154 protein-coding genes, 2 tRNA genes and 3 pseudogenes are annotated in these 191,997 nt (G+C 69.1%); 92 read left to right on the top strand and 67 right to left on the bottom strand.

Annotated features, from left to right (window positions below):
• Positions 1-650: pseudogene (locus tag ABZ348_RS18730) on the top strand (transposase); the annotation flags it as partial.
• A gap of 92 nt (positions 651-742) precedes the next feature.
• On the opposite strand, the gene ABZ348_RS18725 reads toward ABZ348_RS18730, so the two are convergent.
• Positions 743-816 (bottom strand) — tRNA-Pro (locus tag ABZ348_RS18725).
• A 124-nt stretch (positions 817-940) separates the two neighbouring features.
• Entirely contained in the window at positions 941-1,867 is a 927-nt protein-coding gene (locus ABZ348_RS18720; protein ID WP_358934293.1) for a metallophosphoesterase, read from the bottom strand.
• Positions 1,868-2,036: 169 nt separating this feature from the next.
• Here ABZ348_RS18720 and ABZ348_RS18715 point away from each other — a divergent pair, with 169 nt between their 5' ends.
• Positions 2,037-2,501, top strand: coding sequence for a GatB/YqeY domain-containing protein (locus ABZ348_RS18715; protein WP_358934292.1), 465 nt, complete (start codon positions 2,037-2,039; stop codon positions 2,499-2,501).
• 217 nt (positions 2,502-2,718) lie between these two features.
• Here ABZ348_RS18715 and ABZ348_RS18710 read toward each other — a convergent pair whose 3' ends face one another.
• Positions 2,719-5,016, bottom strand: coding sequence for a transglycosylase domain-containing protein (locus ABZ348_RS18710; RefSeq protein WP_358934290.1), 2,298 nt, complete (start codon positions 5,014-5,016; stop codon positions 2,719-2,721).
• Between the two features lie 450 nt (positions 5,017-5,466).
• Between ABZ348_RS18710 and ABZ348_RS18705 the strand changes: the two genes are divergently transcribed.
• A complete protein-coding gene (locus ABZ348_RS18705) occupies positions 5,467-5,811 on the top strand; it encodes a WhiB family transcriptional regulator (protein WP_177149633.1) in 345 nt (114 codons plus the stop codon).
• A 541-nt stretch (positions 5,812-6,352) separates the two neighbouring features.
• Here ABZ348_RS18705 and ABZ348_RS18700 read toward each other — a convergent pair.
• Both ABZ348_RS18700 and ABZ348_RS18695 read right to left on the bottom strand, forming a co-directional pair.
• A complete protein-coding gene (locus ABZ348_RS18700) occupies positions 6,353-7,747 on the bottom strand; it encodes an ArsA family ATPase (protein ID WP_358934288.1) in 1,395 nt (464 codons plus the stop codon).
• Positions 7,744-8,706 carry an ArsA-related P-loop ATPase gene (locus ABZ348_RS18695; RefSeq protein WP_358934286.1) on the bottom strand — a complete coding sequence of 321 codons (963 nt, stop codon included), beginning with the start codon at positions 8,704-8,706 and terminating at the stop codon, positions 7,744-7,746. Before ABZ348_RS18695 ends, ABZ348_RS18700 begins: the two co-directional genes overlap by 4 nt.
• Positions 8,707-8,911: 205 nt before the next feature.
• Between ABZ348_RS18695 and ABZ348_RS18690 the strand changes: the two genes are divergently transcribed.
• The 5 genes from ABZ348_RS18690 (at position 8,912) to ABZ348_RS18670 (ending at position 12,662) form a co-directional block, all read left to right on the top strand.
• Positions 8,912-9,070, top strand: coding sequence for a hypothetical protein (locus tag ABZ348_RS18690; protein WP_358934284.1), 159 nt, complete (start codon positions 8,912-8,914; stop codon positions 9,068-9,070).
• A complete protein-coding gene (locus ABZ348_RS18685) occupies positions 9,067-9,537 on the top strand; it encodes a RidA family protein (RefSeq protein WP_358934282.1) in 471 nt (156 codons plus the stop codon). The genes ABZ348_RS18690 and ABZ348_RS18685 overlap by 4 nt, the downstream gene beginning before the upstream one ends.
• 366 nt (positions 9,538-9,903) lie before the next feature.
• On the top strand, positions 9,904-10,767 hold the full coding sequence (locus ABZ348_RS18680; protein WP_358934280.1) for an NUDIX hydrolase: 864 nt from the start codon (positions 9,904-9,906) through the stop codon (positions 10,765-10,767).
• Positions 10,764-11,594 carry an MBL fold metallo-hydrolase gene (locus ABZ348_RS18675; RefSeq protein ID WP_358934279.1) on the top strand — a complete coding sequence of 277 codons (831 nt, stop codon included), beginning with the start codon at positions 10,764-10,766 and terminating at the stop codon, positions 11,592-11,594. Before ABZ348_RS18680 ends, ABZ348_RS18675 begins: the two co-directional genes overlap by 4 nt.
• A gap of 159 nt (positions 11,595-11,753) precedes the next feature.
• Positions 11,754-12,662 (top strand): SPFH domain-containing protein, encoded by a 909-nt coding sequence (locus ABZ348_RS18670; protein WP_358934277.1) that lies wholly within the window; start codon positions 11,754-11,756, stop codon positions 12,660-12,662.
• Between the two features lie 105 nt (positions 12,663-12,767).
• On the opposite strand, the gene ABZ348_RS18665 is transcribed toward ABZ348_RS18670, so the two are convergent.
• Positions 12,768-13,442, bottom strand: coding sequence for a Crp/Fnr family transcriptional regulator (locus ABZ348_RS18665; protein ID WP_250921514.1), 675 nt, complete (start codon positions 13,440-13,442; stop codon positions 12,768-12,770).
• A 290-nt stretch (positions 13,443-13,732) separates the two neighbouring features.
• Here ABZ348_RS18665 and nth point away from each other — a divergent pair, with 290 nt between their 5' ends.
• From nth to ABZ348_RS18650, 3 genes are all read left to right on the top strand, one after another.
• Positions 13,733-14,593: an endonuclease III gene (gene nth, locus ABZ348_RS18660; protein WP_358934275.1), complete on the top strand. Its 861-nt coding sequence runs from the start codon at positions 13,733-13,735 to the stop codon at positions 14,591-14,593.
• A 328-nt stretch (positions 14,594-14,921) separates the two neighbouring features.
• The gene (locus ABZ348_RS18655) at positions 14,922-15,620 is read left to right on the top strand and encodes a CoA pyrophosphatase (protein WP_358934273.1); all 699 of its coding nucleotides are present in this window, start codon (positions 14,922-14,924) and stop codon (positions 15,618-15,620) included.
• A 92-nt stretch (positions 15,621-15,712) separates the two neighbouring features.
• Positions 15,713-16,915 (top strand): MarP family serine protease, encoded by a 1,203-nt coding sequence (locus ABZ348_RS18650; protein WP_358934326.1) that lies wholly within the window; start codon positions 15,713-15,715, stop codon positions 16,913-16,915.
• Between the two features lie 571 nt (positions 16,916-17,486).
• Here the strand turns inward: ABZ348_RS18650 and ABZ348_RS18645 are convergent.
• From ABZ348_RS18645 to acs, 5 genes are all read right to left on the bottom strand, one after another.
• Positions 17,487-17,675 (bottom strand): hypothetical protein, encoded by a 189-nt coding sequence (locus ABZ348_RS18645; RefSeq protein WP_358934271.1) that lies wholly within the window; start codon positions 17,673-17,675, stop codon positions 17,487-17,489.
• 198 nt (positions 17,676-17,873) lie between these two features.
• Entirely contained in the window at positions 17,874-18,803 is a 930-nt protein-coding gene (locus ABZ348_RS18640) for an alpha/beta hydrolase (RefSeq protein ID WP_358934269.1), read from the bottom strand.
• Between the two features lie 210 nt (positions 18,804-19,013).
• Positions 19,014-19,481, bottom strand: coding sequence for a phage holin family protein (locus ABZ348_RS18635; RefSeq protein WP_358934267.1), 468 nt, complete (start codon positions 19,479-19,481; stop codon positions 19,014-19,016).
• Positions 19,482-19,579: 98 nt separating this feature from the next.
• On the bottom strand, positions 19,580-20,995 hold the full coding sequence (gene nhaA, locus ABZ348_RS18630; protein WP_358934265.1) for a Na+/H+ antiporter NhaA: 1,416 nt from the start codon (positions 20,993-20,995) through the stop codon (positions 19,580-19,582).
• 313 nt (positions 20,996-21,308) lie between these two features.
• Complete coding sequence (gene acs / locus ABZ348_RS18625; protein WP_358934263.1) at positions 21,309-23,264, bottom strand: acetate--CoA ligase; 1,956 nt, start codon at positions 23,262-23,264, stop codon at positions 21,309-21,311.
• Between the two features lie 555 nt (positions 23,265-23,819).
• Here acs and ABZ348_RS18620 point away from each other — a divergent pair.
• Positions 23,820-24,515 carry a class I SAM-dependent methyltransferase gene (locus ABZ348_RS18620; RefSeq protein WP_358934261.1) on the top strand — a complete coding sequence of 232 codons (696 nt, stop codon included), beginning with the start codon at positions 23,820-23,822 and terminating at the stop codon, positions 24,513-24,515.
• A gap of 171 nt (positions 24,516-24,686) precedes the next feature.
• Here ABZ348_RS18620 and ABZ348_RS18615 read toward each other — a convergent pair whose 3' ends face one another.
• The gene (locus tag ABZ348_RS18615) at positions 24,687-27,026 is read right to left on the bottom strand and encodes a bifunctional SulP family inorganic anion transporter/carbonic anhydrase (RefSeq protein ID WP_358934259.1); all 2,340 of its coding nucleotides are present in this window, start codon (positions 27,024-27,026) and stop codon (positions 24,687-24,689) included.
• A gap of 283 nt (positions 27,027-27,309) precedes the next feature.
• Between ABZ348_RS18615 and ABZ348_RS18610 the strand changes: the two genes are divergently transcribed.
• Positions 27,310-28,692, top strand: coding sequence for a hypothetical protein (locus ABZ348_RS18610; protein ID WP_358934257.1), 1,383 nt, complete (start codon positions 27,310-27,312; stop codon positions 28,690-28,692).
• Here the strand turns inward: ABZ348_RS18610 and ABZ348_RS18605 are convergent.
• The gene (locus ABZ348_RS18605; RefSeq protein ID WP_358934255.1) at positions 28,670-29,665 is read right to left on the bottom strand and encodes an ATP-binding protein; all 996 of its coding nucleotides are present in this window, start codon (positions 29,663-29,665) and stop codon (positions 28,670-28,672) included. The two genes, ABZ348_RS18610 and ABZ348_RS18605, sit on opposite strands and share 23 nt — an antisense overlap.
• 426 nt (positions 29,666-30,091) lie before the next feature.
• Between ABZ348_RS18605 and ABZ348_RS18600 the strand changes: the two genes are divergently transcribed.
• On the top strand, positions 30,092-30,889 hold the full coding sequence (locus ABZ348_RS18600; protein WP_358934253.1) for an oxidoreductase: 798 nt from the start codon (positions 30,092-30,094) through the stop codon (positions 30,887-30,889).
• 525 nt (positions 30,890-31,414) lie between these two features.
• Here the strand turns inward: ABZ348_RS18600 and ABZ348_RS18595 are convergent.
• Complete coding sequence (locus ABZ348_RS18595; RefSeq protein ID WP_358934251.1) at positions 31,415-32,311, bottom strand: HAD-IB family hydrolase; 897 nt, start codon at positions 32,309-32,311, stop codon at positions 31,415-31,417.
• A gap of 464 nt (positions 32,312-32,775) precedes the next feature.
• On the opposite strand from ABZ348_RS18595, the gene ssd reads away from it, so the two are divergent.
• From ssd to ABZ348_RS18580, 3 genes are read left to right on the top strand one after another with little or no spacing between them, the layout of a single operon-like run.
• The gene (gene ssd, locus ABZ348_RS18590; protein WP_358934250.1) at positions 32,776-33,876 is read left to right on the top strand and encodes a septum site-determining protein Ssd; all 1,101 of its coding nucleotides are present in this window, start codon (positions 32,776-32,778) and stop codon (positions 33,874-33,876) included.
• Complete coding sequence (locus tag ABZ348_RS18585; protein ID WP_358934248.1) at positions 33,873-35,021, top strand: TadA family conjugal transfer-associated ATPase; 1,149 nt, start codon at positions 33,873-33,875, stop codon at positions 35,019-35,021. Before ssd ends, ABZ348_RS18585 begins: the two co-directional genes overlap by 4 nt.
• 44 nt (positions 35,022-35,065) lie before the next feature.
• Complete coding sequence (locus tag ABZ348_RS18580; protein ID WP_358934246.1) at positions 35,066-35,899, top strand: type II secretion system F family protein; 834 nt, start codon at positions 35,066-35,068, stop codon at positions 35,897-35,899.
• Positions 35,900-36,096: 197 nt separating this feature from the next.
• Here ABZ348_RS18580 and ABZ348_RS18575 read toward each other — a convergent pair whose 3' ends face one another.
• On the bottom strand, positions 36,097-36,240 hold the full coding sequence (locus ABZ348_RS18575) for a hypothetical protein (protein WP_358934328.1): 144 nt from the start codon (positions 36,238-36,240) through the stop codon (positions 36,097-36,099).
• On the opposite strand from ABZ348_RS18575, the gene ABZ348_RS18570 reads away from it, so the two are divergent.
• The 4 genes and pseudogenes from ABZ348_RS18570 to ABZ348_RS18555 all read left to right on the top strand — a co-directional run.
• Positions 36,229-36,669 carry a type II secretion system F family protein gene (locus ABZ348_RS18570; protein WP_358934324.1) on the top strand — a complete coding sequence of 147 codons (441 nt, stop codon included), beginning with the start codon at positions 36,229-36,231 and terminating at the stop codon, positions 36,667-36,669. The two genes, ABZ348_RS18575 and ABZ348_RS18570, sit on opposite strands and share 12 nt — an antisense overlap.
• Positions 36,670-36,703: 34 nt before the next feature.
• Complete coding sequence (locus ABZ348_RS18565; RefSeq protein ID WP_358934244.1) at positions 36,704-36,928, top strand: DUF4244 domain-containing protein; 225 nt, start codon at positions 36,704-36,706, stop codon at positions 36,926-36,928.
• A 31-nt stretch (positions 36,929-36,959) separates the two neighbouring features.
• A complete protein-coding gene (locus ABZ348_RS18560) occupies positions 36,960-37,319 on the top strand; it encodes a TadE family type IV pilus minor pilin (RefSeq protein WP_358934242.1) in 360 nt (119 codons plus the stop codon).
• Positions 37,316-37,672 (top strand): annotated as a pseudogene (locus ABZ348_RS18555) (Rv3654c family TadE-like protein); the annotation flags it as partial. The gene ABZ348_RS18560 and the pseudogene ABZ348_RS18555, both read left to right, overlap by 4 nt.
• A gap of 146 nt (positions 37,673-37,818) precedes the next feature.
• Here ABZ348_RS18555 and ABZ348_RS18550 read toward each other — a convergent pair.
• Positions 37,819-40,287: a DEAD/DEAH box helicase gene (locus tag ABZ348_RS18550; RefSeq protein ID WP_358934240.1), complete on the bottom strand. Its 2,469-nt coding sequence runs from the start codon at positions 40,285-40,287 to the stop codon at positions 37,819-37,821.
• Between the two features lie 81 nt (positions 40,288-40,368).
• Between ABZ348_RS18550 and ABZ348_RS18545 the strand changes: the two genes are divergently transcribed.
• The 10 genes from ABZ348_RS18545 (at position 40,369) to ABZ348_RS18500 (ending at position 58,586) form a co-directional block, all read left to right on the top strand.
• Positions 40,369-40,722 carry an STAS domain-containing protein gene (locus ABZ348_RS18545; RefSeq protein WP_250921495.1) on the top strand — a complete coding sequence of 118 codons (354 nt, stop codon included), beginning with the start codon at positions 40,369-40,371 and terminating at the stop codon, positions 40,720-40,722.
• 126 nt (positions 40,723-40,848) lie between these two features.
• The gene (locus ABZ348_RS18540; RefSeq protein WP_358934238.1) at positions 40,849-41,289 is read left to right on the top strand and encodes an ATP-binding protein; all 441 of its coding nucleotides are present in this window, start codon (positions 40,849-40,851) and stop codon (positions 41,287-41,289) included.
• Positions 41,290-42,538: 1,249 nt separating this feature from the next.
• On the top strand, positions 42,539-44,947 hold the full coding sequence (locus ABZ348_RS18535; RefSeq protein ID WP_358934236.1) for a sodium-translocating pyrophosphatase: 2,409 nt from the start codon (positions 42,539-42,541) through the stop codon (positions 44,945-44,947).
• Positions 44,948-45,163: 216 nt separating this feature from the next.
• Entirely contained in the window at positions 45,164-45,733 is a 570-nt protein-coding gene (locus tag ABZ348_RS18530; RefSeq protein ID WP_358934234.1) for a small secreted protein, read from the top strand.
• An 82-nt stretch (positions 45,734-45,815) separates the two neighbouring features.
• Positions 45,816-47,360, top strand: coding sequence for a class I SAM-dependent methyltransferase (locus ABZ348_RS18525; RefSeq protein WP_358934232.1), 1,545 nt, complete (start codon positions 45,816-45,818; stop codon positions 47,358-47,360).
• A 446-nt stretch (positions 47,361-47,806) separates the two neighbouring features.
• Complete coding sequence (locus ABZ348_RS18520; protein ID WP_358934231.1) at positions 47,807-48,004, top strand: hypothetical protein; 198 nt, start codon at positions 47,807-47,809, stop codon at positions 48,002-48,004.
• 906 nt (positions 48,005-48,910) lie between these two features.
• The gene (gene topA, locus ABZ348_RS18515; protein ID WP_358934229.1) at positions 48,911-51,775 is read left to right on the top strand and encodes a type I DNA topoisomerase; all 2,865 of its coding nucleotides are present in this window, start codon (positions 48,911-48,913) and stop codon (positions 51,773-51,775) included.
• A gap of 261 nt (positions 51,776-52,036) precedes the next feature.
• Entirely contained in the window at positions 52,037-55,477 is a 3,441-nt protein-coding gene (gene tmk, locus ABZ348_RS18510) for a dTMP kinase (protein WP_358934227.1), read from the top strand.
• Between the two features lie 155 nt (positions 55,478-55,632).
• Complete coding sequence (locus ABZ348_RS18505) at positions 55,633-56,838, top strand: DNA polymerase III subunit delta' (RefSeq protein ID WP_358934225.1); 1,206 nt, start codon at positions 55,633-55,635, stop codon at positions 56,836-56,838.
• A gap of 185 nt (positions 56,839-57,023) precedes the next feature.
• Positions 57,024-58,586: an alpha/beta hydrolase gene (locus tag ABZ348_RS18500; RefSeq protein ID WP_358934223.1), complete on the top strand. Its 1,563-nt coding sequence runs from the start codon at positions 57,024-57,026 to the stop codon at positions 58,584-58,586.
• Positions 58,587-58,714: 128 nt separating this feature from the next.
• Here ABZ348_RS18500 and ABZ348_RS18495 read toward each other — a convergent pair whose 3' ends face one another.
• On the bottom strand, positions 58,715-60,238 hold the full coding sequence (locus tag ABZ348_RS18495; RefSeq protein ID WP_358934221.1) for an MFS transporter: 1,524 nt from the start codon (positions 60,236-60,238) through the stop codon (positions 58,715-58,717).
• A 242-nt stretch (positions 60,239-60,480) separates the two neighbouring features.
• On the opposite strand from ABZ348_RS18495, the gene ABZ348_RS18490 reads away from it, so the two are divergent.
• Positions 60,481-60,554, top strand: a tRNA-Thr gene (locus tag ABZ348_RS18490).
• Between the two features lie 254 nt (positions 60,555-60,808).
• Here ABZ348_RS18490 and ABZ348_RS18485 read toward each other — a convergent pair.
• The 6 genes from ABZ348_RS18485 to ABZ348_RS18460 all read right to left on the bottom strand — a co-directional run bounded on the left by ABZ348_RS18485 (position 60,809) and on the right by ABZ348_RS18460 (position 69,150).
• Complete coding sequence (locus tag ABZ348_RS18485) at positions 60,809-61,909, bottom strand: hypothetical protein (protein ID WP_358934219.1); 1,101 nt, start codon at positions 61,907-61,909, stop codon at positions 60,809-60,811.
• A 77-nt stretch (positions 61,910-61,986) separates the two neighbouring features.
• The gene (fxlM, locus tag ABZ348_RS18480) at positions 61,987-64,068 is read right to left on the bottom strand and encodes a methyltransferase, FxLD system (protein WP_358934217.1); all 2,082 of its coding nucleotides are present in this window, start codon (positions 64,066-64,068) and stop codon (positions 61,987-61,989) included.
• Positions 64,069-64,090: 22 nt separating this feature from the next.
• A complete protein-coding gene (locus ABZ348_RS18475; RefSeq protein WP_358934215.1) occupies positions 64,091-65,323 on the bottom strand; it encodes a lanthionine synthetase C family protein in 1,233 nt (410 codons plus the stop codon).
• Positions 65,320-68,253, bottom strand: a complete 2,934-nt coding sequence (locus ABZ348_RS18470) for a lantibiotic dehydratase (protein WP_358934322.1) — start codon at positions 68,251-68,253, stop codon at positions 65,320-65,322. Before ABZ348_RS18470 ends, ABZ348_RS18475 begins: the two co-directional genes overlap by 4 nt.
• Positions 68,254-68,469: 216 nt before the next feature.
• Complete coding sequence (locus ABZ348_RS18465; RefSeq protein WP_347726181.1) at positions 68,470-68,649, bottom strand: FxLD family lanthipeptide; 180 nt, start codon at positions 68,647-68,649, stop codon at positions 68,470-68,472.
• A 54-nt stretch (positions 68,650-68,703) separates the two neighbouring features.
• Positions 68,704-69,150, bottom strand: a complete 447-nt coding sequence (locus ABZ348_RS18460) for an ATP-binding protein (RefSeq protein WP_351556780.1) — start codon at positions 69,148-69,150, stop codon at positions 68,704-68,706.
• A gap of 230 nt (positions 69,151-69,380) precedes the next feature.
• Here ABZ348_RS18460 and ABZ348_RS18455 point away from each other — a divergent pair, with 230 nt between their 5' ends.
• The 10 genes from ABZ348_RS18455 (at position 69,381) to ABZ348_RS18410 (ending at position 84,707) form a co-directional block, all read left to right on the top strand.
• Positions 69,381-70,664 (top strand): XRE family transcriptional regulator, encoded by a 1,284-nt coding sequence (locus tag ABZ348_RS18455; RefSeq protein WP_358934212.1) that lies wholly within the window; start codon positions 69,381-69,383, stop codon positions 70,662-70,664.
• Positions 70,661-71,200, top strand: a complete 540-nt coding sequence (locus tag ABZ348_RS18450) for a GNAT family N-acetyltransferase (protein WP_358934210.1) — start codon at positions 70,661-70,663, stop codon at positions 71,198-71,200. The genes ABZ348_RS18455 and ABZ348_RS18450 overlap by 4 nt, the downstream gene beginning before the upstream one ends.
• Positions 71,201-72,198: 998 nt before the next feature.
• Positions 72,199-73,620 carry a serine hydrolase gene (locus tag ABZ348_RS18445; protein WP_358934208.1) on the top strand — a complete coding sequence of 474 codons (1,422 nt, stop codon included), beginning with the start codon at positions 72,199-72,201 and terminating at the stop codon, positions 73,618-73,620.
• Positions 73,617-74,654 (top strand): membrane dipeptidase, encoded by a 1,038-nt coding sequence (locus ABZ348_RS18440; RefSeq protein ID WP_358934206.1) that lies wholly within the window; start codon positions 73,617-73,619, stop codon positions 74,652-74,654. Before ABZ348_RS18445 ends, ABZ348_RS18440 begins: the two co-directional genes overlap by 4 nt.
• 174 nt (positions 74,655-74,828) lie before the next feature.
• Complete coding sequence (locus ABZ348_RS18435) at positions 74,829-76,946, top strand: ABC transporter ATP-binding protein (protein ID WP_358934204.1); 2,118 nt, start codon at positions 74,829-74,831, stop codon at positions 76,944-76,946.
• Positions 76,947-77,130: 184 nt separating this feature from the next.
• On the top strand, positions 77,131-78,081 hold the full coding sequence (locus ABZ348_RS18430; RefSeq protein ID WP_358934202.1) for an ABC transporter permease: 951 nt from the start codon (positions 77,131-77,133) through the stop codon (positions 78,079-78,081).
• A complete protein-coding gene (locus tag ABZ348_RS18425; RefSeq protein ID WP_358934200.1) occupies positions 78,078-79,022 on the top strand; it encodes an ABC transporter permease in 945 nt (314 codons plus the stop codon). The genes ABZ348_RS18430 and ABZ348_RS18425 overlap by 4 nt, the downstream gene beginning before the upstream one ends.
• A 193-nt stretch (positions 79,023-79,215) precedes the next feature.
• Positions 79,216-81,078: an ABC transporter substrate-binding protein gene (locus ABZ348_RS18420; protein WP_358934199.1), complete on the top strand. Its 1,863-nt coding sequence runs from the start codon at positions 79,216-79,218 to the stop codon at positions 81,076-81,078.
• Between the two features lie 24 nt (positions 81,079-81,102).
• Entirely contained in the window at positions 81,103-82,473 is a 1,371-nt protein-coding gene (locus tag ABZ348_RS18415) for an erythromycin esterase family protein (protein WP_358934197.1), read from the top strand.
• A complete protein-coding gene (locus ABZ348_RS18410; RefSeq protein WP_358934195.1) occupies positions 82,470-84,707 on the top strand; it encodes a prolyl oligopeptidase family serine peptidase in 2,238 nt (745 codons plus the stop codon). Before ABZ348_RS18415 ends, ABZ348_RS18410 begins: the two co-directional genes overlap by 4 nt.
• Here ABZ348_RS18410 and ABZ348_RS18405 read toward each other — a convergent pair.
• From ABZ348_RS18405 to ABZ348_RS18390, 4 genes are all read right to left on the bottom strand, one after another.
• Positions 84,631-86,325 carry a helix-turn-helix domain-containing protein gene (locus ABZ348_RS18405; RefSeq protein ID WP_358934193.1) on the bottom strand — a complete coding sequence of 565 codons (1,695 nt, stop codon included), beginning with the start codon at positions 86,323-86,325 and terminating at the stop codon, positions 84,631-84,633. The genes ABZ348_RS18410 and ABZ348_RS18405 overlap by 77 nt on opposite strands.
• A gap of 114 nt (positions 86,326-86,439) precedes the next feature.
• A complete protein-coding gene (gene menC, locus ABZ348_RS18400) occupies positions 86,440-87,552 on the bottom strand; it encodes an o-succinylbenzoate synthase (protein WP_358934191.1) in 1,113 nt (370 codons plus the stop codon).
• Positions 87,549-88,604, bottom strand: coding sequence for a GNAT family N-acetyltransferase (locus tag ABZ348_RS18395; protein ID WP_358934189.1), 1,056 nt, complete (start codon positions 88,602-88,604; stop codon positions 87,549-87,551). Before ABZ348_RS18395 ends, menC begins: the two co-directional genes overlap by 4 nt.
• A gap of 13 nt (positions 88,605-88,617) precedes the next feature.
• Positions 88,618-89,814 (bottom strand): M20 family metallopeptidase, encoded by a 1,197-nt coding sequence (locus ABZ348_RS18390; protein ID WP_358934320.1) that lies wholly within the window; start codon positions 89,812-89,814, stop codon positions 88,618-88,620.
• A gap of 436 nt (positions 89,815-90,250) precedes the next feature.
• Here ABZ348_RS18390 and ABZ348_RS18385 point away from each other — a divergent pair, with 436 nt between their 5' ends.
• Positions 90,251-90,835: a histone deacetylase gene (locus tag ABZ348_RS18385; RefSeq protein WP_358934318.1), complete on the top strand. Its 585-nt coding sequence runs from the start codon at positions 90,251-90,253 to the stop codon at positions 90,833-90,835.
• A 150-nt stretch (positions 90,836-90,985) separates the two neighbouring features.
• On the opposite strand, the gene ABZ348_RS18380 is transcribed toward ABZ348_RS18385, so the two are convergent.
• The 4 genes from ABZ348_RS18380 to ABZ348_RS18365 all read right to left on the bottom strand — a co-directional run bounded on the left by ABZ348_RS18380 (position 90,986) and on the right by ABZ348_RS18365 (position 95,540).
• The gene (locus ABZ348_RS18380; RefSeq protein WP_358934187.1) at positions 90,986-91,411 is read right to left on the bottom strand and encodes a hypothetical protein; all 426 of its coding nucleotides are present in this window, start codon (positions 91,409-91,411) and stop codon (positions 90,986-90,988) included.
• 330 nt (positions 91,412-91,741) lie between these two features.
• Positions 91,742-93,055 carry an MFS transporter gene (locus ABZ348_RS18375; protein ID WP_358934185.1) on the bottom strand — a complete coding sequence of 438 codons (1,314 nt, stop codon included), beginning with the start codon at positions 93,053-93,055 and terminating at the stop codon, positions 91,742-91,744.
• Entirely contained in the window at positions 93,052-94,206 is a 1,155-nt protein-coding gene (locus ABZ348_RS18370; RefSeq protein WP_358934316.1) for a PLP-dependent cysteine synthase family protein, read from the bottom strand. The genes ABZ348_RS18375 and ABZ348_RS18370 overlap by 4 nt, the downstream gene beginning before the upstream one ends.
• 839 nt (positions 94,207-95,045) lie before the next feature.
• On the bottom strand, positions 95,046-95,540 hold the full coding sequence (locus tag ABZ348_RS18365; protein ID WP_358934183.1) for a hypothetical protein: 495 nt from the start codon (positions 95,538-95,540) through the stop codon (positions 95,046-95,048).
• A gap of 751 nt (positions 95,541-96,291) precedes the next feature.
• Between ABZ348_RS18365 and ABZ348_RS18360 the strand changes: the two genes are divergently transcribed.
• Positions 96,292-96,666, top strand: a complete 375-nt coding sequence (locus ABZ348_RS18360) for a VOC family protein (RefSeq protein WP_358934181.1) — start codon at positions 96,292-96,294, stop codon at positions 96,664-96,666.
• Positions 96,667-96,885: 219 nt separating this feature from the next.
• Here ABZ348_RS18360 and ABZ348_RS18355 read toward each other — a convergent pair whose 3' ends face one another.
• On the bottom strand, positions 96,886-98,598 hold the full coding sequence (locus ABZ348_RS18355; protein ID WP_358934179.1) for a bifunctional 3'-5' exonuclease/DNA polymerase: 1,713 nt from the start codon (positions 98,596-98,598) through the stop codon (positions 96,886-96,888).
• A gap of 66 nt (positions 98,599-98,664) precedes the next feature.
• Complete coding sequence (locus tag ABZ348_RS18350) at positions 98,665-99,222, bottom strand: sugar O-acetyltransferase (RefSeq protein WP_358934314.1); 558 nt, start codon at positions 99,220-99,222, stop codon at positions 98,665-98,667.
• A 139-nt stretch (positions 99,223-99,361) separates the two neighbouring features.
• On the opposite strand from ABZ348_RS18350, the gene ABZ348_RS18345 reads away from it, so the two are divergent.
• From ABZ348_RS18345 to ABZ348_RS18330, 4 genes are all read left to right on the top strand, one after another.
• Positions 99,362-100,012, top strand: coding sequence for a lipoprotein (locus ABZ348_RS18345; protein WP_358934177.1), 651 nt, complete (start codon positions 99,362-99,364; stop codon positions 100,010-100,012).
• Between the two features lie 448 nt (positions 100,013-100,460).
• Complete coding sequence (locus tag ABZ348_RS18340; RefSeq protein WP_358934175.1) at positions 100,461-101,567, top strand: DUF2786 domain-containing protein; 1,107 nt, start codon at positions 100,461-100,463, stop codon at positions 101,565-101,567.
• Between the two features lie 279 nt (positions 101,568-101,846).
• On the top strand, positions 101,847-103,889 hold the full coding sequence (locus tag ABZ348_RS18335; protein WP_358934173.1) for an FUSC family protein: 2,043 nt from the start codon (positions 101,847-101,849) through the stop codon (positions 103,887-103,889).
• A 355-nt stretch (positions 103,890-104,244) separates the two neighbouring features.
• Complete coding sequence (locus ABZ348_RS18330) at positions 104,245-104,487, top strand: DUF397 domain-containing protein (protein ID WP_358934313.1); 243 nt, start codon at positions 104,245-104,247, stop codon at positions 104,485-104,487.
• 501 nt (positions 104,488-104,988) lie between these two features.
• Here the strand turns inward: ABZ348_RS18330 and ABZ348_RS18325 are convergent.
• Positions 104,989-105,495: an ATP-binding protein gene (locus ABZ348_RS18325; RefSeq protein WP_358934171.1), complete on the bottom strand. Its 507-nt coding sequence runs from the start codon at positions 105,493-105,495 to the stop codon at positions 104,989-104,991.
• Between the two features lie 341 nt (positions 105,496-105,836).
• Here ABZ348_RS18325 and ABZ348_RS18320 point away from each other — a divergent pair, with 341 nt between their 5' ends.
• From ABZ348_RS18320 to ABZ348_RS18310, 3 genes are all read left to right on the top strand, one after another.
• Positions 105,837-106,718 (top strand): helix-turn-helix transcriptional regulator, encoded by an 882-nt coding sequence (locus ABZ348_RS18320; RefSeq protein WP_358934169.1) that lies wholly within the window; start codon positions 105,837-105,839, stop codon positions 106,716-106,718.
• 72 nt (positions 106,719-106,790) lie between these two features.
• Positions 106,791-108,248 carry an aldehyde dehydrogenase family protein gene (locus tag ABZ348_RS18315; RefSeq protein WP_358934167.1) on the top strand — a complete coding sequence of 486 codons (1,458 nt, stop codon included), beginning with the start codon at positions 106,791-106,793 and terminating at the stop codon, positions 108,246-108,248.
• A 279-nt stretch (positions 108,249-108,527) separates the two neighbouring features.
• Positions 108,528-109,076, top strand: coding sequence for a DinB family protein (locus tag ABZ348_RS18310; protein ID WP_358934165.1), 549 nt, complete (start codon positions 108,528-108,530; stop codon positions 109,074-109,076).
• 99 nt (positions 109,077-109,175) lie between these two features.
• Here the strand turns inward: ABZ348_RS18310 and ABZ348_RS18305 are convergent, their stop codons facing one another.
• Positions 109,176-109,919: a VOC family protein gene (locus ABZ348_RS18305; protein WP_358934164.1), complete on the bottom strand. Its 744-nt coding sequence runs from the start codon at positions 109,917-109,919 to the stop codon at positions 109,176-109,178.
• A 60-nt stretch (positions 109,920-109,979) separates the two neighbouring features.
• Here ABZ348_RS18305 and ABZ348_RS18300 point away from each other — a divergent pair, with 60 nt between their 5' ends.
• Positions 109,980-110,621: a PadR family transcriptional regulator gene (locus tag ABZ348_RS18300; RefSeq protein ID WP_358934163.1), complete on the top strand. Its 642-nt coding sequence runs from the start codon at positions 109,980-109,982 to the stop codon at positions 110,619-110,621.
• Between the two features lie 51 nt (positions 110,622-110,672).
• Here the strand turns inward: ABZ348_RS18300 and ABZ348_RS18295 are convergent, their stop codons facing one another.
• The 3 genes from ABZ348_RS18295 to ABZ348_RS18285 all read right to left on the bottom strand — a co-directional run bounded on the left by ABZ348_RS18295 (position 110,673) and on the right by ABZ348_RS18285 (position 113,223).
• A complete protein-coding gene (locus tag ABZ348_RS18295) occupies positions 110,673-112,109 on the bottom strand; it encodes a glutamate decarboxylase (RefSeq protein WP_358934162.1) in 1,437 nt (478 codons plus the stop codon).
• Positions 112,110-112,225: 116 nt separating this feature from the next.
• Positions 112,226-112,729: an FBP domain-containing protein gene (locus ABZ348_RS18290; RefSeq protein ID WP_358934161.1), complete on the bottom strand. Its 504-nt coding sequence runs from the start codon at positions 112,727-112,729 to the stop codon at positions 112,226-112,228.
• A gap of 125 nt (positions 112,730-112,854) precedes the next feature.
• Positions 112,855-113,223, bottom strand: a complete 369-nt coding sequence (locus ABZ348_RS18285; RefSeq protein WP_329021756.1) for a YbjQ family protein — start codon at positions 113,221-113,223, stop codon at positions 112,855-112,857.
• Positions 113,224-113,509: 286 nt separating this feature from the next.
• Here ABZ348_RS18285 and ABZ348_RS18280 point away from each other — a divergent pair, with 286 nt between their 5' ends.
• Entirely contained in the window at positions 113,510-114,226 is a 717-nt protein-coding gene (locus ABZ348_RS18280) for a VTT domain-containing protein (RefSeq protein ID WP_358934159.1), read from the top strand.
• A gap of 152 nt (positions 114,227-114,378) precedes the next feature.
• Here the strand turns inward: ABZ348_RS18280 and ABZ348_RS18275 are convergent, their stop codons facing one another.
• Together ABZ348_RS18275 and ABZ348_RS18270 are read right to left on the bottom strand one after the other, a co-directional pair.
• Positions 114,379-116,061: a threonine/serine exporter family protein gene (locus ABZ348_RS18275; RefSeq protein WP_358934311.1), complete on the bottom strand. Its 1,683-nt coding sequence runs from the start codon at positions 116,059-116,061 to the stop codon at positions 114,379-114,381.
• Positions 116,062-116,338: 277 nt separating this feature from the next.
• Positions 116,339-116,833 (bottom strand): inorganic diphosphatase, encoded by a 495-nt coding sequence (locus ABZ348_RS18270; protein ID WP_108151010.1) that lies wholly within the window; start codon positions 116,831-116,833, stop codon positions 116,339-116,341.
• A 182-nt stretch (positions 116,834-117,015) separates the two neighbouring features.
• Here ABZ348_RS18270 and dacB (ABZ348_RS18265) point away from each other — a divergent pair, with 182 nt between their 5' ends.
• The 6 genes from dacB (ABZ348_RS18265) (at position 117,016) to folE (ending at position 124,803) form a co-directional block, all read left to right on the top strand.
• Positions 117,016-118,419, top strand: coding sequence for a D-alanyl-D-alanine carboxypeptidase/D-alanyl-D-alanine-endopeptidase (gene dacB, locus ABZ348_RS18265; protein WP_358934158.1), 1,404 nt, complete (start codon positions 117,016-117,018; stop codon positions 118,417-118,419).
• Positions 118,420-118,556: 137 nt separating this feature from the next.
• Entirely contained in the window at positions 118,557-119,687 is a 1,131-nt protein-coding gene (locus ABZ348_RS18260; protein ID WP_358934156.1) for a zinc-dependent metalloprotease, read from the top strand.
• A gap of 270 nt (positions 119,688-119,957) precedes the next feature.
• Entirely contained in the window at positions 119,958-121,151 is a 1,194-nt protein-coding gene (gene tilS, locus ABZ348_RS18255; protein ID WP_358934154.1) for a tRNA lysidine(34) synthetase TilS, read from the top strand.
• A gap of 173 nt (positions 121,152-121,324) precedes the next feature.
• Positions 121,325-121,864 carry a hypoxanthine phosphoribosyltransferase gene (gene hpt, locus ABZ348_RS18250; protein ID WP_358934309.1) on the top strand — a complete coding sequence of 180 codons (540 nt, stop codon included), beginning with the start codon at positions 121,325-121,327 and terminating at the stop codon, positions 121,862-121,864.
• Positions 121,865-122,050: 186 nt separating this feature from the next.
• Positions 122,051-124,072, top strand: a complete 2,022-nt coding sequence (ftsH, locus tag ABZ348_RS18245) for an ATP-dependent zinc metalloprotease FtsH (RefSeq protein WP_358934152.1) — start codon at positions 122,051-122,053, stop codon at positions 124,070-124,072.
• Positions 124,073-124,197: 125 nt separating this feature from the next.
• Positions 124,198-124,803 carry a GTP cyclohydrolase I FolE gene (gene folE, locus ABZ348_RS18240; protein WP_358934150.1) on the top strand — a complete coding sequence of 202 codons (606 nt, stop codon included), beginning with the start codon at positions 124,198-124,200 and terminating at the stop codon, positions 124,801-124,803.
• Between the two features lie 208 nt (positions 124,804-125,011).
• Here the strand turns inward: folE and ABZ348_RS18235 are convergent, their stop codons facing one another.
• The 6 genes from ABZ348_RS18235 to ABZ348_RS18210 form a co-directional block, all read right to left on the bottom strand.
• The gene (locus ABZ348_RS18235; protein WP_358934307.1) at positions 125,012-125,506 is read right to left on the bottom strand and encodes a DUF3180 domain-containing protein; all 495 of its coding nucleotides are present in this window, start codon (positions 125,504-125,506) and stop codon (positions 125,012-125,014) included.
• Positions 125,507-125,602: 96 nt separating this feature from the next.
• Positions 125,603-126,190, bottom strand: a complete 588-nt coding sequence (gene folK / locus ABZ348_RS18230; protein ID WP_358934148.1) for a 2-amino-4-hydroxy-6-hydroxymethyldihydropteridine diphosphokinase — start codon at positions 126,188-126,190, stop codon at positions 125,603-125,605.
• The gene (gene folB / locus ABZ348_RS18225; protein ID WP_358934146.1) at positions 126,187-126,546 is read right to left on the bottom strand and encodes a dihydroneopterin aldolase; all 360 of its coding nucleotides are present in this window, start codon (positions 126,544-126,546) and stop codon (positions 126,187-126,189) included. Before folB ends, folK begins: the two co-directional genes overlap by 4 nt.
• Before the next feature lie 277 nt (positions 126,547-126,823).
• The gene (locus ABZ348_RS18220; RefSeq protein WP_358934144.1) at positions 126,824-127,282 is read right to left on the bottom strand and encodes a nuclear transport factor 2 family protein; all 459 of its coding nucleotides are present in this window, start codon (positions 127,280-127,282) and stop codon (positions 126,824-126,826) included.
• Positions 127,279-128,118: a dihydropteroate synthase gene (folP, locus tag ABZ348_RS18215; RefSeq protein WP_358934143.1), complete on the bottom strand. Its 840-nt coding sequence runs from the start codon at positions 128,116-128,118 to the stop codon at positions 127,279-127,281. The genes ABZ348_RS18220 and folP overlap by 4 nt, the downstream gene beginning before the upstream one ends.
• 170 nt (positions 128,119-128,288) lie before the next feature.
• Positions 128,289-129,461, bottom strand: a complete 1,173-nt coding sequence (locus ABZ348_RS18210) for a betaine/proline/choline family ABC transporter ATP-binding protein (RefSeq protein ID WP_358934141.1) — start codon at positions 129,459-129,461, stop codon at positions 128,289-128,291.
• A 147-nt stretch (positions 129,462-129,608) separates the two neighbouring features.
• On the opposite strand from ABZ348_RS18210, the gene ABZ348_RS18205 reads away from it, so the two are divergent.
• The 4 genes from ABZ348_RS18205 to ABZ348_RS18190 all read left to right on the top strand — a co-directional run bounded on the left by ABZ348_RS18205 (position 129,609) and on the right by ABZ348_RS18190 (position 133,890).
• Positions 129,609-130,391 (top strand): ABC transporter permease, encoded by a 783-nt coding sequence (locus tag ABZ348_RS18205; RefSeq protein ID WP_358934305.1) that lies wholly within the window; start codon positions 129,609-129,611, stop codon positions 130,389-130,391.
• Complete coding sequence (locus ABZ348_RS18200; RefSeq protein ID WP_358934139.1) at positions 130,391-131,101, top strand: ABC transporter permease; 711 nt, start codon at positions 130,391-130,393, stop codon at positions 131,099-131,101. The genes ABZ348_RS18205 and ABZ348_RS18200 overlap by 1 nt, the downstream gene beginning before the upstream one ends.
• 188 nt (positions 131,102-131,289) lie before the next feature.
• Positions 131,290-132,258 carry an ABC transporter substrate-binding protein gene (locus tag ABZ348_RS18195; RefSeq protein WP_358934137.1) on the top strand — a complete coding sequence of 323 codons (969 nt, stop codon included), beginning with the start codon at positions 131,290-131,292 and terminating at the stop codon, positions 132,256-132,258.
• Positions 132,259-132,456: 198 nt separating this feature from the next.
• Entirely contained in the window at positions 132,457-133,890 is a 1,434-nt protein-coding gene (locus ABZ348_RS18190) for a hypothetical protein (protein WP_358934135.1), read from the top strand.
• A gap of 106 nt (positions 133,891-133,996) precedes the next feature.
• Here ABZ348_RS18190 and ABZ348_RS18185 read toward each other — a convergent pair whose 3' ends face one another.
• Both ABZ348_RS18185 and ABZ348_RS18180 read right to left on the bottom strand, forming a co-directional pair.
• Complete coding sequence (locus ABZ348_RS18185) at positions 133,997-135,139, bottom strand: NADH-quinone oxidoreductase subunit D (RefSeq protein WP_358934133.1); 1,143 nt, start codon at positions 135,137-135,139, stop codon at positions 133,997-133,999.
• Between the two features lie 175 nt (positions 135,140-135,314).
• The gene (locus ABZ348_RS18180; protein ID WP_358934131.1) at positions 135,315-136,292 is read right to left on the bottom strand and encodes an SAM-dependent methyltransferase; all 978 of its coding nucleotides are present in this window, start codon (positions 136,290-136,292) and stop codon (positions 135,315-135,317) included.
• Positions 136,293-136,388: 96 nt separating this feature from the next.
• Between ABZ348_RS18180 and ABZ348_RS18175 the strand changes: the two genes are divergently transcribed.
• From ABZ348_RS18175 to ABZ348_RS18165, 3 genes are all read left to right on the top strand, one after another.
• Positions 136,389-137,588, top strand: a complete 1,200-nt coding sequence (locus tag ABZ348_RS18175) for a sensor histidine kinase (RefSeq protein ID WP_358934130.1) — start codon at positions 136,389-136,391, stop codon at positions 137,586-137,588.
• 95 nt (positions 137,589-137,683) lie between these two features.
• Positions 137,684-138,397, top strand: coding sequence for a response regulator transcription factor (locus ABZ348_RS18170; RefSeq protein WP_358934128.1), 714 nt, complete (start codon positions 137,684-137,686; stop codon positions 138,395-138,397).
• A 126-nt stretch (positions 138,398-138,523) separates the two neighbouring features.
• Positions 138,524-139,135, top strand: a complete 612-nt coding sequence (locus tag ABZ348_RS18165; RefSeq protein ID WP_358934126.1) for an AAA family ATPase — start codon at positions 138,524-138,526, stop codon at positions 139,133-139,135.
• An 85-nt stretch (positions 139,136-139,220) separates the two neighbouring features.
• On the opposite strand, the gene ABZ348_RS18160 is transcribed toward ABZ348_RS18165, so the two are convergent.
• The gene (locus tag ABZ348_RS18160) at positions 139,221-140,366 is read right to left on the bottom strand and encodes a beta-eliminating lyase-related protein (protein WP_358934124.1); all 1,146 of its coding nucleotides are present in this window, start codon (positions 140,364-140,366) and stop codon (positions 139,221-139,223) included.
• A 138-nt stretch (positions 140,367-140,504) separates the two neighbouring features.
• Here ABZ348_RS18160 and ABZ348_RS18155 point away from each other — a divergent pair, with 138 nt between their 5' ends.
• The 10 genes from ABZ348_RS18155 to ABZ348_RS18110 all read left to right on the top strand — a co-directional run bounded on the left by ABZ348_RS18155 (position 140,505) and on the right by ABZ348_RS18110 (position 149,045).
• Complete coding sequence (locus ABZ348_RS18155) at positions 140,505-141,443, top strand: DUF2520 domain-containing protein (RefSeq protein ID WP_358934122.1); 939 nt, start codon at positions 140,505-140,507, stop codon at positions 141,441-141,443.
• Between the two features lie 143 nt (positions 141,444-141,586).
• On the top strand, positions 141,587-142,558 hold the full coding sequence (gene panC, locus ABZ348_RS18150) for a pantoate--beta-alanine ligase (RefSeq protein ID WP_358934303.1): 972 nt from the start codon (positions 141,587-141,589) through the stop codon (positions 142,556-142,558).
• Positions 142,555-144,354 carry an L-aspartate oxidase gene (locus ABZ348_RS18145; RefSeq protein ID WP_358934120.1) on the top strand — a complete coding sequence of 600 codons (1,800 nt, stop codon included), beginning with the start codon at positions 142,555-142,557 and terminating at the stop codon, positions 144,352-144,354. The genes panC and ABZ348_RS18145 overlap by 4 nt, the downstream gene beginning before the upstream one ends.
• Positions 144,351-145,370, top strand: a complete 1,020-nt coding sequence (gene nadC / locus ABZ348_RS18140) for a carboxylating nicotinate-nucleotide diphosphorylase (protein WP_358934118.1) — start codon at positions 144,351-144,353, stop codon at positions 145,368-145,370. Before ABZ348_RS18145 ends, nadC begins: the two co-directional genes overlap by 4 nt.
• Entirely contained in the window at positions 145,370-146,170 is an 801-nt protein-coding gene (locus ABZ348_RS18135) for a type III pantothenate kinase (RefSeq protein WP_358934117.1), read from the top strand. The genes nadC and ABZ348_RS18135 overlap by 1 nt, the downstream gene beginning before the upstream one ends.
• Before the next feature lie 351 nt (positions 146,171-146,521).
• Positions 146,522-147,115 (top strand): hypothetical protein, encoded by a 594-nt coding sequence (locus ABZ348_RS18130; RefSeq protein ID WP_358934301.1) that lies wholly within the window; start codon positions 146,522-146,524, stop codon positions 147,113-147,115.
• Between the two features lie 14 nt (positions 147,116-147,129).
• On the top strand, positions 147,130-147,303 hold the full coding sequence (locus ABZ348_RS18125) for a hypothetical protein (protein ID WP_358934115.1): 174 nt from the start codon (positions 147,130-147,132) through the stop codon (positions 147,301-147,303).
• A gap of 124 nt (positions 147,304-147,427) precedes the next feature.
• Positions 147,428-148,036 carry a BlaI/MecI/CopY family transcriptional regulator gene (locus ABZ348_RS18120; RefSeq protein WP_358934299.1) on the top strand — a complete coding sequence of 203 codons (609 nt, stop codon included), beginning with the start codon at positions 147,428-147,430 and terminating at the stop codon, positions 148,034-148,036.
• 9 nt (positions 148,037-148,045) lie between these two features.
• On the top strand, positions 148,046-148,567 hold the full coding sequence (locus ABZ348_RS18115; RefSeq protein WP_358934113.1) for an amino-acid N-acetyltransferase: 522 nt from the start codon (positions 148,046-148,048) through the stop codon (positions 148,565-148,567).
• 142 nt (positions 148,568-148,709) lie between these two features.
• Complete coding sequence (locus ABZ348_RS18110) at positions 148,710-149,045, top strand: Lsr2 family protein (protein WP_329021813.1); 336 nt, start codon at positions 148,710-148,712, stop codon at positions 149,043-149,045.
• 12 nt (positions 149,046-149,057) lie between these two features.
• Here the strand turns inward: ABZ348_RS18110 and ABZ348_RS18105 are convergent, their stop codons facing one another.
• Complete coding sequence (locus ABZ348_RS18105; RefSeq protein WP_358934111.1) at positions 149,058-149,792, bottom strand: SCO3374 family protein; 735 nt, start codon at positions 149,790-149,792, stop codon at positions 149,058-149,060.
• 431 nt (positions 149,793-150,223) lie between these two features.
• Between ABZ348_RS18105 and ABZ348_RS18100 the strand changes: the two genes are divergently transcribed.
• On the top strand, positions 150,224-152,752 hold the full coding sequence (locus ABZ348_RS18100) for an ATP-dependent Clp protease ATP-binding subunit (RefSeq protein ID WP_358934109.1): 2,529 nt from the start codon (positions 150,224-150,226) through the stop codon (positions 152,750-152,752).
• A 151-nt stretch (positions 152,753-152,903) separates the two neighbouring features.
• Here ABZ348_RS18100 and ABZ348_RS18095 read toward each other — a convergent pair whose 3' ends face one another.
• Genes ABZ348_RS18095 through ABZ348_RS18080 form a run of 4 tightly spaced genes read right to left on the bottom strand, consistent with a single transcriptional unit; the run spans position 152,904 to position 161,330 of the window.
• Positions 152,904-155,960 (bottom strand): NACHT domain-containing protein, encoded by a 3,057-nt coding sequence (locus ABZ348_RS18095; protein WP_358934107.1) that lies wholly within the window; start codon positions 155,958-155,960, stop codon positions 152,904-152,906.
• Complete coding sequence (locus ABZ348_RS18090) at positions 155,957-156,346, bottom strand: trypco2 family protein (protein ID WP_358934105.1); 390 nt, start codon at positions 156,344-156,346, stop codon at positions 155,957-155,959. Before ABZ348_RS18090 ends, ABZ348_RS18095 begins: the two co-directional genes overlap by 4 nt.
• Before the next feature lie 41 nt (positions 156,347-156,387).
• Complete coding sequence (gene dacB, locus ABZ348_RS18085) at positions 156,388-158,004, bottom strand: D-alanyl-D-alanine carboxypeptidase/D-alanyl-D-alanine-endopeptidase (protein WP_358934104.1); 1,617 nt, start codon at positions 158,002-158,004, stop codon at positions 156,388-156,390.
• Between the two features lie 47 nt (positions 158,005-158,051).
• Positions 158,052-161,330 (bottom strand): NACHT domain-containing protein, encoded by a 3,279-nt coding sequence (locus ABZ348_RS18080; protein ID WP_358934102.1) that lies wholly within the window; start codon positions 161,328-161,330, stop codon positions 158,052-158,054.
• 494 nt (positions 161,331-161,824) lie between these two features.
• On the opposite strand from ABZ348_RS18080, the gene ABZ348_RS18075 reads away from it, so the two are divergent.
• Positions 161,825-162,544 carry a M23 family metallopeptidase gene (locus ABZ348_RS18075; RefSeq protein WP_358934100.1) on the top strand — a complete coding sequence of 240 codons (720 nt, stop codon included), beginning with the start codon at positions 161,825-161,827 and terminating at the stop codon, positions 162,542-162,544.
• Between the two features lie 118 nt (positions 162,545-162,662).
• Here ABZ348_RS18075 and cseC read toward each other — a convergent pair whose 3' ends face one another.
• The 6 genes from cseC to ABZ348_RS18045 all read right to left on the bottom strand — a co-directional run bounded on the left by cseC (position 162,663) and on the right by ABZ348_RS18045 (position 167,969).
• Positions 162,663-163,988: a two-component system sensor histidine kinase CseC gene (gene cseC, locus ABZ348_RS18070; RefSeq protein WP_358934098.1), complete on the bottom strand. Its 1,326-nt coding sequence runs from the start codon at positions 163,986-163,988 to the stop codon at positions 162,663-162,665.
• On the bottom strand, positions 163,985-164,680 hold the full coding sequence (cseB, locus tag ABZ348_RS18065) for a two-component system response regulator CseB (protein ID WP_358934096.1): 696 nt from the start codon (positions 164,678-164,680) through the stop codon (positions 163,985-163,987). The genes cseC and cseB overlap by 4 nt, the downstream gene beginning before the upstream one ends.
• Positions 164,681-164,689: 9 nt before the next feature.
• A complete protein-coding gene (locus ABZ348_RS18060; RefSeq protein WP_358934095.1) occupies positions 164,690-165,361 on the bottom strand; it encodes a hypothetical protein in 672 nt (223 codons plus the stop codon).
• Positions 165,362-165,369: 8 nt separating this feature from the next.
• Positions 165,370-166,059 (bottom strand): SigE family RNA polymerase sigma factor, encoded by a 690-nt coding sequence (locus ABZ348_RS18055; RefSeq protein ID WP_358934093.1) that lies wholly within the window; start codon positions 166,057-166,059, stop codon positions 165,370-165,372.
• 173 nt (positions 166,060-166,232) lie between these two features.
• Complete coding sequence (locus ABZ348_RS18050) at positions 166,233-167,138, bottom strand: A/G-specific adenine glycosylase (protein ID WP_358934091.1); 906 nt, start codon at positions 167,136-167,138, stop codon at positions 166,233-166,235.
• A 189-nt stretch (positions 167,139-167,327) separates the two neighbouring features.
• Positions 167,328-167,969 (bottom strand): phosphatase PAP2 family protein, encoded by a 642-nt coding sequence (locus ABZ348_RS18045; RefSeq protein ID WP_358934090.1) that lies wholly within the window; start codon positions 167,967-167,969, stop codon positions 167,328-167,330.
• A gap of 177 nt (positions 167,970-168,146) precedes the next feature.
• Between ABZ348_RS18045 and ABZ348_RS18040 the strand changes: the two genes are divergently transcribed.
• Positions 168,147-168,992 carry a hypothetical protein gene (locus ABZ348_RS18040; RefSeq protein WP_358934088.1) on the top strand — a complete coding sequence of 282 codons (846 nt, stop codon included), beginning with the start codon at positions 168,147-168,149 and terminating at the stop codon, positions 168,990-168,992.
• A gap of 255 nt (positions 168,993-169,247) precedes the next feature.
• Here ABZ348_RS18040 and disA read toward each other — a convergent pair whose 3' ends face one another.
• Both disA and radA read right to left on the bottom strand, forming a co-directional pair.
• A complete protein-coding gene (gene disA, locus ABZ348_RS18035; RefSeq protein WP_358934086.1) occupies positions 169,248-170,372 on the bottom strand; it encodes a DNA integrity scanning diadenylate cyclase DisA in 1,125 nt (374 codons plus the stop codon).
• 44 nt (positions 170,373-170,416) lie between these two features.
• Entirely contained in the window at positions 170,417-171,907 is a 1,491-nt protein-coding gene (gene radA, locus ABZ348_RS18030) for a DNA repair protein RadA (RefSeq protein WP_358934084.1), read from the bottom strand.
• Between the two features lie 281 nt (positions 171,908-172,188).
• Between radA and ABZ348_RS18025 the strand changes: the two genes are divergently transcribed.
• On the top strand, positions 172,189-173,895 hold the full coding sequence (locus ABZ348_RS18025; protein ID WP_358934082.1) for a hypothetical protein: 1,707 nt from the start codon (positions 172,189-172,191) through the stop codon (positions 173,893-173,895).
• A 51-nt stretch (positions 173,896-173,946) separates the two neighbouring features.
• Here ABZ348_RS18025 and ABZ348_RS18020 read toward each other — a convergent pair.
• A pseudogene (locus tag ABZ348_RS18020) lies at positions 173,947-174,729 on the bottom strand (hypothetical protein); the annotation flags it as partial.
• Between the two features lie 103 nt (positions 174,730-174,832).
• Between ABZ348_RS18020 and ABZ348_RS18015 the strand changes: the two are divergent.
• The 4 genes from ABZ348_RS18015 to ilvD all read left to right on the top strand — a co-directional run bounded on the left by ABZ348_RS18015 (position 174,833) and on the right by ilvD (position 179,566).
• Positions 174,833-175,762 carry a Ppx/GppA phosphatase family protein gene (locus ABZ348_RS18015; protein ID WP_358934080.1) on the top strand — a complete coding sequence of 310 codons (930 nt, stop codon included), beginning with the start codon at positions 174,833-174,835 and terminating at the stop codon, positions 175,760-175,762.
• Positions 175,763-175,951: 189 nt separating this feature from the next.
• Positions 175,952-176,803, top strand: a complete 852-nt coding sequence (locus ABZ348_RS18010) for a sugar phosphate isomerase/epimerase (protein WP_358934078.1) — start codon at positions 175,952-175,954, stop codon at positions 176,801-176,803.
• A complete protein-coding gene (locus tag ABZ348_RS18005) occupies positions 176,800-177,414 on the top strand; it encodes a TetR family transcriptional regulator (protein ID WP_358934076.1) in 615 nt (204 codons plus the stop codon). Before ABZ348_RS18010 ends, ABZ348_RS18005 begins: the two co-directional genes overlap by 4 nt.
• Positions 177,415-177,715: 301 nt before the next feature.
• Positions 177,716-179,566, top strand: a complete 1,851-nt coding sequence (ilvD, locus tag ABZ348_RS18000; RefSeq protein WP_358934074.1) for a dihydroxy-acid dehydratase — start codon at positions 177,716-177,718, stop codon at positions 179,564-179,566.
• Positions 179,567-179,835: 269 nt separating this feature from the next.
• Here ilvD and ABZ348_RS17995 read toward each other — a convergent pair whose 3' ends face one another.
• On the bottom strand, positions 179,836-181,968 hold the full coding sequence (locus ABZ348_RS17995) for a serine/threonine-protein kinase (RefSeq protein WP_358934297.1): 2,133 nt from the start codon (positions 181,966-181,968) through the stop codon (positions 179,836-179,838).
• Between the two features lie 133 nt (positions 181,969-182,101).
• Here ABZ348_RS17995 and ABZ348_RS17990 point away from each other — a divergent pair, with 133 nt between their 5' ends.
• The 5 genes from ABZ348_RS17990 to ABZ348_RS17970 all read left to right on the top strand — a co-directional run bounded on the left by ABZ348_RS17990 (position 182,102) and on the right by ABZ348_RS17970 (position 186,422).
• Positions 182,102-182,419, top strand: a complete 318-nt coding sequence (locus ABZ348_RS17990) for an SH3 domain-containing protein (protein WP_358934072.1) — start codon at positions 182,102-182,104, stop codon at positions 182,417-182,419.
• A gap of 475 nt (positions 182,420-182,894) precedes the next feature.
• Positions 182,895-183,368, top strand: a complete 474-nt coding sequence (locus ABZ348_RS17985; RefSeq protein ID WP_358934295.1) for a hypothetical protein — start codon at positions 182,895-182,897, stop codon at positions 183,366-183,368.
• 99 nt (positions 183,369-183,467) lie between these two features.
• A complete protein-coding gene (locus ABZ348_RS17980; RefSeq protein ID WP_358934070.1) occupies positions 183,468-184,244 on the top strand; it encodes a class I SAM-dependent methyltransferase in 777 nt (258 codons plus the stop codon).
• Positions 184,245-184,289: 45 nt separating this feature from the next.
• Positions 184,290-185,165, top strand: coding sequence for an RNA polymerase sigma factor SigJ (gene sigJ / locus ABZ348_RS17975; protein ID WP_358934068.1), 876 nt, complete (start codon positions 184,290-184,292; stop codon positions 185,163-185,165).
• Between the two features lie 51 nt (positions 185,166-185,216).
• Positions 185,217-186,422 carry an FAD-dependent oxidoreductase gene (locus ABZ348_RS17970; RefSeq protein ID WP_358934066.1) on the top strand — a complete coding sequence of 402 codons (1,206 nt, stop codon included), beginning with the start codon at positions 185,217-185,219 and terminating at the stop codon, positions 186,420-186,422.
• Positions 186,423-186,695: 273 nt separating this feature from the next.
• On the opposite strand, the gene ABZ348_RS17965 is transcribed toward ABZ348_RS17970, so the two are convergent.
• Positions 186,696-187,214, bottom strand: a complete 519-nt coding sequence (locus ABZ348_RS17965) for a hypothetical protein (RefSeq protein WP_358934065.1) — start codon at positions 187,212-187,214, stop codon at positions 186,696-186,698.
• Between the two features lie 103 nt (positions 187,215-187,317).
• Here ABZ348_RS17965 and ABZ348_RS17960 point away from each other — a divergent pair, with 103 nt between their 5' ends.
• Both ABZ348_RS17960 and ABZ348_RS17955 read left to right on the top strand, forming a co-directional pair.
• Complete coding sequence (locus ABZ348_RS17960) at positions 187,318-188,145, top strand: ABC transporter ATP-binding protein (protein ID WP_358934063.1); 828 nt, start codon at positions 187,318-187,320, stop codon at positions 188,143-188,145.
• On the top strand, positions 188,142-188,879 hold the full coding sequence (locus tag ABZ348_RS17955; RefSeq protein WP_358934061.1) for an ABC transporter permease: 738 nt from the start codon (positions 188,142-188,144) through the stop codon (positions 188,877-188,879). The genes ABZ348_RS17960 and ABZ348_RS17955 overlap by 4 nt, the downstream gene beginning before the upstream one ends.
• 49 nt (positions 188,880-188,928) lie before the next feature.
• Here ABZ348_RS17955 and ABZ348_RS17950 read toward each other — a convergent pair whose 3' ends face one another.
• Positions 188,929-189,420 carry a SigE family RNA polymerase sigma factor gene (locus tag ABZ348_RS17950; RefSeq protein ID WP_358934059.1) on the bottom strand — a complete coding sequence of 164 codons (492 nt, stop codon included), beginning with the start codon at positions 189,418-189,420 and terminating at the stop codon, positions 188,929-188,931.
• A 147-nt stretch (positions 189,421-189,567) separates the two neighbouring features.
• Here ABZ348_RS17950 and proC point away from each other — a divergent pair, with 147 nt between their 5' ends.
• Positions 189,568-190,377, top strand: coding sequence for a pyrroline-5-carboxylate reductase (gene proC / locus ABZ348_RS17945; protein WP_358934057.1), 810 nt, complete (start codon positions 189,568-189,570; stop codon positions 190,375-190,377).
• 80 nt (positions 190,378-190,457) lie between these two features.
• Here proC and trpS read toward each other — a convergent pair whose 3' ends face one another.
• Positions 190,458-191,456 carry a tryptophan--tRNA ligase gene (gene trpS, locus ABZ348_RS17940; protein ID WP_358934055.1) on the bottom strand — a complete coding sequence of 333 codons (999 nt, stop codon included), beginning with the start codon at positions 191,454-191,456 and terminating at the stop codon, positions 190,458-190,460.
• Positions 191,457-191,997 lie beyond the last annotated feature (541 nt).

Below are 191,997 nucleotides of genomic sequence, written 5' to 3'. Positions count from 1 at the left end.
CGATCCGGACTACACCACCAAGAAGGCCCGAGTGGAACACCTGTACGCGATCGCCGACCGCGAGGTCATACCCAAGGAGAGCGAGCCGGAAGTGGTCTTCTGCCTGGACGAGTTCGGCCCGCTGAACCTGCAGCCGCACCCGGGGCGGCAGTGGGCCAAACGCGGGGGCAGGCACAAAGACCCCGATCGCGAGCCCAGGCCCAGGCGGCGGGCGACCTACACCCGCCCGCACGGGGTGCGGCACCTGTTCGCCGCCTCTGACCTGGCCAAGGACCCATATCAAGAAGACCAAGAACCGGTCGAAGTTCCTGGAATTCTGCCGCTACCTGCGAACCCTCTACCCACCGACAGTCCGCCTGGCGATCGTATGTGACAACTACTCCCCGCACCTGACCACCAAGCGGTGCCGCCGCGTCGCCGGCTGGGCAGAGGCCAACAACGTCGAGATCGCCTACACCCCGACCAACTCCTCGTGGCTGAACCGCATGGAGGCCCAGTTCACAGCCCTGCGCTACTTCACCCTCGACGGCACCGACCACGCCAGCCACAAGGAGCAGGGCAGCATGATCCGCCGCTACATCATCTGACGCAATCACCACGCCGACGACCAGCGACTACGTGCCGTGGTCGCCAGGGCAAACGTTGCCTGATACGGCACTGGTCACCCAGCTAGACACACAGAACAGATCAGAGGGCCCAGTGAAACTTGCACACTGGGCCCTCTGATCTGCGATTTCAGCTGTCGGGGTGGCGGGATTTGAACCCACGACCTCTTCGTCCCGAACGAAGCGCGCTGCCAAGCTGCGCTACACCCCGATGTCATCACTCGCGTGGCGACATCGATTACTTTAGCCCACCCACGCCCCCAGGCGAAATCCGGTTTGCGCGGCCCCGCGGTGGTTCCCGGAGGGGCTTGGGCTGGTTCTGGGTGGGGCGGGGATCAGGTCTTTTCCACCAGCGTGAGCAGGGTTGCCTCCGGTGGGCACGCGAAACGTACCGGTGTGTAGCGGCTCGTTCCGCAGCCAGCCGAGACGTGGAGGTAGGAGACGTTCCCCGCTGCTTCGTGGGTCGACAGGCCCTTGACCCGATCCGTGTCCAGGTCGCAGTTGGTGACCAGCGCGCCGTAGAAGGGGATGCAGAGCTGGCCGCCGTGCGTATGGCCGGCGAGGATCAGGGGGTAGCCGTCGGTGGTGAAGGCGTCCAGCGCGCGCAGGTAGGGGGCGTGCACGATCGCCAGGGAGAGGTCGGCGTCCTTCTCGGGGCCGCCCGCGACCTTCTCGTACCGGTCGCGCTTGATGTGCGGGTCGTCGAGGCCGGTGAACGCGAGCTCGTACCCCTCCAGCTTGAGCCTGCCCCGCGTGTTGCTCAGGCCGACCCAGCCGGCCGCGTCGAACGCGTCCCGCAGGTCCTCCCACGGGTTGTGGACGACGCCGACAGCCGGGGGGTTGCCGTTCAGCCCGTGCTTGCCCTGGGCCTTCTCGAACAGATAGCGGGCGGGGTTGCGGAGCGTGGGTCCGTAGTAGTCGTTGGAGCCGAAGACGTAAACGCCCGGATACTCCATGAGCGGACCGAGGGCGTCCAGGGTCTCCGGGACCGCCTCCGGGTCGGAGAGGTTGTCGCCGGTGTTCACCACGAAGTCCGGCCGTAGGCCCGCCAGCGACTGGAGCCAGGCGCGCTTCTTGCGTTGGCCGCTCACCATGTGGATGTCCGATACCTGGAGCACCCGCAGCGGACGCATTCCCTTGGGCAGGACCGGGACGGTGATCCGTCGGAGGCGGAAGGAACGGGCCTCGATGCCGGCCGCGTAGGCGATGCCTGCGGCTCCTACTGCCGTGATTGCCAGGGGAATTCCATACCGTGCGCGCATCTGTCCATCGTCGCAGACAAAGGGGTACGAAGCGCGGGGTGGGCCGAGTTAATGATCACTCGGGCCGTTGCGGGCGCCGTTCCGCCTCCCGGTCGGCGGCCGTCATGGACGCGCCGCCTCCGTGAAATGGCCGGGCACGTCCGTATCCTCACCTGCCACACTGGGCCGCATGACCACGCTCAAGTCCAAGCTCCACGATGATCTGATCGCAGCGATCAGAGCGCGCGACGAACTGCGCACCTCGACCTTGAGGCTGACCCTCTCCGCCGTCACCACCGAGGAGGTCTCGGGCAAGACGGCCCGGGAGCTCTCCGACGACGAGGTGCAGAAGGTGATCGCCCGGGAGGCGAAGAAGCGCCGTGAAGCCGCAGAAGCCTTCGCCAAGGGCGGACGGGCCGAGCAGGCGGAGCGCGAGCGGGCCGAGGGTGAGCTGTTGGGCGAGTACCTGCCGCAGCAGCTCACGGATGACGAGTTGCAACAGATCGTGGCCAAGGCCGTCGACGACGCCAAGGCCGAGGGCGCCGAGGGCCCGAGGGCCATGGGCGCCGTGATGAAGAAGGTGAATCCGCAGGTCGCCGGGCGGGCTGAGGGCGGTCGTGTGGCAGCCACGGTGAAGCGGCTCCTCGCGAGCTGACCTGGGAGGTCGGGCCGACCCGACCACCGTGCGCCTCGTGACGGAACGGGGCGCACCACCGGGACCGGTCAGCCGGTCCCGTACTCCCCGTGCGGTACGTGGACGGGTTCCCGTACCCCCGGTGATGTGCAGCGTTTCGGATGTCGGTCGGTGACCGGGTGCCGGGTGCGTCGGAGGGCCGAGGCGTGGTGACGCCTCGGCCCTCCGTTGCTTTCCGTCAGTCTCCTGGGCCGTCGCCGCCGCCGTTGTCCCCGCCGCGGTTGTCGCCGCCCCCTGTCTGGTCCGAAGGGAGCGAGATGCCGGGCCAGGGCTGCTGGCCGTCGCCGCCCGGTCCGCCGTTGTCACCCGGCCGGCCGTCTCCCGGCTTGCCGTCGTCGGGTCGGCCGTCGTTGCCGTTGCCGTCGCCGCCGTTGTCCTCGCCGTCCTCGTCCGGCTTCTCGCTCGGGTCCGGGCCGTCGGGGATCGAGACCTTGTTGAAGACGGGTGAGTCCCAACCCTCCAGCGCGCCGTTCATCGCGTCCCGCCAGATCGGACCCGGTACCTGACCACCGAAGACCTTGGCGTGGTAGGTGTCGCCGATGGTGATGTTCATCATCTTCACCTGCTGGGTGGGGCTGCCCACCCAGACCGCTCCGGACAGATTGGGCGTGTAACCGACGAACCACGCATTGCGGCGCTCGTCGGTCGTACCGGTCTTACCCGCATTGTCACGGTTCGCCAGACCGGCCTGCTGGCCCGTGCCGGAGTCGACCACACCGCCCAGCAGGGTGTTGATCGTGTCCGCGGTCTGCTCGCTCAGCACCTTCTCGCAGGTGCTCTGCGGCACCTTGAGGCTTCGGCCGTCCGCCGTGCGGATCGACTCGATGGCGGTGGGGCTGCAGTACGTCCCTCGACTGGCGAACGTCGCGTACGCACTGGCCATGGTCAGCGGCGAGATCGCCGTCGAACCCAGCGTCAGCGGCGAGGGGGCGACCGGCAGTTTGGTGCCGTCGCCCTGGATCACCCTCAGCTTGTCGGTCATCTCGACGACCGGGCAGAGCCCTATGTCCTCGATCATCTGAACGAAGTAGGTGTTGACCGACATCTCCATCGCCTTCTTCAGCGCGTACGGTCCCACCTCCTTCTCGTTCTCGTTCTCCAGGACCTCTTTGGCGGAGTTGCGCCAGGTGCCGCCATCGCACATGGGGATCGAGTCGGGATAGGGCATCTTGTACGGCGCCGGGTACACCTGCGTCGGGGGCCTGCCCTGCTCCAGGGCCGCCGCCGCCACGAACGGCTTGAAGGTCGATCCGACCGGGAATCCGAAGTTCGATCCGCCGGCCTTCTTGTCGACGGAGTAGTTGATCTCCGTCTCGTTCTTGCCGTATCCGTACGGGCGGGACTGGCCCATGGCGAGGACCTTGCCGGTCCCGGGCTGCACGATCGTCACCGCGGTGGCGACCTTGTCCGACTTGTACACATGCTTCTTGATCGACTTCTGAGTCGACTTCTGCGCCTGCGGGTCGAGCGTGGTCTTGATCGTCAGCCCGCCGCGGTCCCAGACCTTGCGGCGGTCGTCACGGGTCTTGCCGAAGGTCTGGTCGGACAGGAAGGACTTCCGCACGTAGTCACAGAAGAAGCCCGCTCCGTTGACCGCGGTGATGCAGCCGTTCTTCGGCTCGCTCACGTTGAGTTTGATCGGGGTCGCCTTGGCCCGGGCCGCTTCCTCGGGGGAGATGTCACCCACCTCCAGCATCCGCTGGAGGACGATGTTGCGGCGCTTGGTGGCCTCTTCCGCGTCGTTGACCGGGTCGTAGCGGCTGGGCGACTGGACAAGGCCGGCGAGCATCGCGGCCTCTTCCAGGTTGAGGTCCTTAGCCTTCTTGGAGAAGAAGCGCTGGGAGGCCGCCTCGATGCCGTAGGACTTCTGGCCGAAGTACGTGATGTTGAGGTAGTTCTGGAGGATCGTCTTCTTGCCCAACTCCTCCTCGACCTGGATCGCGTACTTCAACTCCTGGATCTTGCGGCCGAGGGTCTGCTGGGTGGCCTCGGCGAACTTCTCCGCGTCGTCGCCCGCCTCCTCGACGAAGACGTTCTTCACGTACTGCTGTGTCAAGGTCGACGCGCCCTGGGTGACTCCGCCGCTCGTCGCGTTCTTGTTGAGCGCCCGCAGGACGCCCTTGAGGTCGATCGCCCCATGTTCGTAGAAGCGCGAGTCCTCGATCGCGACGATCGCCTTCTGCATGTGGGGCGAGATGTCCTTGAGCGGCACCACCGTGCGGTCGCGTGAGTACACCGTGGCGATCGTTCCGCCCTTGGAGTCCAGGATGGTGGTGCGCTGACTCAGCGGGGGGGTCTTGAGGTTGGCGGGGATCTCGTCGAACCCCTTCACCGTTCCCTTGGCCGCGAGCCCCAGTACCCCGAAGGCAGGCAGGGCGATCCCTGCCAGCACGGCTCCGGAGAGCACGCTGACACCGAGGAACTTGGCGGCTTGCTGGGTCCCGGTCAGACCACCGCCCGAGCGCTTTTTTGGCATGAAGGCAGCCTACGTTCTCATTCGCCGGACATACGTATAGGCCTTGGCCTAAGCTGCTCTCAACTGTCACAGCAGTGTGGTTTTGTATCAAGGCATTCCCCGATTCCGCAGCGAGCCTGTTGCAAAGCGCCTAGTCACAAGGGCGGCAGCAGGGGCCGAAGTGGAATCGCAGGGTCCGTGTCCGAATTCGCATTCAATCCGCCTTATGCGCCCTCTCGCGTGTGCTGTGGCTCAGCTCTTCTACCCCACTTTGTCGGGTTCATCACGCATGTCCTCTACTCACCCCCCCGAGTGATCTGCTCCGTGCGCATAGTCCGTTCGGGCCATTCAAGATTGGGCCCGAAGGGGGTGTTGCGCTGTGCCTGCCTTCCGTAACGTCCTCAACTGGCAGCGGTGAATATGCCGCTGCCGCCGTGGGGGAGCCTCGATTCGGGAGAGGACGGCGCCGGGATGGGCTGGGTAACCGACTGGAGTGCGCAGGCAGCCTGCCGCACTACCGATCCGGATGAACTGTTCGTTCAAGGAGCAGCGCAGAACAGGGCCAAGGCGGTGTGCACCGGATGTCCGGTGCGGACCGAATGCCTGGCCGACGCCCTCGACAACCGTGTGGAATTCGGTGTCTGGGGCGGAATGACCGAAAGGGAACGGCGTGCACTTCTGCGCCGACGTCCCACGGTCACCTCGTGGCGCAGACTCTTGGAGACCGCGCGCACGGAGTACGAGCGCAGTGCGGGCATCCTGCCCGTTGGTCTCGATGACGATGAGACCTACGAGACGTACGCGGCTGTGGGGTAGTCCCTGCGGGGAGATCCCCCGAAGGTGCACCACCTCGCACGATTCAATCCACACGGAAACCATCCGTGTCGGAACACAACAGAGGCACCACAGGTACTACGGATAGGACGGGCAGGACAGGCTTGCGGGAGCCTGTTCGCCGAGTCCCCCGTTTGTTGCGCCCCATGACTTTGCTGTGCCCTGTACTGGCGCCAGCCTCCTCATGTCTCAGGGCTCGCGCCCGCGTGCGCGATGCTCCTCTTTCTCTTTCACACGTGCCGGCGAAGCATCCGGTTCACACGTGTCGGCGAAGTCTTCGGCTCCGGTTCATGCGTCCCGGTCCTCACCTCGGCCATCCACGGCTCCGCGATCACCCGTGGGGTGGTGCTTCGTCAGTGGCACCGACGTCGACTGCTCGGTCTGCTGGACATTGGTACCAGCGCTTCACGGATCGGCTCGTCCTCGCTTGGTGGCGCCGTTTCGCCCGTCGAGCCCTTCGGTCGGTTCCGGCCGCGGGGGAGTGGGCCGGATGCCCGATGGGTTCAGCACGGGGAAGAAAACTTCACTGTCCGGCGATCGCGTCTCCTGCCGCTGCCAGTTGATTGCCGATGGCCCTCAGACCCGCGAGGTCGTGGACATCGCCGGGCAGGGCCGAGACCTCGGCCACCGCCACCTCCGGGTGCAGCGCGGTGAAACGGTCGCGCGTTCGCTGCTCACGCGCGAGTACCTGCATTCTTTCCGCATGCAGACGCAGCAGACCCGCCGTCAGTTGCTCGGCAGTGGGGTCCGCTGTGGCGGATACGACCTTGTGGAACACGGGGGCATCGTCCATGGGGTGCGCAGGGAGCGCAGTGTGCTCGGGAGTCTTGTGCTGCTCGGGGTTGTGCGCCGGTGTGCGACTTTCGGGCGGGGGTTCGGGAGAGGCGCCCGGAGCCTCACGAACACCAGTCTTCCCGCCCCCCTGATCGACAATGCCCCCACCATCAATATTTTCTGACGTGATTCCCGCGGCGAGGATCTCCGCCGCCGCGAGGGCCCGTTCGGCGGAGAGTTGATCGGCCTGGCTTCCGTGGACGCGGTTCAGGACCAGCCCGGCCAGCGGCATTTCCTCCTCCGCCAGCCGTTCCACGAAGTACGCGGCCTCCCGCAGGGCGTCCCGTTCCGGAGCCGCCACGACCAAGAACGCCGTACCAGGCGCCTGGAGCAGGCGGTAGGTGGCATCGGCGCGCGTGCGGAAGCCGCCGAACATGGTGTCCATCGCCGACACGAACGTCTGGACGTCCCGCAGGAGCTGGCCACCCAGCAGCTTTCCCAGGGTCCCCGTCATCATCGTCATGCCGACATTGAGGAACTTCATGCCCGCCCGACCCCCCATCTTGGCGGGGGTCACCAGAAGCTTGATGAACGTGCCGTCGAGGAACGACCCCAATCGCTTGGGTGCGTCGAGGAAGTCCAGGGCACTACGGGACGGAGGGGTGTCGACGATGATCAGGTCCCACTCGTCCCGGGCGCGCAACTGTCCGAGCTTCTCCATCGCCATGTACTCCTGCGTACCGGCGAAACCGGCCGAGAGTGACTGGTAGAAGGGGTTGTTCAAGATGGCCCGGGCTCGCTCGGCGTCCGCGTGCGCCTCGACGAACTCGTCGAAGGTCCGCTTCATGTCGAGCATCATGGCGTGCAGTTCGCCGGAGGAGTCGTCGCCGTTGCCCTCTATGCCCTTCACCCGACGTGGAGTGTTGTCCAGGGAATCGATGCCCAGGGATTGGGCCAGTCGCCGGGCGGGGTCGATGGTCAGCACCACGACCCGACGGCCACGCTCCGCCGCCCGTACTCCGAGCGCCGCGGCGGTGGTCGTCTTGCCGACGCCTCCGGAACCGCAGCAGACGATGATGCGAGTGGCGGGGTCGTCGATGAGCGGGTCGATTTCGAGAGGGGTTGCCGACGCGTCCAAGTTCATGTGCCGGTCCCTTGCTTCCGCAGTTCCTTCGACAGTTGGTAGAGCCCTGCGAGATCGACGCCTTCGCTCAGCAGAGGGAGTTCATGGGTGGGCAGGTCCAGCCGGCTCAGCGCCGTCCGCTGTTCCCGCTCCAGACCGACCCGCTGAGCGTGATCGGACGCCTGCTCCAATAGGGGGGCGACGAGCTCGTTCGCACCGTTCACACCCGCCGCAACGAGGGTTCTGGCGATCTCGTCCCGGCGGTCGCCCGCCGCGCTGTTGACCGCCTGTTCGTCCAGGAGGTGCGGCCGGACCATGTTCACGATCACACTGCCGACGGGCAGTTCGGCCGCGCGCAGTTCCGCGACCCCATCCGCCGTCTCCTGAACCGGCATCTCCTCCAGAAGGGTCACCAGATGGACCGCGGTCTGGGGGGACTTGAGGACGCGCATCACGGCCTGGGCCTGGTTGTATATCGGGCCGAACTTCGCCAGCCCCGCCACCTCGTCGTTCACATTGAGGAATCGGGTGATCCGGCCGGTGGGCGGTGCGTCCATGATGACGTGGTCATAGGCGTAGGTGCCCTGCTTGGTACGTCGGCGCACGGCTTCACACGCCTTGCCGGTGAGCAGTACGTCGCGCACCCCGGGCGCGATCGTGGTGGCGAAGTCGATGGCGCCGAGCTTCTTGAGCGCTCGGCCGGCGCTGCCGAGCTTGTAGAACATCTGGAGGTAGTCGAGCAGTGCCCGCTCGGCATCGATGGCCAGAGCGAAGACCTCACCGCCACCGGATGCAACGGCGATCTTGCGCTCCTCGTAGGGGAGCGTCTCCGTCTCGAAGAGCTGGGCGATGCCTTGCCTCCCCTCGACCTCGACGAGAAGAGTCCGCTTTCCCTCGGTCGCGAGGGCGAGCGCGAGGGCGGCGGCCACCGTGGTCTTACCGGTGCCACCCTTGCCACTGACCACCTGGAACCTGCTCACGCATTCGAGCCTAACCAGTTGAACCGCGACCTACGCACGAGGTGGTGTGCGGGCTGCGTCACGCAGGTATCCCCGACCGTGCCTCGGGAGGGCGTTCTGGCGCGCGGGGTTGTGCTCGGACCGGAGGCGATCATCCGTCGGGCAGATCGGCCCCTCTGACGCCTTGGGTGCGGAGAGGCCGGGCTCTGCGGCTACAGTCGCCTGCATGACCAAGTGGGAATACGCGACCGTGCCCCTTCTCGTGCACGCGACCAAGCAGATTCTGGACACCTGGGGCGAGGACGGCTGGGAGCTCGTCCAGGTCGTGCCCGGGCCGAACCCCGAGCAGCTCGTGGCCTATCTGAAGCGGGCGAGGGCCGCGTGAGCGGCGCCGTCGAAGCCAGGCTGGCGGAGCTGGGCCTGACCCTGCCGGAGGTGGTGCCACCACTGGCCGCCTACCAGCCGGCCGTGATTTCGGGCTCGTACGTCTACACCGCGGGTCAGCTCCCGATGGTCGAAGGCAAGCTTCCCGTCACCGGCAAGGTGGGTGCCGAGGTCACGTCGGACGAGGCCAAGCAACTGGCTCGTACGTGTGCGCTGAACGCACTGGCCGCGGTGAAGTCCGTCACCGGCGATCTGGACCGCATTGCGCGGGTCGTCAAGGTCACCGGCTTCGTTGCCTCGGCCGCCGACTTCACCGGTCAGCCTGCGGTGCTCAACGGTGCGAGCGAACTCCTCGGCGAAGTTCTCGGGGACAAGGGTGTGCACGCGCGCAGTGCGGTGGGCGTTGCGGTGCTGCCGTTGGACGCACCGGTTGAGGTCGAGGTCCTGGTGGAGCTCACCCAGGCGTGAGGCCCACGGGGCTGGCAGTGGGCGCCGTTCTGGGCTGCTGCTGGTGATCCATTTTCCGAGCCGGTGCAGGCTCGGTGGAGCCGGGTGCCTCGGCTCCGATCTGCCCCGGCTGTGAAGACCGGTCGAACGAAGTTGTGAGCGAGCGGTCCAGCTGGACCGGCTGGACCGCTCGCTGCAACCCGGGCCGATGTTCCACGTGAAACCTCGCGCCTTGCCGCCCGCAGAGGCTGGCCGGAAGACCACTAGCCCCTCTTGTGCAGCAGGGCCACCGGCCGGGGGAAGTGGTGATGTGGACCCCTCCGTGCCGCTCCGCCGGTGACCGGGGGACCTCTCGAACATCCACGCGTCAGCGCATACGATCCGGCCATGTCCAATGGTCAGTGGTACCCACCGGAGTGGCCGGACCGGATTCGCGCCCTTGCCAGAGGCGACCTCGTCCCCGAGACACCACGCCGGGCAGCGACGGTGATGCTGCTGCGTGACACGGTCGACGGTCCCGCCGTGCACATGCTGCGCCGACGCGCCTCGATGTCCTTTGCCGGCGGTGCCTATGCCTACCCGGGTGGCGGAGTGGACGCCCGGGATTCCCGTCCGATCGGTTGGGCGGGTCCCTCTCTCGCCGAATGGGCTGCCTGTCTCGGTGTGGACGAGGGATCGGCCCAGGCCATCGTGTGCGCTGCGGTCCGGGAGACCTACGAGGAAGCGGGCGTCCTCCTCGCCGGCCCCACGGGGGACAGCGTGGTGAGCGACACGACCGACGACACCTGGGAAGCGGACCGACAGGCCCTGGTCCATCGTGAGCTCTCCTTCGCCGACTTCCTGGACCGCCGGGGACTGGTGGTTCGATCGGACCTGCTCGGGGCCTGGGCCCGATGGATCACGCCCGAGTTCGAACCGCGTCGATACGACACCTGGTTCTTCGTCGCCGTGCTCCCGGAGGGCCAGCGCACCCGGAACGCCTCCACCGAGGCAGACCGCACGGTGTGGATCCGGCCGGCTGACGCCGCCGAAGGCTACGACCGGGGAGAACTGTTGATGCTGCCGCCCACCATCGCCACGCTAAGGTCGCTGATTCCCCACCCTGCGGCGGTGGACGCCCTCGCCGCGGCACGACGCCAGGACCTCACTCCCGTACTGGCGACCGCCCGGATGGTCGGCGAGGAGCTCGTACTCAGCTGGCCAGGGCATGCGGAGTTCACCAAGAACATTCCCATAGGGGGCCCGCGATGACGGATGCCGCAGCCCTGCCCGGTCAGCCCCGTGGTGGCGTGCTTTCCGGGCCCGCCACGGCTCGTACGATCAGCGTCCTGGCACCCAATCCCTCCGCCATGACACTCGACGGCACCAACACCTGGATCGTCTTCGAGCCGGATGCGGATGTGGCCGTCGTCATCGATCCGGGCCCGCTCGACGACGGTCATCTGCGCAAGGTCATCGCCACCGTCGAACGCGCCGGGAAACGGGTCGCGCTGACCCTACTCACCCATGGACACCCCGATCACGCAGAAGGCGCGGGGCGGTTCGCGGAGTTGACCCGTACACCCGTCCGCGCCCTCGACCCCGCGCTCAGACTGGGCGACGAAGGTCTGGCCGCCGGCGATGTGATCCGGACCGGAGGCTTGGAGTTGAGGGTCGTCCCCACGCCCGGCCACACCTCGGACTCGCTCTGCTTCCATCTGCCGGCCGACGGTGCCGTACTGACGGGGGACACCGTCCTGGGGCGAGGCACCACGGTCGTCGCGCACCCGGACGGACGGCTCGGCGACTACTTGGATTCGTTGCGCAGACTGCGTTCCCTGACCGTCGACGACGGCGTCCACACGGTGCTCCCCGGCCACGGTCCCGTGCTGGAGGACGCCCAGGGCGCCGTCGAGTACTACCTGGCTCATCGGGCCCATCGTCTGGCTCAGGTGGAGACTGCGGTCGAACACGGCTACCGGGAGCCCTCAGACGTGGTCGCTCGGGTCTACGCCGATGTGGATAGAACGCTCTGGCCTGCGGCGGAGCTATCAGTGCGAGCACAGTTGGAGTATCTGCGGGAGCACGGGTTGATCTAAGCCCGACCGTGGTTCGCGAAAGTCGTCGCCCGGGGCCGGTCCGTCCGTCGTGAGACGAGACGCGGATGGCCGTTCTTCTCCGTCTGAGGTCGAACTGTCGTCGACCCCCATGCGTCTGAAGCCATGGGCTGTGTTTTACGCTCCGTTTATCTTTCGCAAATGACCATGGGGGGACCTGGCGTGTTCGTTCTCTTCGTGCTGCTGCTCATCGCGGCAGCCGTGCTCTTCTTCGTCGGCCGCAGCAACGACCAAAGGGGTCTCAAGCTCGGGGCCCTGGGCGCCCTGATAGCCAGCCTGTTCTCCGGCGTCGCCAGCTGTGTGCACATCATCAGCGCCTACGAGGTCGGTGTTCCGGTCACTTTCGGCAAGGTGGGGGCGCCGCTGACCTCCGGTCTGAACGTCACATCGCCGTTCACCAACATCACCACCTTCTCCACCCGCCCCGTGGACCTCAACCTCTCGGACAAGGACGTCGTCGAGGTCCGTTCCAACCAGGGCGGTGTGATGTACGTGGAGGTCACGGTGAAGTGGGCGGTGACCCCCGCCAAGGCGGTCGAGCTCTACCGGCTCGCCGGCAGTGAGGACGCCATCCAGCAGCGGTTGGTCTTCCCCGACAGCCGAGAGATCATCCGCAACGTCTTCGCCCGCCACACCAGCGAAGCGGGCTACAGCTCCGCTCGGGAGAAGATCAACGGCGAGATCGGCGATCTGATTCAGGAGCGCCTGGCTCCCCGTGGCATCAACGTCACCACGGTCAACCTCCGCAACGTAAAGCCCTCCGACCAGTTGCAGGGACAGATCGACCGCAAAATCCAGCAGCAGCAGGCGACCGAGCGGGCGACCGAGGCGGCCCGCACGGCGACGGCGGAGGCCGAACGCCGCAGGATCGAGGCAGAGGGCATCGCCCGGGCAAACAAGATCCTGAGCAACTCGCTCACGGACAAGATCCTCATCAACCAGTGCATCGACGCGTTCAAGGACGCAGCGGCCAAGAACCCGGTGTACGCGGTGCCCTGTGGGGACGGCGGTGGCAACCCCCTGATCGTGGACGGCACCAAGAAGCGGTGACGTCACCGTAGGGAGAGCACAAGCGGAAGGGCCGCTCCGGGAACAGTCCCGGGCGGCCCTTCTTCTGTCGCATGGCGGTGGAGGACTACGTCCGCACCGGCCTGATCAGCGAGAACGCTTGGCGAGCCGTTCCACGTCCAGCAGGATCACGGCACGTGCCTCAAGCCGCAGCCAGCCGCGCTGTGCAAAGTCGGCGAGCGCCTTGTTCACGGTCTCGCGAGAGGCGCCGACCAACTGGGCCAACTCCTCCTGGGTGAGGTCGTGGACCACGTGGATGCCTTCCTCGGACTGCACGCCGAAGCGACGCGACAGATCGAGGAGCGCCCGGGCGACACGGCCGGGGACATCGGAGAAGACCAGGTCCGACATCTGGTCGTTGGTCTTGCGCAGTCGACGGGCTACGGCACGCAGCAGCGCGGTGGCTACCTCGGGGCGTACGTTCAGCCAGGGCTGGAGGTCGCCGTGACCGAGACCGAGGAGCTTGACCTCGGTCAGCGCCGTGGCGGTCGCGGTGCGCGGTCCGGGGTCGAACAGCGACAGCTCGCCGATCAGCTCGCCGGGGCCGAGGACGGCGAGCATGTTCTCGCGGCCGTCGGGGGATGTGCGGTGGAGCTTCACTTTGCCCTCGGTGACCACGTAAAGGCGGTCACCGGGGTCGCCTTCGTGGAAGAGTGCGTCGCCGCGGGCGAGCGTCACCTCACTCATCGAGCCGCGGAGCTCCGCGGCCTGCTCGTCATCGAGCGCCGCGAAGAGCGGGGCGCGCCGCAGAACGTCGTCCACGAGTTCTCTCCTTGTCGACCTGCTCAGGGACCGTGGCCCCCATGATGCCGGACCGTGCGGTGCCCGTCCGGGGGACACCGCGTGGGACAGCGTGGCTGCGGCAGACCCCTGGCAAGTAAATATTCGTGCGATCAATCACAACAAGTCTGACGCACTGGAGCGTCTGTTCGTGCGGCAGGGGCCCGATTGGGTCCTGATTACCTGTGACCGGGGCGGATGTCAGTGGCGGACCGTAGGGTGGCCGAGTGTCCAATTTGCCGGTGAGAGCGCAGGCCGAGGGGGCTGGAAGAGTGGCCGAAAAGCAGGATTCCGCTGTGGGCGAACATGCGCCGTCCGGTGCTCCGAAAGCGACAAAAAGCGCGAAAAGGCCGGGTGTGCGGAAGCCCGAGTCCCGGTTGGCGATGGTCCGTCGTGCCCGCCGGATCAATCGCGAGCTGGCCGATGTCTATCCGTACGCCCATCCGGAGCTCGACTTCCGCAACCCCTTCGAACTCCTCGTTGCGACGGTCCTCTCCGCCCAGACCACCGACCTCAGGGTGAACCAGACCACGCCCGCGCTGTTCGCGAAGTACCCCACGCCCGACGACATGGCCGCGGCAGCGCCGGAGGATCTGGAGGCGATCATTCGGCCCACGGGTTTCTTCCGTGCGAAGGCCAAGTCGCTGCTCGGCCTCTCCTCGGCGCTGCGGGACGACTTCGGCGGCGAGGTCCCCGGCCGGCTGGAGGACCTGGTCACGCTGCCCGGCGTCGGTCGGAAGACCGCGTTCGTGGTTCTCGGCAATGCGTTCGGAGTGCCCGGCATCACGGTTGACACACATTTCGGCCGATTGGTGCGGCGGTGGAAGTGGACCGCGCACGAGGATCCGGTGAAGGTCGAGGCGGACATCGCGGCGATCTTCCCCAAGTCCGAGTGGACGATGCTCTCGCACCGGGTCATCTTCCACGGCCGCCGGGTCTGCCATGCGCGCAAGCCGGCGTGCGGGGCCTGCCCGATCACGCATCTGTGTCCTTCCTACGGCGAGGGCGAGACGGACCCGGAGAAGGCGAAGAAGCTGCTCAAGTACGAGTTGGGCGGGCAGCCGGGCCAGCGGCTCAACCCTCCGGCCGACTACCCGGGGCGACCCGCTCCCGCATTGCGGGAGACCGGATGAAGGAACGATCCCTGCGCTGTGGGGCGTTGTGAACGAGGGGGTGCCCATGCGCACAGGAGACGACACGCACGACACGACTTACGAGACGACTCGCGCCAGCGGTCCGTTCGGGGCCGCCGGGGCGACCGCGGCGGGCATCGCGGGCGGCCCGGGCGAGGCCGGATCGCACCACGGGCCGGCGCAGGGCGCCCGGTCCCTCCGTACCGCGGCATGCGTGAGCGGCCCCGACGGCCCGCGACCTGCCCTGCACGAAGGCCATGAGGCGGCAGCTCAAGACCCCTCACACCACGGCGGGAGTCCGTACGGACGGCGAAGCCCTATGGACCGTATGCCTGCGGGTACCCACCCCGTCCGCGGAGCGGCGGTGGACGTCACCGCTGACGGCCTGCCCACCTGGCTCCACCCCGTCGCACGGACCGTGGATGACGTCGCACCCGAGCAACTGAGCCGCTTTCTGCCGCCCAAGAACGGCAGGGGACGACAGTCCGCGGTCCTGGTGCTCTTCGGTGAGGGCGCAACCGGCCCCGAACTGCTGTTGATGGAGCGGTCCGGGACCTTGCGCGCCCACGCCGGCCAGCCTTCGTTCCCGGGGGGCGCCCTGGACCCGGAGGACGGCGACCCCACGACCACCGGACCGCTCAGGGCTGCCCTGCGGGAAGCGGAGGAGGAGACCGGACTCGACCCCACAGGCGTGCAGGTCTTCGGCGTCCTTCCCAAGCTCTACATTCCGGTGAGCGAGTTCGTCGTGACGCCCGTACTGGGATGGTGGCGCACACCCAGCCCGATCGGAGCGGTCGATCCTGCCGAGACGGCTCGCGTCTTCACCGTGCCCGTGGCGGATCTCACGGACCCCGCCAACCGTGTCACGACCATTCACCCCAGCGGTCACCTCGGTCCGGCGTTCACCGTGGAAGGGGCCCTGGTCTGGGGATTTACAGCGGGAGTGATCGATCGCCTGCTGCACTTCGCCGGCTGGGAGCGCCCCTGGGACCGTGAACGCCAGGTCCCGCTCGACTGGCACCCATGACAGGCTGACCCTCCGACCCTGCCGGCTCGAAACCGGCGACGACCGGACCATGAGCCCGGCGTTGAAGCGATGGATCTGCGAGGCAAATGACGGTGAATGTGCTGGACATCCTGCTGCTGGTCGCGGCCGTGTGGTTCGCGATCGTCGGCTATCGGCAGGGCTTCGTCGTCGGCATCCTCTCGGTGATCGGCTTCCTCGGCGGTGGGCTGGTCGCGGTCTATCTGCTGCCCGTGCTCTGGGCCGAGGTGACCGATGACGGCTCGGAGGTGTCCACGACCGTCGCGGTCGTCGCCGTTGTGGTCATCATCATCTGTGCCTCGATCGGCCAGGCCTTCACCACCCACCTGGGCAACAAGCTCCGTCGTTACATCACCTGGACCCCGGCCCGCGCCCTGGACGCCACCGGTGGCGCGCTCGTCAATGTCATCGCGATGCTCCTGGTGGCCTGGCTGATCGGATCGGCGCTCGCGGGGACAGCGCTGCCGACGCTCGGCAAGGAGGTCCGCAGCTCCAAGGTGCTGCTGGGCGTCTCCCGGGTGATGCCCGAGCAGGCGTCCACCCTGTTCACCGACTTCACCACCGTCCTCGCGCAGAACGGGCTGCCGCAGGTCTTCAGCCCCTTCTCCAACGAACCGATCACCGAGGTGGAGCCCCCGGACCCCGCTCTGGTGGGCAGCCCGGTGGTGGCCCGTGCCAAGAAGTCGATCGTCAAGGTCGTGGGCACCGCCCAGAGCTGTAGCAAGGTCCTCGAAGGAACCGGGTTCGTCTTCGGGGAGCGCCGGGTCATGACCAATGCCCATGTGGTGGGTGGAGTCGACGAGCCGACGGTCCAGGTCGGTGGCGAGGGAAGGCGCTACGACGCCAAGGTCGTGCTCTACGACTGGCAGCGGGACATCGCCGTACTGGACGTGCCCGACCTCAAGGCCAAGCCGCTGCGGTTCGCGGACCCCGACGCCAAGTCCGGTGACAGCGCGATCGTGGCGGGTTTCCCCGAAAACGGGGCGTACGACGTGCGCTCGGCGCGCGTGAGGGGCCGCATCAATGCGAACGGGCCCGACATCTACCACCGCGGCACGGTCCGGCGTGATGTCTACTCGCTCTACACCATGGTTCGGCAGGGCAACTCGGGTGGTCCGCTGCTCACCCCCGACGGTGAGGTCTCCGGAGTCATCTTCGCCCGTTCGCTGGACGACCCGAAGACCGGCTACGCCCTGACGGTCGACGAGATCACCGAGGACATCTCCGCGGGTCTCGCCGCGAATCAGCAGGTAGACAGCCAAGGATGCGCCCTCTAGCCCTCAGACCGGGCCTCCAGGGCTCTACCGGGGCGTGGGGAGGGATGATCCTCTTCCCTCAGCGTTGCGCTGTCCTGCCGGCGTCTGGTTGAACCGTGCCGGCCCTGCTCGGACGGCCTTCCGGGAACGAGTGGGTAAGGGAAACGACGAGTCAGGCATGTGGCAGGAGTTGACGACTGCCACATCCGGGGCAGCTGCGGGCGCAGGTCGAAGGCGCTGCGCTGCTCGTCCCGTACGCGTCGGTCCGCCAGGCGGGGTATCCGACGCGCGAAGCCCACCGGAGGGGGCCGGGCAGTGCGCAGGCCGACGGAGGCCAGGACCGTGGCAGTTTCACGGTCCCGGCTCGGCGCGGACGCGCGGAACCTCCTCGGTGCTCTCAAGCGAGGCAGGACGCTCCCGGACAGCCCTCGACCGGCAGTGAGGCGCCGCCTCGCCCAGCCCGAAGGAGTGCTTCGGAACTCGGTCGTTCGTCAGCAGCGATGCCTGGCACGTGAGCGACGGCGAACACCTGGGGGCGAGACCGGGCCACGACGCAAGGCGCCGTAGATGGCTGGATCTCGCCCGGCAGGCCCTAGCCGCGCGTATGCCGAAGTCGAGCTGAGACCCAGCGCGCGCGGCGCCTCAGAATCCGTGGAATACCCATGCCCTGTGCCGAGTGCTCAGGCCCCTGACCTTGCGGACCTTCGCTGCTGTGGGTGCTCGGGCCACTGGCCGAGCGACGGTTGCGTGCGGCGTCACCGTAGTCGTACGTCCAACCCATACCGGGACCTGTGCCCGTGCCCCAAGGTCGGTAACCGTACTGAGGGCAGCCAATTGGCCTATGCGTCGGGCAATTGGCTGTTCGACGGACGTGTGTTCCCTGGTGCAGTCGGCATGTAGTGGGACAGCGACTCGGGTCGGGCGACGGGCCGTCAGTTTGACCGTTTGCCGAGTGGCCAGAGGCTGGAACTCGCTCCCGTCACCGGTCCGGTTCAGGATCCTTGAGCCAATTGATCAGCTCCGACGAGAACGCCACCGGATCCTCCTCGTGTGGGAAGTGCCCGAGCCCGTCGAACAGCCGCCAGCGGTAGGGGGCTTCCACGTACTCTCCCGACCCGGCGGCGCTCCGCGTGCGCATGGCCGGGTCCAGGGAGCCGTGCAGATGGAGGGTGGGCACCCGAACCGGGCGCTTCATCCGCCGGTTGAACTGGATGCCGTCCGGGCGGGCCATCGACCGCACCATCCACCGGTACGGCTCGATCGAACAGTGCGCTGTCGACGGGATGGACATCGCACGCCGGTAGACGTTCAGCGTCTGCTCGTCCGGCGGTTTGGGCCCGGACCAGCTCTGGATCAGCTCTCCCACCAGGGTCGCTTCGTCCGCCATGAGTTGACGTTCCGGTAGCCAAGGGCGTTGGAAGCCCCAGACGTACGAGCCGGCACGGCTCTGTGAGAAGTCCGAGAGCATCGCCGAACGCCAGCGTCTGGGGTGCGGCATGGAGGAGACCGCGAGCCGGCGCACCAGCTTCGGCCGCATCACCGCGGCCGTCCACGCGAGATAGCCGCCGAGGTCGTGCCCCACCAGCGCCGCGTCCGGTTCGCCCAACGAGCGCACCACTCCGGTGATGTCCAGCGCGAGGTTCGCCGGGTCGTACCCCCTGGGCGTACGGTCGCTGCCTCCCACGCCCCGCAGATCCATGGCCACGGCCCGGTAGCCGGCATCAGCGAGGGCGGTCAACTGGTGTCGCCAGGTCCACCAGAACTGCGGAAAGCCGTGCAGGAGCAGGACCAGGGGGCCATCGCCCATCTCCGCGATGTGGAAGCGCGCGCCGTTGGCAGCCACGTCGCGATGGGTCCACGGGCCGTCGATGCGAACGGGGCTTCCATTACCGGTGTCAGGGGCGGTCATGCTCACGAGCGTGCCATACCCAGGCATGTCGTGTTTGCCATGCCCATCCGCCCGGGGCAAGCCCAGACGGGTCTGGGCAAGCCCCGGACAGAGCCGCGGACAAGCGCCGGTCAACTCCTGGTGAACAGGAGGAGTGCGCTCGCCCGGCCGCACTTATCCGATCCGGACGGTCAGGGGCCTCAGCCCTCAGCCGAGGGGCCGGCCCACCGGTCAGCGGGATACCGCGCGGACTTCCGTGCCCGACGCCTTCACCAGGATGACTTCCTGTCGTACGCGCGGGTGGGGCTTCACGCCCTGGAGCACCGCGGCGGTCTCCTTGGCGGAGGCGATCGACTTCTCCGGCGGCTTGACCTTCTTGAACTTGGCCACCGCGAGCAGCGCCAGCCCGCCTGCCAGCAGCAGGAACGCCACACCCACGATCAGGAACGACCAGGCGAGCCCAAGCCCCAGATTGTGGATTCCGTAGGCCGCCGCAAAGCTGAGCACGGGCAGCGAGAAGAGCACGAACACCCCTGCGACGATCAAGGCGACACTGCCCGTGACGCCACGTTTGACGTCCTGCCGGATCTCCGCCTTGGCCAGCGCGATCTCATCGTGCACAAGTGCCGACATCTCGGCGGTCGCCGAGGCGACCAACTGCCCGATGCTCCGCTCTGCACTGGTGCCGGGGTCGCTCATCGCTACTCCCTCTTTCCTGGCTCTGCTGCGGTGTCCGGGCGCTCCGGGAGTGTCCTGGAGTCCGGGACTCTTCTGAATTGTCCGGGGCCGTTATCAGATCATGCCGGACGTCCCCGCTCTTCGCGCGACGCCCCCGAGGCTTCCGGGCCACCTCCGGCCGAAACACCGGCCAGCCGACGGTGCTCCGCGGCCCTCTTCTCGTAGATCTCCGCCATGCGGAGGTGGTACGCCGGGTTGTCCTGCTCGTAGATGTCGGGGATGCCGTCCTGGTCGTCGTCGCGTTCCTCGTCCGCGATGAGCGCCCGGTACTTGCGTACCCGCAATTTGAGGAGAACACCGGCGAACACGGCGGCAATCAGGGAGCCCATCAGAACGGCTGCCTTCACCTGGTCGGTGAGCCCCGTATTTCCGGCGAAGGCCAGTTCGCCGATCAGCAGGGAGACGGTGAAGCCTATGCCGGCCAGGGTGGCGACCGCGAGGACATCGGGCCAGGCCAGGTCGTCGTTGAGTTCTGCGCGGGTGAAGCGTGCGGCGAGCCAGGTACCGCCGAAGATGCCGACGGTCTTGCCCACCACCAGACCGAGGACCACGCCCAGGGTCTCGGGCTTGGTGAAGACGTCGCCGAGGACGTTCCCCGAGATGCTGACGCCCGCCGAGAAGAGGGCGAACAGCGGTACGGCGAGCCCTGCCGAAATCGGTCGCACCAGGTGCTCGATGTGCTCGCCTGGGGAGTGTTCCTCACCTTCCCGCCGGGAGCAGCGCAGCATCAGACCCATGGCGACGCCGGCGATGGTGGCGTGGACGCCGCTGTTGTACATCAGACCCCAGATGACCAGGGCCAGCGGGACGTAGACGTACCAGCCGCGCACCTCCTTGCGGAGCAGTACCCAGAACAGGACCAGTCCGACGAAGGCCCCGCCGAGGGCGGCGAAGTTCAGATCGCTGGTGAAGAAGACGGCGATGATCAGGATGGCGAAGAGGTCGTCCACCACGGCGAGGGTCAGCAGGAACGCGCGCAGCGCGGAGGGCAGCGAGGCTCCGAGTACGGCGAGTACGGCGAGTGCGAAGGCGATGTCCGTGGCCGTGGGGACGGCCCATCCGTCGGTGGAGCCGTCGCCGATCACGTTCACCGCGAGGTAGACCAGTGCCGGAACGGCCATGCCGCTGAGCGCGGCGATGACGGGAAGGGCCGCGGCCTTGGGGTCGCGCAACTCGCCCGCGACCAGTTCGCGCTTGAGTTCGATGCCGGCGACGAAGAAGAAGATGGCGAGCAGGCCGTCGGCCGCCCAGTGCTGTATCGAGAGGTCCAGGCCGAGTGACTCGGGGCCGATGTGGAAGGAGCTCAGCGACTCGTAGCTGTTGGACAGCGGGGTGTTGGCCCAGATCAGGGCGGCGATGGCGGCGATGAGGAGCAGGACTCCGCCGACGGTCTCGGTGCGCAGCGCGTTTGCTACGAAGGTGCGCTCCGGCAATGACATCCGGCCAAGGAACTTGCGGGGGCTCGGCGAAGTCATGACGGGTGTACCTCCGGTTGGTCGGGCAGGGCAAAGCACCTGCCGACCAGACTTCCCGGCGCACCTAGGTCTTCTTGTCGCGTCTTTGACGCGTGGCTCACCATAAACCCAAGAAAGCGCGCGTGGATATCCAGCGATCCTCTCTACGATCTCACAATAGGCGCATAGCGGGCTTTCCGGTCGCTTGGGTGTGGCATTCGAACAGCAGCGATGGATCTCCGCACATGCATGGGCACCCCGCGCAGAAGATGCGGGGTGCCCATGACATGTGCTGGGGCAACGCCGGGGCGATTCGCCCCGGCGAGCGGGAGTGTCAGTCCTCGGAGGGCGCGCTCGGCAGTCGGGACTGGATCAGATCCATGACCGACGAGTCCGTCAGCGTCGTCACATCGCCCATCTGACGGTTCTCGGCGACGTCCCGCAGCAGCCGCCGCATGATCTTCCCGGAACGCGTCTTCGGCAGCTCCGCGACCGGCAGGACCCGCTTGGGCTTCGCGATCGGGCCGAGGGTCTTGCCCACGTGATTACGCAGGTCAGCCACCAGGTTCTCGTCCTCGGACGCCGTTCCCCGCAAGATCACGAACGCGACGATGGCCTGTCCGGTCGTCTCGTCGTTGGCGCCGACGACCGCCGCCTCGGCGACCTTGGGGTGGGATACCAGCGCGGATTCGACCTCGGTGGTGGAGATGTTGTGACCCGAGACCAACATCACGTCGTCGACCCGGCCGAGCAGCCAGATGTCGCCGTCGTCGTCCTTCTTGGCGCCATCACCGGCGAAGTACTTGCCCTCGAAACGGGACCAGTAGGTGTCGAGGAACCTCTGGTCGTCGCCCCAGATGGTGCGCAGCATCGAAGGCCACGGCTCGGTGAGGACCAGATAGCCGCCACCGCCGTTCGGGACCTCGTTGGCCTCGTCGTCGACGACGGTCGCGGAGATTCCGGGCAGGGCCCGCTGGGCGGAGCCGGGCTTGGTCTCGGTGACGCCGGGCAGCGGCGAGATCATCATCGCGCCCGTCTCCGTCTGCCACCAGGTGTCGACGATGGGGGTGCTACCGCCGCCGATGTGCTCCCGGTACCAGATCCACGCCTCGGGGTTGATCGGCTCGCCGACCGAACCGAGGACGCGCAGGCTGGAGAGGTCGAACTTCGCGGGGATGTCGTCGCCCCACTTCATGAATGTGCGGATCGCGGTCGGGGCGGTGTAGAGGATCGTGACCCCGTACTTCTGGATGACCTCCCAGAACCGGCCCTGGTGCGGGGTGTCCGGCGTGCCCTCGTACATGACCTGTGTCGCGCCGTTCGCCAGCGGGCCGTACACGATGTACGAGTGCCCGGTGACCCAGCCGATGTCTGCGGTACACCAGTAGACGTCCGACTCCGGCTTGAGGTCGAAGACGGCGTGGTGGGTGTACGCGGCCTGGGTGAGGTAGCCGCCGGAGGTGTGCAGGATGCCCTTGGGCTTCCCCGTGGTGCCGGACGTGTACAGGATGAAGAGCGGGTGCTCCGCGTCGAACGCCTCGGGCGTGTGCTCCGCGGACTGACGGTCGACGATGTCGTGCCACCACACGTCGCGGCCCTCGGTGACGGCGGTGTCCTGGCCCGTGCGGCGGACGACCAGCACGTTCTCGACCTGGGGGCACTTGGCGACGGCGTCGTCGATGGCGGGCTTGAGCGCCATCGGCTTGCCGCGACGGTAGCCGCCGTCGGCGGTGATGACCAGCTTGGCGTCGGCGTCCAGGATGCGGGAGGCAACGGCGTCGGCGGAGAAGCCGCCGAAGACCACCGAATGGGCGGCGCCGATCCGGGCGCAGGCCAGCATCGCGACTGCTGCTTCGGGGATCATCGGCAGATAGATGGCGACCCGGTCGCCCTTCTGCACACCCAGTTCGGTCAGGGCGTTCGCGGCGCGCGAGACCTCGTCCTTGAGCTGGGCGTAGGTGACGGCGCGGCTGTCTCCAGGCTCGCCCTCGAAGTGGATCGCCACGCGGTCGCCGTTTCCGGCCTCGACATGGCGGTCCACGCAGTTGTAGGCGACATTGAGCTTGCCGTCCGCGAACCACTTGGCGAAGGGCGGGTTGCTCCAGTCGAGGGTCTCGGTCGGTCCGGTGGCCCACGTGAGCCTCCGTGCCTGCTCGGCCCAGAAGCCAAGCCTGTCAGCCTTGGCCTGCTCGTACGCCTCCGCTGTCACATTGGCGTTCGCGGCCAGCTCGGCCGGCGGCGCGAACCGCCGCTCTTCTTTGAGAAGATTTGCCAGGCTTTCGTTGCTCACGACATCTCCCTTTCCCAGGGCGTCCTCATGTGCGTATGTGTCCGAGCCCATAGCTCACCAGCCCAGGGGGTCGGGTGACAAGAGCCTTCCAGAAATTGGTTTAGACCTTTTGAATCTTGGTTGGTGCTATGAGACGGCCCCTCCTTCCCGGGCGGCGGGAAGGAGGGGCCGTACGGTTGCACGGATGCTGCCCCGGGTCGGTTCACCGCCGGCTCTCGATGGCCGATTCTCCTACGAATGGCCGGGAGCCGATGGGGTGGAGCGCCGGCCGCTGACATGCGGTGGTTTCTGCCCTTCGCAGCCGTGTGACCTGCACGGTTCTGGCCTGATGCAGTTGCCTGTGGCCACCGTGACCGGGGGCGGCGTACGGGTGGCGGCGAGCCGCCACCGATCGGAGTTCTCCGAACCGCTGTGACCGGTGCAGCCGGGCGGCGCGTCCACGGCACGGACCCGGGGCGCGGGGCGGGTCGATCTCCGGGCGGCAACTGCCCAACACCGGCGGGTGGCCGCGGCGCTCCGTTTTCGGACTGTGCCGGCAGCGGTGAGGATGATCGTATGAAAGCCGAGACTGCGTACCACGGTGCGATGGGGCAATTGTTCGCTGCCCAGGCGACGAACAGTGCCTACAACGCCCACACCGATCGCCCCGCCATGCTGGGCCTGGCGGGTGATGTGGCCGGGCTGTCCGTCCTGGACCTCGGGTGCGGCGCCGGCCACTATGCCGCTGATCTGCTGGCACGAGGGGCCGCTCGGGTCGTCGGCGTGGACGGGAGCGAGAGCCTGCTGTGTGCTGCACGGGAGCGCATCGGCGACGGGGCCGACTTGCACCACCACGATCTGGAGGAGCCGCTGACCTTCCTGGCCGACCAGTCGTTCGACCTGGTGGTGATGGCCCTCGTCTATCACCATCTGGACGCCCGCGAACAACTGCTCGCCGAAATCCGGCGCGTGCTACGGCCGGGTGGGGCCCTGCTCGTTTCGACGACCCATCCCACCGGCGACTGGACCTACTTCGGCGGCTCCTACTTCGCGGACGAACGTGCTGAACTTCCTTTCGGTGACGGGTTCGTGCTGAGCTACTGGCGGATGACCCTGGAACAGTTCCTCGGTGAACTGCTCAGCGCGGGGTTCGTCCTGGAACGCCTCCTGGAACCACGTGCCGCGGAGGAGGCCCGAGAGATCGATCCGCGCCGATACGACAAGACGCACAACCGGCCGAGCTTCCTCGCCGTCAGGCTGCGTCGTCCGTGATGACGTCACACACCGAATCCACCCGGGCATCTTCGCGCCCCTTCGGGGGCGTGGCCCGTCCCTCGATTGCTCGACACGGTCGGGGCTCATCCACGAAATGCCGGGCGAAAGCTGTGGATCGCTCACCCGGCCTCCCGTCTTCGATGGCCAACCCGAGAGGGCCCTTCCAGCTCAGACCTGCGCCTTGACCAGTGCCGACGATGCAGGGGCGACCCGGGTGAACACCGCGTCAAAGGTGTGATCGTCGCTCTTGGCCAACAGATACGCCTGGGCCTCGCCGCCGTGGAAGTACATCCCGTGCAGCTCCAACGTGCCCTCCGTGAGCCTTCGTGCGACCGACTCATGTGCCCGCAGATGATCCAACTGCTGCACCACGTTCGTCAGACACAACTGCTCGACGGCGTCGGTCGGCAGCCTGCCGGAGATCCGGGCCCAGGAACGGTGTCGGCTCTTCATCCGCTCCAAACTCGGCCGCCCGTGTCTCAACCACCGCTTCCAAGGGCTCTGCGTGCCTCCCGGGGGAGTGGTCAGCAGGGCCTCCATGGCACCACAACCGGAGTGTCCACAGATGGTGATGGAACCGACGCGCAGGACGTCGACCGCGTACTCGATGGCTGCGGCCACCGAATCGTCGCCGTTCTCCGCGCCGGGCAGGGGGACCAGGTTCCCCATGTTGCGTACGGTGAAGAGATCGCCCGGGCCGCTGGCCGTGATCATGCTGGTGACCAGTCGGGAGTCGGAGCAGGTGAGGAAGAGTTGTGACGGTCGCTGGCCCTCCCGCTCCAGCCGCGCCAACTCGTCCCGTACCAATGGAGCCGTATCGCGCTGGAAGGAACTGAGCCCGTCGGCCAGCTGATGGGCAGTCGGACCCTGTACCCGATCCTCGCAGTGGTGGTTGCGCCAGGGAGTCCACGGGCGACAGCAACCATGGGTCTCCGATGCGGGTTCACTGATGCGCCCACCCGCCCGACCGGTGAACTCCACGGTGCCGCCCTGCCCCACGTGGGAGGACTGCCAGTCGTGCAGGGACTCATAGGCGGCATGGTCCATGAAGGACCCGTCCAACTCGACGACGCACTGCGCACCGGCGGGTACGAGACTGAGCGCCCTGCTCAGTCGGGGAACGGCCAGGAAGGTCAACTGGCCGCGCACCTGAACTCGATGGACGCCGCCGTGTTCCTCCTCGGTGATCCTGGTTCGCGTCAGCCGGTGCAGTGCGACCGCCACGGCCACGGCGATTCCGATGATCACCCCTTCCAGCACCCCGGTGAAGACGACCGATGTCAAGGTCACCGCGTAGACGAGGACTTCGCGGTTGCGCCGCACGGTCCGCATATGGGTGATGTTGACCATCTGGACACCGACGACCATCACCAGGGCCGCGAGCGCAGCCAGCGGGATCATGTCGAGCACGGGGACGAGCAGCATCGCGGCCAGCACGATCCACAGGCCGTGCAACATGGTCGAGTGCCGGCTGACCGCACCGGCCGCCACATTGGCCGAACTACGCACGGCCACACCGGTGATGGGCAATCCGCCGAGCGCACCGGAAATCACATTCGCGGCACCCTGACCTGCCAACTCCCGGTCCAGGTCGGCGCGGGGGATACGGACGTCAGGCTCCTTGCGGCCGGCGATCAGCTTGTCGACGGCAACGGCCGACAGAAGTGACTCGACGCTGGCCACCAGCGTGATGGTGAGTACGGAGGCGAGGATGCCGAGGGCGGGTCCCTGAGGCAGCCCGGGGAGCGCATGGCTGCTCCACGACGGCAGATCGACGCGTGGAAGATGGAGTCCGGCGAGAACGGCGAGCGTGGTGGCGGCGGCCACTGCGGCGAGCGCACCCGGGATCGTCCGGACGATCCTGCCCGCGGCGCCGGGAATGCGTGGCCAGGCCAGCAGCACGGCGACGGTCAGGGCGCTCACCGTGATCGCTGCGGGCTGTAGCGCCGCGAGCTGGGCGGGCAGTGCACGGACGTTGGCGGTCGCCGAACTCTGCGGAGTGCCGCCGAGGACGATGTGGAGCTGGGCGAGGGCGATGGTGACGCCGATGCCGGCGAGCATTCCGTGGACGATCGCGGGGCTCACGGCGAGCGCGGAACGGGCCACCCGAAGGGCAGCCAGGCCCAGTTGTGCGAAGCCGGCGAGCACGGTGATGGCGCAGGTGACCCGCCAGCCGTATTGCTGGATCAGATCGGCAGTGACCACCGTCAGCCCTGCGGCGGGTCCACTGACCTGGAGCGGGGCTCCGCCGAAGCGACCGACGACGATGCCGCCGACCGCTGCGGCCACGAGTCCTGCTTGCAGTGGTGCACCCGTGGCCAGCGCGATGCCCAGGGAGAGGGGCAGCGCGATGAGGAACACGGCGATCGATGCGGAAAGGTCCGCGCCGCGGATGCGGAAGCGGTTCGAACCCGTCGGCGGCTCATGGGAGCGGCCTCGGCGGAGCCGCCGGGCCTTGCTGGGCTCACGAGATGGTTCGTCGGTGCGGGTGGGGACGCAGGCGGACATGATTCCCGTCTCCTCCGGGGCAGCGCGGTCGCGGAATGTGGGGACGCGGCCGTGGGTCACGGCGTAAAGCGGCGGGAGGCTCAACTTTCAGTAAATTGATCGTAATGCAGAGTAAAGACTGAGGCATGATTTTCCGCGCAAATAGGGCAATGATTCACCCGTTTCAGTGATTAGTGCGCTTAATGCGGCCCGTCGCGGACCTCCCCTCGCTCACCCAGTGCGACTTTGTCGGCCATCGATACCGGTCGGAAAAACACAAAGTCATATGAAATGAGGTGAGCGGATGAAATCCGCCGCACAAAGAGTCGCCGTCGGCGCGGCCGTCACGGCCCTGGTGGCAGGGGTTGCGGGCTGTTCCGTGGTCGGAAAGGACGCCCAGCAGGAAGGTGCGCCGGGAGCCAAGGAGGCTGCCGCGCGCAAGGTCGCGCCACGACTTATCGGCGACGGCTCGACGGCATACACGGGAACTCAGCCGGCTCAACTCAAACCGGAGCGCCTGAAGCCGGGAGAGAAGCCGCCCCAGTTCGTCGTCTTCTCCTGGGACGGGGCGGGCGAGGACAGCCAGAAGCTCTTCTCCCACTTCCGCACGGTCGGCAAGAAGTACAACGCGACCATGACGTACTTCCTCAGCGGTGTTTATCTGTTGCCCGAGGCGAAGTCGAGCCTCTACCTTCCGCCCCAACACTCCGCAGGCCGGTCGGACATCGGATTCAACGATGCCGAGGGAATTCGGGACACCGTGCGGGAGTTGCGCGGTGCCTGGCAGGAGGGCAACGAGGTGGGCACCCACTTCAACGGCCACTTCTGCGGTGCGGACGGCGGCGTCGGGACCTGGTCGGTCGACGAGTGGAAGAGCGAGATCAGCCAGGCCAAGTCCTTCGTGAAGAACTGGAAGACCAATTCCGGTCTCACGGCCGAACAGCCGCTGCCCTTCGACTACGACAAGGAACTCGTCGGGGCGCGCACACCCTGCCTGGAGGGACGCAAGAACTTCGTTCGCGCCGCCAGTGAACTCGGCCTTCGCTATGACACCAGTGGCGTCAACGATCAGATCTGGCCCGAGAAGGAACTGAACGTCTGGGACCTCTCCCTCCAGATGGTGCCGGTGCCCGGTCGGAACTTCGAGACCCTGTCCATGGACTACAACTTCATGGTCAACCAGTCCGGAACGGTCAAGGGAGACCCGGCCTCCCACACCTACTGGGGCAACCAGATGCGCGATGGTCTGGTGCAGGCGTTCGATCGGGCGTACGAGGGCAATCGGGCGCCTTTGATCATCGGCAACCACTTCGAGTCCTGGAACGGCGGCACCTACATGCGCGCCATCGAGGAGACGATCGCCACGGTCTGCGTGAAGAAGGGCGTCAAGTGCGTGTCCTTCAAGCAGCTCGCGGACTGGCTCGACGCCCAGGACCCCAAGGTCCTGGCGAAACTGCGGACCCTGAAGGTGGGGGAGACGCCGAAGGGCGGCTGGGCGACCTTCCTTGCCGCCCAGCCCGCGAAGTCAGGCCGTGAACAGACCGAACCGGTCAAGCCCGCTGACCCCGCCCGACCGGTCAAGCCCGCCGCGCCGGTGGCTCCGGCCGGCAAGCCGGCGGAGAAGGACGGGTCGGACGGCTCCCCTGAAGGCGAGCAAGCCGAGGTCAGGCCGGAAGAGGAGCGCTGACCTCCGCTGCTCGCTCCCTCAGCACGAAGGCGGGGTCGACCTGGGCGGCCAGATCGACCCCCGTCTTGTCATTGCCCCAGCTCTCCGCGTTCCTCAGATGAAAATGGACCATCTGGCGCGTGTACTGGTCCCAGTCGCGCTGGTCGTACGAGTCGTCCGCGGCGTTCTGAAGGGCCTGGAGCGACATGCGGTTGTCCGCCTCCAGCAGGTCGAAGGGGCGCGGCCGACCCTTCTCCATCGCTCGCACCCAGTCGGATTGGCCCAGGGTGGTCAGCAGGTCGTCACCCACCTCCTCACGGAGGAAGTCCACGTCGTCCTGACCCTGGACCTTGTTGCCCACGACCCTGAGCGATACGCCGAAGTCCCGCGCGTACTCCTTGTACTGACGGTAGACCGACACGCCCTTGCGGGTGGGTTCGGCGACCAGGAACGTCATGTCGAAGCGGGTGAACATCCCGGAGGCGAACGAGTCCGACCCTGCGGTCATGTCCACGACTACGTACTCATCGAGTCCGTCGACCAGATGGTTGAGGCACAGCTCCACCGCCCCGACCTTCGAGTGGTAGCAGGCCACGCCCAGGTCGGATTCGGTGAAGGGACCGGTGGCCATCAGTCGGATGTCACCGTCGTCGAGGCGGACCGTTCGTGCGCACGCGTCGTAGATCGGATTGTCCTCGTCGACCCTCAGCAGTTGTGAGCCCTCGCCCGGAGGAGTCGTCTTGATCATGCTGCCGGCCGATGCGATGCGGGGATTGGAACCGCGCAGATACTCCTTGATCAGCGGGAGGTGCGCGCCCATGGCCGGTAGTTCGGCCGTCTGCGCCTCGTCGAGCCCGAGCGCTGCTCCGAGGTGCTGGTTGATGTCGGCGTCCACCGCGATGACCGCGGCTTCATTGGCGGCCAGATGACGGATGAAGAGCGAGGACAGCGTGGTCTTACCGCTGCCGCCCTTCCCTACGAAAGCGATCTTCATGTTCACCTAGGGTAGTAGCTCTATGTGGAGCTGCTGTCATGCAGCGTGAAGAAGACCACTCCAAGGTGGGGCGCGCCCCGAGGGCGCGTAGCCTCGCTTGCTATGAGCACGCATGCTTCATCCGTTGGATCAGCAGGGTCCGTTCCGCCGGGCGCGCAGGCCCCCACTGCCGCGCCCTCTCCCTCGGCTGACGTCGTTCCGGCACGTGCCGACGTCAACGATGACAGGGGTTCCGGCACCCCGTCGGGGAGCGCTGGAGCGGAGAGCGGGGCTGGCGGAGGCGGTCGTTCCGTCGGCGGTACTCCCGGGGCCGGGGCCGGGGCCTTCTCGCCTTCTCCTGAGCCCCGCCGAACCTCGACCCCGGGCGGAGAGGCTCCACGGAGCGCGGGGGGTGGTACGTCAGCGGCGTCAGGGGACGACCCGCTGATGAACCTGGCGTCCCTGGCCGGTGTCGCGGAAGCCGTCGAGGGCATGCGCAAGGCAACGGATCGGGTCTATGGGCATCGCGTCATGCGACGCCGCAGCAACGAGGTGACCGCTGAGGCCGCGCTGCGCGGGGCGCGGGGTTCCGCAGCACTGGCTGGCGCGGACTGGGCGCTGGAGGAGGTACGCAGGCGTACCGACTTCAGCGGCGACCTCCAGGCCCGTACGGTGGGGGCGGCGCTGCGGTTGAATGCCGAGGCGGGGCAACTCCTCTCCGTCTGGCGGCAGTCGCCGCTGAGAGTGCTGGCCAGGCTGCATCTGGTGGCTTCGGGCAATGCCACCGAGAAGACGACCGTCGGACGCCCGCGGCTCGCCGGCGAAGAGGTCGACGAACCCTTCGTCCGGGCGCCTCTGCCCAGCGCGGACGAGGTCGCGGGGCGCTTGGACGGATTGACTCGGCTGATCATTTCTGGGTCTTCTGCGCCCGCCTTGGTGATCGCTGCCGTGGTCCACGGCGAGTTGTTGGCTTTGCGGCCGTTCGGGTCGCACAACGGTCTCGTTGCACGGGCGGCCGAGCGGATCGTGTTGATCGGAAGCGGGCTCGACCCCAAGGCCATCTGCCCGGCTGAAGTAGGCCATGCCGAGCAGGGTCAGACTGCCTATGCCGCGGCCTTCGAGGGGTATCTGTCCGGTACGCCCAAGGGCATGAGCGATTGGTTCGCACACTGCGGTCGTGCGGTGGAGTTGGGCGCTAGGGAGTCGATGGCGGTCTGTGAGGCGCTTCAGCGGGGAGCGGCCTGAACGATCATCGTATGACCCGTACGACCCGAGCATCATCCATCGATTGGGGTGTCCGTCGCCCCTCGCAGTGAGCTCTGAGGGGCTCGTGCCTGCGTTGATGCCGGTCGGTGCTCCCTGACGGCGGTCCGAAGACAGCCATGGCGGCGTCAGCTTGGGGGAGACCGGGCTGGGGGCGGCCCACGTCGGCGGTGTGTCCCCGTCCTGGGGCCTGATGCGTGGGCGCGTCGACATGGTTGCGGCGGTACCGACGTCCGGCACCGCCGCTGGCATGTCCACCGAGTTACCAAGCGTCCTCGAAGATGTGCCCATCAGGTCGGGAACTTCTGCCCGCCACCTGGTGCGGCTGGCCCGTATTCGACGGGTCGACGTCGCGTGGGTGCTCAGTTTCCATGCTTCGGTCCGTGGGGCCTTGATGCGTTTCTCGGTGATCCTCTCGGATGTCCTTGGTCTCGCGGGCCGTTGACTCCTTTGTACTCCGGTGCGCAGGGAAGCGGAACCCCTGGCTCAAGTTCTTTACTTTTAGCTTCAAATACGGGCAAGTCGGTCGGCTACGCCTTCGAGGGCGCTGGCAGCTGCCTGCGCGGCTGCGCTGCGCCGCCGGCTCGCGTACCAAACGAGCCCCGCGGTCGCGGCTGCCGCACCCACCGCGGCGGCAGCGACCAGAGCCGGCCGGGGCGGCATGGGGAAAGCGGGCAGGCGTTGCTTCAGCCGAACCGGTCGGTTGAAGACCAGAATCGGCCAGTCCCGTACGGTTGCCTCCCGGCGGAGGGCTCGGTCCGGGTTCACGGCGTAGGGGTGACCGACCGACTCCAGCATGGGGACGTCCGTAGCCGAGTCGCTGTAGGCGTAGCAGCGGGAAAGGTCGTATCCCTCCGACTCGGCCAGTTCCCTGATGGCCTCGGCTTTGGTGGGTCCGTAGGCGTAGTACTCCACCTCCCCCGTGAAGCACCCGTCCTCACCGACCACCATCCGCGTCGCCACCACTCGATCGGCGCCCAACAGCTCACCGATCGGCTCCACCACCTCTGCACCTGAGGTGGAGACGATCACCACGTCCCGCCCGGCCGTGTGGTGCTCTTCGATGAGGGACGCGGCCTCGTCGTAAATGATCGGGTCAATGAGGTCGTGAAGGGTCTCGGCGACGATCTCCTTCACCTGTTGGACGTTCCAGCCCTTACAGAGTGCGGAAAGGTACTCGCGCATGCCCTCCATCTGGTCGTGATCGGCACCGCCCGCGAGAAAGACGAACTGGGCATAGGCGGTGCGTAGTACGGCCCGCCTGTTGATCAGGCCGCCTTGGTAGAAGGACTTACTGAAGGTCAACGTCGAAGACTTCGCAATGACCGTCTTGTCCAGGTCAAAGAACGCAGCTGCGCGAGGCAAGGAGTGGTTATCCACGAGCAGAGCATAGGTGCCCGCCATTCGGCGTACGCTCCGGCGTGTGGGTTTGCCTGAGAAGGCTCTCGGGTACACCATGGAAGTCACGGATCGTTCGCGACCGTGCTAACCCGGTCCGGCTCCTCCCCCCCCGAGTCGGCCGGAGAGACGACCCCCGCTCTCCCCCCCGGCGGGGGTCGTCGCATGTCCGGACGGGTTTTCCCTGCGGGTCGCGTGCCACTTCGCTGACCGACCCCCTTTCTTGGGTGCCTTGTGTCTCCGTCTCGCACCACTCTGCATTGTCACTGTGCGTAGTGGAAGAGGTGCGGCTGGGAGTCACCGGTATGGACTACCGAGTTATTCACAGGCGGCTAGTTGTCCACAGTTTTTGAGCAAGATCCACACGATTTTCCGTCGCGCTCCACCGTGATTCCAGCCGCACAGTTCGCGGACAACAGGAATCGCCGATCCCGTTTGTAGGCGAGATCGAAGTTAGTAGGGGGGGCGGAGTGGCCGGATCACTCACACCGAAGGCAGTCCCGGTCGTCGAAGGGCCGCGGGAGGGGCCTCTGATCGTCACGGAGGACATGGACCTGCTCGACGATCTGCTGCGGTTGTGCGCGGCCGCGGGAGCGGAGCCGGAGGTGCGTCACTCGATGCCGGAGCAAAGGGGCGGTTGGGAGGCCGCCCCCTTGGTCCTCGTCGGCGACGATGCTGCCGAGCGCTGCCGCGGGGCGGTGCGTAGGCAAGGCGTACTGCTGGTCGGCCGCGATCAGGACGATCCGAACGTCTGGCGCCTGGCGGTGGAAATCGGAGCCGAAGGAGTGCTGCGTCTACCGGACGCAGAGGGTTGGCTGCTCGACCGGATCGCAGACGTGGCCGAGGGTGTCGCCGCCCCGGCGCTGACGGTCGGGGTGGTCGGGGGCAGTGGTGGCGCGGGTGCGTCGACGCTCTCCTGCGCCCTGGCGGTCACAGCGGCCCAGGCCGGTCAGAGGACGATGCTCATCGACGGCGACCCGCTGGGCGGAGGCATCGACGTTCTGCTCGGCGGTGAACGAACAGAAGGGATGCGGTGGCCTGATTTCGCCGAGTCCAAGGGAAGGGTGGCAGGTGGCGCGCTGGAGGAATCGCTGCCCGAACTGCATCAGTTGAGAGTGCTCAGCTGGGACCGCGGTGATTCGGTGCTCGTTCCGCCGGAAGCCATGCGGTCCGTGCTAGCCGCCGCCCGCCGCCGCGGGGGAGTGGTCGTCGTCGACCTGCCGCGTCGGATCGACGAAGGAGTGGCCGAGGCACTCGCCCAACTCGATCTGGGGCTGTTGGTCGTGCCGGGCGAGTTGCGGGCGGTGGCTGCCGCCAATCGAGTGGCTTCCGTGGTCGGCATGGTGCTCCAGGACCTGCGGGTGGTCGCCCGTGGCCCCTACGGCGCGGGACTCGACGAGGAGTGGGTCGCCGCTTCGCTGGGACTGCCGTTCGCGGGCGAGGTGCCTTGGGAGCCCGGCCTGCTCGCAGCCCAGGAGCAGGGAGCACCCCCGGGTGGATCGCCGGGCCCGTTGAGTCGGTTCTGTGCGGACTTCTGGGACCAAGTGCTAACAAGGAGCGTCGCCCCATGAGCACCGGACTCTTGGACGCGGTACGACAGCGCTTGGCCGAGAGCGGTGCTGAGCCCACACCCGCGCGCGTCGCAGCGGCCCTGCGGGCCCAGGGGCGATTGTTGGGTGATGCCGAAGTGCTCGGTAGCACCGAGACATTGCGTTGCGAACTGGTCGGCACCGGACCGCTGGAGCCCCTGTTGGCTGATCCCGCGGTGACGGACGTCCTCGTCTCCGCGCCGGACCGGGTGTGGGTCGATCGGGGGCGCGGCCTCGAACTGACAGGGGTCACGTTCACGGATGCGGCCTCGGTCCGCAGACTGGCGCAGCGTTTGGCGGCAGTGGCGGAACGCAGGTTGGACGACGCACGGCCCTGGGTGGACGCTCGCCTACCGGACGGGACGCGGATGCACGCGGTGATCCCTCCGGTGGCGGTCGGATCCACCTGCTTGTCGCTGCGGGTGGTCCGTCCCCGGGCGTTCTCCCTGGAGGAGCTGGTGCAGGCAGGGACCGTACCGCCGGGAGGCGATCGGGTTCTGCGGGCCCTCATTGATGCCCGGGCCTCCTTCTTGATCAGCGGTGGCACCGGCACGGGGAAGACCACCCTCCTTTCGAGCCTGCTCGGACTCGTCGGCGACCGTGAGCGATTGGTGCTCGCCGAAGACTCGGGGGAACTGCGGCCCGATCACCCCCATGTGGTTCGTCTGGAGTCGCGTACGGCGAATCAGGAGGGTGCGGGTCAGGTGACCCTGCGGGAGCTGGTGCGGCAGGCGTTGCGTATGCGCCCCGATCGGCTGGTTGTGGGAGAGGTGAGGGGGCCTGAAGTCACCGAGTTGCTGGCAGCCTTGAACACGGGCCATGAAGGTGGGTGTGGGACGGTTCATGCAAATGCCGCATCGGATGTTCCCGCCCGACTGGAGGCGTTGGGGATGTCTGCGGGCCTTGATCGGGCCGCTCTCCACAGTCAGTTGGCCGCTGCCCTGTCGGTGGTCATCCATTTGGCACGGGACCGCGACGGACTGCGGCGACTCGCCGAAGTCCATGTGTTGGAGCGCGACGGGGCCGGGTTGGTACGCACGGTTCCCGCGTTGCGCTGGCAGGCCAAGGGATTTGCCCTCGGCCCGGGCTGGCCGCAGCTGTGCGCACGGATCGGCGGTGCACCGTGAGGGCGCCTGAGCCGACGCACGTCGCAGCGGTATGTGCCGGCGCCATGGCGTGGTCGGTCATGAGACATGAGTCGGGCGCGATGCGGTCACGGCTCCTGTTGTCCGGTGGTGGCGAGTTTCGCCCCTCTCCCCGGTGGCCGATTGGGGCGCTGTGGCCTCGACTGCGAGGAGAACTGCTGCGGCGGCGGGAATGGCTCTGTCTGCCGGTGGGCTTGCTGCTGGCGGTGCTGGGGCAGTCGGTCTTGCCGCTTCTGGCAGGCGCGGCGGCCGTCCCACTGGTGAGGCGCTGGTTCACCGCACGGCGACGAGCGAGCCGACGTGATCACCGTGCCGAAGAAGTGACCAACTTCTGCGGTTCGTTCGTCAGTGAGTTGCGGGCAGGGCTCCAGCCGGTCCCAGCGCTCCTCGCGGCAGCCCGGACCACGGGTGGCCTCGGTGCGGCAGAGGCATCGGTGATAGCTGCCGCCCGGTTCGGGGGAGACGTGCCGGGCGAATTGAGGGCGGCTGCCCGGGAGCCGGGAGCCGGCGGACTGGCTGGAGTGGCTGCCTGTTGGCGGGTCTCCGTCGACGGAGGCGTAGGGCTTGCGGCCGGTCTCGATCGCTTGGAAGCCGCGCTCCGTGCTGACCAGGACCAGCGTGCCGACATGCGAGCCCACTTGGCCGGGGCGCGATCGACGATCGGGCTGCTGGCGCTCCTGCCCTTGGTGGGGCTGGCCATGGGGTGGGCATTGGGCGCGGATCCGCTGCGCGTACTGCTGCACACCCCGGCGGGACTGGCCTGCTTGGTGATCGGGGGGACCTTGGAGGCCGTCGGCGTGTACTGGGCTGCGCGGATCGTGCGGAAGGGGCAGGGTGCGCACACGGGAGGCGGGCCGTGAGCGGTGCGGCACAGGCTCTCGTCGCAGTCGGCCTCGGCCTGGTGGCTCTTCTGGTCGCAGGTGGCTCGCTGGTCTGCCGACGTCGTGAGCACAGGTTGCGGCGTCGAGTCGAGTACCTGGTGGGTCGCGAAAGGGTCCGATCGGCTCGATGCCGCCCAAGTCAGGGCGCCGCACTGCGGCGTTGGATGCCACCGCTCCTAGCTGCGGTCGTGGGGTTCGTCCTGGTCGAAGACCTGCTCGGTGCCGTGGTGGGGCTGCTTGCCGCCTTTGTGGTCTGGCGGCGGCAGCAAAAGCGGCGCGATCCGGCGCCAGCGCGGGACGACGCCGACATTGAACGCCAACTTCCCCTTGCCGCTGACCTTCTTGCGGCATGTGTCTCGGCCGGGGCCGCCCCGCGCGAAGCAGCCGAGGCCGTCGGAGATGCATTGGGAGGACCGGTAGGTGAGCAGTTGGTGAGAGTCGCAGCCGAGTTGAGGCTGGGCGGCGAGCCGGTTGCTGCCTGGGACGGATTCGCTCGGCTGTCGGGTGCGGCAGCGTTGGCCCGCTGCATGGAGCGGGCGGATTCCACTGGAGCTCCCGCGGCGGAGGCGGTGTTGCGGTTGGCGGAGCGACTCAGAGCCGATCGGGCACGTGCTGCGGTCGGCCGGGGCCGCACCGCGCAGGTGTTGATCACAGCCCCGGTGGGGCTCTGCTTCCTACCCGCCTTCCTGGCGGTCGGCGTTGCACCGGTCGTCATCGGTCTTGCGGGCGGGCTGCTCAACAGCAACTGAACAGCAATTGCACGAGAGACATACGGGGGTTGAGATGAAGCGAGCAGTACGACGTCTGTGTTCGGCCCTTCGCTGGGCGAACCTCAGGGTTCGGCAGAGGGCGGGGCGGGGTGACGAAGGCATGACCACTTCGGAGTATGCGATGGGCACGATCGCGGCCTGCGCCTTCGCCGCCGTCCTGTACAAGATCGTCACCAGTGGAGCCATCTCGGATGCGCTGGGGTCGCTGGTCGGGAGGGCGCTCGATGCCCCGTTCTGAGCGAGATGCTGAGACGAGGGACCGGGGTTCCGTGACCGCAGAGGCAGCCGTGGCGGTGCCAGCACTGGTGATCTTCGCCCTCTCGCTGGTGTGGGCCCTGATGACGGCAGCGGCGCAGATCCAATGTGTGGACGCCGCGCGGGCGGGGGCCCGTGCGGCAGCCCGTTCCGAGCCGACACCCACCGTGCTTGCGGCAACGAAGTCCGTCGCACCGGAGGGAGCGAGGGTCGCCGTGGAGCGAAAGGGGGACCTGTGGCGGGTTCGGGTGGAATCCTCGGCGCCCGGTCCGGGCGCTCTGGGGATCACGCTCAGCGCCGAGGCGGCGGCTCATGCGGAGGACGCCTTGGTGGGTGCCGAGCCGGTTCCGGGGGCGAACGAGGTGTTGCCATGACGGCGGGACGAGTTCGCCTCGCCGAACCGGCAGGGCGGACTCCGCAGCCGGGAGACCAGGGTTCGGCCACGGTGTGGACCGCCATGGCAGCGACCGTGCTCTGTCTTCTGTTCGCCGCGGTGCTGGCCTTGGGCCAGGCGGTGATCACCCGTCACCGGGCGGCCGCGGCGGCAGATCTGGCGTCCCTCGCCGCTGCGAGCCAGGCACTGCTGGGCCCGGCACCCGCCTGTGCCAAGGGGGTGGAGGTGGCCCGGGCACAGGGCGCCGAGGTGGTGCGGTGTGCGGTGCGGGGCGAGATCGCCGAGGTGACGGTGCGGGTCCGATTCGGTCCCTACGCGCCCGAAGTGAGGGCCAGAGCCGGGCCTCCGGCGGCGGTTGAGCTTACGGCTGGGTTGTCCGTCCCCCGTCGAATCGAGGGAACAGGGCGGCCGATCGGTGCCCGCTCGCGAGCAGGCATTGCGCATTGCGGGCAGGCCCCGACCGTCGCCCCCGGCGAGTCCTACTCGGAGGCGAGCGGGGCGCCTTTGAGGAGTTCCGTCAACAGCCGTACGGCGGCCCGCTTGTGGAGGGGTTCGTTGCCGTTGCCACACTTGGGCGACTGGATACAGGACGGGCAACCCGCCTCGCATTCGCAGGCGGCGATGGCCTCCCGGGTTGCGGCGAGCCACCCACGTGCCGTGTGGAAGGCCCGTTCGGCGAAGCCGGCACCTCCCGGATGCCCGTCGTACACAAAGACCGTCGGCAGCAGGGTGTCCGGGTGCAGGGGGACGGAAACCCCGCCGATATCCCAGCGATCACAGGTGGCGAAGAGCGGGAGCATCCCGATGGAGGCGTGTTCGGCTGCGTGAAGTGCGCCGCCCAACTGCTCGGGATTCACCCGGGCGGCGTCCAACTGGTCCTCCGTCACCGTCCACCACACGGCCCGGGTGCGCAGCGTGCGCGCCGGCAGGTCGAGCTTGGTCTCACCGAGCACCTCACCGGTGATCAGTTTTCGGCGGAGGAAGGAGACGACCTGGTTGGTCACCTCGACGGAACCGAAGCACAGACGGCCGTCGCCCCAAGGAATCTCGGTGTCCGTGGTCAGGACGGTGATGGCCGTCGTGTCTCGGGCGGTGGTCGAGTACGGCGGGTTGGCTTCCTCGACCAGGGCGACGGCGCCGTGCGGATCGGCCAGGTCGAGTTCTCTCACCAGATAGCTGCGTCCCTGGTGGAGGTGGACGGCCCCCTCGTGGACGGTGGTGTGGGCGGCCGATTCGTCGACGGTGCCGAGCAGCCGGCCGGTCGCAGCTTCCACGATCTGCACCGGACGGCCGCCCTCGCCCCGGATGTCGGTGAGGTCCGCAGCGCGTTCCCTGCGGGTCCAGTGCCAGCCGGTGGGACGGCGGCGCAAAAGCCGAGCTGCTTCGAGTTGGGGCATCAGGTCCGCGGCTGCCGGTCCGAACAGGCGTAGGTCGTCTTCGGTGAGCGGAAGTTCGGCTGCCGCAGCACACAGATGGGGGGTGAGTACGTAGGGATTGTCGGGATCGAGGACCGTCGACTCCACCGGCCGCTGGAACAAGGCTTCGGGGTGGTGCACCAGATAGGTGTCCAGGGGGTCGTCCCGGGCCACGAGCACCGCCAGGGCGCCCTCGCCCGAGCGCCCGGCACGGCCCGCCTGCTGCCACAGGGAGGCACGGGTCCCCGGGTATCCGGAGATGATGACGGCATCGAGCCCCGAGACGTCCACACCGAGTTCCAACGCGGTCGTGGCGGCCAGCCCCAGGAGTTCGCCGGAGTGCAGTGCCCGCTCCAGCGCCCTGCGCTCCTCGGGCAGGTAGCCGCCGCGGTACGCCGCGACCCGCTGGGGCAGCGAGCGGTCGACCTCCGCCAAGCGCTCCTTGGTGATCAAGGAGATCAGTTCGGCGCCGCGGCGGGACCGGACGAAGGCGACCGTGCGGATTCCCTGCACGGTCAGGTCGGTGAGGAGGTCCGCGGTCTCGGCGGTGGCCGTACGGCGTACGGGAGCGCCCTTCTCGCCCTGGAGCTCGGTCAGCGGGGGTTCCCAGAGGGCGAAGACCAGTTCACCTCGCGGTGAGGTGTCTTCGGAGACCTCCTGGACGGGCAGCCCCGTGAGCCGGGTCGCGGCGACGGCGGGCTCGGCCGCCGTTGCCGAGGCGAGGAGGAAGACGGGTTCGGCGCCGTAGCGCCCGCATATCCGGCGCAGCCGGCGCAGTACCTGGGCGACGTGGGAGCCGAAGACGCCCCGGTAGGTGTGGCACTCGTCGATCACGACGTAGCGCAGCGCCTTCAGGAAGGAGGACCAGCGGGGATGTGAGGGCAGGATGCCGCGATGGAGCATGTCCGGGTTGGTGAGGACGTAGGTGGCGTACTGACGGACCCATTCGCGTTCCTCGAAGGGAGTGTCACCGTCGTAGACCGCGGGGCGGATCCGGTGGCCGAGCGGTGCCGTGAGCTCCTTCACGGCGCGGCACTGATCGGCCGCCAGCGCCTTGGTCGGTGCCAGGTAGAGCGTGGTGGCCCCGCGACCGTTCGGGGCTTCGGAGCCGTCGAGGAGGGCCGTCAGCGCGGGCGCCAGGTAGGCCAGCGACTTGCCGGAGGCGGTTCCGGTGGAGATGACGACCGATTCTCCGTCCAGAGCGTGCTCGGCCGCGACTGCCTGATGTTCCCAGGGGCGGTCGATGCCCGCCTGCTGAATGGCGTTGATCACTTCTGATCGAATGCGGTCGGGCCAGGAAGCATGGCGTCCCGGCCGCGGGGGCAAGTGCTCCGTATGAGTGATGCGCGCAGCCCGGCCCGCCCCTACGGCGAGCCGGTCGAGGACTACGCCGGGGGAGGGGCGGGTTTCCCCGCTCTCGGGTGGTCGATTGGGACGGAGATTCTTGGCCATCGGCACCGAGTGTGTCACTGGCGTGACGGACAATGGTCCCAAGGCGTCGTGCATGGCTGCTGGTAAGTGATTGAATGCCATCGCGGCTGGCGACCGTCCTCCGGCTCCGCCGGGGAGACCTAATTGGGGGCGGCCGCTCGATAGCAAGGTGCTGGAGGATCCGTGGACCTGTCCCTGTCGACTCGCAATGTGTCTGGGCCTGCAGGCGACCGTACGGTCGTCGAGGTCGGTGGCGAGATTGATGTGTATACCGCGCCCAAGCTGCGCGAGCAGTTGGTCGAGTTGGTGAACGACGGCAGCTACCACCTGGTTGTCGACATGGAGGGCGTGGACTTCCTCGACTCGACTGGGCTCGGTGTGCTGGTGGGCGGCCTGAAGCGCGTTCGCGCGCATGAAGGCTCGCTGCGCCTGGTCTGCAACCAGGAGCGCATTCTCAAGATCTTTCGGATTACGGGCCTGACCAAGGTGTTTCCCATTCACACCACGGTCGACGAGGCCGTCGCTGCCACCGACTGATGTCGGACGGTGGTTCCGAGCGGCGAAGGCCGATCGGAACCACCGGGAAGCACCGAGAGAGCAAGGGGCACCGGGCATCCAGCCCGGGCCCCTGAGAAGCACGCCCGTACGTCCGAGGGGGATCGCATGGCGACCGTCGAACTGCGCTTCAGCGCCCAGCCTGAGCATGTGAGGACCGCCCGTTTGGTGGCCGCTGCCGTGGCGCGCCGGGCAGGTGTCGACGAGGCCGTACTGGATGAGGTGCGCCTCGCGGTCGGTGAGGCGTGTAGCCGGGCCGTTGGTCTGCATCGAAGCCATGGTGTGGATGCGCCCATCCGGGTGGTGTTGACCGATGAGGAGAAGGCTTTCTCCATCGAGGTCGGAGACGAGGTTCCCCTGCCCGGGATCAGCGGCTCGCAGGATGCATCCGGTGGAGCCCGCGGTGTCGAGGAGGACGCCGATGGCGAGGACGAGATGGGCCTCGCGGTCATTCGCGGTCTCGTCGACGACATGGACGTCAGTTCCAGCGGTGTCGGTGGCGTCATCCGGATGAGCTGGCCGACCACCCCCGCCAGCCTCTTGGCCTGAATCGTGCATTTTGCACGTTCTGTACTGATCTTTAACGTTCCTGTGCTGGCTGGCCTGATGCCGGTCTGTCCACGCCGGGCTGTGCGTGCTGTCCGCATCCTCTCGCCTCGCTTGCCGCGGGCCCCTGCCGTAGCAGGGGCTGCCGCCCAGGCGTCGTTCGCCGCCTCCGTGGGGTCGTCACCTCCGTGAGGTCCGTACGGCCACGGCCGTACGGACCCTTAGTGGCGGTGCCCCTCGGTGGCCGTGCGGCTTCGTTGCGCGGTGAGATGGCCTCGCCCCGCGCCTCTGCCTTCATCGTCAGGGCACTCCCGCCAGGGCGAGCTGCCCGGCCGCGAGCCCCGAACCGGGCCCTGGGTGGGGCACTGGGGCCCTTGGGGCGCCAGCGCCGCAAAACTCCCCGTTACCGTCGAAGTCGCGCCCCCAGTGGCCCTCTCAGGCCCGCGGGACGGGTGGGGTTATGGCGCTCCACGCCGGCGCGGCAGTCGATAAAGCGACTCGGGCGAGAGTGGCGGCGGCGGAGCCCTCAGCCGTAGGTCCACGGCGTGCCCAAGAGCCGTGAGCCCATGGGGTGCCCAAGAATCGTAGGTCCATGGGGTGCCCACGCCGTTTCGACCCCGTCGCCCTTCGCTCCTCCGACCGTTCCATCCTCCGACCGTTCCATCCTCCGACCGTTCCATCCTCCGACCGTTCCATCCTCCGGCCCCTCCGGGCTCCGTAGGGAAGGCACGTGAGAGAGCCGTCGGCGCGGCCCGGATGGCGGTCGGCTCGGTCTGCTGGGCGTCCCGCTTCACGGCAGCCCGGACGACTCCGGAAGAAGGCCGCTCCGGCGTGGTGAGCGTTCCCTTCTCGTCGCGGCCCCGGGGCAAAGGCTTCCTGTGAGGACGACGCAGGCCGCCGTCGATCGGGCAACACGCCGTGACGGACGTATTGGCGCCCATCCTCAGTAGTTGTTCGGCCACCGCCCGTTTGGGGCCAAGTGATACCCGTGAGACATCACCGCAGAGTGCGAGAAATATGAGTTCGAAGCCCTTCCGGCACTGCTGAGCTGCAACTCTTTCTATTTCTCTAGATCGTTCTCCGGAAGCCAATGCCTTCGTCCCATTACTCCATTCGGAGTGTTTTTTGGGATTGGATCATTTGATGAGCGGCAAGTGAAGGTCAATTGCATTTGTCGCGCCCTGTTTTGATCGGGTTCCGCTCCCTACAATCCGTCCACATCTTGAGCTCTGGACGACGTCAAGGAGGACGAATGGCGGGGCTCTACACCTCAGAACTGGCCGACCACCCCACCTCACTCGCAGCCGCGGTACTCACGGATGACAATCGCCTGATCATCATTGTCATCGCCGTCGTGGCACTGGCAGCGCTCGTCGTTGCCCAGCTTCTGGTGCGCCAGGTACTGGCGGCCGGCGAGGGCACCGATTCCATGAAGAAGATCGCGGCTGCGGTCCAGGAAGGCGCAAATGCCTATCTGGCCCGTCAGTTGCGCACACTCGGCGTGTTCGCAGTCGTCGTGTTCTTTCTCCTCCTCCTGCTTCCCGCGGACAACTGGTCCCAGCGTGCAGGGCGCTCGGTGTTCTTCCTGGTGGGTGCGCTTTTCTCGGCGGCCACCGGGTACATCGGTATGCGTCTGGCCGTACGGGCGAATGTGCGCGTCGCCGCAGCGGCGCGTGAGGCCACGCCAGCGCCGGGTGAACCGGAAAAGGATCTGACCGCAGTCGCACACAAAGCAATGAAGATCGCTTTCCGTACGGGAGGCGTGGTGGGAATGTTCACCGTGGGTCTCGGTCTGCTCGGGGCCTCCTGTGTCGTTCTCGTCTATGCCGCCGACGCCCCCAAGGTTCTGGAGGGCTTCGGTCTCGGCGCCGCGCTGATCGCCATGTTCATGCGTGTCGGTGGTGGCATCTTCACCAAGGCCGCCGACGTCGGCGCCGACCTCGTCGGCAAGGTCGAACAGGGCATCCCCGAGGACGACCCCCGCAACGCGGCCACCATCGCCGACAACGTGGGCGACAACGTCGGCGACTGCGCAGGAATGGCCGCCGACCTCTTCGAGTCCTACGCGGTCACCCTGGTGGCGGCACTCATCCTCGGCACGGCGGCCTTCGGCGACGCCGGACTCGCCTTCCCCCTGATCGTCCCCGCGATCGGGGTGGTCACCGCGATGATCGGCATCTTCGCGGTGGCTCCTCGGCGCTCCGACCGCAGCGGTATGACCGCCATCAACCGGGGGTTCTTCATCTCCGCGCTGATCTCGCTCGCCCTGGTGGCGGTGGCGGCATTCGTTTACCTCCCGTCCACGTTCGCCGAGTTGGAAGGAGTCACCGAAGCCGCGGTCTCGTCGCACGACGGCGATCCCCGGGTCTTCGCCCTGATCGCCGTCGCGATCGGCATCGTGCTCGCCGCCCTGATCCAACAGTTGACGGGGTACTTCACCGAGACCAACCGACGGCCCGTCAAGGACATCGGCAAGTCGTCGCTGACCGGTCCGGCGACGGTGATCCTGGCCGGAATCTCCATCGGTCTGGAGTCGGCCGTCTACACCGCGCTCCTGATCGGACTGGGTGTGTACGGCGCCTTCCTGTTGGGCGGTTCGTCCATCGTGCTGGCGCTCTTCGCGGTCGCTCTCGCCGGTACGGGACTGCTCACCACCGTCGGCGTCATCGTGGCCATGGACACCTTCGGACCCGTGTCCGACAACGCCCAGGGCATCGCCGAGATGTCCGGCGACGTGCAGGGCGCCGGCGCCCAGGTCCTCACCGACCTGGACGCCGTCGGCAACACCACCAAGGCCATCACCAAGGGCATCGCCATCGCCACCGCCGTACTGGCGGCTGCGGCGCTCTTCGGGTCGTACCGCGACGCCATCGCGACCGCGGCCCGGGACGTCGGGGAGAAGGTCGGCGAAGGCGCCCCGATGAATCTCGTCATGGACATCTCTCAGCCCAACAACCTGGTGGGCCTGGTTCTCGGCGCCGCGGTCGTCTTCCTCTTCTCGGGTCTCGCGATCAACGCGGTGTCCCGATCGGCGGGGGCCGTGGTGTACGAGGTGCGCCGGCAGTTCCGTGAGCACCCGGGGATCATGGACTACACGGAGAAGCCGGAGTACGGGCGGGTCGTCGACATCTGCACCAAGGACGCCCTGCGGGAACTGGCGACTCCCGGGCTGCTCGCCGTGCTCACGCCCATCGCCGTCGGGTTCTCCCTGGGAGTCGGAGCCCTCGGCGCCTTCCTCGCGGGGGCGATTGGCACCGGCACCCTGATGGCCGTCTTCCTCGCCAACTCCGGAGGTGCGTGGGACAACGCGAAGAAGCTCGTCGAGGACGGTCATCACGGCGGCAAGGGCAGTGAGGCGCACTCCGCGACCGTCATCGGTGACACGGTCGGTGACCCCTTCAAGGACACGGCGGGTCCGGCGATCAACCCCCTGCTCAAGGTCATGAACCTGGTCGCGCTGCTGATTGCTCCGGCAGTGGTCCAGTTCAGTTACGGGGACGATGCCAGCGCCGGCGTCAGGGCCGTGGTCGCCGTCCTCGCCATCTTGATCATCGTGGGCGCGGTCTACGTCTCCAAACGCCGCGGCATCACCGTCGGGGACGACGAACCCCAGACGGCCGAGAGGGGTGCCCCGACGCCCGATCCCGCGGTGGTCTCGTAGCAATCCGAGCGACCGTCATCTGATCAAAGAGCGGGCGGACGCCATGTGATGACATGGCGTCCGCCCGTCCCTCCGGGCGTTCAGCGGGTTGCCGTGAGCCTTCTCTCTCCTGAAGCAAATGGCGCAATGAGGTATGAACCGGATGCAGGGGGCGCTGTGGTCGCCCACATGGCGTGTATGTTCCGGGGCCGAGGAGCCTTGGAAGGGATCGATCCGGTGAACAAGAAGCTTGCGGTCGCACTGTCCAGCAGTGCGGTGCTGGTGTTGGCGCTGTCGGGTTGCAGCAGCGACGAGGACAAATTCACGGTCGACGACTGGGCCAAGAAGTACTGCGACGCAGCACAGCCCCAGATCAAGAAGCGGGCCGATGCCGAGCAGCTCATCCGCTCGACCGCATCGGACGGCAAACCGGCTGATATCCAGTCCGCGGACTCCAAGGCGTTCCAGGACCTCTCGGACGCGGACAAGGGCCACGCCTCGGCGCTGAGGGCCGCGGGAACCCCGCCCGTTGACGGCGGAGCGGAGCTGGTCAAGAACGCCGCGGCCGAGTTCGATGCCGAGTCCACGGCGTATCTGAACCTGAAGAAGCAGGTGGACGCCCTCGACATCCAGAACCAGCAGAACTTCGCCGACGGCCTCAAGCCGATCGCGGAGGGGCTGGCGAAGATCGAGGTCAACCAGAGCGCCCGCCAGAAGCTGAGGTCCGGGGAGACCGGTACGGCCATGGCGAAGCAGCCGGGCTGCAAGCCGGTGAAGCCGAGTCCCGCGGCCAGTTCCGCCACCTGAGCCGAGGCGGACCCGCGAAGACCTCCCCGGGCTCGCGGCGGGCGGCGCAGCGGTTGTCGGTGGCGGCGGTGACAATGGGCGGGTGAGTACGACCGATGCCTCGCCCGACCTGCCGTCCCCCGTCCATGCGCTCAAGCTGCGTGAGGCGTTGCTCCTCGGCGACTTCACCGTCGACGGACTGCTCGACCTCCTCGGCGGATCCGCGTATGCCGCGCTCGCCCGCAGCGAGACCGTGCCTGCCCTCCGAGCCACCCGCGGCGGCGGGGCCCTGGCCTCGCTCGTGCGGCTGTTCCTGCTCCAACAGCCCGTGGAAGAGACGCAGGCCGGCGCTGTCCTGCCGCTGGAGGAGTGCTTGGCGGACGGCTGGCTGATGCGTTCGGACGGCCAGGTCTACGCCACGGTCGACGTGCGCCCGTACGGCGGTCCCGAGGGCCAGGACTGGTTCGTCGTCTCCGACCTGGGCTGCGTGGTCGGTGGTGCCGGTGGTGCCAGCGGGCAGAGCGAGGCGGTCGTCCTGGGTGTCGGGGGCGCGTCCACGACGCTCGCCGGGATCACCGTGCGGGCGACGGTGTCCGCCGCGCTCGACATCGGAACCGGCTCTGGCATCCAGGCGCTCCACGCCGCTCAGCACTCCGCCCGGGTGACGGCCACGGATCTGAATCCGCGGGCGCTTGACTTCACCCGACTGACCCTCGCGCTCTCCGCCGCTCCCACGGCCGAGTTGCGACAGGGCTCGCTGTTCGATCCGGTCGGTCGGGAGACCTTCGACCTGATCGTGTCCAACCCGCCCTTCGTGATCTCCCCCGGCGCCACGGGTGCGGACGCCCGGCTGACGTACCGGGACGGCGGCATGGCCGGGGACGAGTTGTGTCGTTCCCTCGTCCAGCAGGCCGGGGAGCGACTGAATCCCGGTGGGTACGCGCAGTTCCTCGCCAACTGGGAGCACGTCGACGGCGAGGAGTGGCAGGAGCGGCTGCGCTCCTGGGTACCCGACGGCTGTGACGCGTGGATCGTCCAACGGGAGGTGCAGGACGTCACGCAGTACGCCGAATTGTGGCTGCGCGACAGCGGCGACCACCGCGGGGACGCCGCGCACTACGCCGAACGGTACGAGCGTTGGCTGGACGAGTTCGAGGCGAGGGGCACCAGGGCGGTCGGCTTCGGCTGGATCACCCTGCGCAAGTCGGACGCCGAGCGGCCGTCCGTGGTGGTGGAGGAGTGGCCGCACCCGGTGGAGCAGCCGCTCGGTGAGACCGTGCGGGCCCACTTCGTCCGGCAGGACTATCTGCGCAGCCGTGACGACGCGGCACTTCTCGCGGACCGTTTCGACCTGGCCACCGACGTGGTCCAGGAACAGGTCGGCCAGCCGGGCGCAGAAGACCCAGAGCACGTGGTGCTCCGGCAGCACCGCGGTATGCGACGGGCGACCAAGGTCGACACGGTCGGTGCGGGGTTCGCGGGTGCCTGCGACGGTACGTTGAGCGCCGGCCGGATCCTGGACGCGATCGCGCAGTTGATCGATGAGGATCCGGTGCTGCTGCGCGACCGTACGCCGCAGGCCCTGCGACTGCTGGTCGAGGAGGGCTTCCTGGAGCCCGTCCTGTCGACCCGTCCGACCGTCTTGTGACGTCTCCCGCTCCCACCAACAGCAGTTCAGTCGGTCTCGTGGAACGAAACAGGCCATTGTTCGCCTGAAGGATTGTCTGCTGTGACCGTGTTCCCCTGGCTCCTCGTGCTGGCAGTACCAGGGGCCAGGGGGCGCCGCCGTTGCCGGGGAACGTCGATCCGGCGATCCGCAGTCATGGGACATCGAGCGGTTGGTCACGCTGTGTTGCCGGCATCGGTCCGTGGTGGACGAACCCAGGGCACAGAAAGCACGTGGCAGTACCAAGAACAGCCTAGGAAAGGCCAAAGACGAACCCAAAAAGAGGAGTGCGCTCCTCGCCCGGGTGAACCCCGGTGGTGTTCACCCCGAATTCGCGTCCAGGACGCCGTGAACTGCCAGCCTCAGACGTGGGGTGCAACCACCCCGCACCACCTCGGTAGCGGTACGGGCGCAGGACGGGGCACGGCATGGAAAGTGGACCAGCGATCTTCGCCGGAGGAGCGTTCTCGCTGTTCGGGGCCGGATTGCTGCTGTGGACGGCGGTCCGGGCCGCCCATCGCGCACCGGTCGCCCACGGGGTGCATCCCGGGGTCGCCGTCGCCCTCACGGTCACGTTCGGCATGGCGTCACTCGCCCTGGGCGTGTGGTGCTTCGGCCGCGCCTGAGCCCAGGTCCGCAGCCCCGCGTGGACGGTTTCTGCCGCCGCCGCGTTTCCGCCGGCCGCGTGCGGGTCCGGGTGTGAACCGGCGGTTCGCATCCGCAGATGTCCGTTCCGGTGAACGAGACGATCGTCCACTGACCGGTGGGCAGGGCGGATGTGCTGTGCCGTCCGGACCCGGGGAGGGCCCGTCTGCCTGCTTCGGATGGGCCCCGTCCCCTTGTCTTGTGCAGTCCCTTCGGCCTGGGCGGTCCCTTCGGCTTGGGCGGTCCCTTGTTCCTTGTGGTCCTCGTCCGTGTTCCTCCGGGTCCTTGTCCCGTCGCATCGGCGCCGTGCGCCACCAGGAACCGTCGACGGTGGGTGCTGGCGGCTCAGCGGTCCCGGTGAGTCCGCTCGACGGGCCGGATGAGGCGCCCGGCACCGATCGGAGTGACGCCGGTGGCACGGCGATGAATACTCTTGAGACGACTTTTGCGACTGTTTGAACGTCGTCCGACCGGCCTCGAACCCAGGACTCCCGGTTCCGATCGAGAGCTGTGATCCAAGAGGTACGGCCACGGTGGTGACTGCCCGAGCGGCCCCGTCGGCCTTTCTTCGGTGCCCAGGTGCACATGCCCGACCTCCCGCCTTGTGCGGTCGGCGCTCGATCGCCCTCCATCGGGGCGCCAGGACACCGGCGTGTCGGTCCGGGCGGCAGGAATGCCCAGACTCGGGTTACCGTTCGAGTGGCCGTTGCGGGCTTTTACCGTTTGACACGGGGGCGGGTTGTACCGTCACACTCCGCAGCGGCAGCTAGCACCACCACAGTGTCGAGCAGTGCCCAGCAGTGCCGCAGCAGTGTCACGACGTGCGTCATCAGCGTCGTACTGCCGTGTCTGCCCAGCCAAGCATTCAACCGGAGAGAAGAGCGAAGTTGTCCCCGACCAGCGAGACCGCACAGGGCGGCCGACGCCTCGTGATCGTCGAGTCGCCAGCCAAGGCGAAGACGATCAAGGGCTACCTCGGCCCCGGCTATGTCGTCGAGGCGAGCGTCGGGCACATCCGCGACCTCCCGAACGGCGCGGCTGAGGTGCCCGAGAAGTACACCGGTGAGGTGCGCCGACTCGGTGTCGACGTCGAGCATGACTTCCAGCCCGTCTATGTCGTCAATGCCGACAAGAAGGCGCAGGTCAGAAAGCTCAAGGAACAGCTCGCCGACTCCGACGAGCTCTATCTGGCCACCGATGAGGACCGTGAGGGTGAGGCCATCGCCTGGCACCTCCTTGAGGTGCTCAAGCCCAAGGTCCCGGTCCACCGGATGGTTTTCCACGAGATCACCAAGGACGCCATCCGCGAGGCTGTCGCCAATCCGCGTGAGCTGAACAAGCGCATGGTCGACGCCCAGGAGACCCGCCGCATCCTGGACCGGCTCTACGGCTACGAGGTATCGCCTGTCCTGTGGAAGAAGGTCATGCCCCGGCTGTCCGCCGGCCGGGTGCAGTCCGTCGCCACCCGACTGGTCGTCGAGCGGGAGCGTGAGCGCAGGGCATTCCGCTCCGCCGAGTACTGGGACCTCACCGGGACGTTCTCGACCGGCCGCGCAGGCGATCCCTCCGACCCCTCGACCCTCACCGCCCGACTGAACACGGTCGACGGCAAGCGGGTCGCCCAGGGTCGGGACTTCGGTCCGGACGGACAGCTCAAGTCGGGCCAGGCCCAGATCCTGCACCTGGACGAGGCTCATGCCCGTGCGCTGGCCGCCGCGCTGGAGAACGCCGCGTTCTCCGTGCGCTCGGTCGAGTCCAAGCCCTACCGCCGCTCCCCGTACGCCCCCTTCCGTACGACGACGATGCAGCAGGAGGCGTCCCGGAAGCTGGGCTTCGGGGCCAAGGCCACGATGCAGGTCGCGCAGAAGCTGTACGAGAACGGCTTCATCACCTATATGCGTACCGACTCCACCACGCTCTCCGACACCGCGGTGTCGGCGGCGCGTGCCCAGGTCACACAGCTCTACGGGGCGAGCTATCTGCCGGACAAGCCCCGTGTCTACGCGGGCAAGGTCAAGAACGCCCAGGAGGCCCACGAGGCGATCCGTCCTTCGGGCGATCGTTTCCGCACGCCTGCTGAGACGGGTCTGACCGGCGACCAGTTCAGGCTCTACGAGCTGATCTGGAAGCGGACCGTGGCTTCTCAGATGAAGGACGCCGTCGGCAACTCGGTCACCGTACGGATCGGTGGGGCCGCGGCGGACGGCCGCGACGTCGAGTTCACCGCGTCCGGCAAGACGATCACCTTCCACGGCTTCATGAAGGCGTACGTCGAAGGTGCCGACGATCCGAACGCCGAACTCGACGACCGCGAGCGCCGACTGCCGCAGGTCTCGGAGGGCGACGCGCTCGCCGCCGAAGAGATCTCGGTCGACGGCCACGCGACCAAGCCGCCCGCCCGCTACACCGAGGCGTCGCTGGTCAAGGAGCTGGAAGAGCGTGAGATCGGCCGCCCTTCCACGTACGCCTCGATCATCGGCACCATTCTGGACCGCGGGTACGTCTTCAAGAAGGGGACGGCCCTCGTGCCCTCCTTCCTGAGCTTCGCCGTCGTCAATCTGCTGGAGAAGCACTTCGGCCGGCTCGTCGACTACGACTTCACCGCCAAGATGGAGGACGACCTCGACTGCATCGCGCGGGGCGAGGCGCAGTCGGTGCCGTGGCTGAAGCGTTTCTACTTCGGTCAGGGCGCACAGGAGGCCGGTGCCCCCCAGGGTGACGCCGCAGCCGCGGGCAACGGGGACGGCGACCACCTCGGCGGCCTGAAGGCCCTGGTCACCGACCTCGGTGCGATCGACGCCCGGGAGATCTCCAGCTTCCCCGTGGGGGACGGCATCGTCCTGCGCGTCGGCCGGTACGGCCCCTATGTCGAGCGGGGCGAGAAGGACCAGGAAGGCCACCAGCGCGCAGATGTTCCGGACGACCTCGCTCCGGACGAGCTGACCGTGGAGTACGCGGAGGAACTGCTGGCCAAGCCCAGCGGGGACTTCGCGCTGGGCACCGACCCGGTGTCGGGCCACGAGATCGTGGCCAAGGATGGGCGGTACGGCCCGTACGTCACCGAGATCCTTCCCGAAGGCACCCCGAAGACCGGCAAGAACGCGGTCAAGCCGCGGACGGCCTCGCTCTTCAAGAGCATGTCCCCGGACACGGTCACCCTGGCCGACGCCCTGAAGCTGATGTCCCTGCCGCGTGTCGTCGGCAAGGACGCCGAGGGCGTCGAGATCACCGCGCAGAACGGCCGGTACGGCCCGTACCTCAAGAAGGGCACCGACTCGCGCTCCCTGGAGAGCGAGGACCAGCTGTTCACGATCACGCTGGACGAGGCCCTGGCGATCTACGCCCAGCCCAAGCAGCGCGGGCGGGCAGCCGCCAAGCCGCCGCTGAAGGAACTGGGCAACGACCCGGTGAGCGAGCGTCCCGTGGTGGTCAAGGACGGCCGCTTCGGTCCGTACGTCACCGACGGCGAGACCAATGCCACGCTGCGCAGCGGTGACAGCGTGGAGGACATCACCCCGGAGCGCGGCTACGAGCTGCTCGCCGAGAAGCGTGCCAAGGGGCCCGCCAAGAAGACGGCGAAGAAGGCACCCGCCAAGAAGGCCCCTGCGAAGAAGGCCACGGCCACGAAGACCGCAGCCAAGAAGACGGCGGCCAAGACCACCGCGAAGAAGACGGCCGCGAAGAAGACCGTGACCAAGAAGACGGCCGCGGCGAAGACCACGGCGTCGGCCAAGGCCAGCGGCGACGCATAGGGATTCGATCACCGCATGGGTTCTTCCCGACCGGAGTAAGCAAGCTCGGGTCGGGAAGAACCCATGCGGCTTTTTTCCCCTGCATCCTGTTTCTGTGGATGACCGCTGGATGCTGTGCTGTGTGAAGAATGTGGCGGTTGCGTCGAAAGAATGTTGAGAGGTCGGCAATGGTCTGGGGCGGAGCCTTCAGTCGTGTCCAGAAACGCCCATATGTTCGGGCTGACCCCTCAGGGAGCTAGGCGCTCCGGATAGGCTGGGCGGATGACGCGAGCCGAGCAGCCAGCCAAGCAGCAGACGGTCGAGGGCACCGTCTCAGAGACTGCCTCAGACTCCGACGCCCTTGCCGCGGACTCCCGCGAACGGGCGCTGCGCTCCCTGCTGCGCGTCCCCTCACTACGTCGGCTGTGGAATGCCCAGGCGGTCGGTGCGGTCGGCGACGCCATGGCCGTTCTGGTGCTGCTCCTGCTCACCCTCCAGGCCGCGGTGACGGAGGGCACCCTCGGTGACGGCTATCGGGGCGCGGCCTTCTCCGTCGCCGCCGTACTCGGCACCCGCGTGCTCGCCACCTTCCTCTTCGGTGCCGTCCTCCTCGGCCCGCTGACCTCGCTGACCTCGCCCAAGGGCCCGCTGGACCGCCGCTGGACCATGATCGCTTCTGACGGCGTGCGACTGGCCCTGCTGATCGTCGCCCCCCTGTGGCTCGACTGGACCCCGGCCAACGCCGTACTGATGCTGCTGGTCACCGTGTTCGTCCTCGGCATCGCGGAACGCTTCTGGACCGTGGCCCGCGAGGGGGCCGCTCCGGCGCTGCTTCCCGCACCGCCGCTGGAAGGCGCGGCCGTGCGCCCCCTGCCCGACCACCTCGACGCCCTGCGCAGGCTCTGGCTGCGGACCGGATTCGTCGCCATCCCCCTCGCCGCCGCCGGTCTGCTCGTCGCCGCCTTGATCGGCAAGGCGCTGGGCGCGGGCGTCGACTGGTTCTCCCTGCACCAAGCCGCGCTCGGTTCGTACGTCGCCGCCGGCCTCTTCGCCGCATCCATCTCGGTCCTCGTCTTCATCACCCTGCCGTCCTCGCCGACCCCCCGTCCGAGGTCGCCGCTCGAAGGGCTGCGCCGGCCGTCCGCCGTCGGCGGTGACGGGGTGGAGAAGGGCCGTACGGGCGCGATCCCCCTCTTCGTCACCGGCTGCGCCGCGGTCGCGGGTGCGATCGCGGCAGCCGTCGCCGTGTCCGTACTCCACGCCGTCGACCTCGGTGGCGGGCCGCTGACCTTCGCCCTCCTCGTCCTCGCCCTGACCGGCGGTACGACCCTCGGCATCCGCGGCGGCGATTCGGTGCTGCCCACGCTCTCCCGCCGTCGACTGTTGGCTCTCGCCCTCGCGGTCACCGGGATCGCCCTGCTGGCGATGGGGCTGGTCCCGGACACGGCAACGGTCGTGTTCACCGCGGTCGTCGGTGGCTTCGCGGCCGGAGTCGCCGCGAAGATCGGTCATGCGCTCATCGACCAGGAGTGCGAGGACCCCCGACAGGCCCGGATGAACGATCACCTCCAGGCGGTCGTGCGCGTCTCCATCGCCTTCGGCGCCCTTGCCGCGCCCCTGTTCGCAGCGCTGATCGGGTCGCAGCGACTGGCCGGCGGCGACCTCGCCTTCGTCCGGGGCGGTGCGGCCTTCAGCCTGATGCTGGTCGGAGCCCTGTTGCTGCCCGTCGCGGCGCTCGTCCTCGCCAAGACGGACGACCGCTCCGGCGTACCCCTGCGCCGCGATCTGACCGAGGCCCTGCGCGGCGGGGCCGACCCGGCCCAGGCGATCGCCCCCACCGGCTTCTTCATCGCCCTCGAAGGCGGCGACGGCGCGGGCAAGTCCACGCAGGTGGAGGCCCTCGCACGGTGGATCCGCGACAAGGGGCACGAGGTCGTCGTCACCCGGGAGCCCGGTGCCACGCCCGTCGGCAAGCGGCTGCGGTCGATCCTGCTCGACGTGTCGTCGGCCGGACTCTCCAACCGTGCCGAGGCCCTGCTGTACGCCGCCGACCGGGCCGAGCACGTCGACTCGGTGGTGCGGCCCGCCCTGGAGCGCGGCGCGATCGTCATCTCCGACCGTTACATCGACTCCTCGGTCGCCTACCAGGGCGCGGGCCGTGATCTGTCGCCTACGGAGATCGCCCGCATCTCGCGCTGGGCCACGGACGGCCTGGTGCCGAATCTGACGGTCCTGCTCGACGTGTCGCCTGCGACCGCGCGGGAGCGGTTCACGGAGGCGCCGGACCGTCTGGAGTCGGAGCCCGCCGAGTTCCACGGAAGGGTCCGATCCGGATTCTTGACGCTTGCCGCGGGCGACCCCGGACGCTATCTCGTGGTGGACGCGGGACAGGACCCGGAGGCCGTGACCAAGGTCGTACGGCACCGACTCGACCAGTTGCTCCCCCTCTCCGAGGCCGAAGTGCGGGCCCAGGAGGAGGCCCGTCGCAAGGCGGAGGAGGAGTTGCGCCGCAAGGCCGAGGAAGAGGCCGCCCGCAAGGCGGAGGAGGAGCGGCTGGCGCGCGAGCGCGAGGAGCAGCTCGCGAAGCTCCGCGCCGAAGAGGAGGCCCGTCGCAAGGCCGAGGAAGAGGCGGCACGCCAGCGCGAGGAGGAGCGCAAGGCGGAAAAGGCACGTCAGCGCGCCGAAGAGGAGCGCAGGGCGGCCGAGGAGGAGCGGCGCAGGCGCGAGGCCGAGGAGAGGTCGCGGCAGGAGGAGCAGGAACGGCTGCGCAGGCTCGCCGAGGAGCAGGCACGGCTGCGCGCGGAGGCCGAGGAACGACGGCTGGAGAAGCAGCGCAGGGCGGAAGAGGCCCTGCTGCGCGCGGAGGAGGCGCGGCAACTCGCCGAAGCGGCTGCGGCGGCCAAGGCCGCGAAGGAGGCGGCGGAGGCTAGGGCTGCGGAACGAGCCGCCGCAGAGGCGAGGGCTGCTCAGGAAGCCGCTGCCGCGAAGGCTGCCCGGGAGTCCGCAGCAGCTGAGGCGGCCGAGGCCGCGAAGCCGCCTCGCGGTGCTGCCGCGAAGAGGGCCGGGGCCACCTCGGGCGACGAGGTGACCGTGCCGACGCCGGTCGTGGAGGCGTCCGAGCCCTCGGCCGATGAGATCACCGTACCGACCCCCGTGGTGGGGTCGAACGACGTGACGCAGGAAGTCCCGAAGGTCCCAGGGAACGCTCCTTCGGACCGTGGGCTGGACGAGACGGCGGTTCTGCCGCCGGTGCGGGATGAGCGGTCGGAGGAGACGGCGGTTCTGCCGCCGGTGCGGAACGAGCCGTTGGACGAGACGGCCGTACTGCCGCCGGTGCGTGCGGAGGAGCCGACGGACCGGGTGCCTCCGGGGATCTTCCGGGACGAGCAGCCGCAGCGCCCGTCGACCGGTTCGGCCCGCTCCTCAAGGGGCACGGGCAGTCGGAGCGCCGGCCGTGGGGCAAAGTCGGATGCCGGATCGGCCTCCCGCCCCCGGCCCGCTGAGGATCCGCGACCTGCCACGGGCTCCGGTCTCGTGGGGCCCAACGACCGCACGCGGGAACTCCCCCTGATCGACCCGGACACCGGACGTCCGCGCCGCCGCTCGGACTGGGCGGAGGAGACTCCCCTCGACGATCTTCCGACGCTCGCCGATGAGCTGTTCGGTTCGCACGAGGACGACGACGAGCGGGGCAACGGCCCCCGTCGTCGGCGCGGACGCTAGCGAGCCCAGACCCCCGGGGCCTGATCGGCTCCTCGTGCACCGCGTAGGCCCATCGGATGCGGGGAGTACGGAGCCGCTGGCCGCGGGGTGGACGCCGCTGTCAGTCCCCTGCCGCACAATGGGAGCTCCCAGCAGAGAAGGCAGGTGACCGGCAGATGGCGGTATGGGATGACCTCGTCGGCCAGGAGCGGGTGCACAAGCAGCTCAGTGCTGCCGCTCGTGACGCCGATGCGCTCGTCACCGCCGAGGCCGGTGGCGAACCCCTCGCCGACACCTCCACGATGACCCATGCCTGGCTGTTCACCGGACCCCCCGGCTCCGGATTGGCCACGGCCGCCCGTGCCTTCGCCGCCGCCTTGCAGTGCATCAGCCCCGACCGGGCCCTCGGCGGAGTCCCCGGGTGCGGATTCTGCGACGGCTGCCACACCGCCCTCATCGGTACGCACACGGATGTGCAGGTCGTCCGCACCGACCTGCTGTCGATCGGCGTCAAGGGGACCAGGGACCTGGTCCGCCGGGCCCAGCTCTCCCCTGCGGTCGGCCGCTGGCAAGTGATCATCCTGGAGAACGCGGATCGACTCACCGAGGGCGCGGGCAACGTCCTGCTGAAGGCGGTCGAGGAGCCAGCTCCCCGTACGGTCTGGTTGCTGTGCGCACCGTCACTGGAAGACGTGTTGCCCACGATCCGTTCCCGGTGCCGCCATCTGATGCTGCGCACACCACCCGTCGACGCCGTCACCGATGTGCTGATCCGTCGGGACGGCATCGAGCCGGAGGTCGCCGCCGCCGCTGCTCGCGCCACCCAGGGGCACATCGACCGGGCTCGACGGTTGGCGACCGACGAGCGAGCCCGTTCCCGTCGGGCGACCATCCTCAAACTGCCCCTGCGGGTCGATGACGTCGGGGCCGCGCTCAAGGCCGCCCAGGAGCTGATCGATGCCGCAGCGGACGACGCCAAGCAGGTCGCGGAGGAGGTCGACACCAAGGAGGTCGAGGAGTTGAAGGCCGCCCTCGGCGCTGCACAGGGCGGTCGAATGCCGCGTGGGACGGCGGGCGCGATGAAGGAACTGGAAGACCAACAGAAGAGCCGTAGGACGCGTACCCAGCGGGACACCCTGGATCTCGCACTCGGCGATCTCACCAGCTTCTACCGCGATGTGCTCGCCCTCCAGCTGGGTTCGGAGGTCGCCATCGCCAACGGGGACGTCCGGGACGGCCTGGAGCGGATCGCCCGTGGCTCGACACCGGAGAGCACACTGCGTCGGATAGAGGCGGTGTTCGCCTGTCGGGATTCCCTCCAGAAGAACGTGGCTCCGTTGCTGGCCGTGGAAGCCATGGCGATGGCGCTGCGCGCGGGTTGACCGCCGGCAAGGGAGGTCGATGGGGCCGGTTGAGGCGACGGGGGCCTCATCGGCGTTGACGCCTGTCGCGTTCCCGAGGCGATCCGGCAACCCGTCCGGTGATGACGAGGGTCCCTTCCATGGGTGGAATTCACCCGTAAGGGGATGGATGGGCAACTTCTCCCGCCGTCGCCTACGCTCCGGGGATGGACCCAAGGCGCATGCTCCGCAGCTCAGTCCTTGCCGTGACCGCAGCCGGCCTACTGATGTCGGGCTGCACCGGAACGGACCCTTCCAACAGTTCTTCGGTATCCAGTCCCGAGGGCGGCGGTTCGGGCCTGGGCACGAGCGCCGCCCCCGTCGCCGAGCTCAAGCCCTACTACACACAGAAGTTGAGCTGGCGTAAGTGCGGAGTCCCCGGATTTGAATGCAGCACCCTGAAGGCCCCCCTCGACTACGAGAAGCCGGAAGGGCAGTCCATCAAACTCGCGGTGGCCCGCAAGAAGGCCACCGGGCCGGGCGCCCGCCTGGGATCGCTGCTGGTCAACCCAGGTGGCCCCGGCGGATCCGCCATCGGCTACCTCCAGGCGTACGCGGGCATCGGCTACCCCGCCCCGGTCCGCGCCCGGTACGACATGGTCGCCGTCGACCCGCGGGGAGTCGCCCGCAGCGAGCCGGTCGAATGTCTGACGGGCAAGGAGATGGACGCCTACACCCAGGTGGACCAGACGCCCGATGACGCGGCCGAAACCGCGCGGCTCACCACCTCCTTCAAGGCGTTCGCCGCCGGGTGCGAAAAGCGCTCCGGCACGGTCCTGCCCCATGTCTCCACCGAGGATTCCGCCCGGGACATGGACGTGCTGCGCGCCGTACTCGGCGACCGGAAGCTCGCGTACGTCGGAGCGTCGTACGGAACCTTCCTGGGGGCGACCTACGCGGAACTCTTCCCCGACCGGGCCGGGCGCCTGGTCCTCGACGGCGCACTCGACCCCGCGCTGTCCGCCCGCGAGGTGAACCGCGATCAGACCGCGGGGTTCGAGACCGCCTTCCGTTCCTTCGCGAAGGACTGCGTGGCCCGCGCCGACTGCCCGCTGGGCACCACCTCGGTCACGGACGCCTCCGCCCGCCTCAAGGCGTTCTTCGCCGAACTGGACGCGCGGCCCGTGCCCACGGGCGAGAGCCGTGAACTCGGCGAATCGCTGGCCACGACCGGCGTGCTCACCGCGATGTACGACGAGAACGCCTGGCCGCAACTGCGGGAGGGGCTGACGAGCGCCATGGAGGGCGACGGCGCCGGTCTGCTGGCGCTGGCCGACAGCTACTACGAGCGCGAGAGCGACGGTTCATACGCCAATCTGATGTACGCCAACGCCGCCGTGAACTGTCTTGATCTGCCCCCCGCCTTCAGCCGTCCACAGGACGTGGAGGAAGCCCTCCCCGACTTCGAACGGGCATCCCCGGTGTTCGGCCGCGGCTTCGCCTGGGCGGCCCTGAACTGCGCCTACTGGCCCACCCCGGCCACCGGCACCGCGCACCCCATCAAGGCCGAGGGCGCGGACCCGATCCTGGTGGTCGGTACGACGAGAGACCCGGCGACGCCGTACAAATGGGCCGAGGCGTTGGCGGGCCAACTGTCGTCCGGTCGGCTGTTGACCTATGACGGCGACGGGCACACGGCCTACGGGCGGGGCAGCGAATGCATCGACTCGGCCATCAACGCCTACCTCCTCAAGGGCACGGTGCCCCCGGACGGCAAGCGCTGCCGCTGATCCACCGACCAGCCACAGACCCCCTACGGTTCAGCACTGGTTCCGCCCGGCCCTCCGCGGCCGGGCGGCCGGTCTTCCGCTGGCTACCGGTCTTCCGCGGGCGGCGGGTCTGCCCTGGACCGTCAAAGTCAGTGCCCGGCCGTGGCCGTGAATCCCCGAGGCACCAGCCATGCCACGAGGACGGTCACCACGGCGACGATCCCGGCCGAGACGAAAGCCGTCGTGGTCAGCGCGTCGTCGAAGGCGATCCGTGCGACCTCCAGGATCTGCCCGCCTTCGGTGCGCGCCAACTCGAACGCACCACCGATCGACTCGCGGGCCTGCGCCGGCTGCCCCGCCATGTGGTCGGCGTACACGGCCCCGTGAATCGACCCCAGCAGGGCCACGCCCAACCCCACCCCGAGCTCGTAACTGGTCTCGGACACGGCTCCGGCCTGTCCGGCCCGGGCGGCGGGGACGGCCGACACCAGGACGGACGACGCCGTGGTGATCGCCAGTCCGTCGCCGAGGCCCAGCAGCACCAGCACGGCGGCGACGTATCCGTAGCCGGTCGGCTCCGGAGAGAGCGCCAGGACCAAGAATCCGGCGACGACACCCCCGAGCCCCAGCGTCATGAGGGAACGCACTCCCAACCGGTCCATCAACACGGGGGCCAGGAGCGATCCAACGAGTACGGCGAGCGCGGCGGGCAGTGTGCGCAACCCGGCCTGGGAAGGCGAGTAGCCGTGGACGTACTGGAGCCAGAGGGACAGCAGGAAGAGCGCTGCGCCGATGGCGAGCATGGCCATCAGGATGACCAGCGCCGCAGCCGTGAAGGCTCGGTTCCGGAAGAGCCGAACATCGAGCAGTGGATCGGGCAGCCCCAACTGTCGACGGGCGAACACCACCAGGACGAGCACCCCTACGGCGAGTACGGCGATGTCCACGATGCCCGGACTGCCCTTGGCGATGTGTTTGATGCCCCAGGCCAGTCCCACCACCCCGATGACCGACAGGAGTGCGCTCGGCACGTCGAGCGGCGCATGTCCGGCGTCCTTGAACTCGGGCAGCAGCCAGATGCCGGCGATGAAGGTGGCGATGACCACCGGAACGTTCAGCCAGAAGGCCGCGGCCCATCCGTACTCCTCCACGAGCACTCCGCCGATCAGCGGCCCGAGAGCGGCGCCGGCTCCAGCGACGGCGGCCCAGATGCCGATGGCCAGGGCGCGCTCGCGGGCGTCGGTGAAGATGTTCCGGATCAGGGAGAGCGTGGACGGCATGACCATGGCCCCACCGACCCCCAGCAGCACCCGACCCCCGATGAGCTGCCAGGTGCTGGTGGCGGTGGCGGCCACGATGGACGCCAACCCGAAGATCACGATCCCGCTGAGGAAGAGCCGCTTGCGGCCGTACCGGTCACTGACGGCTCCGGTGGTGACGAGCAGCCCGCCGAGGACGAGGCCGTAGATGTCGATGATCCACAGCTGTTCGATGGCGCTGGGCTGAAGATCGTCGATCAGGGACGGCAGAGCGACGTTCAGAATGGTGGCGTCCAGGGCCACCAACAGCAGGCTCGCGCACAACACCGCCAACATCGCCCACCGCTCCCGCCCGGGCTGCCACGGAGCATCGGCGGCCTGCTGGGTGGCTCGGCCCATGGTGCCTCGCTTCATCGAGAGAGGAGCGGCGGGTCTGCCCGTGCGGACGGCCATGGGGAGGTGCGGGACGCACGTCGGGGCATGAATGGATCTTCGTAAAGTATGTGCCGTTTTGCCCGTTCCCGCGCAAGCGGAGCGGAGCCGCCGGAAGCCCTGATTCGCTGCCCAGGGTGGTTCGGGGCACTCGAAACAACCCTGTAGACTCATCACCGCTGCTGATGCCAATGTGTCTCGCAAGAGCCGGTATCCCGCAGCTTGCCGCCTTAGCTCAGTTGGCCAGAGCAACGCACTCGTAATGCGTAGGTCTCGGGTTCGAATCCCGAAGGCGGCTCTGAAGGACCCCAGGACTCACTCGCCGTGACCTGGGGTTTTTCGTTTTTTCGAGCGGCCGGTGCGTGCGGTCGGGCCGGTGGCCTCGTCGAGGCGATCGAAGAGGGCGATGACCTTCCTCAGGTGGAGCCACAAGAGCCGTCCTGACTGGCTGAAGACGAGCCCGGTGTTCGCACGAGTCGAGCCCCGCTCCGCACGGTTGGCGTCCTGATGCTCGCGATGCTGCTCCAGAAAGCCGACGCTGGTGCCGTCCAGCTATCGGAGCACGAGGCTGTTCCGGATCACCTTGTCGCTGGCGCGTAAGGCCGCCGCCAGTTCGCCGTGCAGATGAACCGGAATGGCCCCGGCTCCCAGTTCACAAGCCCTGACCAGGGCGCGGCAGTCCTGCGCTTCCCGATCTGTGGCCAGGGCGAGGAAGAGGGGGTGGGCCAGGACTTCGCGGGCCGCGTAGCCGTCCTCGGCTTTGGCCGTCCTGCGGTGGAGGGCTTGCACGACGTGCTCCGCGGCGGGTGTTTCGGCGGGACCGACCGCATCGAGAATGGTGAGACCCAGCCGGATGTCGAAGACGGTCATCCCAGGTTCCGGTGACCGTTGAAGATAGGCCGCGATCAGTTCTGCCAGGTGGTCGTCGTCCGGCTGCTGGGCATCGCGGCGACACAAGACGGTCAGGCACGCCGTGACGTGTTGTTCCCAGGGGTCGCCGGGCGTCGTGTCGTGGAGGAGCGCTGCTGCCGATGCCGTGTCGCCGGAGACGAGGGCGGACAGTACGGCGACCTGGCGGCCGTCGAGCATCCGCTGGCCGACGCCCCGGTGGGACTCGATGTGCGTGAGGGCCTCGGCCCAGCGGCCGGCGGTGGTGAGGGTGCGGGTGCCGTCGGCGAGGAGTACGCGCCAGAGCCAAGCACGGACTTCTTGGCGGTCGGCTTCGGTCGCCGTGAGGTCCGCCGGTATCTCCACGCCCTCGAAGCGGGCATGTGCGCCTGCTTCGACGGCTCCGAACAGGTCGAGCAGTCGCTTTCGTCCCTCGTCGGCGCGGCCGGCGCGGATCTGGAGGCGGGCGAGGTTGACGACGGGTTCGAGTCCTCGGATCGCGCTCATCCCGGGCAGCGGACAGGCATGGAGGTACGCGGCGGCGTGCTGATGGCACAGCTCGCGCGCCAGGTCGGGAAGGCCGAGGTCGGAGGCGATGAGCGCGGCCTGGTTGTAGACGGCCGATGCCAGGCCCTGGTCGGCCTTCCGTACCGCGGTGTCGGCCAGATCGGCGAGCACGCGAATGCGTTGGGGCAGGGGCAAGCAGGCGGGGCGGAAGCGGGCGACGAGCGGGAAGCGCTGGGCGGTGGGTCCGTGCGGGTCCATGAGTCCCCCGGGGCGTGGTTTGGCGACGGTGCCCGCCCGCCGTAGGCCGACGGGAACCGTCCTCAATCTGTCGGTTGTCACCGCCAGTCGACGATGATCCGGTTCAGTGGGGTGTCGAGGGCGAAGAGATCGGGGCGCTGTTCGATGGGCGGAGCGTCGAGGGGCTGGATTTCGAAGGTGGCCTCCCGGCCGCGGTACTCCCGGTCCCAGGTGCGGATGGCGTCGGCGACCTTCGCGGCCAGCTCGTCGCTGTCAGGCCCGTGGCCGATGACGCCGAACTCCCAGAGCTTGCCGCCCTCCGGGGTCCTCGTCTCCAGCAGCCGCCGGGCCAGGTAGGTGACGGCGCCCTTCTCGACGGCTGCGGTGGACGAGGGGTACGGGTCCTCGCTGAGTAGCCCGCCCTTGGCGCCCTGCGGGAACAGCATGCGGATCAGTCCGGAGGGCAGGGAGCAGGTGAGGAACAGCTCCATCCATTCCGGCGACTCCATGGCGCGGACCGTCATCCCGGTCCACTCCTCGGTGCGCGGCTGCTCCAGTACGCGGGCGAGGGCGTCGGCGTCGATGTCTTGGCCGGCGGGTGCCTGGAGCCGGACGGTGCCGTCGGCGCTGAGCGGGATGACGCGGCGGTCGTCGTCGGCGATGCCTCGCCGGAGCGGCATGAAGGTGTTCATCTCGCTGCCGAGGGAGACCCACCGGCCGTCGCGCTGTTCGTACGCGATGGAGCGGGCGACGCTGCCCTTGAGGCGCTGGGGGACGAGGAGCCGTCCGCCGGGAGCGAGCTGGTCCAGCCAGGCGTGCGGCACACCGTGCGCGCCGACGGTCGCGATGATCCGATCGTAGGGTGCGCCTTCCGCGTATCCGAGGGCTCCGTCCCTGGTCACGGCCTCGACGTTGGTGATCCCGGCTGCGGTGAGGTGGGCGCGGGCTCCCTCCACGAGGTCGTCGTCGACGTCGAGGGTGGTGACGTGGCCGGTCTCGCCGACCAGGTGCGCGAGAAGTGCGGCGTTGTAGCCGGAGCCCGCGCCGAGTTCGAGGACGCGCTCGCCGGGCCGTACATCGAGCTGGTCCAGCATGAGGGCGACGACCCCTGGCTGGGAGGCGCAGGAGATGGACGCGCCCTCGGTGTCGTACTTGATGTGCACCGGCGCGTTGGCGTAGGCGTCTTCGAGCGACGCGTCGGGCACGAACACATGGCGGGGGACGGCCCGCAGGGCCTGCTCGACGGCTGCGGAGCAGGCGTGTCCGTTCGCCCGGATCTGGTCGACCAGGGCGTTACGGAGGCGCTCGGCCTCCGTCGCGTCGGTGGTGATCGTGTCGGTGTTCACCGCGCCGAAGCTATCGACGTCCGTTGCTGCCCCGCTGGGTGACGCGTTGTTGTCACTGCTTCCCATGACTACCTCTCGTGCGATGTTGAACAGAGCGCTTTGGTCGTCCCGAAGGAGACCGGCGCGGTTGGCGTGGAAGATCACGTGGTGGGCGAGCACGGCCCGCAGGCCACGGGTGAGACCACCGTGGTCCGCGAGATCGGCGAGCGCCGCCCCGGTCCGCTCGAAGGCGGTGACCCATTGGTCGTGCCTGTGGAACGGGCCGCCCTGGTGGCAGAGACTGCGGGCGTCGACGGTCATCAATTTCCGTACGGCGGGGAGGAGCTCGGCGGCGCGTTCGGCCGACAGCGGATCGGTGGCCGGTCGAAGGGCGGCGACCTTTGACCAGACGTCCCCCTGCTCGAACCAGTCGAGCCCGGCACCGCGCAGCATGGCGCTCACCAGCAGGACGACGGTCTCTCGCCGCCCCAGGTGCTTCGGCCCCGGCTGGTACGTCAGCAGGTGACGGGAGTCGCTGTGGAACAGCTCGTGGGCCGCGTCCATGGCCGCTTGGCCGCCGAACGCCTCGGTCTCGGGCTCGTACCTACCAGGCCGCCACGATACGACTGAACCCTCACCGACCAGATCGTCCAGCAGCGACTCCACGACTGGGGCCGGTTCGTCGGCGCGGTACCGCAGGGGCCAGGGCTGCTTGTTCATGAACCACCAGCCGGAGAGCTGTCCAGCCGCCTCGGCGGTGATCAGCGCGGGGGCGAGGCGTTCGGCGATGACGATTTGGGCGCGCGAGCGGTCGACGAAGGTGATGTTGTGCTGGTGCCAGCGGTCGGAGGGCATCGGGGGTCCTTCGGTCGGTGGATCAGGCGATGAGCAAGCAGGAGTCCCAGGCGGATCGGGGCGGGGTGGCGGTGCTGGGCGCGATGAGCGCCAGGGCGACACCGGCGGCACCGTCGAGCAGGCCAGGATCTCCGCTCCCAAGCGCTGCGCCCGATGGGTGGATCTTGTCCAGGAGTGCCGGGATCGCGGCGCGTATCCGGTCCACAGTCGTGGCATGGGCGTCGTCGGCGACACGGGCGGCGAGGTGGGCAAGCCCCGTGAAGCCGTGGCAGAGGCCCTTGTCCGTTGTGTCCTTGAGCTGATCGGAGTCGGTGAGGGCGGCCACAAGAGCGCTCTCCGCCTGGATACGGCGGTCGGTGTCGCTGAGGGCGAGCGCTGCGAGCTGCTGAGCACGGGCGAGGCCGGCGGTTCCGTAGCACCAGGACGGTCGCCGGGGCATGGACGGGGCGAGGCGTCCGGTCCGTAGTTCGTCGCGGGTGATCCAGTACGGCCACGCCTGACCGGGCCCGGTCTCCCAGCGGTCCAGCCACGCCAGGATGGTACGCATCGCCGCGTGGTGCCCGCTGACGACGGTGCCGCGCCGAGCAGCCAAGGCCAGGAGGGCGAGTACGCCACCGATGCCGTGCGCCATGCCGTGGTTGGCGTGACCGCCTGGGAAGCGGTCGTCCGGGTTGCCCGAGGGGCCGGTCTCCGTCCACCAGCCGGGCAGGGTCTCGTTCTGGTCGGTCAGTGGTTCGGTGAGGCGTACGCAGTAGCCGAGCACGGCACGAGTCGTGGGGCCGTCGGGGCTGCGCCGCAGAAGATGGGGCCCATACCCGGTGAGCCCTCGGATGCCGTCGAACTCGGCGAGCTGCGGTAGCCGTCCGGCGTCGATGCGGCGATGGGCGGCCTCCAGACGGCGTCGGACGTCGATCACGATCTGTCGGTCCAGTGAGTCCAGGGCACTCTGGTAGGCCCCGGGGAGGCGGTCTGCCGCGCAGGCCAGGGCATGGGTGAGGGCGGGAGCGCCGTAGAAGGGGTGGCTGTCGTGACCGCTGGTGAGGGGTTGGCGGGTGGCGGCGGTGAGCCAGTCGTGAGCGCGTTGCCATGGCCCGAGGCCGCACGCGGCCCGTTCGATGTGCAGGAGTGCGATGCCGGGAGGGCCATAGGCCAGATGCTGCCCGTACGCGGGCACGGCCCAGGACCGGGGCACATCGGGATCGGCGAGTTGGGACGAGATGGCGTCGACCAGGTCGAGGGTCGGGTGGGTGGTCATGACGGCCTCCCTTTTGTACGGGCGATCCAGGCGAGAGCGGCGGCGCGCGCCAGGTAGAGGCACACCTCCTCCTCGGGGAAGTTCACCGCGACATGCCGCACGAAGTGGACATGCAAGAGGGACGTCAGAACGTCATCGACGGCGATTCCCTGGGTGTCTGGGCCCGGGAGATGCGGCCGATAGGCGGCAAGGGCCGCGTCCCGTTCCGCCCACCCGGACACGATGCCGTCCCCGCCCGGTGCTCCGCGCAGCGCCGCCCAGTCGCCACGGGAGTCGGCCAGCCGTACAGCCTCCGTGAATTGCGGGCGCGGTACAGGCACGGGAGCCGTCGGTGGAATGTGGTCGAGCAGCCACCGCATCCCGGCTTCCGTGCTGCCGAGGAAGGCGGAGGCGATGGCGACGGTGTGCGCCACCACCAGGACGCGTTGGCCGGGACGCTGCCTCTGTGCGAGCTGTGTCACCACGGCCCGCGAGTCAGCCCGGAAAACATCCTCGGCAGCGTCCCACGCTGCTCCGGATCCCCAACGGCCCATCTCGCGGTACGAGGTCGGATAGCGCAGATCGGCCAGCAGGCCGGCCCGGCGCAGTTCGTCGGCCCACTCACTCACCGTACGGGCGGTCTCGGCGAATGCGTCCGGATGGGGGAGGGCGATACGGAGGCGGAGGTGCTGGGCCGGGTCGCGGAAACGGATGAACCACCAGGGTGGGTTGCCGAGCTGCTCCAGCAGGCCGGGCAGGTGCTGGGCGAGCACGGTGTCTTGGCGGCGGGCGTCTCCGTACAGGGTGGTCAGGAGTACGGCGGAGGCGGCTGGCGGCTGCATCTGTGCTGGTGAGAGTGCACGAGCCGGAGTAGGGATGGGTAAAGGTGGCCACGCCGTCGGCCGTACCGCTTTGAGCGGCAGGACGATCTCGTGGGCGCGCCCACCGCACCAGCCGTATAGCTCTGGGGCTTCGACGAGCACGGCGGTGTGCGCACGGTCGAGGTGCTCGCGGAGCAGCGTTCGGTGACCGGCCTCGTCGAGGTCGAGGAAGAGGTGCTGGTCCCCCTCCACGAGATAGACCTGCCGCGGCAGCCGTCGTCGGACCCGCCATTCGGCCAGGGTCGCGTCCCGCTGGGCGCCGCTGGGCAGCTCCGAGGGTTCGAGTCGCCAGCGTGCCGGGGCAAGCACTGTGCGCCCGTAGCGGAGGCGCGGAAGGAACGGCATCGCCGCAGCGGCACCCCAGTCGAACACGGTGACCTGCGCGCACTGAGCCCGGGACAGCTCGGTGAGAAACCGCGCCAGCGGCGGGGTGTGCGTACGCAGGTTCAGCGCGTTCATCCCCACCGCTTCGACACGGTGGCCCCGCTCCGGGGCCGCCAGGTACATCCGGCGTCCGTCGCACGCGACCGCGAGGTCGTCGAGGGTGAGAACACCCGGGTCCGGGGCGCGATGCTCCTGGAGGCTGATCACGGTGGGCAGGATCTGAGGTGTACGAGTGACGTGGGCGCTCTCGGGGAGGAGCGGCGGGAAGGAGAGCTGCGCGGGCACGGTGTCGCTGTCCGCGGTCGGGAGATCAGTCAGCTCCGTGCTCAGCGCCTCGCGATCACCGGGCTCCAGCACACCGAGGAAGCGGCCCGTGGAGACGCCTGCCCCGCGTGACACGCTCACGACCTCCAGCCGGAACCGCCCGCGCCGCAAATCGCCCAAGTCGGCCGAGTGCACCCGTACGCCCACCTCCAGGTGCGGCGGTACTCGTGGCTCGTCGGGCCCCACATCGAGAGCGGCGATCAGTTCGTCGGTGAGGACGACCTCATCCTGGCCTTCGAGCGCGGCCGTCTGCGCCAGACGTACGAGTACGTCGTCCCGAGCGGAGACCCGAGGTCGGCGCGCACCGGCCGGAGTGCCCGGGTAGCCGTCGGGATAGCCGACGCCGCTGTCCGCAACGACCTCCGTGAGGGGCACCATCGTGCCGATGCCGTACCGCTCGTAGAACCGCTGGTGATACTCACCCCACGCGGCGGTTCCGTATGGGCGAGCACTCAGCCGGGTCAGGACGAGCGCGGCACGTTCCACTTCATGGGCCACCGCCTCCGGCAGTACGAGCTGGGCGTTCAGCCGTAGGTCGAACGCGATGGGGTGGTCGTTCCCGTCCGGCACGAGCTCCCGCATCCGCGCGGCGGCTCTGTCCCGACCGTCATGCGTGGAGCACTCCCTCAAGGCTGCCCGGATCGCGCGCAGCTCGGCCACCGTCTTCGAGATCGGTGCAATGCTCTCGGCTTCGACGGCATCGAGCCGGTCGACGAGGTACCCGAGAGCGTCGGTCTCCGTGCTCGGGGCGTGCAGGCTGGTGATCAGCACCCGCCGTCGGATCAGCTCCGCCAACAGCCGACGAGTCTTCTCCGGCCCGGCCTCGGGGAACTCCGCCCGGAGCTTGCTCAGAAGCATGCCCACCCTGATCGGCGCCTGGGCCGCAGTGAGGGCCGCCTGCACTGGTGCGGTAAGGGCCAGCGATGCCTCGACAGCGCGGGTCTCGTCGCCTTGGTCATCAGACTGAAACGGCACGATGAGGCGGTCCCCACGGACCGACGCGGTGCTGTTGGCAACAACGGGCAGCCGTTCAAGCAGCTCCGCGCACGACTCCAGCCGCTGTACGACCGTGGCCAGCCACTCTGCCCCGGCTCGGCCGACGAGCACGTGCTCCTCGCCCCACTCCGCACTCGCCCGCGACCCGAATGATGCGGCGGCCACACCGGCGAACAGCCCAAAGGGAGTCGCCCGGTGCTGTGCCCGCAACGAATACCGGACCACGGATTGCACCGTACGCCGGAGAGCCCGCGGATCGAGCCGTTGACCTGTGCACAGGCTCTGCACTTGCGCGGCCAGCGCCGGGCTGGAGTGCTGCAAGGACTCGGCGAAGTCTTCGTCCGCCCAGACCGCACGCAGCCACATTGCTTGAGCTGCTGCGGCACCGGGCAACCCGTCGCCCAGGTCGGGCCACGGAGAGACCACCAGCGGAGGCTGGGCGACGGCACGCACAAGGGCAGTTGTTCCGGCGCGGAACGCCGCGGTCGTGGTAACCACCGACTACCTCCGTAGGGTGTGGGAACGGGCGGCTGGTGCCGCCGCGCGGAGGCGGCGGCACCAGCCGAACTGGACAAGCGCAGGTCAGGCGACGTTGGTGGTGCAGGCCCCGCAGGTGGTGCCGCAGTTGTCATCGGTCAGGTTGACCAGCCCAGCGGGGTCGGCGATCTCGACGAGGGAGACGTCCAGGTCGAAGCCGTCCGACGCCTCCCGTGCCTGGGGGCGGACCTGGGTGAGACTGGGGACCACGATGTTGCGCGTCATGGTGACTACCTCCTGGTTTCGTGGGTTCACTGGTTGATGCGGCCGACGGGTCGTTCATCCGTCGCTGGTGAGCTGAAGCTCGGCCCAGACCTCCTTGCCCCATGGGCACCTGTCCGAGCCGTACAGGTCATAGCCCCAGCAGTCCGACACCGCGTCGATGAGGAGCAGGCCGCGGCCCGACTCATCACCGTGGTCCGCGTGGCCGGCGGCGGGCAGACGCTCCGGTTCCCAGTCCACGACGCCGACCCGGATTCGCGACGCGCTCGGACGTCCCACGGTCAGACGGATGTCGTGGCACGAGGTGTGCTTCGAGGCGTTCGCGATCAGCTCCGTGACGATCAGCACGGCACCGTCGGCGAGTTCGTCCAGGCACCACGCGCCGAGTACACGCTGGACGAGCTTGCGGCAGGTCTCAGCGGTGGATGGCTGGCACGGGATGGTCTGGCTGTAGGCGGGGCGCCCAACACGGGCGGCATGAACAGGTGTGTTGAGACTCGTCATGGGGATGGAGCCTTCGGGTTGTCTCGGCGCCCGGTCCGCCCCTTGCGGATGTGAGTGTGCGGACCGGGCCGTCAACAGCCGCCCGGGATGGTGGGCGGCCGACACCCAGATAACCCCGGCTTCCGTTCGGCTGGTTAGGACCATCAGGCGTGCGCTCAACGGGTCGACCTAGGGCGATTTGACCTAGCGTTTACCTGACGACTGGGCGACGCGAGCGCTACCGTGCCGGGATGGATGCCACGCGCAACACCGTTCTTGAGGCGTGGATGGCCGAGCACGGCTACAGCTCTAACAGCCTTGCCGACGCTGTGAACAGGTCCTTAGAGCAGTTGACCGGAAGGTCCGGAGGGCTCGACGGATCATCGGTCCGGGGCTGGAAAGCCGGCCGTGTGAAGTGGCCGAAGTCGGCTACCCGCAGGGCGCTTGAGGACATCGCCGGTCTGCCCGCCACCGCTTTAGGGTTCGTTCCACAGAGCAGGACTCCGTCGGCCCTGGTTCCACCGCAGCAGGAGGACCCTGACATGAAGCGCCGTACGCTCGTCGGCGGGCTCGCGACGGCCGCCGTCGCCGCGGCGTCACCCGGCACCGCGTCGCCACGCAGGATCGGCATGAGCGACGTCGACCGTCTCCAGAAGCGCTTCGCCGAGATCATCGCCAGCGACCACCGGCACGGCGGACGGCTCGGTATCGAACAGCGAGCCGCCGCCCTCGCCGACGAGGCACTGAACCTCCAGAACGCGGGAAGCGCCACCCAGCGCGTACGCAGCAGCCTGTACGCCTCCGCAGCAGCGTTCCGCTCTTCCGCGATGTGGGCCGCGATCGACGGCCGGCGCTACGACGACGCCAAGACCCACATGCGGGAGGCTCAGACCCTCGCCGAGATGTCCGGTGACCAGGCGATCAAGTTCCGCATCTGGAGCCACACCGGAACCATGTACCGGCACCTCGGCCGCCCCGCAGACGCCCTCGCCGCGAACGATGTAGCCCGCAACCTCTTCCTCACCCGGCGCGACCCCCTGTTCGCGTCCCTCGGCCTGGCCCGGCAGGGAGCCATCCTGGGCACAGCCCAGGACCGCAGTGGCATGCGTCGAACCTTCGACCAGGCGCAGGAAGCCATGCTGCGCTCCGACCCCACGGACTACCGCCCCGTGTGGATGCTCGCCTTCTACGACCAGGCCGAGCTGGACTCGCTCGCCCTGTCCGCGAACCTGGCCCTGGGCGACTACCCGACCGCCGAGTACCACGCCCACCGCTGCCTGGCCGCACTCCGCCCCCACATGATCAGATCCCGCGCCATCGCGACGACCCGCCTCGCCCATGCCCAGCTCGCCCAAGGGGCCGCGGACGCCGCCACGTCCACCGCGATGAAGGTCCCCACCGACGTCGCCACCCACCACGCCCGGGTAGCCCGCATGCTCCAAGAGTTCGGCGCCGCCCTGCGCGCCACCGCCCCCGGCAGCACCACCGCGCAGACATGGACCGAGCACGCCGCCACCTGGAGGACCACCGCATGAGCACGGCCCCCACCATCGAACTGCGCACCTTCACTACCCTCGACCCCGTCCGCGGCGACCTCCTTGACGTCTACGCGGACGTGCGTGCCCCACTCCTCCACCTCTCGAACTACGCGGTCACCACCTTCGGCGAACGCCTGGACCGCCACGGCACCGAACCGGGCTTCGTCGTGGTCCTGGCGTATGCCGACGGCGAACCGGTCGGCTACGCCTACGGCAACACCATCGAACGCGGCGACCGCTACTGGCAGCGCATCACCCCGGAGCCGGCCGAGAAGTACACCGAGCGCCCGGCCCTGGCCCTGAAGGAGATCGGTGTCCGACTGGCTTGGCGCAAGACCGGGATGGCCCGCCGAATCCACGACGCCCTTCTCGCCGCCCGCGAGGAGCCGTACGTGACGCTCATGGTCAACCCGGCTGCTGGCGACGGAAAGGTCCACGCGCTCTACAGGTCATGGGGATACGAAGACATCGGCCAGAGCCAGCCGTCACAGGCTTCGCCAGTGCTCAAGGTGATGATCCTTGCCAGCCAGTGATCGGCCCTGCAGGAAGTCCGCCGGGCAACCTCCACGAGTACCAACCCCACCCCGGTCTCCATCGCCCTGATCGCCGACCTGTTGATCGCCCGCCCTCGACGAGGTGTGTGGCCGTGCCGTGGGCAAAGGGCTGTGTCACGGCCGCTGGCCCCCGTTTCTGGTGGCGGAAACGGCGGCGTTGGCGTGTCTTCGTTCGCCAGTGTTCGCCACCTCATAACCACCGCTTCCGCTAGCCGACGGCCGGATACCGTGCAGGGAGTCCGATGCGTCTCTCCCCATGCCCCCACCCAGAACAGGTGGGGCCCAACTCCGTTGGGGTCGTTGAGAGATGGGAGATCGGGCGAGATGGAGCGATCGACACGGCGAAGGCGGGTACGCAGGCGGAGCCAGTCACCGGACTGGGTTCAGTTGGCGGCCTTGGTTCTGACCGCGGTCACTGCCATCGCGGGGTGTGTCGAGCACTTTGTGTGATGCGTCAGAGGTGGTCCGGACGGATGGTGGGGCGGCAAGCGAGCCCGGCCGGTTTTCGCTCGGCCGGACCCGCCGCCTGTAGCCCCGCATGGGGTCTGGTTTCGGGGTGTCGCCCGGAGCCAGGCCCCTTCACGCCGTGCGGGCAGCCTTTCGGCTCAGGACGAGGAAACCTCAAGTCGCCGACGCCATCAAGCTTCGGGAGGTTTCTCTTGATCGAATTCTTGGCGAAAGGCTCTGGCTAGGCATGGCGTTGAGGGGTGGCGCGGTTCCTTCTGCCCTTGATCAAAGATGAAATGCCTGGTGAGAGCGTTACCGAGGGTGGCGAAACCTGGCGAATGCCGCCGCAACCGTCAAGCTGATCATTGAGGCCCCCTACTGCCGCCTCCCACCCCGGGGTCAGCACGGCGGGCCGGGTGAGGTGGTTCGGTCGGGGGGACCAAGGGGTGGGGTGGTTGTGGTGGGAGTGGACGAAGAGGGGGGATTCCGGCGGTTCTATGCTCATTCGGAGTCGAGCGGGGAGGGGTGCCGTGACGAAGCCGGACGGGCTGGGCGAAGTGGATGGGCTGGACGGGGTCGGGGTCTGGTTGCGGCAGCGGTTGCCGGGGCTGGTCGTCGAGAGTGGGGTGCCCGGGGCGGCGGTGGCCGTCTCTGTCGGTGATGACGTGGTCGAAGCCGCGGCCGGGGTGCTGAGTACGGCCACGGGTGTCGGGGCCACCGTGGACTCCCTCTTCCAGATCGGTTCGATCACCAAGGTGGTGACCGCGACGCTGGTCATGCAGTTGGTGGACGAGGGGAGGCTGGACCTTGACGCCCCGGTGCGGGAGGTCCTCCCGGAGTTCCGGATCGCCGATGAGCGGGCGGCGCGGCAGATCACCGCGCGGCAACTGCTGTGTCACATCGCGGGTTTCGAGGGGGACGTCTTCACCGACACCGGCAAGGGCGACGACGCTCTGGAGAGGTACCTCGGTGTTCTCGATGGTGTGCCGCAACTCTTCGAGCCGGGTGGGATGTTCTCGTACAACAACGCCGGTTACTGCGTGTTGGGGCGGATCGTCGAGGTGGTGCGTGGGGAGCCGTTCGACGTCTGTGCGCGGAGGCACCTGTTCGCGCCGTTGGGCATGAGTCACACCGCGGGTGACCCGTACGAGGCGATCGTCCACCGTACGGCGGTGGGGCATGTCGAGCGGGCGCCGGGAGCTCCGCTGGAGGCGAGTGCGGTGTGGGCGCTGGCGCGCTCGAACGCGCCTGCCGGGTCGATGTTGGCGATGCGCCCCCGTGATCTGCTGGCCTTCGCCCGGATGCACCTCGCCGGTGGCCTGGGCCCGGACGGCGGGCGGGTGCTGAGCGCGGAGAGCGTCCGGGCCATGCGGCAGCCGCACGTCACGCAGCCCGACATCGACCAGGGCGCTGCTTGGGGCTTGGGCTGGGAGCTCTTCGACCTGTCGGGCGGCACGGTGTTCGGGCACGACGGAAACACCATCGGGCAGTCGGCGTTCCTCCGGGTGGTTCCGGAGCGCGGGGTCGCGGTGGCGATCGTCACCAATGGCGGACGGTCACGACAGGTGTATGCGGAGGTCGCGGGCCGGGTGCTCGGTGAACTCGGTGGTGTCGGGCTGCCCGCGCCACCCGTGCCGAGTCCGACCGCTCCCGCACCGGACGCGGCGCGGTCCGACCGGTACGTCGGCACGTACCGGTCGAGCACGTCCGAGACCACGGTGAGCCGGGATGCGGCGGGCCGTTTGTGGTTGGAGCGCACCCCCCTGGGGGTCATCGCCGAGCTGGACGAGGCCGCGTACCGCACGGAGTTGGTCGACTGGCGCGGCGACACATTGATCCCGGTCGAGCCTGAGCGCGGTGTCCACGCGCCGCTCGCGTTCCTCGGGGACGACGGGCAGGGGCACGCGCTCTACCTGCACACGGGCCGGGCCGACCGGCGGGTGTCGCGGTGAACGAGTTGCATCGGCGCGCTGTCGTGGCCGATCTGCACAACGATCTGCTGTGTGCGGTGGTCGCCCGGCCGGTGGACCAATGGGCGGAGTTCTTCCGGGAACGTTGGCTGCCGCAGTTGCGGGCCGGTGGGGTGAACGTCCAGGCGCTGCCGGTGTTCGTCGAGGATCAGTTTCGGCCCGAAGGGGCGTTGCGTAGGACGTTGCGCATGATCGAGGCGGCCCACCGGCTCGCGGAGGGCAATGCCGATGCCGTTGCGCTGTGCGGGGACGGCGACCAGATCGACCGGGCACTGGCCGAGGGCCGGATCGCCCTGGTGCTGGCGCTGGAGAGCGCGCCCGGTGTGGGCGAGGACGTGGAGTTGCTGGAGACCCTGTTCCGGCTGGGGGTCCGGATCGCGTCCCTGGCGCACTTCGGGCGTACGTCCCTGGCCGATGGCAGCGGGGAGGACGCGACGGGCGGTCGGCTCACCCGTGCCGGGGTCGCGGCATTGGCGGAGATGGAGCGCCTCGGCATGGTCTTCGACGTCAGCCATCTCGGTGCTGCCGGTGTTCGGCATGTGTTGGAGTCGGCGACCCGGCCGGTGATCGCGACGCACTCCGGCGCCCGGGCGCTCTTCGACCACCACCGCAACCTTGATGACGAGCAGCTCCGGGGCATTGCCGCGGGGGGCGGGGTGGTCTGCGTGAACTTCTTCGCCCCGTATCTGCACACGGGTGACTACTCGATCGACCGGTTGGTCGACCACTTTGAGCACATCGCCGCTGTGGCCGGGATCGAGCATGTGGGGTTGGGGCCCGACTTCATCAAGGAAGTGCTCGCCGACACCACTCCTCCGTGTTGTGAGCGCGCCTTCGTCGAGGGCGTGCCGGCCGATGCCTATCTGCCGGGACTGACGGGTCCGGCCGGGCTGCCGCTGGTCACCGAGGCGTTGCAACGACGTGGTTGGCCGGAGGCGGACATCGTCGCGGTCCTGGGCGAGAACGTGCGGCGGTTGCTGCGGACCGAACTCGGCCGGACCGCGCCCGCCGGCTGACCTGAGAGCCGGGCAAGGGTGGACTTTTTCGGACTCATCGATTCCACTTGCTTCCCTGTCGGCTCATCGCGGGGATCCCTTCGTACGACCGGACGAACTCATACCCGAATGTTCGATGAACCCGACGAACGACACCTGGGGTTTCTGTCCCAATATCGTCGGGTGGCCAAGGAGATGGAGAGCGCTACCGTGCGCACGAGCGATGGTTCTGAGAACGCGCGTGGGCCCGCGGACGACAGCCGCGTGCTGACGATCCGCGATCTGTCCGTCGAGATCCGGCGCGCTGACCGGGTCGTCCACCCCGTCTCGGGCGTCAATCTGACGCTCGACCGCGGGGAGACCCTGGGAATCGTCGGAGAGACCGGATCCGGCAAGTCCATGACCGGTCTGGCGATCATGGGAATGCTGCCCGCCGGCGGCCGGGTGACCGGCGGATCGATCGACTTCGACGGTACGGAACTCGTCGGGCTCCCCGCCGCCCGGTACCGGGCCATCCGCGGCAACGACATCGCCATGGTGTTCCAGGACTCGATGACCGCGCTGAACCCCACCCGGCGCATCGGCGAACAGATCGCCGAGCCGGTGCGGCTGCACCACGGCGCGTCGAAGGCCGCCGCGCGCACGCGCGCCGCGGAGTTGCTCGCGCTGGTCGGGATACCGAGACCGGTCGAGCGGATGGACGACCATCCGCACCAGCTCTCGGGCGGGATGCGGCAGCGCGTGATGATCGCGATGGCGCTGGCCTGCGAACCGCGGATCGTCATAGCCGACGAGCCGACCACCGCGCTCGACGTCTCCATCCAGGCGGAGATCCTCGACCTCCTCGACGACCTCAGGTCCCGGCTGGGCATGTCGATGATCCTCGTCACCCATGACATGGGGGTGATCGCCCGCCACGCCGATCGGGTGGGCGTGATGTACGCCGGGCGCGTCGCCGAGACCGGGCCGACCCCGGCACTCTTCGACCGCACCCGACACCGCTACACCCATGCGCTGCTGTCGTCGATCCCCTCGCTCACCCAGGACCGGCGCGAGAAGCTCTACAGCGTTCCCGGCACACCGCCTGACCTGGCCGTCCCCCATGCGGGCTGTTCCTTCGCGCCGCGCTGTGCGGCGGCGACGGACCGCTGTCGTGAGGAGCGGCCGGCACTGTCGGTGGAGGAGGAGGGTCACAGCCACGCCTGTTGGCACCCCGTCTCCGGTCCGACGGTCCGGGCCACTCATCCATCGGTGACCGACACGGCGGTGGCCGCCTCCCCGGTGCTCATCCCCGAGCCGGAGGCGGCGCCACGGCTACGGGTCGTCGATCTCACCCGTGAGCATCCGGTGGGCGGGCGGGGACTCCTCGGAGGACGCCGCACGGTCAAGGCGGTCTCCGGGGTCAGCTTCGAGGTGGCCGCAGGCGAGACGTTCGGCCTGGTCGGGGAGTCGGGGTGCGGCAAGTCCTCACTGGGCAGGATGCTCGTGGCCCTGGACCGGCCCACCTCGGGCGAGGTGATCTTCGACGGTGCGTCGGTGACGGGGATGAGTTCACGTGAACTGGGACCGCGCCGGGCCCAACTCCAGATGATGTTCCAGGACTCGAACGCCTCCCTCGACCCCCGGATGCGCATCGGCGCGATCCTGCGCGAGCCCCTGGCGATCCAAGGCATCGGCAGCCGCGCCGAGCGAACCACCAGGGCCCGCGACATGCTGGACGACGTGGGACTGCCTCCGGGCGTCCTGGAGCGCTACCCCCACGAACTCTCCGGCGGGCAGCGCCAACGGGTGGGGCTGGCCCGCGCGCTCGCGCTGGATCCGAAGGTGCTGGTCGCCGACGAGCCGGTCAGCGCACTGGACGTCTCCGTCCGCTCCCAGGTCCTCAATCTGATGCAACGCATCCAGCGCGAACGCAATCTGAGCAGTGTGGTGATCTCCCACGACCTCGCGGTCGTCCGGTACCTCGCCGACCGGGTCGGTGTCATGTACCTGGGCAAGCTGGTGGAGACCGGCACCACCGACGAGGTGTACGGCGCCACCGCGCACCCCTACACCGCCGGGCTCCTCGCGGCGGTCCCCGAAGCGGACCCGGGGGCGCCGCCTCCACCGCCGGGCCTTCGGGTACGCGGCGAACTGCCGAGCCCCATCGATCCGCCCAGCGGTTGCCGGTTCCGTACCCGGTGCGCACTGGCGACCGAGAGGTGCGCGACCGAGGAACCTCCCCTGGCGACGGTCGCCGGCACCCACCGGGTCGCCTGCCACCACCCGTTGCGCTCGGGGACGGAACGGCCCGTGGAGTTGACGGCACGATGACGCACTTCGCACGACTTCAGCGGGTTCAAGCGGCCTCATGGGTCCCGGTGGACTCGATGCACTCAGTGACCACTGCGATCTCTGTGGTTTCAGGGGGCTCTGCGGTATCAGGGGCCTCAGAGCTCTTGCCGCCCGTGCGGATCACCGGGGCCCCACGGTTTTCTCGGAGAGGGGATGAACACGCATGACCTGGTACGTGGTCCGACGGCTGGCGATCTCCTTCCTCGTGCTCCTGGGGATCTCCGCGGCGGTCTTCTTCCTCCTGCACCTGGTGGCCGAGAACCCGGGCCGGGTCGTCCTGGGACAGCGCGCCTCGCCCGAAGCGGTGGCCGACTTCAACCGGGAGCGCGGGTTCGACCGCCCGGTCGTCGTGCAGTACCTCAGCTATCTCGGCCAACTCGTCCAAGGAGACCTGGGAAGGTCCTACAAGCTCAACGAGAGCGTCGGGGAACTGCTGCGGCAGAACGCCGGCCGCAGCGCGATGCTGTCACTGGCCGGTCTGATCCTCGCGCTGCTGATTGCCGTCCCGCTCGGCATCCTCCAGGCGGTGCGGCGCAACAGCCTCATCGACCGAGGCGCCACCGCGGTCTCGTACGTGCTCTACGCGACACCGTCGTTCCTGCTGGGCCTCGTTCTGATCGCCGTCTTCAGCCAGTCCCTGGAGATCTTCCCCGCAGAGGCGTCCCAGTCGCGTTCCCCCTGGGTGGTCTTCACCGATCCGCGCGCCATGGCCCTGCCCGTGATCACGCTCGCCATCACCAGCGTTGCGGTGTTCTCCCAGTACCAACGCTCCGCCGCGCTGGACCAACTCGGTCAGGACTACATCCGGGTGGCACGGGCCAAGGGGCTACCGGAACGGCTCGTCCTCACCCGCCATCTGCTGCGCAACGCCTGTCTGCCGCTGATCACGCTGGTGGGCACCCTCATCCCCACCGTCCTGGCGGGCAATCTGATCGTCGAGTCCCTCTTCAACTATCCCGGCCTGGGCCTGCTGTTCCTCAACAGCCTGCACCGCGAGGACTACCCGGTGCTCCTCGCCTACACCCTCATGGGTGGCGTCCTGACCGTCATAGGCAACTTCGTCGCCGACCTGACGGTCGCCGCCGCCGACCGCCGAATCGAGTTGGAGAAATGACCTCACCACACGTGGACACGGCGGAGGCCACCGAGACGGACGCCATGGCACGTTCCACGCCCGAACCGACCCAACCCCCCGCGCCCATCAGCTTGCGGAAACGATTCTCTCCGCGGTCGATGCTACGAACGCTGCGGCACCACCCCCTCGGCCTCGCCGGTGGGCTGCTCCTGCTGCTCGTCGTCGCGTTCTGTTTCCTCGGCCCCCTGCTCTACCGCACCAACCAGACCGACGTGGACCTCCTCAACGCGACCCTGCCCCCCGGCCCCGGGCACCCGCTCGGCACCGACCCCAACGGGTTCGACGTGCTCGGCCGGCTGATGGAGGGCGGCAAGGTGTCCTTGCAGATCGGGCTGCTCGCCGCGCTGTTCGCCACCGCGATCGGTACAGTCTACGGGGCGGTCGCCGGACTCGCCGGGGGCATCCTCGACGGGTTCCTCATGCGGGTGGTCGACATCCTGCTGTCGGTGCCCTTCCTCTTCTTCGTGCTGATCCTGTCGGCGAAGTTCCACGCCAACGCGGTGACGCTGAGCCTGGTCATCGGCGGATTCTCCTGGCTGGTCTCCGCCCGGCTGGTGCGCGGCGAGGTCCTGACCCTGCGGGTGCGGGAGTTCGTGCTGGCCGCACGGGTGATGGGGGCGTCCCGTCGGCGGCTGATCCTCACCCATCTCATCCCCAACGCGCTCGGCGTGATCATCGTCAACATCACCTTCCAGGTCGCCGACGCGGTCCTCGTCGTCGCCGCCCTGGGCTTCCTGGGCTTCGGACTGACGTACCCGACCGCGGACTGGGGCAGCCAGCTCGCCAGCGGCGCCACCTACATCTCCGCCGACCACTGGTGGCTCATCTATCCCGTCGGCGGCTGCATCATCCTCACGGTCCTGGCGCTCAACCTGCTCGCGGACGCGCTCCGGGACGCGGTTGGGCGTCGGGCCGACTGAGCAGCGGACAGGGCCTGTCGATCTCGACGGACAGGGGGGCCGGGGATTGTCGGGCTCGCCGAACACCGACGAAGACCGGTGCGGCATCTTCGACCCACGCCGAAGCGGTCACCGGCCAGGTCGCCCGTCCGCCGCAGTCCGGCGCCGTCCCCCTCCTCCGTACCTCTTCACCACACCTCGCAGGGAGCCATCCATGACGCACATGTCCGGTAAGCCGCGAGGACGCCGTTGGGCGGTGCTCGCCGCCGTGGTCGCCGTGCTCGCCACGGCATGCACGGGCGGCGGCAGCTCGGCCAAGGACGTCCAGGGCAGCTACCAGACCCTCCCGAAGGAGTCCGGCAAGCCCAAGGACGGCGGTACGGCCACGGTCGCGTTGACCCCCGGGCTCAGCCCCAACTACATCTACCCCTACCCGCCGGCGTCCGCCAACGGGACCGTCATCGCCCGCGGGCAGATGTGGCGCTCCCTCTACCGCCCCAGCGGGGAGGGCGACCAGATCGCGGACACCGAACTGAGCCTGGCCGAGCCCCCGTCCTACAGCCCCGACCGCAAGACCGTGACCATCAAGATGAAGGACTTCACGTGGTCCAACGGCAGGCCGGTCACCGCCGATGACGTCGTCTTCTCCCTCGCCCTGCTCAAGGCTTCGCTCAAGGAGAGCCCGGCCAACTGGAGCTTCTACACCCCGGGCCAGTTCCCCGACGGGGTCACCGCGAAGGCCACATCGGCGAACACGCTCACCCTCCAGCTGGAGACCGCGTACAACCCGTCCTATCTGCTGTCGATGCTGACGCTGCTGTACGTGATGCCCTCCGCGGAGTGGAACATCGCCCGCACCGGGGGCCCGCACCTGGACCACAACGTGCCCGCGAACGCCAAGGCGATCTACACGTACCTCACCAAGCAGTCCGAGTCCCAGTCCACGTTCGCCAGCAATCCGCTGTGGCAGGTGGTCAACGGCCCGTACCGCCTCAAGAGCTTCGACCCGACGACCGGGTCGTTCTCGCTCGTCCCCAACAAGTCCTACAGCGGTCCGGGGGACTCACGGATCGACCAGGTCAACTTCAAGTCCTTCACCTCCGCCGCCGCCGTGCTCAACCAGTTCAAGGCCGGCACCCTGACCGTCGGAACGCTGGACTCCAGCTACATCACCCAGATCGACGCGCTGAAGAAGAAGGGCTACCACGTCTACGGCGCCCCGGCACCCGCCCGCTTCGACCCGCTGGTCCTCAACTTCGAGAACACCACCGGCAACTTCGACAAGGTCATCGCACGGCCGTACGTCAGACAGGCCCTGCAACACCTGATCGACCAGCAGGGGTACATCAAGAGCCGGGGCGTCTACAACGGCGCCGCCTCCCCGAACTACAGCACCGCGGGCAACGGCTCCCCGTACCCGCCCGAGTTCGGTGGCAAGGCGCCCTACCCATACGATCCGGCCGCAGCGAAGAAGCTGCTCACCGACAACGGCTGGAAGGTGGTGCCGGACGGCTCCACCATCTGCGAGCGACCCGGCACCGGGGCGGGTGAGTGCGGGGCAGGCATCCCGCAGGGGCAGAAGATCGAATTCCCCCTCGCCTCCGCGAACACTCCGGCGTATGTCGGGGCCCGGGACATCGCGTTCTCGTCGGCGGCCAAGAAGCTCGGCATCAAGGTCTCGATCGTGACCAAGTCGCTCAACTACCTGTACACGAACTACGGCAACAGCTTCGCGCCCGCCAACAAGAACAAGTGGGCGGCGCAGGACTACGGGCCGCTCTATCTGGCGGCCGGGTATCCGAGCAGCAACACGGTCTTCAACAAGGGCGGCAGCTTCAACCTGGGCGGCTACCAGAACGCCGAGGTGGACGGGTTGATCAACGCATCGACCTTCGGTGCCGACTCCAAGGTCCTGTCGGCCGAGGTGACCCGACTCTCCAAGGACCTGCCGGTGCTCTTCTTCCCGACCCCGCACACCCTCGTCGTCTGGAAGAACACCCTGTCCGGCCCACCGGCGTCGTTCAACGCGCTGCTCAGCTTCCTGTACACGCCTGAGCTGTGGTACTTCCGTGACTAGGCCCTCCCCGAGGTGGTAGCCGATATGGAGACGTTCACGGACCCGTTCGCCAACTCGTCGGGGGACCCGTTCGCCTGGCCGCTCGACCGGACCCCAGGCCCGGCGGACGTCGAGGTGGTGCGCGAGTTGATCGGCGATGCACGGGTGGTGGCCATCGGCGAGGGCGCGCACAACATCACGGAGTTCTACGGGCTCAGGGACCGGCTGTTCCGTCTCCTCGTCCGGGAGTTCGGGTTCACGGGCCTGGTGCTGGAGTCCGGTTTCGCCGAGGGGCTCGCCGTCGACGCGTGGGTCCACGGCGGCCCGGGTCGGGTCGAGACGGTCGCCCGTGACGGCATCACCTACCGCTTCGGCGAGTGCGAGCCGATGCGGCGGCAGCTCAGTTGGATGCGCGACCGGACCTCCAAGGGTTCACCGGGCTCGGCGGCGGTCTCCTTCTACGGGATGGACCTGCCCGGGTCGTCCACCTCACCCGGGCCGGCGGTCCGCGCCTGTCTCGACCGGCTGCCGGCCCGCCCGGGTGACGGGGAGTTGCTGCGGCTGAGCGATCTGGGCGGCCGGTCCCAGGCGGCGGTGAGGTACGCGGCGATGTCGGCGGCCGACCGTGCCCGACTGTTCGACGGACTCCGCGGGCTGGAGGCGCGTGCGCACCGGTACGCCCGCGAGAACGGAACGGGCAGTGAGGGAAACGAGCACGGCGGCGAGGAGAGCGCCGCGGTCGCACTCTGGTGTGCGGCCTCGCTCCGGGCCTTCGTCGAGGAGATCGAGGAAGCCGAGGAGGCATTGCACGCCGAGGGGGACGGGACGTCGTTTCCGGCCCGGCGGCCGTACCCGCGGGAAGTGTTCATGGCGCGGAGCGTGGAGTGGATCCTCCAACGGGAGCGGCGGATCGTGGTGAGCGCCCACAACGCGCACGTCCGCCGTTCGCCCCTGCACGGCCGACCGACGCTGGGAGGTCTGCTGGACTCCGCACTCGGAGCCGACCTGGTCACCATCGGGATGACCTACGGGTCCGGTCCGGAGGTCCGCTTCACCCAGCGTTCCCCCCGCCCGTTCGACTGCGAGGTCACCCTCGGCGCGCGAACCCTGACACCGGAGTGCGTCGAGGCACGGCTGGACCGCCTCGGCCCCCCGATGACCCTCGTCGACGCGCGCCGGGCGCCGGACGGGTTCTTCGACGGGGTCGCGGGCACCCTGGCCAGCGGTGGACTCGACCCCGTCGACGACTTCCCCACGACGTTCGACGCGCTTCTCCACATCCGGCAAGCCACCCGGATCCCCGGGGCGTTCGAGCGGCTCCGCGAGGAGTTCGACGCGGTGGCGACATCGGCCCCGGATGCCGAGGCAGATGCAGATGCAGATGCAGGACGTACTGAGGAGTCGGAATCACCGTGAGCGTCACCCCTCCGCCGTATCCTCCCGCGCGTATCGTCGAGGTCCACGAGGACGTCGCGGGCGTCCGGGTGCCTGATCCGTACCGGTGGCTGGAGCCGGAGACCGACGAAGTGCGGCAGTGGCAACGCCGGCAAGCCGAACTCGCCACAGCCGTCAGCTACGACGGGCAGGACCGGGCGGCCGTTCGGAAGCTGATCGAGACGTACGACCGCGGGTCCCGTCCGGCCCTGCCGAGGTACGCGGCCGGTCGCTGGTTCCGCGCCGAGACCCTGCCGGGCGGGGCGGCGCCCACGGTCGTCGTCGCCGACCTGCCGTTCGGCGAGGGACGGCCGGTGGTCGATCCGGCCGTGTTCGGCAGCGAGCGGAACCCGGCTTTCCTCTCCTGGTTGGTGCCGGCGCCGAACGGCCGGGTCCTGGCCCTGGGCGTGTGCACCGACGGCAGCGAGCACAACACCATCCGGCTCGTCGAGGTGGACACGGGCCGGGTGCTCGACGGGGCACCGCCGCAGGTCCTGCACAGTGCATGGGCCGGCGGTGTCTCCTGGCTGCCCGACAGCAGCGGTTTCTGCTTCCTCGCGCTCACCGGATCACCGAAGGAGTTCCGGCAGGCGGTGTTCCACCACCGGCTCGCCGTACCGTCCCCGGGCGGCAGCGGTACGGGCAACACGGCCGTGGAACCGATTCCGGTCGGCGAGGGCTCCCGTGAGTACACGCTCGTCCAGTTCTCGTCGGACGGTCGGTGGGCCGTGGCGAGCCACCGGGTGGGCAGTCCCGTACCCATTGCGGTACGCGATCTGTCCCGGCCCGGCACGAGTTGGCGGCCCTTCGTCACCGACTGCGCCGGAACGATCGCCGGCCATGTCGTCGGCGACCACTACATCGCGGTGACCGACGTCGATGCCCCCCGCGGGCGGGTGGTCGCCCTCCCACTCGACGCAGCCGACCCCAACGACCCATCGACCTGGACCGAGCTGGTGCCCGAGGGGAAGACCGTGCTCCGGTCCCTGTCCCCGGTCGGTGAGCACCTCTACCTCAGCGAGTTCGACGAGACGTTCGCCAGGGTCCGGATCCTCGACCGCTCGGGCGCCGTCACCGGGAAGGTTCCCCTGCCCGGCCGGGGGGCGCTCGCCGCGCCGTTCTTCGCCATGACCGGCCTTGCCGTCGGCGCGGCCCCGGACGACTTCGTCTTCGCCTTCTCCACGCTGACCAGTTCCTGGGGCGTCTATCGGCACCGGCCCGGAGAGACGGGCATCGAGACGCTCTCCGCCCCTGCGGTCACCCTCGACGCCGAGGTGGTGGTGGGCCGGGCCATCGCCTCCGACGGCGTGGCGGTTCCGTACCACGTGGTGCGGTCGGCGGGCGGTGACCCGACGCGGCCGGCGCCGACCCTGATCTCCGCGTACGGCGCCGCGAACGTGCCCCTGCTGCCCCAGTATCAGCCCGACCTGGCCGCTTTCGTCGCGGCCGGTGGCGTACTCGTCCAGGCGTATCTGCGTGGGGGCGGCGAGTTCGGCCGGGACTGGTACCTGGCCGCCCACCGGGAACGCAAGCACGTGCGCGACACCGACCTCGTCGCGGTCGCCGAGCACCTTCTCGACACGGGGCTCACCAGCACCGACCGGCTCGCACTCACCGGCGGGTCCGACGGCGGACTGATGTGCGGGGTCGCCCTCACCACACGGCCCGAACTGTGGTGCGCCGTGCTGCCGCGGGCACCGCTGCTGGACCTCATCGGCGCACTCCGCGATCCGTATCTGGACTTCGTCATCCGCAAGGCGTGGGCGGACCCGGACGACCCGGAGCAGAGACGGCGACTCCTCGGCCTGTCGCCGTACCAACTGGTCCGGCCCGGCGCCTTTCCGGCGGTCTACCTCCAGGCGGGCGCGACCGACCCGCGGTGCCCGCCGTGGCAGGCACGCAAGTTCGCCGCCCGGTTGCAGACGGCACAGGAGGGGCCGGCGCCGATCCTGTTGCACGTGTACGACAACGCTGGTCATGGCGCCGCGACTTCGCACGAGATCGCGGTTGAGCAGGACGCCGAGTGGCTGGCCTTTCTGATCAGGACACTCGGTCTGGACACGCGGTCTGGACACACGGCAGGGGCGCGCTCGCCCCGGGCGGTGAGTGCGGTGCGTACGGGGGGTTTCCCCGGCTCGGTCAGCCGTTCGGGGCGGACCTCAGGGCCATCAGACGCAGCTGGAGCATCGCCGACAGACGGGCGTTCGGGTCGTTGAGGTCGATGCGGCCGACCTCGGCCGCGCGCCGCAGCCGGTAGCGGAACGTGTTGGGGTGCACGAACATCGCGGCGGACGCCACGGCCACATCGCCGAAGGCGTCGAGCCAGCTGCGCAGCGTCTCGACCAGATTGGCCTGGTGGGCCTCGTCGTAGGCGACGACCCGTGCGACGGCGCCGCTGGGGATGTCTCCGCGCGGTACGAGGTCGGCGAGTTCGAGCAGCAGCGCTTCGACGTGGACGTCGTCGAGACGGGCCACCTGCTGTCCGGCGATTCCCGACCGCAGGACGCGCAAGGCCCGTTCGGCCCCGGAACGGGACCTGGCCAGCGCCGAGCTGTCCGCCGCCAACGGGCCCACACCGATCAGCGGACGGAGGCGGGAGCCGACGCGGGCCAGGAACTCGGTGGCGATCCAGGTCGCGCGTTCGCCGCCATCCGTTGACCCCGTTGCGTCTGCTGCGTTCTGGCGGCTCTGTGGCAGGAGGGGCAGGATGCCGTAGGCGACATCACCGATCAGCGCCGCGGTGGCGCGGGGATGCACGGCCGACAGATGCATGGCGAACGCGTCGGTGAGCCGTTTGCGTTCGGTGGCGAGCCGGGCGGGCAGCCGGTGTTCGGTCGCCGCGTCGACGACGGTGAGCGCGAGGACGACAGCGGGTTCGTCCTTCAGACCGAGGCGACGGACCGCCTCGGGTGATCCCGGGCCGCTTTCGAGTGCGGTGGCCAGCAGTTCCGCCCGCATCCGCCGTTCCATGTCGGCGTCGGCACGCTGCCAGACCATGTGCATCGCGACGAGCTTGGACGCCTCGTAGAGGGCTTCGCTGCGCTCCTCGCTCAGGGGCTCGGGGACGACCACCCAGATCGTGCCGAGGATCTCGTCCCCGGCGCGCACCGCGATCGCCGCGCGGGGCAGTTCGGGCGGCTGCACCGTGTCGCCCGGATCGGGCAGGGAGGCCACGAAGACGGGCCGGTCACTGCGGTAGATCGCCTGGAAGACCCCGCGTTCCTCCAGGATGCGGGTGTAGTGCTCGGGGACCTGACGGCCCAGGATCGTCTGGACCCGCGACGGGTCGACGTCCTCCTGCCGGCTGGAGAAGGCCAGCAGCCGTGAGTTGCGGTCCTCGATGGTGACGGGTGCGTCCAGCAAGGCGGCGATGGCGTTGGCGACGGCGAAGAGGTCGCCGGACCCGCTCCGTCCGGGCGCCGGAGCTTCCGTGTCGTACCGGTTGCCGTCAGCGGTCAGCGTGCGGAGCATTCCGGCCAGATGGGTCCAGGACGCACCGCGGGCGAAGGAGAGGACCGCAACACCCGAAGTGCGGGCCGCGGCGAGGAGGCGTTCGTCGGCGGTGACGGGCGCGCGGACCACCAGTGCGGCGGCACCGCGCCGACCGAGGTCGGTGACGACCCGCGCGATGTCGGCGGGATCGTGCAGGCCGACGCCCATCACCAGGGCGTTCTCCGGGAGTTCCGGCTCGTCGAGGGGGTCGTGGATGGCGATGCCGCCGATGCCGTCGGCGCGTTCGGCATCGCCGCAGACCACGTCGAGCAGGGTGGTTCCGAGTTCCTCCAGGACACGTCCGAGGCTCGCTCGCGGGAGGCTGGTCACGGGGATGAGCACGGGGCCGAAACTAGCGCGGCACCCCCGTGTCCTTGTTCGTTGCGCATGACGAAATGATGCCACTTCGTTCGTCCGCTGGGACAGTCGCAGGGTGCCCCGGGAGCTCGTGGGGCATCAGGAAGCGGGAACGGGCACCCACGTCGTCGTGGTCGTGACCGCCTCCAGGACCTCCGGGATCGGTGTGACTCCGAGACCCGGACCGGTCGGTACCGCGAGGTGCCCGTCCACGAGGCGGAACGGCGGTGTGATGTCGGTCCGGTAGTAGCGCTCCGAGGCCGAGGTGTCGCCGGGAAGGAGAAATCCGGGCAAGGCGGCGAGCGCCACGTTCGCGGCCCGGCCCAAGCCCGTCTCCAGCATTCCGCCGCACCAGACCGGGACGTCGTGCGCCGCGCAGACGTCGTGGATCCGCCGCGCTTCGAGATAGCCGCCCACCCGGCCCGGCTTGATGTTCACCACCCGACAGGCGCCGAGTGCGAGCGCGTCGGCGGCGGCGCGGGCGGACACGATCGACTCGTCGAGGCAGATGGGGGTGGTGATCCTCGCGGCGAGGTCCGCGTGTCCGACGAGGTCGTCCTCCGCGAGGGGCTGCTCCAGCATGAGGAGGTCGAACGGGTCGAGCCGGGCCAGTTGGCGGGCGTCCCCGCGGCCGTACGCGGTGTTGGCGTCCACCTGGAGCAGGATGTCGCCGAACCGTTCCCGTACGGCGCGGACCGGCTCGACGTCCCAACCGGGTTCGATCTTCAACTTGATCCGCAGATAGCCGGCCTCCAGGTATCCGGCGACCACGTCGAGCAGGGCGGGTATCGACTCCATGATCCCCACGGACACCCCGCAGGGCACGGTGTCGCGGACCGCGCCGAGCGCATGACCGAAGGAGACGCCGCGGGCCCGGAGGTCGGCGTCCAGTACGGCCATCTCCAGTGCGGCCTTGGCCATCCGGTGCCCCTTGAAGGGGGCCAGGGCCGGTGCGACCCGGTGGGCGTCGAGCTTTGGCGCTCCGGCGAGTGCCGGGATCAGGAAGCGGCTCAGTACGTCGGCGGCGGCGTGCGTGTACTCGGAGGAGTATCCGGGGACGGTGCCCGCGCCGCATTCGCCCCATCCCTCGCCGTCGTCGGTGACCACGCGCAGCACCAGGGCCTCGCGCACGGTCTCGGTGCCGAACGAGGTCCGGAAGGGGGACACGAGGGGCACCTCGATGGTGCGGAGTTCGACTCCTGTGACCTTCACGCCGTCTCCTTCGATGCTGCGTCCGATGCTTCGCCGTGGTGTGTTTCGTGCCGGTGTGTGCCGTTCTGGTGCGTTCCGTTCTGCTGTGCCGTTCGTCGCGTCGATGCTGCTGTTGGGTGCGTTGGGTGCGTTGGGTGCGTCGGGTGCGTTGGGCTCCCGCGGTCCACGACGTACCAGCCGGCCCGGTCGAAGCCCCGTACCCGGGCTCCCTCGGCGAGCAGCCCGTGGAGCACGTCCCGTACCGCCGTGCGCCAGTGCGCGGCGCATGCCGGGTCGCTCTCCCGCAGGGACTCGATGTCTTCGGGCACGGCCACCAATACGGTGTCGGCGTGTCCGTCATCGGCACGTGCAACGACGGGTGCGACGGCCGGTGCGCCGGTCGGGGAGACGCTGAGCGCCACGCTCGCGCCCGCAGCCCGGGCGGCCTGCGCGTCGATCAGCCGGGGCCCACCCGCACACGCCGACTCGACGGCGGGCGACGTCAGGTGCCACCGCACCAGGATCCGGTCCGAGTCGTCGCTGCGGTTGATGTCGTCGTCGATTGGACCGTAGAAGTCCGGTAGGTACTCGGCCGGTTCCGCGCCCAGTTTGGCGATGTTGAAGTACGCGTTGCGGCGCACCAGGGGGTCGTACGTCCAACAGATCTCGTTGACGCCGTGCGCCATCGTCCAGGCGCGCTGGTGCAGCTTCAGCGCGAATCCGACGTTCCGCCGCCGCAGCCGTGGGAGCACCCCCGCGATGTGACTGTGCAGGGCCTCGCGCGCCGGTGGGGAGAAGAAGCCGAAGCAGGACCCGACCAGTTCGTCCCCGTCGAAGGCGCCGCTCACATAGCTGCCCGCCTTCGTCAGTGCGCGCAGCAGATCGGCTGTCACCGGAGGGCTGTTCTCGCCGGTGCGCCAGATCTGCTCGTACAGACGTCGGACTGCCTCAAGCTCGCTGACGCTGTCCAGGGAACGGATGGTCACGCCTGCGGCCTGCGCGGCGGCCTCGGCCGCGGAGTACGCCGCGGCGATGGGTGGGGAGTCGGTGCGGTCGCGGAGTAGATCAGTCACGCCGGTCATGGTTTCAGCCGATTCCGCCGCACAGCTGGTCCGAAGGCACACGATGCCGGTCCTCGGTTCGTCCGGGCGGACAGCCGTCCTGCGACGTCAACAGGTCGGCTATCAGTGCGGTCAGCAGCTGGGTTCGGCGCGGCAGTTCCGCGACGAGCAGATGCTCGTCATCGGCGTGCGCGCCGCCGCCCACCGCTCCCAACCCGTCGAGGGTGGGGGTGCCGACGCCGGCGGTGAGGTTCCCGTCGGAGGCACCGCCGACAGCGATCCCGGTGAGCGGACCGATCCCGAGGTCCGCAGCGAGCCGGGCCGCCCGCTCGAAGAGCTCCTGCGACGCGTTGGCGGGCAGGGGTGGCCGATTCGGACCACCGCTGACCTCGACGACGGCCCCGGCCAGCCCTGCCCGCAGGTTCCGCATCGCGGTGTGGACGCGGTGCTGCTCGGCCGCGTCCCGTACCCGGACGTCGACGTCGAACCGGGCCGATGCAGGGACGGTGTTGGTCGTGGTGCCCGCCACCATGACCGTCGGGGTGACGGTCGTGCCCCGTTCCGGGTCGCCCAGTGCGGCCACGGTCATGATCTGCCGGGCGGCCTCGATCGTCGCGTTCACACCACGTTCCGGTTCCAGACCGGAGTGGGCGGCCCGCCCTCGGATCGACACTTCGTAGCGCGAGACGCCCTTGCGCTCGGTCTTCAGTGCCCCACCGGGACCGGCGGCCTCCAGCACCAGGGCCGCCGCGCAGGCGCGTGCCTCCTGCTCGATCAGTTCCCGGGACGAGGGGGAACCCGGCTCCTCGTCGCCGGTGATGAGGAGCGTCACGCCGTCCAAGGGATGCGGGGCGTCGGAGCCGCGCGGTGCGGCCAGGCGATACGGGGCGGACAGCGCGGCCAGGGCGTGGAAGACCATCACCAGGCCCGCTTTCATGTCGAAGCAGCCCGGCCCGCGCAGCACTCCGTCCCGGACCTCGAACGGATGGCTCTCCAGCGACCCGATGGGCCACACCGTGTCGTGATGGCCGATGAGCAGCACGCGCGGGGTGCGGCCGAAGCGCCAACGGAGATGGGTGCAACCGTCGATGACGATGCGTTCCGGATCGACGCCCAGATACCCGGCTCCTATCCCGGCGACCCGTTCGGCGCTGCGGGCGACGGCGGCCAGATCGTCGGAGGGGGACTCGCAGCGCACTAGCCGTTCGATGTCGGCGACCATCGCGTCTGCACGCTCTCGTTCGCGGACCGCTTCAGGGGCCGTTTCAGGAACCGCTTCGCGGACCGCTTCAGGGGCCGCGGACCGACCACCGTCCTCCTGGCCCGGGGTTCGGTTCACCACGGCGCGGCTCTCTGTCACGACGGACACCTCCAGTTGACGCATCCGCCCAGCATCATGGGTCGCCCGACGATGGGCTCCGTCCGGTCGGCCAACATCGGAGCGCTTGATTGGGGCGGCACGATGAAGGGGAGGTGCGCCGCACGCAAGCGTGTCGTCTCCGTCCCGCGGGATGATCAGATCTCGGGGAAGGTCCGCGTCATCCGCCCACGACGTCCGTCGGGAGTGTCCGTTGAGTACCGTGCATCGGCCGGAGCGTTCGGCTGCCGCTTCTGCCGTCGACGTTCCCTTGGTCTGGTACGCCTCCTACGGCTCCAACATGGATGTGGACCGGCTGCGGTACTACCTCGTCGGTGGTCGGCCCGCCGGGGCGGCGCGGACCTATCCGGGGTGTCGTGATCACCGCGAGCCACGGCGTTCGGTGGCGTTGGAGGTGCCCGGGACGCTCTACTTCGCCACTGAGTCACCCGTCTGGACCGGCGGAAGGGCGTTCTACGATCCCGACGCCGAGGGAGTGCTGTGGGCGCGCGCCCATCTCCTCACCGTGCAGCAGTTCTCCGACATCGTCGCCCAGGAGATGGGGAGAAGCCCCGGCGTGGACCTCGATCTTGGGGGCGCGTTGACCGAGGGGCGGTCCGTGCTCGGGCCGGGGCGTTACGAGACCCTGGTGTGTCCGGGGTCCTTGGAGGGTGTTCCGATCTGCACGTTCACCGCTCCCTGGCGCTGTCGGGACGTCGAGGCGAGCAGGCCGGCGCCCGCGTATCTGCGGCATCTCGCCGCGGGTCTCTTGGCGTGCGGGGCCTGGGAGGCCGATGCCGTCGCCGAGTACCTTGCGCGTGCTCCCGGGGTGGCCGGCGCCTGGGACCCGGGCGAGGTGGCACGGCTGGTCTTCACTCGACCTTGAGGCTCGTCCGTCGCGAGACCGGGCCCGCTCGTCCGTCGTGTGGCCGGGACCGTCCGTCGCTCGACCCGGACGGTGACACGGTTGCGACCCGTGGTGGTGGCGGTGCGGCCGTTCCGCTGGGACGTCAGCCACACCGCTCGGCGGTCCTGCTCAGAGTTCGCCGTTTTCGATGAACTCCGTCGTCACCTGGTTCCGCAGCTCGGGGCAGTGCGTGTCCACGGCGATGAGCAGCAGTTTGTTGGCGTCGGGCTTGGTGGTGTTCCAGTCGTTCCCCGAGGGGTACAAGTTGCCCTCTTCCTTGTTGAAGAGGTATTTAACGCTTCGCCCAGATTTCAGTCCCTTGCACCATTCCGATGGGTAGTGGGCGAGGTCGGTCTCGATGGGTGCGAAGTCCGTCCAGCCCTCGAAGTCCGCGCTCAAGGCGTCGACGAGGAACCGCTGTTTGGCGCTTTCGGTACCCCCGGGGGAAGGAGCGGTCGTTCCCGGCGTGGTGGTGCCGTCGACGGTTCCGCAGCCCACGAGCGAAGCGAGCAGCAGGGTCGTGACGATGGCCGTGGTGGTCGTTGAGGTGCGCATGGTCCCCCTGGACGTGCGTGACTGTAGGGGACATGGTGGGCCCACTCAGGGGTGATTGGCGGGTGGTGCGTCCGGATTGTGACATAGATGATATGCGCTTTGTAGTGCCCACCTGCACATAGAGCAATGGTGTAAGGGGCGGCGTTGAAAATTGGTCTAGTAGTTTCGAGCATGGCGGAAAGCGGGCGTTTACGGGCGGTTGTAGCGTTCAACACGGCGAGGACTCATGGCTTTCGGACACCTTGGCGCGAGGGCGCCGTCAGCGGTTCGGGCGTTCCGGCGGTGGGGGTGAGCGCCCATGGACGCCCGCCCCCACCGCCGTTCCGTGTCCTACGCGGGCTTGGCCCGCACCACGGCCTCGGGGGTGTTCCCCACGGGGGCGAGCCGGCCCGTTCGGTGGAGCGCGTTGAGCGCCGCAGCACACAGGAGACCGAGGGCGATCAGCGCGATCCACGGCAGCGCCGACAGCCCGGCGCTGCGCGCGGTGTCCAGCGCGACTCCGGTGAGGAGATTGCCCAGGGTGATGCCGATTCCGCAGATCGTGTTGTAGAGCCCGTAGTGGGTGGCGACGAGTCGGTCACCTGAGAGCTGCACGATCGTGTCCATTTCGAACGGGTACGCAATCATCGTCCCGAAGGCGAGCAGGAGCGCGGCCAGGGTCGGCGGCACGGCCGCGAAGAGCCAGCGACCCACGGTTGCATCCGGCACGGGCAGCGCGGTGGCGACCAGGAGAGGAGTGAACGCCGCCGCCATCGCGAGGAGCCCCCACACCAACGCCCGCCCCGCCGGCACCCGTGCCTTGAGCCAGGCCGTCACCCGTGTCTGGTAGACGATGGTCGACAGCCCGGAGACGGCGAAGAGCACCGCAACGGCCGCCGTGCTCGCACCACCGTCCCCGCCGACGCGACGCACTTCGAGGGGCAGCGCCAAGTACACCTGGAAGGTCAGGACGTACGAGCCGACCATCGCCGCGGCGAACAGCACGAACGGGCGGTTCCGGAGGATGTTCCGCCACTGGGTGAGCACCCGTGCCTCGGGGCCGTCGGCTCGGTCGGACCCGGCGTCCGCGCCCCGGCGTGCGGGCAGACTGCGGATCTGTACGACACTCAGCACCGCGAAGACGGCGGCCGAGACCAGACAGGTCACCCGGAAGTCCACCCCGGTCAGCACCATTCCGACCAACGGCCCCAGCAGGATGCCGGCCTGGTAGAAGACGTTGAAGAGGGCGAACGCCTCCACGCGTCGCTCTCCCGCGTCGGCTGCGAGATAGGCGCGGACCGCCGGATTGAACAGCGCCCCCGCCAGTCCGGTCGCCGCCGACGCCGCAATCAGCGCGGGCAGCGACTGGACGAGTCCGAGGGTCGCGAAACCCACGGTCCGCAGGACGCACCCGGCGACGATCAGCGGTTTGTACCCCAGTCGATCGGCGAGGGTCCCGCCGACCAGGAACATGCCCTGCTGGCTGAAGTTCCGTACCCCCAGGATCAGCCCGACCATCCAACCGGCCAGCCCGAGCGTGCCGGACAGATGGGCGGCCAGGTAGGGCATCAGCATGTAGAAGCCCAGATTGATGGTGAACTGATTGACCATCAGAAGCTGGACGCTCTTCTCGTACGAGCGGATCTGGCCGACGGTCGATCTCATCGGTCCGCACCCTTGGTGGCTTCCGCCGCCTTCTTGGTGCTCGAAGGGGGTACGGGGGAGTCCTCGCGGGCGGCGCCGTTGGCAGCCGCCAACTCCAGGGGATCCACCACGGCCGGGCAGCGGGTCCAGCGGGTGACTTCCTTCTCGTCCGTGCGGCCCACCACGTCCGGCTCGATGCCCGGCCGCTCGTCGAGCAACCCGTGTGCGGCGCAGTAGTCGTCGTCGTACACCGTGCTCAGATAGCGCTCGGGGCCGTCGGGGAAGACGGCCGCGATCCGGGTGTCGGTCGGCAGGGTGCGTGCCAGCCAACCCGCGACCAGGGCGACGGCTCCCACGCTCCACCCTCCGGTGGCGTAGTGGGACGCGGCGAGTTGCCTGCACGTCCACACCGCCTCGCCGGGGGCCACCCAGTGCACCTCGCTGAAGTGGTCGTACGCGACGTTGCGCGGATAGATGCTGGAGCCGAGACCACGCATCAACCGGGGGCGCGCGGGTTGACCGAAGATGGTGGAGCCGATGGTGTCGACGCCGACCAGCCGCAGCTCCGGGTAGAGCTGGCGGAGCACCCGGGACACGCCGGCCGAATGGCCACCCGTACCCACGCTGCACACGAGGACGTCGATGTGACCCAGTTCGGCGGCGAGTTCCAGGGCCAGCGGCGTGTACGCGGTGGTGTTGTCGGGGTTGTTGTACTGGTCGGGGCACCAGGAGCCCGGGTGGCGGGCCATCAGCTGGGTGACGCGATCCCGTCGGGCCTGCTGCCAGCCTCCGGTCGGGTGCGGCTCGGAGACCACGTTGACCTGCGCGCCGTAGGCGGTGAGGAGCCGGGTCATGGAACGCTCCAGGCCGGGGTCGGTCACCAACGTGACGGGGTGACCGTGAACCATTCCCGCCAGTGCCAGCCCCAACCCGAGCGTGCCGCTGGTGGATTCGATGATGCGGGCGCCCGGCTTGAGCTCGCCGCGTGCCCTGGCGCGTTCCACCATGTGGAGACCCGGTCGGTCCTTGATGCCCCCGGGGTTGAACCCCTCAAGCTTCGCCCAGAACCCGCGGTCCGAAGGGGTGAAGGGGGCGGAGATGCGCAGGACGGGTGTGTTGCCGACCAGCCCCGACAGCGCGGTGCGCGCGGGGGTGGTCGCCGCTCGGGCGATGGGGGAGTCGGGCTGTCGGCCGGGGGAAGCGGTGTCTGCGGACGCGGCGATGGTCCGGTCCGTCGTCAACGGTGTTGCGGGGCCGGCAGCTGGGTTGGTGGAGAGGGGGGACATGGGTGGTGTGCTCACTTCGGTCGGTGGCGTCATCGGGCGGCTGGTGTGGAACCGGCCTCCTAGATGCGCCACCGGGAGATGCGAAGGAGGGTGAGCCGTCCGGTTCTGGCGCCGTGAGCGGTCGGCCGCGACCCGCATGAGTCCCGAACTGCTGTCCCGTCCGCGGGCGAAGGGTGCGCTTCCACCGTACGGGCGCCGGGGGCAACTGGCGGGGCCTGTTCGCTCGGCTTGGTTCGGTGGCTACGGCTGTCCGGTGGGCACGACGGGCTCGGTGTGACAGGAGGGTGGCCCGTGGTGGCTTCCGCGGCGGAGGGCAGGACCAATGGGGTGGGCGCTCCGGCGTGGGAGTGCCCGGCCGGGGAGGAATGGGTGAAACAGCTTGCGGCGACGGCGACAAGAGCGATGAGAACACCCAGGGTGAACGCTCTGCGCATTCTCGATCGGAGGCGCACGGAAATGATGGGATGGCGTAATGACATTTGTCCTCCGAGCGTCTTCCATTCCCTGTTGACGCACTGGGTGAACCGCCAGGCGAACTGTCAGGTGAATCGTCAGGAAGAGGATTGGCGAAGGGGCTGGGATGGCCTGAGAGGGATCGAAAGAAACATTCGGGCAGCACTGATGGACCCCGTGGCTCAACGGGGTTGAATGGGCTGCGGCGATGGTTCCGGGGGAGGTCGATCGGCGGGCCGGGTCGTTGTACCGGTCCGCGAGGTGCTCAGGGCCTAGATCCGTAGGACGTCGTGCGCCCGTGCGTCGTCGGCGACGGTCATGGTGCCCGACGAGCCGTCGAGAGAAGGCGCAGGAGGTGTCCAGTCACTGCGGGAACTCTGGGTCAGTGCAGCTGGGCACGGCAGGTGTGACGAAGGCGTCAACTGTGGCTGCGTCGGCATGCACTGTTCGATGTGGTGCACAGAGCCACCCGTGTGCACTTCGCCCGAGGCGCGCGCGCCGTCGGTGCTCGCTCCCAGGGCCCCGTCGACGGCACGTTGGTGCGAGGTGCTTCCGCTCTCGCCCTTCACGGTCGGGGCGTCGGTCACCGGCTGGCCGGCATTCACTGTCAGGAATGCGGTGCTGGTCGGGTGGTGAGTGATTCCTTCGGCGTTGGTGCCGTGCGCTGAAAGCAAACCCAGTACGAGCAGGGTCAGCCATAGGAAGTGCAGCGGGCCACGAAATGTCGCGGGCCGCAGAACACCGATGGGTGACCGCGCCGTAATCATGTCGTGATGATAGCCGGTTGAGTGCGATCAATGACAACTCGGCGGCGGCGTTGCGGAATTCGATGCGATGGACATTTGTTGCACCCGGGCACGGACGGGGGATAGCTGCCCCGATGTGCGTCGAATGTTTTCGGACGGGTTGCTCGGCGGGGGTTGTGATGTAGGTGGGGTGGATGGGTTCCGAGTTGTGCGGGGATGGCTTGCTCAGGGGAGCGGCGGACGGAAGGTCATCCGGCCGTAGAGAAACCCGGAAAACCCAGGAACACCATGGTCGGAGCTGTCCGCCGGGGACCGTGTCCGGTTGAGCGCTACCCGAGTGGCCTTGCCCGGCGGTGCCGCCTGCTGACCGCCGGGTACGCATCGTGCAACGTCATGATCCAGCCGTACCCTCCTGCTGCTCGACGAGTACGAGGGCGAGAGCGATACGGGATGGACGTGAGCATCCCCGGATGCTGTTCCGCGGATCCGTATGCACCACCGTCGACTCCGGCCCCGGAGCGACAGCGGTCCGTCCCGATCCGTCCCGAGGCATATGTGGTCCGTGCGCCGACTCCTCCTGCTGGGCCGGGAGGGCGGGAAGCCGCCTCCCGCTCCTGGTGCCGCCTACTCCTGCTTCCCGAGCCGTCGCAGCCGTCCGTTTCCCCCGGTCGGCTGCGGCACTCGGGTCCTTTTCGCGGCTCCCGTCACGCGGATGCGCCACTGCGGGGCATACCTGAGCCGACAGCCGCGAACCGTACGAGGAGGGAATGCCATGGCCGAGGGCATCCAGACGGTCATCTATCCCGTGAAGGATCTGGCGAAGGCGAAGGCCCTGTTCAGGGCCTTGCTGGAGGTCGAGCCCGCCGTGGACGAGCCGAACTACGTCGGCTTCCGGGTCGCCGGGCAGGACATCGGGCTCGACCCCCACGGCCATGCCCGAGGCATGACCGCACCCCTGTCCTACTGGCATGTGAATGACATCGAGGACACCCTGCAAACGCTCCTCATCGCCGGGGCCGAAGAGGTCGAGGGGGTCCGGGACGTGGGGGGCGGCAAGCTCACCGCCGTCCTGAAGGATGCCGACGGCAATCGGATCGGGCTGCTCCAACCCGCGCCCTCAGACCAGGGTGCAGCCGCGGACAAGTGAACCGGAGCGGAATCGTCCACCCTGTCGGTCCTTCCCTTGCGGGTCGTCATGGTGGAGCGTCACCGTCGTGAAGGGGGTGGGGCCGGCCGCGGCCGGCCCCCTCGGGTCCCGCTGTCGACCGTCCACCGCTGGCATCCGGACCGCTGTCCCGCATCACGCGGTGATGACACACGCCACCTTCCCCGGGGCAGCCCCTTTCGGCTGGACGAGGGCCAGGCTCTACTTGGCGTCCGCGTAACACTCCACCACCGCCGTTGTGAAGGGAAACCTCACGGGTGTGGCACCGAACGCGGTCCGCCCCGCCAACTCTCCGGCCTCCCGAATCGCCGCCACCACCGACTCGGCCTCCTCCTGCGGGCAGTGCACGACCACTTCGTCGTGCTGGAAGAAGACCAACTCGGCACGCATGCCCGCGGTGGCCCGCCGAAGGGCCGCCAGCATCAGCAGCGCCCAGTCCGCCGCACTGCCCTGCACCACGAAGTTGCGGGTGAAGCGACCACGGGCCCGGGCGTTGGTCGAGGCGTACCCGGGGGTGAACTCGCCGTCGGCCCCGGACGCCGAGCCGGGAAATCCAGCGGGGTCCGCGGGTGTCGGGTCCTCCTGGGGGAGGCCCGCCTCCTCGTCGTCGCCGGATCCGACGGCGCGCGGACTGGTCCGGCCCAGCCACGTCCGCACCAGACGGCCCTCCTCGCCGGCTCTGGCCGCCTCGTCCACATAGGCCACGGCAGCCGGGAACCTCCGACGCAGGGCCGCCAGGTTCTTGAGGCCGTCCCCCGAGGTCTGGCCGTAGATCGCACCGAGGAGTGCCAACTTCGCATGGTCCCGATCGCCCGAGAAGGCACGGTCGGACAGCAGGGCGTAGAGATCGCCCTCATGGCCCGCTATGTCCATCAGCCATGGGTCGCGGGAGATCGCGGCCAGCACGCGCGGTTCCATCTGGTCCGCGTCCGCGACCACGAGCCGCCAGCCGTCGTCCGCCACCACCGCCCGTCGAATCACCTTCGGGATCTGGAGTGCGCCTCCCCCATTGGTCGTCCAGCGGCCGGAGACGGTGCCGCCCGGTAGGTATCCGGGGCGGAAGCGGCCGTCCCGCACCCAGTCCTGGAGCCAGCCCCACCCGTGGGCGACCCAGATCCGGTACAGCTTCTTGTATGCGATCAGCGGCCGGACCGCCGGATGGTCGATCTCCTCCAGTTCCCACCGGCGCGTGGAGCGCACCTTCACTCCCGCCTGCGCGAACGCCTTCAGCACGTCCGCCGGGAGATCGGGACGCACCCTCCTGCCGAAGGCATGGGACACCTCGTCCGCGAGCTGGGCGAGCCGTCGTGGCTCACCGCCTCCCGCGTACCGCTCGCCCAGCAGGTCGTGCAGCACCTGGCGGTGGACATCGGCGCGCCACGGCAGCCCCGCGCGGTTCATCTCCGCAGCCACCAACATGCCCGCGGACTCGGCGGCCGTGAGCAGCCGCATCCGCCCCGGATGCTCGGCCGCCTCATGCCGGCGCAACTGGTCCCCGTACACCTCCAGCAGCGATTCCAGGGGAACGGCGACGGGCTGCGGTTCGAACAGGGAGGACTGTGAGCCGGGCTCGGCGGCGCGCTGCGGCGGGTCGGTTGGCACCGGGCCGCCGTGCAGCCGGGCCACTGCTGCGGCTGCCGACCGCGGTTCGCCCAGCCGCCCTTCGTGGCCGAGCAGGAGTTGTTCCGCGCCCTCGATGTCGTAACAACGCTCCACGCGGACTCCGGCCGCCAGCAGACGGGGATAGACCTCCGCAGTCGATCTCCACACCCATCGATCGACCCGGGGGCGCGATCGCACCGCGGCGACCAGATCGGGCTCCTGGACGACGGGCCCCGCGGGCAGCCCGTCGGGGCGGAGGGGGACCAGTCGTACCCCGTCCCCCTCCGTCGCCAGTGCCCAGCGTCCGTCCATGGGTGTGAGTGTGGCAGCCGGGTCTGACACTCAGGGGTACGCCGGCCGTGCGGTCGCGGTCGTGGCTCAGTCGAGCGTCCGGATCACTCGGGCCGGGTTGCCCACCGCGAGCACTCCGGCCGGCAGGTCCTTGGTCACCACCGAGCCGGCCCCCACGACCGTGTTCTCGCCGATCGTCACCCCGGGGCAGACGATCACCCCACCGCCCAGCCAGACGTTGTCTCCGATGGCGATCGGCTCGCCCTTCTCCCATCCCGCCTTGCGGAGCGCTGCATTCAACTCATGTGTCGGTGTCAAAAGCTGTACGTTCGGGCCCATTTGCACATGGGACCCGATCGTGATGGGCGCGGCATCGAGGAACACGGCGTTGAAATTCACGAAGACGTGGTCGCCGATGGAGATATGGCTGCCGTAGTCGCATTGGAACGGCGGTCGGATCAAAACGCCCTCACCCATCGAGCCGAGCAGCTCGGACAGGATTGCCGTCCGTTCTTCGGCCTTCGCCCCGCCTGCTCCGTTGTAGGCTGCACACAATTCGAAGCGGCGCTGATTATCCGCCACCAACTCCGCGTCCTGGGGCAGATACCAGTCGCCTGCGAGCATCCGTTGCTTGTTCTCTCCCACAGCGAGCCTCCCGACTCCGAAAGCAAAAACGATGCGGGGCACTCGATCGGCCGAGCGGAGTGGCCATCAGGGCCCCGGCGGGTCATACGGATCTCTAGGATCGAGCATGACTGTCTGATGCAACCAGGGGTGGGGGATCATGGCGCGCGCCATGCGTAGAACCGTACGCGGAGCCGGTATCGGTGTTGTTGCGATAGGGCTGTTGACCGGGTGCTCGGCCGAGACGGAACCGAAACCCGATCGGCCCGTCGGCAATGCGCAGAAAGAGACGGCACCAAGCAGTGCGCCGACGAAGGCCGTTGTAGCGGGAGGGAAGGTCGGGATCAAGGGCACGCCTTGCGAACTGCCCGTGTCCTTCGACCACGCGGCCGATTGGACGGCGGAGGCGGTGCAGGAGGACACCCAGTTCGGTTTGACTGCCGTGGGACCCGTGACGCTCAAGTGTGAGATCGATGCCAAACCGGCTGGAATCGTGGGTTTCCTGCGGATCTGGCTCGGGGGCAAGGCGGGAGACGATCCCCGCTCGGTGTTGGAGGATTTCGTCGCGGAGAACGCCAAGGACCGCAAGAGCGAGGTGTTCACGAAGGGGGAAGCGGGGGAGTTCAAGGTGGCTGAAGTGTCCTACCTGAACGTGAATGAGTTCCTGGACACCCCCAGGAAGGAACGGGCCTTTGCCCTCTCCACGCCCAAGGGCGTGGTCGTGTTCGATTTGGGGGGAATGGACTCGGTGCAACACGAGGCGATGCTTCCCGCCTATGAACTGGCGAAGAAGACGCTCACGTCCAACTGAAACCCGACGGTGAGGGGCGCCTGCTCCTCGCCGTCTTCCGTGCCGGGGTCGGGAAATGGGCGTACCTGCCGATCGGCGTCCCCGTCCTTCGGGCGTGCTGCTCGACCCGGCTCATCCGTGCTCCTGCGCCGCCGCCGTTCGATGCCCGATGCCCGATTCTGGGTTCCGGTTTCCGGTGGTGTGTCGCGCGGAGGGTCGATGTCGTCCTGCGGCCTGGGGCGACTCCTCGATGCCGAGCGCTCGATTCGCTCGGGTTGCTCGGGAGCTCGGGTTGCTCGAAAAGATATCCACAGGCTGTGGATGAATCGAGTGCCCGACACCGCAGCCGTCTACCGTGGCGTGCAGTGGGAGTGCGCCCCGCACCTGCTCCGGGCTGGGCTCCGGAGTCGGGTCGGGGGCCGGGACCGGCTTCCACCTGCAATGATCGTGGACGAAGGAGGTGAAGGCCGTGACCGTGCTGGGCGACGCGCTGGCCGCTGCGCTGTACGGGGAGGACGACGCATCCTTGGACCGGGCTGCCTCCCTACTGGCGGCCGACCCCGGGACGGACGCACTCCTTCAGCGGCGCGGCGAGGAGTTCGTCCGACAGGCATGGGAGCGCGGCTGGCAGCCGGCGGACCTCCTGCGGTGCGTCCGACGCGAGCTGGCCGAGCCGCACCTCCGGCTGCTCGGCGCCCTGGTCCTCGCCGAGACCGGCAGCTATGCGAGGCTCCCTCCGCGCTGGGCGGATCAGCTCGCGGAACTGGACGGGACGCCGTGGCGCGCGGACCGCTTCTCCCGGGCCACGGCCGTGCTGGAGCTCCATCGAGTCCTGTCCCGCCTTCCCCCGATCGAACCGGTGGGCCCGGTACCGGGGGAGCCGTTCGTCGCACCGTCGGGATACGAGCCCCGCATGCTGAACCGGATACGCGCGCTCCTGGCCAAGGCGGAAGCGACGACGTACCCCGATGAGGCGGAGGCGCTCACCGCCAAGGCCCAGGAGTTGATGTCCCGCCACAGCGTGGACGACGCGTCCCTGGCCCCGAAGTCCACCGCGCCCTCCGCCTGCCGCATCGGCGTGGATCCGCCCTACGAGACGGCGAAGGCCATCCTGCTCGACGCCGCCGCATCGGCGAACCGCTGTCGCGCGGTGTGGAACAGCGCCTTCGAGTTCTCGACCGTGGTCGGGTTCGAGGGGGATCTGGAATCGGTCGAGTTGCTGTACACCTCGTTGCTGGTCCAGGGCACGGCCGCGATGACGCGGGCCGAAGGGGCCCAACGGGCCGGTGGGCGCAAGCGTACGAAGACGTTCCGTCAGTCGTTCCTCATGGCGTACGCAGCCCGGTTGGGGGAGCGGCTCTCCGCAGCCGCGCAGGGCGTGTCGGCGCCGGAGGACCTCCTGCCGGTCCTGGCCACGCGCGAGGTCGCCGTGACGGCCCGTACCGACGAACTGTTTCCGCGTACGACGACCACCCGCGTGCGGGGCGTCACCGACGAGGCCGGCTGGTTGCACGGCCGGGAGGCGGCGGACCAGGCCCGTGTGTCCCCCGAGCGGCGGACGTTGCCGGGGCGCTGAGGGGTGCTGCATCCCTGATGCGCCCCGTCGCAGACCTGGCCGACCAGGCCGAACCGGTGGCCAGACCAGCAAGGGCAGAACCGGCAGAACCGGCGGGACCAGCGGAACCAGCCCGGCCAGTCAGACGGATCGGACCAGCCGGACCAGCTGCTCTGACCGGTCTGACCGGAGTGACCGAACCGCTCCGACGCGATCGAATCAGTCGAACGCGAGGTCAGAGGTGGGCGTTCCATGCGCGTGAATCGTTAGATAAGTGATCAAAGTGGCTAATCTCCCCCCATGACCTGGCTTCGAGCCCTCAAGGACACCACCCGCTCCGGGCTCACGCTCGAACGGCGGCGGCTCGAACCCCTCGTCGCCCTGCGAGGGGCCGTCGGGCTGGCCCTGGTCGTGGGGACCGCACTCGCCCTCTTCGGCCCCGTCGTCGCCGTCAGCTCCGCGTTCGGTGCTTTCCAAGCCGCCATCGCCACCCTCCAGCGCAGTTGGCGCCCCCGCGCCGTACTCGCCCTGATCTCCGGAGGCACGCTCGCCGTCTCCACCTTCATCGGCTATCTGGTCGGCTTCCAACTCCCCCTGTTCGTGTCGCTCCTCTTCCTCTGGACCTTCGGCGCAGGTCTCGCCTGGGCCATCGGCCCCACGACCGGGATCATCGCGGCGTCCAACGTCGCGATCATGCTGGTCACCGTCACGCTCCCCACATCGGTGGCGACGGCCGCCGGCCATGCGGCCATGATCGCGGTGGGAGGGCTGGTCCAGGCGGCGCTGATCGTCCTGTTCCCCGTACGGCGCTGGGGTGCCCAACGGGACGCGCTCGCCGACGCGCTCGCGGCCGAAGCCGACTACGCGCGGAGGCTACGCCACGACCCCATCGCGTCCTTCGACCCCGGCCCGCTGATGCTCGCCCGTAGCGCCGCCGCCGTCACCCCTCGCCAAGCCCGCCGCAGACCCGCGGAACTGCACGGCACCCGGGCCGTCGCCGAGCGGATCAGACCGGTCCTCGCCTCCCTCGCCGATCCCGCCGTCGGGGCATCGCCCGAGGGCCCGGAGCGCGACCGGGTTCGGGAAGTGCTCTCCGCAGCCGCTTCCCTCCTCGACGCGGTGGCCCGGGCCGTCCGCCACGGCGTTCCCGTGCGCATGCCGGCCGGCGCGGTGGACGCACTCAAGACCCCGGACACCGTCACCGTCCTGAGCGGGCCGCCCCGCCGTGCCGCGCTGCGACTCGTCGCCCTGCTCGACGACGTGGTGGAGGAGGCCGAAGGCGACGGCACCGACGAAGGACCGATCCGCGACCGGCCCTCCCTGCTGAGCCTGCTGCCCGGAGCCCTGCGTTCCGTACGGGGCGAGCTGCGGTGGAGCTCACCCGTGTTGCGCCACGCGATCCGGGTCTCGGTGGTGGTGTGCGCCGGATACGTCCTCGGTGCCGCCCTCTCCCTGGGGCACGGCTACTGGGCGCCGATGACCTCCGTCATGGTGATGCGGCCCGACTTCTCCCAGACGTACTCCCGGTCCGTGGCCCGTTTCGGTGGCACCCTCGTCGGCGTCGGTCTCGCGACCGCCGTCGAGCAACTCGCCCACCCCGGTGTGGGCATCTCCTGCGCCCTCGCCATCCTGAGCGCGTTCGGGATGTACCTCGTCATGCGCACCGGATACGTCGCCTCCAACATCTGTACGTCCGCCTACGTGGTCTTCCTGCTGGGCATGGCGGGTGAGGAGGCCGGGCAGACCGTCCCCGAACGCGTCCTGCTGACCCTGCTCGGCGGTCTGCTCGCGATGCTGGCGTACGCCCTGTACCCCGCCTGGGAGACCCCTCGGCTCCGCAATCGGCTCGCCGACTGGCTGATCGCGGACTGCCGCTATGCGGCGGCGGTCGTCGACCACTACGCCAACCCGGCCGACCGCCCGGGCGAGGACCTGCGCCGTTCGCTGCTGGATGCCCGTGACGCTCGGATCGCCTGGCAGGAGGCGCTGGCCCGGGCGATCCACGAACCGGTGCGCACCAGGGGGCTCACCCGGGCCGCCGCCGAGTCGGCCGATCATGCGCTGGGGCAGTTCGGTCGGGGGGCGATGCTGATGGAGGCCCATCTGCCCGAGCACGGCGCGGTGCCCGTCCCGGCTGCGGCCGAGCTCGCCGACGCCCTGCGCAAGGACGGCGAGCGGGCGGCGAGAGCGGTCAAGGAGCGCCGCAGTCTGAACTGGGACCGGGTGCAGCAGGCGCTGGCCGTGTGGGATGACGATCACCCCGTGCTGGGAAGCGGAACGGTACTTCTCGGTGAGGCGCTGGTGGAGTTGACCGAGGCGCTCGACGAAGGCGTTCGACGGTAGGCCCCCGGTCCCGAAGGGCGGGAGGGCTCGGTGGTGCACATTGCCTTCTCGGGGGGTGCACCTTGCTCGGGGGCGGGCCGAGTACGCTGCACACCCAAGGCCCGAACGCGGAAACCGTCCATCGTCGGGACCTCACACTCGGCCCGTCCGGCCTGCGGAGACAGCACGGCGTCGACCATCGCATCCGGGCGACGAACTTCAACACCCCCCGATCTGTAATGGGTTGGAGCTGTAACCGAAGCAACACCCCGCGTGCACGTGCATCTGCGCGTGCCAACGCTTATGCATTCGCACGTGAAACACAGCTATGATCCGGGACAGTTGACACATGCACCTTGTACCCCGGGAGCGACTCGTGCACCACGCGTACAACGGCATGGCGGCCACAGAGCTCCATGGGGTCGTCTGGCAGAAGAGCCGGCACAGCAACTCCCAAGGATCATGTGTGGAGTTCGCCAGATTGCCCGGTGGGAACGTCGCCATGCGCAACTCCCGCCATCCTGACGGCCCCGCACTCGTCTATACGCCCGCCGAGATAGAGGCGATGTTGATGGGCGTCAAGGACGGAGAGTTCGACCACTTGATCGCAGGGAACTGACCGCCCTCCTCGCCAATCCAACTCCCCTTCGAAGAAGGGGTGTTGGTGGACAGTACGGTGGTGCCACAGCTGACATCGGTGGCACTGTCGAACGGACATGAGGCCGGGCGCCCGGTGGATGGCCGCGTACGGCGCCAGCGTCGTCGTCGTGTGCGGTCCCCGCCGATGCCGCCCGGCGCCGACAGTGTCGCCGTCGGGGCGGTGCCGGCCGTGGGTCAGCTCCGGGGGACTTTCGCGCGCCGACGGCGTGCGCTGCGCTCCGGTCGGCACTGATGTGCGCCCTCGACTGATAACGCGCGCCCCAGGTGGCCGGCGTCGATACCCCAGGGTGCACCGCCGATTGCTGCTGAGGATGCATCAGACCCCGTCGGGGCGGAGATAGCGGAGACAGCGGATATAGCGCAGATAGCGCAGACAGCGCGAAAGGTTGGAGAGAAGCGGGCCCGCCCCCCGATAGCCGGGCCCGCTCCCCGGTTCGAAGGCCCGGTCGTCCGACGGGATTCAGTGCAGCTGGAACAGCGCCCAGACGACCTTGCCGTGCAGGGCGCCCGCGAGGGGATGCCATCCCCAGCTGTCGCTGAAGGAGTCCACCAGGAACAGGCCCCGGCCGGACTCGGCCGTGCCGCGGGGGTCGGGGAACGGCACGTCCTCGTCGAACGGTGTGCCGGGCGTCTCGGGGCTGGGATCGCGCACCGCACACACCAGGCGCCCGGGCCAGCGCAGCAAGTGGAGTCGTACGGGCGGGTGTTCGGGGTCGTCCGCGGCCTCTTCGGGCAGTCCGTGCCGGAGGGCGTTGGTGACCAGCTCGGAGACGACGAGGGACACGTCGTCGAAACGGTCGCTCAACTCCCACTGCTGGAGCGTCGACCTGGTGAAGTGCCGGGCTCCGCGGACCGCTTCCAAGCGGGCGGTGAGCGAACACGAGGCCGAACTGGATACCCGTGAGGGACCCGTTGGGGGAAGGCCCTGCCTTAACGGCTTGAGCATGGTCGATCCATTCGTTCCCATGCGAGGCACTCCCTGGGGCAATCGCGGCTGTGGCGCTACAACACGAACGAGCACGCAGGTGCGGTGTAGACCATCGTTCCGAATGCGATGGGCAGATGCAAGGGCAGATGCACGTGCACGCGCCCGGGCTGTCCCTTCCGTGGTGGTTCTTGGCTATATCTTTCCCGGGACTCTTTCATGGTCTTCCCAAGTGCTTCCTATTTCCGTAACTGAATGAGTACGCCCCGAAGTGTTTTGGTGGCAGAATCCCGCACTTGGGGTCTCGGGGGTGACCCACTCTGTGTACGAGTCCGCAGCGGACCGAACGAGACATATGGCGAAGGATGGGGAGGGTGGGAGTCGTGACCGCAGGCGAGTCGTGGGCCGCAGGGCCAGGGGGCGGTTCCGTGGTGCGGCGCATCCTGTTGGGTTCCCAGCTGAGGAGACTGCGCGAGTCGCGCGGTATCACCCGTGAGGCAGCCGGCTACTCGATCCGCGCATCGGAATCAAAGATCAGCCGTATGGAGTTGGGCCGGGTGAGCTTCAAGGCGCGGGACATCGAGGATCTGCTGACGCTCTACGGGGTCGCCGACGACGTGGAGCGCGAGTCTCTGCTCGGCCTCGCCAAAGAGGCCAATGTGGCCGGTTGGTGGCACAGCTACGGCGATGTGCTTCCTGGCTGGTTCCAGACCTACGTGGGACTGGAGGCCGCCGCCTCCCACATCCGGCTCTACGAAGTGCAGTTCGTCCACGGGCTGCTCCAAACCGAGGCGTACGCCCATGCCGTGGTCACCCGCGGTCAGCCCGGCGCCCGACAGGCGGACGTCGACCGACGCGTCGCGCTGCGCCTGGAGCGTCAGAAGCTCCTCGTCTCCGAGCGTCCGCCCGAGGTCCACGCCGTCCTCGACGAGGCGGCCCTGCGCAGGCCCTACGGGGATCGCGCAGTGATGCAGGGGCAGTTGAAGCATCTGATCGAGATCTCGGAGCAGCCGAACGTCACGCTCCAAGTGATGCCCTTCAGTTTCGGTGGCCATGCGGGCGAGAGCGGTTCCTTCTGCATGCTCCGATTCCCCGAATCGGATCTGTCCGACATCGTCTATCTGGAGCAGTTGACGAGTGCGCTCTATCTGGACAAGCGCGAAGAAGTCGCCCAGTACGACCGGGTGATGAAGCGGCTGCAAGAGGACAGTCCCGACCCGGCGGAGAGCCGTGATGTTCTCCGTGGTCTACTCCAACTCACATAAAGCGCAAGTATAGTGACGTGTCATCAGGCACGTTTATGTGAGGTTCCGACGACGGGTGAGGAATCGAGTCCTATGTCCCTGTTCACCGATCTGGCCTACCAGTACATCGATGGCGAGTGGAGGCCCGGTAGCGGCTCCTGGGACATCATCGATTTCAATCCCTATGACGGGGAGAAGCTCGCGTCCATTACCGTGGCCACGGCCGCGGAGGTGGACCAGGCGTACCGTGCTGCCGAGCGTGCGCAGGTGGCATGGGGTGAGACCAGCCCCTACAGCAGGCGGGCCGTCTTCGAGAACGCCCTGCGCATCATCGAGGACCGGGAACAGGAGATCACCGAGGCGATCATCGCCGAACTGGGCGGTACGTACCTCAAGGCCGGCTTCGAACTGCACCTCGCCAAGGAGTTCCTGCGCGAGGCCATCCAGTTGGCCCTGCGCCCCGAGGGCCGGATCCTCCCCTCCCCGGTGGACGGCAAGGAGAACCGCGTCTACCGACTGCCCGTCGGGGTCGTCGGAGTGATCAGCCCCTTCAATTTCCCGTTCCTCCTGTCGATCAAATCGGTCGCCCCCTCCCTGGCCCTGGGCAATGCGGTGGTCCTCAAACCGCACCAGAACACGCCTATCTGCGGCGGCGCCCTGGTGGGCAAGGTTTTCGAGGATGCGGGCCTGCCGCCCGGACTGCTCAATGTCGTCATCACCGACATAGCCGAAATCGGCGATGCATTGATCGAACACCCGGTGCCCAAGGCAATCTCCTTCACCGGTTCCGACAAGGTCGGCCAACACGTCGCCATGGTCTGTGCAGCCAATTTCAAACGCGCCATCCTGGAACTTGGCGGAAACAGCGCGTTGATCGTCCTCGATGACGCGGATATCGACTATGCAGTGGATGCGGCGGTCTTCAGCCGATTCGTGCATCAGGGACAGGTCTGCATGGCGGCCAATCGGGTGCTGGTGGACCGCACGGTGGAGAAGGAGTTCACCGAGAAGTTCGTGGCCAAGGTGCGCACGCTCAAGGTCGGCGACCCTTCGGACCCCGCGACCCACATCGGCCCGCTGATCAACCCCCGACAGGCCGACGCGGTCAATTCGCTGGTGGCGCAGACGGTGGATGCGGGTGCCACCGCCCTGCTGCGGGGCACAGCCGAAGGCAATCTCGTGGGGCCTTCCGTGCTGACCGGCATCGCCACCGATTCCCCCGTACTCGGACAGGAGATCTTCGGGCCGGTGGCGCTGATCGTGCCGTTCGACGGGGAGGACGAGGCCGTGCAGATCGCCAACGACACTCCGTACGGACTGAGCGGCGCGGTGCACACCGCCGACATCGAGCGGGGCGTCCGGATCGCCAAGCGCATCCACACCGGGATGATCCACATCAACGACAGCACCGTGCACGACGAGCCGATCGTGCCCTTCGGCGGTGAGAAGCACTCCGGCAGCGGCCGACTGAACGGCGAGTCGATGATCGAGGCGTTCACCACCCAGAAGTGGATCTCGGTGCAGCACGGTCGTTCGCACTTCCCGTTCTGACCGCGGCGCCCACGCCGAACGGGCGCATGTCGCACAGGCCCATGTCGCACAGGCCCGTGTCGCATGGGCCCGAGTCCTGACATGGTGTGCGTCCTCATGAGGCGCGCTGTTGACCGCCCACGCGGCTCGCTCCCGACGATGAGCGCCGAGTATCTGCCCGGAGGGCATTGAGGACCGAAGTTGTCCTCAATGCCCTCTAGCGTTTGCGGTGTCATCAGGAAGGCACCAGCCTCTCCTGGAGAGTCAGGTTCCCCTCTGGGGGCCGGAAGGGCGGACACCATGGTGACCCACGTACCCGCGGAGACTCCGGGCGACGAGCGCGGAGCACTACTGCTCTTCGCCGAGGCGCAGCGAGGGGCGATTCGGCGATCGGTCATCGGACTCACCGAGGAGCAGGCGGCGAGCCGTCCGAGCGCGAGCGAGATGTCGCTGTCCGGTCTGCTCAAGCACGTTGCCGAGACCGAGTTGAACTGGCTGCGGATGGCCCAGCAGCGGCCGAACGAGAAGGAGCGTACGGAGGAGACCTGGGCGGACGGCTTCCGGCTGGTCGACGGCGAGACCATTCCGGGCGCGCTCGCCTTCTGGGATTCGGTCGCGCAGGAGACCGAGGAGTTCGTCCGCGGCGTGCCCAGCCTGGACGACACCTTCCCGCTGCCGGAGGCCCCCTGGTTCCCCAAGGAGGGGCGGGTCTCGATGCGGTGGCTGATGCTCCACCTGGTGGAGGAGATCGCGCGGCACGCGGGGCACGCGGACATCATCCGGGAGTCCCTGGACGGCGCATCCGCCTTTGACCTGGTCGCCCTGGAACAGCAGTCGGCCGCCCGTTAGCTCTGCCCCCGTTAGCTCTGCCCGTCCACTGGTTCTGCCCGTCTGCGTGCCCGTCCGGATCGAACCGGTCGGGCACGCCTCGGTTCGGGCAGACTTATCTCAGCCGAGCAGGTCCGAGCCTGTGGCACCCGGTGCGAGGTGCAGGACCGCCAGCCGGTCCAGATCGTCCCGTACCGCCGTGCGCTCCTGTGGTGTCAGCGTGATGTCCGCCGCCCGCTCCAGGAGCCGGTGTGCGAGGGGCGCGTCGCCGAGTCGATGGGCGATGTCGCCGCGCAGGACCAGCAGTCTCAGCAACTGGGTCGGCGTCGGCTGCTCGTCCGTCAGCCCGAGCACCCGATCGAGGATCTTGGCTGCTCCCGGGAGATCCTGTTTGGAGTCGGCGTAGAGGTCGGCCGTGTGCAGGGCCCGGCCGAAGGTGTCCTTCGGTGCGGGCCGGTGGTGCCCACCGCCCGTGTCGATGCTCTGGCCGATGCGGAGGGTGTTCCCGGTGGGATCGGTGATCAGGAACTGGCGCACCCCGTACGACATGTTCTTGAGCGGTCCGATGCGGGGCAGTCCGCGGGTGGGGATCTTGCCGTGGGCGGCCTTCAGTCCGTCGCGGAACGACGCGTGGAGCGCATCCACGTCATCGGTGAGGATGTAGCAGCCGGAGTGGGAACCGGCGGGGTCGTACTCCTTCATTCCGTAGAACTGGAGTTCCACGGAGCCGCGCTGGACCACGGCGTACGGATAGGGGCTCCGCTGGTGGAAGGTCGTTTCGAATCCCAGGGCGGTGTAGAAATCAACCACGGCCTGGATGAGCTCGGAGCGGCACGGGAGGAGCGGAATGGCCTTCTCGGTCATGCTTGCAGCGTAGTCAAGTTTGAATACACTAGTCAAAGTTGTTGAGAGGGGTTTCGGTCGATGTCAGCGATCCGTCTGCTGGTTCTCGGAGCCGTGCGCCAGCACGGACGGGCGCACGGCTACCAGGTCCGCAACGACCTGGAGTTCTGGGGGGCGCACGAATGGTCCAACGCCAAGCCCGGCTCGATCTACCACGCGCTCAAGCAGATGGCGAAACAGGACCTCCTGCGCGCCCATGAGGTGGCCCCCTCCACGGTCGGTGGCCCGCCCCGCACGGAGTACGAGCTCACCGACAAGGGCAGCGAGGAGTTCTTCCGGATGCTGCGGGAGTCCCTGACCGCCTACGACGAGCGGCTCGACGTCCTGTCCGCCGCGGTGGGCTTCATCGTCTACCTCCCCCGGGCCGAGGCGGTGGAACTCCTGAAGGAACGCATCCAGGGCATCGAGGACTGGCGCTCCTCCGTCACCGAGTACTACACCCCCGAAGCCGGTCCCGAATCGCTCGGTCACATCGGGGAGATCATGAGCCTCTGGGTGGCGTCCGCCGACTTCGGCGCCGAATGGACGCGCGGTCTGATCGAGCGCATCGAGCGCGGCGCGTACACCTTCGACGGAGAGGGCGAGGTCTTCCGCGCCGTCCTCGCCGAGGGCGTGGAGAACCCCTACGCGACCGGCGAGGTCCACGCCGAGGACGAGCGCTAGCGCGCCCCGCCCTCCCGAGGGCCGGTGCGCGCGAACGCCCCGGGCCCCGCTTCAGTGGTGGAACGCCGTCGCCTTCGCGATGTCGGTGTTCAACGGCCCCGGCTGCTTGCGCAACTCCGGCAACAAATGGTCGAGGTCTTCCGCGAGGAGGTCCGCCAGATCCGCGGAGAAGCCGTTGCGGCAGACCACCCGCAGGACGGACAGGTCCTCACGGTTCTTCGGGAAGGTGTACGCGGGGACCAGCCAGCCCTGCTCGCGCAGCCTCCTGGACACGTCGAAGACGTCGAAGCTCTTCAACCCGGGCGCCGTGGTCACGGCGAACACCGGGAGTTCGTCGCCCCGTGTCAGCAACCGGAACTCGTCGATCGAGGCGAACCGGTCAGAGAGCTTGCAGGCGACGTCGCGCGAGGCTTGCTGAACCGCGCGGTAGCCCTCCCAGCCCAGTCTGAGGAAGGTGTAGTACTGCGCGACGACCTGCGCGCCCGGGCGGGAGAAGTTCAGGGCGAAGGTGGGCATGTCCCCGCCGAGGTAGTTGACCCGGAAGACGAGTTCCTCGGGCAACTCGTCCTGCGAGCGCCACAGGGCCCAGCCCACCCCGGGGTACACGAGGCCGTACTTGTGCCCGGAGGTGTTGATGGACGAGACCCGGGGCAGCCGGAAGTCCCAGATCAGGTCCTCGTCGAGGAACGGCGCGACCATGGCGCCCGACGCCCCGTCGACATGGACGGGAACATCGAGGCCGGTCCGCTCCTGGAGCGCGTCGAGGGCGGCACAGATCTCCTGAACCGGCTCGTACGACCCGTCGAAGGTCGAGCCGAGGACGGCCACCACACCGATGGTGTTCTCGTCGCAGAGGTCCGCCGCCGCCTGGGGGTCGAGGTGGAAGCGGTCACCCTCCATCGGCACCAACCGGGGCTCGACCTCCCAGAAGTTGCAGAACTTGTCCCAGCAGACCTGGACGTTGATGCCCATGACCAGATTGGGGCGGGCCGTCGACGGATAGCGGTCGCGGTTGCGCGCGGCCCAACGCCGTTTGAGCGCCATCCCCGCGAGCATCGCCGCCTCGCTGGAGCCTGTGGTGGAACAGCCGACCGAAGCGGCGGGATCCGGGGCGTTCCACAGGTCCGCGAGCATGGCGACGCAGCGCCGCTCCAACTCCGCCGTCCGCGGGTACTCATCCTTGTCGATCATGTTCTTGTCCCGGCACTCACCCATCAGTACCCCGGCCTGCGGTTCCATCCAGGTCGTGACGAAGGTGGCGAGATTGAGCCGGGCGTTCCCATCGAGCATGAGTTCGTCGTGGACGATCCGATACGCGGTCATCGGCGGCATGGGCCCGTCGGGCAGCCGGTGGGTGGGCGGCGCGGACGTCATTCCGCTGACCGGGTCCGCCTCGCCGAAGAAGGGGTTCAGCATCCGGCTGCGCGGCTCCTCGTCGGAGGCCGATCCCTTGTCGCGTGGGCTGTTCACGCCCCGGTGGAGTGACATCCGCCTCGCCGCCTTCCGGTCCCCGCGCGTCGGGGTGTTCCTTCAGGTCAGGCTCGTACGGCGGCCCTCCACCCGCAACGCGGGACGGCCACCCGGGGGCGACCACCCGGCCGGGGTCACTCCGCGGTGACCTTGGCGAGGAACGCGTCGAGGTTGCCCAGGCTCCGCGCGGACTTCTCGGCGAGGGTGAGGCTCTCCTCGTACCGTGCCATGCGGAGCTTCGGCTGGCGCTTGCCCCGGATGTAGAGCGAGCAGGCCAGATCGGCGCAGACGTACAGCCCGACCGTGTTGCCATCGCGACCCCGGGCTCCGCTGAGGGGCGCCACCAGGAGGTTCACCCCCGACGATGCATGGCTGGTGAGGCAGATGCCGCAGATGCTGGTCTTGACCGCGCTGGTGCGACCGGCCGCGGGTACGCGCAGGGTGATGCCCAGCGGGCCGGTGTCGCGCGGCACGACGATGTACGCGCGCAGCGGCGCAGCCGGGTCGATCCAGCCGAGGAAGTCCAGGTCCTGCCAGGGGAGCTCGTGGAAGTCGGCCGGGAGCTTGAGCCGGCCCGCCTCGCCTTTGGAGCAGTTCACCAGGGACGTACGAATCTGTTTTTCGGTCAACGGTTCCACTGGGGGACCGTACCCAAGCCCACCGCGGTGTGACATCGGGTTTTTCGGGGCGCCGACGCCTTCCTCCATGGAGGCAGCGCCCTTCCGTGCGCGCCGTGACTCACCGTGCGGGCGGCGAGTTCCGGTCAACCGCGCGGTGCGATCACCGCCGCCGTACCGTAAGCACAGACCTCTGTACCCACATCAGCCGCTTCCGTCACATCGAAGCGGAACATCAGCACTGCATTGGCTCCCCGTACCCTGGCCTGCTCGATGAGCCGGTCCATCGCCTGGTTGCGGGTCTCCACCAGCGTCTTGGTCAGCCCCTTCAGCTCGCCGCCGATCATCGACTTGAGGCCCGCCCCGATCTGGCTCCCCAGATGACGGGAGCGGACCGTGAGCCCGAAGACCTCACCGATGATCTGCCGCACCTCGTACCCAGGCACGTCATTGGTGGTGACCACCAGAACGTCCGGGTGGGGTCCCTGTCCACCGCCGAAGTCATCGATGCCCATGCCGTCCGCCTTCCTTGGCGGGGGATTTCCCGTACCGAGGGTTCCCCCATCGATCAACCGTCTCTCTGGCCCCAAGGGAGTTCGTTGGACTTTGCAGGGTTTTTGGGGCTTTCCCGAGAGACCTCTGTCGTACAGCTTTGTACCGGTGCTGGCACAGTGCATCCTGAGGGGGCCGTTGGAACGCCTAGCAGGGCCAATGCGTTGATAGCGTGGGTCGGCGGCCGTCTTCGCCGATCCCCCGATCACCGATCTATGGCAGATCTCTGACTCTTGGAGCCAGGACCTCGTGACTACCCTCGCGCTCGGACCGAGCTGGCTGGACCCGGACTACCTGATCAACACCTTCGGCCTCATCGGCGTCCTGGTCATCGTCTTCGCCGAGTCAGGTCTGCTCATCGGGTTCTTCCTGCCGGGTGACTCGCTGCTGTTCACCACGGGCCTGTTGGTGACCACGGGCACGCTCGACACCCTGCCCCTGTGGGCCATCTGCTCCCTGATCGTCCTTGCGGCCGTCATAGGGGACCAGGTCGGCTATCTCTTCGGGCGCAAGGTCGGACCCGCCCTCTTCAAGCGCCCCGACTCCCGTCTCTTCAAGCAGGAGAACGTCGAGAAGGCCCACGAGTTCTTCGAGAAGTACGGTCCGAAGTCCCTCGTCCTCGCGCGCTTCGTGCCCATCGTGCGGACGTTCACGCCGATCATCGCCGGTGTCAGCCGGATGAACTACCGCTCGTTCATCACGTACAACATCGTCGGTGGCGTGCTGTGGGGCGCGGGCGTCACCCTGTTGGGCGCCATGCTCGGCAAGATCGACTTCGTGCACCAGCACATCGAGAAGATCCTCATCCTGATCGTGCTGCTCTCGGTGCTGCCGATCGTGATCGAGGTGCTGCGCGCCCGCTCCCAGGGCAAGAAGGCCGCAGCGGCAGCCGCCACCACCGGTGACGACGGCAGCCAGGGCCAGGGCCCGGGCCCGGTGCAGCGCGGTCGGCACGCCAAGCGCTGAGCGCCCCGCTCCCGCCCCCACTCCACGACGAATTCTCGCCACGGTCCCCGCGTACGGCTCGTACGCGGGGACCGTGCGTTGGGCCCGGTGTGCGTGGGCGAGCCCCCGGATTGGGGGCGCCGCAAGGCGGGCCTCCAGCGTCGGACCGGGCGTCAGAAGCCTCGCGTACGCTTCGCCGCCCGACGGGGTTCGGCCGTCTCCCCGCCTCGCCGCACCCGCAGGAAGAGACGGGAGATCTCGCCGCCCAGGTTGACCCCGATCGCGATGGCCAGCGCCAGCGCGGCGGCCTTCGACAGCGACGCCAGACCGGTGTTCAGCTCGCCCTGGGCGATGGCCAGCAGACCGAAGTAGGTCGCGCTACCCGGCAGCAGCGGTCCGATCGCCGCCGTCACATAGGGCAGTGCGGAAGCAAATCGATAGCGCGACAGCATCTGTCCGAACAGGCCCACCAGCCCGGCCGCCGCGGCGGTCGCCGCGACCGGCGGCACGTCCGCCGTGTTCGCGAGCGCTCCGTAGATCACCCAGGCGACGCCGCCGTTCAAGGTCACCAGCAGGACCGTGTCCCGTTCCTGTTGGAGCAGTACGGCGAAGCACAGCGACAGTGCCATGGCGGCGAGCAGTTGCACTTCGGGGCGTTCCACGGCGTGCACCGCGGTCTCGGGGGTGAGGCTCGCATCCAGCGCGAGCCCCAGATAGAGCACGCTCAACACCCCGACCACGATGCCGACGATCAAGTAGCCGACTTCCAACAGTCGTGCCGCCGCCGTGATGTAGAAGCCGGTCAGGCCGTCCTGCACGCCGGCGACCAGGGCCCGTCCGGGGATCAGGGCGAACAGCCCACCGGTGATCACCGCGGAGGCCCGCACGTCCAACGGCGACAGGGTGAGGGCCACGCCCATCGCCGCGGGGGGCATCGCAGCCGCCACGAACTGGTAGAACTCCGGCAGCCCACGCCCGGCGAACAGCCAGGCCAGCCGGTCGCCGAGCATGGCCCCGATGGCAGCCGCCAAGAAGACCAGCACATTGCCGCCGACCAGGACGGACGCGGCTCCGGCCAACAGACCGCCGGCGACCGTGAGCGCCCAACCGGGGTACGGGTGCCGATTGCGGCGGATCTCCGCGAGCCGGCGGTACGCCTCCTCCAGCGTCACCCCGGTCTCGGGGGTGCTGATGTCGTGGACCAACCGGTAGACGGCGGCCAGTCGGGTGTAGTCGGTGGCCCTGCGGCGAACCGTCCGGTTGGCGGTCACCGGGTCGTCGACCAGGGAGGGCTGATAGGTGATCGACAGCAGGGTGAAGGTGACGGTGGGTTCGCAGCGGTCGAGCCCGTAGGAATGTGTGATCGCAAACATCGCCGCCTCGACGTCCTCGGCGCCCTCGCCGCCGGCGAGCAGCAGCTCGCCGATGCGCAGGGTCAGGTCGAGTACGCGGGGGACGGCCGGTCCGCCCTCTTCGTGACGCTGAGCGGTCTCGGGGATCGGGCGCTCGCCCACTGGCATCCGCAGCATGGTGCGCATCCGGTCCTGCCAGGGCGCGTCCTTGACCAACCGGACCTCGGCGATGCCCTGGGCCGGGGTGAAGGCCGGCGGCGAGCGGCGGGCGCTGTACGTGCTGGGGGGAGCGAAGGCGGAACCTTCCTGCTCGATCGGGACCTCAGCGGTCGTACCGGCCGGAGCGGAGAACTCCGACGTCGGTTGGTCCTCCTCCGACGCCTCGGTGGCACCGAAGCCGGCCGGTGGGGTGAAGGCCGAATGGGCCTCGTCGGACTGGGGCTTCTCGGTGCCCGGTCGATCCGCGGCCTGGTGCGGCCGACCCGATCCCTCCCGGCCGCGGATCGACCGGGCAGAATCCCGTGCGTCCTCCGGACCCCTTGGTCCGGGGCCCCTTGGACCTCGACCTTCCGGCTCCGCCACCACGTACCGTCCTCGCTCCCTCGGTCACCGCCGGTTCAGGCCCAGTATGTGCGCGAACCCGAAGGCGCGCTGATGTGCACCCTCACCTCCGCGGCAGCCCGCCCCCGGGCCCGTACGCAGGTGATCTGCTGCCCACGCACCACGGGCGGGACACCCCCGAAGGGTGGCCCGCCCGTGGTGGCGTCGTGGTGCTGCGGCGTCAGTGCGCGCCGCCCTGCGCCTCAAGGCGCTTGTAGGAAGCCTCGATCTCGGCCTCGGCCTCGGTCCGGCCCACCCAGTTGGCGCCCTCGACGGACTTGCCGGGCTCCAGGTCCTTGTAGACCTCGAAGAAGTGCTGGATCTCCAGGCGGTCGAACTCCGACACGTGGTGGATGTCGCGCAGGTGCTCGACGCGCGGGTCGGAGGCCGGAACGCAGAGCAGTTTGTCGTCGCCACCCGCCTCGTCGGTCATGCGGAACATGCCGATGGCACGGCACTTGATCAGACAGCCGGGGAAGGTCGGCTCGTCCAGGATGACCAGCGCGTCCAGCGGGTCGCCGTCCTCGCCGAGGGTGTTCTCGACGAAGCCGTAGTCGGCCGGGTAGCTGGTCGAGGTGAAGAGTCGACGGTCCAGGCGGATACGACCCGTCTCATGGTCCACCTCGTACTTGTTCCGCGAACCCTTCGGGATCTCGATGGTGACGTCGAACTCCACGGGTGGCTCCTCCATGATTAACACATACGTCCGGTGATGCTGTGCCCTTCCGGGGACATCCCCGGACCCCCAGACGAGTGGCCGATGGCCCTGACCGGGGGTGCCGTGCTCGCGGCAAGACGCAGTTCTGGTGATTAAGTGTCCCTCACGCAGGTGTGTGATCGCGAAAGGGGCTGGTCGAGGTGCCGGTGGTCAGGACGTGGCAGCTCGCCGCGGGCGCCGCCGTGGTGGGGTTGGCCCTCGCCGCCGGGGCGGTGGCAGCGGCCGGCCCCTGGGACTCCGGCCAGCGTAAGGCCGAAAAGCAGTGGGCGGCTGCACAGAATACGTCAGGTGGCGCAGATCACCGCCGACCGGTCGACCGAGGGCCCGCACCCGCCCCCAGCGCACCCGGTGTGCTCAGCGCGATCGGCACCGCCCGGGCCACGGCCGGGCCGGTGGACGGGAAGGCCGTCGTCGGCCTCGGCAAGGAGTTGGGCGCCCTGCTGCGCGATCCCGGCCTCGGTCCGCTCCGTACCGCCTCCGTCGTCGACGTCTCCACTGGACGACAGCTCTTCGGCCAGGGCGCGGCCACACCGATGCCGCCCGCGTCCACCGTCAAGGTCGCAACAGCGATCGCCGCCCTCACCGCGTTGGGGCCCGAGCACCGCATTCCCACCACCGCTGTGCTCTCCGCCGACGCCCGGGAGTTGACCCTGGTCGGGGGCGGCGATGCCACCCTGAGCCAGTCCGCCCTGGCCACCCTCGCCGACCGGACCGCGAAGGTCCTGCGCGAGCGGTCGGCGACTGCGGTGCGTCTCACCTACGACAAGTCCCTCTACCGGGGGCCGGTCCGACACCGCATCGGGAAGAACGGAAACCTGGCGCCCGTCACCGCGCTGATGGTCGACCAGGGGCGCAAGGACCCCTATGCCACCGGCGACTCGGAGCGGGTCGCCGACCCCGCGGGCGCCGCGGCCAGGGCCTTCGAACAACTCCTTGAGGCCCGTGGGGTCCGTGTGATCACCAAGCCCGTCGCCACCGTCGTACCCCGTACGGCCGAGCCCGTGGCGCGCGTGCTGTCCGCCCCGCTCTCCGCCCTGGTCGAGCGGATGTTGACCGACAGCGACAACGACCTTGCGGAGGCGCTCGCCCGACAGACCGCACTCGCCTCCCGCCAGGAGGCGAGCTTCGCCGGGGCCGGACGCGCGGTGCACCAGAGGCTGGCCGGTCTCGGACTGCCGCTGAAGGGCGCCCGGCTGACCGACGGCAGCGGACTCGACCGGCGCGCCCGCCTCTCTGCGCACCTCCTGACCGCCCTCCTCAGCCGAGCGGCCGATCCGTCGAAGCCCGAACTGCGATCGGTCCTCACGGGCCTGCCCATCGCCGGATTCAGCGGGACGCTCGAATCCCGCTACGCCGACCAGGCCCCCGGGACAGGGCTGGTTCGCGCCAAAACGGGGACGCTCACGGGTGTGAGCTCGCTGGCCGGAACCGTGGTCTCCGCAGACGGTCGGCTGCTTGCCTTCGCCTTCCTCGCCGGCAAGACCCCGTCCCGCGACGAGGCCCAACCGGTGCTCGATCGACTCGCGACGGCCCTCGTCTCGTAGCGCCCCCCGCGGGGTGGGAAGCCGGGACGTCCCCGAGCGCGGGACGGGGCCGATCTCCACTCGCCGCCGGTCAACGGTTCCACCAGGCGGCTTTCATCACCTCACCGCAGCCCGGACCCACCACGTACGGTTGACGCATGACGAGCATCGGTGGTGCCGAGATGGTCGACTGGAATCTCGCGGTGGCGACCGCGACCCGCCTCGTGCGGCCAGGGCCTGACGTGAGCAAGGACGAGGCGCGTGCGGTCGTCGCCGAGCTAAGGCGACACGCAAAGGCCTCAGAGGAACATGTACGGGGCTTCACCCGGATGATCCCCGAGAGCCATCAGCCCGAAGACACCCCCGTCCTGGTGGTGGACCGGGCCGGTTGGATCAAAGCCAACGTGGCGGGATTCCGCGAACTGCTGAAGCCCCTGCTGGAGAAGATGCAGGACCGGCGCTCCGGCGGTCCCGGCGGCGCGGTGCTGGGCGCGGTGGGCGGCAAGGTCACCGGCGTCGAGTTGGGGATGCTGCTCTCCTTCCTCGCCTCCCGGGTCCTCGGCCAGTACGAGACCTTCGCGCCGGCCACGCGTGATCTGCCCGCCGGTTCCAACGGCGGCGGGCGGCTCCTGCTGGTCGCCCCCAACATCGTCCACGTCGAGCGGGAACTCGACGTCGACCCCCACGACTTCCGACTCTGGGTCTGCCTGCACGAGGAGACCCACCGCACGCAGTTCACCGGAGTGCCCTGGCTGCGCGACCACCTCGAAGGCGAGATCCAGTCCTTCCTCGGTGAGACGGAGATGGACCCGATGACGGTCCTGGAACGCCTCCGCGAGGCCGCCCAGTCACTGTCGGGAGCGCGCCCCGAAGGCGAACGGGACGACAGCGGACGGTCCATCGTGGAACTGGTCCAGACACCCGCCCAGCGGGAGATCCTCGGCCGGCTCACCGCAGTGATGTCACTCCTCGAAGGGCACGCCGACTTCGTGATGGACGGCGTGGGCCCGGCCGTGGTGCCCTCGGTGGCCGAGATCCGGGAGAAGTTCCAACAGCGCAGGGCCCGCGGAGCGAGCCGACTCGACCAGGCGCTCCGCAAGCTGCTGGGCCTAGATGCGAAACTGCGCCAGTACCGCGACGGAGAGCGTTTCGTCCGCGCCGTCGTGGAGGAGGTGGGCATGGACGGCTTCAACCGCGTGTGGACCTCCCCCAACACCCTCCCGACCAAGGCGGAGATCGCCAAACCCGCCGACTGGGTTGCGCGGGTGCACCGAAAGGCAGACTCCTAGGCGCGGGAGGGCCGTGCGCCCTCAGGGGGTCGGGGGACGCCCCCCGGAGGGCGCAGCATCACCCATCCGAGGGACCGTAGCCCGTAGATAGGCGTGCGATGCTCGGGGAACGGCTCGGTTCTGTCACCATCGACGCACTCTGAGTGACTTTCTTCCACTCGGAAGCGTTCGAGTCTCAGAACCACCGAAACACCAGACCTCCGAAGCTCCGAAGCTCCCGCTCCGATTCGACCGAGGCACCCCCCATCCTCTCCATGAAGGGCACCGGACATGGGTCCCCATCCAGCGGTCGCGGCGATACGCCTGGCGGTCCGCCGCGTACTCCACGACGTACTCAACGAATATGCCTCCCACCTCGCGCAGGGCACCCCCGCCCCACCCGCCGAGCGTGCGGCGCGCCTGAGCCACGCGGCTGCCGCCGCCTGCGCCACCGCCTCCGTACCGGCGGCGCCCTCCGGAGCGGCGAGCTCCCTGGCGCGCTCCGGTTCCTTCGGCTCCGGACCCCGTGCGCAGGATCCGTACCCCTCCGGCCGTGCCGCCCCCGCCGGACAGCCGCCCCTCGTGCTCGTCGCCTGCTCCGGCGGTGCCGACTCGATGGCCCTCGCCTCCGCCCTCGCCTTCGAGGCCCGCAAACTCTCCGTCCGCGCCGGTGGCATCACCGTTGACCACGGCCTTCAGGACGGCTCCGACCTGCGCGCCGCCGAAGTGGCGGTCCGGCTCTCCTCTATGGGGCTCGACCCCGTCGAAGCGGTCACCGTCGAAGTGGGGCGCGAAGGCGGCCCCGAAGCCGCTGCCCGAGACGCTCGTTACGCCGCACTCGACGAAGCCGCAGAGCGCCACGGTGCCGCCGCCGTGCTCCTCGGTCACACCCGCGACGACCAAGCGGAAACCGTCCTGCTGGGGCTCGCCCGCGGATCCGGCATCCGCTCGCTCTCCGGAATGGCAGCCGTCTCGGGCTCCTCCGGGCGCTACCGCCGCCCCTTCCTCCACATCGACCGGCAGACCGCCCGCAAGGCCTGCATGGCCCAATCGCTGCCCGTCTGGGACGACCCCCACAACGCCGACCCCGCGTACACCCGCTCCCGACTGCGTCACGAGGGCCTGCCCGCCCTGGAGAAGGCGTTGGGCAAGGGCGTCGTCGAAGCCCTGGCCCGCACCGCGCAACTCTCCCGCGACGACGCGGACGCCCTCGACAGTTGGGCCGCCGACGCGGAGGCGTCCGTACGGGACGAGAGCGGCCAACTGGAATGCGCCAAGCTCTACGCCCTGCCGCCCGCCGTCCGACGGCGGGTGCTGCGCCGCGCCGTGATCGACGCGGGCGCGCCCGCCGGTTCGCTCTTCGCCCGCCACATCGAGGAAGTCGATCGACTGATCACCGGCTGGCGGGGCCAGGGCGGCATCAATCTGCCCGGCCGCGTCGAGGCACGCCGGCAGAGTGGCAGACTTGTCATCCGGCAAGGCTGACGCAGTCGCGGCACAAGCACAGCGGCTGAGGTCACCCGGGAACGCTCCCTGAGCCCAGGCAGACACCGCGCTGGGCCCGGGGACACGCCCGGACCCCGGATCGCCAGGCCGTGCTGACCCGGGGGAGCCCCGGAACCCGCTCGAAAGAAAGCGACCGCGTGAACGAGAAGGACATGGGCACCGACCTTCAGTCGGTGCTCATCACCAAGGAAGAGATCGACGCGAAGCTGACGGAGCTCGCCGCGAAGATCGACGCTGAGTACGCGGGCAAGGATCTGCTTCTCGTCGGTGTCCTCAAGGGCGCGGTGATGGTGATGGCAGACCTGGCACGGTCCCTCTCCAGCGCCGTCACCATGGACTGGATGGCCGTGTCGTCCTACGGCGCGGGTACCCAGTCCTCCGGCGTCGTCCGCATCCTCAAGGACCTCGACACCGACATCAAGGGCAAGCACGTCCTGATCGTCGAGGACATCATCGACTCCGGGCTCACCCTGTCCTGGCTGCTCTCCAACCTCGGCTCGCGCGAGCCCGCCTCCATCGAGGTGTGTACGTTGCTGCGCAAGCCGGACGCGGCCAAGGTCGCCATCGACGTGAAGTGGATCGGGTTCGACATTCCCAACGAGTTCGTCGTTGGCTATGGACTTGATTACGCCGAGAAGTACCGCAATCTCCCCTTCGTCGGTACGCTCGCGCCCCACGTCTACGGCGGCTGAGCCAGGAGGGCCGGGCCCAACGGGAACCATGGCCCGTCTCGCGCCGTTGGAGCATGGGAGGGCGGGTTTGTCAGCCGTACCGTGCGGTCACGGTGGCGATGCTGGGGTACCGTCCGAAGAACAGTCTTTTCTCACAGCAGCATTTACCTACGGGCAGGAGGGACGGGGCGAATCCGCTCCGTATGGATGGACGTGAAGCGATACTTCCGTGGGCCGGTCATGTGGATCGTGCTGGCCGTCCTCGCCGTGGTCGTGTTGATGAATGTCGTCGGCTCGTCCGGCGGCTACAAGACAGTGGACACCGGCCAGGTCGTCCAGGCGATCGACAAGAACCAGGTCGACCAGGTCAAGCTGACCACCGGCGACGAGCAGATCATCAAGGTCGACCTGAAGGACGACGTCAAGGTCAAGGGCAGCAACAAGATCCAGGCGAGCTACATCGGCACCCAGGGCGCCGATCTCGCCGACAAGCTTCAGACGAAGTACGAGGCCGGTGACATCGAGAAGGGTTACACCGTCTCGCCGTCGAAGCAGAGCCCGTTCATCTCGGTGCTGCTTTCCCTGCTGCCCTTCGTGCTGATCGTCGTGGTCTTCCTGTTCCTGATGAACCAGATGCAGGGCGGCGGCTCCCGAGTCATGAACTTCGGGAAGTCCAAGGCCAAGCTGATCACCAAGGACACCCCGAAGACGACCTTCGCCGATGTGGCGGGGTCCGACGAGGCCGTCGAGGAACTCCACGAGATCAAGGAGTTCCTCCAGGAGCCGGCCAAGTTCCAGGCGGTCGGCGCCAAGATTCCCAAGGGCGTGCTGCTGTACGGCCCGCCCGGTACGGGCAAGACGTTGCTCGCCCGTGCCGTCGCCGGTGAGGCCGGCGTCCCGTTCTACTCGATCTCCGGTTCCGACTTCGTCGAGATGTTCGTCGGTGTCGGTGCCTCCCGAGTGCGCGACCTCTTCGAGCAGGCGAAGGCGAACGCTCCGGCGATCGTCTTCGTCGATGAGATCGACGCCGTCGGACGGCACCGCGGCGCCGGTCTCGGCGGTGGACACGACGAGCGGGAGCAGACGCTCAACCAGCTCCTCGTCGAGATGGACGGCTTCGACGTGAAGGGCGGCGTCATCCTGATCGCCGCCACCAACCGGCCTGACATCCTCGACCCGGCGCTGCTGCGGCCCGGCCGTTTCGACCGGCAGATCGCCGTCGACCGTCCGGACATGCAGGGCCGTCTGGAGATCCTCAAGGTTCACCAGAAGGGCAAGCCGGTCGCTCCGGACGTGGACCTGGGCGCTGTCGCCCGGCGCACGCCCGGTTTCACCGGCGCCGACCTGTCGAACGTGCTGAACGAAGCCGCGCTGCTCACCGCGCGCAGCGACAAGAAGCTCATCGACAACCACGCGCTGGACGAGGCGATCGACCGTGTGGTCGCGGGCCCGCAGAAGCGGACCCGCATCATGTCGGACAAGGAGAAGAAGATCACCGCGTACCACGAGGGCGGTCACGCCCTGGTCGCGGCGGCTTCACCGAACTCCGACCCGGTGCACAAGATCACGATCCTCTCCCGCGGTCGGGCCCTGGGTTACACCATGGTCCTGCCGGAAGAGGACAAGTACTCGACCACGCGCAACGAGATGCTCGACCAGCTGGCCTACATGCTGGGCGGGCGCGCGGCCGAGGAGCTCGTGTTCCACGACCCGACCACCGGCGCTGCGAACGACATCGAGAAGGCCACGGCAACGGCCCGCGCGATGGTCACGCAGTACGGCATGACCGAGCGGCTCGGTGCGATCAAGTTCGGCGGCGACAACACCGAGCCCTTCCTGGGCCGGGAGATGTCGCACCAGCGGGACTACTCCGAAGAGGTCGCGGCACTGGTCGACGAAGAGGTCAAGAAGCTCATCGAGACCGCCCACAACGAAGCGTGGGAGATCCTCGTCGAGAACCGTGACGTCCTCGACAACCTCGTTCTCGAACTGTTGGAGAAGGAGACGCTGGGCAAGGAGCAGATCGCGGAGGTCTTCGCGACCATCGTGAAGCGTCCGGCTCGCCCGGCGTGGACCGGGTCCTCCCGTCGTACGCCTTCGACACGCCCTCCGGTGCTCTCGCCGAAGGAGTTGGCCCTGACCAACGGGGCGGTGGCGGGGAACGGCTCCACGCCGACCGAAGCCGCGCCGGGTGTCGAAGCAGTGCCGGAAGAGCGTCCGGAGAGCTGATGCCGCGAGCGGTGTCGCTCTGATCACACCGCTCTCAGGATGGCTGCCGCGTCCCCCCAGGTTTTAGCCTGGGGGGACGCGGCATTTGTATGACCGCAGGCCAGAGCAAGAGGAACGAGGCACACATGACCGACCCGGTGACGCTGGACGGCGAAGGCACGACCGGCGAGTTCGACGAGAAGCGAGCCGAGAACGCCGTACGCGAGTTGCTCATCGCGGTTGGGGAGGACCCGGACCGGGAGGGGCTGCGGGAGACCCCTGCGCGGGTCGCCCGGGCCTACCGGGAGATCTTCGCCGGACTGTGGCAGCAGCCGCGCGATGTGCTCACGACGACCTTCGACCTCGGCCATGACGAGATGGTCCTGGTGAAGGACATCGAGGTCATGAGCAGCTGTGAGCACCATCTGGTCCCGTTCGTCGGTGTGGCGCACGTCGGCTACATCCCTTCGAGCGACGGGAAGATCACGGGCCTGTCCAAGCTGGCCCGGCTGGTGGACGTGTTCGCCCGCCGACCCCAGGTCCAGGAACGGCTGACCACGCAGATCGCGGATTCGCTGATGGAGATCCTCGAACCGCGCGGAGTGATCGTGGTAGTCGAGTGCGAGCACATGTGCATGACGATGCGCGGAGTCCGCAAGCCGGGTGCAAAAACGATCACCTCGGCGGTTCGCGGGCAGCTGCGGGATCCTGCGACGCGTGCGGAGGCCATGAGTTTGATCATGGCCCGCTAGGGAGTGTGCGTGCCAGGGCACGACAGGCAGACGGGCGTGTGAGCACTCGACCCAGGGCGTTCGCGCTGGAGCGTCGGACGGGGGAGCCGGTCGAAGGGGCATCCAGGGCCCCGCTGCTCGTGGGGCGCCCGGGAGCGACCGCGGGCGCGGAACGGCGCTCTGTACTCGGGTGGGGTGCTTCGCTGGGTGGGATCGGGCCTACGGAGGACTACGCGTGGGCCGGCCCGGGCCCGGTGGTGTTGCCGGGGTCGCTGTCGTCAGGAAGGCGGCACACCCGCTCCAGGAAGAACGCCGCCGCGATCACCGCGACCCCTGCCAGGACGGAGAACCCCGCGTAGATCGCCTGGTCCCGTCGGGACGGAATGTCCAGCGAGCCCAGCAGAAACACTCCCGTGCCCCCGTACATCCCGCTGACCAGAGCCGCGACCAGTGCGCTCGCCTGGCCGAAGACCACCGCGCGGGCCGCCATCAGCGGCTCCACTCCCTTGGCTCCCGGCCGGCGCTCCCGCTGGGCCTTCAGCCGGGATCGCAGCGACAGGGCCGTGGCCGTCAGTACGGCGGCGATCGCCGCCAACACGATGGGGGCGGCCAGTGGCACGCTCGGCAGACTGCCGAAGGATTCCCAGAGGCGGGCGCCCGCCCAGGACAGCACCCCGGCACCGACGAAGAGACCGGCCAGCACTCCGAGCCGCAGTTGCTTCACCGAGAGAGCACGCCCTTCCTCACCTTGCCGTCCCATCTGCAAAAGATCATGCGTAGGCGCACGGCGGGGTGCACCTTCAACGCAAGAGCCTAACGACTACTCGGGCAGTCGAAGTTCCAGATCGGTGCGGGCGTGCACGCCACTCTGGCCCACGCCCTGCAACAGTCCCGCCACCGGACCGTGGCCCGGCAACTGTGCCTCCGGGTCGACTTCGAGCCAGGGGGCGAGCACGAAGGCGCGCTGGTGGGCCCGCGGGTGCGGCAGGGTGAGAGCGGGATCGTCCGACTCGACGTCCGCGTAGGTGACGATGTCGACGTCTATGGTCCGCGGGCCCCAACGCTCCTCGCGGACCCGGTCGAACGCCTCCTCGATGGCCTGCCCGCGCTCCAGGAGGGAAACCGGCGGCAGGGTCGTCTTCAAGACCACCACCGCATTGAAGTACGACGGCTGGGAGCCGGGGTCGACACCCCAGGGCTCCGTCTCGTAGACCGGGGAGACCGCTTTGACGCGGACCCCGGGGGTGTCCTCCAGGGCGTCGATCGCACCCTGGAGGGTCTCCAGGCGGTTGCCCAGGTTCGAGCCGAGGGAGACCACGGCCCGCTTGGGGTTGGAGAGGGTGGCGTCCGCCGCGTCCACCTGCTCGACGACGGAAGCCGGAACCGGCTGCACGGTGGGGTCGCTCATACTCGGCTCCGGGTGATGGTGATGGTGACGTCGTCGAAGGGCACCGTGATCGGGGCGTCCGGCTTGTGGACCACCACCTCGACCTCTTCGACACCGTCGTGTTTGAGGCAGGTCTGCGCGATGCGCTCGGCCAGGGTTTCGATGAGGTCGACGGGCTCGCCCTCGACGACCGCCACGACCTCCTCGGCCACGATGCCGTAGTGCACGGTCTTCGCCAGGTCGTCGTCGGCCGCTGCGGGGCGGGTGTCGATGCTGAGCGCCAGGTCGACGATGAAGGTCTGGCCTTCCTCGCGCTCCCGGGGAAAGACGCCATGGTGCCCGCGGGCCTTGAGGCCGCGCAGCGCGACACGATCCACGCGAATCACTCCTGCTGTCGTAGGTCTGACGGGCACCGGACCGCCGCCGAGCGGTTCCTGTCCCCAATCGAATCTACCTGCGACCACTGACACCACTCGCTCACGGGGTGCGGTGGCGGGGCTGCTGGCGGCTGGATCGGGCGTTTGCCCGGGGCATGGTCAGCCAAACCCGATGACGGACGCGTACGACAATCAGCCACGCGGCCGGCGGACGATCGCACCCCGAGATCGCACCGCGGCCGGTTGCTCGGCGGGGGAACCTCCGGCGGCGAAATCCTCAGGCGGGGGATTCCTCGTCCTCCCCGCCCGTTTCTTCGTCGTCGCTCTCGGTGAGGACGGGAGACCCGTGGTGGGACCAGATACGCCACCCGTCCGGCGTGCGGCGGAAGACGTTGGTGGCGACGACCAGCTGTCCCACGAGGGGTCCCAGCTCACCGCTCTCCTCCGCCGGGCCGCCGCTGAGGATGTTCTCCGTACAAGTGACGAGGGCGGTGTCACCGGCGAGGCTCACTTGCACATCGGTCAGGAAGAACTGGATGTACTCGGTGTTCGCCATGATGAGCGCATAGGAGCGCAGCACTTCGCCGCGACCGGAGAGCACGGGCCAGCCGGGGTGGATGCAGGAGATCTGGTCGTCCAGCCAGAGGTCGGAGAGGGCCTGGAAGTCCCCCCGCTCCATCGTCTCGTAGAACGTGGTGTTGGCCTCTTCGACCAACTCGATGTCGGTACGGCTCACCGGGCGGCCTCGACGGCGTGTGCGACCCGTACGGCATCCGCGGTGGCCCGGACTTCGTGGACCCGGACGGCCCAGGCGCCCTCGTGGGCGGCTATGGCGGAGACCGCGGCGGTTGCTGCGTCCCGCTCCCTGGCGCGTGGTGGGGTGCCGTCCTTGGCCAGTACGTGCCCGAGGAACCGCTTCCGGGACGCGGCGACCAACAGGGGGCGGCCGAGGCTGCCGAGATCACGGAGGTGCGCCACCAGCGCCAGGTCGTGAGCGGCCTCCTTGGCGAAGCCGAGGCCGGGATCGATGACGATGCGATCGGGGTCGATGCCGCCGTCGACCACGGCGGCCATCCGGTCGCGCAGTTCCGTGGTGACTTCGGCGACCACGTCCCCGTAGAGCGCGCGGCTGTTCATGTCGTGGCTGAAGCCGCGCCAGTGCATCACGACGAAGGGCACCTCGGCGGCGGCGACCGCGGGCACCATCTCGGGGTCCGCGAGCCCACCGCTGACGTCGTTGACGAGGATGGCGCCAGCGGCGACCGCTCGGGCCGCCACCCGGGCCCGCATGGTGTCCACGGAGACGGTGACGCCCTCGGCGACCAGCCCGCGGACGACGGGGACGACCCGGCGCAACTCCTCCTCCTCGTCGACCCGGCTGGCACCGGGACGGGTGGACTCACCGCCGACGTCGACGAGGTCCGCCCCGTCGGCGACGAGGTCGAGGCCCCGTTTCACCGCGGCGGTGGTGTCGAACCAGCGACCGCCGTCCGAAAAGGAGTCGGGTGTCACATTGACGACTCCCATGACCGCACAGCGACCCCATTCCGGCAACCCGCGCAACGTACTCATACGTCCAGCCTAGGCCCGCCCGCCGACAGTCGCGGCCTCCGGTGCTGCCCCAGGTGCGGGGGTGGCACCCGATGTTCCCCTCGTCGACGGCAGGTGAAGCGGCCCCGGCCACCGGGAGTGGTGAGGTCGATGCGATCCGCAGCGCCGGCGGCGGGTCCGGCCCGAGGCGGTCACGGCTGCTGCGGACCGCTGGCAACCGTGCCGATGGAGTCCAGCGCCACCGCCGTACGGGGAAGGTTCTGGGCGTCGGCGTCGATGGAGCGGCGCAGCGCCTCGTGGAGCCTGCCCGGGGTGAGGACCCCCAGGAAGCGTTCGGACTCCCCGTCGACGACGGCGATCCACCCCGCGTCGTGCTGCAACATCGTGGCGAACGCCTGCTTGAGCGAGGAGCCCAGCGGCAGCCGGGCGTCCATCCGCCGGGCGCGCTCCCGCACCGTCGCCGATCCGGCGGCGGGTCCCGCGTGCTCGGCGGAGAGCCAGCCGTGCAGATGGCCCGAACCGTCGAGGACGACCGCCCAGCGGGCGCCGAGCTCCGCGGGCAGCGGATCGTCGAGACGCACGATCGGGGGCTGCTCCAGATCGCCCTCTTCGATGGGGGTCACCGACAGACGCTTGAGACCGCGGTCGGCGCCCACGAAGTCCGCGACGTAAGGCGTGGCCGGGGTGCCGAGCACCGCGGCCGGGGCGTCGAACTGCTCGATCCGCCCCTGTCCGTAGACGGCGATGCGGTCGCCGAGTCGAACCGCCTCCTCGATGTCGTGGGTGACGAACAGGACGGTCTTGCGGACTTGTGACTGGAGCTTGAGGAACTCGTTCTGGAGGTGCTCGCGCACCACGGGGTCCACGGCGCCGAACGGCTCGTCCATCAGCAGGACGGGCGGATCGGCCGCGAGCGCCCGGGCCACCCCGACCCGTTGGCGCTGGCCGCCGGAGAGTTGCTCGGGGTAGCGGTTCCCGTAGATGGACGGGTCGAGGCCCACCAGGTCCAGCAGTTCGGCGGCCCGGGCCCGGGCCTTCGACCGCTGCCAGCCCAGCAGGTGGGGCACGGTAGCGGTGTTGTCCAGGACGGTCTTGTGGGGGAAGAGCCCCACCTGCTGGATGACATAGCCGATGCGGCGGCGCAGGGTGACCGGATCGACGGTGGAGATGTCCTCACCGGCCAGGGATATGCGTCCTTCGGTCGGTTCGATCAGGCGGTTGACCATCTTCATCGTGGTCGTCTTGCCGCAGCCGGACGGCCCCACGAGCGTGACCAGTTCGCCCTCGGCGACCTCGAACGACAGGTCGTCCACGGCGGTGGTCCCGTCCGGATAGCGCTTGGTGACGTGCTCGAAGCGAATCATCGTTCCCCCTTGTGGCAGTTGTGGCAGGTGCTGTGTGAAGGCCGTGTTGCCGCTCTGTGGGCTCTCGGACGATTGTCAGTGGCCAAGGTTATGGTCGTCAGACATACGTTCGGCGTGGGCGGGGAGGAGGGGAACATGAGTATGCGGCTGGCCGCTCAGGGCTGTCTGGCGGCCAACGACTGGATCTGTGGTGAGTACCTCCGCAGCCGCAGCCAGGAGTTGACGGACGCGACGGTCGAGCACGTGTGGATCACCGTTGCATCGGTCGTCATCGGGCTCCTCGTGGCGTTCCCCCTCGCTCTCCTCGCCCGTGCCAAGCCCGCGTTCGCCGGTGCAGTCCTCGGACTGACGACCCTGCTGTACACGATTCCCTCGCTGGCCATGTTCTCGCTGCTGCTGCCCGTCTTCGGACTGTCGTCGGCGCTGGTCGTCACAGGTCTCGTGCTCTACTCGCTGACCATCTTGGTACGGAACGTCCTGGCCGGTCTCGCGGCGGTGCCCGCCGATGCGCGGGAAGCCGCCCGCGGCATGGGCTACGGCCCGGTTCGGCTGCTGTGGGAGGTCGAACTACCCCTGGCACTGCCCGCGGTGATGGCCGGACTGCGGATCGCGACGGTCTCCACGGTCGCCCTGACGACCGTCGGCGCGCTGGTGGGCAAGGGCGGGCTGGGCAATCTCATCGACGACGGAGTGCAGACGACGTTCAAGGCGCAGGTGCTGACCGCGTCCGTGCTCTGTGTGCTGCTGGCCGTGACCGCCGATCTCCTGCTCCTGGGGGTCCAGAGGCTGCTCACCCCCTGGACGCGCACGCCCAAGGCGCAGGAGAGCGCCCCCGCGCGCTCCCGGGAACGAATACCGCCGTCCGGGCATGATGCGGCGCACCACGGGGCACGGCGAGAAGATGCGCACGCGGTCGAGGGGGCGAACTGATGGGAGTCCTCGCCGACGCCTGGGCATGGCTCACCACCGGGGCGAACTGGGAGGGGGAAGGTGGTGCTTGGCACCGCCTGGGGGAGCACGTGTACGTGAGCGGGTTCGCTCTCGTGGTGGCGTGCGCCATCGCCCTGCCGCTCGCCCTCTGGCTCGGTCATCTGGGGCGCGGGGGAGCGCTCGCGATCAACGTGTCCAACGCGGGCCGGGCGGTACCGGTGTTCGCCGTGCTCGCCCTGTTCATGCTCACACCGCTGCGTACCGCGGGCTATGCACCGACGATCATCGCCTTGGTGCTCTTCGCGGTGCCCCCGCTCCTCACCAACGCCTATGTCGGGATGCGGGAGGTGGATCGTTCCGTGGTGGAGGCGGCCCGCGGCATGGGGATGTCCGGCTGGCAGCTCTTCTTCCGGGTCGAGCTCCCCTTGGCCTACCCCCTGCTGATGACCGGTCTGCGCTCCGCGGCCGTACAGGTGGTGGCCACGGCCACGATCGCCTCCATGGTCGGCCAGGGCGGGTTGGGGCGGATCATCACCGCGGGGTTCAACACCTACGACACTGCACAGGTGGTGGCCGGCGCGCTCCTCGCGGCGGGACTGGCCCTGCTGGTGGAAGTGGTGTTGGTGGCGGCCGATCGATTGGTCAACCCCCTGCGGAAGCCTGCGCAGAGGCGGCGGAAGGAGCCGGTTCCGGTGCCGTCCGCCGGCTGAGTCCGGGAAGCCCGTCACCGAAACCGTCACTGCGGCGAGGTCGATGTGTGCTCCCTCCCGTTTGCAGTGGCCCACCCCCGCAACGGCCGGCCGCTGCGACAGGGCGGCCACCGCGAACCCGCCCCTTCCCACCCGCTCCCTCACCTCCCATACGTGACACGACTTCTCAACCCTCGAAGGAGAACCCGATGCGCAAGACCTCTCGTACGGCGGGAGCGGTACTGGCCGTGGCGGCCCTGGTGGGTTCGCTCGCCGCTTGCGGCGGCGACAGCCTGGAGAAGTCCGAGGGTGACGGGAAGGCCGCCGGCTCCGGCAAGAAGGGCTCCCTGACCATCGGCGCCGCCTCGTTCACCGAGGCGAAGGTCCTGGCCGAGTTGTATGCCCAGACCCTCTCCGACGTCGGATACAAGACCTCGATCACCACCGTGAAGAACCGCGAACTGTATGAACCCTCGTTGGAGAAGGGCGAGATCGACATCGTGCCGGAATATGCGGCGACGATCGCGGAATTCCTCAACGCAAAGGTGAACGGACCGAAGGCACCCGAGGAGAAGCCTGTTGCCTCCAGCGATGTGAACGCAACCGTCGCCGCCCTCACCCGACTCGCGGAACCCCGTGGCCTGAAGGTGCTTCCGCCCGGTGCGGCCGTCGATCAGAACGCCTTTGCGGTGAGCAAGGAATTCGCCGAGAAGAACGACCTCAAGACACTTTCCGATCTCGGAAGATCAAAACTGAAGGTCAAGATCGCCGCCGGTGACGAGTGCGAGGTCCGGCCGTTCTGCGCACCCGGCCTCAAGGCCACGTACGGCATTGACGTGACCGGTGTTGACCCCAAGGGCGTGGGAACACCGCAGTCCAAGCAGGCATTGCGGGACGGCACCGTACAACTCGCCCTCACCACGACCACGGACGCCGTGCTCGACGGGCTGGTCCTCCTGGAGGACGACAAGAAGCTCCAGAACGCGGACAACGTCCTGCCCGTGGTCAATGCCAAGGACGCGGGCAGCCCGGAGATAGCCGAGGCGCTCGGAAAGCTCACCAAGGTACTGACGACGGCCGATCTGGCGGAGTTGAACCGCAAGGTGGACGCCGAGCGCGCGAAGCCCGAGGACGCGGCCCGGGAGTATCTGGAGTCCAAGGGGCTGCTCAACTCCTAGGAGTCGAAGGGCAGCTCAACTCCTGGAAATGCGGGTCCCGGAGTGGGCTTTCCCCGAGCCTCTGAAAGCTCCGGGACCACAGTGGCCGGTGAGCTCACGGAGGTTCGGGGTGAACCACATGGGGCCTTCACCAGAGAAGACGAGAGAATTGAGTACCCACCATCCCCTTTGACGTCTACGCACGGTAAATTTCTGGCCATGCCACGTGGACGCCACCGTCATTCCCCGCCCCTGCACAGGATGCTGCCGCCGGTCGCGGTTGCCGGAGCGTCGGCGCTCTGTGCCGTCGGCTCTTGGACGTTGGTGGATCCCGTGATGCTGCGGACCCTGGTCGCCGCCGCGGCGGCGGCAGCCGGCACGGGCGCGGTGATGATGCGGCTGTGGGACCGGGAAGCCGGTCGTCAGGTCGCTGACCTCACCCGCGCCCGCGCCCATGACGCCTGGCAGTCCGAAGAACGCATAGCCGAGTTGGAGACGGACGTCGAAGAGTCGCGCGAGCTGCGCGTCAAGCTCGACGCCAAGCTGCGCGCCAAGCGGGTGGAGCTCGCAGCACTCCGGGGTGAGCACGCCGCACTGCTGAGGCGGTACGCGACCGCCGAGACCGAACGGGCCGGAGCGCTGGAGGAGCGTCGACAGCTCACGATCGAGGTGGCGGCGCCCAAGGCGCTCGCCCTGATCGGCTCCACGCCCACCGCGGACGTCTTCCTGCGCGCAAAGAAGGCCCTGGACGAGCTCACCGACAACGCCACGGCCCAACGCGAGCGGCGCCAGGCGGCCGAAGCAGGGCCCCAGGACTCCACGGAGCCCGCCGGCGGGGAGTCGGCCGCGGAGTCGACCGATGTTGAGACGGCCGGTGTCGAGTCGGCCGGTGTCGAGTCGGCCGGCGCGGAGGCGACGGAAGCAACCGACGAACCGGATGCGGCGGTGGAGGAGTCGACCGACGCCACGCCCAAGAACGACCGGCCCGAGAGCGATCAGCCCAAGAACGACCGGCCCAAGAACGACCGGCCCAAGAACGATCAGCCCGAGAGCGAAGAGCCGGTCGCGGCGGCCGACGAGGTGGACGGCCCACGCCAGGAGCCCGCGGCGGAGGTCGAGACCGAGCACACGGACGTGGTGCCGGCTGAACACACCCGTCCGGCCGTCGCCCCCGCCCGGCGCTCCGCCGGCGCCAGGGCCATCGCCCCGTACGGGCCGCGCAGACTTCCCGAGCCCCGCCCCGAAGGCGGGTTCAACTTCTTCGGCGCCCAGCGTGCGGCCGGTACGGTTCCGCCTCAGCGGGAGGGCGCGCCCAGCCCGGAGGACACAGGAGCCGACGAGGCCGAGACGCCGGGCCCCACCGCTGCGCTGCCGTCGCACGCACCTCGATCAGCATCCGTCGCGGCTTCTCCGACGGTGCCCCAGCAAGCGGCCCCGCCGCTGTCGCCCCCGAGCCGTGTTGCCACTCAGCCCGGTCTCCTGGACGACGTACACCAGGAGGACCTCGCCGATGTGGTCGGCGAGGAGACCCTGGCGGCGCAGCGTACCGACCCGGCGCGTGCGGTCGGCGACGTCATCGATCTGACCGTGCACGAGGAACCGCAGCAGGGGCGGGTGCCGGTGGGCAAGCTCCGCAAGGCGGTCGGCTCGTAGCGGCGCCCGGTCGGGCGCCCACCGTCGGGCGCTCACCTCGGATGCCCACCGTCGGACGCGGCAGCCGGTTTCCTGATGCGCAAGCGCTCCGGCGGTCCGGCGAGCCCTACTTGTCGATGTCGCCGACGACGAAGAACAGCGACCCGAGGATCGACACCATGTCCGCGACCAGCGTTCCCGGCAGCAGTTCGGTGAGCACCTGGATGTTGTTGTACGAGGCCGAGCGCAGCTTCAGGCGGTAGGGCGTCTTCTCGCCCTTGGACACCAGGTAGTAGCCGTTGATGCCGAGGGGGTTCTCGGTCCAGGCGTAGGTGTGGCCCTCGGGGGCCTTCAGCACCTTGGGCAACCGCTGGTTGATCGGGCCGGGCGGCAACTGGGCGATGCGGTCGAGGCAGGCGTCCGCGAGGTCCAGCGCATTGTGCGTCTGGTCCAGCAGCACCTCGAACCGTGCCAGGCAGTCTCCCTCGGACCGGGTGACCACCTTGAGGGTGTCCTGGAGCTCGCCGTAGGCCAGGTAGGGCTCGTCGCGACGGAGGTCGAAGTCCACTCCCGAAGCGCGGGCGATGGGACCGCTGACCCCGTAGCCGTGCACCGCGGCGGCGGACAGGACTCCCACGTCACGGGTCCGCCCGCGGAAGATCTCGTTGCCGAGGACCAGCCGGTCGTACACGTCCATCCGGGAGCGGACGTCCGCCACCGCGTGCCGCACCCGACCGGTCCAGCCGGCGGGGAGGTCCTCCTTCAGCCCGCCCACCCGGTTGAACATGTAGTGCATCCGCCCGCCGGAGATCTCCTCCATGACGCCCTGGAGCTCCTCGCGCTCGCGGAAGGCGTGGAAGACGGGGGTGATGCCGCCGAGTTCCAGCGGGTACGAGCCGAGGAACATCAGATGGTTGAGCACCCGGTTCAACTCGGCGAGGAGGGTACGGGTCCACACGGCCCGCTCGGGGACCTCCATGCCCAGCATCCGCTCGACGGCCATCACCACGCCCAGCTCGTTGGAGAACGCCGAGAGCCAGTCGTGGCGGTTGGCGAGCATCACGATCTGGCGGTAGTCGCGGGCCTCGAAGAGCTTTTCGGCACCCCGGTGCATATAGCCGATGACGGGTTCCGCGTGCTGGATGACCTCGCCGTCCAGGACGAGACGAAGGCGGAGGACGCCGTGCGTGGAGGGGTGCTGCGGGCCGATGTTCAGCACCATGTCGGTGCTTTCTGCGGCTCCGCCGATTCCGAGGGTGGTCTCCGTCATGGGGTCAGTATCCCCCTGACCGGGGACGCCCCGGGAGCCCGGTCCGGCAGACGGGCCGGCCGGGACGGGCGCGACCTGTACGGCTGTCCCGGCCGGCCGGTCGCGTACCGCAGTGGGCCTCCGGGACGAGGCCGTCTCGGCATGCTCCCCTCAACCGTACGTTTCTTCTGTTCTCTTACGCTTCTTCCTTCGGGGGCACCGGCTGTCTGAGCCAGACGAAGTCGCCGAGCCCGCCCGGAAGCAGCAGTTCGGCCGCCTCTGACGCTTCGGACAGCGCGCGCAGGTATCCCGTCGGATCGGTGGTCGCCCGGGCGATCGGCGGGCGCTCGGGCACCACGCCCAGCGCCCGCAGGGCATCGCGCTGACTGGACAGCACGGCTCCCGGCAGCGCGCACGCGTCCAGTGCCACATGGGCGGTGAGATCACAGCTCCCGTCCGGCACCGGTCGCACCTCCCTGCCTCCGCGGAACCCCGTCAGCGTGCCGAACAGCGGTCGGTCGGCAGCCGAGTGCGCGTAGTCCACCGCCACCGCCAACCCCGCGTCCAACGTCGCCACCGCCCTCGCCCACGCCGTGTCCCGCGGTCGACCGATCTCCGCCCGTGTCCCCGGCTCCGTCAGGGGCCACCAGCGCGCCAGCCATGCGGCGTCCGCACCCGTCACCGGTGGACCGAGGCGTTCCGTACCGTCGGGGGCGACGAGGACCCGTCGCGCCACCCCGTCGTCGTCCGCCTCCGCCACGTCCACGGGCACGTTGTCGAGCCATTCGTTGGCGAACAGCAAGCCCCTGACCCCTTCCGGCGGCCGGGGCGTCCACTCGATGCGGGCGTCGAGCCCCGCTGGCCGGGCGGCGCGCTCCACGGCGTACGCCCGTACCGGAAAGTCGTCGGGCAGGGCCGCCAGCACGCCCGCCAACAGCTCTCCCCGCCCCGCACCCATGTCCACGATCACCGGGTCGCCCGCCCCCGGACCCAGATCCGCAACCGTCTCCCGGAACAGTCGGGCGACGGCCGCCGCGAAGAGGGGCGAGGCGTGCACCGAAGTGCGGAAGTGTCCCGCCGGCCCCTCGGGCCTGAGATAGAAGCCGCCGGGCCCGTAGAGGGCGGCTTCCGTGGCTTCCCGCCAGCCCGGCCATTCACATGTCTCGTCCGTCACACCGGTAAGTCTCCACCTTGCGGAGTACGCCTCCGCAGTTCGGATCGCTCTGGCGGTTGACCCCGGCGGCAGTCAGGGTTCCCTACTCTGGGTTACGTGCAGCGCGTCTATGAGTTCATCCGCAGACACCCGACGGGCGTCGACACCTTCTGGGGCATCGTCCTCTTCGGGTTCACCGTGCTGTGGGTGGCCACGGGCACGGGCGATGACACCGGTCCCGTCTGGGCCGCGCTCCTGCTGGGGGCCGCGCTCAGTCTGGTCCTCGCGCTGCGCCGCCGCAGGCCGGAACAGATGTTGGTGGTCGCGGCCGGCACGGGCGTGGCACAGCTGATCCTGGACGTGCCGGTCAACCTGGCCGACTTCGCGATGCTCGTGATCATCTACACGGTCGCGGCGCACGACCGCTCCCGCTGGGCCTCCCGTCTCGCGCTCGCCGGCGGACTCGTCGCCTCCCCCCTCGCTCAGCTGCGCTGGCCGAGCCCCGAGGCGACGACGACCCAGCAGGTCTTCCTCGTGATCTTCCTGGCCGTGCCGTTCGCCCTCGCCTGGGTGCTGGGCGACTCGATACGCACCCGGCGCGCCTACTTCGCCGAACTGGAGGAGCGCGCCACCCGACTGGAGCGGGAGCGCGAGGCACAGGCCAAGGTCGCGGTGGCGGCCGAGCGGGCCAGGATCGCCCGGGAGCTGCACGACGTGGTCGCCCACAACGTCTCGGTCATGGTCGTCCAGGCCGACGGCGCGGCCTACGTCCTCGACGCCGCGCCCGACCAGGCCAAGCAGGCGCTGGAGACGATCTCGACCACCGGCCGGCAGGCGCTCGCCGAGATGCGGCGACTGCTCGGCGTGCTGCGCACGGGCGACGACCCGGAGAGCGGTGAGTACGTCCCGCAGCCCGACGTCCAGCAGATCGAGGACCTGGTCGAGCAGGTGCGTCGTGCGGGTCTGACCGTGGACTTCCGGATCGAGGGGACACCCCGTCCGCTGCCCAGCGGCGTCGAACTGACCGCGTACCGCATCGTTCAGGAAGCACTCACCAACACGCGCAAGCACGCGGGCCCCGAGGTCGGTGCGAGCGTGCGGCTGGTCTACTTCGACGACGGCCTCGGACTGCTCGTCGAGGACGATGGCCGCGGTTCCGCCCACGAGCTGTACGAGGACGGCGGAGCGGACGGCCAGGGGCACGGGCTCATCGGGATGCGGGAGCGCATCGGCATGGTCGGCGGAACGCTGGATGCCGGTCCGCGACCCGGCGGGGGCTTCAGGATCAGCGCACTGCTGCCGTTGAAGACCGCTTAGCCCGTCCCGGCCCGCAGCGGGCCGGGACGCGGAGGGTCCCGTCGTACCGCGCCCGTGCTGACGCCGCTGCCGCGCCACCTACGTACTCTGGCGGTATGACTGATGCCACCGCCGGAACGCCCGCAACGCACGTAAGAGTCATGCTCGTCGACGATCAGGTGCTGCTGCGCACCGGCTTTCGGATGGTGCTCGCCGCCCAGCCGGACATGGAGGTGGTCGCCGAGGCCGGCGACGGCGCGGAGGCGATCGAGGTGTTGCGGTCGACGGCGGTGGACGTGGTGCTGATGGATGTGCGGATGCCGCGTCTGGACGGCGTCGAAGCCACCCGGCGCATCTGTGCCCAGCCCGATCCGCCCAAGGTGCTCATCCTGACCACGTTCGACCTGGACGAGTACGCCTTCTCCGGACTCAAGGCCGGGGCCAGCGGCTTCATGCTCAAGGACGTGCCGCCGGGCGAGTTGCTCGCGGCGATCCGTTCGGTCCACAGCGGCGATGCGGTCGTCGCGCCCTCCACCACCAGGCGGCTCCTGGACCGCTTCTCGCCGATGCTGCCCAGCAGTGTGGGCGAGCCGAAGAACAAGGAGGTGGACCGGCTCACCGAGCGCGAGCGCGAAGTCATGCTGCTCGTCGCGCAGGGGCTGTCCAACGGTGAGATCGCGGCCCGCCTGGTCCTGTCGGAGGCGACGGTCAAGACCCACGTCGGACGCATCCTCACCAAGCTGAACCTCCGTGACCGGGTGCAGGTGGTGGTGCTGGCGTATGAGACGGGCTTGGTACGCGCCGGCGGCGGGACCCATTCCGCCGGCTGAGCAGGGTCGAACCGGTGGGTGGACGACCCGTCGCGGCGGTCCCTCGCCGTCTCCGGTCGTCCTGCCGGTGGTCGTCTCCGAGGTTCGTGTCCATGCTGCTCGGCGGTAGGGCGGAGGTAGGTCGGTTTGGTCGGGAAGCTGGTGTGGGTCAACGGCCCCTTCGGCGGCGGCAAGACCCAGACGGCGTGGGAGATCCACCGCAGGCTGCCCGGCAGTTTCGTCTGCGACCCCGAACGGGTCGGCTTCGGTCTGCACGGGATGATGCCGCCCGCGCTCCGTGACGACTTCCAGGACCTGGCCGCCTGGCGACAGGGGGTCTTCGAAGCCCTGGACGTCAGCCTGCGCTCCCATCCGGGGGTCCTGATCGCCCCCATGACCCTGGTGGAGCCGGCGTACTTCGAGGAGATCGTCGGACGGCTGCGGGCGGCGGGGCACGACGTCCACCACTTCGCTCTCCTCGCCGAGCGCGAGACCGTGCTGCGTCGCTTGCGGGAGCGCGGGCTGGGGACCGGCCTCAAACGCGAGAGCTTCGCCGTCCGCAAACTCGACCACTGCCTCGACCGGCTCGGCGGGCCGCTCTTCGCCGAGCACGTCCACACCGACCGGGTGAGCGTTCCGCAGGTCGCCGATCTCATCGCCGACCGCGCCGGGCTGCTGCTGAGACCCAACAACGACGGGCCGCTCACCCATCGGCTGCGCAAGGCGTGGCGGGGCATCCGACACATCCGGCTGGGCTGACGGGCTGGGCTGACGGGCTGGGCTGGCGTGCCGGGAGGTTTCCGTCCGGAGGGTCGGTCCCGGCACGGCTGTCGTCACGGCCCCGTCAGGACAGTCGGCTGAGGAACTCCCCGACCGCCGCCCGGACGTCCTGCGCCGTCCACGTCAGGCCGGGCTCCGCCACCGTCAGTTCCGTGACCGAGGTTCCCGGAGGAGCTCCCTCCGCCGCCCACCAGACCCGGAACAGCGTTACCCCCGTGCTCTCCGCCTGCTCCATCGACGCCTTCTCCAGCCGGTCGTGCCCATAGGGCAACCAGACGTGGAACTGATGGGTGTGCGGCACCTCGGGAACGATTTTGAACCAGGGCACGTCCGCATCCCGGAGTGCCTCGTGCAGCGCTGCGGCGACCGTCTTGGCGTGGGCCACGTACGAGGGCAGCCGGGGCAACTCGCGCTCCAGTCCGAGCAGGGCCGACAGGGCCGTCGGGTACTGCTGGAACAACTGGCCGCCGTAGCGGTGCCGCCAGGCCCGGGCCTCGGCGATGACCTCGGTCGGACCTGCCAGCGCTGCGCCCGACATCCCCCGGAGCGACTTGTAGAAGGAGACGTACACGCTGTCCGCGAGGGAGGCGATCTCCGCCAGGGAGCGACCGAAGTGAGGGGCGCACTCCCACAGTCGTGCGCCGTCGAAGTGCACCACTGCATCGCGCTCCCGTGCCGCATCCACCACGGCCACCAGTTCGTCCCAGGACGGCAGGAGGAATCCCGGCTCCCGCAGCGGCAGTTCCACCATCAGGGTGCCGAAGGGCTCCTCGAAGTCGCGTACCTCGTCGGCCGTCGGCAATCTGGGCTCCCGCACGGGATGGACCGTGCGCAGGCCGCTCACCACGCTGAACGCGTTCCGCTCGTGGACCTCGGGGTGAGCCATCGGATGGAGCGCGACCGTGGTGTTGCCCGTGCGCCCCGCCCAACAGCGCAGCGCGACCTGCTGGGCCATCGTCCCCGTGGGGAAGAAGACCGCGGCCGGGAACCCCAGGAGGGCGGCCGTCCGCTCCTCCACCTCCTCGACCACTCCGTCGCCGTAGAGATCGGCCCATTCGTCCAGGTCGTACACATGTTCAGCGTCCGCGGTCAGTGCCGCCAACCGCTCTCCGATGCGATCCTCCGTGGGCGGCTGCCAGAGCTTTTGCTGCGAAGCCCGCCATGCGTCGCGTCGCCGCCGTTTGTTGTCCCGCTCGCTCGTCTCCGCCATCCGACGATCATCCCCGAGGGGCCCGAGTGGCGCCGCACACAGCCTGTGGACAACCATCGGGGGGCAAGTGGTGCTGGCGTAGCATGACGGGACATCGTCCGGTACCCGCCGCGGACTGGAACGGAAGGTCTGCACCGCGTGAATGCCACAGCCCCCCAAGAGCCGCTCGACCCCCGGGACCGGCCCGCCCGTCTGACGGTCGGCGTCGTCGGAGCCGGCCGGGTCGGACCGGCCCTCGCCGCCTCGCTCCAGCTCGCCGGACACCGTCCCGTCGCCGTCTCGGCCGTCTCCGAAGCCTCGGTCCGCCGGGCCGCCGTCCTGCTGCCCGACGTCCCGATCGTCCCGCCCGCCGAGGTGCTCGCCCGCGCCGAGCTGGTCCTGTTGACCGTCCCCGACGATGCGCTGCCCGCCCTCGTCGAAGGACTCGTCGACACCGGGGCGGTCCGTCCCGGTCAACTGCTGGTCCACACCTCCGGGCGGTACGGAGTGCAGGTGCTGGCCCCCGCGACCCGTGCCGGCGCGCTGCCGCTGGCCCTCCACCCCGCGATGACGTTCACCGGCACCAGCGTCGACGTACAGCGACTGGCCGGATGCTCCTTCGGGGTCACCGCCCCGCAGGAGCTGCGGCTCGCGGCCGAGGCGCTCGTCATCGAAATGGGGGGCGAGCCGGAGTGGATCGACGAGCAGGCCCGTCCGCTCTACCACGCAGCCCTCGCCCTCGGGGCGAACCACCTGGTCACCCTGGTCGCCCAGGCGATGGAGCTGCTGCGCACCGCGGGAGTCGCGGCACCTGATCGGATGCTCGGCCCCCTGCTCGGAGCGGCCCTGGACAATGCGCTGCGCTCCGGTGACGCCGCGCTGACCGGGCCGGTCGCCCGTGGTGATGCGGGGACCGTAGCCGTCCACGTGGCGGAGCTGCGCAAGCACGCCCCCGCCACCGTCGCGGGCTATCTGGCGATGGCGCGCACCACCGCGGACCGCGCGCTCGCCCACGGTCTGCTCAAACCCGAACTGGCCGAGGACCTCCTCGGCGTACTGGCAGACGGTGGTCGGCCCGCGGGCGGAGAGCGCGCGTGAACGGCGCCCATGAGTCGCGCGAGCGGCCCGTTACCTCCCCCGCCGAGCCCGCCGCCGGTGCAGCGGACCAGGAGCGCACCCGTCCGCTGGGCTCCATCACCTCCCGCCCCGCGGGCTTCGAGTTGGTCCCGACCCTCGATGACCTGGGATACGTCCTCGAACACCTGGCCGCACCCGGCCACACCGCCGTCGTGATGACCATGGGCGCCCTCCACGAGGGGCACGCCGCTCTGATCCGGGCCGCACGCGAACGCGTGGGCACCAAGGGCTTCGTCACCGTGACCGTCTTCGTCAACCCGCTCCAGTTCGGCGCGGGTGAAGACCTCGACCGCTACCCCCGTACCCTCGACGCCGATCTGACCCTCGCGGAGACGGCCGGCGCCGACATCGTCTTCGCCCCGTCCGTGGCGGAGATCTATCCCGACGGCGAACCCATGGTGAAGCTCACCGCCGGCCCCATGGGGGAGCGCCTCGAAGGCGCCAGCCGCCCGGGACACTTCGACGGGATGCTCACCGTCGTCGCCAAGCTGCTCCATCTCACCCGCCCCGACCTGGCGTTCTTCGGACAGAAGGACGTCCAGCAGCTCGCCCTGATCCGACGCATGGTGCGCGACCTCAATCTGCCGGTGGAGATCGTCGGGGTGGACACCGTGCGCGAGGAGGACGGGCTCGCCCGCTCCAGCCGCAACCGCTACCTCTCGGCCGCCGAGCGTGACACCGCGCTGGCCCTCTCCCGCGCCCTGTTCGCAGCCCAGGACCGCCAGGCCGCCCAACAGGCGCTCCTCGCCCGAGCCGAAGCCACCCCCGGCAATCTCGCCCGGGCCGCCGCCCTGTCCGCACTCGGGGAGGCACGGGCCGCGGCCGACGCAGCCGCTGTGGCGCAGGCCGCCCCGGCCGGTGCCGCCGCCGTGCGCGCCGCCGCCCGCACGGTGCTCGACGACGCCGCACGGGCCAACCCGCCGCTCGTCCTCGACTATCTGGCGCTCGTCGACCCGGCCACCTTCACCGAGGTCCCCGACGACTTCGAGGGAGAGGCGGTCCTCGCCGTCGCCGCCAAGGTCGGTGCGACCCGCCTGATCGACAACACCCGCCTCAGGTTCGGAGCCACCTCGTGAGCACGACCCACCCGCACGGCCCGGGCATACGGCTCAACGCCCCCGCTCCCGGCTGGTCCATCGCCGCCGACGTCGTCGTCGTCGGCTCCGGTGTCGCCGGGCTCACCGCCGCCCTGCGCTGCGCCGCCGCGGGTCTGACCACCGTCGTCGTCACCAAGGCCCGCCTGGACGACGGCTCCACCCGCTGGGCCCAGGGCGGCATAGCCGCCGCGCTCGGTGAGGGCGACACCCCCGAGCAGCACCTCGATGACACCCTCGTCGCCGGCGCCGGCCTCTGTGACGAAGAGGCGGTCCGCGCCCTGGTGACCGAGGGCCCCGCGGCGGTGCACCGGCTGATCGCCACCGGAGCGATCTTCGACACCTCTGCGGCCGGTGAGATAGAGCTGACCAGGGAGGGCGGCCACCACCGCCGTCGCATCGCGCACGCCGGAGGGGACGCCACCGGCGCCGAGATCTCCCGCGCCCTCGTGGAAGCCACCCGCGCCGCCTGTCTGCGCACCATCGAGAACGCCCTGGTCCTCGACCTCCTGACCGACGCCGAGGGCCGTACCGCCGGAGTCACCCTCCATGTGATGGGCGAGGGACAGCACGACGGGGTCGGCGCGGTCCACGCCCCCGCCGTCGTCCTCGCCACCGGCGGCATGGGCCAGGTCTTCTCCGCCACGACCAACCCCGCGGTCTCCACCGGCGACGGCGTGGCACTCGCCCTGCGGGCCGGCGCCGAAGTGTCCGACCTGGAGTTCGTGCAGTTCCACCCGACCGTGCTCTTCCTCGGTACGGACTCCGAGGGCCAGCAGCCCCTGGTCTCCGAGGCGGTACGCGGTGAGGGTGCCCACCTCGTCGACGCCGAGGGCATCCGCTTTATGCTCGGTCAGCACGAACTGGCGGAACTGGCGCCCCGGGACGTCGTGGCCAAGGCCATCATGCGTCGGATGCGGGAGCAGGGCGCGGACCATATGTACCTGGACGCCCGCCACTTCGGCGCCCGGATGTGGGAGCACCGCTTCCCCACCATCCTCGCGGCCTGCCGTGCCCACGGCATCGACCCGGTCAACGAACCGGTCCCGGTCGCCCCGGCCGCGCACTACGCCTCCGGAGGCGTCCGCACCGATCTCCACGGCCGCACCACGGTCCCCGGCCTCTGGGCGTGCGGCGAAGTCGCCTGTACCGGGGTCCACGGCGCCAACCGCCTCGCCTCCAACTCCCTGCTGGAGGGGCTTGTCTTCGCGGAGCGCATCGCGGCCGACATCGCGCTCAAGGCAGCCGCCGGCACCCTCACGGCCGGCGCCCCCCAACCGCCGGGCACACCGTCCGTGCTGCCCCTGATCGACCCCGACACCCGCCCCGCCATCCAGCGGATCATGTCCATCGGCGCCGGTGTGCTGCGCTCGGAGGAGAGCCTGAGGGAGGCCGCAACGGCCCTTCAGGCCGTGCACGCGAGCGCGGTCAGCGGCGAGCACGCCCACCACGCCAAGCAGGCGGAACCCGGCGTCGACTCCTGGGAGACCTCGAACCTGCTCTGCGTCGCCCGGGTGCTCACGGCCGCCGCACTGGAGCGTGAGGAGACCCGCGGCTGCCACTGGCGCGAGGACCGCCCCGACCGCGACGACCTCGGATGGCGCCGCCATCTGGTCGTGAGCATCGCATCCGACCGCTCGCTCGTGGTCACCCGCACCGAGCGCACCGCCTTTCCCGCGACGGCCCCCGACCCCCTTCCCGGGCACCGGGCCGATCCCCCCTCCCCACCACCCGTACCGCCGACCGTCCCCCACGTCCCCAGGGAGCACCAGCCGTGAGCACGCCCGAAGAACGTCCACTCCCCGTGGACGTACCGCTGATCCAGATCAGCGCCGCCGAGCCCGAAGGCGGTGGCTGCGGGGACTCCTGCGGCTGCGCCCAGGGCGCCGACGAGGAGTACGAGTGCGGACTTGACCCCGCGCTGGCCGCGCTGCTCGCCGAGGCCGGCCTCGACCCTGTACAGATCGAGGACATCGCCTATCTCGCACTGAGCGAGGACCTCGACGGCGGTGTGGACGTCACCAGCGTCGCGACCGTCCCCGAGGACGCCGTGGCCACCGGTGACTTCACCGCCCGCGAGGCCGGCACCGTGGCCGGACTCCAGATCGCGGAGGCGGTGCTCTCCGTCGCCGCGACCCGTGAGTTCGCCGTGGAACGCCACGTCGACGACGGCGACCAGGTCACCGCCGGTCAGAAACTGCTCTCCGTGACCGGCAGCACCCGGGACCTGTTGACCGGCGAGCGCAGCGCGCTGAACATCCTGTGTCGCCTCTCCGGCGTGGCGACCGCGACCCGCGCCTGGGCGGACGTCCTCGAAGGGACCAAGGCGAAGGTCCGCGACACCCGCAAGACCACACCCGGGCTGCGCGCCCTGGAGAAGTACGCGGTCCGCTGTGGCGGCGGCGTCAACCACCGGATGTCCCTCTCGGACGCCGCGCTCGTCAAGGACAACCACGTGGTGGCGGCAGGCGGGGTGGCCGACGCCTTCAAGGCCGTGCGGGACGCCTACCCCGACCTGCCGATCGAGGTCGAGGTCGACACGCTCCACCAGGTCCGCGAGGTGCTCGACGCCGGCGCCGATCTGATCCTGCTGGACAACTTCACCCCCGCCGAGACCGAGGAGGCGGTGGCGCTGACCGACGGCCGGGCGGTCCTTGAATCGTCGGGCCGACTGACCCTCGCCAACGCCCGTGCCTATGCCGACACCGGCGTCGACTACCTCGCCGTGGGGGCGCTGACCCACTCCGCTCCGATCCTCGACATCGGACTCGACCTACGCGAGGCTGAGGTCTGATGCTGCTCACGATCGACGTCGGCAACACCCACACGGTCCTCGGCCTCTTCGACGGCGAGGAGATCGTCGAGCACTGGCGGATCTCCACGGACGCCCGACGCACCGCCGACGAACTCGCCGTCATCCTCCAGGGGCTGATGGGGATGCACCCCCTGCTCGGCGTCGAGTTGGGCGACGGCATCGAGGGCATCGCGATCTGTTCGACGGTCCCCTCGGTCCTGCACGAACTGCGCGAGGTCACCCGCCGCTACTACGGCGACGTCCCCGCGGTGCTCGTCGAGCCGGGCATCAAGACCGGGGTGCCGATCCTCATGGACAACCCCAAGGAGGTCGGTGCGGACCGCATCATCAACGCACTGGCCGCGGTGGACCTCTACGGCGGGCCGGCCATCGTCGTCGACTTCGGTACGGCGACGACGTTCGACGCGGTGAGCGTGCGCGGCGAGTACGTCGGCGGGGTCATCGCCCCGGGCATCGAGATCTCGGTGGAGGCGCTGGGCGTCAAGGGCGCACAGCTCCGCAAGATCGAACTGGCCCGGCCGAGGAGCGTGATCGGCAAGAACACGGTCGAGGCCATGCAGTCGGGCATCGTCTACGGGTTCGCCGGCCAGGTCGACGGCGTGGTGCGTCGGATGAAGGCCGAACTCGCCGCCGCGGACCCGGATGACGTCACCGTGATCGCAACGGGCGGACTGGCATCCATGGTGCTGGGCGAGGCATCGGAGATCGACGAGCACGAGCCCTGGTTGACGTTGATCGGTCTGCGTCTGGTCTACGAGCGGAACGTCTCCCGCATGTGACCCGGGGGCGGCCCCGGGGCGCCTGAGCCAGCCGCTCGGGGCGCCCCGAACGACGTGCCGTCCCCAGGGGGACACGGCACCTCCCCGAGCGGGGCGGGCCGCGACGACGGCACCGGTCGATCGACGGCCCTCGGCACGACCGTTGCCGTTCCGTTCGGGGTTCGTTCGCCGTGATGTCCTGCTCTGTGCCGTGCTCGTACGCCGTGGCGTCCCGTGCTCGTCCGCCGTGAGGTCCGGTACTTGTTCGCCGTGACGGCGTCCGCCGCGCCCAAACCGCCCGTATTGGGTGGTTTTCTCCTTGATCACACGTATCGTCACCCCATGCCCACGCCATACGGTTCCCGCGGCGGCATGGCCTTCAGCGCAGACGAGCTGCGTGTGCTCCGACGCGCCCTCGCCGTCGCCCTCCATCCCACCCCCCTGTCCGACGAGGACGTCCGGGAGTGTCTGCGTCTGGCGGAATCCGTCGACGAGGCGGTGTTCGAGGCCGGACGGCTGCACGCCTTCCTCCTCGCCGACCTGACCCGCTACCGCGCAGCGCTCCCCGGCTCCCTGACCGGCTATCTGGAACTCCTCCAGGACGCCCTCGCCGCCGGCTACGACCCGTGCCCGGACGACCTCGCGGCCCTGAGGGCCCTGCGCGGCACACCGGTGGTCGCGGCCGTCCTCGAACGCTGCCGGTCACTGGCCGAGCAGTCGGTCCGGGCCAGGCTCCAGCGGCGGACCGCCCCCGCCCCGCGTGCGCGGCTGCTGGCACTGCCCGGCGGCCGGGCGGCCGATGAGCGGGATCCCGATGCGAAGCCGGAGCCGCGCCCCCAGCCGAGGCCCGCCCCGACCAGGCCCGAGGAGCCCACCCCCGGCGAGCGTCCGGTGCCCAAGCCCTCCGAGGTCTTCCCGCCGCGCCGCCGCCCGGCGCCCCCACCGGAGGAACGTGCGGCGGGGTAGTTACTCTGGGAGGCATGGACTACGTATCCGCGCTGGTGCCTCCCGTGGTGATGGCCGCTCTCTTCACCGCCCTGATCGTGACGATCGTCAAGAGTCAGGGCGGTCCGAACAAGGCCAAGGAGGACGCGATCGTGGACGCCACGATCGCCCGCGCCGAAGCGACCCGTCAGGGCGGCGGGGAAAACTGACTCGGGAGTAAATCCCCGGGGTGCAGGACGTGCGACACACTCGGTGTGAGTCGTACGTCCTTTTTGTTACGTCATTACCGGTTATTCCGACTTCCCCCACTATGGTGAGAATGTGCCCCGCCAATTGGGAGAGCTCGAAGATGCCGTCATGACACGGGTCTGGCAATGGAACCGGCCGGTCACCGTCCGGGAAGTCCTGGAAGACCTCCAACAGGATCGCTCCATCGCGTACACGACCGTCATGACGGTAATGGACAATCTCCATCAGAAGGGCTGGGTGCGCAGGGAAGTCGAAGGCCGCGCCTATCGATATACGGCCGTCTCCACTCGGGCCGCGTACTCCGCGGCCTTGATGAACGAGGCGTGGTCCAAGAGCGACAACCCCGCCGCCGCACTCGTGGCCTTCTTCGGCATGATGTCGCCCGAACAGCGGGAAGCGCTGCAAGCGGCCGTCCGCATGGTTCAGGGCGAACCGGTCCCGAACACCGCCGGGCAAGACGACTCGACCGAAGAAGGGGTTGCATCTCCCGAAGCTGAAGCGGAAGCCGAAGCGGGAGTCGAAGCGGAAGACACAGTTCGCGGGGATGACTCCGATTTGGTCGAAGGCGGTGTTCCGGCCGTTGTTGACCCAGATCTCGCCGAAGACCCAGTTCCCGGTGAGGGTCCCCTTCTCGACCAAGACGCAGTTCACGGCGACCATCCCGCCGACGGCCGGACATCGTCGGGGCGATAGCGTCGATGCATGTCTAATGCAGCGGCAAATGCCATCACCGTCAGACGCGCCAGGACCGGCGATGTGGGTGCGGTCCGCCGACTGCTGGATCCGTACGTGAGTGAAGGCATCCTGCTCGACAAAGCGACAGTGACTCTTTACGAAGCCATCCAGGAGTTCTGGGTTGCAGAACGGGACGAAGACGGTACTGTCGTCGGCTGCGGCGCTCTCCATGTGATGTGGGAAGACCTCGCAGAAGTCCGCACACTTGCGGTCGATCCCCTCTACAAGGGCACCGGCATCGGCCATCAGGTGCTCGACAAACTGCTGCACACAGCGCGCTGGCTGGGGGTGCGTCGGGTTTTCTGCCTCACCTTCGAAGTGGACTTCTTCGGCAAGCACGGGTTCGTCGAGATCGGTGAGACGCCGGTCGCCGGAGATGTCTACGCCGAGCTGCTGCGTTCCTATGACGAGGGTGTAGCCGAGTTCCTCGGGCTCGAACGCGTGAAGCCGAACACCTTGGGCAACAGCCGGATGCTTCTGCACCTGTGATCACCACTTGCCGGGAGCTCTATGTCCGAATCGCGCATGTTTCCCGTCTTCTTGAGGATCTGAACCTCTGCCAAGGGTTTGTGTTTTCCAGGGAAAAGCGGTTTCCTTTCCGCGTACTGCATTTTCGATGAAAGGAAATCCGGTGGCACAGAAGGTTCAGGTCCTTCTTGTCGACGACCTCGACGGCGGCGAGGCGGACGAGACCGTGACGTTCGCTCTCGATGGCAAGACCTACGAGATCGACCTCACCACCGCCAATGCGGACAAGCTCCGCGGGCTGCTTGACCCGTATGCCAAGAGCGGGCGGCGCACGGGTGGCCGCGCTGCTTCGGGTCGCGGTAAGGGCCGTGCGGCGGCGAGTGGGAACAAGGACACCGCGGAAATCCGCGCGTGGGCCAAGGCGAACGGCTACGAGGTGAACGACCGGGGTCGAGTCCCCGCCACGGTCCGCGAGGCGTACGAGAAGGCCAACGGCTGAGTAGCGTCTGTCTTAATCGGCCAGGTATTCGCAGGCCGCGTATTCGTGCGCGCTCGTTCCCGCGGCCGTGCGCATATTCGTACCGAGCAAACGGATGCGGTGGCACTCGGAGGCGACCGCATCGAGGAGACGGACGAGATCGGGGCCCCCGCCCCGACCTGTTCCGGCCCCGCGCCCCAGGGGGTGCAGGGTCGGAAGTGTCGGTTCCACCTCACACCCCGGCACGGGGGGCCGCAGCCAGACGGCGGCCTCCCGAGAGCCGGTCCTGCCTGGTGGGGGTGGGGCGCTCAGGCGTCCGCCCGCACCGACGGCGGTCAGATCCAAGGTGATCCCGCCCCATTCCAGCCAGTCGAGCAGCCCTGGAAGCTCTTCAGCGCTCCCCGCGGCCACCAGTAGCTGCATTCGGTCCCTCGTCGGCCCGGAGAGCGCCACGGGCCCGTTCAGCTGCATCTGGTCGAGCACCGCAGCCCCGGCCGCCGCCGGCACGTGCAGCACGTCGAAGCGCACCCCGGTCCTCAGCCATACGCGGGGCGCCTGGCGCCCGTGGTCGCCGGGGGTGACGAGGCAAGGAGGGGCGTTGCGACACGAGACGGCTTCCTGGCCATCGCCCGTGACTTCCGGAGCGCTCGGGCCCGAGGTCGTCGCCCAGCCCAGTTCCGTCTCGTACCAGCGCGCCCACGCCCCCTCGCTCTCGGGCGGCGGGGCGTCCTCGCGGGGGGTGCGGGGCGCCGGAACGGTGAAAGTCATGTCCCGGGAACTCTCGATCCATCCCGGGAGTTACGCAGAGTGCACATTGCATTGCTCAGAGTGTCGGGGATGTGGGTGTTCGGGGGCATTCGAGCGCACGACGTTGTTCGCCCGTAGCGGAGGGAACCGGTGTGCGCCGCATGGACTGTCAGTGCTTACGGGTAAGACATCCCTAGTGGGAAGGGGCGACACGCTCGCAGGCGGCGCTTACGTTCGCCATCGGCGTAGTGATGGTGAGGGTAACTGCCTGGCCTGCGGGAACATCGTCTCGCACCATCGGGTTGGAGCAGTTGTCGGCGTTCAGGGGTCAGGAGGCCACAGACGGGTGTCGGCAGTTGGAATGAGCGGTCCCCGCTTGCGGGACTAAGCTGCGGAAGGACAGGGAGGGGACCGACCCCTTACTGCCTGACCGCTCTGAGGAGCGATTAACGATGTTCGAGAGGTTCACCGACCGCGCGCGGCGGGTTGTCGTCCTGGCTCAGGAAGAAGCCCGGATGCTCAACCACAACTACATCGGCACCGAGCACATCCTCCTGGGCCTTATCCACGAGGGTGAGGGTGTCGCCGCTAAGGCCCTGGAGAGCCTCGGGATTTCGCTCGAGGCGGTCCGCCAGCAGGTGGAGGAGATCATCGGTCAGGGCCAGCAGGCCCCGTCCGGGCACATCCCCTTCACCCCCCGTGCCAAGAAGGTCCTGGAGCTGTCGCTCCGCGAGGCCCTTCAGCTGGGCCACAACTACATCGGCACGGAGCACATCCTGCTCGGCCTGATCCGCGAGGGCGAAGGCGTCGCAGCCCAGGTCCTCGTGAAGCTGGGTGCCGACCTGAATCGAGTGCGGCAACAGGTCATCCAGCTGCTCTCCGGCTACTCGGGAAGCAAGGAAGCCGCCACTGCCGGCGGCCCGGCCGAGGGCACGCCCTCGACCTCGCTCGTCCTGGACCAGTTCGGCCGCAATCTCACCCAGGCCGCGCGGGAGTCCAAGCTCGACCCGGTCATCGGGCGCGAGAAGGAGATCGAGCGGGTCATGCAGGTGCTGTCCCGCCGCACCAAGAACAACCCCGTGCTCATCGGCGAGCCCGGCGTCGGCAAGACCGCCGTCGTCGAGGGCCTGGCCCAGGCCATCGTCAAGGGCGAGGTGCCCGAGACCCTCAAGGACAAGCACCTCTACACCCTGGACCTCGGTGCCCTGGTCGCGGGCTCCCGCTACCGCGGTGACTTCGAGGAGCGCCTGAAGAAGGTCCTCAAGGAGATCCGCACCCGCGGCGACATCATCCTGTTCATCGACGAGCTGCACACGCTCGTCGGAGCGGGTGCAGCCGAGGGCGCGATCGACGCGGCCAGCATCCTCAAGCCGATGCTCGCCCGTGGTGAACTCCAGACCATCGGTGCCACCACGCTCGACGAGTACCGCAAGCACCTGGAGAAGGACGCGGCGCTGGAGCGCCGTTTCCAGCCCATCCAGGTCGCGGAGCCGTCGCTGCCGCACACCATCGAGATCCTCAAGGGCCTGCGGGACCGCTACGAGGCCCACCACCGCGTCTCCATCACGGACGAGGCCCTCGTCCAGGCCGCGACCCTGGCGGACCGGTACATCTCGGACCGCTTCCTGCCGGACAAGGCGATCGACCTGATCGACGAGGCCGGCTCCCGGATGCGCATCCGTCGGATGACCGCACCGCCAGACCTCCGCGAGTTCGACGAGAAGATCGCCGGAGTCCGCCGCGACAAGGAGTCGGCCATCGACTCCCAGGACTTCGAGAAGGCGGCTTCCCTCCGCGACAAGGAGAAGCAGCTCCTCGCTGCCAAGGCCAAGCGCGAAAAGGAATGGAAGGCCGGCGACATGGACGTCGTCGCCGAGGTCGACGGCGAGCTCATCGCCGAAGTCCTCGCCACCGCGACGGGCATTCCGGTCTTCAAGCTGACCGAGGAAGAGTCCTCGCGACTGCTGCGCATGGAAGACGAGCTGCACAAGCGCGTCATCGGCCAGAAGGACGCCATCAAGGCGCTCTCCCAGGCCATTCGCCGTACGCGAGCGGGTCTGAAGGACCCGAAGCGTCCCGGTGGCTCGTTCATCTTCGCCGGCCCGTCCGGTGTCGGTAAGACCGAGCTCTCCAAGACGCTCGCCGAATTCCTCTTCGGTGACGAGGACGCCCTGATCTCCCTCGACATGTCGGAGTTCAGCGAGAAGCACACGGTTTCCCGTCTCTTCGGTTCTCCGCCCGGATACGTGGGATACGAAGAGGGCGGTCAGCTCACCGAGAAGGTGCGCCGGAAGCCGTTCTCGGTCGTCCTCTTCGACGAGGTCGAGAAGGCCCACCCCGATATCTTCAATTCCCTTCTCCAGATCCTGGAAGACGGTCGTCTGACCGACTCCCAGGGCAGGGTCGTGGACTTCAAGAACACGGTCATCATCATGACGACCAACCTCGGGACCCGGGACATCTCCAAGGGATTCAACCTCGGCTTTGCCGCGCAGGGCGACGTGAAGTCGAACTACGAGCGGATGAAGGTCAAGGTCAACGAGGAGCTGAAGCAGCACTTCCGGCCCGAGTTCCTGAACCGTGTCGATGACACGGTCGTCTTCCACCAGCTCACCGAGGAAGACATCATCCAGATCGTCGACCTCATGGTCGCCAAGGTGGATGAGCGGCTCAAGGACCGTGACATGGGTCTGGAGCTGAGCGCCACGGCCAAGTCGCTGTTGGCGAAGAAGGGCTATGACCCGGTGCTGGGTGCCCGGCCGCTGCGTCGGACCATTCAGCGCGAGATCGAGGACGTGCTGTCGGAGAAGATCCTCTTCGGCGAACTGCGCCCCGGTCACATCGTGGTCGTGGACACCGAGGGCGAGGGTGAAGAGAAGAAGTTCACCTTCCGCGGTGAGGAGAAGTCCGCACTGCCGGACGTTCCGCCGATCGAGCAGGCGGCGGGCGGTGCCGGACCGAACCTCTCCAAGGAGGCGTAGCCTCCGCGAGGTGCCGTCAGGCTGAAGAAGGGGCTGCCCCGGACTCCGTACTCATGCGTACGGGCCGGGGCAGCCCCTTTTCGCGGTACCGGCGGGCAGCCGCCCGAAATCGACAACGTCGCCCACTACTGCACCGAATCTCCGACTCAGGTCACTGGGGGAGGGCGGGTCTCGGCTGGGAAGCGGCGGGTCCGGAGCCGACGGTGGGGGTGGCAACGACCAGCCGGCCAGCGAGCGCGGCCCTCCCGGTGAGCCGGTGCTCCGGCACTCCGTTGACATGCACCTTCAGCCAGGGCACCGCGGAGAGCGGTGACAGGTCCAGGTTTCCGGCCGGCGAGACCAGCGGACCGTCCAGGAGGAGCTTTCGCAGCCCGGGAATCCGGGCCAGCACCGTGAGGTCCATCGTGTGCACTCGGACCCCGGACAGGTGCAGTTCTGTGAGCGAGGTCATCGAGGACAGCGCTGTGAGGTCCGAGAGTTGCGGGCACAGCAGCACCGAGAGTCGCGTCAGCGTGCTCGCGCAGCCACGGAGGGCCGTCAGGTCGGTGAGCAGGGGGTTGTCGTCCACGGTGAGGGAGTGCAACCGGGAGGGGGCGAGGGCCTCGGAGAGCGCCATGGGTGAAATGACCCCCGCCACCCTGATGTAGCGGGCGTGCGGCAGCATCCGTAGCTGCGCGAGTTGGGCCTCGGTGGTCAGGACCAGGCTGATGTTGGCCAGATCCAGCCGGGCCAGGACTTCGCTCGCATACTCGTCGGGGGGAAACCGCGACCAGTCACGGGTGAGGACGTACTCGCCGCGTGGGTCGCCCTGGGCGGCGAGTGCGAGCCGGCGGGCGTAGGGGACGGCTGCGCTCGTGCCGATGAGGCCGATCAGGTCGGCGAACTGCTCCCGCTCCCCGGTGCTGAGTTCCTCGGGGTCGGGGAGGAGGGGCAGGACGTAGCTGCCGAGCCGGGCCAGTTGGTGGAGGTCGCTCAGGCTGGTGGGCGGCAGTACGGAGAGGATCGCGTCGTGGACCCGGTCGTGCGTCAACTGGTCCAGCCAGGCCGCGTGCTGGGCGCAGAGTGCGGCGAGGACGTTGAGGTCCCTGCGACCCGAGCCCTGGGCTCCGCGTTGTCTGCCGGCGGTCAGCAGCCCGGTGACCAGGACCGGCAGTTCGCGTCGGGAGCAGTGCCCGGCGGCCAGCAGCAGCACGTCGTGCCACTCCTGTTCGGGCGCGTGGCGCAGGAGTTCATTGAGCTGGTCGCCCTCGATGAACTCCTTGGCGGCCAGGAAGTCCTGGAAGGTGCGATGGGTGAACTGGAACGAGCCGTCGGCCCGCTCCTGGAGGAGGCCGCTGCGGTTGAGGAGATGGGTGAGGATCTGTTCCGGCGTGCCCTGCTGACGGACCTGGGGCATTCCGCCGAGGGCCCGTTCGAGTTGGCGCAGCGCCTGTTCACGGCTGAACTCGGTCTGTCCGCCGCGTACCAGCCACACCGCGATGCGTTGCAGGAGCTGTTGGTTCTCCTCGACGGTCAGGGTGATGCCCTCGGGGGTGCCGACCTTGCGGCGTTTGTCCCGCTGTCCCAGCAGCATGTCCAGCGCCGAGCGGTAGAGCGCCCAGCGGCTCTCCGGGAGGAAGCCCTGGCGCAGTCGGTGGAGCGCACAGATGACGGCGCACAGCAGTGGCGTACGGGCCAGGTTCCGGAGCGCGGGATTGAGGGTGAACTGTTGGAGGAGGCCGCGTTCCAGCTCGTCCAGGCCCTGTGCGTCGCCGTCGTCGAGCCGGGCCGCCCGGTGCCAGGCGGTGGTGAACGCCTCGATGTCCTTGTCGCGCAGGGGGAGCAGGCTCAGCTCCTCGAAGCCTTCGGAAGCGAGCCAGTCGGGTGCGACGGCGAGCGGGCGTACGGTCACCAGGCATCGGGTGAGGGGGTAGCGCCGCAGCAGCCGCGAGAGCCAGCGGTGGGCTTCTTCCCTGTCGTCCTGGGGCACTTCGTCGAGCCCGTCGACGAGGAGCAGTCCGCGGCCCTCCGTGAGGACTCGTCCGGCCCAGCCGGTGGGAGCGTCGTCGATCATCAGCCGGGACACCCCGGCGAGTTGTGAGGGGGAGGGGAAGCCGTCGCCCTGGGCGCGCAGGGTGCGCAGGGGGACGACGAAAGGCACCAGCCCGTTGAGCTCGGCGAGCCGCTCGTCGAGCGTTCCCGCGGCGGCGTGGGCGGCCAACCACCAGATCAGCGTGGTCTTTCCGGCTCCTGCGTCTCCGCGTAGGAGGACCCGGGAGCGGGTGCCGAGCAGTTCCTCGATCTGCTGGGGTCTGGTGCCGTGCTCCTCGCGGGGCGTCGGGTGCTGCCAGTAGTCGCGCGGCACGGTCGGGCCGTCGGACCGCCGTCGGGGGGCGCGGACGCGGGGGCGGGCCTCCAGGCTCATATAGGCGGTGTCGAGGTCCCATTCGGCGTCCTGCCTGCTGAGTTCGTCCAGTCCGAAGATCTTCGTCTTCCGGTACTCCGCGCTGAGGGCCTCCCCGTACTCCTCCTCGAAGCGGGTGTCGTCGGAGTGCGCCTGGTGAAGTCGTTCCACGCGGGGCGGGACGAGGGTGTCGGAGCGGCGGGCGAACCAGGCCAGTAGGTCGGGGTTGGTGAAGACGAGCCCTGCCGGTACGCACTCCACCCGAAGGTGGTTGCGGCCCCGCGGGACCTCCTTGACGATCCCGAGCAGCGTGTCGCCCGAGTAGACGGGACTGCCGGAGAGCCCGGCTAGGGGTGACGGCCCTTCGGGCGGTTCGGCGACGGGCGGGTGGTCGAACGCGAAGGTCATCGTCTTGCGGATGATCCCGGCGAGGGGCAGGAGGGTCCCGGTGTACTGGTCGGTGTCGACCTTCTTCCCGTCGTAGCGCTGGATGGCGGGGAAGCCGACGATCTCGCAGTGGGGGAGCGGCCGGTCGGAGCCGACCTCTCCGATCGGTACGGGGGTTTCCTTGATCAACCAGTTGGCCGCCGTCATCAGCGTTTTGGGGCTCTGGAGCAGTGCCGCGTCGAGGTGCGGGTCGGACCAGACGACCTGGCAGTGCAGCATTCCCGCACGTCCGGGCACCGCCACCGCGGCGGTGTGCGCGGAGCCGACCACATGGGCGCAGGTGAGGACGGTGGTCGCGCTGATGACGGCGCCGCTGCCCTGGCACTGTCCGAAGACAACCACGGCGCGGCGCCCGGATGAGGCGCGGCGCGGGCTCATGGGCGCCCGGCGGGCCCGGCCGTGCCGAAGTCATCGGTGCCGAAGTCGCCCGTGCCGAAGTCGGAGGTGTCGGCGGCCTCGTCATGGCCGACCAGCCAACTCCCGCCGGTCCGTGCGTTCTTCGGGGTGAGGGTGAAGGACACGCGGTGGGTGTGTCCGGTGGACCTGGTGGTGTCGCCGCCCGCCTCCAGGACCCAAGCCTTCGCCTTCAGTCCGCCGCTGCGGTCCTTGCGGAGCTCGATGGTGAACTCCATTTCGATGTCTCCCACTTCGAATAGGACCGGCTTGCCGGTGGCCCGCCCGGCTGCGTCGACCAGCTGTTCCCGGACGGCTTCGATCGCATCCGCGAGCTCGATGGCGGTTTCGTTGGGGTGGGTGTCGCTCATGGCCCGGACGGTACCCAGGCGGGGCCCGGGCCATGAGGGATTCAACAGAACTTCGGCTTGCGCCAGGAGCATTCCTGGTCAGTGGCCGGCTCGGTGGTGCGGGTGAGCGCCGGAGTGACCGACGGGACTGATTCCGTGGTCGTATCGGTACGGGCGAGAGTGACCACGATGGCGTCTTCGATGCTCTTCACCGAGGACGCCAGATAGTTGTTGAGGACGATGCTGAAGACGAGCTCGCGCCCCTTCGCGTCCGTGACGTACCCGGAGAGCGCCGAAGCTCCCGTCAGGGAACCGGTCTTGGCCCGGGCGTTGAGAGCGGCGGGGGTGTTGCACATCCGGGTGCGGAGCGTACCTCCGGCGGCCCGGTCGGGGCCGCAGGCCAGCGGCAGGGAGGCGTACCAGTCGGCGTACCAGGAGGCGTCGCGCACCGAGAGCAGGAGGGCGGCGAACTGTTCGGCGGGGAAGAGGTTCATCCGGGACAGGCCCGAGCCGTCCACTTGCCGCAGGGCGCCGGTGGTGACGCCTTCCGCACGCAGTCGGGTGGCGATCGCGGCGAGCCCGGCGCTCCAGGTGCCGCGTCCCGCCGTTTCGTACCCCATGGTCTTGGTCAGGGCTTCCGCGTGCATGTTGTTGGACAGCTTCATGAACGGGTGCATGAGCTCCCGCAGGGGCATGGAGCGGTGCGAGGAGATCGGTTGCGCGGCGTTGGGGGTTGCGCGGCCGAGTCGGGTGCTCTCGGTGACCTTGACGCCGTGGCGGGCGAGGGCGTCGTGAAAGACGGCCGCGGCGTAGCCGGTGGGTTCCCAGACGGTCACCCACTCCTGGGTGGCACCGGCCCCGAGCGGTGCGTTCCCGCTGACGGTGATCGTGTTGTTGCCGTGGCGGCGCTGTACAGACCGGGTGTCGGACCCGCCGGCGGCGACCGTGGTGCCGCTGATGTCCAGCTTCACGTAGGCGGTCTTCGGCTCCACGGTCACCTTGGGCTTGTCGCCGGCCTTCGCGCCGGGGACGACTTTGACGATGACCGTCCCGGAGTCGTAGTCGGTGTCGGGGGCGACGGTGAGTGCCGAGGTCTGGGCGGAGTAGTACGAGGACTGGTCGTCGGCGGCCCAGGAGCGGCCGAGGCGCTGGGTGTCGAAGCGGGTGTCGTCGGCGATGAGCCGGCCGGTGACTTTGGTGATTCCGGCGGCGGCGACAGCGGCGGCGAGCTTGTCGTAGTCCTTGGCGAGGGTGGTGGGGTCGCCGCCGCCGCGGAGGTACAGGTCGCCCTTGAGTGTGGAGCCGTCGCGGGTGCCGTGGGCGAGGACGTCGGTCGAGAACCGGTACTGGGGGCCGAGGACCCCGAAGGCGGCGACGGAGGTGGCGATCTTGGTGTTGGAGGCGGGCATCAGCCGGTCCCCGCCGGCGCGTTGGTAGAGCCGTTCACCGGTGTCGGCGTCGGCGATCACCACACTGGCGGCGCCTCCGTCGAGCCGGGCGTCGGCCAGGAGGGTGTCGATGGCCCCCTTGAGGCCGCTGCGGGAGGTGCCGGCCCCGGCGGGGCTGCTGAAGGTGAGGGTGGTGAGGGCGAGCGCGGTGGTCAGGACGCAGGCGAGCCCGGTGAGGAGCGGGCGGACGCGAGGGGTGCGACGATCGGTGCCCATCACGGATCTGGTCATGCCAGGAGCATTCCGGATGGGGCCACGGGCGGGAAGGACGCGGGCGCTCACCCACCCCTCATGGTCTTCAGTCGTCCCCCGAACGGCTCAGCGCCGATGACCTGGAGGGGGATGTTCCCCTTGGTTTCGAGGGTGATCGTGAGGTCCTGAAGCCCGCCGAGCGGGGTGAGGTCGATCGTGTACTCCCGTACGTCGCGGACCGTGATCCACAGTCGGCGCAGTGCCGGGAAGACGCGGGCGAGCGCGGCCGTGTTCAGATGGCGGTCCAGCGAACCGATGGAGAGCGACGTGATGCGCTCCGCGCTGTCGGTCGCCTCCAGGTCGAGGAGGTCGAACCGTTGGATCGTCAGTCTCCGGAGCGCGGTCATCCGGGCGGTGGCACGGATCAAGCAGGACATGCGCTGCGGGGGGAAGAGGTCGATCGCCGCCACGGTGTCCCAAGGGGCCAGGGACGCGTAGTCCATGGGATCGACGCCGACCACCTGGCAGTTCGCGATCCGCGGATGGGGCCCGGCCAGGGCCAACTCGGCCTGACCGATCTCCAGATAGCTCAGTGACAGGCCCGCAAGGTTCCGCAGGCTGGTGAGACGGGGGCAGCCGAGGAGCATGAGGCCGATGAGTGAGTGACGCTTCGTGAGGAAGCCCAGATCGGTGATCTCCCGGTTTCCGGTGAGGCGCAGTGATCGCAACCCGGTGTGGGGCAGCCAGGCGTCCAGGCTCTCGCTGGAATGATCGCCGAACAGGGAGACGGAGAACACCGGACCGCAGTGTTGCAGCGCCTGCACCTGTTCGTCGCTGGAGGCTGCGAGCCTGACGTGGTCCAGAGGGATCCGGGCGAGCACCCTACGGGCGTAGGCGGTGGCGGGAAAGCTGCTCCAGGCATCCGCCAACGCCTGGTAGACCCCGAGTTCCGGGCGCGTGGTGAACTCCACCAGGCGTTCCAGACCGGCCACCTCGCCGACCGCCGCGATCGTCCCGATCACCATCCGGTTGATCTGCACGTCCTGGGAGGGCCTCGGGAGCAGGGGGAGCACATAGGCGCCGAGGCCGGACAACTCATGCACTTGGCGGGAGTCGGTGGGCGGCATCAGCGCACGGATGCGGTCCTCCGACGCGGTGAGGACCGTTTCTTCGATGAAGACGGCGGAGCCGGCGCAGTGGGCGGCCAGGACGTGCAGCGCCCGGCGCCCGCTGCTGCTCATCGCCCGATCGCCCATGGTGATCAGCCCCTTGACCAGGACGTTGACCCGTCCGCGATCGAGGTGTCCGACGGCCAGACGGATCACATCGCCCCACTGCTCGTCCGGTGCGTGCCGCAGGAGTTCGCCCAGGCTGTCGGTGTCGGAGAACTCCTTGGCCGCCAGGTAGTCCTGGAAGGTGCGGTGGATGAACTGGATGACGTCGCCGGTGCGTTGTTGGAGCAGCCCGCTGCGATTGATCAGATGGGTGAGGATCTGTTCCGGCGTTCCCTGTTCCCGTACCTGGCGCATGCTCCGGGTCGCCAACCCGATCTGGGTGACGGCCTCGTCGAAGGTCAATTGGGTCTGGCCGTTGCGCACCAGCCAGACGGCGATGTGCTGGAGGAGCAGCTTGTTCTCCTCCACGCCGAGGACCAGCCCTTCGGGGGCTTGGATGCCGCGCCCGCTGTCCCGTTTGCCGAGCAGCATGTCGAGCGTGGCCTTGTAGAGCTCCCAGCGCGTGTGCGGGAGCGCCCCCTTGCGCTTGCGGTGGAGCGCGCAGATCACCGCGCACAGCAGTGGGGTACGGGCCAGGTCCCGCAGCACCTGATTGGTGCCGAACTCGCGGGTCAGCCGCTGTTCCAGGTCATTTAGCGCGCGGGCTTCGGCGCTGGCGCGCTGGCGGTCGAGTGCCGTGTACTCCAAGGCTGCGGCTCTGTGCCAGGCCCGTACGAACGCCTCGATGTCCTGGTTGCTCATCGGCAGCAGCAGGAGGTCGGCGAAGCCTTCGGAGGTCAACCAGCGCGCTTCCACCGCACCGGGGCGTACGGTCGCCAGGGCGCGGCTGTTGTGGTGCCGGCCCAGGAGGAGGGTGAGCCAGGTGCGGGCCTTGTGCCGATGGGCCTGGGGGAGCTCGTCGAGGCCGTCGACGAGGATCAGCGCCCGGCCCGACTCCAGTACGCGGGTGGCCCAGCCCTCGGGTGCCCGTCCCACGGGCAGCCCGGCGACCTCGGCGAGCTCGTCCGGTCCGGGGAACGGGCCGCCATGCGCGTGGAGGCTGCGCATGGGGATGACGAAGGGGACCAGGCCGTTGAGCTCGTCCAGTGCGGCGGGGAGCGTTCCGCAGGAGGCGTGGGCGGCGAGCCACCACACGAGGGTGGTCTTGCCCGCCCCCGCTTCGCCCCGCAACAAGGTGTGCTGGCTGAGGCTGAGTAGGTCTTCCACCCGGAGCGGGCGGGGGCCGGCGGGGCCGATCGGGTTCGGCGGCACCCCCGCGTTCGGGCCGTCGTGCGGCTCCAGCTCGGTGGCTTCCAGGCTCACATAGGCGGTGTCGAGGTCCCAGCTCGCCTCGCTGATGCCCAGCTCGTCGATGCCGAAGATCTCCGTCTTGCGGTACTGGGCCTTCAGGGCGCTCGCGTACCCCTCCTCGAAGGCGGAGTCCTGCGGGTGGAAGCTGGAGAGCCGTTCCAGCGGAGGCAGGTCCAGCAGGCCGAGCCACTGCGCGGTGACCCTCTGTGTGGAGGAGGCCGGGGTGGCCGTGGGGCGGAGCGCGGAGAACCGGCCCAGGAGGGAGCTGCGGCGCAGGATCTGGTGGATCGCCTCCATCGGAATGGCCTCCAGGTGCTGGTGCCCGTCCGTGCCTCGCACCTGGGTCACCATCCCCAGCAGGACGGAGCCGGCGAAGACGGGCGCGCCGGAGAGCCCGGCGAGTGGGGAGGCCCGGTGCGGTGTGCCGGGGGAGTGGTCGAGCCAGAAGGTGAGGACGCCGTGCATCCGTCCTGCGACGGGCAGGACGCTGCCCGTGTACTGGCCGTAGTCCAGCCGGTTGCCCTGGTAGCGCTGATGGCAGGGGAAGCCGATCGTCTGACAGCCGGGGAGTGCGTCGTCCCTGGTCAGGCGGGCCCATCGGAGCCGGCCAAGCCGATCGGGCGGCACGATGTTGCGATCGGCGATCAGCAGGGCGGCATCTACGACCTTGGGATCCCCCAAGAAGAGCGTCGTACAGCCCACGCGCTGGCCGAGCGTGGGGTGGGAGACTTCCACTCGGCCGGATCTGGCGACGTGTGCGCAGGTCAGGACGGTTCTAGGGGTGAGGATCACCCCGGTGCCCTGCTGTTTTCCATGGACGGCGACCACGCGTGCCGTCACGGCGCTGTGCATAGATTCCACCCCCACACTCGGCCCGCGAGTGGCACTGAGACTAGTGGCGCAGGCCACTTTCCGGGCGGGGAAAGGGGGTTGGGCCGGTGACAAGGCACACAGGCCCTTTCGGGCTTACTACCCGGAATAGGAGGGCTGTTCTCGGCACCCCGCGACGGCGGCTCCGGGCCCTCTTCGGGACTTAGGTCCCTGGCCTCCGGTGCGCCCTGCCGGGCTGGTCCGCGGCGGTTTTCGTGGGGCGTCCCAGGAGGCGCACATGCGGTTAAACCCGATCCCACTCAGATGTTCGCATCGATTTCCGGAGCATCTCGTGAGCATGATCAAAAAGTGTCAAGGGTGGTGATGGAGGACCGTTCAACTACGACTTTATGTCGTAGATGGGGGGGTTGAGGCGATATGGGCGATTCGGTTACCAAGGGATAGCCAAACGCCCGGTGCGAATCCCCGTGCCGGGTCCCCTTGTGCCTGGAGGCTTCTCCCGTATGTCGCGCTTCATTTCCCGTCGCCCCCGCCCGTCCGCTCTCCGTACCCGTACCGCCGTTGTCGCTGCCGGTCTCGGAGCTGTGACGGTCCTCGGCACAGGAGCTGCGATCGCCGCCGAGACCGGTACGGCGGTCAGCAAGCCCGCCGTCGTGACCAGCACCGCGAACGCGGTCGCCGCCCAGGCCCAGGCCCAGTCCCAGGCCGCCGCGAAGACCGTCGCCGTACAGAAGGCCGCCGCTGCCAAGAAGGCGGCTGCCAAGAAGGCCGCCGTCAAGCCCGTCGCCGTCAAGAAGGCCGCGTCCGCGTGGACCAAGCCGGTCTCCCAGTACGTGGTGAGCGCCACCTACGGCAACGCCGGCAACATGTGGGCGAGCAAGCACTCCGGCCAGGACTTCGCCGTGCCGACCGGCACCGTCGTCAAGTCCGTGGGCCCCGGCACCGTCGTCAAGGCCGGCCCGAACGGCGCCGGTGACGGCCCCGCGTACGGCAACGCCGTGGTGGTCAAGCACGACGGCAACACCTACTCGCAGTACGCCCACCTCTCCCGCGTCGACGTGAAGATCGGCCAGAAGGTCCAGGGCGGCCAGCAGATCGCGCTGTCCGGCAACACCGGAAACTCCAGCGGCCCGCACCTGCACTTCGAGATCCGCACCACCCCGAACTACGGCAGCGCCATCAACCCGGTGAGCTACCTGCGTTCGCAGGGCGTGACGCTCTGACCCGATGAGCTGCGAGCCCGCACCTCCTCATCCACGCGCACCCGCCCCCGCGCAGGCGCGAGAACGGCCCCCGGTCTTCACCGGGGGCCGTCGTGGTGCGTCACCGCTTCCCGCGGGCCTATCCCTGCCGCGGCAGCATCGGAAAGCTTCCGCTGTCCGTCGGCGCGTGCTCCGGCAGCCAGAGGACCGCGATCGCACCCCCGGCCGCCGGGGCATCGCCCACCAGGGGCACCGCAGGCGCCGCATTGCGGAACGTGAGCCGCGCCCCCAGCACCCGCGCCTGGCCCGATGCGATCGTCAGCCCCAGCCCGTGCCCGGTTCCGGCCCGATCGCTCGCCCCCGTACGGAACCGGCTCGGCCCTTCGCGCAGGAGCGCCGCGGGGAACCCGGGCCCGTGGTCCCGCACCCGGACCACCCGGCCCTCCACGGTGACCTCGACCGGTGACCCTCCGTACTTGACCGCGTTCGTCAGCAGATTCAGCAGGATCCGCTCCAGCCGGCGGGGGTCGGTGTTGACCCGGGACTCGTGCACCACCTGGATCACCACGTCCGGGTTGAGCGCCGACACCCGGCGCGTCACGAACTCACCGAGCGCTATCTCCTGCAATTCGGCCCGCTCCGACGCACTGTCCAGCCTGGCGACCTCCAGCACGTCCTCCACCAGGGTCCTCATCGCCTGGGCCCGGTCCCGTACGAGTTCGGATGGGCGGCCCGCGGGCAGCAGCTCGGCGGCCGTCAGCAGGCCGGTGACCGGGGTACGCAGCTCATGGGCGATGTCCGCGGTGACTCGCCGCTCCGCCTCGATGCGCGCGTGCAGCGCATCGGTGAGGGCGTCGATCGCCCGGGCGAGATCGTCCGTCTCGTCTCGTACGACACCACCGATCGCGTCCCGGACCCGGACGCCCGTATTGCCCTCCGCCACGTTCGATGCGGCTGCCGCCGCCTTGCGCAGCCGGCGCGACAGCTGGCCGCCGATGAGCACACCGAGGGCGCTGCCCGCCAGTACCACCGAAACGGAACCGATGATCAGCGCCTGGTCGAGGTCCCTGAGCAGCGTGGAGCTGCGTCCCGCGAAGCGGCTGTGCAGGGAGAGCACATCGCCGTTGGCCAGCGGGACGGCGGCCCAGATGACCGGCGGACCGTCGTGATCGTCCTGCACGAAGGTGCCGCGGCGCTTCTCCTTCATCAGCCGCTGGAGTTCCTTGGGCAGCAACGGGTCATTGATCTTGCTGTTGAACCGAGGGTCGGTCTTCTTGGACGTCTCGTGCCAGCGCTGGGCCATCGACAGCCGGTCCATCTGCACATCGCGGGCGTTGTCCAGCATCGAGACCCGGGCGGCGTTGTGCACGACCAGGCTCAGCGCCATCGCGATCAGGGCACCCACGGCCGCGATGGCGACACTGATCTTCCAGCGGACCCCGGTGCGCAGCGCGAGCCGCCTCATGCTTTGAGCTTGTATCCGAAGCCGCGAACCGTCTCGATCCGGTCTTGCCCGATCTTGGTGCGCAACCGCTGCACATGGACGTCCACGACACGGGTGTCACCGCCCCAGCCGTAGTCCCAGACCCGCTCCAGGAGCCGATCGCGGGACAGCACCGTCCCGGGGGCGGCGGAGAACTCCAGCAGGAGCCGCATCTCCGTCGGGGTCAGGGCCACCGGCTCGCCCCCCTTGTGCACCTCCATGCCCTCCGTGTCGACCTCCAGGTCCCCGAAGGTCAGCAGGGCCCCCGGAGGCTGGTCCCTGACCGTCACCCCGTCGCCGCCCGCATGGCCGAAGCGGCGCAACACCGCACGGATGCGGGCGACCAGGACCGCCCCGTCGAAGGGCTTGGTGACGTAGTCGTCGGCTCCCGCCTCCAGCCCGAGCACCACGTCGATGGAGTCGGCGCGTGCCGACAGCATGATCACGGGCACGGTCGACTCGTCGCGGATGCGACGGCACAGGCTCACCCCGTCGAGCCCCGGCACCATCACGTCGAGCAGGGCGATGTCAGGGCGCTGCGCGCGGAACGCCTCCAGGCCCAACAGCCCGTCGGGCATCGCGGTGACGAGGAAACCCTGGCGTTCGAGCGCCAGCTGGGTCGCCTCCCGGATGACGTCGTCGTCCTCGACGAACAACACATGTGTCTCGGCCATCCGGCGCTCTCAGTTCTCTCTTGCGGGGTCCGGCGGCTCGGGGGCGAGCAAACCGTCTCCCTCGACGGGGCCGCTGTACTCATTGCGGACCCAATGCAGTTGGGCGAACCTTCCGCCCGTCCAGTGGTACGTGGTGACCTCCTCGGCGGAGGGTTCCTCCACCGGATCGTCCCCCACCCAGACCTGTTTGGTGACCACGAGATCACCCCGGTCGATGGCGGACACCACCGCGGGCTCCTCGGAAGCGAAGACGTTCTCGTACTGCGTACCGTTCATCCGGTACACATAGGTGCCGACCCCCACCGAATCGACGCAGCTCAGCACGTTGACGACCACATCGGGTGAGGTGCCGCCCGTCATGTTGCCGTACGTGGTGTCCACCGGGTAGTCACGGCCGCACGGTCTGAGGTCTGACTTGATCCGCTTGCTGACCTTGGGGTCGGCCTTGACCAGCAGTACCGGATTGACCCGGGAGACCTGCTGGGAGCCGCCCGCGGAGACGCTCGTCGAAGGGGTGCTCTTGGCCGTCTCGGCGTGGGCCGAGCCCTCGTCCTGGACACCCGTTCCGCCCGCGGAGCAAGCGGCGGCGAACATGCCGAAGGCGGCGAGGACGACGACGGCCGCACTGCCCGCCGCTCGACGTCCTCCACCGCGTCCGTTCTCCGAGTGTCCCCCGGTCATCAGGCCATTCAGGCCGCGCACCGCTCCTGCCCCCGTTCGTCCTGCCTGTCCTGTCCCTCACCGCACCGCAGGCGCTGAAGACCGCCCCGCTCCTGAGCGGGGACCCGCACCTCGCCGGCCTCGGGCCTGCGGACCGCCGGACGGCCCGCCGCCCGCTGCGCCATCTCGTGCTCGATCCGCTCCTGGCGCTCCAACTCGCGACGTTCCGCCTCCTGGCGCTCCAACTCCTGCCGGAGCCGGGCCAGTGCCCGGTGCAGTGTGCTCTTCACCGTACCCGCCGACATGCCCAGTGCGGCAGCCGTCTCCTCGGTGCTCATCTGCTCCCAGTGCCGCAACACCACGACACTGCGCTGCTTGGGGGCGAGCACCTTCAGCGCGTCCATCAGCAGGGCGCGGTCGGCGCGCTGGTCGCTGCCGTCGTCGATCCGGGCGTCGGGCAACTGGTCGGTGGGCACTTCCTCCAGCTTGCGGGCGCGCCACCACTCCGTCCGGGTGTTGATCATCACCCGGCGCAGATAGGCATCGGCGAGCGACTTGTCGGCGATACCGTCCCAACGGCCGTAGGTGCGGGCCAGCGCCGTCTGGAGGAGGTCCTGGGCGTCGACGGGGTCGGGCACCAACCGCCGGGCGCTGCGCAGCAGCGCCTCCTGCCGGCTGCGTACGTACTCTTCAAAACCGAGCACCTCGCCGTGCGCCATTCCAACCGCCTCCGTCCCCGTCACCAGCAGTGCGTTCCGTATGCATCAGAAGCTACGGAGTGCTTGTCACGGGCCTGTGCGGACCAGCCGTCGAAGGGCGCACGGCCATCCATCGGTTGTGTAACAGCAGACGTTTCGATGTCGGTCGCACGGGGAAGCGGGCCGGGCCGCGCTCAGCCGGGGAGCTGGTACATCCCGCCTTCCAGCGGTTCGACCAGCCCGTCGGCGACCAGTCCGTCCAGGGCTCGGGCCCGCTGTACGGGCTCGTGCCACACCGTGTCCAGGGCCGCCTGCGGTACGGGGCCCGTGGACTCGCGCAGGACCGCGAGGAGCTTACCGCGCACCTGCCGATCGGTACCGGCGTACGCCTGGCCCCGTCGGGGCGCTCCCTCGTGGGCCGGCTTCCCCGCCAGCCGCCAGGCGCACTGCGCGGCGATCGGGCAGCGGGCGCAGTCCTCGCCGCGGGCGGTGCAGACCAGCGCCCCCAACTCCATCGACGCCGCAGCCCACCGGGCCGCGGTCGCCTCGTCGTCGGGGAGCAGCGCACGGGCGAGCTTGCGCTCCGCGGCGGTCGTGGCCGTCGGCGGGTACTGGATGCCGGACGCGGCCCGGGCGAAGACCCGGCGCACATTGGTGTCGAGGACGGCGTGCCGCTGGCCGTACGCGAAGGAGGCGACGGCCGCCGCCGTGTACTCGCCGATCCCGGGCAGGGCGAGCAGTTGGGCGTGTTCGCGGGGTACGTCGCCGCCGTGTCGTTCTGCTATCGCCTGCGCGGCGCCGTGCAGACGCAGCGCACGGCGGGGGTAGCCGAGCCGTCCCCAGGCACGGACGGCCTCCCCGGGCGCATCGGCGGCCAGATCGGCCGGTCGGGGCCAGCGAACCAGCCACTGCTCGTACACGGGCAGGACCCGGTTGACCGGGGTCTGCTGCAGCATGAACTCGCTGACCATCACGCCCCACGCGCCCGCTTCGGGGCGACGCCACGGCAGATCGCGGGCGTGCTCGTCGAACCAGGAGATGACGGGGGCGTGAAGGGCAGCGGCATCGGTGGGGGCGAGGTCTGTGGTGGTGTCAGTCATGGCACCACCGATCCTGGCACGTCCCGGCGGGCGGATGGTGCATACGCTCCGGGCTCTGGGCCGAGCGGCCCAGAGGGTGTACCGGGGTGGCCGGGGTCCGGTGCGATCCCCGGGTGAGCCGGTCGAGCGGACTCAGGGCCGCCGTGCGGACGCGAGCCCGGCACCATCCGCAGGACTTACGGGCACTCCCTAGCGCCGGTGCCGATTCCGTACGGGGGCTGCCGTGCCCCCGGGGCCGGCGAACCAGACGACCACGCCTGTACGGCTGGTGCGCATCGTGGCGAGCAGCGCTCCGGCCGGGCGGCGCAGCGCCAGGACAAAGACGACCGCCACCAGGGCGCCGAGGACCAGACCCACCATCACGTCATGGGGGTAGTGCACTCCGACGAAGACCCGGGAGAACGCCATCAGCACCGCCATCGGCACGGTCAGCAGGGCGATCCGGGGCCAGGCGATCGCCAGGGCGATGGCGGCGGCACCCGCGATCGAGGAGTGGTTGCTGGGGAAGGACCAGTCGCCCACGGGCGGGCAGGGGACGAGCGAGGCCGCGGCGTCCGCCACCGTGCGACAGGGACGGTCCTCGTCGACCACTGACTTGAACGACTCGCTGACCACATAGCCGGTCGCGGTTGCGAGGGGGGCCAGGACGGCCACGGCTATCGCCGCCGGAGGTCCGACGCGCGATCGCCACCAGGCCACGATGAAGAGCGCTCCGAACAGGAGCAGGCCCAGTTCGGTCCAGATCTCTGCGAGCTTCTGGAACCAGGTGGGGGTGGTGTGGGCGAAGTCGACGATGTCGCGGTAGAGGTCGCGGGTGATGCTGCTGTCCATGATGCAGTGACGCTACCTGGTGGGTGGTCATGCTCTCCGTCCCGGGCGCCGGTTGGGAGGGAGGCACAGGAACCCCACAAAGGGAAGGTTCGCTTCCGTGATGATGATCCGGAGAACTTGGGGTGTAGGCGGCGGGTAGGGCCGGAGTTGGGCGTGATCTCTCGTACAGTTTGGTGCGTGGGATCTCTGCGCAATCCGATCGGGCCGCTCCCCTCCTCCATCTACTGGCGACGGAGGGCCATCGCGCTGTCCTTGGCCGCGGTGCTCCTGGTGCTGGTGGCCTGGGCCGTTACCTCGGACCGGGGGGACGGAGGCAAGGAGGACAGCGCCAACGGCTCTGCCACACCGGCACCTTCGATCACTCCCGGCCCTGCTCAGTCGGGGCCGGCGATCAGTGGGCAGCCCGGGGGGCGCGAGAAGCCGAGCGGTTCCCCATCCGATTCCGGATCGAGTTCGGGCTCGGGTTCAGATCCGGGCCCCGGCTCCAGTTCCGGTTCGGTAAGCGGCGACGGTTCCACGAACGGCGCCACAGAGGGCGGCGGTGCGGACGGCGGCCAGGGTTCCACCGGTGCGGCAGCCTCGGGCGGTACGGCCGGCCAGCCGGTGCCCGCCGGCTCCGACCTGCCCAACTGCCCCTCCTCGGCGCTGAAGTTGACGCTTCGCAGCATCAAGGTCTCCTATGAACCGGGGGAGAAGCCCTCGTTCCAGCTGAGCGCTTCCAACACCTCGGCGACCACCTGCAAGGCGGACTTCGGGCCGAAGGCCGCCGTGCTGACGGTCAAGGACACCGGCGACGAAGAGGTGTGGTCGTCCAAGGACTGCCCGCGGACGCGGGGGAGCGTGCTGCTCCGGGTGCCCGCCGGTCAGACGGTCACCCACACCGTGCAGTGGGACCGCAGGCAGAGCGAGCCGAGGTGCGCGACCCCGAACGCGGGCGCGGTGTCGGCGGGTACCTATCTGGTGGAGGCGAGCTTCCCCGGGACCGCCGTACTGCCGGCGTCCTTCCGGCTGGAGAAGGACTGACGGACCCGGCGCCACGGCGCTGGGTGCTGCGCTCGCCTGCCCTTCCTCATGGCATCAGATGATCTGCCCGGCCGTTCCCTCGTACAGCCGTCCGGTCATCGTGAAGAACCCAGAAGAACCCTCAAGAAACTTCAAGAACCCTCAAGAAAGCGGACGCGGCGGGTGGCGCTGGCCGCGACACCCCACCTCCGTGCGGGTCCGTGTGCGGGTCCGTGTGTGGGACCGGAAGGGGCGCCTCAGACGTACCGCTCAAGGTCAGACGTACCGCTCAAGGATCGAGGACTCCGCCAGTCGGGACAGCCCCTCCCGGACGCTCCGGGCCCGGGCCTCTCCGACGCCGTCCACCGCCTGGAGGTCGTCCACGCTCGCCGCGAGCAGCTTCTGGAGCCCGCCGAAGTGCTCGACGAGCCGCTCGATGATCGCTCCCGGCAGCCGGGGGACCTTCGCCAGGAGGCGGTAGCCGCGCGGGGAGACCGCGGAGTCCAGCGTCTCGGGCGAACCGCTGTACCCCAGCGCCCTCGCCACTATGGGCAGTTCCAGCAGCTCGGTATGGGTGAGCGCGTCCAACTCGGCGAGCGCCTCGTCGACCGTCCGCGACCGCTTGGCCGTCGGCTCCGGCACGTAGTCGCGCACGACCAGTTCGCGCTCCGGCTCCACGCCGGCGATCAACTCGTCCAGCTGGAGCGAGAGCAGTCGGCCGTCGGTGCCCAACTCCACCACGTACTCGGCGATCTCGGTCGCGATCCTGCGGACCATCTCCAGTCGTTGCGCCACGGCCGTGACGTCCCGAACGGTGACGAGGTCCTCGATCTCCAGCGCGGAGAGCGTTCCCGCGACCTCGTCGAGCCGGAGCTTGTAGCGCTCCAAGGTGGCGAGGGCCTGATTGGCGCGGGACAAGATCGCCGCGGACTCCTCCAGCACCCGGCGTTCGCCGTCCACGTACAAGGCGATCAGGCGCATCGACTGCGAGACGGAGACCACGGGGAACCCGCACTGCTTGGAGACGCGGTCCGCCGTGCGGTGGCGGGTGCCGGTCTCCTCGGTGTGGATCGATGCGTCGGGGACCAGTTGCACCCCCGCCCGGAGGATCTTGGAGATGTCCTTGTCCAGGATGAGTGCACCGTCCAACTTGCACAGCTCGCGCAGACGGGTGGCGGTGAACTCGACGTCGAGCACGAATCCGCCCGTGCACATCGACTCGACCGTCTTGTCCATGCCGAGGACGATCAGTCCGCCGGTGTTGCCGCGGAGGATGCGCTCCAGGCCATCGCGCAGCGCGGTGCCCGGTGCGACCGCGCTCAGGGCGGCGCGGATCAGTGCTTCGTTGCCGGAGCTCGCGCCGGACTTTCCGGATGCTGATGCCCGGTCGTTGGCTGCCACTGCACTCCTCCGGCTCGTACGGATGGGCGAGACCAGGGCAAAGTCTACCGGCGTAGGTCGCCATCCCGTGGGGCGTCCGCGCTCTCTTTGCTCGGAGCCCTCCTGGGCGAGCCCACGGGACCACCTGCCGGGCCTTCCCCGGAGGGTGCGCCACCGCTTTTCTGACGACCCCGGGGGAGGACTCTGAGGGCATCCCCGACGGTCGCCACTTCCGTCACTTTCATCCCCGCGGGGATCTTTCCCGGATCGGTCGGGACCAGGGCCTGGGTGAAGCCAAGCCGATGTGCTTCGGCCAGCCGCCGCTGCACTCCGGTGACTCGTCGGACCTCGCCCGCGAGCCCCACTTCGCCGATGGCGACGAGGTTCTTGGGCAACGGGGTGTCGCTCGCCGCCGACGCCAGGGCGAGGGCGATCGCCAGATCCGCCGCGGGCTCCGAGAGCTTCACACCACCGACCGTGGCGCTGTAGATGTCCCGCTTGCCCAGGGCGGTGATCCGGCCCCGCTGCTCCAGCACCGCCAGCATCATCGAGACCCGGGAGGTCTCCAACCCCGACGTGGTGCGCCGCGGGGACGGGATCTGCGAGTCGACCGTCAGCGCCTGGACCTCGGCGACCAGTGGGCGGCGCCCCTCCAGGGTCACCGTCAGACAAGTCCCGGGAACCGGTGCGTCCCGGCGCGTGAGGAAGAGCCCGGACGGGTCGGTGAGGCCGGTGATGCCCTCGTCGTGCAGTTCGAAGCAGCCGACCTCGTCCGTCGCTCCGTAGCGGTTCTTCACCCCGCGGACCAGCCGCAGACGGGCATGGCGGTCGCCCTCGAAGGACAGCACCACGTCGACCAGGTGCTCCAGCAGTCGCGGCCCCGCGATCGCCCCGTCCTTGGTGACGTGACCGACGAGCAGGGTGGACATCCCGCGCTCCTTGGACGCCCGGATCAGGGCCCCCGCCACTTCACGGACCTGAGCCATGCCGCCCGGGGCGCCGTCGATCTCCGGGGAGGCGACGGTCTGTACGGAGTCGAGGATCAGCAGGGCCGGCTTGACCGCGTCCAGATGACCGAGCACGGCCGAGAGGTCGGTCTCGGCCGCCAGATAGAGATGGTCATGGAGGGCGTTGATCCGGTCGGCGCGCAGCCTGACCTGGCTGGCGGACTCCTCGCCCGTCACATAGAGCGTGGGGTGGGCCTCGCCGGCCGCCTTGGCGGCGACGTCCAACAGCAGGGTGGACTTGCCGACGCCCGGTTCGCCCGCGAGCAGCACCACGGCCCCGGGCACCAGCCCGCCGCCGAGGACCCGGTCCAACTCGGGCACCCCGGTGGAGCGCGCGGTGGCCTGTCTGCCGTCCACTTGCCCGATGGGGAGGGCGGCCGTGGAGACGCGCCCGGCGGCGGTGGTGCGCACCGCGGGGGCGCCGTACTCCTCGACCGTCCCCCACGCCTGGCACTCGGGGCAGCGCCCGAGCCACTTGGCGGTGGTCCAGCCGCACTCGGTACAGCGGTAGGACGGCCGGTCCTTGGTGGATTTCGTACGGGCAGCCATGTTCAGACCGTAGCGTCCCCCACTGACACCGGTGCCCACGACCGGGGCCCGAGGCCCTCGGGGTCCGTGCACGCCCCCTGCTTCGGGCTTCTCGGGGGCTCGCTTCCCAGCGGTTCGCGGCAGACATCGGCACCCGATGAAGAATCGTCACGATCCCCCATTTTCGACCGTGTCTCACCCGAATGCCCCAGCGCACCAGGGGCGCAATTCACCATTCATGTCCCCCTTCGAGGGAAGTGTTCACCCGTATGGATTAAAAGCGCTCAAGTGGTGCGAACCGGATGTTGCTCTACGCCTACGGTCACCGCGTGATGAGCAGCGGTCTGGAGCCACCCACGCAGAACAGCGGCGGACATCGGGCAGTATCCGGGGGACATCGACACAAGGCCCGCAGTGCACCGCGACCGGTCTCCGGGCGGGCCGCGGCGCGCTACGGGCCCTATCTCGACGGGCTGTTCACCTACTGCCTCTCCGCTCTCTGCGACCACGACGCGGCGACCGCGCTCGTCGCCGAGGTCCTCGCCACCGCCGAACGCCACCACTCCCGCTGCCCGGCACCCGGACCCGAACGCACGGCCTGGCTGTACGCACTGGCGCGATGGGCCTGTCTGCGGGGGCTGACCGAGCGCAGGAAAAACCGCCAGGGTGCGCACACCGGCCGTCCGGCCACACCCCAGGAACCTCATATGTCACAACAGACCGCCGAGCGACACCGGGCGGAACTGGCGCTGCTGGCCTGGCCCGAGGCGGCCGGCACCTCCCCCGAGCAGCGGGAAGCCCTGGAACTCGCCGTACGACACGGCCTCAGCACCCGCGAGGTTGCCGCGGTCCTCGGGCTCGACCCGCCGGGAGCACGCGAACTGCTCGCGGCTGCCGCCTGCGAAGTGGAGCGGACCCGGGCCGCGCTCGCCGTCGTCGACCGCGGCGACTGCCCCGCCATCGCCCGGCTCACCGGCGATCACCTGGTGCTGCTCTCGGCCGCACTGCGCACGGAACTCGTCCGCCACGTCGACGACTGCCCCCGCTGCCGCCGGGCGGCCGAGTGCGCGGACGCTCAGGGACCGTGGCCCGGTTCGACCACCCCGGCCGCCCTCCCGCTGGCCAGGGCACCGCGCGCCGACATCGATCGGGCGCTGTGCCGTCTGCCGCGTACCCGGTCGGCCGCGCTCCGCTTCGGTGCGGCCGGGTTTCCTCTGACCCCCAAGGACCACGCCGCCCGTCGGCAACGCCTGCGCGCCAGAGCGGTGACGACCACGGTCGTGGCAACGGTCGTGGCGGCACCCGTGCTCGCCCTGTGGGCTGCCTACCGGGGGGCGCCGCTGACGGGAGAGAGTCGGCCGGGAGGCACCTCGGTCAGTGCGGCGGAGTCCGAGGAGGACCGGGGCCTGACCGGCGCGCCCTACGACCGGTACGACCGGTACGAGGGCACGGGCCAGGCGGAAGCAGGTCCACGAGCCGCCCGGACGACCGGTCTGAACGAGCCCGACGTCTCGGTCGAGGTCATCAGCACCGGATCGCCCGAATCGCCCACCGCCTCCGGCAGCAGCGGGCCGGGTCGGCTCGCGGTCCGGGCCGCACAGGGAGCCGGCGGTACGGGGATCACGCTGCTCGCCACGGGCAGCGCACCGGTGCGGTGGTCGGTGGGGGTGTCGGCGCCCTGGCTGTCGGTGAGCCGTACGTCCGGTGTGCTGCGACCGGGGGAGTCGATCACCCTCACCGTCACCGTCGACCGCTCGCGCGAGCCCGTCGGGGCCTGGCGGGCTCGGGTCTCGGTGGCCCCTGCGGGTGCGACGGTGCTGATCGAGGGGCGCGGCTCTCCGGTGCGGCCGGAGCCGCCGGCCCACACGCCCACCCCGCCCGCGTCACCCTCGCCGCCGACTCCGTCACCGTCGCCCGAGACGCCTTCGCCCTCGCCGCCCTCCTCACCACCGCCCGAATCCCCGTCGCCCCCGTCCCCCGAGCCGTCGGCGCCGCCGTCGGGCGCCTAGGGCCCTGAGTCGGAGATCCGGTGGCAGTAGTGGGCCTGGACCGGGAGGTTCCTAGTCCGCGGGGTGCGGGGCCAGCAGGGGCAGTTGGCTGGAGAGCCGTGCCTCACACAACCCGGCCAGCACCTCGTACCCTTCCTTCCCCATCAGTTCAGTGAGCTCGGGTCGATACGTCACATAGACGGGCTCGCCCGCCCCGTGCGCCGAGGTTGCCGACGTGCACCACCAGTGCAGATCGTGGCCACCTGGACCCCAGCCCCGCCGGTCGTACTCGCCGATCGAGATCTGGAGCACCTTGGTGTCGTCCGGCCGCTCGATCCAGTCGTACGTGCGCCGCACCGGAAGCTGCCAGCAGACGTCCGGCTTGGTCTCCAGCGGCTCGCGGCCCTCCCGCAGCGCCAGGATGTGCAGCGAGCAGCCCGCGCCGCCCGCGAAACCGGGCCGGTTCTGGAAGATGCAGGATCCCTGCCAGCGCCGGGTCTGACGTGCGCCGCCCTCATCTGTTTCTTCTGTTTCGTCTGTGTCCTCAGTGTCATCAGGGGCGGCCTCGACCCAACCGGTCCTGGTGCCCACGTCGTGGAACTGCCAGATGTCCGGAGTGAGCCGCGCCACATGGCCCGCCACGCGCTTCTCGTCGTCCTCGTCGGAGAAGTGCGCGCCCAGGGTGCAACAGCCGTCGTCGGCGCGACCTGCCTCGATCCCCTGGCATCCGCTGCCGAAAATGCAGGTCCAGCGGGACGTCAGCCAGGTCAGATCGCAGCGGAAGACCTGTTCGTCGTCGGCGGGGTCGGGGAACTCCACCCAGGCGCGCGGGAAGTCCAGCCCCTTCTCGTCGCCCTGTGTCTTGTGTGAGAGCTGAGGATGGGCTTTGCCCTGCTTCGCCTTTTTCGTCTTTGCCACAGGCCAAGGGTATGTCCGAGACCGCAGTAGCGTTCGGTCCATGAGACTCGGAGTCCTCGACGTCGGTTCGAACACGGTGCATCTGCTGGTAGTGGACGCGCACCCCGGCGCCCGCCCCCTACCCGCCCACTCGCACAAGGAGGAGTTGCGACTGGCCGAACTCCTCGACGACAAGGGCGCCATCGGCCCCGAGGGCGTTCAGCATTTGATCAGTACGTTGCACAAGGCCGTCCAGGCCGCCGAAGACCAGGGGTGCGAGCAGGTGCTCAGCTTCGCGACCTCGGCCGTACGCGAAGCCACCAATGCCGATCAAGTGTTGTCCCAGGTCAGGGAGGCGACCGGGGTGCACCTTGAAGTGCTCACCGGGGCAGAGGAGGCGCGCCTGACCTTCCTCGCCGCACGCCGCTGGTTCGGCTGGTCCGCGGGCAAACTGCTCGTCATAGACATCGGCGGCGGATCGCTGGAGATCGCCTACGGCATCGACGAGGTCCCCGACGCCTCGGTGTCCCTGCCGCTCGGCGCCGGCCGACTCACCAAGGACCTGCCCGGAGACCCGCCCACGCCTGAGGACGTCCGCGCGCTGCGCCGCCACGTACGGACCGAGATCGCCCGTACGGTGGGCGAGTTCAGCCGCTTCGGCAAGCCCGATCACATCGTGGCGACCTCCAAGACCTTCAAGCAGTTGGCCAGGATCGCCGGTGCCGCCCGCGATGCCGAGGGCCTGTACGTCCAGCGCGAGCTGACCCGCAAGTCGCTCCAGGACTGGATGCCCAAACTGGCCGAGATGACGATCGACCAGCGCGCTGCGCTCCCGGGCGTGGCGGCGGGCAGGGCACGCCAACTGCTGGCCGGCGCACTCGTCGCCGAGGGCGCCATGGACCTGCTGGGCGCGGAAGTGCTGGAGATCTGTCCCTGGGCGCTGCGCGAGGGCGTGATCCTGCGCCGCCTCGACCACCTGCCCGTCGGCTAGCAACCGGGAACGGGGAGCCCACCGGCTCCCCCATGCGGAACCCCCGGCCGTACGGGCTCCGGCCCGGCGGCCCTCCGCCACCCCTTCGTACCGCCTCGCCGCACCCACGGTCTCGTACCCCGCCGCCCGGGACCTCGGCCCGACCGCTGCCTGCGCCGACGCCCCGCCCGCGCCCCGTACCCTGTCTGCGTGGTGGAACCAGTGGCGCGCACCCCGGGTGCGAGGGACGTGAAGGTCGTCCTGTCGACGGCCTCCGTCTATCCGGAGTCGACGGCGACGGCCTTCGAGATCGCCGCGCGCCTCGGGTACGACGGCGTCGAAGTGATGGTCTGGACGGATCCGGTCAGCCAGGACATCGAGGCCCTGCGCAGGCTCTCCGACTACCACCGGGTGCCCATCCACGCGGTGCACGCCCCCTGTCTGCTGATCACCCAGCGGGTCTGGTCCACCGACCCCTGGACCAAGCTCCAGCGGGCCCAGTCCGCCGCGGAGAAGCTGGGGGCGTCGACGGTCGTCGTCCATCCGCCCTTCCGCTGGCAGCGCCAGTACTCGCGGGACTTCGTCAGGGGCATCTGGCGGATGGCCGACGAGACGGACGTCCGCTTCGCCGTCGAGAACATGTACCCGTGGCGCTACCGGGACCGCGAGATGTTGGCCTACGCCCCCGAGTGGGACGTCACCAAGGACGACTACCGTCACTTCACGATCGATCTCTCGCACACCGCCACCTCCCGGGTGGACACGATGGCCATGGTCGACCGGATGGGCGATCGGCTGAGCCATGTCCACCTGGCCGACGGGAAGGGCTCTGCGAAGGACGAGCACCTGGTGCCCGGGCGGGGCGACCAGCCGTGCGCGGAGATGTTGGAGCGGCTGGTGCGGACCGCTTTCGACGGCCACGTGGTCATCGAGGTCAACACCCGCCGGGCGATGTCGGCTGCCGAACGCGAGGCCGACCTCGCCGAGGCCCTGGAGTTCACCCGACGCCATCTGGCCGCCGCCCATGCGCCGACGGACGTACGGGGGGTGCACCGCCCATGACGGACGCATCCACCCCGCGCCGCCGCGGGCGTCCGGCCCGCAGCGGGGCCCAGGAGGGCCCGGGAGCACGGGAGCGCATCCTCGGCGCCGCCCGTACGGAGTTCGCCGAGCGCGGCTACGACAAGACGACCATGCGCGGGATCGCCCGGGCCGCCGGTGTGGACGCGGCGCTGGTCCACCACTACTACGGCTCCAAGGACGACGTCTTCGTCGCTGCCATCGAGGTCTCCTTCGAGCCGGCGATGGCCGTGACGGAGATCCTGGGCCAGGGCACGGACGGCATCGGCGAGCGCCTGGCCCGCTACTTCATCGGCGTCTGGGAGAACCCCGTCTCACGGGGGCCCCTGCTCGTGGTCATCCGTTCCGCGCTCACCCACGAGACGGCGGCGAAGGTGCTCCGGGGCTTCGTGCTGCGGCGGCTGCTGGAGCGGATCGCGGCCGAGCTGGAGGTGCCGGATCCGAAGTTCCGGGCGGAACTGGCGGCCTCGCACATGATCGGGATCGCGATCCTGCGCTATGTGATCCAGGTCGAGCCCCTGGCGTCGGCCGATCCGGAAGAGATCGTTTCCCAGGTCGCGCCGACGCTCCAGCGCTATCTGACCGAGGTCTGAGCCCGACCGGTCCCGCAGGCAGCCCCCGGCCGCGTACCGTTGCATGGAGCCCATGAGCCCGCCGGTGCCGGTTCGGCCGTGCTGATGGGCCCAGCCCCGTCCCGTACGGCGGTCCTGGCGTTCGGAGCCGCAGACCGTCCGGAGCCGCGGACCGTCCGGAGCCGCAGACCGTCCGGAGCTGCGGAACTGCCCGATCCGTGAGCAGGCCGTCCCGCATTGCGGACATGGTGTCCAGATCTTGGTCCGTCGGCGTACGCTCGTGGGTGGCGACAAGTCTCTTACTACCGAGGAGCGAGCGACGATGCCCGAGCTGAGGTCCCGCACAGTTACCCACGGCCGCAATATGGCGGGTGCGCGCGCCCTGATGCGTGCCTCGGGCGTAGCCAGCGCGGACATCGGCAAGCCGATCATCGCCGTGGCCAACTCCTTCACCGAGTTCGTCCCGGGCCACACCCACCTCCAGCCGGTCGGCCGGATCGTGAGCGAGGCCATCAAGGCGGCGGGCGCCGTGCCGCGCGAGTTCAACACGATCGCGGTCGACGACGGCATCGCCATGGGCCACGGCGGGATGCTCTACTCCCTGCCCTCCCGCGATCTGATCGCCGACAGCGTGGAGTACATGGTCGAGGCGCACTGCGCCGACGCCCTGATCTGCATCTCCAACTGCGACAAGATCACCCCGGGGATGCTGAACGCCGCCCTGCGGCTCAACATCCCGACCGTCTTCGTCTCCGGCGGCCCGATGGAAGCCGGCCGGGCCACCCTCGTCGACGGAACCGTCCGCAAGCTCGACCTGATCAACGCCATCTCGGACGCGGTCAACGAGAACGTCTCGGACGAGGACATCCTCCGCATCGAGGAGAACGCCTGTCCGACCTGCGGCTCCTGTTCCGGCATGTTCACCGCCAACTCGATGAACTGCCTCACCGAAGCCATGGGACTCTCCCTGCCCGGCAACGGCTCGGTGCTCGCCACCCACACCGCACGCCGCGCGCTCTACGAGAACGCGGGCCGCACCGTCGTGGAGATCACCCGGCGGTACTACGAGCAGGACGACGCCACCGTCCTGCCCCGCAACATCGCCACGCGCGCTGCCTTCGACAACGCCATGGCGCTCGACATCGCCATGGGCGGCTCCACCAACACGATCCTGCACCTGCTGGCGGCGGCGCAGGAGGCCGAGTTGGACTATGACCTGGCCGACATCGACGCCGTCTCGCGCCGCGTCCCCTGTCTGGCCAAGGTCGCGCCGAACGTCGCCCCCCAGGACACGTACTACATGGAGGACGTCCACCGGGCCGGCGGCATCCCCGCGATCCTGGGCGAGCTTTACCGGGCGGGCCTCCTCAACGCGGACGTCCACACGGTCCACTCCCCGTCCATCAAGCAGTGGCTGGACACCTGGGACGTCCGGGGCGGCTCCCCGTCCGATGAGGCCGTCGAACTGTGGCACGCCGCACCCGGATGCGTGCGCTCCGCCGAGGCGTTCTCCCAGTCCGAGCGGTGGGACTCACTGGACACGGACGCGGCGCTCGGCTGCATCCGTGACGCCGAGCACGCCTACAGCAAGGACGGCGGGCTCGCGGTCCTCAAGGGCAATCTGGCCGTCGACGGCTGTGTGGTGAAGACCGCCGGTGTCGACGAGTCGATCTGGACCTTCGAAGGGCCCGCGGTCGTCTGCGAATCGCAGGACGAGGCCGTCGACAAGATCCTCCGCAAGGAGATCAAGGAGGGCGACGTGGTCGTCATCCGCTACGAGGGCCCCAAGGGCGGCCCCGGCATGCAGGAGATGCTCTACCCCACCTCGTTCCTCAAGGGGCGCGGGCTGGGCAAGGCCTGTGCCCTGGTGACGGACGGCCGCTTCTCGGGCGGCACCTCGGGCCTGTCCATCGGCCACGCCTCGCCGGAGGCCGCATCGGGCGGCACGATCGCGCTCGTCGAGGACGGCGACCGCATCCGGATCGACATCCCGAACCGTTCGATCGAGCTGCTGGTCTCCGATGAGGAACTGGCCACCCGCAAGACGGCGCTGGGCGGGGTGTACGCACCGAAGAACCGCGAGCGCAAGGTCTCCGCGGCGCTCAAGGCGTACGCGGCGATGGCGACGAGCGCGGACAAGGGCGCCGTGAGGGACGTCAGCAAGCTGTTGTGACGCCGCCGCCCACGGCCCCGGGTGGACTCGGGTCCGTAGGCGTCGCCGCACGATCGAGCCCGTCCGGCTGCCGAAGCCGGACGGGCTCGCTGCTTCCCGGGCCGGGCAACCGATGGCCGAGAGCTTGGCTCAACCGTCGGCCCGTGCAGTCGACACCGCGGACCGCGAGCGGCTGCTGGGGGAGCCCCCACGGACACCGCAAGTAACGGACACCGTGAGTACGGGCAGCAAGTAACGGACACCGCAAGTAACGGCCACCCCGAGGCTGTCTACCAGCGCCCGGGATCCTTCGCGTCCACGGCGAACACCGATCCGTTCGGGGCCGTCCCGAAGACCCGCCCCGGCGTCGCGATCGGCTCGTACAGCACCGAGGAGAAGGTGTAGCGCCCGTCGTTCATCCGTGGTTCGGTCTGCCCGATCAGCTTTCCGGCCACCGCGTCCACGGCGAGCAGCCGCCCGTCTCCCGCCGACACGTACACCCTGCGGGCGTCGGCAGCCGGGCGGGACAGATGGGTGACCGAGGTCTCCAGACGCCACAGCTGGGCGCCCGCGTCCATTCCGATCGCCAGCAACGCCCCTCCCGAGCCGCTCAGATGGACGACATCGCCGACCACCGTCGCTTGTGCCTGGTCGACCGGTACGTCGAGGGACACCCTGCGCACGCTCCGGGCGCCGGGCTCCGTGCCGAGCCGCACCACCGCGTCCGTGTAGTCGTCCGCGTTGGTGGAGAGCAGGTGCAGGGCGTCGTCCGCCGCCCACACGGGGGTCAGCGTTCCGGTGATCTGTTCCTGCCACAGTTGCTTGCCGTCGACCGGGTCGACGGCGATCACCGAGGTCGAAGCGCCGTCGCCGGAGGGGGTCGCCGCGAGGGCCGGCCCCTTCCCGCCGGGGGAGGAGATCCACTGCGTACCGACTCCGCCGTGGCGTTTCTCCCACAGCTGTGTGCCGGTCGCCGCGTCGAGGGCCCGTACCGTGCCGCCGGCGCCCACGAGCAGCACGGTGTCCCCGAGATGGCGCACGGCCGAGTAGGACGAGGTCCGCACGCTCCAGCGGAGTGCGCCCGATGCGGGATCCAGGGCCTCCAGCCGGCCCGCGTTCGGTGTCACCGCATGGACCAGACCGCCGGCGAAGACGGGTGCCTTGACCCGTCCGTCCTCGCCGTCGCCTGCATCGCTTCCGTCCGCCGCGGCCTTCGACCAGAGCGCTGTGCCCCGCTCCGGGTCCAACCGGGCCGCCTTGATGCCGGGCGCGGCGCAGTACAGGGCGGAGCCGTCCGAAGGCGCCGTGCACACCGGGGTCTTGTCCTCGCGGCCGGCCTCGCCGAGGGAGACGTCCCAACCTGCGAAGCCCCGGCTCACCGCCACCGAACCGGGTGACGCCGAGACCCGGACCTCGTCCAGGGAACGCACCGCCAGCGCACCGGTCGCCACCAGCGTCACGACCGCCGCACCCGCCACCCACCACCGCAGTCGGTGCCGCTTCGACACGATCCGCTGACCATCGGCCCCGGGGGCGTCCTCGCTCGGGTCGGGCGTCCGGGGCGCCGGTATGTATGCCTGGGTGTCACAGGAACTCGACGGGGTCGAACTCCGCAGCGCGACCATCACCTCATGGGGCGTGGGCCGTTCGTCCGGGTCCTTGGCCAGACACTGGTGCAGCAGCGGTACGAGGTCCTCCGGCACCCCCGTCAGATCCGGTTCGTCATGGACGACCTGATACGCGACGATGTACGGGCTGTCCGAATCGAAGGGGCCGCGCCCGGTCGCGGCATGGACCAGAACGGCCCCCAGCGCGAACACGTCGGCGGCCGGCCCGACTTCCCTCGGCCGCTGGAACTGCTCCGGGGCCATGAAGGGCGGAGTCCCGATCAGTTTCCCCGTCTCGGTGCGCAGATCGCTGTCGGAGGGGCGGGAAATACCGAAGTCGATCACCTTGGGGCCGTCGGACGCGAGCAGCACATTGCTCGGTTTGAGATCGCGGTGCACCACCCCCGCCCGATGGATGTCGCGGAGCGCTTCGGCGAGGCCGGCCCCGATCCGCCGTAGCTCCGTACTCTCCAACGGGCTCCGTTTGACGCGTTCGGCAAGGGTCGGTCCGTCGATGAACAAGGTGGCCATCCAGGGCCGCCCGGCCTGGGGGTCGGCATCCACGACGGAGGCGGTGAAGGCTCCGCTGACCCTGCGCGCCGCCGCGATCTCCTGCCGGAAGCGCGCTCTGAACTCGGGGTCGGACGCGTGCTCCCCGTGAATGACCTTGACCGCGAGACGGAGCCCGGAGGCGGAGGTGGCGAGATGCACCACGCCCATGCCGCCGGTTCCGAGGCATGACTCAAGACGGTATTGCCCGGCATATTCCGGATGTTCCGCTTCCGGAGACTGTCCGGTACTGCGCAGCGGTGGCATCTCCACCCCCGTGTCCTTGGAGCGCACGACTGGTCGGAGCCTAGTCGATGGTGCGTGCGACCCAGGGATGGCTTGTTGCCCTCCGCGGGGCGTACCGTACGGAAACGCCTATACAGCAACGGGGGAGTTTGCAATGGGACTTGAAGAAGTACGTCCGGAAACAGCTGGTACTGCCGAGGCGGGCGATGTCTCGCCCCGCAGTTCCACGCGCTACCCGGTCGCACCCGGCTACCGGGTGAACGTCCGCAGCGGGCCGGGGACACAGTACGAGATCGTCAGGGTGCTGCCCTACGGGGCGCGCGTGCCGATCAACTGCCAGAAGCCGGGTGAGTGGATCACCGGCCCCTACGGCACGACCAACATCTGGGACTGCATCGCCAACGGTCAGTTCATCTCCGACGCCTATGTGCAGACCGGCAGCGACGGATACGTGACGATCCGCTGCTCCTGACGCCGCTGGGTGCACCGATGCTGGCACGGGCCGAAACGACGGCCGTCCTGCCAGTTCTGCCAGTCCGGGCCTTCCTGGTCGGCATGGTCGGCTGGGGCGGGCGCTCAGGGCCTCGGTGATCGCGGTGATCGCGGTGACGGCTGAACCTGTTCGGACGCCCCGACTGCCTTGGCGCCGCCGCTCCAAGGCACTCGGGGCCGATCAGGTCGGCGAGCTGATCACGTCGTCGGCTCGATCAGGTCTTCCGTGCGCGATCGACGCCGGCTCGGGGGAGCCGCGGCCGACGCCCTGGACGTACGCCCCCGGCCCGTGTCCCCAGCGCCACGAGCCACACCGGGCGACGTTCGAAGGGTCCGTCCGTGCCCAGGGTGCCGCGCCTTGCGATAATCGGCCCGTGAGCGAGCAGAGCAGCACCACCAACACCACCGGTCCCGGGCAGAGCGCCGACGCGGAGACGGGCCCCCGGCCCGAACCCATCCGCTTCTTCGGCACCACCTGGGTGGACCGCGACGGCGGATACGGGCTGCGCCGGGCAGGGCTCGCCATCGGCTCCCTGACGGCCGCCGTCGCCGGCGCGCTGGTGCTGCGCTTCGCCTACCAGGGGCTGACGATCGCCGAGGTCGGGGGCTTCGTCAACGCGCTGGTCATCGTCATGCTCGCGGCGTGCAGCGCGATCGCCTTCCGCAAGACGTGGGAGGGGTTCACCCGCCGCCCGACCGGACCGATCGCGGCGCCCGACTCGCTGCGCAGCCTCAAGGCCGTCGGATTCATCGGTGTGCTCCTCGCCTACGCGGTGCGGGCGCTGGTGGAGGCGCCCGGCGAGTCACTGCACCGCCAGGAGTACGAGACCGCCCGCGCCCGGTACGACCGGCGCCGCAAGGCCCGCACCGGCAACCCAGCCGCCCGCAAGGGCAAGGCGGGACGTTCCGCCAGGGCGAAGCGCCGCTAGCCAGCACCGCGAAGCATCGAGAGAGCCGGCACCACGGAGCGTCGACAGGGCGGCATGACAGAACGGCAGCCACAACAGACCAGCCAGAACGGACGTGTCATGAGCGAACTCACCCCGCCCGCCCCGACGAGGGCACTCTCCTTCGACACCGCCGCCGCCCGCTACGAACGCGTGCGCCCCCACTATCCACCCGCGCTCTTCGACTCCATCGAGGAGATCACCGGCCGTCCGCTCACGGACGTGCGCACCATCGACGTGGGAGCCGGCACCGGCATAGCCACCCGGCTGCTGAAGGCCAGGGGAGCACGGGTCACCGCCGTGGAACCGGGCCCCGGGATGGCCGCACAGTTTCGCCGTACGCTCCCCGACACCCCACTTGTCCGCGGGACCGGCGACGCCCTTCCGCTGGCGGACGGCTGCGCCGATCTGATCACCTACGCCCAGTCGTGGCACTGGACGGATCCGGCGCGCTCCCTGCCCGAGGCGCTGCGCGTGCTGCGGCCCGGTGGGGCGCTCGCGCTCTGGTGGAACGTCGCCGACCTCTCGGTGCCCTGGATCGCCGCACAGGCCGAGCGACTGCGCAGCGAGCTCCACGACGGTCCCTACGGCGCCGACGACGGCTCGCGCCGGCTGCCCACCGAGCTGGCCACGGAACATCGGACGGTCGCCTGGACCAGGGAGATCCCCCTGGAAACCCATCTGGACACGCTCTCCAGCCGTTCCGTCCTCCTCGTCCTGAGACCGGATGAAGCAGCCCGCTTCCTCGACCGCGAACGGGCCGAACTGCTCAAGGCGTTCCCCGATGGAGTGCTGACCGAGGAATACGAGGTCCAGCTGACCATCGCGTTCCGTCCGGGTGGGTCGTCACACGCGTAGGACCCGCCGCAGCCGAAGGCGCCGAGGGGAAGGGCAGGGGGAACGATGGCCGCACTGGCCGAGTTCGAGGAACAGCGCGGACGTCTGTGGGGCATCGCCTACCGCATGACCGGTTCCGTCGCGGACGCCGATGACGCCGTACAGGACGCCTGGTTGCGCTGGTCGAGGCTGCCCGACGGCGCTGCGGACGACCCCCGCGCCTATCTGACGACCGTGATCAGCCGCATCTGCTACGACCGGTTGACCTCGGCCCGCGTCCGCCGCGAGCAGTACATCGGCCCCTGGCTTCCCGAACCCCTGGTCACCCAGGAGGGCCCCGAGGAGCGGGCCGCCCTCGACGAGTCGGTGAGCGTCGCGCTCCTGACCGTGCTGGAACGCCTCAGCCCCACCGAGCGCACCGCACTGATCCTCCACGACGTCTTCGCGGTGCCCTTCGCCGAGATCGCCGAGGTCGTGGGCCGCACCCCCGACTCCGTACGCCAGGCGGCCTCCCGGGCCCGTCGCCGGGTCCGTGCCGAGGCCCCGCGCCGTCCGGTGGAGCGCGGGGAACACCGCAAGGTCGTCGAAGCCTTCAGCGCCGCCGTGATGGCGGGGGACTTCGAGGGGCTCCTGAAGGTCCTCGACCCCGATGTCATCTGGCGATCGGACGGAGGCGGCAAGGTCATCGCCGCCCGACTGCCGGTGCTCGGCGCCGAGAAGGTGGCGCGTTTCGCCCACCATCTGCTGCGCGACTTCCACCCGGACCGGATGTGGATGGCCATGCGGGAGGTCAACGGCGCACCGGGAGTGCTCGTCGCCGACGACGCCACCGGCTTCGCGGCCGTCTTCGCCTTCACCGTGGACCAGGGGCGCATCCGCGAGGTCAACGCCGTGCTCAACCCGGACAAGCTCTCCCACCTCGATCTTCAGGCGCTGCGCTGATCTGTGACCGGCGTCATGTCACAGATCAGGGGCCTGCCTCGTCCCCCCTGCATGACGAAGAAGAGCGACAAACAGCAGATCATCGTTCTCGGCGCCGGCTACGGCGGGCTGCTGGCGGCCCTACGGCTGGCACCGCACGCACGTGTCACCCTCGTCGACCCGAGCGACCACTTCGCGGAACGGGTGCGGCAGCACGAGCTCGTCGCCCGACCGGCCAGGACCGGCCGCCCGCTGGCCTCGCTCCTGCGCGGCACCGGCGTGCGCCACGTGGCCCGGCGAGTCGCTGCCCTCGATCCGCTCGCACGGCAGATCGTCACGGACGACGGACAACGCCTCGACTACGACCGTCTGGTGTACGCCCTCGGTAGCCGGACGGCCGTTCCGCAACCGGCCCACCCCGCGCCGGCCGTGCCCCGACACCCTGCCGCCCCGCCGGTCGGTGAACGCCCCGCACCACTGGAAACCGCGGAGCCCTCGCCCGTGTCCGAACCGTCGGCCGCACGGGTCTTCACCGCGGAGACGGCCGCCGCCCTGCGCACCCTGACCCATGAGCGCACCGGCGCCCTGACCGTCGTCGGAGGCGGACTGACCGGTATCGAACTGGCCGCGGAACTGGCCGAGTCCCGCCCGGAGTGGGACGTACGCCTGCTGACCGCGGGTGAACTCGCGGCAGGCCATTCGCTCCGGGGTCGAAACCACGTCCGCGGGGCGTTGACGGCGCTGGGCGTCCGCATCGAGGAGGGGCGCACGGTGACCGACCCCTCGGACGTGGACGCCGACGCCGTCGTCTGGGCGGCGGCCATGGTCCCCAACACGGCCGTGGCCGCGGACGCAGGCCTCGCACTCGACGCGGCCACCGGTCGCGTCGAGGTTGACGCCTCGCTCCGCTCGATCAGCCATCCGGAGATCTACGCGGTCGGCGACGCCGCAGCCGCCCGCTCGTCACGAGCGGGCTCGCTGCGCATGGGGTGCGCTGCGGCACTGCCCACCGGTTCCCACGCGGCGACCGCGATCATCGCCGAACTCCGAAACCGCGAACCCGAGCGGCTGGACTTCGGTTACCTGCTCCAGTGCGTGAGCTTGGGCCGCCATGACGGCCTGGTCCAATTCGTCGATCACGACGACAGCCCCCGGGACCGCGTCCTCACCGGTCGTCCGGCTGCTTGGACCAAGGAACGCATCGTGCGCTCCACAGTTCAGGTCATGGGCTTGGCGCGTCGCGTCCCGGACGCCGTCGGACGGCTCCCCGGGTTCTGAGCAGCAGCCCGATTCCGCCCGCCGCTGCCTTCGGCCCCGCGGTGCCGCACCCCCGTACGTCTGCGGCCCGCGGTGATCGCTCCCGTCCGTCTCCCAGGGCGGCCTTCGTCCCCAGCCGAGCGCGCCGACGGGGTCAAGCACTCCCGGCCCGGCCCTGCTCGTCACCGCGGGGCCGGACCAACCCACCGACAGCGCGCGCCGGCCCCTGACGGAGCCGACCCCGAGGCCCGGTGCACTCGCCCTGACGAGGATGCTCAGCCCTGACGAGGCCGCTCAGCCCTTGCGGGGAGCGAAACGCCCGGACAATCCCACGAAGACCCAGACCAGCACACCCATCCACAGTGCGTCTTCCACACCGCCTATGAAGCTCTGGCCGGTCAACGTCTGGTTCACCACGACATCGGCCAGCGCCATCAGCGCACCGGGCACCACGGCGACTCGCCAGGGGTGCTCACGGGCCCAGCGCCGTATCCGTCGATCGCTACGGGAATCGCCGTCGGCCACCGCGGGCAGCCCTCCACCGGCGGTGAACCCGGATGAGGACGCCTCACCGCCACCGATCACCGCTCCGGCTCCGCCCACGATGAAGAAGAGCATCAGCGCGAACGACAGCGCTCCGGCGAGCAGTTCCAGACCGACGCCTCCCAGAGCGCCGAGCCCGAAGGCGACGACGCCTCCCGCGGCACCGGTCAATGCGGCGGTTCGCCAGGGGCCGAGCGTCGTCGCCGCCACCGCCAGTTGGCGCCGCTCGGCCTTGGAGATCTGGCCGTGCTGATTCATGTGTCCGCTCATACCTCCAGCCTTCTCCGCGCGCCCCCGGAAACGCCATGGGGGATTTCCCTGACGCGCCCCCCATCTCTTGACGGGTCACCGCCCCGACCGCATTATTCATCACATGATGAATTCCTCTGATGTGGCCGTCCTGGCCCGCGGTCTCACCGTCGTACGAGGAGACCGCACCGTCCTGCGAGGCATCGACTTCACCGTCCCGCCCGGCCGCATCACCGGGCTCCTCGGCCCCTCCGGCTGCGGAAAGTCCACCCTGATGCGTGCCGTCGCAGGCACCCAGGCGAAGGTCAGCGGCACCCTCGACATCCTCGGCAGCCCGGCCGGCCACCCCGCTCTCCGCTCCCGCATCGGCTATGTCACCCAGGCGCCCTCCGTCTACGACGATCTGACGGTCCGACAGAATCTGGACTACTTCGCCGCCGTCCTCCATCCCGGCCGACAGCACCGAAAGCTCCGGCAGGACCACGTCACCCGCTCCATCGCCGACGTGGACCTCACCTCCCACACGGACGTACTCGCGGGACGCCTCTCCGGCGGCCAGCGCAGCCGGGTCTCCCTCGCCGTCGCCCTCCTGGGCACACCTGAACTGCTCGTCCTCGACGAACCCACCGTGGGTCTCGACCCCGTACTCCGCCGAGACCTCTGGGCCCTCTTCCACCGTCTCGCGGCCGAACGCGGCACCACGATCCTCGTCTCCTCCCATGTGATGGACGAAGCCGAGCGCTGTCACCGGCTCCTGCTGATGAGGGAAGGCGAGATCCTCGCCGAGGACAGTCCCGCCGACCTCCGTCTGCGCACCGGTTCCGAAACGGTTGAGGCCGCCTTCCTCCACCTGGTCGACACGGCCGCCAACCGCCCCGAACCGTCGCCCCGCCCCGAACAGCCCACCCACGCTGAACCGTCGACCCGAACCGGTCAGGAGAACGCACGATGAGCATCTCCCGCACCCTCGCCACCACCGCCCGCGTGCTGCGCCAACTGCGCCACGACCGACGATCCATCGCCCTGATGCTCCTCGTCCCCTGCGTGATGCTGTTCCTCCTGCGCTACGTCTTCGACGCCAGCCCCCGCACCTTCGACTCCATCGGCGCCGCGCTCCTCGGCATCTTTCCGCTGATCACGATGTTCCTGGTGACCTCCATCGCCACCCTGCGCGAACGCACCTCAGGCACCCTGGAACGGCTGCTCGCCCTACCACTGGGCAAGGGTGATCTCATCACCGGCTACGCCCTGGCCTTCGGGGTCATCGCCGTCGCCCAGTCCCTGCTGGCCACCGGGCTCGCGCTCTGGGCCCTCGGTCTCGACGTCGTCGGCTCCCCCTGGCTCCTGCTGCTCGTCGCGCTGCTCGACGCCCTGCTGGGCACGGCCCTCGGCCTCTTCGTCTCCGCATTCGCGGCGTCCGAGTTCCAGGCGGTCCAGTTCATGCCGGCGGTGATCTTTCCCCAACTCCTCCTCTGCGGTCTGTTCACCCCCCGCGAGAACATGCAACCCGTCCTGGAGGGCATCTCCAACGCGCTGCCCATGTCGTACGCCGTCGACGCCATGACCGAAGTCCTCCGCCACCCCGACCCCACCGGAGCATTCGTCCGGGACGTGCTCGTGGTCGCCGGCTGTGCGGTCCTCGTTCTCGCTCTCGGCGCCGCCACCCTGCGCCGCCGTACGGCCTGACCGCCCGCACGACAACTCCACCCACGACACCACCCGCCCCACCGCCCCATCAGCCCACGGACACGGTGCTGCCGGACGCGAGCAGCTTCGCGAGAGCGGCACGCCCCCGGGACAACCGGGCCTTGACCGTCCCCGTCGGCGAACCCGTCTCCTGTGCGACCTGCTCCACGGTCAGATCGCAGAGGTGGTGCAACACCACGGCCCTGCGCTGAGCCTCCGGTAACTGTCGTAGGGCCTGGACGATCATCAGATGTTCCAGCCCCGGCTCCAGCACCCGTTCCGACGTGCCCTGGCGACAGACCAGTTCACGCCATCTCCGAGCCCTACGCCAACGGCTCACCGCCAGCCGAACCGCCACCGTTCTGACCCATGCCTCGGGAGCCCTTTCCGCCAGGACCGATGTACGACGACACCAGGCCCGCACGAACGCCTCCTGAACCACGTCCTGCGCCTCACCGTGATCACCCGTCAACGCGGTCAGCTGGCCCACCAGGCTGGGGAACGCACTCGCGTACAAGGCTTGGAACTCGTCCTCCGTCACGCGCCGTAGGAGCCTCCCTCGGGTCGTCAGGTTCCACAGAAGCCGTCAATGTCATCAGTCGTACCGCCCTGTGGACGTCACGGCACCACCGCAGCGCCAGTGCGAGGATGAGCCACACAGACCCCCATCGGCGAGGTGAGCACAGCCATGACCCAGACAGTCGCAGTCCTCGGCACCGGCAAGATCGGCGAGGCCCTGCTGAGCGGGATGATCCGAGCTGGGTGGCGGCCTTCCGACCTTCTGGTCACCACCCGTCGCTCCGATCGCGCCGCGGAACTCCACACTCGCTACGGGGTCGAACCCGTCACCAATGCAGAGGCCGCCAAGCGCGCCGACACCCTCATCCTGGCCGTCAAGCCCCAGGACATGGGCAAGCTCCTCGACGAACTCGCCCCGCACCTCACCACCGACCGTCTGACCATCAGCGCGGCTGCGGGAATCCCCACCTCCTTTATCGAGGAGCGCCTGTCACCCGGCGCCCCCGTCGTCCGTGTCATGCCCAACACCCCGGTCCTCGTGGACGAGGGCATGTCCGTGATCTCAGCCGGTAGCCATGCCACCCCCGACCACCTCGCGCACACCGAAGCGATCTTCGGCGGTGTCGGCAAGACCCTGCGGGTCCCCGAATCCCAGCAGGACGCAGCCACCGCCCTGTCGGGCTCGGGGCCCGCGTACTTCTACTTCTTGGTCGAGGCCATGACCGACGCGGGCATCCTCCTCGGCCTGCCCCGCTCGCAGGCCCACGACCTGATCGTCCAGGCCGCCATCGGCGCAGCGGTCATGCTCCGCGACAGCGGCGAGCACCCCGTGAAGCTCCGCGAAGCCGTCACCTCCCCCGCAGGCACCACCATCAGTGCCATCCGCGAACTGGAGAACCACGGTGTACGCGCCGCACTCATCGCCGCTCTGGAAGCCGCCCGCGACCGAAGCCGCGAACTGGCCTCCGGCAACGGCTGACCATGCGCCCCACCGCCGCGACGTCTCGGCGGTGGGCTACACGGACCGAGGTCCACGGTCAAAGCTCCGTGGACCTGCTGCTAGCCGGGTAGCAGCCCCATCGCCACATGGGCGGCATCGACCCTCGGCCGGGCCATGCCCCTGGCCCTCTCTGCGCCTCGCTTCAACACTTCATCGACATGCCCCCCGTCTGCCGCCAGCTCGGCGTGGCGCTCCCGCACCGGCCTCAGTAGCTCCACCACGGCGTCGGCCGCATCCCGTTTCAACGACCCGTACGACTCATATACACCGGCCAAGTCCTTTGGGTTCCCTTCCGAACAGGCGGCGAGGATTTCCAGCAGATTGGCGATCCCGGGGCTCTGCTCCCGGTCGTACGTCACCTCGCGCCCGCTGTCCGTGACGGCCCGCATGATCTTCTTGTGCACGGTGTCCGCATCGTCGAGCAGATAGACGATGCCGGCGGTCGAAGCGTGCGACTTCCCCATCTTCGACAGCGGGTCCTGGAGGTCCATGACCCGGGCGGCAACCGACGGATGGGTCGCCCTCGGCACCGTGAAGGTGTGTCCGTACCGCTGGTTGAACCGCACGGCCAGATCCCGACTGAGCTCCACGTGCTGCGTCTGGTCCTCACCCACCGGCACTTCGTCGGTGCCGTAGGCGAGGATGTCCGCCGCCATCAGCACCGGATAGGTCAGTAGGGACAACCGGACACTCTCCCCGGCAGCCCGGGCCCGTGCCCCCTTCTCCTTGTACTGGATCATGCGCCGCAGTTCGCCGTCGGTGGCCGTGCACTCCAGGAGATAGGAGAGCCGGGCGTGCTCTGCCACGTGACTCTGGACGAACACGGTGCACCGCTCGGGATCGAGGCCGGCGGCCAGCATGAGGGTCGCCGCCTGACGACTCAGTCTGCGCACCCGCCCGGGGTCGTGGTCCACGGTCAGTGCATGTAGATCGACCACGCTGAACAGGGCGTCCGACTGGTGCTGGTCGACTTCCACCCAGCGGCGCAACGCTCCGAGATAGTTGCCCAACGTCATGTGTCCCGTGGGCTTGATGCCACTGAAGATCCGCTTGGTCATCGTTCTCCCGTCCTCTTGGAATCCCGTTGGAGCCGCAGCGTTGGCGGCCGGGCTCCCGGAGCGGGGAACGAAAAACGGCCGCCGAGGCGGCGGCCGATGAGTACGCGCGTAGGTGCCGGCCGCCGTCAGGCGGCCCGCCACTGAAGGAAGCAGCTACGCGATGTCATGCGTGGAGACTACGGGAGCGACACCCAGGTTGACAGTGGATACGCGAGGTCCGTAGTGTTCTCCGAGTTGCCCGACGTGAGCGCCGACTTCGGTTGGTCCCCGGGTAGCCATTCCGCAAGACCACACCAGAAGCAAACGACTACTCCTAGTCGTCCGCTTTTCGGCGTGCAATTACGGAATGAGGAATCCGCGCTCGAAGGAGCGCCACCCGATTTGGTTCGGGCCGCTGGATTCCGCTAAAGTCTCACTCGTCGGAACGGCCGAAGGGCCGGAAAGATAATCCCGATTTCGACCGGGAATCAGGCCCGAAAGGATCTGATAGAGTCGGAAACGCAAGACCGGAGGGAAAAGCCCGGAGAGTCCTGAGAGGGAT

Source organism: Streptomyces sp. NPDC005963, assembly GCF_040638655.1.
In the GTDB taxonomy this organism is placed as follows: Bacteria; Actinomycetota; Actinomycetes; order Streptomycetales; family Streptomycetaceae; genus Streptomyces.
This window is presented reverse-complemented; position numbering and strand designations above follow the sequence as displayed.

Coding starts and splice junctions, on each gene's coding strand:
- ABZ348_RS18060 (WP_358934095.1), bottom strand. CDS start 165,361: ATGACCGGGGGACACTCGGAGAACGGACGCGGTGGAGGACGTCGAGCG.
- ABZ348_RS18355 (WP_358934179.1), bottom strand. CDS start 98,598: ATGGACGGACGCTGGGCACTGGCGACGGAGGGGGACGGGGTACGACTG.
- nhaA (WP_358934265.1), bottom strand. CDS start 20,995: ATGACTTCGCCGAGCCCCCGCAAGTTCCTTGGCCGGATGTCATTGCCG.
- ABZ348_RS18620 (WP_358934261.1), top strand. CDS start 23,820: ATGAAAGCCGAGACTGCGTACCACGGTGCGATGGGGCAATTGTTCGCT.
- trpS (WP_358934055.1), bottom strand. CDS start 191,456: ATGACCAAGCGGATCTTCAGTGGCATCAAGCCCACGGGACACATGACG.
- radA (WP_358934084.1), bottom strand. CDS start 171,907: ATGGCTGCCCGTACGAAATCCACCAAGGACCGGCCGTCCTACCGCTGT.
- ABZ348_RS18185 (WP_358934133.1), bottom strand. CDS start 135,139: ATGACGGAGACCACCCTCGGAATCGGCGGAGCCGCAGAAAGCACCGAC.
- ABZ348_RS17960 (WP_358934063.1), top strand. CDS start 187,318: ATGATGAATTCCTCTGATGTGGCCGTCCTGGCCCGCGGTCTCACCGTC.
- ABZ348_RS18305 (WP_358934164.1), bottom strand. CDS start 109,919: ATGACCGAGAAGGCCATTCCGCTCCTCCCGTGCCGCTCCGAGCTCATC.
- ABZ348_RS17990 (WP_358934072.1), top strand. CDS start 182,102: ATGGGACTTGAAGAAGTACGTCCGGAAACAGCTGGTACTGCCGAGGCG.
- ABZ348_RS18470 (WP_358934322.1), bottom strand. CDS start 68,253: ATGTGGCTGCGTGCGGTCTGGGCGGACGAAGACTTCGCCGAGTCCTTG.
- ABZ348_RS18520 (WP_358934231.1), top strand. CDS start 47,807: ATGGAAAGTGGACCAGCGATCTTCGCCGGAGGAGCGTTCTCGCTGTTC.
- ABZ348_RS18195 (WP_358934137.1), top strand. CDS start 131,290: ATGCGCAAGACCTCTCGTACGGCGGGAGCGGTACTGGCCGTGGCGGCC.
- ABZ348_RS18380 (WP_358934187.1), bottom strand. CDS start 91,411: ATGCGCACCTCAACGACCACCACGGCCATCGTCACGACCCTGCTGCTC.
- ABZ348_RS18465 (WP_347726181.1), bottom strand. CDS start 68,649: ATGACGCGCAACATCGTGGTCCCCAGTCTCACCCAGGTCCGCCCCCAG.
- ABZ348_RS18485 (WP_358934219.1), bottom strand. CDS start 61,909: ATGGACCCGCACGGACCCACCGCCCAGCGCTTCCCGCTCGTCGCCCGC.
- ABZ348_RS18375 (WP_358934185.1), bottom strand. CDS start 93,055: ATGAGATCGACCGTCGGCCAGATCCGCTCGTACGAGAAGAGCGTCCAG.
- ABZ348_RS18435 (WP_358934204.1), top strand. CDS start 74,829: ATGGAGAGCGCTACCGTGCGCACGAGCGATGGTTCTGAGAACGCGCGT.
- ABZ348_RS18105 (WP_358934111.1), bottom strand. CDS start 149,792: ATGACTTTCACCGTTCCGGCGCCCCGCACCCCCCGCGAGGACGCCCCG.
- ABZ348_RS18005 (WP_358934076.1), top strand. CDS start 176,800: ATGACGGACGCATCCACCCCGCGCCGCCGCGGGCGTCCGGCCCGCAGC.
- cseB (WP_358934096.1), bottom strand. CDS start 164,680: ATGGCCGAGACACATGTGTTGTTCGTCGAGGACGACGACGTCATCCGG.
- ABZ348_RS18055 (WP_358934093.1), bottom strand. CDS start 166,059: ATGGCGCACGGCGAGGTGCTCGGTTTTGAAGAGTACGTACGCAGCCGG.
- ABZ348_RS18595 (WP_358934251.1), bottom strand. CDS start 32,311: ATGGCGGGCACCTATGCTCTGCTCGTGGATAACCACTCCTTGCCTCGC.
- ABZ348_RS18045 (WP_358934090.1), bottom strand. CDS start 167,969: ATGGACAGCAGCATCACCCGCGACCTCTACCGCGACATCGTCGACTTC.
- tilS (WP_358934154.1), top strand. CDS start 119,958: ATGGGTCCCCATCCAGCGGTCGCGGCGATACGCCTGGCGGTCCGCCGC.
- ABZ348_RS17980 (WP_358934070.1), top strand. CDS start 183,468: ATGAGCGAACTCACCCCGCCCGCCCCGACGAGGGCACTCTCCTTCGAC.
- ABZ348_RS18335 (WP_358934173.1), top strand. CDS start 101,847: ATGACCTGGCTTCGAGCCCTCAAGGACACCACCCGCTCCGGGCTCACG.
- ABZ348_RS18325 (WP_358934171.1), bottom strand. CDS start 105,495: ATGGGAACGAATGGATCGACCATGCTCAAGCCGTTAAGGCAGGGCCTT.
- fxlM (WP_358934217.1), bottom strand. CDS start 64,068: ATGCCCTCCGACCGCTGGCACCAGCACAACATCACCTTCGTCGACCGC.
- hpt (WP_358934309.1), top strand. CDS start 121,325: ATGGGCACCGACCTTCAGTCGGTGCTCATCACCAAGGAAGAGATCGAC.
- ABZ348_RS18130 (WP_358934301.1), top strand. CDS start 146,522: ATGGCCTTCAGCGCAGACGAGCTGCGTGTGCTCCGACGCGCCCTCGCC.
- ABZ348_RS18210 (WP_358934141.1), bottom strand. CDS start 129,461: ATGATTCGCTTCGAGCACGTCACCAAGCGCTATCCGGACGGGACCACC.
- ABZ348_RS17965 (WP_358934065.1), bottom strand. CDS start 187,214: ATGAGCGGACACATGAATCAGCACGGCCAGATCTCCAAGGCCGAGCGG.
- ABZ348_RS18540 (WP_358934238.1), top strand. CDS start 40,849: ATGGCGACCGTCGAACTGCGCTTCAGCGCCCAGCCTGAGCATGTGAGG.
- ABZ348_RS18565 (WP_358934244.1), top strand. CDS start 36,704: ATGAAGCGAGCAGTACGACGTCTGTGTTCGGCCCTTCGCTGGGCGAAC.
- ABZ348_RS18090 (WP_358934105.1), bottom strand. CDS start 156,346: ATGAGCGACACCCACCCCAACGAAACCGCCATCGAGCTCGCGGATGCG.
- ABZ348_RS18585 (WP_358934248.1), top strand. CDS start 33,873: ATGAGCACCGGACTCTTGGACGCGGTACGACAGCGCTTGGCCGAGAGC.
- ABZ348_RS18190 (WP_358934135.1), top strand. CDS start 132,457: ATGCCACGTGGACGCCACCGTCATTCCCCGCCCCTGCACAGGATGCTG.
- ABZ348_RS18580 (WP_358934246.1), top strand. CDS start 35,066: ATGGCGTGGTCGGTCATGAGACATGAGTCGGGCGCGATGCGGTCACGG.
- ABZ348_RS17955 (WP_358934061.1), top strand. CDS start 188,142: ATGAGCATCTCCCGCACCCTCGCCACCACCGCCCGCGTGCTGCGCCAA.
- ABZ348_RS18500 (WP_358934223.1), top strand. CDS start 57,024: ATGGACCCAAGGCGCATGCTCCGCAGCTCAGTCCTTGCCGTGACCGCA.
- ABZ348_RS18640 (WP_358934269.1), bottom strand. CDS start 18,803: ATGACCGCCCCTGACACCGGTAATGGAAGCCCCGTTCGCATCGACGGC.
- ABZ348_RS18420 (WP_358934199.1), top strand. CDS start 79,216: ATGACGCACATGTCCGGTAAGCCGCGAGGACGCCGTTGGGCGGTGCTC.
- ABZ348_RS18360 (WP_358934181.1), top strand. CDS start 96,292: ATGGCCGAGGGCATCCAGACGGTCATCTATCCCGTGAAGGATCTGGCG.
- ABZ348_RS18390 (WP_358934320.1), bottom strand. CDS start 89,814: ATGGTCGCCGACATCGAACGGCTAGTGCGCTGCGAGTCCCCCTCCGAC.
- ABZ348_RS18125 (WP_358934115.1), top strand. CDS start 147,130: ATGGACTACGTATCCGCGCTGGTGCCTCCCGTGGTGATGGCCGCTCTC.
- ABZ348_RS18550 (WP_358934240.1), bottom strand. CDS start 40,287: ATGGCATTCAATCACTTACCAGCAGCCATGCACGACGCCTTGGGACCA.
- ABZ348_RS17995 (WP_358934297.1), bottom strand. CDS start 181,968: ATGCCACCGCTGCGCAGTACCGGACAGTCTCCGGAAGCGGAACATCCG.
- ABZ348_RS18365 (WP_358934183.1), bottom strand. CDS start 95,540: ATGATTACGGCGCGGTCACCCATCGGTGTTCTGCGGCCCGCGACATTT.
- ABZ348_RS18285 (WP_329021756.1), bottom strand. CDS start 113,223: ATGGGCATCGATGACTTCGGCGGTGGACAGGGACCCCACCCGGACGTT.
- ABZ348_RS18720 (WP_358934293.1), bottom strand. CDS start 1,867: ATGCGCGCACGGTATGGAATTCCCCTGGCAATCACGGCAGTAGGAGCC.
- ilvD (WP_358934074.1), top strand. CDS start 177,716: ATGCCCGAGCTGAGGTCCCGCACAGTTACCCACGGCCGCAATATGGCG.
- ABZ348_RS18690 (WP_358934284.1), top strand. CDS start 8,912: ATGACCAAGTGGGAATACGCGACCGTGCCCCTTCTCGTGCACGCGACC.
- ABZ348_RS18615 (WP_358934259.1), bottom strand. CDS start 27,026: ATGTCCGCCTGCGTCCCCACCCGCACCGACGAACCATCTCGTGAGCCC.
- folE (WP_358934150.1), top strand. CDS start 124,198: ATGACCGACCCGGTGACGCTGGACGGCGAAGGCACGACCGGCGAGTTC.
- ABZ348_RS18455 (WP_358934212.1), top strand. CDS start 69,381: ATGGATGCCACGCGCAACACCGTTCTTGAGGCGTGGATGGCCGAGCAC.
- tmk (WP_358934227.1), top strand. CDS start 52,037: ATGACGCGAGCCGAGCAGCCAGCCAAGCAGCAGACGGTCGAGGGCACC.
- proC (WP_358934057.1), top strand. CDS start 189,568: ATGACCCAGACAGTCGCAGTCCTCGGCACCGGCAAGATCGGCGAGGCC.
- ABZ348_RS18675 (WP_358934279.1), top strand. CDS start 10,764: ATGACGGATGCCGCAGCCCTGCCCGGTCAGCCCCGTGGTGGCGTGCTT.
- ABZ348_RS18315 (WP_358934167.1), top strand. CDS start 106,791: ATGTCCCTGTTCACCGATCTGGCCTACCAGTACATCGATGGCGAGTGG.
- ABZ348_RS18680 (WP_358934280.1), top strand. CDS start 9,904: ATGTCCAATGGTCAGTGGTACCCACCGGAGTGGCCGGACCGGATTCGC.
- ABZ348_RS18135 (WP_358934117.1), top strand. CDS start 145,370: ATGCTGCTCACGATCGACGTCGGCAACACCCACACGGTCCTCGGCCTC.
- cseC (WP_358934098.1), bottom strand. CDS start 163,988: ATGAGGCGGCTCGCGCTGCGCACCGGGGTCCGCTGGAAGATCAGTGTC.
- ABZ348_RS18100 (WP_358934109.1), top strand. CDS start 150,224: ATGTTCGAGAGGTTCACCGACCGCGCGCGGCGGGTTGTCGTCCTGGCT.
- ABZ348_RS18075 (WP_358934100.1), top strand. CDS start 161,825: ATGTCGCGCTTCATTTCCCGTCGCCCCCGCCCGTCCGCTCTCCGTACC.
- ABZ348_RS18460 (WP_351556780.1), bottom strand. CDS start 69,150: ATGACGAGTCTCAACACACCTGTTCATGCCGCCCGTGTTGGGCGCCCC.
- ABZ348_RS18200 (WP_358934139.1), top strand. CDS start 130,391: ATGGGAGTCCTCGCCGACGCCTGGGCATGGCTCACCACCGGGGCGAAC.
- ABZ348_RS18260 (WP_358934156.1), top strand. CDS start 118,557: ATGACGAGCATCGGTGGTGCCGAGATGGTCGACTGGAATCTCGCGGTG.
- folK (WP_358934148.1), bottom strand. CDS start 126,190: ATGAGCGACCCCACCGTGCAGCCGGTTCCGGCTTCCGTCGTCGAGCAG.
- ABZ348_RS18385 (WP_358934318.1), top strand. CDS start 90,251: ATGGATGTGGACCGGCTGCGGTACTACCTCGTCGGTGGTCGGCCCGCC.
- dacB (WP_358934104.1), bottom strand. CDS start 158,004: ATGACCAGATCCGTGATGGGCACCGATCGTCGCACCCCTCGCGTCCGC.
- ABZ348_RS18095 (WP_358934107.1), bottom strand. CDS start 155,960: ATGAGCCCGCGCCGCGCCTCATCCGGGCGCCGCGCCGTGGTTGTCTTC.
- ABZ348_RS17970 (WP_358934066.1), top strand. CDS start 185,217: ATGACGAAGAAGAGCGACAAACAGCAGATCATCGTTCTCGGCGCCGGC.
- folP (WP_358934143.1), bottom strand. CDS start 128,118: ATGAGTACGTTGCGCGGGTTGCCGGAATGGGGTCGCTGTGCGGTCATG.
- ABZ348_RS18535 (WP_358934236.1), top strand. CDS start 42,539: ATGGCGGGGCTCTACACCTCAGAACTGGCCGACCACCCCACCTCACTC.
- ABZ348_RS18115 (WP_358934113.1), top strand. CDS start 148,046: ATGTCTAATGCAGCGGCAAATGCCATCACCGTCAGACGCGCCAGGACC.
- ABZ348_RS18670 (WP_358934277.1), top strand. CDS start 11,754: ATGACCATGGGGGGACCTGGCGTGTTCGTTCTCTTCGTGCTGCTGCTC.
- ABZ348_RS18160 (WP_358934124.1), bottom strand. CDS start 140,366: ATGGCGGAGACGAGCGAGCGGGACAACAAACGGCGGCGACGCGACGCA.
- ABZ348_RS18505 (WP_358934225.1), top strand. CDS start 55,633: ATGGCGGTATGGGATGACCTCGTCGGCCAGGAGCGGGTGCACAAGCAG.
- ABZ348_RS18715 (WP_358934292.1), top strand. CDS start 2,037: ATGACCACGCTCAAGTCCAAGCTCCACGATGATCTGATCGCAGCGATC.
- ABZ348_RS18610 (WP_358934257.1), top strand. CDS start 27,310: ATGAAATCCGCCGCACAAAGAGTCGCCGTCGGCGCGGCCGTCACGGCC.
- ABZ348_RS18655 (WP_358934273.1), top strand. CDS start 14,922: ATGCCTGCGGGTACCCACCCCGTCCGCGGAGCGGCGGTGGACGTCACC.
- ABZ348_RS18475 (WP_358934215.1), bottom strand. CDS start 65,323: ATGACCACCCACCCGACCCTCGACCTGGTCGACGCCATCTCGTCCCAA.
- ABZ348_RS18415 (WP_358934197.1), top strand. CDS start 81,103: ATGGAGACGTTCACGGACCCGTTCGCCAACTCGTCGGGGGACCCGTTC.
- ABZ348_RS18495 (WP_358934221.1), bottom strand. CDS start 60,238: ATGAAGCGAGGCACCATGGGCCGAGCCACCCAGCAGGCCGCCGATGCT.
- ftsH (WP_358934152.1), top strand. CDS start 122,051: ATGGACGTGAAGCGATACTTCCGTGGGCCGGTCATGTGGATCGTGCTG.
- ABZ348_RS18710 (WP_358934290.1), bottom strand. CDS start 5,016: ATGCCAAAAAAGCGCTCGGGCGGTGGTCTGACCGGGACCCAGCAAGCC.
- ABZ348_RS18345 (WP_358934177.1), top strand. CDS start 99,362: ATGGCGCGCGCCATGCGTAGAACCGTACGCGGAGCCGGTATCGGTGTT.
- ABZ348_RS18425 (WP_358934200.1), top strand. CDS start 78,078: ATGACCTCACCACACGTGGACACGGCGGAGGCCACCGAGACGGACGCC.
- ABZ348_RS18705 (WP_177149633.1), top strand. CDS start 5,467: ATGGGCTGGGTAACCGACTGGAGTGCGCAGGCAGCCTGCCGCACTACC.
- ABZ348_RS18050 (WP_358934091.1), bottom strand. CDS start 167,138: ATGACTGACACCACCACAGACCTCGCCCCCACCGATGCCGCTGCCCTT.
- ABZ348_RS18300 (WP_358934163.1), top strand. CDS start 109,980: ATGTCAGCGATCCGTCTGCTGGTTCTCGGAGCCGTGCGCCAGCACGGA.
- ABZ348_RS18025 (WP_358934082.1), top strand. CDS start 172,189: ATGTTGCTCTACGCCTACGGTCACCGCGTGATGAGCAGCGGTCTGGAG.
- ABZ348_RS18170 (WP_358934128.1), top strand. CDS start 137,684: ATGACTGATGCCACCGCCGGAACGCCCGCAACGCACGTAAGAGTCATG.
- ABZ348_RS18700 (WP_358934288.1), bottom strand. CDS start 7,747: ATGAACTTGGACGCGTCGGCAACCCCTCTCGAAATCGACCCGCTCATC.
- ABZ348_RS18310 (WP_358934165.1), top strand. CDS start 108,528: ATGGTGACCCACGTACCCGCGGAGACTCCGGGCGACGAGCGCGGAGCA.
- ABZ348_RS18295 (WP_358934162.1), bottom strand. CDS start 112,109: ATGTCACTCCACCGGGGCGTGAACAGCCCACGCGACAAGGGATCGGCC.
- ABZ348_RS18605 (WP_358934255.1), bottom strand. CDS start 29,665: ATGAAGATCGCTTTCGTAGGGAAGGGCGGCAGCGGTAAGACCACGCTG.
- ABZ348_RS18645 (WP_358934271.1), bottom strand. CDS start 17,675: ATGGGTTGGACGTACGACTACGGTGACGCCGCACGCAACCGTCGCTCG.
- ABZ348_RS18635 (WP_358934267.1), bottom strand. CDS start 19,481: ATGAGCGACCCCGGCACCAGTGCAGAGCGGAGCATCGGGCAGTTGGTC.
- ABZ348_RS18015 (WP_358934080.1), top strand. CDS start 174,833: ATGAGACTCGGAGTCCTCGACGTCGGTTCGAACACGGTGCATCTGCTG.
- ABZ348_RS18430 (WP_358934202.1), top strand. CDS start 77,131: ATGACCTGGTACGTGGTCCGACGGCTGGCGATCTCCTTCCTCGTGCTC.
- sigJ (WP_358934068.1), top strand. CDS start 184,290: ATGGCCGCACTGGCCGAGTTCGAGGAACAGCGCGGACGTCTGTGGGGC.
- ABZ348_RS18450 (WP_358934210.1), top strand. CDS start 70,661: ATGAGCACGGCCCCCACCATCGAACTGCGCACCTTCACTACCCTCGAC.
- ABZ348_RS18600 (WP_358934253.1), top strand. CDS start 30,092: ATGAACCTGGCGTCCCTGGCCGGTGTCGCGGAAGCCGTCGAGGGCATG.